At 71.0% G+C, this 226,159-nt stretch carries 217 protein-coding genes and 1 tRNA gene (2 of these 218 only partly in view); 129 read left to right on the top strand and 89 right to left on the bottom strand.

All coding sequences use genetic code 11. The annotated features are described in order from the left end of the window. The 4 genes in view from AC4BGB_RS15845 to AC4BGB_RS15860 are tightly spaced (at most 14 nt apart) and all read left to right on the top strand, a layout consistent with a single transcriptional unit that may run on beyond the window. Nucleotides 1-833, top strand: partial view of a heavy metal translocating P-type ATPase gene (locus tag AC4BGB_RS15845; protein WP_490547841.1) — the final stretch only. It extends 1,465 nt beyond the left edge of the window; the window shows 833 of its 2,298 coding nt (coding positions 1,466-2,298); its start codon lies beyond the left edge, outside the window; it ends in the stop codon at nt 831-833. Nucleotides 834-837: 4 nt separating this feature from the next. Beyond that, nucleotides 838-1,188, top strand: coding sequence for a metal-sensitive transcriptional regulator (locus AC4BGB_RS15850; RefSeq protein ID WP_490547842.1), 351 nt, complete (start codon nt 838-840; stop codon nt 1,186-1,188). A gap of 14 nt (nt 1,189-1,202) precedes the next feature. Beyond that, a complete protein-coding gene (locus AC4BGB_RS15855) occupies nt 1,203-1,679 on the top strand; it encodes a DUF4396 domain-containing protein (protein WP_490547843.1) in 477 nt (158 codons plus the stop codon). Next, nucleotides 1,676-1,816 (top strand): hypothetical protein, encoded by a 141-nt coding sequence (locus tag AC4BGB_RS15860; RefSeq protein WP_490547844.1) that lies wholly within the window; start codon nt 1,676-1,678, stop codon nt 1,814-1,816. The genes AC4BGB_RS15855 and AC4BGB_RS15860 overlap by 4 nt, the downstream gene beginning before the upstream one ends. Nucleotides 1,817-1,844: 28 nt before the next feature. Here AC4BGB_RS15860 and AC4BGB_RS15865 read toward each other — a convergent pair whose 3' ends face one another. Further along, nucleotides 1,845-2,783, bottom strand: a complete 939-nt coding sequence (locus tag AC4BGB_RS15865; RefSeq protein ID WP_490547845.1) for a DeoR/GlpR family DNA-binding transcription regulator — start codon at nt 2,781-2,783, stop codon at nt 1,845-1,847. Between the two features lie 26 nt (nt 2,784-2,809). Here AC4BGB_RS15865 and AC4BGB_RS15870 point away from each other — a divergent pair, with 26 nt between their 5' ends. From AC4BGB_RS15870 to AC4BGB_RS15915, 10 genes are all read left to right on the top strand, one after another. Continuing rightward, nucleotides 2,810-3,286, top strand: a complete 477-nt coding sequence (locus AC4BGB_RS15870; protein WP_490547846.1) for a CAP domain-containing protein — start codon at nt 2,810-2,812, stop codon at nt 3,284-3,286. A 10-nt stretch (nt 3,287-3,296) separates the two neighbouring features. Continuing rightward, entirely contained in the window at nt 3,297-3,905 is a 609-nt protein-coding gene (locus AC4BGB_RS15875) for a class I SAM-dependent methyltransferase (protein WP_490547847.1), read from the top strand. 72 nt (nt 3,906-3,977) lie between these two features. Beyond that, complete coding sequence (locus AC4BGB_RS15880; protein ID WP_490547848.1) at nt 3,978-6,860, top strand: Na+/H+ antiporter subunit A; 2,883 nt, start codon at nt 3,978-3,980, stop codon at nt 6,858-6,860. Further along, entirely contained in the window at nt 6,857-7,288 is a 432-nt protein-coding gene (locus tag AC4BGB_RS15885; protein ID WP_490547849.1) for a Na(+)/H(+) antiporter subunit C, read from the top strand. The genes AC4BGB_RS15880 and AC4BGB_RS15885 overlap by 4 nt, the downstream gene beginning before the upstream one ends. Continuing rightward, entirely contained in the window at nt 7,285-8,979 is a 1,695-nt protein-coding gene (locus tag AC4BGB_RS15890) for a Na+/H+ antiporter subunit D (RefSeq protein WP_490547850.1), read from the top strand. Before AC4BGB_RS15885 ends, AC4BGB_RS15890 begins: the two co-directional genes overlap by 4 nt. After that, on the top strand, nt 8,976-9,566 hold the full coding sequence (locus AC4BGB_RS15895; protein ID WP_490547851.1) for a Na+/H+ antiporter subunit E: 591 nt from the start codon (nt 8,976-8,978) through the stop codon (nt 9,564-9,566). The genes AC4BGB_RS15890 and AC4BGB_RS15895 overlap by 4 nt, the downstream gene beginning before the upstream one ends. Beyond that, on the top strand, nt 9,563-9,841 hold the full coding sequence (locus AC4BGB_RS15900; RefSeq protein ID WP_490547852.1) for a monovalent cation/H+ antiporter complex subunit F: 279 nt from the start codon (nt 9,563-9,565) through the stop codon (nt 9,839-9,841). The genes AC4BGB_RS15895 and AC4BGB_RS15900 overlap by 4 nt, the downstream gene beginning before the upstream one ends. Next, nucleotides 9,838-10,206, top strand: a complete 369-nt coding sequence (mnhG, locus tag AC4BGB_RS15905) for a monovalent cation/H(+) antiporter subunit G (protein WP_490547853.1) — start codon at nt 9,838-9,840, stop codon at nt 10,204-10,206. Before AC4BGB_RS15900 ends, mnhG begins: the two co-directional genes overlap by 4 nt. A gap of 163 nt (nt 10,207-10,369) precedes the next feature. Next, nucleotides 10,370-11,278, top strand: a complete 909-nt coding sequence (locus tag AC4BGB_RS15910; protein ID WP_490547854.1) for an SDR family NAD(P)-dependent oxidoreductase — start codon at nt 10,370-10,372, stop codon at nt 11,276-11,278. 251 nt (nt 11,279-11,529) lie between these two features. Then, nucleotides 11,530-13,719, top strand: a complete 2,190-nt coding sequence (locus tag AC4BGB_RS15915; protein WP_490547855.1) for a DEAD/DEAH box helicase — start codon at nt 11,530-11,532, stop codon at nt 13,717-13,719. A 9-nt stretch (nt 13,720-13,728) separates the two neighbouring features. Here the strand turns inward: AC4BGB_RS15915 and AC4BGB_RS15920 are convergent, their stop codons facing one another. Further along, on the bottom strand, nt 13,729-14,901 hold the full coding sequence (locus AC4BGB_RS15920) for a PAS domain-containing sensor histidine kinase (protein WP_490547857.1): 1,173 nt from the start codon (nt 14,899-14,901) through the stop codon (nt 13,729-13,731). A gap of 106 nt (nt 14,902-15,007) precedes the next feature. Continuing rightward, on the bottom strand, nt 15,008-15,814 hold the full coding sequence (locus AC4BGB_RS15925; RefSeq protein WP_490547858.1) for an IclR family transcriptional regulator: 807 nt from the start codon (nt 15,812-15,814) through the stop codon (nt 15,008-15,010). A gap of 136 nt (nt 15,815-15,950) precedes the next feature. On the opposite strand from AC4BGB_RS15925, the gene AC4BGB_RS15930 reads away from it, so the two are divergent. The 6 genes from AC4BGB_RS15930 to AC4BGB_RS15955 all read left to right on the top strand — a co-directional run bounded on the left by AC4BGB_RS15930 (nt 15,951) and on the right by AC4BGB_RS15955 (nt 24,570). Further along, nucleotides 15,951-18,140: a malate synthase G gene (locus tag AC4BGB_RS15930; protein ID WP_490547859.1), complete on the top strand. Its 2,190-nt coding sequence runs from the start codon at nt 15,951-15,953 to the stop codon at nt 18,138-18,140. Continuing rightward, nucleotides 18,137-18,568 (top strand): GlcG/HbpS family heme-binding protein, encoded by a 432-nt coding sequence (locus AC4BGB_RS15935; RefSeq protein ID WP_490547860.1) that lies wholly within the window; start codon nt 18,137-18,139, stop codon nt 18,566-18,568. Before AC4BGB_RS15930 ends, AC4BGB_RS15935 begins: the two co-directional genes overlap by 4 nt. Nucleotides 18,569-18,578: 10 nt before the next feature. Further along, nucleotides 18,579-20,102: an FAD-linked oxidase C-terminal domain-containing protein gene (locus tag AC4BGB_RS15940; protein ID WP_490547861.1), complete on the top strand. Its 1,524-nt coding sequence runs from the start codon at nt 18,579-18,581 to the stop codon at nt 20,100-20,102. Further along, nucleotides 20,102-21,361 carry an FAD-binding oxidoreductase gene (locus AC4BGB_RS15945; RefSeq protein WP_490547862.1) on the top strand — a complete coding sequence of 420 codons (1,260 nt, stop codon included), beginning with the start codon at nt 20,102-20,104 and terminating at the stop codon, nt 21,359-21,361. The genes AC4BGB_RS15940 and AC4BGB_RS15945 overlap by 1 nt, the downstream gene beginning before the upstream one ends. A 1-nt stretch (nt 21,362) precedes the next feature. Continuing rightward, the gene (gene glcF / locus AC4BGB_RS15950) at nt 21,363-22,763 is read left to right on the top strand and encodes a glycolate oxidase subunit GlcF (protein ID WP_490547863.1); all 1,401 of its coding nucleotides are present in this window, start codon (nt 21,363-21,365) and stop codon (nt 22,761-22,763) included. 70 nt (nt 22,764-22,833) lie between these two features. Then, complete coding sequence (locus tag AC4BGB_RS15955; RefSeq protein ID WP_490547864.1) at nt 22,834-24,570, top strand: L-lactate permease; 1,737 nt, start codon at nt 22,834-22,836, stop codon at nt 24,568-24,570. 109 nt (nt 24,571-24,679) lie between these two features. Here the strand turns inward: AC4BGB_RS15955 and AC4BGB_RS15960 are convergent, their stop codons facing one another. From AC4BGB_RS15960 to AC4BGB_RS15970, 3 genes are all read right to left on the bottom strand, one after another. Further along, nucleotides 24,680-25,099: a BLUF domain-containing protein gene (locus AC4BGB_RS15960; RefSeq protein WP_490547865.1), complete on the bottom strand. Its 420-nt coding sequence runs from the start codon at nt 25,097-25,099 to the stop codon at nt 24,680-24,682. 110 nt (nt 25,100-25,209) lie between these two features. Further along, the gene (locus AC4BGB_RS15965; RefSeq protein WP_490547866.1) at nt 25,210-26,181 is read right to left on the bottom strand and encodes an aldo/keto reductase; all 972 of its coding nucleotides are present in this window, start codon (nt 26,179-26,181) and stop codon (nt 25,210-25,212) included. Further along, on the bottom strand, nt 26,181-27,044 hold the full coding sequence (locus AC4BGB_RS15970) for an aldo/keto reductase (RefSeq protein WP_490547867.1): 864 nt from the start codon (nt 27,042-27,044) through the stop codon (nt 26,181-26,183). The genes AC4BGB_RS15965 and AC4BGB_RS15970 overlap by 1 nt, the downstream gene beginning before the upstream one ends. A 187-nt stretch (nt 27,045-27,231) precedes the next feature. Here AC4BGB_RS15970 and AC4BGB_RS15975 point away from each other — a divergent pair, with 187 nt between their 5' ends. The 6 genes from AC4BGB_RS15975 to AC4BGB_RS16000 all read left to right on the top strand — a co-directional run bounded on the left by AC4BGB_RS15975 (nt 27,232) and on the right by AC4BGB_RS16000 (nt 35,916). After that, entirely contained in the window at nt 27,232-27,732 is a 501-nt protein-coding gene (locus AC4BGB_RS15975; protein ID WP_490547868.1) for a pyridoxamine 5'-phosphate oxidase family protein, read from the top strand. Between the two features lie 111 nt (nt 27,733-27,843). Continuing rightward, on the top strand, nt 27,844-31,047 hold the full coding sequence (locus AC4BGB_RS15980) for a response regulator (RefSeq protein WP_490547869.1): 3,204 nt from the start codon (nt 27,844-27,846) through the stop codon (nt 31,045-31,047). Between the two features lie 91 nt (nt 31,048-31,138). Beyond that, a complete protein-coding gene (locus AC4BGB_RS15985) occupies nt 31,139-31,876 on the top strand; it encodes a (Fe-S)-binding protein (RefSeq protein ID WP_490547870.1) in 738 nt (245 codons plus the stop codon). After that, complete coding sequence (locus AC4BGB_RS15990) at nt 31,876-33,312, top strand: lactate utilization protein B (RefSeq protein WP_490547871.1); 1,437 nt, start codon at nt 31,876-31,878, stop codon at nt 33,310-33,312. The genes AC4BGB_RS15985 and AC4BGB_RS15990 overlap by 1 nt, the downstream gene beginning before the upstream one ends. Next, the gene (locus AC4BGB_RS15995) at nt 33,305-33,907 is read left to right on the top strand and encodes a LutC/YkgG family protein (protein ID WP_490547872.1); all 603 of its coding nucleotides are present in this window, start codon (nt 33,305-33,307) and stop codon (nt 33,905-33,907) included. The genes AC4BGB_RS15990 and AC4BGB_RS15995 overlap by 8 nt, the downstream gene beginning before the upstream one ends. 539 nt (nt 33,908-34,446) lie before the next feature. Continuing rightward, entirely contained in the window at nt 34,447-35,916 is a 1,470-nt protein-coding gene (locus AC4BGB_RS16000; RefSeq protein ID WP_490547873.1) for an HNH endonuclease signature motif containing protein, read from the top strand. A 617-nt stretch (nt 35,917-36,533) separates the two neighbouring features. On the opposite strand, the gene AC4BGB_RS16005 is transcribed toward AC4BGB_RS16000, so the two are convergent. The 4 genes from AC4BGB_RS16005 to AC4BGB_RS16020 form a co-directional block, all read right to left on the bottom strand. Next, nucleotides 36,534-37,799 carry an Nramp family divalent metal transporter gene (locus AC4BGB_RS16005; protein ID WP_490547874.1) on the bottom strand — a complete coding sequence of 422 codons (1,266 nt, stop codon included), beginning with the start codon at nt 37,797-37,799 and terminating at the stop codon, nt 36,534-36,536. A gap of 85 nt (nt 37,800-37,884) precedes the next feature. Continuing rightward, nucleotides 37,885-38,208 (bottom strand): DMT family transporter, encoded by a 324-nt coding sequence (locus AC4BGB_RS16010; protein ID WP_490547875.1) that lies wholly within the window; start codon nt 38,206-38,208, stop codon nt 37,885-37,887. Further along, nucleotides 38,205-38,555: a DMT family transporter gene (locus AC4BGB_RS16015; protein ID WP_490547876.1), complete on the bottom strand. Its 351-nt coding sequence runs from the start codon at nt 38,553-38,555 to the stop codon at nt 38,205-38,207. Before AC4BGB_RS16015 ends, AC4BGB_RS16010 begins: the two co-directional genes overlap by 4 nt. Further along, the gene (locus AC4BGB_RS16020) at nt 38,555-39,094 is read right to left on the bottom strand and encodes a TetR/AcrR family transcriptional regulator (protein ID WP_490547877.1); all 540 of its coding nucleotides are present in this window, start codon (nt 39,092-39,094) and stop codon (nt 38,555-38,557) included. The genes AC4BGB_RS16015 and AC4BGB_RS16020 overlap by 1 nt, the downstream gene beginning before the upstream one ends. A gap of 145 nt (nt 39,095-39,239) precedes the next feature. Here AC4BGB_RS16020 and AC4BGB_RS16025 point away from each other — a divergent pair, with 145 nt between their 5' ends. The 3 genes from AC4BGB_RS16025 to AC4BGB_RS16035 are packed head-to-tail and all read left to right on the top strand — an operon-like array spanning nt 39,240 to nt 40,397. Next, nucleotides 39,240-39,488 (top strand): (2Fe-2S)-binding protein, encoded by a 249-nt coding sequence (locus AC4BGB_RS16025; RefSeq protein WP_490547878.1) that lies wholly within the window; start codon nt 39,240-39,242, stop codon nt 39,486-39,488. Then, nucleotides 39,439-39,963 (top strand): bacterioferritin, encoded by a 525-nt coding sequence (gene bfr, locus AC4BGB_RS16030; RefSeq protein ID WP_490547879.1) that lies wholly within the window; start codon nt 39,439-39,441, stop codon nt 39,961-39,963. The genes AC4BGB_RS16025 and bfr overlap by 50 nt, the downstream gene beginning before the upstream one ends. Nucleotides 39,964-39,971: 8 nt before the next feature. Then, nucleotides 39,972-40,397, top strand: coding sequence for a PaaI family thioesterase (locus AC4BGB_RS16035; protein WP_490547880.1), 426 nt, complete (start codon nt 39,972-39,974; stop codon nt 40,395-40,397). Here AC4BGB_RS16035 and AC4BGB_RS16040 read toward each other — a convergent pair whose 3' ends face one another. Beyond that, nucleotides 40,398-41,237, bottom strand: a complete 840-nt coding sequence (locus tag AC4BGB_RS16040; protein WP_490547882.1) for a glycoside hydrolase family 16 protein — start codon at nt 41,235-41,237, stop codon at nt 40,398-40,400. 180 nt (nt 41,238-41,417) lie between these two features. On the opposite strand from AC4BGB_RS16040, the gene AC4BGB_RS16045 reads away from it, so the two are divergent. The 3 genes from AC4BGB_RS16045 (at nt 41,418) to AC4BGB_RS16055 (ending at nt 44,033) form a co-directional block, all read left to right on the top strand. Further along, nucleotides 41,418-41,894, top strand: coding sequence for a hypothetical protein (locus AC4BGB_RS16045; protein WP_490547883.1), 477 nt, complete (start codon nt 41,418-41,420; stop codon nt 41,892-41,894). Nucleotides 41,895-41,985: 91 nt separating this feature from the next. Then, the gene (locus AC4BGB_RS16050; protein ID WP_490547884.1) at nt 41,986-43,389 is read left to right on the top strand and encodes an FAD-dependent oxidoreductase; all 1,404 of its coding nucleotides are present in this window, start codon (nt 41,986-41,988) and stop codon (nt 43,387-43,389) included. Between the two features lie 47 nt (nt 43,390-43,436). Beyond that, nucleotides 43,437-44,033 (top strand): dual specificity protein phosphatase family protein, encoded by a 597-nt coding sequence (locus AC4BGB_RS16055; protein ID WP_490547885.1) that lies wholly within the window; start codon nt 43,437-43,439, stop codon nt 44,031-44,033. 7 nt (nt 44,034-44,040) lie between these two features. Here AC4BGB_RS16055 and AC4BGB_RS16060 read toward each other — a convergent pair whose 3' ends face one another. Both AC4BGB_RS16060 and AC4BGB_RS16065 read right to left on the bottom strand, forming a co-directional pair. Then, the gene (locus tag AC4BGB_RS16060; RefSeq protein WP_490547886.1) at nt 44,041-44,280 is read right to left on the bottom strand and encodes a hypothetical protein; all 240 of its coding nucleotides are present in this window, start codon (nt 44,278-44,280) and stop codon (nt 44,041-44,043) included. A gap of 9 nt (nt 44,281-44,289) precedes the next feature. Then, complete coding sequence (locus tag AC4BGB_RS16065; RefSeq protein ID WP_490547887.1) at nt 44,290-44,415, bottom strand: hypothetical protein; 126 nt, start codon at nt 44,413-44,415, stop codon at nt 44,290-44,292. 101 nt (nt 44,416-44,516) lie between these two features. Here AC4BGB_RS16065 and AC4BGB_RS16070 point away from each other — a divergent pair, with 101 nt between their 5' ends. Beyond that, nucleotides 44,517-45,047 carry a DUF4383 domain-containing protein gene (locus tag AC4BGB_RS16070; RefSeq protein ID WP_490547888.1) on the top strand — a complete coding sequence of 177 codons (531 nt, stop codon included), beginning with the start codon at nt 44,517-44,519 and terminating at the stop codon, nt 45,045-45,047. A 22-nt stretch (nt 45,048-45,069) separates the two neighbouring features. Here the strand turns inward: AC4BGB_RS16070 and AC4BGB_RS16075 are convergent, their stop codons facing one another. Then, entirely contained in the window at nt 45,070-45,900 is an 831-nt protein-coding gene (locus tag AC4BGB_RS16075; RefSeq protein ID WP_490547889.1) for an adenylate/guanylate cyclase domain-containing protein, read from the bottom strand. Between the two features lie 108 nt (nt 45,901-46,008). On the opposite strand from AC4BGB_RS16075, the gene AC4BGB_RS16080 reads away from it, so the two are divergent. Together AC4BGB_RS16080 and AC4BGB_RS16085 are read left to right on the top strand one after the other, a co-directional pair. Then, entirely contained in the window at nt 46,009-46,488 is a 480-nt protein-coding gene (locus AC4BGB_RS16080; protein WP_490547890.1) for a Zn-ribbon domain-containing OB-fold protein, read from the top strand. Further along, the gene (locus AC4BGB_RS16085) at nt 46,485-47,732 is read left to right on the top strand and encodes a lipid-transfer protein (protein ID WP_490547891.1); all 1,248 of its coding nucleotides are present in this window, start codon (nt 46,485-46,487) and stop codon (nt 47,730-47,732) included. Before AC4BGB_RS16080 ends, AC4BGB_RS16085 begins: the two co-directional genes overlap by 4 nt. 246 nt (nt 47,733-47,978) lie before the next feature. Here AC4BGB_RS16085 and AC4BGB_RS16090 read toward each other — a convergent pair whose 3' ends face one another. Beyond that, nucleotides 47,979-48,389, bottom strand: a complete 411-nt coding sequence (locus tag AC4BGB_RS16090; RefSeq protein ID WP_490547892.1) for a YchJ family protein — start codon at nt 48,387-48,389, stop codon at nt 47,979-47,981. Between the two features lie 184 nt (nt 48,390-48,573). Here AC4BGB_RS16090 and AC4BGB_RS16095 point away from each other — a divergent pair, with 184 nt between their 5' ends. Together AC4BGB_RS16095 and AC4BGB_RS16100 are read left to right on the top strand one after the other, a co-directional pair. Further along, entirely contained in the window at nt 48,574-49,965 is a 1,392-nt protein-coding gene (locus tag AC4BGB_RS16095; protein WP_490547893.1) for a magnesium chelatase, read from the top strand. Then, complete coding sequence (locus tag AC4BGB_RS16100; RefSeq protein WP_490547894.1) at nt 49,958-51,991, top strand: vWA domain-containing protein; 2,034 nt, start codon at nt 49,958-49,960, stop codon at nt 51,989-51,991. Before AC4BGB_RS16095 ends, AC4BGB_RS16100 begins: the two co-directional genes overlap by 8 nt. Before the next feature lie 39 nt (nt 51,992-52,030). On the opposite strand, the gene AC4BGB_RS16105 is transcribed toward AC4BGB_RS16100, so the two are convergent. The 4 genes from AC4BGB_RS16105 to AC4BGB_RS16120 are packed head-to-tail and all read right to left on the bottom strand — an operon-like array spanning nt 52,031 to nt 53,982. Further along, nucleotides 52,031-52,834, bottom strand: coding sequence for an MBL fold metallo-hydrolase (locus AC4BGB_RS16105; RefSeq protein WP_490547895.1), 804 nt, complete (start codon nt 52,832-52,834; stop codon nt 52,031-52,033). Further along, nucleotides 52,831-53,043 (bottom strand): hypothetical protein, encoded by a 213-nt coding sequence (locus AC4BGB_RS16110; protein WP_490547896.1) that lies wholly within the window; start codon nt 53,041-53,043, stop codon nt 52,831-52,833. Before AC4BGB_RS16110 ends, AC4BGB_RS16105 begins: the two co-directional genes overlap by 4 nt. Before the next feature lie 5 nt (nt 53,044-53,048). Next, nucleotides 53,049-53,537 carry a luciferase domain-containing protein gene (locus tag AC4BGB_RS16115; protein ID WP_490547897.1) on the bottom strand — a complete coding sequence of 163 codons (489 nt, stop codon included), beginning with the start codon at nt 53,535-53,537 and terminating at the stop codon, nt 53,049-53,051. A gap of 1 nt (nt 53,538) precedes the next feature. Continuing rightward, nucleotides 53,539-53,982, bottom strand: coding sequence for a VOC family protein (locus AC4BGB_RS16120; protein WP_490547899.1), 444 nt, complete (start codon nt 53,980-53,982; stop codon nt 53,539-53,541). Nucleotides 53,983-54,110: 128 nt separating this feature from the next. On the opposite strand from AC4BGB_RS16120, the gene AC4BGB_RS16125 reads away from it, so the two are divergent. Then, nucleotides 54,111-54,758, top strand: a complete 648-nt coding sequence (locus AC4BGB_RS16125; protein ID WP_490547900.1) for a TetR/AcrR family transcriptional regulator — start codon at nt 54,111-54,113, stop codon at nt 54,756-54,758. Nucleotides 54,759-54,771: 13 nt separating this feature from the next. Here the strand turns inward: AC4BGB_RS16125 and AC4BGB_RS16130 are convergent, their stop codons facing one another. The 4 genes from AC4BGB_RS16130 to AC4BGB_RS16145 form a co-directional block, all read right to left on the bottom strand. Further along, nucleotides 54,772-55,869, bottom strand: coding sequence for an acyl-CoA dehydrogenase family protein (locus tag AC4BGB_RS16130; RefSeq protein WP_490547901.1), 1,098 nt, complete (start codon nt 55,867-55,869; stop codon nt 54,772-54,774). A gap of 13 nt (nt 55,870-55,882) precedes the next feature. Beyond that, a complete protein-coding gene (locus AC4BGB_RS16135) occupies nt 55,883-57,043 on the bottom strand; it encodes an acyl-CoA dehydrogenase family protein (RefSeq protein ID WP_490547902.1) in 1,161 nt (386 codons plus the stop codon). A gap of 91 nt (nt 57,044-57,134) precedes the next feature. After that, nucleotides 57,135-57,617 carry a glutathione peroxidase gene (locus AC4BGB_RS16140; RefSeq protein ID WP_490547903.1) on the bottom strand — a complete coding sequence of 161 codons (483 nt, stop codon included), beginning with the start codon at nt 57,615-57,617 and terminating at the stop codon, nt 57,135-57,137. 91 nt (nt 57,618-57,708) lie between these two features. Beyond that, the gene (locus tag AC4BGB_RS16145; protein WP_490547904.1) at nt 57,709-59,373 is read right to left on the bottom strand and encodes an MXAN_6640 family putative metalloprotease; all 1,665 of its coding nucleotides are present in this window, start codon (nt 59,371-59,373) and stop codon (nt 57,709-57,711) included. A gap of 57 nt (nt 59,374-59,430) precedes the next feature. Here AC4BGB_RS16145 and AC4BGB_RS16150 point away from each other — a divergent pair, with 57 nt between their 5' ends. Continuing rightward, nucleotides 59,431-60,690 carry a DUF445 domain-containing protein gene (locus AC4BGB_RS16150; RefSeq protein WP_490547905.1) on the top strand — a complete coding sequence of 420 codons (1,260 nt, stop codon included), beginning with the start codon at nt 59,431-59,433 and terminating at the stop codon, nt 60,688-60,690. Beyond that, nucleotides 60,690-60,917 carry an RNA-binding S4 domain-containing protein gene (locus tag AC4BGB_RS16155; RefSeq protein ID WP_490547906.1) on the top strand — a complete coding sequence of 76 codons (228 nt, stop codon included), beginning with the start codon at nt 60,690-60,692 and terminating at the stop codon, nt 60,915-60,917. The genes AC4BGB_RS16150 and AC4BGB_RS16155 overlap by 1 nt, the downstream gene beginning before the upstream one ends. 16 nt (nt 60,918-60,933) lie before the next feature. On the opposite strand, the gene AC4BGB_RS16160 is transcribed toward AC4BGB_RS16155, so the two are convergent. The 6 genes from AC4BGB_RS16160 to hisN all read right to left on the bottom strand — a co-directional run bounded on the left by AC4BGB_RS16160 (nt 60,934) and on the right by hisN (nt 64,297). After that, on the bottom strand, nt 60,934-61,308 hold the full coding sequence (locus AC4BGB_RS16160; protein WP_490547907.1) for an FKBP-type peptidyl-prolyl cis-trans isomerase: 375 nt from the start codon (nt 61,306-61,308) through the stop codon (nt 60,934-60,936). 157 nt (nt 61,309-61,465) lie between these two features. Further along, nucleotides 61,466-62,005, bottom strand: coding sequence for a DUF1990 domain-containing protein (locus AC4BGB_RS16165; protein WP_490547908.1), 540 nt, complete (start codon nt 62,003-62,005; stop codon nt 61,466-61,468). Further along, a complete protein-coding gene (locus tag AC4BGB_RS16170; protein WP_490547909.1) occupies nt 62,002-62,454 on the bottom strand; it encodes a hypothetical protein in 453 nt (150 codons plus the stop codon). Before AC4BGB_RS16170 ends, AC4BGB_RS16165 begins: the two co-directional genes overlap by 4 nt. Next, nucleotides 62,441-62,788: a hypothetical protein gene (locus tag AC4BGB_RS16175; RefSeq protein ID WP_490547910.1), complete on the bottom strand. Its 348-nt coding sequence runs from the start codon at nt 62,786-62,788 to the stop codon at nt 62,441-62,443. Before AC4BGB_RS16175 ends, AC4BGB_RS16170 begins: the two co-directional genes overlap by 14 nt. A 122-nt stretch (nt 62,789-62,910) precedes the next feature. Beyond that, nucleotides 62,911-63,366 (bottom strand): CBS domain-containing protein, encoded by a 456-nt coding sequence (locus AC4BGB_RS16180; RefSeq protein ID WP_490547911.1) that lies wholly within the window; start codon nt 63,364-63,366, stop codon nt 62,911-62,913. A 61-nt stretch (nt 63,367-63,427) separates the two neighbouring features. Beyond that, complete coding sequence (gene hisN, locus AC4BGB_RS16185) at nt 63,428-64,297, bottom strand: histidinol-phosphatase (RefSeq protein WP_490547913.1); 870 nt, start codon at nt 64,295-64,297, stop codon at nt 63,428-63,430. A 52-nt stretch (nt 64,298-64,349) separates the two neighbouring features. Here hisN and AC4BGB_RS16190 point away from each other — a divergent pair, with 52 nt between their 5' ends. After that, the gene (locus AC4BGB_RS16190) at nt 64,350-64,820 is read left to right on the top strand and encodes a DUF2231 domain-containing protein (protein WP_490547914.1); all 471 of its coding nucleotides are present in this window, start codon (nt 64,350-64,352) and stop codon (nt 64,818-64,820) included. Between the two features lie 17 nt (nt 64,821-64,837). On the opposite strand, the gene rsgA is transcribed toward AC4BGB_RS16190, so the two are convergent. The 3 genes from rsgA to AC4BGB_RS16205 are packed head-to-tail and all read right to left on the bottom strand — an operon-like array spanning nt 64,838 to nt 67,662. Next, nucleotides 64,838-65,830 carry a ribosome small subunit-dependent GTPase A gene (gene rsgA / locus AC4BGB_RS16195; protein WP_490547915.1) on the bottom strand — a complete coding sequence of 331 codons (993 nt, stop codon included), beginning with the start codon at nt 65,828-65,830 and terminating at the stop codon, nt 64,838-64,840. After that, complete coding sequence (gene aroA, locus AC4BGB_RS16200; protein WP_490547916.1) at nt 65,827-67,119, bottom strand: 3-phosphoshikimate 1-carboxyvinyltransferase; 1,293 nt, start codon at nt 67,117-67,119, stop codon at nt 65,827-65,829. The genes rsgA and aroA overlap by 4 nt, the downstream gene beginning before the upstream one ends. Nucleotides 67,120-67,128: 9 nt before the next feature. Further along, entirely contained in the window at nt 67,129-67,662 is a 534-nt protein-coding gene (locus tag AC4BGB_RS16205; protein WP_490547917.1) for a DoxX family membrane protein, read from the bottom strand. Between the two features lie 103 nt (nt 67,663-67,765). On the opposite strand from AC4BGB_RS16205, the gene AC4BGB_RS16210 reads away from it, so the two are divergent. The 7 genes from AC4BGB_RS16210 to AC4BGB_RS16240 all read left to right on the top strand — a co-directional run bounded on the left by AC4BGB_RS16210 (nt 67,766) and on the right by AC4BGB_RS16240 (nt 71,371). Further along, nucleotides 67,766-68,527, top strand: coding sequence for an SOS response-associated peptidase (locus AC4BGB_RS16210; RefSeq protein WP_490547918.1), 762 nt, complete (start codon nt 67,766-67,768; stop codon nt 68,525-68,527). Then, nucleotides 68,527-69,171 (top strand): alpha/beta hydrolase family protein, encoded by a 645-nt coding sequence (locus AC4BGB_RS16215; RefSeq protein ID WP_490547919.1) that lies wholly within the window; start codon nt 68,527-68,529, stop codon nt 69,169-69,171. The genes AC4BGB_RS16210 and AC4BGB_RS16215 overlap by 1 nt, the downstream gene beginning before the upstream one ends. A gap of 98 nt (nt 69,172-69,269) precedes the next feature. Continuing rightward, a complete protein-coding gene (locus AC4BGB_RS16220) occupies nt 69,270-69,926 on the top strand; it encodes a sigma-70 family RNA polymerase sigma factor (protein WP_490547920.1) in 657 nt (218 codons plus the stop codon). Continuing rightward, entirely contained in the window at nt 69,923-70,228 is a 306-nt protein-coding gene (gene rsrA / locus AC4BGB_RS16225; protein WP_490547921.1) for a mycothiol system anti-sigma-R factor, read from the top strand. The genes AC4BGB_RS16220 and rsrA overlap by 4 nt, the downstream gene beginning before the upstream one ends. Nucleotides 70,229-70,328: 100 nt before the next feature. Next, nucleotides 70,329-70,403: a 50S ribosomal protein bL37 gene (locus AC4BGB_RS16230; RefSeq protein WP_371863162.1), complete on the top strand. Its 75-nt coding sequence runs from the start codon at nt 70,329-70,331 to the stop codon at nt 70,401-70,403. Nucleotides 70,404-70,481: 78 nt separating this feature from the next. After that, nucleotides 70,482-70,970 carry a DUF6882 domain-containing protein gene (locus tag AC4BGB_RS16235; protein WP_490547922.1) on the top strand — a complete coding sequence of 163 codons (489 nt, stop codon included), beginning with the start codon at nt 70,482-70,484 and terminating at the stop codon, nt 70,968-70,970. Further along, nucleotides 70,967-71,371, top strand: coding sequence for a thioesterase family protein (locus AC4BGB_RS16240; RefSeq protein ID WP_490547923.1), 405 nt, complete (start codon nt 70,967-70,969; stop codon nt 71,369-71,371). The genes AC4BGB_RS16235 and AC4BGB_RS16240 overlap by 4 nt, the downstream gene beginning before the upstream one ends. 6 nt (nt 71,372-71,377) lie before the next feature. Here the strand turns inward: AC4BGB_RS16240 and AC4BGB_RS16245 are convergent, their stop codons facing one another. Beyond that, nucleotides 71,378-71,869, bottom strand: a complete 492-nt coding sequence (locus AC4BGB_RS16245; protein ID WP_490547924.1) for a GNAT family N-acetyltransferase — start codon at nt 71,867-71,869, stop codon at nt 71,378-71,380. Nucleotides 71,870-71,883: 14 nt separating this feature from the next. Then, a complete protein-coding gene (locus tag AC4BGB_RS16250) occupies nt 71,884-73,587 on the bottom strand; it encodes an acetolactate synthase (RefSeq protein ID WP_490547925.1) in 1,704 nt (567 codons plus the stop codon). A 67-nt stretch (nt 73,588-73,654) separates the two neighbouring features. On the opposite strand from AC4BGB_RS16250, the gene AC4BGB_RS16255 reads away from it, so the two are divergent. Next, nucleotides 73,655-75,133, top strand: coding sequence for a sensor histidine kinase (locus AC4BGB_RS16255; RefSeq protein WP_490547926.1), 1,479 nt, complete (start codon nt 73,655-73,657; stop codon nt 75,131-75,133). 42 nt (nt 75,134-75,175) lie between these two features. On the opposite strand, the gene AC4BGB_RS16260 is transcribed toward AC4BGB_RS16255, so the two are convergent. Beyond that, nucleotides 75,176-75,427: a WhiB family transcriptional regulator gene (locus tag AC4BGB_RS16260; RefSeq protein ID WP_027863177.1), complete on the bottom strand. Its 252-nt coding sequence runs from the start codon at nt 75,425-75,427 to the stop codon at nt 75,176-75,178. 306 nt (nt 75,428-75,733) lie between these two features. Between AC4BGB_RS16260 and AC4BGB_RS16265 the strand changes: the two genes are divergently transcribed. Further along, on the top strand, nt 75,734-76,093 hold the full coding sequence (locus AC4BGB_RS16265; RefSeq protein ID WP_490547927.1) for a hypothetical protein: 360 nt from the start codon (nt 75,734-75,736) through the stop codon (nt 76,091-76,093). Here AC4BGB_RS16265 and AC4BGB_RS16270 read toward each other — a convergent pair. From AC4BGB_RS16270 to sodN, 7 genes are all read right to left on the bottom strand, one after another. Beyond that, complete coding sequence (locus tag AC4BGB_RS16270) at nt 76,086-76,943, bottom strand: RNA polymerase sigma factor SigF (protein ID WP_490547928.1); 858 nt, start codon at nt 76,941-76,943, stop codon at nt 76,086-76,088. The genes AC4BGB_RS16265 and AC4BGB_RS16270 overlap by 8 nt on opposite strands. Nucleotides 76,944-76,945: 2 nt before the next feature. Continuing rightward, entirely contained in the window at nt 76,946-77,326 is a 381-nt protein-coding gene (locus AC4BGB_RS16275; protein WP_490547929.1) for an ATP-binding protein, read from the bottom strand. After that, a complete protein-coding gene (locus AC4BGB_RS16280) occupies nt 77,323-78,273 on the bottom strand; it encodes a glycosyltransferase family 2 protein (protein ID WP_490547930.1) in 951 nt (316 codons plus the stop codon). Before AC4BGB_RS16280 ends, AC4BGB_RS16275 begins: the two co-directional genes overlap by 4 nt. Further along, complete coding sequence (locus AC4BGB_RS16285) at nt 78,270-79,295, bottom strand: glycosyltransferase family protein (RefSeq protein WP_490547931.1); 1,026 nt, start codon at nt 79,293-79,295, stop codon at nt 78,270-78,272. Before AC4BGB_RS16285 ends, AC4BGB_RS16280 begins: the two co-directional genes overlap by 4 nt. Continuing rightward, nucleotides 79,292-80,371, bottom strand: coding sequence for a glycosyltransferase (locus AC4BGB_RS16290; RefSeq protein WP_490547932.1), 1,080 nt, complete (start codon nt 80,369-80,371; stop codon nt 79,292-79,294). Before AC4BGB_RS16290 ends, AC4BGB_RS16285 begins: the two co-directional genes overlap by 4 nt. Next, nucleotides 80,368-81,483 (bottom strand): glycosyltransferase, encoded by a 1,116-nt coding sequence (locus AC4BGB_RS16295; protein WP_490547934.1) that lies wholly within the window; start codon nt 81,481-81,483, stop codon nt 80,368-80,370. Before AC4BGB_RS16295 ends, AC4BGB_RS16290 begins: the two co-directional genes overlap by 4 nt. Before the next feature lie 163 nt (nt 81,484-81,646). Beyond that, complete coding sequence (gene sodN / locus AC4BGB_RS16300; RefSeq protein ID WP_490547935.1) at nt 81,647-82,045, bottom strand: superoxide dismutase, Ni; 399 nt, start codon at nt 82,043-82,045, stop codon at nt 81,647-81,649. Nucleotides 82,046-82,187: 142 nt separating this feature from the next. On the opposite strand from sodN, the gene AC4BGB_RS16305 reads away from it, so the two are divergent. The 4 genes from AC4BGB_RS16305 to AC4BGB_RS16320 all read left to right on the top strand — a co-directional run bounded on the left by AC4BGB_RS16305 (nt 82,188) and on the right by AC4BGB_RS16320 (nt 85,542). Continuing rightward, the gene (locus AC4BGB_RS16305; protein WP_490548455.1) at nt 82,188-82,559 is read left to right on the top strand and encodes a S24 family peptidase; all 372 of its coding nucleotides are present in this window, start codon (nt 82,188-82,190) and stop codon (nt 82,557-82,559) included. Between the two features lie 117 nt (nt 82,560-82,676). After that, nucleotides 82,677-83,873: an NAD(P)-dependent malic enzyme gene (locus AC4BGB_RS16310; RefSeq protein WP_490547936.1), complete on the top strand. Its 1,197-nt coding sequence runs from the start codon at nt 82,677-82,679 to the stop codon at nt 83,871-83,873. 23 nt (nt 83,874-83,896) lie between these two features. Next, a complete protein-coding gene (locus AC4BGB_RS16315; RefSeq protein ID WP_490547937.1) occupies nt 83,897-84,865 on the top strand; it encodes a zinc-binding dehydrogenase in 969 nt (322 codons plus the stop codon). After that, on the top strand, nt 84,865-85,542 hold the full coding sequence (locus AC4BGB_RS16320) for an SDR family oxidoreductase (RefSeq protein ID WP_490547938.1): 678 nt from the start codon (nt 84,865-84,867) through the stop codon (nt 85,540-85,542). The genes AC4BGB_RS16315 and AC4BGB_RS16320 overlap by 1 nt, the downstream gene beginning before the upstream one ends. Before the next feature lie 27 nt (nt 85,543-85,569). On the opposite strand, the gene AC4BGB_RS16325 is transcribed toward AC4BGB_RS16320, so the two are convergent. Continuing rightward, nucleotides 85,570-86,205, bottom strand: a complete 636-nt coding sequence (locus tag AC4BGB_RS16325; RefSeq protein WP_490547940.1) for a TetR family transcriptional regulator — start codon at nt 86,203-86,205, stop codon at nt 85,570-85,572. Between the two features lie 174 nt (nt 86,206-86,379). Here AC4BGB_RS16325 and AC4BGB_RS16330 point away from each other — a divergent pair, with 174 nt between their 5' ends. From AC4BGB_RS16330 to AC4BGB_RS16340, 3 genes are read left to right on the top strand one after another with little or no spacing between them, the layout of a single operon-like run. Next, entirely contained in the window at nt 86,380-87,489 is a 1,110-nt protein-coding gene (locus tag AC4BGB_RS16330) for a ferredoxin reductase (protein ID WP_490547941.1), read from the top strand. Nucleotides 87,490-87,521: 32 nt separating this feature from the next. Beyond that, nucleotides 87,522-88,661: a fatty acid desaturase family protein gene (locus tag AC4BGB_RS16335; RefSeq protein ID WP_490547942.1), complete on the top strand. Its 1,140-nt coding sequence runs from the start codon at nt 87,522-87,524 to the stop codon at nt 88,659-88,661. 25 nt (nt 88,662-88,686) lie between these two features. Continuing rightward, on the top strand, nt 88,687-88,980 hold the full coding sequence (locus AC4BGB_RS16340; protein ID WP_490547943.1) for a hypothetical protein: 294 nt from the start codon (nt 88,687-88,689) through the stop codon (nt 88,978-88,980). On the opposite strand, the gene AC4BGB_RS16345 is transcribed toward AC4BGB_RS16340, so the two are convergent. Further along, nucleotides 88,962-89,567, bottom strand: a complete 606-nt coding sequence (locus tag AC4BGB_RS16345) for an acetoacetate decarboxylase family protein (protein ID WP_490547944.1) — start codon at nt 89,565-89,567, stop codon at nt 88,962-88,964. The two genes, AC4BGB_RS16340 and AC4BGB_RS16345, sit on opposite strands and share 19 nt — an antisense overlap. A gap of 25 nt (nt 89,568-89,592) precedes the next feature. After that, a complete protein-coding gene (locus tag AC4BGB_RS16350) occupies nt 89,593-90,561 on the bottom strand; it encodes a helix-turn-helix domain-containing protein (RefSeq protein WP_490547946.1) in 969 nt (322 codons plus the stop codon). A 94-nt stretch (nt 90,562-90,655) separates the two neighbouring features. Here AC4BGB_RS16350 and AC4BGB_RS16355 point away from each other — a divergent pair, with 94 nt between their 5' ends. From AC4BGB_RS16355 to AC4BGB_RS16375, 5 genes are all read left to right on the top strand, one after another. Further along, a complete protein-coding gene (locus tag AC4BGB_RS16355) occupies nt 90,656-90,844 on the top strand; it encodes a hypothetical protein (RefSeq protein ID WP_490547947.1) in 189 nt (62 codons plus the stop codon). Between the two features lie 80 nt (nt 90,845-90,924). Further along, nucleotides 90,925-92,421, top strand: coding sequence for a pyridoxal phosphate-dependent decarboxylase family protein (locus tag AC4BGB_RS16360; protein ID WP_490547948.1), 1,497 nt, complete (start codon nt 90,925-90,927; stop codon nt 92,419-92,421). Next, nucleotides 92,421-93,731: a lysine N(6)-hydroxylase/L-ornithine N(5)-oxygenase family protein gene (locus AC4BGB_RS16365; protein ID WP_490547949.1), complete on the top strand. Its 1,311-nt coding sequence runs from the start codon at nt 92,421-92,423 to the stop codon at nt 93,729-93,731. The genes AC4BGB_RS16360 and AC4BGB_RS16365 overlap by 1 nt, the downstream gene beginning before the upstream one ends. Further along, complete coding sequence (locus AC4BGB_RS16370; protein WP_490547950.1) at nt 93,728-94,294, top strand: GNAT family N-acetyltransferase; 567 nt, start codon at nt 93,728-93,730, stop codon at nt 94,292-94,294. The genes AC4BGB_RS16365 and AC4BGB_RS16370 overlap by 4 nt, the downstream gene beginning before the upstream one ends. Continuing rightward, complete coding sequence (locus AC4BGB_RS16375; protein WP_490547951.1) at nt 94,291-96,048, top strand: IucA/IucC family protein; 1,758 nt, start codon at nt 94,291-94,293, stop codon at nt 96,046-96,048. The genes AC4BGB_RS16370 and AC4BGB_RS16375 overlap by 4 nt, the downstream gene beginning before the upstream one ends. On the opposite strand, the gene AC4BGB_RS16380 is transcribed toward AC4BGB_RS16375, so the two are convergent. The 4 genes from AC4BGB_RS16380 to AC4BGB_RS16395 all read right to left on the bottom strand — a co-directional run bounded on the left by AC4BGB_RS16380 (nt 96,049) and on the right by AC4BGB_RS16395 (nt 101,155). Next, nucleotides 96,049-96,786 (bottom strand): AAA family ATPase, encoded by a 738-nt coding sequence (locus tag AC4BGB_RS16380; RefSeq protein ID WP_490547952.1) that lies wholly within the window; start codon nt 96,784-96,786, stop codon nt 96,049-96,051. 4 nt (nt 96,787-96,790) lie between these two features. After that, nucleotides 96,791-96,970 carry a DUF6104 family protein gene (locus AC4BGB_RS16385; RefSeq protein ID WP_490547953.1) on the bottom strand — a complete coding sequence of 60 codons (180 nt, stop codon included), beginning with the start codon at nt 96,968-96,970 and terminating at the stop codon, nt 96,791-96,793. A gap of 6 nt (nt 96,971-96,976) precedes the next feature. Continuing rightward, nucleotides 96,977-100,876 (bottom strand): multifunctional oxoglutarate decarboxylase/oxoglutarate dehydrogenase thiamine pyrophosphate-binding subunit/dihydrolipoyllysine-residue succinyltransferase subunit, encoded by a 3,900-nt coding sequence (locus AC4BGB_RS16390; RefSeq protein WP_490547954.1) that lies wholly within the window; start codon nt 100,874-100,876, stop codon nt 96,977-96,979. Between the two features lie 203 nt (nt 100,877-101,079). Then, nucleotides 101,080-101,155: transfer RNA gene (locus AC4BGB_RS16395), tRNA-Arg, on the bottom strand. A gap of 79 nt (nt 101,156-101,234) precedes the next feature. On the opposite strand from AC4BGB_RS16395, the gene argS reads away from it, so the two are divergent. From argS to AC4BGB_RS16510, 23 genes are all read left to right on the top strand, one after another. Continuing rightward, nucleotides 101,235-102,926 (top strand): arginine--tRNA ligase, encoded by a 1,692-nt coding sequence (gene argS, locus AC4BGB_RS16400; protein WP_490547955.1) that lies wholly within the window; start codon nt 101,235-101,237, stop codon nt 102,924-102,926. A 7-nt stretch (nt 102,927-102,933) separates the two neighbouring features. Beyond that, entirely contained in the window at nt 102,934-104,328 is a 1,395-nt protein-coding gene (gene lysA / locus AC4BGB_RS16405; protein WP_490547956.1) for a diaminopimelate decarboxylase, read from the top strand. Between the two features lie 67 nt (nt 104,329-104,395). Continuing rightward, nucleotides 104,396-105,709, top strand: a complete 1,314-nt coding sequence (locus tag AC4BGB_RS16410) for a homoserine dehydrogenase (RefSeq protein ID WP_490547957.1) — start codon at nt 104,396-104,398, stop codon at nt 105,707-105,709. 32 nt (nt 105,710-105,741) lie between these two features. Further along, the gene (gene thrC, locus AC4BGB_RS16415) at nt 105,742-106,842 is read left to right on the top strand and encodes a threonine synthase (RefSeq protein ID WP_490547958.1); all 1,101 of its coding nucleotides are present in this window, start codon (nt 105,742-105,744) and stop codon (nt 106,840-106,842) included. Between the two features lie 13 nt (nt 106,843-106,855). Then, nucleotides 106,856-107,767, top strand: coding sequence for a homoserine kinase (thrB, locus tag AC4BGB_RS16420; protein WP_490548456.1), 912 nt, complete (start codon nt 106,856-106,858; stop codon nt 107,765-107,767). Nucleotides 107,768-107,954: 187 nt separating this feature from the next. Beyond that, on the top strand, nt 107,955-110,225 hold the full coding sequence (gene rho / locus AC4BGB_RS16425) for a transcription termination factor Rho (RefSeq protein ID WP_490547959.1): 2,271 nt from the start codon (nt 107,955-107,957) through the stop codon (nt 110,223-110,225). 77 nt (nt 110,226-110,302) lie between these two features. Beyond that, nucleotides 110,303-110,674: a response regulator transcription factor gene (locus AC4BGB_RS16430; protein WP_490547960.1), complete on the top strand. Its 372-nt coding sequence runs from the start codon at nt 110,303-110,305 to the stop codon at nt 110,672-110,674. 178 nt (nt 110,675-110,852) lie between these two features. Continuing rightward, nucleotides 110,853-111,077, top strand: coding sequence for a 50S ribosomal protein L31 (gene rpmE, locus AC4BGB_RS16435; protein WP_490547961.1), 225 nt, complete (start codon nt 110,853-110,855; stop codon nt 111,075-111,077). 122 nt (nt 111,078-111,199) lie between these two features. After that, a complete protein-coding gene (gene prfA, locus AC4BGB_RS16440) occupies nt 111,200-112,270 on the top strand; it encodes a peptide chain release factor 1 (RefSeq protein ID WP_490547962.1) in 1,071 nt (356 codons plus the stop codon). Next, nucleotides 112,267-113,124: a peptide chain release factor N(5)-glutamine methyltransferase gene (prmC, locus tag AC4BGB_RS16445; protein ID WP_490547963.1), complete on the top strand. Its 858-nt coding sequence runs from the start codon at nt 112,267-112,269 to the stop codon at nt 113,122-113,124. Before prfA ends, prmC begins: the two co-directional genes overlap by 4 nt. Nucleotides 113,125-113,154: 30 nt before the next feature. Then, nucleotides 113,155-113,844 (top strand): L-threonylcarbamoyladenylate synthase, encoded by a 690-nt coding sequence (locus AC4BGB_RS16450; protein ID WP_490547964.1) that lies wholly within the window; start codon nt 113,155-113,157, stop codon nt 113,842-113,844. Continuing rightward, on the top strand, nt 113,837-114,961 hold the full coding sequence (locus tag AC4BGB_RS16455; protein WP_490547965.1) for an MraY family glycosyltransferase: 1,125 nt from the start codon (nt 113,837-113,839) through the stop codon (nt 114,959-114,961). Before AC4BGB_RS16450 ends, AC4BGB_RS16455 begins: the two co-directional genes overlap by 8 nt. 102 nt (nt 114,962-115,063) lie before the next feature. Next, complete coding sequence (locus AC4BGB_RS16460) at nt 115,064-115,546, top strand: Cg1360 family ATP-synthase-associated protein (RefSeq protein ID WP_490547966.1); 483 nt, start codon at nt 115,064-115,066, stop codon at nt 115,544-115,546. Further along, entirely contained in the window at nt 115,543-115,842 is a 300-nt protein-coding gene (locus AC4BGB_RS16465) for an AtpZ/AtpI family protein (protein WP_490547967.1), read from the top strand. Before AC4BGB_RS16460 ends, AC4BGB_RS16465 begins: the two co-directional genes overlap by 4 nt. After that, complete coding sequence (gene atpB / locus AC4BGB_RS16470; protein WP_490547968.1) at nt 115,839-116,666, top strand: F0F1 ATP synthase subunit A; 828 nt, start codon at nt 115,839-115,841, stop codon at nt 116,664-116,666. Before AC4BGB_RS16465 ends, atpB begins: the two co-directional genes overlap by 4 nt. A gap of 106 nt (nt 116,667-116,772) precedes the next feature. After that, the gene (gene atpE, locus AC4BGB_RS16475) at nt 116,773-116,985 is read left to right on the top strand and encodes an ATP synthase F0 subunit C (protein ID WP_490548457.1); all 213 of its coding nucleotides are present in this window, start codon (nt 116,773-116,775) and stop codon (nt 116,983-116,985) included. A 35-nt stretch (nt 116,986-117,020) separates the two neighbouring features. Continuing rightward, on the top strand, nt 117,021-117,578 hold the full coding sequence (locus tag AC4BGB_RS16480; protein ID WP_490548458.1) for a F0F1 ATP synthase subunit B: 558 nt from the start codon (nt 117,021-117,023) through the stop codon (nt 117,576-117,578). Beyond that, nucleotides 117,578-118,393, top strand: coding sequence for a F0F1 ATP synthase subunit delta (locus tag AC4BGB_RS16485; RefSeq protein WP_490547969.1), 816 nt, complete (start codon nt 117,578-117,580; stop codon nt 118,391-118,393). The genes AC4BGB_RS16480 and AC4BGB_RS16485 overlap by 1 nt, the downstream gene beginning before the upstream one ends. A gap of 73 nt (nt 118,394-118,466) precedes the next feature. Beyond that, on the top strand, nt 118,467-120,104 hold the full coding sequence (atpA, locus tag AC4BGB_RS16490) for a F0F1 ATP synthase subunit alpha (protein WP_490547970.1): 1,638 nt from the start codon (nt 118,467-118,469) through the stop codon (nt 120,102-120,104). Nucleotides 120,105-120,110: 6 nt separating this feature from the next. Beyond that, entirely contained in the window at nt 120,111-121,049 is a 939-nt protein-coding gene (locus tag AC4BGB_RS16495; RefSeq protein WP_490547971.1) for a F0F1 ATP synthase subunit gamma, read from the top strand. A 5-nt stretch (nt 121,050-121,054) separates the two neighbouring features. Next, nucleotides 121,055-122,530: a F0F1 ATP synthase subunit beta gene (gene atpD / locus AC4BGB_RS16500; protein WP_490547972.1), complete on the top strand. Its 1,476-nt coding sequence runs from the start codon at nt 121,055-121,057 to the stop codon at nt 122,528-122,530. Further along, the gene (locus tag AC4BGB_RS16505; protein WP_490547973.1) at nt 122,527-122,922 is read left to right on the top strand and encodes a F0F1 ATP synthase subunit epsilon; all 396 of its coding nucleotides are present in this window, start codon (nt 122,527-122,529) and stop codon (nt 122,920-122,922) included. The genes atpD and AC4BGB_RS16505 overlap by 4 nt, the downstream gene beginning before the upstream one ends. 132 nt (nt 122,923-123,054) lie before the next feature. Then, nucleotides 123,055-123,495 (top strand): DUF2550 domain-containing protein, encoded by a 441-nt coding sequence (locus tag AC4BGB_RS16510; protein WP_490547974.1) that lies wholly within the window; start codon nt 123,055-123,057, stop codon nt 123,493-123,495. Nucleotides 123,496-123,717: 222 nt separating this feature from the next. Here the strand turns inward: AC4BGB_RS16510 and AC4BGB_RS16515 are convergent, their stop codons facing one another. Continuing rightward, the gene (locus tag AC4BGB_RS16515; protein WP_490547975.1) at nt 123,718-124,305 is read right to left on the bottom strand and encodes a cob(I)yrinic acid a,c-diamide adenosyltransferase; all 588 of its coding nucleotides are present in this window, start codon (nt 124,303-124,305) and stop codon (nt 123,718-123,720) included. A 36-nt stretch (nt 124,306-124,341) separates the two neighbouring features. Here AC4BGB_RS16515 and murA point away from each other — a divergent pair, with 36 nt between their 5' ends. The 3 genes from murA (at nt 124,342) to AC4BGB_RS16530 (ending at nt 129,354) form a co-directional block, all read left to right on the top strand. Next, nucleotides 124,342-125,646, top strand: a complete 1,305-nt coding sequence (gene murA / locus AC4BGB_RS16520; RefSeq protein ID WP_490547976.1) for a UDP-N-acetylglucosamine 1-carboxyvinyltransferase — start codon at nt 124,342-124,344, stop codon at nt 125,644-125,646. 99 nt (nt 125,647-125,745) lie between these two features. Beyond that, nucleotides 125,746-127,758: a protein meaA gene (locus AC4BGB_RS16525; RefSeq protein WP_490547977.1), complete on the top strand. Its 2,013-nt coding sequence runs from the start codon at nt 125,746-125,748 to the stop codon at nt 127,756-127,758. A 135-nt stretch (nt 127,759-127,893) separates the two neighbouring features. After that, nucleotides 127,894-129,354, top strand: a complete 1,461-nt coding sequence (locus AC4BGB_RS16530; RefSeq protein ID WP_490547978.1) for a PAS domain S-box protein — start codon at nt 127,894-127,896, stop codon at nt 129,352-129,354. A gap of 19 nt (nt 129,355-129,373) precedes the next feature. Here AC4BGB_RS16530 and nucS read toward each other — a convergent pair whose 3' ends face one another. After that, a complete protein-coding gene (gene nucS / locus AC4BGB_RS16535; RefSeq protein WP_490547979.1) occupies nt 129,374-130,057 on the bottom strand; it encodes an endonuclease NucS in 684 nt (227 codons plus the stop codon). A gap of 61 nt (nt 130,058-130,118) precedes the next feature. Between nucS and AC4BGB_RS16540 the strand changes: the two genes are divergently transcribed. The 5 genes from AC4BGB_RS16540 (at nt 130,119) to AC4BGB_RS16560 (ending at nt 134,829) form a co-directional block, all read left to right on the top strand. Further along, nucleotides 130,119-131,045, top strand: coding sequence for an FAD-dependent oxidoreductase (locus AC4BGB_RS16540; RefSeq protein WP_490547980.1), 927 nt, complete (start codon nt 130,119-130,121; stop codon nt 131,043-131,045). Nucleotides 131,046-131,119: 74 nt separating this feature from the next. Further along, on the top strand, nt 131,120-132,901 hold the full coding sequence (locus AC4BGB_RS16545) for a 3-hydroxyacyl-CoA dehydrogenase family protein (RefSeq protein WP_490547981.1): 1,782 nt from the start codon (nt 131,120-131,122) through the stop codon (nt 132,899-132,901). Between the two features lie 33 nt (nt 132,902-132,934). Next, entirely contained in the window at nt 132,935-133,717 is a 783-nt protein-coding gene (locus AC4BGB_RS16550) for a hypothetical protein (protein WP_490547983.1), read from the top strand. Nucleotides 133,718-133,820: 103 nt separating this feature from the next. Then, the gene (locus tag AC4BGB_RS16555; protein ID WP_490547985.1) at nt 133,821-134,000 is read left to right on the top strand and encodes a hypothetical protein; all 180 of its coding nucleotides are present in this window, start codon (nt 133,821-133,823) and stop codon (nt 133,998-134,000) included. A gap of 43 nt (nt 134,001-134,043) precedes the next feature. Then, nucleotides 134,044-134,829 carry an alpha/beta fold hydrolase gene (locus tag AC4BGB_RS16560; protein ID WP_490547987.1) on the top strand — a complete coding sequence of 262 codons (786 nt, stop codon included), beginning with the start codon at nt 134,044-134,046 and terminating at the stop codon, nt 134,827-134,829. 13 nt (nt 134,830-134,842) lie between these two features. Here the strand turns inward: AC4BGB_RS16560 and AC4BGB_RS16565 are convergent, their stop codons facing one another. The 7 genes from AC4BGB_RS16565 to mce all read right to left on the bottom strand — a co-directional run bounded on the left by AC4BGB_RS16565 (nt 134,843) and on the right by mce (nt 142,504). Continuing rightward, nucleotides 134,843-135,877: an AI-2E family transporter gene (locus tag AC4BGB_RS16565; RefSeq protein ID WP_490547989.1), complete on the bottom strand. Its 1,035-nt coding sequence runs from the start codon at nt 135,875-135,877 to the stop codon at nt 134,843-134,845. 151 nt (nt 135,878-136,028) lie between these two features. Beyond that, complete coding sequence (locus tag AC4BGB_RS16570) at nt 136,029-137,300, bottom strand: hypothetical protein (protein WP_490547991.1); 1,272 nt, start codon at nt 137,298-137,300, stop codon at nt 136,029-136,031. 206 nt (nt 137,301-137,506) lie between these two features. Next, nucleotides 137,507-138,844: a crotonyl-CoA carboxylase/reductase gene (gene ccrA / locus AC4BGB_RS16575; RefSeq protein WP_490547992.1), complete on the bottom strand. Its 1,338-nt coding sequence runs from the start codon at nt 138,842-138,844 to the stop codon at nt 137,507-137,509. Nucleotides 138,845-138,984: 140 nt separating this feature from the next. Next, complete coding sequence (locus tag AC4BGB_RS16580) at nt 138,985-139,932, bottom strand: VWA domain-containing protein (protein WP_490547993.1); 948 nt, start codon at nt 139,930-139,932, stop codon at nt 138,985-138,987. Continuing rightward, nucleotides 139,929-140,885: a DUF58 domain-containing protein gene (locus AC4BGB_RS16585; RefSeq protein WP_490547994.1), complete on the bottom strand. Its 957-nt coding sequence runs from the start codon at nt 140,883-140,885 to the stop codon at nt 139,929-139,931. The genes AC4BGB_RS16580 and AC4BGB_RS16585 overlap by 4 nt, the downstream gene beginning before the upstream one ends. Beyond that, nucleotides 140,882-141,916: an AAA family ATPase gene (locus tag AC4BGB_RS16590; protein WP_490547995.1), complete on the bottom strand. Its 1,035-nt coding sequence runs from the start codon at nt 141,914-141,916 to the stop codon at nt 140,882-140,884. The genes AC4BGB_RS16585 and AC4BGB_RS16590 overlap by 4 nt, the downstream gene beginning before the upstream one ends. 120 nt (nt 141,917-142,036) lie before the next feature. Then, nucleotides 142,037-142,504 (bottom strand): methylmalonyl-CoA epimerase, encoded by a 468-nt coding sequence (gene mce / locus AC4BGB_RS16595; protein ID WP_490547996.1) that lies wholly within the window; start codon nt 142,502-142,504, stop codon nt 142,037-142,039. 141 nt (nt 142,505-142,645) lie between these two features. Here mce and AC4BGB_RS16600 point away from each other — a divergent pair, with 141 nt between their 5' ends. From AC4BGB_RS16600 to AC4BGB_RS16615, 4 genes are all read left to right on the top strand, one after another. Beyond that, nucleotides 142,646-143,848 carry an acetyl-CoA C-acetyltransferase gene (locus AC4BGB_RS16600; protein ID WP_490547998.1) on the top strand — a complete coding sequence of 401 codons (1,203 nt, stop codon included), beginning with the start codon at nt 142,646-142,648 and terminating at the stop codon, nt 143,846-143,848. Nucleotides 143,849-143,859: 11 nt separating this feature from the next. Continuing rightward, nucleotides 143,860-144,849, top strand: coding sequence for a methylmalonyl Co-A mutase-associated GTPase MeaB (gene meaB, locus AC4BGB_RS16605; RefSeq protein ID WP_490548000.1), 990 nt, complete (start codon nt 143,860-143,862; stop codon nt 144,847-144,849). A gap of 162 nt (nt 144,850-145,011) precedes the next feature. Next, complete coding sequence (locus tag AC4BGB_RS16610) at nt 145,012-145,191, top strand: hypothetical protein (protein WP_490548001.1); 180 nt, start codon at nt 145,012-145,014, stop codon at nt 145,189-145,191. A gap of 7 nt (nt 145,192-145,198) precedes the next feature. Continuing rightward, nucleotides 145,199-145,750 carry a PH domain-containing protein gene (locus tag AC4BGB_RS16615; protein ID WP_490548003.1) on the top strand — a complete coding sequence of 184 codons (552 nt, stop codon included), beginning with the start codon at nt 145,199-145,201 and terminating at the stop codon, nt 145,748-145,750. Here the strand turns inward: AC4BGB_RS16615 and AC4BGB_RS16620 are convergent. Next, a complete protein-coding gene (locus AC4BGB_RS16620) occupies nt 145,747-147,399 on the bottom strand; it encodes a phospho-sugar mutase (RefSeq protein WP_490548005.1) in 1,653 nt (550 codons plus the stop codon). The two genes, AC4BGB_RS16615 and AC4BGB_RS16620, sit on opposite strands and share 4 nt — an antisense overlap. Before the next feature lie 65 nt (nt 147,400-147,464). Between AC4BGB_RS16620 and AC4BGB_RS16625 the strand changes: the two genes are divergently transcribed. Next, the gene (locus AC4BGB_RS16625) at nt 147,465-147,932 is read left to right on the top strand and encodes an SRPBCC family protein (protein ID WP_490548007.1); all 468 of its coding nucleotides are present in this window, start codon (nt 147,465-147,467) and stop codon (nt 147,930-147,932) included. Here the strand turns inward: AC4BGB_RS16625 and tpx are convergent. From tpx to AC4BGB_RS16655, 6 genes are read right to left on the bottom strand one after another with little or no spacing between them, the layout of a single operon-like run. Then, on the bottom strand, nt 147,902-148,396 hold the full coding sequence (gene tpx, locus AC4BGB_RS16630; RefSeq protein ID WP_490548009.1) for a thiol peroxidase: 495 nt from the start codon (nt 148,394-148,396) through the stop codon (nt 147,902-147,904). The genes AC4BGB_RS16625 and tpx overlap by 31 nt on opposite strands. Nucleotides 148,397-148,420: 24 nt before the next feature. Continuing rightward, nucleotides 148,421-149,221 (bottom strand): crotonase/enoyl-CoA hydratase family protein, encoded by an 801-nt coding sequence (locus AC4BGB_RS16635; protein WP_490548011.1) that lies wholly within the window; start codon nt 149,219-149,221, stop codon nt 148,421-148,423. A 50-nt stretch (nt 149,222-149,271) separates the two neighbouring features. After that, nucleotides 149,272-150,276 (bottom strand): aldo/keto reductase, encoded by a 1,005-nt coding sequence (locus tag AC4BGB_RS16640; protein WP_490548013.1) that lies wholly within the window; start codon nt 150,274-150,276, stop codon nt 149,272-149,274. 53 nt (nt 150,277-150,329) lie between these two features. Next, complete coding sequence (locus tag AC4BGB_RS16645; RefSeq protein WP_490548014.1) at nt 150,330-150,704, bottom strand: MerR family transcriptional regulator; 375 nt, start codon at nt 150,702-150,704, stop codon at nt 150,330-150,332. A 33-nt stretch (nt 150,705-150,737) separates the two neighbouring features. Continuing rightward, nucleotides 150,738-151,532, bottom strand: a complete 795-nt coding sequence (locus AC4BGB_RS16650) for an NAD-dependent epimerase/dehydratase family protein (RefSeq protein WP_490548016.1) — start codon at nt 151,530-151,532, stop codon at nt 150,738-150,740. Nucleotides 151,533-151,552: 20 nt separating this feature from the next. Then, nucleotides 151,553-152,239 carry a biliverdin-producing heme oxygenase gene (locus AC4BGB_RS16655; protein WP_490548018.1) on the bottom strand — a complete coding sequence of 229 codons (687 nt, stop codon included), beginning with the start codon at nt 152,237-152,239 and terminating at the stop codon, nt 151,553-151,555. 240 nt (nt 152,240-152,479) lie between these two features. On the opposite strand from AC4BGB_RS16655, the gene AC4BGB_RS16660 reads away from it, so the two are divergent. From AC4BGB_RS16660 to AC4BGB_RS16685, 6 genes are read left to right on the top strand one after another with little or no spacing between them, the layout of a single operon-like run. Next, complete coding sequence (locus AC4BGB_RS16660; RefSeq protein WP_490548019.1) at nt 152,480-153,547, top strand: heme/hemin ABC transporter substrate-binding protein; 1,068 nt, start codon at nt 152,480-152,482, stop codon at nt 153,545-153,547. Then, nucleotides 153,544-154,635, top strand: a complete 1,092-nt coding sequence (locus AC4BGB_RS16665; protein WP_490548021.1) for a FecCD family ABC transporter permease — start codon at nt 153,544-153,546, stop codon at nt 154,633-154,635. The genes AC4BGB_RS16660 and AC4BGB_RS16665 overlap by 4 nt, the downstream gene beginning before the upstream one ends. After that, the gene (locus tag AC4BGB_RS16670; protein WP_490548023.1) at nt 154,632-155,489 is read left to right on the top strand and encodes a heme ABC transporter ATP-binding protein; all 858 of its coding nucleotides are present in this window, start codon (nt 154,632-154,634) and stop codon (nt 155,487-155,489) included. The genes AC4BGB_RS16665 and AC4BGB_RS16670 overlap by 4 nt, the downstream gene beginning before the upstream one ends. Beyond that, nucleotides 155,471-156,607 carry a hypothetical protein gene (locus AC4BGB_RS16675; protein ID WP_490548025.1) on the top strand — a complete coding sequence of 379 codons (1,137 nt, stop codon included), beginning with the start codon at nt 155,471-155,473 and terminating at the stop codon, nt 156,605-156,607. The genes AC4BGB_RS16670 and AC4BGB_RS16675 overlap by 19 nt, the downstream gene beginning before the upstream one ends. Further along, nucleotides 156,594-157,907, top strand: coding sequence for a hypothetical protein (locus AC4BGB_RS16680; protein ID WP_490548026.1), 1,314 nt, complete (start codon nt 156,594-156,596; stop codon nt 157,905-157,907). The genes AC4BGB_RS16675 and AC4BGB_RS16680 overlap by 14 nt, the downstream gene beginning before the upstream one ends. A 23-nt stretch (nt 157,908-157,930) precedes the next feature. Then, nucleotides 157,931-159,601 carry a hypothetical protein gene (locus AC4BGB_RS16685; RefSeq protein ID WP_490548027.1) on the top strand — a complete coding sequence of 557 codons (1,671 nt, stop codon included), beginning with the start codon at nt 157,931-157,933 and terminating at the stop codon, nt 159,599-159,601. 21 nt (nt 159,602-159,622) lie between these two features. Here AC4BGB_RS16685 and AC4BGB_RS16690 read toward each other — a convergent pair whose 3' ends face one another. From AC4BGB_RS16690 to AC4BGB_RS16705, 4 genes are all read right to left on the bottom strand, one after another. Next, the gene (locus AC4BGB_RS16690; protein ID WP_490548028.1) at nt 159,623-160,189 is read right to left on the bottom strand and encodes a TetR/AcrR family transcriptional regulator; all 567 of its coding nucleotides are present in this window, start codon (nt 160,187-160,189) and stop codon (nt 159,623-159,625) included. Between the two features lie 46 nt (nt 160,190-160,235). Further along, complete coding sequence (locus AC4BGB_RS16695; RefSeq protein WP_490548029.1) at nt 160,236-160,520, bottom strand: hypothetical protein; 285 nt, start codon at nt 160,518-160,520, stop codon at nt 160,236-160,238. 101 nt (nt 160,521-160,621) lie between these two features. Continuing rightward, on the bottom strand, nt 160,622-161,419 hold the full coding sequence (locus AC4BGB_RS16700) for a purine-nucleoside phosphorylase (protein WP_490548030.1): 798 nt from the start codon (nt 161,417-161,419) through the stop codon (nt 160,622-160,624). Between the two features lie 22 nt (nt 161,420-161,441). After that, nucleotides 161,442-161,897, bottom strand: coding sequence for a gamma-glutamylcyclotransferase family protein (locus AC4BGB_RS16705; protein WP_490548031.1), 456 nt, complete (start codon nt 161,895-161,897; stop codon nt 161,442-161,444). Between the two features lie 89 nt (nt 161,898-161,986). Between AC4BGB_RS16705 and AC4BGB_RS16710 the strand changes: the two genes are divergently transcribed. Both AC4BGB_RS16710 and AC4BGB_RS16715 read left to right on the top strand, forming a co-directional pair. After that, nucleotides 161,987-163,408 (top strand): NAD(P)H-quinone dehydrogenase, encoded by a 1,422-nt coding sequence (locus tag AC4BGB_RS16710; protein WP_490548032.1) that lies wholly within the window; start codon nt 161,987-161,989, stop codon nt 163,406-163,408. Between the two features lie 92 nt (nt 163,409-163,500). After that, nucleotides 163,501-165,084 carry a SpoIID/LytB domain-containing protein gene (locus tag AC4BGB_RS16715; protein ID WP_490548033.1) on the top strand — a complete coding sequence of 528 codons (1,584 nt, stop codon included), beginning with the start codon at nt 163,501-163,503 and terminating at the stop codon, nt 165,082-165,084. A 129-nt stretch (nt 165,085-165,213) separates the two neighbouring features. Here AC4BGB_RS16715 and AC4BGB_RS16720 read toward each other — a convergent pair whose 3' ends face one another. Further along, the gene (locus AC4BGB_RS16720; protein WP_490548034.1) at nt 165,214-166,065 is read right to left on the bottom strand and encodes an AraC family transcriptional regulator; all 852 of its coding nucleotides are present in this window, start codon (nt 166,063-166,065) and stop codon (nt 165,214-165,216) included. A 53-nt stretch (nt 166,066-166,118) separates the two neighbouring features. On the opposite strand from AC4BGB_RS16720, the gene AC4BGB_RS16725 reads away from it, so the two are divergent. Next, a complete protein-coding gene (locus tag AC4BGB_RS16725) occupies nt 166,119-166,487 on the top strand; it encodes a VOC family protein (RefSeq protein WP_490548035.1) in 369 nt (122 codons plus the stop codon). Between the two features lie 78 nt (nt 166,488-166,565). Then, nucleotides 166,566-167,225: a TetR/AcrR family transcriptional regulator gene (locus AC4BGB_RS16730; RefSeq protein WP_490548036.1), complete on the top strand. Its 660-nt coding sequence runs from the start codon at nt 166,566-166,568 to the stop codon at nt 167,223-167,225. Between the two features lies 1 nt (nt 167,226). Here AC4BGB_RS16730 and AC4BGB_RS16735 read toward each other — a convergent pair whose 3' ends face one another. Genes AC4BGB_RS16735 through AC4BGB_RS16755 form a run of 5 tightly spaced genes read right to left on the bottom strand, consistent with a single transcriptional unit; the run spans nt 167,227 to nt 180,176 of the window. Further along, nucleotides 167,227-167,895, bottom strand: a complete 669-nt coding sequence (locus AC4BGB_RS16735) for a VC0807 family protein (RefSeq protein WP_490548037.1) — start codon at nt 167,893-167,895, stop codon at nt 167,227-167,229. Further along, complete coding sequence (locus AC4BGB_RS16740; RefSeq protein ID WP_490548038.1) at nt 167,892-168,536, bottom strand: TetR family transcriptional regulator; 645 nt, start codon at nt 168,534-168,536, stop codon at nt 167,892-167,894. The genes AC4BGB_RS16735 and AC4BGB_RS16740 overlap by 4 nt, the downstream gene beginning before the upstream one ends. Before the next feature lie 48 nt (nt 168,537-168,584). Then, on the bottom strand, nt 168,585-170,612 hold the full coding sequence (locus tag AC4BGB_RS16745; protein WP_490548039.1) for a carboxyl transferase domain-containing protein: 2,028 nt from the start codon (nt 170,610-170,612) through the stop codon (nt 168,585-168,587). A gap of 4 nt (nt 170,613-170,616) precedes the next feature. Next, a complete protein-coding gene (gene acpS, locus AC4BGB_RS16750) occupies nt 170,617-171,093 on the bottom strand; it encodes a holo-ACP synthase AcpS (RefSeq protein ID WP_490548040.1) in 477 nt (158 codons plus the stop codon). Then, entirely contained in the window at nt 171,090-180,176 is a 9,087-nt protein-coding gene (locus AC4BGB_RS16755) for a fatty acid synthase subunit beta domain-containing protein (RefSeq protein ID WP_490548042.1), read from the bottom strand. The genes acpS and AC4BGB_RS16755 overlap by 4 nt, the downstream gene beginning before the upstream one ends. Before the next feature lie 112 nt (nt 180,177-180,288). On the opposite strand from AC4BGB_RS16755, the gene AC4BGB_RS16760 reads away from it, so the two are divergent. Further along, complete coding sequence (locus tag AC4BGB_RS16760) at nt 180,289-181,092, top strand: SDR family NAD(P)-dependent oxidoreductase (protein WP_490548043.1); 804 nt, start codon at nt 180,289-180,291, stop codon at nt 181,090-181,092. Here the strand turns inward: AC4BGB_RS16760 and AC4BGB_RS16765 are convergent. From AC4BGB_RS16765 to AC4BGB_RS16785, 5 genes are all read right to left on the bottom strand, one after another. Further along, nucleotides 181,089-182,414 (bottom strand): HNH endonuclease signature motif containing protein, encoded by a 1,326-nt coding sequence (locus tag AC4BGB_RS16765; protein WP_490548044.1) that lies wholly within the window; start codon nt 182,412-182,414, stop codon nt 181,089-181,091. The genes AC4BGB_RS16760 and AC4BGB_RS16765 overlap by 4 nt on opposite strands. 144 nt (nt 182,415-182,558) lie before the next feature. Beyond that, entirely contained in the window at nt 182,559-182,918 is a 360-nt protein-coding gene (locus AC4BGB_RS16770) for a hypothetical protein (protein ID WP_490548045.1), read from the bottom strand. A gap of 48 nt (nt 182,919-182,966) precedes the next feature. After that, a complete protein-coding gene (locus AC4BGB_RS16775) occupies nt 182,967-185,633 on the bottom strand; it encodes an FAD/NAD(P)-binding protein (protein ID WP_490548459.1) in 2,667 nt (888 codons plus the stop codon). A 100-nt stretch (nt 185,634-185,733) separates the two neighbouring features. Then, the gene (locus AC4BGB_RS16780; protein WP_490548046.1) at nt 185,734-187,524 is read right to left on the bottom strand and encodes an acetyl/propionyl/methylcrotonyl-CoA carboxylase subunit alpha; all 1,791 of its coding nucleotides are present in this window, start codon (nt 187,522-187,524) and stop codon (nt 185,734-185,736) included. Between the two features lie 84 nt (nt 187,525-187,608). Next, nucleotides 187,609-188,862 (bottom strand): oxygenase MpaB family protein, encoded by a 1,254-nt coding sequence (locus AC4BGB_RS16785; RefSeq protein WP_490548047.1) that lies wholly within the window; start codon nt 188,860-188,862, stop codon nt 187,609-187,611. Between the two features lie 60 nt (nt 188,863-188,922). Between AC4BGB_RS16785 and AC4BGB_RS16790 the strand changes: the two genes are divergently transcribed. Then, nucleotides 188,923-189,540 (top strand): TetR/AcrR family transcriptional regulator, encoded by a 618-nt coding sequence (locus AC4BGB_RS16790; protein ID WP_490548048.1) that lies wholly within the window; start codon nt 188,923-188,925, stop codon nt 189,538-189,540. Between the two features lie 52 nt (nt 189,541-189,592). Continuing rightward, nucleotides 189,593-191,305 (top strand): coenzyme B12-dependent isobutyryl-CoA mutase large subunit, encoded by a 1,713-nt coding sequence (gene icmA, locus AC4BGB_RS16795; RefSeq protein ID WP_490548049.1) that lies wholly within the window; start codon nt 189,593-189,595, stop codon nt 191,303-191,305. 21 nt (nt 191,306-191,326) lie between these two features. On the opposite strand, the gene AC4BGB_RS16800 is transcribed toward icmA, so the two are convergent. Continuing rightward, a complete protein-coding gene (locus AC4BGB_RS16800; RefSeq protein ID WP_490548050.1) occupies nt 191,327-193,348 on the bottom strand; it encodes an ATP-binding protein in 2,022 nt (673 codons plus the stop codon). Between the two features lie 206 nt (nt 193,349-193,554). Between AC4BGB_RS16800 and AC4BGB_RS16805 the strand changes: the two genes are divergently transcribed. Further along, on the top strand, nt 193,555-194,364 hold the full coding sequence (locus AC4BGB_RS16805; protein WP_490548051.1) for a co-chaperone YbbN: 810 nt from the start codon (nt 193,555-193,557) through the stop codon (nt 194,362-194,364). A gap of 39 nt (nt 194,365-194,403) precedes the next feature. Beyond that, nucleotides 194,404-194,781 carry a hypothetical protein gene (locus AC4BGB_RS16810; RefSeq protein WP_490548052.1) on the top strand — a complete coding sequence of 126 codons (378 nt, stop codon included), beginning with the start codon at nt 194,404-194,406 and terminating at the stop codon, nt 194,779-194,781. A 607-nt stretch (nt 194,782-195,388) separates the two neighbouring features. On the opposite strand, the gene AC4BGB_RS16815 is transcribed toward AC4BGB_RS16810, so the two are convergent. The 6 genes from AC4BGB_RS16815 to AC4BGB_RS16840 form a co-directional block, all read right to left on the bottom strand. Next, nucleotides 195,389-196,513 carry a hypothetical protein gene (locus AC4BGB_RS16815; protein WP_490548053.1) on the bottom strand — a complete coding sequence of 375 codons (1,125 nt, stop codon included), beginning with the start codon at nt 196,511-196,513 and terminating at the stop codon, nt 195,389-195,391. 591 nt (nt 196,514-197,104) lie between these two features. Next, nucleotides 197,105-197,884, bottom strand: a complete 780-nt coding sequence (locus tag AC4BGB_RS16820) for an NUDIX domain-containing protein (protein WP_490548055.1) — start codon at nt 197,882-197,884, stop codon at nt 197,105-197,107. An 8-nt stretch (nt 197,885-197,892) separates the two neighbouring features. After that, nucleotides 197,893-199,773, bottom strand: coding sequence for a 1,4-alpha-glucan branching protein GlgB (gene glgB, locus AC4BGB_RS16825; RefSeq protein ID WP_490548056.1), 1,881 nt, complete (start codon nt 199,771-199,773; stop codon nt 197,893-197,895). After that, nucleotides 199,770-201,233, bottom strand: a complete 1,464-nt coding sequence (locus tag AC4BGB_RS16830; protein ID WP_490548058.1) for a maltokinase N-terminal cap-like domain-containing protein — start codon at nt 201,231-201,233, stop codon at nt 199,770-199,772. The genes glgB and AC4BGB_RS16830 overlap by 4 nt, the downstream gene beginning before the upstream one ends. After that, entirely contained in the window at nt 201,230-203,026 is a 1,797-nt protein-coding gene (gene treS / locus AC4BGB_RS16835) for a maltose alpha-D-glucosyltransferase (protein ID WP_490548059.1), read from the bottom strand. Before treS ends, AC4BGB_RS16830 begins: the two co-directional genes overlap by 4 nt. Continuing rightward, on the bottom strand, nt 203,023-205,020 hold the full coding sequence (locus AC4BGB_RS16840) for an alpha-1,4-glucan--maltose-1-phosphate maltosyltransferase (protein ID WP_490548061.1): 1,998 nt from the start codon (nt 205,018-205,020) through the stop codon (nt 203,023-203,025). The genes treS and AC4BGB_RS16840 overlap by 4 nt, the downstream gene beginning before the upstream one ends. A 108-nt stretch (nt 205,021-205,128) precedes the next feature. Between AC4BGB_RS16840 and glgP the strand changes: the two genes are divergently transcribed. Continuing rightward, complete coding sequence (glgP, locus tag AC4BGB_RS16845) at nt 205,129-207,720, top strand: alpha-glucan family phosphorylase (protein WP_490548062.1); 2,592 nt, start codon at nt 205,129-205,131, stop codon at nt 207,718-207,720. A gap of 9 nt (nt 207,721-207,729) precedes the next feature. Next, nucleotides 207,730-208,497, top strand: coding sequence for a type I methionyl aminopeptidase (gene map, locus AC4BGB_RS16850; protein ID WP_490548063.1), 768 nt, complete (start codon nt 207,730-207,732; stop codon nt 208,495-208,497). 24 nt (nt 208,498-208,521) lie between these two features. On the opposite strand, the gene glgX is transcribed toward map, so the two are convergent. Continuing rightward, nucleotides 208,522-210,705 carry a glycogen debranching protein GlgX gene (gene glgX, locus AC4BGB_RS16855; protein ID WP_490548065.1) on the bottom strand — a complete coding sequence of 728 codons (2,184 nt, stop codon included), beginning with the start codon at nt 210,703-210,705 and terminating at the stop codon, nt 208,522-208,524. 31 nt (nt 210,706-210,736) lie between these two features. Further along, the gene (locus AC4BGB_RS16860; RefSeq protein ID WP_490548067.1) at nt 210,737-211,966 is read right to left on the bottom strand and encodes an NRAMP family divalent metal transporter; all 1,230 of its coding nucleotides are present in this window, start codon (nt 211,964-211,966) and stop codon (nt 210,737-210,739) included. A gap of 110 nt (nt 211,967-212,076) precedes the next feature. On the opposite strand from AC4BGB_RS16860, the gene AC4BGB_RS16865 reads away from it, so the two are divergent. The 14 genes from AC4BGB_RS16865 to AC4BGB_RS16930 form a co-directional block, all read left to right on the top strand. Beyond that, nucleotides 212,077-212,856: an enoyl-CoA hydratase/isomerase family protein gene (locus AC4BGB_RS16865; RefSeq protein ID WP_490548068.1), complete on the top strand. Its 780-nt coding sequence runs from the start codon at nt 212,077-212,079 to the stop codon at nt 212,854-212,856. 38 nt (nt 212,857-212,894) lie between these two features. Then, entirely contained in the window at nt 212,895-213,272 is a 378-nt protein-coding gene (locus tag AC4BGB_RS16870) for a hypothetical protein (RefSeq protein WP_490548069.1), read from the top strand. A gap of 184 nt (nt 213,273-213,456) precedes the next feature. After that, nucleotides 213,457-214,251 (top strand): electron transfer flavoprotein subunit beta/FixA family protein, encoded by a 795-nt coding sequence (locus AC4BGB_RS16875; RefSeq protein ID WP_490548070.1) that lies wholly within the window; start codon nt 213,457-213,459, stop codon nt 214,249-214,251. A 42-nt stretch (nt 214,252-214,293) separates the two neighbouring features. After that, nucleotides 214,294-215,247, top strand: coding sequence for an electron transfer flavoprotein subunit alpha/FixB family protein (locus tag AC4BGB_RS16880; RefSeq protein WP_490548071.1), 954 nt, complete (start codon nt 214,294-214,296; stop codon nt 215,245-215,247). Nucleotides 215,248-215,446: 199 nt separating this feature from the next. Beyond that, nucleotides 215,447-217,351: a CocE/NonD family hydrolase gene (locus AC4BGB_RS16885; RefSeq protein ID WP_490548072.1), complete on the top strand. Its 1,905-nt coding sequence runs from the start codon at nt 215,447-215,449 to the stop codon at nt 217,349-217,351. Nucleotides 217,352-217,356: 5 nt separating this feature from the next. After that, on the top strand, nt 217,357-218,154 hold the full coding sequence (locus AC4BGB_RS16890) for an MlaE family ABC transporter permease (RefSeq protein ID WP_490548460.1): 798 nt from the start codon (nt 217,357-217,359) through the stop codon (nt 218,152-218,154). A gap of 9 nt (nt 218,155-218,163) precedes the next feature. After that, nucleotides 218,164-218,988 carry an MlaE family ABC transporter permease gene (locus AC4BGB_RS16895; RefSeq protein ID WP_490548073.1) on the top strand — a complete coding sequence of 275 codons (825 nt, stop codon included), beginning with the start codon at nt 218,164-218,166 and terminating at the stop codon, nt 218,986-218,988. Nucleotides 218,989-218,992: 4 nt separating this feature from the next. Beyond that, nucleotides 218,993-220,075, top strand: a complete 1,083-nt coding sequence (locus AC4BGB_RS16900; protein WP_490548074.1) for an MCE family protein — start codon at nt 218,993-218,995, stop codon at nt 220,073-220,075. Nucleotides 220,076-220,086: 11 nt separating this feature from the next. Further along, entirely contained in the window at nt 220,087-221,094 is a 1,008-nt protein-coding gene (locus AC4BGB_RS16905) for an MCE family protein (RefSeq protein ID WP_490548075.1), read from the top strand. Then, nucleotides 221,091-222,065, top strand: coding sequence for an MCE family protein (locus tag AC4BGB_RS16910; protein WP_490548076.1), 975 nt, complete (start codon nt 221,091-221,093; stop codon nt 222,063-222,065). Before AC4BGB_RS16905 ends, AC4BGB_RS16910 begins: the two co-directional genes overlap by 4 nt. After that, a complete protein-coding gene (locus AC4BGB_RS16915) occupies nt 222,062-223,138 on the top strand; it encodes an MCE family protein (protein WP_490548077.1) in 1,077 nt (358 codons plus the stop codon). Before AC4BGB_RS16910 ends, AC4BGB_RS16915 begins: the two co-directional genes overlap by 4 nt. Then, the gene (locus tag AC4BGB_RS16920; RefSeq protein WP_490548078.1) at nt 223,135-224,265 is read left to right on the top strand and encodes an MlaD family protein; all 1,131 of its coding nucleotides are present in this window, start codon (nt 223,135-223,137) and stop codon (nt 224,263-224,265) included. The genes AC4BGB_RS16915 and AC4BGB_RS16920 overlap by 4 nt, the downstream gene beginning before the upstream one ends. After that, nucleotides 224,262-225,347 (top strand): MlaD family protein, encoded by a 1,086-nt coding sequence (locus AC4BGB_RS16925; protein WP_490548079.1) that lies wholly within the window; start codon nt 224,262-224,264, stop codon nt 225,345-225,347. Before AC4BGB_RS16920 ends, AC4BGB_RS16925 begins: the two co-directional genes overlap by 4 nt. A 29-nt stretch (nt 225,348-225,376) precedes the next feature. Then, a protein-coding gene (locus AC4BGB_RS16930; RefSeq protein ID WP_490548081.1) for an SDR family oxidoreductase crosses the window boundary here: on the top strand, nt 225,377-226,159 show its 5' portion. Its footprint extends 102 nt past the window's final position; the window shows 783 of its 885 coding nt (coding positions 1-783); its start codon is at nt 225,377-225,379; the stop codon falls past the right edge of the window.

Genomic DNA, 226,159 nt, shown 5'->3' on the forward strand with positions numbered 1-226,159 from the left:
CGATCGCCCTGTCCGCCGCGGACGAGCTCGGCCCGTTGCCCGACCCGGTTGGGTTCACCAACGTCGAGGGGAGGGGCGTACGCGGCAGCGTCGAGGGACACGCCGTGCTGGTGGGCCGGGAGTCCCTGCTCCGCGAGTCCGACCAGCCCCTCGGCGAGGACCTCGCCGCGGCGAAGGCCCAGGCGGAGCGAGAGGGCAGGACGACCGTCGCCGTCGCCTGGGACGGCGCCGCACGAGGCGTGCTGGTCGTGGCCGACCGGGTCAAGCCCACGAGCGCGGAAGCCATCGCCCAGCTGCGGGACCTGGGCCTGACCCCGATCCTGCTCACCGGCGACAACCGGGCCGTGGCCGAGCAGATCGCCGCCGAGGTCGGTGTCGAGCAGGTCATCGCCGAGGTGCTGCCCCAGGACAAGGTGAGCGTGATCTCGGACCTGCAGGACCAGGGCCGGGTCGTCGCCATGGTCGGGGACGGGGTCAATGACGCCGCAGCTCTGGCCCAGGCCGACCTCGGGATGGCGATGGGGACGGGCACCGACGTCGCCATCGAGGCCGCCGACATCACCCTGGTGCGCGGAGACCTGCGCAGCGCCGCGGACGCCATCCGGCTCTCCCGCAGGACCCTGGCGACGATCAAGGGGAACCTGTTCTGGGCCTTCGGCTACAACGTCGCCGCGATCCCGCTGGCGGCCCTGGGCCTGCTCAACCCGATGCTGGCCGGCGCCGCGATGGCCTTGTCCAGCGTCTTCGTCGTCGGCAACAGCCTGCGGCTGCGCTCGTTCAGGAGCCGGGCCGCGGACTCCGAGGCCACCACCACCGCACCCGAAGGAGCCTGACCACATGGACCTGACCGACCCCGGCCAGCTGGCCGACCCTGAGGCGGGGAGCGAGGCCGCCGCCACGCACGCCCACCACGGCTACATCTCGGACAAGGCCCGCTACCTCGCCCGGCTCAAGCGGATCGAGGGGCAGGCGCGCGGCATCCACCGGATGGTCGAGCAGGAGCAGTACTGCATCGACATCCTGACCCAGGTCAGCGCGCTCACCAAGGCCCTGGAGTCGGTGGCCCTCGGCCTGCTCGAGGACCACCTCCGGCACTGCGTGATGGACGCGGCCGTGGAGGGCGGCCCGGCCGCCGAGGCCAAGCTCAAGGAAGCGACCGACGCGATCGCGCGACTGGTGCGTTCCTGACCCGGAGGAAGCTGATGGACGCACGCAACGCGATGGCGGCGAACGCGACCCTGCACTGTCTCACCGGCTGTGCCATCGGGGAGATCGCGGGCCTGATGATCGGCATCGCCCTCGGTCTCAGCACCGCGACGACGATCGCGCTGGCCGTCGGCCTCGCCTTCGTGTTCGGCTACGCGCTCTCCACGCTTCCGCTGGTGCAGGCGGGGCTGGGGTTCCTGGCCGCTCTCCGCCTGGTGCTCGCAGCCGACACGATCTCGATCCTCACCATGGAGGTCGTCGACAACCTGGTGATGGCCCTGATCCCCGGCGCCATGGACGCGGGCCTGGTCAACCCGGTGTTCTGGGTCGGCATGATGATCGCCCTTGCGGTCGCCTTCCTGGCCGCGTTCCCGGTCAACCGCCACCTCATCGACAAGGGCAGGGGCCACGCGCTCACCCACCAGCACCAGCACCAGCACGAGCACGAGCACGAGCGGACGGAGGCTCCATGAACACCAACACCCTCGCTGCCGGTGTCGTCGGCTTCCTGCTCGGCGGACTCGTGGTCTCGATCGCCGCCGAGCTCGAGGACGAACAGCCGCCGGCCCCGAGCCACGGCTCCAGCGTCGTGCGCCACCACGACGGGTGAGATGGGAGGGCGACGACCGTGGTCCCGCTCAGCGAGGGGGATCGCTGGTCAGCGCCTGCACCCCAGCGCCGGCCAGCGCCGCCCGGAGGGGCTCGTCGAGCACCGTGTCGGTGATCAGGCCGGTGAGGTCACCGAGGTCGCAGACCCGGACCGGTGCCACCAGGCCCTGCTTCGAGCTGTCCGCCAGCACGTAGGCACGGGTGGCCGTCTCCAGCACGACGCGCCGGGTGGCGACCTCGTCGACGTAGTGGTCGGTGAGGCCCGCCTCGGCGTGGATCCCGCCGGTCCCGAGGAAGGCCAGGTCGGGGCGGAGGTCGCGGAGGAAGCCGATCGCCGTCGCGTTCGAGACGGCCAGGTCGCCGGAGCGGACCCGGCCGCCCGCCACGAGCAGCTCGACGCCGGCGCGCTCGGCGAGCTCGGCCGCGACCAGCAGCGAGCAGGTCACCACCCGGCCACGGAAGTCCGCGGGCAGGGCGCGCGCCACGCTGACGCAGCTCGTGCCGACGTCGATCATCACCGTCATCCCCGGCTCCACCAGCGAGGCGGCCGTGGCGGCCATCGCGGTCTCCTGCTCGCTGGCGCGCAGGGTGCGCGCCGGGTCGGGCGCCCCCTCGCCCCGGCCGGGGAGGTGGCTGGCGCCGCCCCGGACCCGCAGCAGCCGACCCCGGTGGTGCAGCTGGGACAGGTCGCGGCGAACGGTCTCCAGCGAGACCTGGAGCAGCTCGGCGAGCGCCTCGCTGCTGACGTAGCGCTCGGACTCCAACAGGGCCACTATGCGGGCGTGCCGTTCGGCGGCGAGCACGTGGTGTTCCCTTCGGCCGGTGAAGTCGGCGCGCAACGTACCCGCCCGATCACGCGAGGTGTCCACACGAGTGTCCACGCATCGGATGCGCCCGGCCTGCCCCGAACGGGGCGACGAGGTCGCGTTGGGTCCACCGTGATGCACTGGCACGCAAGCACCGATCACCCCAGCCTCCCCCTCCAAGGACTCAGATGCCGTCAGCTCGCGCGTTCCTCGTCATGGTCGTGGCCGTCGCGGGCGTCGGCCTGGTCGCCCCCCAGCCGGCGGTCGCCGCCTCGCGCTCGCAGGTCCGCCCGGTCGCGGCTTCGTTCGACCGCGAGGTGCTGCGGCTGGTCAACCGGGCCCGTGCCCGGCACGGCGTACGCCCGCTGACTCCGCGGGCCTGCGTGGAGCGGGCGGCGAACCGCTGGGCCCGCGTGATGGCGACCCGGAACACGTTCCGGCACCAGCAGCGGCGGACCCTGGTCCGTTCCTGCGGCACGCGCTACGTGGGGGAGAACATCGCGATGGGCCGGCCGATGAGCGCCGCCAAGGTGGTCCGGATGTGGATGCGCTCCAAGGGGCACCGCGCCAACATCTTGAACAAGCACTACCGCCACCTCGGGGTGGGTGGCTACCGGTCGGTGCGCACCGGCCTCACCTACGTGGTGCAGGACTTCAGGCGCTAGCGTCCCCGCCATGGTCGAGAAGAGCGTGTGGATGAAGCAGGTCGAGGCCGACCCGGAGCACTCGTCCTGGTACGTCGAGCGGTTCCGCGCACTGGCGGCCGCCGGTGAGGACCTGGCCGGTGAGGCGCGGCTGGTGGACGCGCTGGTGCCACGCGGTTCGCGGATCCTGGACGCGGGCTGTGGCCCGGGCCGGGTCGGTGCCGCCCTGGCCGCAGCCGGGCACGACGTGGTCGGCGTCGACGTCGACCCGGTGCTGGTCGAGGCAGCCGTCACCGACCATCCCGGGCCGACCTGGATCGTGGAGGACCTGGCCGAGCTCGACCTGGCGAGCCACGGCATCGAGGAGCCCTTCGACGCCATCGTCAGCGCCGGGAACGTGATGGCGTTCGTGGCGCCGAGCACGCGCCGAGAGGTGCTGCGACGGCTCCGTGCGCACGTGCGCGAGGGCGGTGCCGTGGTGATCGGCTTCGGTGCCGGTCGCGGCTACGAGTTCTCGGAGTTCCTCGACGACGCGCGCGGGGCGGGGCTGGAACCGGACCTGCTGCTCGCCACCTGGGACCTCCGGCCGTGGCGCGAGGACTCCGACTTCCTCGTCGCGATCCTGCGGGCAGGTGGCTGACCCGCGACCCGTGGGAGCCGTTCCATAGGATGGGGGCCCACCCCCCCAACTTCGTTGTTCGGAGGCTCCTCCTTGCTCGCGATCGTCGCTGCGCACTTCGTGGCCGCAGCGATGTCCCCGTGGCTGGTGCGGAGGCTGGGTCGGCGTGCCTTCCTGGTGCTGGCCCTGGTGCCGCTCGTCGGGCTCGGCTGGACCCTGGCCCAGACCGGACGGGTGCAGGACGGGAACGCGCCCGTGCAGGTCCTCGACTGGGTGCCGAGCCTGGGCCTCGAGCTCGCCTTCCGGATGGGCACGCTGCAGTGGCTGATGGCCGTGGTGGTCACGGGCGTGGGGGCGCTGGTGCTGTCCTACTGCGCCTGGTACTTCGACGACGACGACCCCGGGCTGGGCAACTTCTCGGGGAACTTCGTGGCCTTCGCCGGCTCCATGCTGGGCCTCGTCCTGTGCGACGACCTGCTGGTCCTCTACGTGTTCTGGGAGCTGACCACGGTCTTCTCCTACCTGCTCATCGGCAGTGACCCCGCCAAGCGGGCGAGCCGGAACGCAGCCATGCAGGCGCTCATCGTGACCACGCTGGGCGGGCTGGCGATGCTCGTCGGGATGCTGATGCTCGGCCAGCAGGCAGGCACCCACCGGATCAGTGAGATCCTCGCCGACCCGCCCGCCGGAACGGTCACCGCCGTGGCGATCGCCCTGCTGCTCGTGGGCGCCCTGAGCAAGTCCGCGCTGGTCCCGTTCCACTTCTGGCTTCCCGGTGCCATGGCCGCGCCCACCCCGGTGAGCGCCTACCTGCACGCCGCCTCGATGGTGAAGGCCGGCGTATACCTCGTGGCGCTGCTGGCCCCGGCGTTCGCGGGCACCCCGGGATGGCACGAGATCGTGCTCACCCTGGGCATCGCCACCATGCTGCTCGGCGGGTGGCGCGCCCTGCGGCAGTACGACGTGAAGCTGCTGCTCGCCTACGGGACCGTGAGCCAGCTCGGCTTCATGCTGGTCGTCCTCAGCGTCGGGACGCGCGCCACCGCCCTCGCCGGGCTGGCGCTGATCCTGGGCCACGCGCTGTTCAAGGCGACCCTGTTCCTCGTGGTCGGCATCGTGGACCACCAGGCGGGGACCCGCGACCTCCGGGTTCTCTCCGGGGTCGGCCGGTCGGCCCCGCTCCTGTTCGTGACGACCTGCGTCGCGGGTGCCTCGATGGCCGGACTCCCGCCGCTGCTCGGCTTCGTGTCCAAGGAGAGCGCGTTCGGCTCCCTGCTCGACGTCGCCGAGGCCGGTGACCGCCCGGGGATCACGCCCCTGGCCGGCTGGCTGGTGCTGATCGGGGTGGTCCTCGGCTCGGTGCTGACCGTGGCCTACACGGCCCGGTTCCTGTGGGGCACCTTCGCCACCAAGCCGGGCGTGCCCCCGATCGCCTTCCCCGCGGTGCCCGGCGGCTTCATCCTCGCCCCGGTGGTCCTGTCGACGCTCACCCTGGCGCTGGGGTTCGCCGGGCCGGTGCTCACCAAGGTCTTCGAGCCGCACACGGACCAGTTCCCAGCCGGCGTCCACAAGGCCGAGCTGGCGCTGTGGCACGGCCTCGGGCTGCCGCTTGCATTCTCGGCGCTGACCCTGCTGCTGGGGCTGTTCATCTTCGCGCGGCGGCAGACCTTCGGGCTGATCCAGACGGCCCTCTCACCCTCCTGGGCGGCGGAGAACGGCTACCGGCTGGTGATGCGCACCGTGGACCGGTCGGCCGTGGAGATCACCGGCTTCACCCAGCGCGGTTCCGTGGCGGCGTACCTCGCGGTGATCCTCGGGGTGGTGCTGCTCCTGCCGGGGATCGCGGTCCTCGGTGCCCTCGACGGACCCATCGACGTGGTGCTGTGGGACTCCCCGGCACAGGCTGTGGTGGGACTCGTGATCATCCTGGCCGCGTTCTCCGCGACGCGTTCGCGGCGCCGCCTGCGGGGGGTGATCCTCGTCGGGGTGACCGGCTACGGGACCGGGATGCTGTTCATCCTGCACGGCGCCCCGGACCTCGCGCTGACCCAGGTGCTCGTCGAGACGACCAGCCTGGTGATCTTCGTGCTGGTGCTGCGCCGGCTCCCGCCGTACTTCACCGACCGGCCGCTGTCCCCGCGCCGCTACTTCCGGGTGGCGCTGGGCGCGGCCGTGGGCGGCGTGGTCGCGCTGGTCATGCTGGTCACCACCGGGGCCCGCACCGAGGTCGCGGTGTCGACGGCCTATCCCGAGGAAGCGGTGCGGTTCGGCGGCGGCGGGAACATCGTCAACGTCATCCTCGTCGACATCCGGGCCTGGGACACGCTGGGGGAGATCTCCGTGCTCGTGGCCGCCGCGACCGGCGTCGCCAGCCTGCTGTTCCTCAACACCCGGCTCTCCGGGATCCGGCGCGTCTACGACATCCCCCAGCCGGAGTCGGTGGAGAAGGTGCCGACCGGACCGGGCAGGCGCGTGTGGCTGCCGGGTCCGCGGACGCTGTCCCCGGACCGCCGCTCGATCATCTTCGAGGTGGTGGCCCGGCTGCTGTTCCCGGCCGTCATCGTGTTCAGCATCTACCTGCTCCTCGCCGGCCACAACAACCCCGGCGGCGGGTTCGCGGCCGGCATGGTCACCGGCCTGGCCCTGATGGTCCGCTACCTGGCAGGCGGCCGCTACGAGCTCGACGAGGCGGCCCCGATCGACGCCGGCGTCCTGATGGGCACCGGGCTGTTCATCGCAGCCGCCTCGGGGCTGGCCCCGCTCGCCTTCGGGGGAGCGGTGCTGCAGAGCGCCCAGGTCGACCTGCACCTCCCGCTGGTCGGTGACCTGCACATCGTGACGTCGATGTTCTTCGACATCGGGGTCTACCTCGTCGTGGTGGGCCTGGTCCTCGACCTGCTGCGCGCCCTCGGCTCCCGCATCGACCGGCAGATCCTCCGCGAGGAACGCGCGGCCGAGAAGGAGGGTGCCCGATGAGCACCAACCTGACCCTGATCATCACCGCAGCCACCCTGATCGGGTGCGGGGTCTACCTCGTCCTCGAACGCAGCCTGACCCGGGTCCTGCTCGGCCTGCTCGTGCTGGGCAACGGTGTGAACCTGCTGTTCCTGATCTCCGGCGGACGGGCCGGCAAGGCGCCCATCGTCGGGGGCGCCGACCCGGGGGAGATGTCAGACCCCCTCCCGCAGGCGCTGGTGCTGACCGCGATCGTGATCGCGCTCGGCACCACCGCGTTCCTGCTGGCGATGGCGCACCGGAGCTGGCAGCTCAACGGCAACGACGACGTGCAGGACGACGTCGAGGACGCCTCGATCCGGCGCCTCGCGGCCGCCGACGAGGCCTCCGACAGCCACGACCTCGCCACCGGCGGCGAGGACGACGAGATCCTGGAGGAGGGCGCATGAGCTTCCTGGTCCCCCTGCCGGTGATCCTGTCCCTCTTCGGGGCCGGTGCCGCCCTGATGCTCTCGCGCCGTCCCCGGGCCCAGCGCCTGGTGAGCGTCTCGGTGGTCGCCTCGGTGGTCGTGATCGCGGCCGTGCTGCTGGTGCGCGCCGACCTCTACGGCCCCCAGGTCGCCTGGCTCGGGGCGTGGACGCCCCCGCTCGGCATCAGCCTGGTCGCCGACCGGCTCTCGTCGCTGATGCTGCTCGTCTCGTCGGTCGTGACGCTCGCCGTGCTCTGCTACTCGCTCGGGCAGGGGATGACCTCCGACGACAACGAGTCGCCGGTCTCGATCTACCACCCGACGTTCCTGGTCCTCGTCGCCGGCGTCTCGAACGCCTTCCTGGCCGGCGACCTGTTCAACCTGTTCGTCAGCTTCGAGATGCTGCTCTTCGCCAGCTACGTGCTGCTCACCCTCGGCGGCACCGAGACCCGGATCCGTGCGGGCACGATCTACGTCGTCGTGAACATGCTGTCCTCGATGCTGTTCCTGATCGCGCTCGCAGCGGTCTACGCGGCCACCGGAAGCCTGAACCTGGCCCAGGTGTCCCAGCGCATCGCCGAGCTGCCGGACGCGGTCGCCCTCACCCTGCAACTGCTCCTGCTGACCACGTTCGCGGTCAAGGCGGCCGTCTTCCCGCTCTCGCTGTGGCTGCCGGACAGCTACCCGACCGCCCCGGCCCCGGTGACCGCGGTGTTCGCCGGCCTGCTCACCAAGGTGGGCGTCTACGCGATCCTGCGCGTGCAGACCCTGCTGTTCCCCGACAGTCCGCTCACGGACCTCTTGATGTGGGCCGCGCTGGTCACGATGGTGGTGGGGATCCTGGGCGCGGTCGCCCAGTCCGACATCAAGCGGATGCTCTCGTTCACGCTGGTCAGCCACATCGGCTACATGATCTTCGGTATCGGGCTGGCGACGCAGGCCGGCATCTCCGGCGCGGTGTTCTACGTCGCGCACCACATCACGATCCAGACTGCGCTGTTCCTGGTGGTGGGGCTGATCGAGCGCCGTGCGGGCAGCACCGCCCTGCTCAGGCTCGGGGGGTTGGCCCGGCTGGCGCCGTTGGTGGGCATCTTGTTCTTCATCCCGGCGATGAACCTCGCCGGGATCCCGCCGATGTCCGGGTTCCTGGGCAAGGTCGGTCTGCTCCAGGCCGGCCTCGACGTCGGCACCCCGCTCGCGATCACCCTGGTCGTGGGTGGCGTGGTCACCAGCCTGCTCACCCTCTACGCCGTGGCCAAGACCTGGACGATCGCGTTCTGGCGTACGCCGGAGCAGGCGCACGAGACCGCGCATGCGCTCCCGGTGCCCGGCGAGGAGGCCGACCAGCACCACCCGAACGTGTCGATGGTCCGGCACCGTGGCCACGTCCACGTCGGCGGCGCGGCGTACGCGACGTTCGACCTCGAGGAGGCGCGGCGGGTCCGCGACGAGGAGTCACCGGACCGCGACCTCTACCAGCTGCTGCGCGACGGCGAGCTCCCCGACCGGCTGCCGATGGCGATGGTGCTGCCGACGGCCGCGCTGGTCGCGTTCAGCCTCGTCTTCACCCTCGTCGCGGGACCCCTGTTCGGGTTCACCGACCGGGCCGCCGAGGACCTGGTCCAGCGCACCCCCTACCTCGAGTCGGTGCTCAGCGAGGCCGGCCAGTGAGCCCCCAGCTGAAGACGCGCCGCGACGGACAGGTGCGCCCGGCCCGCTACCGGTCGCTGCAGCTCCCGGTGCTCGTCGTCCTCACCGTGGTCTGGATGGCCCTGTGGGGCGAGGTCTCGCTGAAGACCGTGGTCGGCGGTTTCCTGGTCAGTGTCGTGGCCTGCTTCGTGTTCCCGCTGCCGCCGCTGCACCTCGACGTCCGGGTGCACCCGATCCCGCTGGTCCGGCTGCTGGTCCGCTTCGCCGCGGACGTCGTGATCTCCAGCATCCAGGTGGCCTGGGTGGTGCTGCGGCCCCAACGCACGCTGCGCAACGCGGTGATCGAGGTCAACCTGCGGACCCCGTCGGACTTCGTCCTGGTGGTGGTGGCGGAGATGACCTGCCTGATCCCGGGCAGCCTGGTCGTGGAGGCGCGGCGCTCCACGCACACGTTGTTCCTGCACGTGCTCGACGTCGGGGACGACGAGGGGGCGGAGAAGTTCCGTCAGAGCGTCCTCGCCCAGGAGGCCCGCGTGGTCCGCGCCCTGGGCGGGCGGATCGAGCACCTCGACCGCGAGGTTCCCACCACCCCGGGAGGATCCCGATGACCGTCGTACTGATCATCTGCGCGGCGATGCTGACGCTCGCCGCCCTGTGCACCGTGGCCCGGATGACCATCGGCCCGACGATCCTCGACCGGGCCGTGGCGCTGGACGTGTTCGTCGCGGTCGGCATCTGCGGGCTGGCCATGGAGGCTGCGCACAACCGGCACACCACCACCCTGCCGATCCTGCTGGTGCTCACGCTGCTCGGGTTCGTCGGCTCGGCGAGCATCGCCCGGTTCACGCCAGGCAGCGACGACATCGACGAGGACCGCCCATGAGCTGGGTCCAGGTCGCCGACGTCATCGGCGCGGTCTGCATGCTGCTCGGCGCCCTGCTCTCGCTGATCGCCGGGATCGGCGTGCTCAGGCTCCCGGACCTGCTGAGCCGGATGCACGCGGCCACCAAGCCCCAGGTGCTTGGCCTGGTGCTGGTCCTGATCGGTCTCGGCTTCCGGCTGCGCGACCCCGGTGCCATCGGCATCCTGGTGCTGGTCGCCCTGTTCCAGATGATGACCTCGCCGGTCGCCAACCACATGGTCGGCCGGGCCTCCTTCCGCGCCGGGCAGGTGCGCGAGGAGAACCTCGTCGTCAACGAGCTCCCCGACCTGCAGCGTGGATCCGAGGAGCCGCGCGGCGCCCCCTGACCCGGGACCCCTGACCCGGGACCCCGGACCTCGACGGACTTGAACCTCAGCACTGGCGGGGTTCACTGGACGAGAGCCGTGCACACCGAGGTGCACGTCCCCACGCACTGACGCGCACCCGGTGAACCACCTGGGGAACATCGCGGCGACGACGGAGGCACTCGTGCAGATTGACACCAAGGTCTGGGTCGTCACGGGGGCGGGGAACGGGATCGGGCGCGAGCTGGTGCTGCAGCTGCTGTGGGGTGGTGCCCGGGTGGCGGCCGTCGACATGGACCGCAGCGGGCTCCAGGAGACCGTGACCGTGGCGGCGGTCGGCGAGCGGCTGTCCACCCACGTCGTGGACATCACCGACCGTGCTGCCGTGGAGGCGCTGCCCGAGGCCGTGCTCGCCGCGCACGGTCAGGTGGACGGGCTGGTCAACAACGCCGGCATCATCCAGCCGTTCGTCACGGTGGACGAGCTCGACTACCCGACCATCCAGCGCGTGCTCGACGTCAACCTGATGGGCACGCTGCACATGGTCAAGGCGTTCCTGCCGCACCTCCAGCAGCGGCCCGAGGCGCACATCGCGAACGTCTCGAGCATGGGCGGGTTCTTCCCGTTCCCGGGGCAGACGGTCTACGGCGCGGGCAAGGCGGCGGTCCGGCTGCTCACCGAGGGCCTGTACGCCGAGCTGCTCGACTCGCACGTCCGGGTCTCGTTGATCATGCCCGGAGCGGTCGCGACGGCGATCTCGCAGCACTCCGGAGCGGGCTCGGGGAACTCCGCCGACTCGGGGAACGTCCCGATGACGACCCCGGACAAGGCCGCCAGGATCATGGTGACCGGCATCGAGAAGAACAAGCTGCACATCTACGTCGGCGCCGATGCCCGGCTGATGAGCCTGGCGATCAAGGTGGCGCCGCGTGCCGCGATCCGCCTGGTCCAGAAGGCGATGGCCAAGCGCCTCCCATCCCCCGACGGGGCCCTCGACGGGGCCCCCGGCAGTGCCGCCGGCCCCGTTGGACCGGAGGTTCCCGGCGGCCCGTCCCGGGGTGTTCCTGCTGCGGGACGTGACCGGGAGCGGTAGGCTTGGTGTCGTACCAGCCATCATTTGATGGTCATGGGCTCCACGATGTTGGCGGGCCGTCGGCCGGCTGCCTGATCTGTCGCAGATCCGCGGAGCCCGTCGTCACCAGTCGCACCCAGTCGGACCACCCGTAGGGGGCGCAGCCGCTCCGGCTCGTTCCGTTCCTGGTCCGGCCCCTGGTCTCGGAGCCAGGGGAACTGTCCCACCCGCCGCGACCAGCGGCGTTCCGAGTATCTCCCGAGGAGGAGTAAGTGGCTCGACGAGGCACGCGCCAACCGGGCGCTCGCCGTTCGGCTCCACGTGCCCAGCGCCGGGCCCGTGACCTCGACGGAGAGGGCATCATCCCGGTGCTGGCCCGGGCCGTCCGCGAGGTGGAGACCGCCGCGCAGCGTGGTCCCGTGCAGTCCTCGGCCCGCACCAAGTTCCAGGTGGTGGCGCTGCTCGTGCGCGAGGAGCGTGCCCGGCTCAAGGCCGACGAGAGCCTGACCGAGGCCCAGCGCAACGCCCAGCTCAAGCGCCTCGACGGCGTGGCGACGATCCTGGCGAAGACGGCTGCCCGCGACACCTCGCTGCTGCAGCTGCTCGCCGAGGACTCCGAGGTCTCCGACGCCGCCCGCTCGCTCAAGCGCGAGCTCCTCAAGCGCGCCGGGGTGGAGGCGCCCCCCGAGGAGGCCGCACCCAAGCAGCAGGACGAGCCCGCCGCCACCACCACCCGTCGTGTGGTGCCGCAGTCGGTGGTCTCGCGCCAGCTCGCCAACCCGTTCCTCGCGCCCGACTTCTCGGCCGCGGCCAAGAACAAGTCCCACCCGCGCCAGCTCGCGACCTGGGAGCTGCTCGGTCCGCTGTTCCGCGCCTTCGAGTACGGCGGCGCCTCGTCCTGCATGAAGCTGCCCGAGCCCACGTCGCTGCGCACGCCGCAGGGCCAGGAGCTGATGCGGCACCAGGCCGAGGTCGTCGCGGCCGCGGCTGCGGGGCACCGGACCTTCCTGCTCGCCGACGAGCCCGGCCTGGGCAAGACGGCGCAGGCGCTGCTCGCCGCCCAGGCCGCGAACGCCTACCCGCTGCTCGTGGTGGTGCCCAACGTGGTCAAGACCAACTGGGCCCGCGAGGCCGAGCTGTGGACGCCGCGGCACCGCGCCACCGTGATCCACGGCGACGGCCACACCATCGACGGGTTCGCGGACATCGTGGTCGTCAACTACGAGGTGCTCGACCGGCACGTCGGCTGGCTCGGTGACTTCGGGTTCCGCGGCATGGTCGTCGACGAGGCCCACTTCATCAAGAACAAGAGCTCGCAGCGCTCGCAGCACGCGCTGCAGCTCTCCCAGCGCATCCGGGCACGGATCGCCCAACCGCTGCTGATGGCCCTGACCGGAACCCCGCTGATCAACGACATCGAGGACTTCCGGGCGATCTGGCAGTTCCTCGGTTGGATCGACGACAAGGCCCCGCTGGGGCCGCTGATGGAGTCGCTGGAGGAGACCGGGCTGACCCCGGCCGATCCGGGGTTCTACCCGGCGGCACGCACGAGCGTGATCGACCTCGGCATCGTCCGTCGCCGCAAGGTCGACGTCGCCGCCGACATCCCGGCCCGCCGGGTCGCCGACCTCCCGGTCGAGCTCGACGACGCCGTGGGCCGGTCCATCCGCGAGGCCGAGCGCGAGCTCGCCCGCCGGCTGGTGGCGCGCTACGACAGCGCTCTCGCGACCCGCGCCTCCGGTGTCGTGGTCGAGGGCATCGACCACGAGCTGGTACGCCGGGTCGCCGGGTGGGAGCGCGACGACACCACCACGACGAAGTCGGGCGAGAACGTCTTCAGCATGATGCGCCGCATCGGCCAGGCGAAGGCGGGCCTCGCGGCTGACTACGCCGCCCAGCTCGCGCACAGCGTCGGCAAGGTCGTGTTCTTCGCCAAGCACGTGGACGTGATGGACGTGGCGGAGGAGACCTTCGCCAAGCGGGGCATCCGGTTCGCCTCGATCCGGGGCGACCAGACCACCAAGACCCGCGAGAAGAACATCGCCGCCTTCCAGGAGGACCCCGAGGTGGCGATCGTGGTCTGCTCGCTGTCCGCGGCGGGCGTCGGCCTCAACCTGCAGGTCGCCTCCAACGTCGTCCTCGCCGAGCTCTCCTGGACCGACGCCGAGCAGACCCAGGCCATCGACCGGATCCACCGCATCGGCCAGGAGCAGCCGGTCACCGCGTGGCGGATCATCGCCGCGCAGACCATCGACACCAAGATCGCCGAGCTCATCGACAGCAAGGCCGGCCTCGCCGCGCGCGCTCTCGACGGGTCCGACGAGGAGGTCTCGTCCTCCGCCGACGTGCAGCTCGAGGCCCTGGTCGTGCTCCTCACCGAGGCGCTGACCCAGCGGGCGGGGACGACCGAGGACACGTTCTCGGGCGAGAACCTGACCGACGCCGGCCAGCGCATCGGCTGAGGGGCCGACTCAGTCCAGCAGGAGCCTCAGCGGCACCGTGGCGCTGAACGTGCTGCCCACGCCGACCTTGCTGTCCACGGTGAGGGAGCCCCCCATCAGGGAGGTGATCTCCTGGGAGATCGCCAGGCCGAGCCCGGCCCCGCCGTACTTGCGCGTGGTCGACGGGTCGGCCTGGGTGAACGGGTGGAACAGGGTCGGCAGCTGGTCCTCGCCGATCCCGATGCCGGTGTCCTCCACCCGTACCCGCAGCCGTGGGTCCGGGCCGGGATCGCGGACGACGTCGACGGTGAGGGACACCCGCCCCACCTCGGTGAACTTCACCGCGTTCTCCAGCAGGTTCGAGATCACCTGGGACAGCCGGAGGGCGTCCGCCTGTACCTGGTGCGGGACGTCGTCGGCGACGTGCCAGCCCAGGTCGAGGCCGCGGCGGTGGGCGAGCTTGGCGGCGTACGTCGCGGTCTCCTCCACGAGCGCGCGGACGTCGACGGCCGTCTCGTTCAGGGCGAAGGTGCCCGCCTCCATCCGGGAGAAGTCCAGGAGGTCGCCGACCAGCTGGAGCAGCCGCTCCCCGGAGCGGTCGATCAGCTGCACCAGGACGCTCTGGTCCTCGTCCAGCTCGGTCTCCATCAGGACCTCCACCGAGCCGAGCAGGCTGGTCAGCGGGGTCCGGACCTCGTGGCTCATGTTCGCCAGGAACAGGGACTTGGTGGCGCTCGCCTCCTCGGCCAGCCGACGCGTGCGCTCGAGCTCGCGGCGCAGCTCGTTGCTCTCCGTGATGTCCTCCGCGACGCCGTGCACCCCCACGACCTCGTTGCTCACCACGACCGGCATCGCCGTGAGGCTCATCTCGATCCGGTGCCCCTCGCGGTGCAGCATGCTCGCCTGCAGCTGCTGCGGGATGCGGTCGACCGCGTCCTGGAACGCATCGACGGTGCGCTGCACGTGCTCGGGGCAGATCAGCGCGTCGAACCTGAGCTTCCGCAGCTCGGGGAGGGAGTAGCCGCTCAGCCGCAGCGCCACGGGGTTGGCGTCGACGAAGTAGCCCTGGAGGTCGACCGAGAACGCGGCGTGCGGGTTGTACTCGAACAGCGAGCGATGCCGCTCCACGCTGTCGGCGAACGCACGCCGGCTTCCGTCGTGGATGGGTCCGCCTGAGGTTCTTCGATGGGCCCTGCTGGTCACTGCCCGCGCCTTCCCGAGACCGCTGATGCGGGTATGGTTTCACGAAGCGCCGATTTGGTGCACATAATGCGCTTAACCGGCGAGAGGCTCGCCACGGGACGCCGGCTCAGGCGAGATCACCGGCGAGGCGCCGTGCGGTCGAGTGCAGGACGGGCACGGCCTCGCGGATCAGGGCGTCGCTCATCCGCGGCGCCGGACCCGACACCGACAGTGCCAGGCGCAGGGTGCCTCCCGGCACCACGACGGCGACGCAGCGCACGCCCACCTCCTGCTCGCCCTCGTCGAGGGCGTACCCGCGTGCGCGCACCCGGGCGAGCTCGGCCAGGAGCGCGGCGGGCTCGGTGATCGTGTGCGGGGTGAACCGGGCGAGGCCGGCGCGCTCCACCAGGGCTCCCACCTCGTGCTCGCCGGACTCGGCGAGCAGGGCCTTCCCCACGGCGGTGCAGTGCAGGTCCACGCGGCGGCCGACCTCGGTGAACATCCGCATCGAGTGCCGGCCGGGGACCTGGGCGAGGTAGGCGACCTTGTTCCCGTCGAGCATGGCGAGGTTGGCCGTCTCACCGATCTCCTCCACCAGGTGGCGAAGGTGCGGCAGCACGAGCGCCGACAGTGCCGTGGAGGAGCCCTCGGCGAGCAGGAACAGCCGGGGGCCCAGGGCGTACTGCCGCGACGGCTCCTGGCGCAGGTAGCCGAGGTCGACCAGCGTGCGCGCCAGCCGGTGCAGGGTCGGCGGCGGGAGCCCGGAGTCGGCCGCGAGCCTGGACAGCGAGACGGGGCCGCTGTGCGCCGCGACCAGCTCGAGCACGCGGAAGGCGCGCTCGAGCGACTGCACCCCGCCGGCGCGGGTGGGCCGGGCAGCCGCAGGGGCGCCCGTGGGGGGCCGGGTACCGGCCCGCTCAGGTTCGTCGCGCATGTCGTCTCCGCTCGGATTCCGCATCTCGGAACCACCCGGATCCTAGGCCCCTTGACACGAGCCAGTCCTGTCGATGAGGTTGTGAGGGGCGCCACACCAGGTTCCACCATACGAAATCGACTGCATCGGGAGTCTCATGGTCCAGCGCGTTCAGATCGGTGGGCTCGGCGTCGCCGCACCCCTGCACAAATTCGTCGAGGACGAGGCCCTGCCCGGCTCCGGCCTGGAGACCAACGTGTTCTGGGACGGGGTCGCCGCGATCATCGAGGACCTGGCGCCTCGCAACCGCGAGCTGCTGGCTCGTCGCGAGGAGCTGCAGTCGCTGCTCGACGACTGGCACCGCGAGCACCCGGGTGCGCCCGACTCCCAGTCCCAAGGCACGGAGGCCTATACCGCGTACCTGCGCGAGATCGGCTACCTGCTCGAGGAGCCCGCCGAGGTCTCGGCGACCACGGCCGACGTCGACGACGAGGTCGCCCGGATCGCCGGCCCGCAGCTGGTGGTGCCGCTGCTCAACGCGCGGTTCGCGACCAATGCCGTGAACGCGCGGTGGGGATCGCTCTACGACGCGCTCTACGGGACCGACGTGGTCCCGCAGGAGGGGGACCTCGCGCCGGGCAAGGACTACAACAAGGTCCGCGGCGACGAGGTGATCGCCCGGGGTCGCGCCTTCCTCGACGAGCACTTCCCGCTGGCCTCGGGATCACACGCCGACTCCACGTCGTACGCCGTCGACGACGACGGCCTCGCCGTGACCCTCAAGGGTGACGTCGTGCGGCTCGCCGACCCCGCGCAGCTGGTCGGCTTCCGTGGTTCCCGGACCGCGCCGGAGGCGGTGCTGCTCGTCCACCACGACCTCCACGTCGAGATCCAGGTCGACCCCGAGGACGCCATCGGGTCGACGGACTCCGCAGGGGTCAAGGACCTGCTGCTGGAGTCCGCGGTCTCCACGATCATGGACCTCGAGGACTCGGTCGCCGCGGTGGACGCCGAGGACAAGGTGCTCGGCTACCGCAACTGGAAGCAGCTCAACGAGGGCACCCTGGCCGAGGAGGTCACCAAGAACGGCAAGACCTTCACCCGGTCGATGAATCCCGACCGGACCTACTCCACGACGTCGGGCGAGGAGGTCACCCTGCGCGGCCGCTCGCTGCTCTTCATCCGGCAGGTCGGTCACCTGATGACCACCGACGCGGTGCTCGACCGCGACGGCAACGAGGTCCCCGAGGGCATCCTGGACGCGATCATGACCGCGTTGGGCAGCCTGTCCGACCTGCGTGGGACCTCGGCGCTGGCCAACTCGCGCACCGGCTCGATGTACGTCGTGAAGCCGAAGATGCACGGGCCCGACGAGGTCGCGTTCGCGGTCGAGCTCTTCGGCCGTGTCGAGGAGCTCCTCGGTCTGCCCCCGCTGACGATCAAGGTCGGGATCATGGACGAGGAGCGCCGTACCTCGGTCAACCTCAAGGCCTGCATCAACGAGGCCCGCGAACGCGTGGCGTTCATCAACACCGGCTTCCTGGACCGCACCGGCGACGAGATCCACACCTCGATGCAGGCCGGCCCGATGGTCCGCAAGAACGACATGAAGGGCGAGACCTGGATCCAGGCCTACGAGGACCTCAACGTCGACATCGGGCTGGAGTGCGGTCTGCTCGGACGTGCCCAGATCGGCAAGGGCATGTGGGCCGCGCCGGACAGCCTCGCCGACATGCTGGAGGCCAAGATCGGCCACCCGAAGGCCGGGGCGACCTGTGCCTGGGTGCCCTCGCCCACCGCGGCGACGGTGCACGCGCTGCACTACCACCAGGTCGACGTGCACGCCCGGCAGCAGGAGCTGCTCGAGGGCGGGCGCCGCCGGGATCGTGACCAGCTGCTCCAGATCCCGCTCGGTGACCCGGGCGACTGGACCGACGAGGACCGCCAGGACGAGATTCAGAACAACCTGCAGAGCCTGCTCGGCTACGTCGTGCGCTGGGTGGATGCGGGCGTGGGCTGCTCGAAGGTCCCCGACATCACCGGGGAGAAGCTGATGGAGGACCGGGCCACCTGCCGGATCTCCGCGCAGCACGTGGCGAACTGGCTGCACCACGGCGTGGTCACCGCCGAGCAGGTCGACGAGACCCTGCAGCGGATGGCGGCGGTCGTCGACGAGCAGAACGCCGAGGACCCGACGTACACCCCGATGGCGCCGGGCTTCGACGGCTACGCGTTCCGCGCAGCGCGAGCCCTGGTGTTCGAGGGCCTGGAGCAGCCGAGCGGCTACACCGAGCCGATCCTGCACCGATACCGAGCCGAGAAGAAGCACGAAGGAGCGGCCCAGTGAGCGGGCTGGACCTGGAGGCCGCACGCACGATCATCGCCGGGGCCCGCGCCCACGGGGACTCCGCCGGCTTCAAGCCGCTGACCGTGGTGGTCCTGGACGCGGGCGGCCACGTGGTCGCCGTGGAGCGCGAGGACGGCGCGTCGATCAAGCGCTTCGAGATCGGCTTCGGGAAGGCGCACGGCGCCCTGTCGCTGGGGATGGGCTCGCGCTCGCTGATGGGCCGCGCCGAGCAGCAGCCCTACTTCATCGCCGCCGTCACCTCCGCCGTGGGCGGGGCCCTGGTGCCGGTGCCCGGTGGGGTCCTGGTCCGCAACGAGGCCGGAGACCTGCTGGGTGCCGTGGGCGTCACCGGCGACACCTCCGACAACGACGAGGCCGCGGCCGTGGCCGGCATCGAGAGCGCCGGGCTCACCGCCCAGGTCGACTGAGGAGACGGCCATGGCGTCGACGGACACGACCGCACCAGCAGGGGACCGCCCCGCGAAAGCCGACGCCGGCAGCAGCGCCGGGATCGCGGCCGTCACGGCCGTGGCGCGCCGGCTGCTCCCGGACCAAGCGGTGATCTCCGAGCGCTCGCGGCTGCGCACCTACGAGTGCGACGGGCTCGCGCACTACCGGGTGACTCCGGCACTGGTGGTCATCCCGCAGGACGCCGGGCAGCTCGCCGAGGTGGTGAAGGCGTGCGCCGAGCACCGGGTGCCCTACGTCGCCCGCGGCTCCGGCACCGGTCTCTCCGGCGGTGCCCTGCCGCACGCGGAGGGCGTCCTGGTCGTCACCTCGCAGATGCGGGCGATCACCGCCGTACGCCCCGAGGACCAGCGGGCCGTCGTCGAGCCCGGGGTGATCAACCTCGACGTGACCAGGGCCGCCACACCGCACGGCTACTACTACGCGCCGGACCCCTCGAGCCAGCAGATCTGCTCCATCGGCGGGAACGTCGCGGAGAACTCCGGTGGTGCCCACTGCCTCAAGTACGGCTTCACCACCAACCACGTCGTCGGCGCCGACTTCGTCACCCCCCAGGGGGAGACCGTGACGCTGGGTGGGCTCGCGCCCGACAGCCCCGGCTACGACCTGCTCGGAGCCGTCGTCGGCTCGGAGGGGACCCTGGGCATCGTCACCTCGACCATCGTGCGGCTGGTGCGGCTGCCCGAGGAGGTGCGCACGATCCTGGTCGGGTTCGAGACCACCGACCAAGCGGGCGCCGCCACCTCGGCGATGATCGCGGCCGGCATCGTCCCCGCCGCCGTGGAGATGATGGACGCACTGGCGATCGAGGCCGCGGAGGCCGCGGTGCAGTGCAACTACCCCGCCGGGGCGGGCGCTGTGCTCGTGATCGAGCTCGACGGCGCCAAGGTCGAGGTCGAGCAGGAGTACGCCGACGTCAAGCGGCTGTGCCAGGAGAACGGCGCCTTCGAGCAGCGGCTCGCCACCGACCCAGCGCAACGGGCGCTGATCTGGAAGGGCCGCAAGTCGGCCTTCGCCGCGGTGGGGCGGATCAGCCCCGACTACATCGTCCAGGACGGGGTCATCCCGCGCACGGCGCTGCCCGAGGTGCTCAAGGCGATCGCCGACCTCTCCGGGGAGTCCGGGGTCCGGGTCGCGAACGTCTTCCACGCCGGCGACGGCAACCTGCACCCGCTGGTGCTCTTCGACGACACCGTCGAGGGTGCCGGCGAGGCGGCCGAGAAGGTGAGCGGCGCGATCCTCGACCTGTGCATCGAGCACGGTGGCTCGATCACCGGCGAGCACGGCGTCGGGATGGACAAGGCGAAGTACATGCCGCGGATGTACAACGACGAGGACCTCGACACGATGCAGCTGGTGCGCTGCGCCTTCGACCCGGACTCGATCTCCAACCCCGGCAAGGTGTTCCCGACGCCCCGGCTGTGCGGCGAGGTCCCCGGACGGCACAAGGGGGCCCACCCCCTCCAGGAAGCCGGCGTGGCGGAGGTCTTCTGATGCACACCGAGACCGTGAGCCGCGACGCGCACGAGGCGATCGCCTCGGCCTGCGCCGACGTGCACGAGCCGGGGGAGGGCGACGCGGTCGACGGGGTGCGGCCCGGGCTGGTCGCCCGGCCGGCCGACACCGCCCAGGTCGCCGAGGTCCTCCGGGCCGCGGCGGGCCACGGGCTCACCGTGGTGCCGCGAGGACGGGGGACCAAGCTGTCCTGGGGCCTCCCGCCGGCCGGCGCCGAGGTCCTGCTCGACCTCGGTGCGCTCGACCAGGTCCTCGACCACGCGGCCGGCGACCTGATCGCGGTCACGCAGGCCGGTGCCCGGCTCGACCACGTGCAGGACGTCGTCGGGACCGGCGGCCAGTGCCTCGCCCTGGACGAGACGGTGCCCGGCTCGACCATCGGCGGCACCCTGGCCGCGAACACCAGCGGTCCCAGGCGGGTCGCCACCGGCACCGCGCGCGACCTGCTGATCGGCATCACCGTGGTGCGTGCCGACGGGGTCGTCGCCAAGGCCGGTGGCCGGGTGGTCAAGAACGTCGCGGGCTACGACATCGGCAAGCTGATGATCGGCTCTCTGGGCACCCTCGCGGTGATCACCGAGGCGGTGTTCCGGCTGCACCCGGTTCCGGACACCCGGCAGTGGGTCAGCGTCCCCGTCGCCGACCCGGGCGCCGCCCAGCTGGCGGTGCAGTCGGTGCTCGGCTCGCAGGCCGTCCCGGCGGCGATCGAGGTCGAGTGGACGGCGCAGGGAGCAGGCGCGGTGCACGTGCTGCTCGAGGGGCGCGAGGAAGGCGTCCGTGGCCGGGCCTCGACCGTGAGCGCTCTGCTGGGCGCGGGAGCCACCGAGTCCCCGGAGGACCCGGCGGGTGGTGCGGCGTACCCCTGGGACGTGAGGGCCACCGGGGACGACCGGGCCACGGCGCTCAAGCTCACCTTCGCCCTCTCCGGCCTCGCCGAGGTGCTCACGGTGGTGGCTGCCACCGGGATGACGCTGCGCGGGTCCGCGGGTGCAGGCGTGGCCTATGCCTCGATCGCGCCGGGGACCCCCCTCGACGACGTACGGGTCGCGGTCGACCGGGTGCGGGAGGTGTGCACCCGTGTCGGGGGCAGTGCCGTCGTGGTGGACGCGCCCGCCGCGGTGAAGGCGGCCGTGGACGTGTGGGGACCGGTGCCGGCGCTGGAGCTGATGCGCCGGGTCAAGGACCAGTTCGACCCGGAGCACCGGCTCGCCCCGGGCCGGTTCGTGGGAGGGATCTGAGTTGACCGAGCAACACACCGACCAGAAGCAGGAGCCCGGTGGGCTGGGCGAGATGGGCAGCATCATCGACCTCGGGACCCCGGTCGTCGGCGGCGCCTTCGACGAGCACCATCCGCCCGACGCCGCCCTGATCGGCGACTGCGTGCACTGCGGCTTCTGCCTGCCGACCTGCCCCACCTACGTCCTGTGGGGCGAGGAGATGGACTCGCCGCGGGGCCGGATCTACCTGATGAAGGAAGGGCTCGAGGGCGAGCCGATGACCGACGACATGGTGCAGCACTGGGACGCCTGCCTGGGCTGCATGTCGTGCGTCACGGCGTGCCCCTCGGGCGTCCAGTACGACACCTTGATCGAGCAGACCCGCGCGCAGGTCGAGCGCAACCACGACCGGTCGGCCAAGGACCGGGCGCTGCGCGCGCTGATCTTCTCGCTGTTCCCGCACCCGAGGCGGCTCAAGCTGCTGCGCGGCCCGCTCCGGCTGGTGCAGCGCACCGGGCTCGACCGGGCGATGCGGCGTACCGGCCTGCTGGAGCGGTTCGCGCCGCAGCTCGCGGCGATGGAGCGGCTTGCCCCGCGCCTGGGCCAGCCGCTGCCGCTGCCGCCGTACATCCACGCGACGGGGGAGCGCCGCGCGGTCGTGGGCCTGCTCACCGGGTGCGTCCAGGGCGCGTTCTTCCCGGGCGTCAACGCGGCCACGGCCCGGGTGCTGCAGGCGGAGGGCTGCGACATCGTCGTACCGCCCTCGCAGGCCTGCTGCGGTGCGCTGTCGGTGCACAACGGCCGCGAGCCCGAGGGGCAGAGGTTCGCCCGGGCGCTGATCGACTCCTTCGAGGACTCCGGCGTCGACTACGTCGTGGTCAACGCGGCCGGCTGCGGCTCCACGATGAAGGAGTACACCCGGCTGCTCCAGGACGACCCCGAGTACGCCGACCGCGCAAGGGCCTTCTCCGACCGGGTCCGCGACGTCGCGGAGATCCTCGACGAGCTCGGCACGGTGGCGCCGCGGCACCCGCTCGCGATGTCGGTGGCCTACCACGACGCCTGCCACCTCGCCCACGCCCAGGGCATCCGGGCGCAACCTCGGCGGCTGCTCGAGGCGATCCCCGGGCTGGAGCTGCGCGAGATCGCGGAGGCCGACCTGTGCTGCGGCTCGGCCGGCGTCTACAACATCATGAACCCCGAACCGGCCCAGGAGCTCGGTGACCGCAAGGCCGCGAACATCGTGGCGACCGGGGCCCAGCTGCTGGTGACCGCCAACCCCGGATGCCTGATGCAGGTCACCTCGGCGATCGAGAAGTCTGCCGCCCAGCAGGGGACCACCCCCATGGGGATGGCGCACACCGTCGAGGTGCTCGACGCCTCGATCCGGGGTGCTGCCGCGGAGTCGTTGCTGCCCACCTGAGCCCGAGCCACCGTTTCGTCCGACCGTTCACGATGAGGGAGTCACGATGTTCCAGCAGGACCTTCAACCGGTGGGTGACTCACTCGCCCTCAGCGCGCTGTGCGGTGCCATCCCGTTGGTCACCCTGTTCGTCCTGCTCGGCGGACTTCGGCTCAAGGCCTGGATCGCCGGGCTGATCTCGCTCGTGGTGGCCCTGCTGGTCGCGATCGTGCTCTTCGGAATGCCGGTCGACCAGTCGCTGCTCGCAGCGAGCGAGGGCGCGGCGTTCGGGTTCTTCCCGATCCTGTGGATCGTGATCAACGCGATCTGGGTCTACAACCTGACCGTCACCTCGGGGCACTTCGACGTGCTGCGCCGGTCCTTCGAGAAGGTGAGCCCCGACCAGCGCATCCAGGCGATCATCATCGCCTTCTGCTTCGGTGCCCTGCTCGAGGCGCTGGCCGGCTTCGGCACCCCCGTGGCGATCACCGTGGTGATGCTGATGGCCCTCGGGTTCCAGCCGATCAAGGCCGCCGCCGTGGCCCTGATCGCGAACACCGCGCCGGTCGCCTTCGGCGCGCTCGCGACCCCGATCGTCACGCTGGCCTCGGTCACCTCCGGGGTCAGTGACGACGCCCGCCTCACCGTCGACACGCTCGGTGGGATGGTCGGGCGGCAGACCCCGATCCTCGCCGTGGTCGTGCCGCTGGTCCTGGTGTTCGTGGTCGACGGCCGGCGCGGCGTACGCAGCATGTGGCTGCCGGCGATCGTGGCCGGAGTCGCGTTCGGGCTGGCCCAGTTCGTCGCCGCGAACTACATCTCGGTCCCGCTCGCCGACATCCTGGCCGCCCTGGTCTCCGCTGCCGCCGTGGTCGGGCTGCTGCGGTTCTGGACGCCCGGTCACGTGCTCACCGCGGCCGACATGGCGGCCGACGACGCGGAGCGGGACGGGCGCTCCGGTGAGGACTCGGCCGGCGACCTGGGCCCGGCCGGCGGCTCGTCCGGCTCCACGGGCGCCCCGACGGGCGGCTCGGCCGGGGACGGGACCGGGGTGGCGACCTCGACGCGCCCGGTCACCGACCCGGGCTCGGAGGTCGCGAAGGCCTACGCGCCGTACGTCGTGATCATCGCGATCTTCTCGATCATCAACATCCCGGCGGTCAAGGAGTTCTTCGCCGAGAAGCCGTTCACGTTCTCGTTCGCGTGGCCGGGCCTCGAGGTGCTCAACACCGCGGGGGAGCCGGTCGCGACCACCACGTTCGCGTTTAACTGGCTGCCCGCGGCGGGCACGCTGATGATCCTCGCCGGGCTGATCACGATGGTGATCCTGAAGATCTCGCCCGCGGAGGGGCTGCGCACCTACGGGCGCACCTACGTGGAGCTGAAGTCGGCGATCATCACGGTGATGGCCGTGCTCGCGCTGGCCTACGTGATGAACCTGTCCGGGCAGACCGGCTCGCTGGGCGCCTGGCTCGCCGGGACCGGTAGCGCGTTCGCGCTGCTCTCCCCGATCCTCGGCTGGATCGGCGTCGCGGTGACCGGCTCGGACACCTCCGCCAACGCGCTCTTCGGTGCCCTGCAGGTGCAGACCGCGACCGAGGCCGGGCTCGACCCGGTGCTGATGGCCGCCGCGAACACCTCCGGCGGCGTGCTCGGCAAGATGGTCAGCCCGCAGAACCTCGCGATCGCGGCCGCCGCCGTGGGCATGGCCGGGCGCGAGGGCGACATCTTCCGCAAGGTGATCGGCTGGAGCCTGGGCCTGCTCGCCCTGATGTGCGTGATCGTCTGGCTCCAGTCAACGGGAGTCCTCAGCTGGATGGTCCCGTAGACCCGCCGAGACGTCCCATCTGAAAACCCCAACCCCGCCGACACGTCGCATCTGAAAGACCGGGTGACGCTCAACCCGATCGACGGCCTGGGGGAACCGGAAAGGCGGCTCAGCGCATCCGGTCGCGGAACACCCGGTGGAAGATGCCTGCGCGGCCGAGGTCACGGCCCTGCTCCTTCGACATCGACCGTCCGTCGAGGTAGTCGTTGAACCCCGGCAGTGCCGCGGCCTCCTCCGGGCTCAGCGTCTCGAAGCCCATGGACCAGTCGGGGAAGGTGCGTTCGGGGACCGCCTCGCGCAGCGCGATGAACACGTCGCGGTGCCGGGGGTCCTGCTCGATGCGGGCGAAGGTCGCGTCCACGACGTCCTCGGACCCCTCCAGGGTCTGGATGAAGTGGCCGCCGGCGTAGAGCAGCATGCCGGTCAGCTCGGCGGCGTGGTTGTTCGTGCGCGAGGTGAGCAGCAGGTCGGTGAGGCCGTCGTCGTCGTACGGCGTGGTGGCGGTGCTCAGGTAGGTAAGTGAGATCAACTCAGCGTCTCCGAGGGAGTGTCCGTACGGCGACCGCGGAGGCGGTCACCGATCTGGCCGCCGACCCTACCTATCCGGACAAAGGGCGCACCGGAAAACGCTGGAACGACCTACTGGTGTCCCGCGATCGCGTGCGGTACGTAGCCCACGGACAGCTCCTCGAGTTCGTCGTCGTCCAGCTCCAGGTCGACGGCGCGGACGGCGTCCTCGAGGTGCTCGGACCGGGTGACGCCCACGATCGGGGAGGTCACGGCCGGCTGTGCCAGCACCCACGCCAGGGCCACCTGGGCGGGGGAGACCCCGCGCCGGTCGGCGACCTCGAGCACCTTCGCGACGATGGCGGCGTCCTCGTCGCGGTAGAGGGAGGAGCCGAACTCATCGGTCTCCGCGCGCGTGGTGGAGGCATCCCACGGCCGGGTCAGCCGCCCGCGTGCCAGCGGGCTCCACGGGATCACCCCGACCCCCTGGTCGACGCAGAGCGGGTGCATCTCCCGCTCCTCCTCGCGGTAGATCAGGTTGTAGTGGTCCTGCATCGAGACGAACGGCGTCCACCCGTTCGCCCGCGCGACCTCCTGGGCCTTGGCGAACTGCCAGGCGTACATCGAGGAGGCGCCGAGGTAGCGGGCCTTCCCCGACCGCACCACGTCGTGCAGCGCCTCCATCGTCTCCTCGATCGGCGTCTCGGGGTCCCACCGGTGGATCTGGTAGAGGTCGACGTAGTCGGTGCCGAGCCGGGTCAGGCTGGCGTCGATCTCGTGCAGGATCGCCTTGCGCGACAGGCCGGAGCCGTTGGGCCCCGGACGCATCCGGCCGCGCACCTTCGTGGCCAGTACGACGTCCTCGCGGGCGGCGTACTCCCACAGCGCCCGGCCGGTGTACTCCTCGCTCGTGCCCGCGGAGTACACGTTGGCGGTGTCGAAGAAGTTGATCCCGGACTCGAGCGCGGCCTTGATCGTCTGCCGCGCGAACTCCTCGTCCTTGACCCACGAGTGACCGCCGCGCACCGGGTCGCCCCAGCTCATGCAGCCGAGCGTGACCGCCGAGACCTCGAGGCCGGAGCGACCCAGACGCGAGTACCGCATCAGGCCGCGGCCTTGCCGATCGCCTCGAACTCCTCTTCGCTGAGGTCGATGGCCGCGGCTGCGGTGTTGGACTCGAGGTGGTCGACGCTGGAGGTGCCGGGGATCGGCAGCATCACCGGCGACCGCTTGAGCAGCCAGGCCAGCGCGAGCTGCGACGGCGTCGCGTCGTGCTCCTTCGCTGCGTCGGCCAGCGGGCCGTCCTCCTTGGAGAGCTCGCCGGTGGCCAGCGGGAACCACGGGATGAACCCGATGTTCTCCCGGGTGCAGTGGTCGAGCAGTTCCTCGGCGTCGCGCTTGGCGAGGTTGTAGAGGTTCTGCACCGAGACGATCTCGGCGGTCTTCTGGGCCTCCTTCAGCTCCTCCACGCCGACCTCGGAGAGGCCGATGTGCCGGATCTTGCCCTCGTCCTGGAGCGCCTTGAGCTCACCGACCTGGTCGGCCACGGGGTAGTCCGCGTCGATGCGGTGCAGCTGGAACAGGTCGATCCGCTCGACGTCGAGACGGCGCAGGCTCATCTCGACCTCCTGGCGCAGGTACGCCGGCTTGCCGAGCGGGGTCCACACGTCGGGGCCCTGACGGGTCAGCCCTGCCTTGGTCGCGATCACGACGTCGTCGGCGTAGGGGTGCAGCGCCTCGCGGAGCAGGTCCTCGGCGACGTAGGGGCCATAGGAGTCGGCGGTGTCGAAGAAGGTGATCCCGAGCTCGACCGCGCGGCGCAGCACCCGGATCGCCTCGTCGTGGTCGCGCGGCGGTCCCCACACACCCTTGCCGGGGAGCTGCATGGTGCCGTAGCCGAGGCGTACGACGGGCAGGTCACCCCCGAGCTGGAAGGTTCCGGACGGTGCAGCAACGTTCTGGCTCACGCAGTTCTCCTCGAGTCGTCGGGTGTTCTCCACTCCCTGTCCCAAGTCATCGACCCGGCGCGATGTTCCCCTGGTCCCCACGTGGGCCAGTCGCCGGGCGCGGAACCGGTCTGCCCAGCGAGCCCGGGGGAGCGGGCGCGGCGCCACGTCGTACCTTGGCCTCCCCTCTTCACCCTTGGAGTAGTGCATGGGCATCAACCAGCGTTCCCAGATCGAGATGACGCCCGAGGAGATCAGCGAGTTCGTCGCCTCACGGCGCACCGCGAACCTCGCCACGATCGGCGCCAGCGGACAGCCCCACGTGGTGGCGATGTGGTTCGCCGTGATCGACGACGTCCTCTGGTTCGAGACCAAGTCCAAGGCGCAGAAGGCGGTGAACCTCCGTCGCGACCCCCGCGCGACCGTGCTGATCGAGGACGGCCTCACCTACGACACCCTCCGGGGCGTCTCGTTCGAGGGGACCGCGGAGATCCTCGACGACCCCGAGGCCCTGTGGGAGGTGGGCGTCAGCGTCTGGGAGCGCTACCACGGCCCCTACACCGACGACCTGAAGCCGTTCGTGGAGGCGATGCTGCACAAGCGCGTCGCAGTGCGCTTCGACGTGACCCGCACGCGCTCCTGGGACCACCGCAAGCTCGGCCTCGACCCGATGCCGCTCGGCGGGAGCACCGCCCCCGCGCAGGACTGAGGCGCCGCAGGGCCGATCACTATCTGGGCGATTTCCAGCGGTTTGTCAGTATCTGATGAACTATGAGGCATGGTCCCCGACGGCTCCGGCGCGCCCGCGTCCCCAGGATCGGTGTCCGACTGGATCCTGGACGCGTGCCCGGACGCGCTGTGGGTCCTCGACGAGCAGGGACGCACCACGTTCGCCAACGAGGCGATGGCCCGGATGCTCGGGACCGAGCGCCAGCAGATGCTCGGCCGCTCGGTGTACGACGTCCTGGGCGACCCGGGTGCCACCTTCGGAGCCCACCTCGAGCGTCTGGCGTCGGGTGCTGGAGCGGAGGGTGCCGAGGCGAAGTGCACCCTGCGTGGTCCTGACGGTCCCGTGGAGGTCGGTGTCGCGAGTCGGCCGGTCCGCGACGGCGCCGGTGCGTTCCACGGCTGGCTGCACCGGGTCAGCGACCGCGCTGCGGCCGGGGACCTGGAGCGCAGGACGGTGCAGTTCGCCGAGGCGCAACGGATCGCGGGCCTCGGCAGCTGGACCTGGGACCTGGCGGCGCACCGGATCACGTGGTGCGACGAGGCGTTCCGGGTCCATCGCGCCGATCCCGGCTTCGAGCCGGGCGTGGACTCGTTCCTCGACCACGTGCACCGCGACGACCTCGAGCCGCTGACCACCGCCGTCCGCCGCTGGATGGAGGCGGGGCCGCTGGACGGGCCGGACAGCGAGGCTCCGTGCATCGTGGACTACCGGTTCCTGCCCCAGGCAGGGTCCGCGCCGGTGTGGGTCCGCGGCCGGGGGATCGCCGCGCGCGACCGCACCGGGAGGGTGGTCCGCATCGACGGCACCGTCCAGGACATCACCGCCACCAAGTCCATCGAGAACGCGATGGCGTTCCTCAGCGTGATGGGCCGGGCCGCCAACGAGGCCAGCACCCTGCAGGAGGTGCTGGTCGCGGCCGAGGAGATCGTGCGGCCCTACGCCCAGTGGCCCGCCGTCGTCGTCGGGGTCCCGCGCGGGCCCGGCAGCGACGAGATCGCGCACATCGAGCTCGACTGGGAGCAGACCAGCGAGCGCGATCGGGTCTTCGCACGCGACCTCGCCGACGAGGTCGCGCGGTCGCGGCGCGTCGTACGACGGCACGGCCCGCAGGGGAACGTGCTCATCGGTGGCCCGGTCATCGCCGGGAACCGGTTGGCGTGCGTGCTGGTCTCCGACACCAGGGGGCCGACTCTGCCGGCGGCCTCCGACCTCGACGTCTTCGACCAGATCCTGAGCCTGCTGGCACACGTGGCCGAGCGGGAGTGGGGCGCGGCCGAGCTCGCCGCAGCGCGCGACCAGGCCCTGCGTGCGTCCAAGGCGAAGTCGGAGTTCCTGGCCACGATGAGCCACGAGATCCGCACCCCCCTCAACGGTGTGATCGGACTCGGGGAGCTGCTCAGCTCCACCGATCTCAACCCGCACCAGCGCCGCCTCGCCAACGGCGTGGACCAGGCGGGTCGCACCCTGCTCGCGATCGTCAACGACATCCTCGACCTCTCCAAGATCGAGGCCGGGCGGCTCGACCTCGAGGCGGTCGACTTCGACCCCCGCGTGGTCATCGAGCAGAGCGCTGCCCTGGTCGCCGACCGGGCCCGCGAGAAGCACCTCGAGCTGGTGATCTCGAGCGCCGCCGACGTGCCCGACCAGGTCCGCGGCGATCCCGTCCGCTTCGGCCAGGTGATCACCAACCTGGCCTCGAACGCGGTCAAGTTCACCTCCGTGGGCGAGGTGCTGATCCGGGCGACCGCCGAGCCCGGCACGTCCGGGACGCGGCTGCACGTCGAGGTCCACGACACCGGCGTGGGCATCGCCCCCGAGGTGGAGAGCCGGCTCTTCGAGGCGTTCACCCAGGCAGACAGCTCCACCACTCGCCAGTACGGCGGCACCGGCCTCGGCCTGGCGATCAGCAAGCGGATCGTCACCGCGATGGGCGGCGAGATCGGCGTGGACAGCGTGCCCGGTGAGGGCAGCACGTTCTGGTTCACCGTCGAGCTGGCGTCGCCGCTGCACGACGGGCCCGGCCGCGACGCGGTCCGCGAGAACGCGGTCGCGGACCTGCGGGTGCTCGTGGTCGACGACAACCAGACGAACAGGTTCATCCTCGAGGAGAAGCTGACCTCCTGGGGCGTCCACGTCGAGGTCGCCGGGTCGGCGTACGACGCGATGGTGCGGCTCGACGCCGCCGCGAACAGGGGCACGCCCCACGACGTGGTGCTGCTCGACTACATGATGCCCGGGGTCGACGGGGAGCAGCTGGCCCGGATGGTGCGCGCGGACAGCCGGCACGACGGGACCCGGCTCGCCCTGCTGTCCTCGGCGATGGAGCCCCACGGGGACTTCCTCGCCGAGGCCGGGATCGACAGGTTCCTGAGCAAGCCCGTGCTGCCGGCCCAGCTGCTGAACGCGCTCGCGCACCTCGGTGGTCGCCTCGACGCCGAGGACGACCGGCCGGCACCCGCCCCCGTACCGGTCGTCCGCGGACGCGGACGGATCCTGGTCGTCGAGGACAACCCGGTCAACCAGCTGGTGGCCGAGGGTGTGCTGCAGCGGATCGGCTACGAGGTGGTGCTGGCCGACAACGGCGCCGCCGGGGTCGCGGAGTTCGCCGAGGACCCGCGGGGCTTCGACGCGATCCTGATGGACTGCCAGATGCCGGTGATGAACGGGTACGACGCCACGCACGCCATCCGCGCGATGCAGTCGATCGGCCCGCGGATCCCGGTGATCGCGATGACCGCGGGGGCCGGCGAGGACGAGCGGCAGCGCTGCCTCAGCGCGGGGATGGACGACTTCCTGCTCAAGCCGGTGGACCGGACCGTGCTGGAGGAGACCCTGTCGCGATGGGTGGGGGAGCCCGTCGAGCAGCCGGTGCGGCCACCACGTGGGTCCGCGGCGCCGAGGCCCGCGCCGGGCGACCTTCCCGTGCTCGACGAGGGACGGCTCACCGACCTGCTCGACTCCGGCAGCGCGGACGTCCCGCTCCTGCTCCAGATCGTGGACCGCTTCGGCGACCGGGCAGAGGGCGCCCGCCAGGAGCTGAAGGCGGCAGTGTCGGCCGCGGACCCGGTGGAGGTGAGCCGGGTGGCGCACGCCCTGCGTGGCGGGGCGGGCAACGTCGGCCTGGAGCGGTTGGCCGCCTGCTGCGCGGACCTGGAGCAGCGCGCGCTCGACGGGCAGCTGCCCGGGGCCGCCGATCTGGCCACCCTGGAGCGGGAGTCCACCGAGGGCGTCAGGCAGCTGCAGCTCCTGGCCGAGGAGATCGCCAGCAGCACGCCGGAATCAGCCACCGTCTGAGCACTGACGGCGGCCCCCTGTCCGACGTACAGTCGCAAGGGACGGATGCCCGCTCACCGGGCGACCCCGGGCCCGAGCGGAGTTGAGCGGCGTGCGAGTTGCGCTTCAGGTGACCTGCATCAACGATGCGATGTTCCCCGACACCGGCAAGGCGATGGTGACGTTGCTGCGCCGGCTCGGCGTCGACGTCGAGTTCCCGACGGCGCAGACGTGCTGCGGCCAGCCGTTCGTGAACACGGGGTACGTCGACGAGGCCGTGCCCGCGCTGCGGTCCTTCGTGGAGGCGTTCTCCGGGTACGACGCCATCGTCACCCCCTCGGGCTCGTGCGCGGGATCGGCGCGGCACCAGCACCAGATCGTGGCGCGCCGCTCCGGGGATCCTGCGCTGGTCGAGGCCGTCACCGAGACGGCGCCGCGGGTCTTCGAGCTCAGCGAGTTCCTCGTCGACTTCCTCGGGGTGACCGACGTGGGCGCGGCGTTCCCGCACACGGTGACCTACCACCCGACGTGCCACTCGCTGCGGATGCTCGGCGTCGGCGACCGGCCGCGGATGCTTCTGGAGAAGGTGCGCGGACTGCGCCTGGTGGACCTGCCCGCGGCGGAGGAGTGCTGCGGCTTCGGCGGCACGTTCGCGATGAAGAACGCCGACACCTCCGTGGCGATGGGGTCGGACAAGGCCCGTCACGTGCGGGAGACCAGGGCCGAGGTGCTGGTCGCCGGCGACAACTCCTGCCTGACCCACATCGGTGGCCTGCTCTCGCGGCAGCGGGGCGGGGTCCGGACGATGCACCTGGCCGAGGTCCTGGCCGCGACCGAGGGGACGAACTGATGACTGCCACCTTCGTCGGGATGCCGGTCTTCCCCGAGGCCGCGAAGCTCGCGCTCGCCGACACCCAGCTGCGGCACAACCTCGCGCACGCCACCAGCACGATCCGGGGCAAGCGGGCCCGGGTGGTCGGCGAGCTCCCGGACTGGGAGGACCTGCGTACCGCAGGTGCCGCGATCAAGGACGCCACCCTGGCTGAGCTCGAGGACCACCTCGTCGAGCTCGAGGCCACCCTGACGGCCAACGGAGCAGTCGTGCACTGGGCCCGCGACGCCGCCGAGGCCTGCCGGATCGTCGCCGAGGTCGCGAAGTCGCACGGCGTCGACGAAGTGGTCAAGGTCAAGTCGATGGCCACCATGGAGATCGGCCTCAACGAGGCGCTGGCCGCGGAGGGGATCGCGGCCTGGGAGACCGACCTGGCCGAGCTGATCGTCCAGCTCGGCGACGACCTGCCCTCGCACATCCTGGTGCCCGCGATCCACCGCAACCGGGCGGAGATCCGGCAGATCTTCCTGGACCGGATGGCCTCGGTCGGGAGGCCCCCGCCCCCTGACCTGACCGACGAGCCGAAGGAGCTGGCAGCGGCTGCGCGGCTGCACCTGCGCGAGAAGTTCCTGCGCGCCAAGGTCGCGATCTCGGGAGCGAACTTCGCGGTGGCCGAGACCGGGACGCTGGTGGTGGTGGAGTCCGAGGGCAACGGCCGGATGTGCCTGACGCTGCCCGAGGTGCTCGTCTCGGTGGTGGGCATCGAGAAGCTCGTGCCGACCTGGGCCGACCTCGACGTGTTCCTGCGCCTGCTGCCGCGCTCCTCGACCGGCGAGCGGATGAACCCGTACACCTCCACGTGGAGCGGTGTGACCCCCGGCGACGGCCCGCAGGAGGTGCACGTCGTACTCGTCGACAACGGCCGCACCCGCGCGCTCGCCGACGAGATGGGACGCCAGGCGCTGCGGTGCATCCGGTGCTCGGCGTGCCTGAACGTGTGCCCGGTCTACGAGCGGGTCGGGGGACACGCCTACGGCTCGGTCTACCCGGGCCCGATCGGCGCGATCCTCAACCCGCTGATGCGCGGCCCCGGAACCAATGACCAGGTCGACTCGCTGCCGTACGCCTCCTCGCTGTGCGGCGCCTGCTACGAGGTGTGCCCGGTCAAGATCGACATCCCGTCGGTGCTGGTCGACCTGCGCGCCCAGGTCGTCGACGCCCACCGCGGCCAGCGGCCGCCCAAGCCGGAGGCGGTGGCGATGAAGGGTGCCGCGGCGACGTTCGCGTCCGCGAAGCGGTTGGGCTTCGCCGAGCGCTTCGTCAGGTTCGGCACCGGCCTTGCCCGGAGGGTCCCGATCGTGGCCCCGTGGAGCGGCGCGCGGGACGTGCCGAAGGGTCCGCCGGAGTCGTTCCGGGCCTGGTGGCGACGCACGGACGGAGGGCGTGATGAGTGAGTCCTTTGGCGGCAGCAGTGCTCGCGACGAGATCCTGGGCCGGGTCCGCGCGGCCACGGCGTCCGCGGTGGCGGTCCCGTACGAGCGTCCTCCCCGGACCCGGGTCGACGGCTCGGTGGAGCTGTTCGCGGAGCGGGTCGCGGACTACCTCGCCGTGGTCGAGCGCTGCACCGCCGCCGAGCTGACCGACCGGGTCCTGGCGGCGGTGGAGGGTTGCTCGGTCGTCGTACCCGAGGGGTTGGGAGTCGAGGTCCCCGGCGCCACCGTGGACGCCGGGCTCACCGCCCTCCAGCTCGACAGGATCGACGCGGTCGTCACCGAGGCCCGGGTCGGCGTCGCCGAGACCGGGACCATCGTCCTCGACCACGGCCCCGGCCAGGGCCGCCGCGCGATCACCCTCGTCCCCGACCGCCACGTCTGCATCGTCCGCGCCGACCAGGTCGTCGCCGACGTCCCCGACGCCGTAGCCCTCCTCGACCCCTCCCGCCCCCTCACCTGGATCAGCGGCCCCTCGGCCACCAGCGACATCGAGCTCGACCGAGTAGAAGGCGTCCACGGCCCCCGCCAGCTCCACGTCATCGTCGTAGAAGGCTGAGCGAGGGACACACGGCCCGAGGTGGTCTCGCGACCCAAGGTGGTCGAGCAGCGAGCGAAGCGAGTGGATAGTCGAGACCACGTGAGGTGGGCCGGGGCACGCGACCACAAGGTGGTCGAGCAGCGAGCGCCAGCGAGCGGACAGTCGAGACCACACCGGGCGGCCGCGAACGCAGACGTACGCGGGCTAGGGCGCCCAGACGTACGACGGTGCACGCGACCACAAGGTGGTCGAGCAGCGAGCGAAGCGAGTGGATAGTCGAGACCACACCGGGCGGGCCGCGAAGGCAGACGTACGCGGGCTAGGGCGCCCAGACGTACGACGGTGCACGCGACCCCCATGGTGGTCGAGCAGCGAGCGGAGCGAGCGGATAGTCGAGACCACGCAAGGCGACCCGGCAAGCAAACCCGAGCCGCGCAAGGAACCCAACCGACCCGGGCCATGAAGCTCGGAGAATCTCTCCAACTATTTCCCTGATCCCCCGTAAAACAAGGGGATTCTCACCCGAAACTGTCAGTGCCCGGTGCTTGGATTGATCCATGACACCAACCGCGGCGACCAGCATCGAGGAGCTCGACAGCGCCTCGGACGTGCTGTCGTTCGCCCGGCAACGGCGCGCCGATGCGGATCGTGCGGAGGCCGATGTGCTGACCGCCGCAGTGCTCTGGGCCGAGCAGCACCCGCCGGAGTCGATCCACGAAGCCGCCACCTGGATCGGCGGCGGCGAAACTGGCCTCCTGCTTGCCGGCCCCGGTGCTCCGCTGGTCGCGGAGTTCGCGATCGCTGAGTTCGCCGCCGCGATCGGGAAGACGACCGACGCCGGCAAAGCGCTGATCGCGCACGGGCTGGAGCTGAAGTACCGCCTGCCCAGGCTCTGGGCACGGATCCAGAACGGGGCACTCCCGGTGTGGCGCGCTCGCCGCGTCGCCGAAGCCACCCTCGCCCTCTCACCGGAGGCGGCGAGGTTCGTGGACGCCCAGGTGGCGCCGTTCGCGCACAAGATCGGGTTCGCCGCACTGGAGCGGCTGGTCGCGGAAGCGGTCGACCGGTTCATGCCCGACCTCGCGGTCGAGCGGGCCGAGAAGTCAGCTGACGGTCGTCACGTGACGTTCCATCACGACCAGGTGTCCTTCAACGGCACCACCCGGGTGGAGGGTGAGCTCGACCTCGGCGACGCCCTCGACTTCGACGCCGCCCTGGCGCAGGGTGCCGAGCAGCTCGCGCTGTGTGGAGCTACGGAGTCCCTGGATGTCCGCCGCGCGATGGCAGCCGGTGAGCTCGCCCGCAGGCAGCTCGCTTTCGACCTCGAAGCCGGTGCAGTGGAGGTCTCCGGTGACCGGGCCACGGAGCAGGACTCAGCCACAGGGCGGTCGAGCAGCGAACGCAGTCCTGCGTCGAGCAGCGAGCGTCAGCGAGTGGTCAGTCGAGACGAGCGGACAGTCGAGACCACGCAACGCAAGCGAGGAGCGTCACCCAGGCCCCGCCAGGTGATCCTCTACGTGCACCTCTCCGACGCCGCGGTCCGTGGCGAAGACGGCCTCCACCTCGCCCGGGTGGAGAACACCCGCACCGGGGTGACTGCCGAGCAGGTCCGCACCTGGTGCGCCAACCCCGACACGGCGATCACGGTGAAGCCGGTGATCGACCTCAACGACCACATCGGTGTGAACGCCTACGAGGTCCCCGACCGGCTCGCCGAGCAAATCCAGCTGCGCGACCACACCTGCGTGTTCCCGTGGTGCACCCGGCCCGCGCGCAAGTGCGACTCCGAGCACTGCATACCGCATGACCGGGGCGGAACCACCTGTTCATGCAATGTGGCGCCGATGTGCCGGAAGCACCACCGACTCAAGACGCACTCGACGTGGGGCTACACGACGTTGGGGCCCGGGACGTTCTTGTGGACCAGCCCGCACGGGCTCCAGTTCCTGCGGGATCACCACGGGACGGTTGATGTCACCGCGGATCGGCCGCCGCCACAGCCGGACGCGCCACCGCACTTCTGCTGACTCAGCCCTCTCTGCGTGGCGTGGGTCTGACTGCGGGCTCACCTGAGTGGTCTCGACTTCCGCTCGCTGACGCTCGCTGCTCGACCGCCGTGGGGTCGTGTGCGCCGTTGTACGTCCGAGTGCCCGCTCTCGTGCCGTCGTACGTCTGGCTCCCCGGTCACGTGTGTGGTCTCGGCTGTCCGCTCGCTGACGCTCGCTGCTCGACCGCCGTGGGGTCGTGTGCGCCGTTGTACGTCCGAGTGCCCGCTCTCGTGCCGTCGTACGTCTGGCTCCCCGGTCACGTGTGTGGTCTCGGCTGTCCGCTCACTGCGTTCGCTGCTCGACCACCGTGGGGTCGTGTGCCCCGTCGTACGTCCGAGTGTGGGAACTCGTTGCCGTCGTACGTCTGGCTCCCCGGTCACGTGTGTGGTCTCGGCTGTCCGCTCACTGCGTTCGCTGCTCGACCACCTTGGGAGTCGTGTGCTCCGGCGTACGTCCGAGTGCGGCCCTCGTGCCGTCGTACGTCTGGCTCCGGCCCACCTGACGTGGTCTCGACTGTCCGCTCGCTGCTCGACCACCTAGTGGTTGCGCCGCCGTACGCAGGCTTCGCTCGCTGCTCGACCACCTGTGGTCCCCCCCTACAGCAGGAGGAGGGCCTTGCGGATCTCGTTGAGCGCCAGGGCTCCGAAGGTGAGGGTGCACAGGACCATGGCGATGTTGCTGGGGAGCTTGTTGCGCCACTGGCCCGGGACGCGGTCGGTGTTGAGGATCCAGAGCAGCGTCACCGAGAGGAACGGCATGAAGAACGCGCCGAGGACGCCGTAGGCGAGGATCAGGTAGACGGGCTGGCCCAGGAAGATCAAGATGATCGGCGGCACCGTGAGCCACAGGACGTAGGCCTTGTAGTACTTGCCTCCGGCGCGGCTGTCGGGGTGGTCGGGCCCGAGGCCGCGCACGTGGCCCACGAAGTCGGCGAACATCAGGCTGACGCCGTTCCAGACGCCGACCAGCGAGCTCATCGCCGCCGCCCAGAACCCGACGAGGAACACCGTCCCGGCGGCCGCGCCGTAGCGGTCCTCGAGCACGTTGGAGAGGTCGAGCATGCCCTTGTCGCCGGTTGAGACCGCGATCCTGGCGGAGTACAGCAGCTCGGCGCCCACGATCAGGGTGGCGACGACGAACAGCCCGGTGACCAGATACGCCACCGAGTTGTCGATCCGCATCACGCGCATGTGCCGCGGGGTGATCCAGCCCTTCTCCCGCAGCCAGTAGCCGTACGCCGCCAGCGTGATCGTCCCGCCGACACCTCCTGCCACGCTGAGGACGTTGAGGATCGCGCCGTCGGGGATGGTCGGCACCAGCCCGGTGAGCAGCTCGGGGATGTTGGGCAGCGTGATCGCGGCCGCGCCCACCATCGAGACAAACATCAGGAGCACCATGGCGCCGAGGACCTTCTCGAAGACCCCGTAGCGACCCGACCACACGAGCACGAGCCCGATCACGCCCGACGCGATGCCCCAGGCCTTCACTCCGAGCACCGGGAACAGCGCCGCCAGCGCCAGGCCCGTCCCGGCCATCGCGGCCGCGCCGTAGACGACGCCCCAGATCACGATGTAGGGACCGAAGTAGAAGTGCGTCCAGCGGCCCAGGCTGGTCCAGCCCTCGTAGATCGTCTTGCCGGTGGCCAGGCTGAACCTGCCGGCGCCCTCGACGAGCACGACCTTCAACAGGCACCCGAGCACGGCGGCCCACAGCAGCGCGTAGCCGTACTTGCTCCCGGCGACGAGCGTGGCGACCAGGTCCGCGGCGCCGACGCCGGTGGCCGCGACCACCAGGCCGGGCCCGAGGAGACGCCAGCGCGGCTCCGGCTCGGTGTCGGGCTGTTGCTGTTCGCGCGCGGACATCGCTGACCTCCGGGGCCCGGGACGAGACGTGCCCGTCACGCTAGCAATCACCGGCGCGGTGCGGAACGGCCTCGATCCAGGACGGTCAGTGCATCGCGCCGAGCTCGATCAGCAGGACTCCGCCGGCGATCGCAACGATCCCCAGGAGCATCCGCGGCGTGAGTGGGTCCTTGAACAGGAAGCGCCCGGCGAGGGCGGTCAGGGCGACGCCGGTCGCGGCCCAGATCCCGTAGGCCACTCCGATAGCCATCCCCGAGTCGAGGGTCAGCCACAGCAAGCAGATCGCGGACACGTACCCGACCACCGTCGCCGCGGCCCACCCTCGCTTGCTCAGACCCTCGGACTGGCGCAGCGAGAGCGTGCCGCCGACCTCGAGCAGGATGGCCGAGACCAGGTAGACCCACGTCATCGCGAGTCTCCGGCGGCGGGGGAGGGGTGCTCGCGCGAGCCGGTCTCCACGAGCAGTACGCCGAGCACGACCAGGACGATGCCCAGGCCGATCGGGGTGGTGAACGGGTCGGAGAACAGCACGGTGGCCAGCACCGCGGTCAGGGCGACGCCGGTGGCGGCCCAGATCCCGTAGGCGACTCCCACGGGCATCCCGGCGACGAGCACCCTGCTCAGCAGCCAGAACGCCACCAGGTAGCCGACGGCGACCAGCGCGAACCAGGCCGGCTGGTCCAGCGCCGCGCGCAGTGCCAGCGTCCCGGCCACCTCGGAGAGGATGGCGATCAGCAGCAGGATCCACTTGTTCATCAGGAGGCCGGTTCGGTCAGGGCGAGCAGCTGGGCCACCAGGGCGGCGTGCTCCTCCGGGTCGGGCGGCATCGTCTCGGTGGCCTTGGCCACCCACAGTCCGTCGGCGGCGAACCTCGCGCAGGAGAGCCGGGCGCGCTCGGCGGCGGTGCAGCCCTCGAGGTCGAACCAGCGGGAGAACACCTCGTTCCACGGGCCCACGTGCTGCGGTCGGCAGAGTGCATCGGCGTAGATCGCGAAGTCGCCGCGGGAGACGTCGTCGCCGGCCGCGACCTCGACGTACGCGCGGATCCGCTGGGCGGGGGTGGACCCGGCCAGCGGACGTCCGAGGGCCTCGAGCATCGCCTCTTCCCAGGTGCGCGCGACGTACTCCACCACCGCGAGCACGAGGTCCTCCCGCGCCGGGAAGTGGTAGAGCACCCCGGCCTTGGTCAGGCCGGCCTCCGCGGCCGTGGACTCGAAGGAGTAGTCGGCGCCGCCCTGCCGCGCCGCCACGCGGTGGGCGGCCTCGACGATGGCATCACGGTTGCTCGGGCGCACCGAGTAACTCTACCAACCGGTCGGTCAAGTTACTACCTCGCGAGGCGGCCCCGACGTCACTGCGGGAGTCCGCTTTCCGGACCGATGCCACAGATCCCCTAGCCACTATCGCGAGGGCCGTGCAAGACTAAGGCAAGCCTTACCTATGGCTCCGAAGCCTGACTCTCCCGATCCTCCTGGAGGCCGACCCGTGATCTTCTGCCACTGCGCCGTGGTCGGCGAGCGGGCCGTCACCGAGGCGATCGAGGCCGGCGCACGCACGGTGTCCCAGGTCTGCAAGGCCACCGGAGCGGGCCAGCAGTGCGGCAACTGTGTTTTCTCCGTCAAGCGTGTCCTGTGCCAGCATGGGGGTGTATCCGCACCCGCCATGGAGGTCGAAGTTGCAGCCAGCTAGTCCCAGAGTCGTAGAAATGCTCAATGACGCGCTCACCTTCGAGCTCACCGTCACCAACACCTACTTCCTGCATGCACGCATGCTCGACAACTGGGGCTTCCCTCGTCTCGGCAAGGTCTACTACGACCTGTCGATCGACGAGATGAAGGACGCGGACGACATCATCAACCGCATCCTGCTCTTCGACGGCCACCCGAACGTGCAGCGGCTGAACAACATCCAGGTGGGGGAGACCCCCGAGGAGATGCTCCGTCTCGCACTCGAGAGCGAGCGCGCCGCCGTCGCCCAGTTCAACGCCTCCGCCAAGGAGTGCCACGACCTCGGTGACCACGGCACCGCGGCGGTGTTCGAGCAGATGGTGCTCGACGAGGAGCGGCACGCGGACTGGTTCGAGAGCCAGATCGACGCGATGGAGCGGGTCGGTACGGCGCAGTACCTCGCCCAGCAGATCGACAGCGGCGCCGGGCCCGCGTAGTGACCGAGGTGAGCGCCGATCCCCAGGTGATGCTGCCCGGGGACGCCACCGAGATCGCCGGTGAGTTCGTCAACTACATCGGACTCGAGTTCGTCGAGCTCACCGGGGACAAGGTCGTCGCGACCTGGAAGGCCGGTCCGCACCTGCACCAGCCGCACGGGATCGTGCACGGCGGTGCCCACTGCAGCGTCGTGGAGACGCTGGCGAGCATGGGTGCCTCGGTGTGGCTCGGGGAGCGCGGCCGGGTCGTCGGCGTCAACAACAACACCGACTTCTACCGCGCGATCAGCGAGGGTGGGTTCACCTCCGTCGCGACTCCGATCCACCGCGGCAGGTCGCAGCAGGTGTGGCTGGTCGAGACGACCATCGACGAGACCGGCAAGCTGGCCTCGCGCGGTCAGGTGCGGCTGCAGAACCTCACCGACGCCGGGTAGTCAGCAGGCGTCGGCGTAGGTCCCAAGCCTGGCCTGCGGCGCAGTGATCGGCTGGGCGTTCTTGCGCGCCAGCGTGTAGTGGCGCACCCAGTCCATCTGCATCCGGCCGCGGTTCATCTTCTTGCCGGGCGTGGCGATCAGCCGGAAGCGCACGTCGTACGACGCGCCCGTGCGGGCTGCGGGCCGCCGCTCGGTCATCACCACGCGGGTGTCGACGAACCACGAGATGCGGTCGGGGGTGACCTCGACCGCGTAGGTGTGGAACTTGTTCTTCAGCGGAAGGCTCTTCGAGACGCTGTAGTCGAGGTCCGGCAGGTTGCGCAGGTGCGCCGTCGCCACGTTGGTGCCGATCACGTAGTCGCTGAGCACGATGCTGCGGGCCCCGCACCGCTCCCCGGTGGTGGGGACCAGCTCCCAGGCGACCCGGTACGGCGTCGCCTTCGCGCCGTACTGCCGCGAGCGCACGCGTGCCTCCCAGCGGCCGTACTGACGTGAGCGTCCCGTGAGCTTCGCGGTCACGGTGCCGCTGGTGCCCAACGTGTCCAGGGTGAGCATCCCGTTCTGGTTGCGGACCTGCGCCTTCTGGTTCACCGACCACACCGGCTTGAGCGGGCCGATGAACTCGTCGACCCACTGCGCCTTGCCCCAGCGGAAGATCTTGGCCGCGTTGGTGGGGTAGGTCGTGGCTGCCGGCCTGACCTCGCCGGAGGCCCAGGCGTCCGCGACGGCCGCGCTCGTTGTCGGTCCGGGCGCCGGTCCGGCGTACGCCGTGACGGTGGCCGCCAGGGCGAGCACGCCGATCGCTGTGATGGCGGACCGGAGAGCGCGGGAAACAGTCACGACGGAAACGGTAGGTCCGATTTGTACGGTTTCGAGGTAGAATGGAAAAAAGCAAGGTTTCCGGCCCCCGAGGTTTCCCGGATTCCCGTACGGAGCGCTGCTCCGCGTGGCAGTCTCTGAAATATCCCTGTTGAGCCTCATTTGGTTCGCCCGGGGGGATCGTCGCGAAGGAGGTGTCCGATGGGCTCGAGGAAAGACACGAAGACCCAGGCCAAGCAGTACGTGTTCGTCGCACCCGACCCCGGTCGACGGGTGATGCGCATGCTGGCCGTCATCGCGCTGATGGCGCTGTGCATCGGTGCCACGCTGTCGATCACGCAGCGCAACGTCTGGGCGATGCTGGTCACGGCCGCGGCCGTGGTCTCCCTGGTGATCGTCTGGGCGATGCTGCAGGCCAACATCCCGCAGCGGATCACGGTGGAGGGCTCGATGATCTCGATCCGCCGTGACGGTCACGTCGACAGCTTCGACCTCGAGGACCCCTCGGTGGACATCCGGGTCAGTGACGGGGAGATCGCCTTCGCGAACTACCAGGACCGGTGGGTCGTGGTCCGGGCCCGCGACGTCGACTGGAAGGTCTTCAGCGACGTCGTCATGCACTACCAGAACAAGGCCGATCTCTACGCGGCCGAGCGGGACGTGCGGTTCAACCGCTGACCCGTCGCGGCACGCCCCCGGCGCCGTCCGGGCAGCGTGACGCTCGCCGCATCAGGAATGAACCCCGGGGTCGCTGGGCACGCTAGGCCCCATGACCTCCCTGTGGTTGGCGCACGCCCAGACCGTTCCCAGTGACCCGCTGCCCGACGCTCCCGTCGATGACGTCGTCGTGGGCGCGGGCATCACCGGCCTCACCACCGCGCTGCTGCTGGCACGCGCGGGGCGGCGGGTGGCCGTCGTCGAGGCCCGGGAGGTGGGCGCCGTCGCCACCGGCAACACCACCGCGAAGGTCTCGCTGCTCCAGGGCACCAAGTACACCGGTCTGCTGCGCTACCAGTCCCAGGAGGTGGCCTCCGCCTACGTGGAGGCGAACCGGGAGGGCCAGGAGTGGCTGCTGCGGTTCTGCGAGGACCACGGAGTGCCCTTCCAGCGACGGGCCGCCTACACCTACGCCGCGAAGCAGTCCGAGGTTTCCACCGTCCGCAAGGAGTACGACGCGGCGCGGCTCCTGGGCCTCGACGTGCGCTGGCGCGACGAGCTCGACGTACCCTTCCCGTTCCACGGCGCCACCGTGCTGGAGGAGCAGGCCCAGTTCGACCCGATGGACTTCCTCACGGCCCTGGTCGCCCAGCTGCGTGACCACGGCGGCACCCTGCACCAGGGCCACCGGGTCCGGACGGTCACGCTGACCGGACGGCCCGAGCTCACCCTGGACGACGGCACCACGCTGCTCGCCGACCACGTCGTGCTGGCCACCGGCACCCCGATCCTGGATCGGGGCCTGTTCTTCGCCAAGGTCGAGCCGGAGCGCTCCTACGCCCTCGCCTACGACTGGCCGGCGCCTCCGGAGGGGATGTTCCTCTCCGCCGGGTCGGACTCCCGCTCGGTCCGCGACACCCCCGGGGAGAACGGGCCCAAGCTGCTGGTCGGCGGGAGCGGTCACTCCGTGGGGCGCACCCGTTCCGAGCTCGAGCACGTGGACCGGCTCCGGGAGTGGACGGCCGAGCACTTCCCGGGCGCCGTCGAGACCCACCAGTGGTCGGCGCAGGACTACTCGCCGGTCGACGGAATCCCGTTCGTGGGGCACCTGCCCCGAGGCGGCGGGCGGATCTCGGTGGCAACCGGGTTCGACAAGTGGGGGATGACCAACGGCGTCGCAGCGGGGCGGGCCATCTCCGGGCGGATCCTGGGCTCCGAGCCGTCGTGGGCCAAGCCCTTCGACCGGCGCAACCCCCGGCTCTCCGGCGTGCTGAACACGATCAGCATCAACGGCAAGGTCGGGATCGCGCTGGCGGGCTCCGTCGTGGAGACGGTGCGTCAGGAGCGCTCCTGCGAGGTGGTCGGGGTGTGCACCCACCTCGGCGGCCTGCTGCACTGGAACGACGCCGAGAGCTCCTGGGACTGCCCGCTGCACGGTTCCCGGTTCGCCCCCGACGGAACGGTGCTGGAGGGCCCGGCGACCAGGCCGCTCAAGCGTCGCGCCAGCAAGGACTGATGCGCTCCGCCGAGGAGTGTCGGGACGCGGGGCTAGATTCGATTCCGATGGATCGTCGACACCCCCCGCTCGCCACGGCCAACGCAGCCTTCGTCACGCCCGAGCTGCTCGTGGGCGGCGACCTGGACACCCAGGACGCCGACCTCGCCGCCGAGCAGCTGCGCGAGCTCGTAGAGGTGGGGGTGACTCACGTCCTCGACGCCCGGATCGAGTGGAGCGACGAGGACTACGTCGCCGAGCACGCGCCCACGATGTCCTACCTCCACCACGGGATGGACGACGCCGGCCAGCGGGTGCCGACCCAGTGGTTCGAGGACGCGGTGTCCTGGGCGTTGGAGGCGATCGAGCAGGGCGGCGTCGTGCTGACCCACTGCCACATGGGCATCAACCGCGGACCCTCGGTGGGGTACGCAGTGCTCCTGGCACAGGGCTGGGACCCGATCGAGGCGCTGGACGCGATCCGCACGGCCCGGCCGATCGCCTGGATCGCGTACGCCGACGACGTGCTGCGCTGGCACCACGAGCGCCTCGACAGCCCTCCGGAGGCCCTGGAGCGCGACCGTGCCCGGCTCGCCCGCTGGCGCGAGGAGAACCACCTCGACCTCGCGGCAGTGATCCGGCTTCGGCGCAGCCAGGGCTACTAGCGCCGGGTCACGCCTCCAGGACGGCGAGCAGCCAGGTCGGGCTCATCGTGCGGGCCCCGAGGGACTCCACCCGCTGCGAGAGCGTCCGGTCGGCGGTGATCACGACCACGTCGTGCTCCCGTTCCCGTGCGGAGCGGGCCTCGATGATGATCGTGGAGTCGCCGTCCTTGCCCGCGTGCACGGTGCGCAGGTGACCGTCGCGGCCCCGCGGGACACCGGCCTTGGCCTGGCCCTCGAGCACCAGCACGATCTCGTCCTACGACGTGTCGGCGACCGCCAGCCGGCCGTGCAGCCGGGCCGCGGCGCCCGCCCGGTCGCGCCACCAGCCGTCGGGGCGCGATCCCACGACGTTGGCGCCGTCGACGACCAGTACCCGGAGCACGCCCAGATCCTGTCATGGCGCGCGGTGTGAGGCAGGCCACGCGTGCCGGCCCCGAGGTGGGGTACTCCTTTCCCCAGCATCCGCGAGGAAAGGACACGTTCGTGAGTGAGAAGGACGCCGGCAAGCGCGACGACGCCAGCTCGAGCATCGACCCGGGCACTCCCGAGGTGAAGAACAGCCGCCGGGTGGCGCGTGACCAGGCGCGGATGGTCCGCCTCGCGGCCACCGTCGTGGGCGCGGTGTTCCTGCTGGTCGGCATCGCCGGCTTCATCCCCGGCATCACCACCGACTACGACCAGCTCAGCTTCGCCGGCCACGAGAGCAGCGCCGAGCTGCTCGGGATCTTCCAGGTCTCGGTGCTGCACAACATCGTGCACCTGCTCTTCGGCATCGCCGGCCTCGCGCTCGCCCGCACCATGGCCGGGGCGACGTACTACCTGATCGGCGGCGGTGTCGTCTACCTCGTGCTGTGGCTCTACGGGGTGGTCATCGACCACGACGGCAGCGCGAACTTCGTGCCGGTCAACAACGCCGACAACTGGTTGCACCTCGTCCTGGGTGTCGCCATGGTCCTGCTCGGCCTGATCGGTCGCCGCGCCGCGATGGCACCGGGGGAGCCGGTCGCCCGCTGACCTTCAGCGCTCAGGGCGTCTCTCAGGGCGTCTCGACCATCCACAGCTGGTGCTCGCCGGGCAGTCCCTTGAGCTCCACCACGTCGTCCTCGACGAAGCGGTGGTCCGGGGAGTCGGCGAGCGCCTGCGCGATGTCCTCGGTCACCAGGATCTCGCCGCCGTCGGCCATCGCGGCGACCCGAGCGGCCATCGCGACGTTGCGGCCGAAGTAGTCGCCCTCGCGCTCGATCGCGGTCCCGGTGTGCAGGCCGATCCGCACCCGGATCGGCGTACGCCGCAGCTGGCGACTGCGCTGCCGCTTGGCGCTCAGGGCCCGCTGGATGCCCACGGAGGCGGCGATCGCGAGCTCGGGGGTGGGGAACACCACCATGTAGCCGTCACCCTGGTTCTTCACGACGTGGCCACGGTGGCGGTCGACGTAGGTCTTCAGCAGGCGGTCGTGAGCGCCCAGCAGCCTGACCCACTGGTCGTCCCCGAGCTCGCTGTTCAGGCTGGTGGAGTTCTCGATGTCGGAGAACATCATCGTCACGGTGCCGTCGGGGGCGGCGATCCGCGCGATCTCGTTGCGGTCCTCCACCGCCCAGGCCGCCAGGTCGTCGATGGAGCTGAGCAGCATCCCGCGCACGCCCTGCTCCCGCACCCGGGTCGCGGTCTCCACCACGGTGCGCACGGCCTGGCCGGCGGCCTGGATCGCGCGCGGCCCCCGAGGAGCCTGCTGGGCGGTCAGCTCCCGGCGCAGCTCGCGGAGCTGCTCCTCCTGCTGGCGCAGTCGCTGGACCAGCGCGCCGATCACGGCCAGCGCTGCCAGCAGCAGCAGGCCGAGGACGACTGCGATCGTGTGGGCCGTTTGCACGGGCACAGACTGGCACACACCGGGTGCTTTCCGGCAGGCAGGATCGCAGGCCGGACCGGCGGCCTCCGTGTGCCAGAATGAGAACCTGTTCTAGTTCTAGGAGAGTCGATGACCGAGGCGGCGACAACGGCGACACCGGCGATCGAGGGCTGGTTCACCACCGGCCCGGAGCCCGCGCTCCTCGCCTCGCGGTGCACCGCCTGCGGGTCGGTGTTCTTCCCGCGCACCGAGGGGTTCTGCCGCAACCCGGCGTGCGACGGCGAGCAGTTCGAGCTCACCGAGCTCTCCCGTCGCGGGACCGTGTGGTCCTACACCGACGCGCAGTACCAGCCGCCGCCGCCGTACGTCCCGGCCAGCGACCCCTACGTCCCGTTCGCGCTCGCCGCGGTCGAGCTGCCGGAGGGCTTCGTGGTCCTCGGCCAGCTCGCGGAGGGGTACGGCATCGCCGACGTCCACGTGGGCTCGGAGGTGGAGCTGGTGGTCGAGACGCTCTACGCCGACGAGACCGGCGAGCGCACGATCTGGCGCTGGCTCCCCCTGACTTCGGGGCGAGTGGTGGTCGAGCTGGGCGAGGAGGCCGACCAGTGAGCGCCGGCAACGACAAGGACGTCGCCGTCCTCGGGGTCGGGATGCACCCGTGGGGCAAGTGGGGGAAGAACTTCGTCAGCTACGGCGTGCACGCCGCCCGCGAGGCGCTGAAGGACTCCGGCGTCGACTGGCGGGACGTGGACTTCGTCGTCGGTGGCGAGACCGTGCGCAACGGGTACGGCGGCTACGTCGCCGGCGCCACGTTCGCGCAGGCCCTGGGCTGGAACGGCGCCCGCGTCGCCACGTCGTACGCCGCCTGCGCCACCGGCGCCCAGGCCCTCGACACCGCGCGCGCTCGCATCCTCGCGGGCCTGTGCGAGGTGGCCCTGGTCGTGGGGGCCGACACCACACCGAAGGGGTTCCTCGCGCCCAACGCGGGGGAGCGGTGGGACGACCCGGACTGGCTGCGGTTCCGCCTGCTCGGGATGACGAACCCCGGCTACTTCGCGCTCTACGCGCGCCGCCGGATGGACCTCTACGGCGCCACCCCCGCCGACTTCGCCGGGGTCAAGGTGAAGAACGCCCGCCACGGGCTGCACAACCCGAACGCGCGCTACCGCAAGGAGGTCTCGGTCGATGACGTGCTGGGCAGCGCGGTGGTCTCGGACCCGCTGCACCTGCTGGACATCTGCGCGACCTCCGACGGTGCCGCCGCGGTGGTGCTCACCTCGATGGACTACGCCCGGCGCCACGGCCTGGGCGGCAGCGAACCGGTCCGGGTGCGGGCGATCTCCACGGTCACGCCGACCTTCCCGCAGACCGTCATCGACATGCCGCTGCTCTCCACCGACCCGGCCGGCTCGGTCGGACCAGTCGAGACCCGTGGGTCGAGCAGTGAGCGAAGCGAGCGGACAGTCGAGACCTTCAAGCAGTCGATCGGCGCGGCGGCGTACGAGGAGGCCGGCATCGGGCCCGAGGACGTCAGCCTGGCCGAGGTCTATGACCTCTCCACCGCGCTGGAGCTCGACTGGATCGAGGACCTCGGGCTGTGCGGCCAGGGCGAGGCCGAGGAGCTGCTGCGCGCGGGTGACACCACGATCGGCGGCCGGATCCCGGTCAACCCCAGCGGCGGGCTCGCCTGCTTCGGCGAGGCCGTGCCGGCCCAGGCGCTGGCGCAGGTGTGCGAGGTGACCTGGCAGCTGCGTGGCCAGGCGACCGGCCGCCAGGTCGAGAACGCCAAGGTGGGCATCACCGCCAACCAGGGCCTGTTCGGCCACGGCTCCTCGGTGCTGCTCAGCCTCTGAGCCGGGCAGGTGACGTGGGCGTGACGCGGCCGGTGTCTCCGGTCGTTGACCGGGCATGCGCCGTACAGCCCCGTCGCTCCTGCTCGCCCTGCCCGCCACCCTGCTCGCGGGAATACCTGCTGGGTCTCGCTGAGCCCGGGTCACCCAAACGCCCGCCGAGACGTCGCAACTGAAAGGCCAACGCCCGCCGAGACGTCGCATCTGAAAGGCCGGATTCCCAGGTCCCACGTCTGGGTGCCGGGTCTCTCACATGGCGTCGACGTAGAACCAGCGCCCCGCCCGCTGTTCGAAGACGCTGCGCTCGTGCAGGACGTCGTCCTTGCCGGCCTGTTCGTAGTGCGCGCGGAACTCCACGACGTCGTCGTGGGCCTCGACGATCTCGAGCCGGGTCCACCGGGTGCCGGGGTCAGCGGTCACCCGTTCGGGCCGGGTCCGCGGATGCCAGGTGCGCCAGACGTAGTCGGAGTCGCCGACGGCGTACGCCGAGAACCGCGACCGCATCAGCTCCTCCGGCGAGTCGGCCTGCCGCTCCCCACGGTGCAACGGCCCGCAGCACTCGTCGTACGACGCCCCCGGCCGCGCGGGCGATCCGCAAGGACAAGCATCCGTAGACCACCCGAAACCACCCATCCCCCTATCCTCCCCGACCCACCCCATCCGCCGAGACGTCGCATCTGAAAGAGATCCCGTCTTTCAGATGCGACGTCTCGGCGCACGGCCAGCTTTCAGATGCGACGTGTCGGCGGGCTGGGGGTTTCAGTTGTGACGTCTCGGCGGGAATGTGGGGGACGGGGGATGAGACGAAACACGGGCGTTTCCGACGGTGAGTAGCGTTGCGAACGTGACGACGACACCACCTTCCATCAGCACCCTCGGCGAGCTCCGCGAGAGCGGCCACGTGCAGAAGTCGCTGCGCGAGGAGCTGCGGGACAACCTCCTCGACGCGCTGCGCTCGGGACGGGATCCGTGGCCGGGGCTGCACGGCTTCGAGACCACCGTGATCCCCCAGCTCGAGCGAGCCATCCTCGCCGGGCACGACGTCGTACTGCTCGGGGAGCGCGGCCAGGGGAAGACCCGGCTGCTGCGCACCATGGTGGGTCTCCTGGACGAGTGGACTCCGGTGATCGCCGGCTCCGAGCTGGGGGAGCACCCCTACGAGCCGATCCTCCACGCCAGCAAGCGGCGTGCCCTCGAGCAGGGGGACCACCTGCAGGTGGCGTGGCGCCACCGCGACGAGCGGTACGCCGAGAAGCTCGCCACCCCCGACACCAGCGTCGCGGACCTGATCGGCGACGTGGACCCGATGAAGGTCGCGGAGGGGCGCAGCCTCGGCGACCCCGAGACGATCCACTTCGGCCTGATCCCTCGCTCCCACCGGGGGATCGTCGCGATCAACGAGCTCCCCGACCTCGCCGAGCGGATCCAGGTCGCGATGCTCAACGTGATGGAGGAGCGCGACATCCAGATCCGCGGCTACGTGCTGCGGCTGCCCCTCGACACGCTCGTGGTGGCCAGCGCCAACCCGGAGGACTACACCAACCGCGGCCGGATCATCACCCCGCTCAAGGACCGCTTCGGCGCCGAGATCCGCACCCACTACCCGATCGAGCTCGTCGACGAGGTGGCGGTGATCCTCCAGGAGGCGAACCTCGTCGCCGACGTACCCCCGCACCTCGTCGAGATCCTGGCGCGGTTCACCCGCGCACTGCGCGAGTCGAGTGCCGTCGACCAGCGCTCCGGCGTCTCGGCCCGGTTCGCCATCGCCGGCGCCGAGACGATCGCCGCCGCCGCGCTGCACCGCGCCACGGCCCAGGGGGAGAACGAGGCGGTCGCCCGCGTCGTCGACCTCGAGACCGCGGTCGACGTCCTCGGCGGCAAGGTGGAGTTCGAGACCGGCGAGGAGGGCCGCGAGGCCCAGATCCTCGAGCACCTGCTGCGCCGGGCCACCGCCGAGACCGTCCGATCCCGCCTGGCGGGCCTGGACCTCGGCCTGCTCGTGCAGGCGCTGGAGTCCGGCGCCAGCGTCACCACCGGCGAGCAGGTCACCGCGCTCGACTTCCTCACCGGACTGCCGGCGCTCGGCGAGTCCGAGGTGTACGACGAGATCTGCGAACGGCTCGAGGCCACCAACGACGGCGAGCGGGCCAGCGCCATCGAGCTCGCTCTCGAGGGGCTCTACCTGGCCCAGAAGGTCAGCAAGGAGTCCGCCGACGGAGAGACCGTCTATGGCTGAGCGGCGGCGCTCCCGCTACGGCCGCTACGGAGGCGGCCCGGACCCGCTCGCGCCCCCGGTCGACCTCGCCGAGGCGCTGGACGCGATCGGCGAGGACGTGATGGCCGGGTACTCCCCGGAGCGCGCCATGCGGGAGTTCCTCCGCCGCGGAGGGCAGGACCAGCGGGGCCTCGACGACCTGGCCCGCCAGGTGGCGGCCAAGCGGCGCGAGCTGCTGGCCAAGCACAACCTCGACGGCACCATGGAGGAGATCCGCGAGCTGCTGGACCAGGCGGTGCTCGAGGAGCGCAAGCAGCTCGCCCGCGACGTCGACCTCGACGACGCCGATCGTGACTTCCGCGAGCTGCAGCTCGGTGCCCTCCCGCCGAGCACGGCGGCGGCGGTCAAGGAGCTCGGCGACTACGACTGGAAGAGCTCCCAGGCCCGCGAGAACTACGAGAAGATCAAGGACCTCCTCGGCCGGGAGATGCTCGACCAGCGATTCAAGGGGATGAAGCAGGCCCTGGAGAACGCGACCGAGGAGGACAAGGCCGCGATCCAGGAGATGATCGGCGACCTCAACGAACTGCTGGACAAGCACCGTCAGGGGGTCGACACCGAGCAGGACTTCGCCGACTTCATGGACAAGCACGGGCAGTACTTCCCCGAGAACCCCCAGAACATCGACGAGCTGATGGACGCCCTCGCCCAGCGGGCAGCGGCCGCCCAGCGGATGCGCAACTCGATGACCCAGGAGCAGCGCGACGAGCTCGACGCCCTGGCCAGCGAGGCCTTCGGCAGCCCCGAGCTGATGCAGGGGCTCTCCCAGCTCGACGACAACCTGCGGGCCCTGCGGCCCGGTGAGGACTGGGGCAGCTCGGAGGAGTTCGGCGGCGAGGAAGGGCTGGGACTCGGTGACGGGACCGGCGTACTCCAGGACCTCGCGGAGCTCGACGACCTCGGGGAGCAGCTCTCGCAGTCCTACGGCGGCGCCCGGATGGACGACGTCGACCTCGACAAGCTGGCCCGTCAGCTCGGCGAGGAGGCCTCGGTGGACGCCAAGAAGCTGGCGGAGCTGGAGCGGGCACTCAACGAGACCGGGTACCTCAAGCGCGGCTCGGACGGCCAGCTGAAGCTCTCGCCCAAGGCGATGCGCCAGCTCGGCAAGGCGCTGCTCAAGGACGTCGCCAACCGGATGTCGGGCCGGCAGGGCCAGCGCGACATGCGCCATGCGGGTGCCGCCGGGGAGATGAGCGGCGCGAGCCGCGAGTGGACCTTCGGGGACACCGAGCCGTGGAACGTCACCCGGACGATCACCAACGCCGTCGTACGCACCGCGGGGGAGGGTGGCGACGCCCGCTCCGGGGTGCGCATCGACGTACGCGACATCGAGGTCAACGAGACCGAGGCCCGCACGCAGGCCGCGGTCGCCCTGCTGGTGGACACGTCGTTCTCGATGGCGATGGCCAACCGCTGGGTGCCGATGAAGCGTACGGCGCTCGCGCTGCACCAGCTGATCACCAGCAGGTTCCGCGGCGACCACCTGCAGCTGATCGGCTTCGGCCGCGCGGCGCACGTGATGGACATCGACGAGCTCACCGGGCTGGACGCGATGTGGGACAAGGGGACCAACCTGCACCACGCGCTGCTGCTGGCGAATCGGCACTTCCGCAAGCACCCCAATGCCCAGCCGGTGCTGCTGATCGTCACCGACGGCGAGCCGACCAGCCACCTCGAGCCCGATGGAGAGGTGTGGTTCTCCTACCCGCCGCACCCGCGCACCGTGGCGTGGTCGGTGCGCGAGCTGGACAACTCCTCCCGGCTCGGCGCGCAGGTCACGTTCTTCCGCCTCGGCGACGACCCGGGCCTGGCCCGGTTCATCGACCAGCTCGCCGCCCGGGTCGAGGGACGGGTCGTCTCCCCCGAGCTCGACGACCTCGGTGCCGCCGTGGTGGGCAGCTATCTCGGTGGCCGGGGCGGACGCAGCGCCGGGACCCCGCACCTCAGCGACTGGTACGGCGGACGGGGTTCCTGGTTCGGCGGCTGACGGTGAACCGGCCGGGCACACACGGAGGCGATCCTCGCGTCAGCCTGCCGGCTCGAACGACTGCAGCATGGCCTCCAGCGCTGCCTGGTCGGGGCCCACGAAGGGCTTGATGCCCTGGGCCGCGATGGCCATCTCGAAGAGCCGGTCGGGCTGGTCCTGCACCGGGGGAAGGTGGCTGCTCAGGATCCGCCGGGCGTCCAGGGCCCGCATCGCCTCCACCGAGTCGAGGTATCCGGGACCGACGGCGTGCTCCACCCAGGGGCTGTCCACGCTGGCCCAGAGCAGCTGCCGGTCGCGCAGCTCCGCGGCGGCGAGACCGTCCGCGGACGGAGCCGTCGCGTCCTCGGCGGACCCGAGCGGCGCCCCGAAGCAGTCGGAGACGAAGCAGTTGCCCGAGCGATCCTCGAGGAACCCGGTGGTGGCGGGGTTGTCGAACAGGGCGGGCCGGAAGGCCCGCAGCCGGCGGTCGCCGACGTCGAGGCTCTGGCCGGGATTGAGCAGGTGGACCCGGTCCAGCGGTAGCGGGGCGGAGTTCGACAAGATGCCGACCCCGATGAAGTTGGTGACGACCTTCGCCCGGGGGGCGGCCGCCAACAAGGCGTGCAGCCCGCCGGTGTGGTCGGTGTCGGGGTGGGTGAGCCAGATCCAGCGGACGTCCGCGGGATCCATCACCTGCTCGAGGTCGGCGACGAAGTCGCGGTCCGGCAAGGAGAGGCCGGTGTCGACGACGACCGGCTCCTCGGCGTGCAGCACGTAGGCGTTGACCGGGACGAAGCCGAGTCCCGGCACCTCCTGGCGGTCGGCCAGGACGGTCACCTCGGGGTCGATGCGGTTGATGATCATGGCGTTTCCTTCACGGTCAGGCGAGCGGGGACAGAGGGGCGGCAGGGGAGGTGCGGGGCAAACAGCCAGGGCGCCAGCGGGTGATCCGGTGGCGGCCCGGGGTGCAGACGCGGGCTCAGGAACCACGGGTGGTTGCGGCGTACGCCGGACAGGTCGGTCCGGCGCCGGGCGTCCTCGAAGCGCATCAGGTCGGGGTTCAGGGAGTGCATGGTGCTCACTCCCGCGTCGCGGTGGCAGGAACGCTCGCCCGAGCGAACTCGTAGGAGGTGCGCACCAGGTCGAGCACCACGTCGCGCTCGGCCTCGTCGCGCGGGGCGTAGAGCATCACGACCGTGGCCGGGAGGTCGCCCGTGAGTGCCAGGAAGTGTGGTTCGGCCCAGCCGGCGCGCTCGGTCGCGAGGGCGACCTCGCGTGGCAGGGTGGCGTGGAGGCTGAAGTCGCCCTGGGCGTGGCCGTGGCAGAACTCCCGCGCGACCATGAACGCCTCCGGTGGCCCCGGCTCGATGCCCGGGCCGAGCACCAGCGCGCGCGCACCCTCCACGGAGACCCCCGAGTCCGCGGGCCGGACGCCCGGCCAGGCCAACGCCTCGGTCAGCACGTCGTCGAGGTACGACGAGTCCGGCGGCTGCTGGTCCTCCTGCCGGTGTGGCGTCCGGGTGCTCGTGCGCGGACGGCCCCCCGCGCGGATCGGGAGCGAGGACATCTCAGGCCCCGAACCAGATCAGCTCGATCGGGATCCCGTCGGGGTCCCGCAGGATGACCAGCGCGAACCTCATCGGCTCGAAGGCCTCGGTGACCGGCTCGTGGTCCACCCCGAGCTCGTCGAGGTGCGTCACCCACGCGTCGATCTCCTCGCGCGTCGAGATGGTGAACGCGAGGTGGTCCAGGCCCGTCCGTCGTGCGTCGAACTGCTGCCGGTCGGCGTCCTCGTGGTGGTCGAGCCCGATGAAGAACCCAGAACCGGGACGGGTCATCACGACGGCGTAGCCGGTCTCGTTGTCGTGCTTCTCCACGAAGGCGCGCACGAAGCCGAGGGTGCGGGAGTACCACTCCTCGCTGGCCTCGATGTCACGCACGGTCAGGCCGAGGTGGTGGTAGCCGGCGAGGGCGGGGGCGGTCCGCGGCTGGACCTCCTGGGTGTTCGTCACGATGTGCTCCTTCTGGGTGGCGGGGGTACCGTGCAGGAATCCGCAACTGGATTCCCATACTGTAATGACGTTCTAGAATGGGAATCTAGTAACGTCGGGGGAGCCCGTCAAGGGGAGGAGTGAAAAAGGTGGCCACTGGATCTCGCACGAAGAGCCGCACCAGCAAGGCAGAGCAGTCCCGCGCGACCAGGCGGCGCATCGTGGCCGCAGCCACCACGTTGTTCCTGCGCGACGGCTTTCTGACCACGACGATGGCGGCCGTCGCCCAGGAGGCGGGCGTCGTCGTGCAGACGCTCTACCTGTCCTTCGGCAACAAGACGAAGATCCTCAAGGCAGCCTTCGACACCGCGATCGTGGGTGACGACGAGCCGGTGCCCATCTTCGACCGCGACTGGTTCGTCTCGGCGCAGACCAACCCGGACGGCCCTGCGGCGTTGGCCGCGTTCGTGCACGGCACCTCCGCGGTGATGCAGCGCTCCACCCCGCTGTACAACGTGATCCGGGCCGCCGCCGCCGAGCCCGAGGTGGCCGAGCTGTTGAGCAACAACAAGCGCGAGCGGCACGCCGGCTTCACGCAGGTGGCCCAGGCGATCGCGTCGAAGAAGGGCTTCGCGCCCGACCTCGCGCCCGCCGACGCGGCCGGGGTGCTCTACGCGGTGCAGAGTGAGGAGACGTTCGCGTTGCTCGTCCTCGAGCACGGGTGGTCGCCCCAGCAGTGGGAGGAGTGGGTCCTGCAGACCCTGCTTCGCCAGTTCTTCCCCGACGAGGCGCGATGATCCCCGCGCCGGGTCAGGGGAGTGGTTCGACCACGCCGTACGACGTCAGCCGGCGCGACAGGTTGCGCACCTGCTGACGCCCGTCGCCGAGGAGGTGGTCGATCGCGGTGATCCGGGCGGCGAGGTGGCCCACGGAGTACTCCGCGGTCATCGCGATGCCGCCGTGGAGCTGGATCGCCTCCTGGCTGAGGTGGCGCCCGGCGCGGCTGACCTGGAGCTTGGCGCGGGAGGCGGCCTCGCGCTTGCGCTCCGCCGTGGACGACTCGTCGGAGAGGACCATCGTGGCCCAGGTGACGATGCTGCGGGTCAGCTCGAGCGAGGTGTACATGTCGGCGGCGCGGAAGGTGAGCGCCTGGAAGCGGTTCAGCGTGACGCCGAACTGCTTGCGCTGGGTGAGGTACTCGGTGGTCTTGCGCAGCGCGGTGTCCATCGCGCCCAGCGACTCGTGGCAGTAGGCCACCGTCGCGAGGGCGATCACGTCCTTGACGCCGTCGGTGACGTCGCCGCCGGCACCCAGCGGGGTCGCCGGCGTCTGGTCGAAGACGACCCGCGCGGCACGACCGCCGTCGAAGGTCGCGTACGACGTCCGCTCGGTCGCCGAGGCGTCCACGAGGAACAGCTGCCCCTCGGCGAAGACCACCAGCACGTCGGCGCGGCCGCCGTTGAGCACCGGCTCCTTGGCCCCGGTCAGGGTGTCGCCGTCGACGCTGACGCCGCCCTCGCCGCCCGTGGCGTCGGAGTAGGCGAACGCGGGCACGAGCTCGCCGGAGGCGAGGCCGCCGAGGATCTCCTGCTTCTGCTCGTCGCTGCCGTAGGCGGCCACGAGCCCGCCGGCGAGCACGACCGCCTCGACGAACGGCTCGGGTGCGATCACGCGGCCGAGCTCCTCGGCGACGACCGAGACCTCGGCGGGGCCGGCGCCCATGCCGCCGTCGTCCTCGGCGAAGGGCAGTCCGAGGACGCCCATCTCGGCCAGTCGGGCCCACAGCTTCTCGTCGAAGCCCGGGTCCTCGGCGACGACCTCGCGGCGGCGCTCGGTGTCGTATCCCTTGAGCAGGCCGCGTACGGCGTCGCGCAGGGCGGTCTGCTCACCATCGAGTGTGAAGTCCATGTTCAGTCCCTCTCTACAGGCCGAGGATCGTGCCGGCGATGATCTGGCGCTGGATCTCGTTGGATCCGCCGTAGATCGAGGCCTTGCGAAGGTTGAGGTAGATGGGGGCGGAGAGTCGTGCCCACGGGGGTACATCGGAACCCTCGCCGGCTCCCGACGCGAGTGCGAGGTTGCCGCCGAGGTCCATGGTCAGCTCGGAGACCGCCTGCTGGAGCTCGGTGCCCTTGAGCTTGAGCACCGAGGAGGCGGGGTGCGGCTTGCCGTCGTCGGAGTTCGCCACCACGCGCAGGGCGGTCAGCTCGAGCGCGAGCAGCTCGTTCTCGAGCTCGATGATCTGGGCGGCGACGAGCGGGTCCTCGATCTGGCCCGTCTGCACGGCCGTCTCCTTGACTGTGGCGAGGGCGCGCTTGGTGGCCCCCACGGGAGCGACCCCCACCCGCTCGTTGCCGAGCAGGAACTTGGCGTAGCTCCAACCGGCGTTCTCCTCGCCGACGAGGTTCTCGGCGGGGACGCGCACGTCCTCGAAGAACACCTCGTTGACCTCGTAGCCGCCGTCGATCAGCTGGACCGGGCGCAGGGTCACGCCCTCGGCGTCCATCGGGCACAGGATGAAGCTGATCCCCTTCTGCTTGCGCTCGGCCTCGGGGTCGGTGCGGCACAGCACGAAGATCCAGTCGGCGTACTGCCCCAGCGTGGTCCAGGCCTTCTGCCCGTTGATCACCCAGTCGTCGCCGTCGCGGACGGCGCGGGTCTTCAGCGAGGCGAGGTCGGAGCCGGCCTCGGGCTCGGAGAAGCCCTGGCACCACCAGATGTCGAGGTTGGCGGTCGCGGGGAGGAACTTCTCCTTCTGCTCCTGGGAGCCGAAGTTCGCGATCACCGGGCCGACCATGTTGGCGTTGAACGCCAGCGGCGGCGGGACGCAGGCCAGCTGCATCTCCTCGTGCCAGATGTGGCGCTGCAGCGGCGTCCAGTCGCGGCCACCCCACTCCACGGGCCAGTTGGGTACGGCGAGGCCCGCCTCGTTGAGGATCCGCTGGGCCTCGACGATGCCGTCCTTGCCGACGTGTCCACCTCCCCGGATCGTGTCCCGGAGCTCCTGGGGGATCTTGGTGGTGAAGAAGGTGCGCATCTCCTCGCGGAACGCGGACTCATCCTCGGTCAGGGCAAGGTGCATGTCTGCTCCTGTCGGGGTGTGGCGGACGTGCTGGTCAACCTACCCCGCAGTACAACCTCCGGAAATGGGGCTCGGACCGCGGGGGGCCGGGTCAGGAATTCAGCGCCTTCTCGATGTCGGCGGCGATCTTCTCGGGCTTGGTCGTCGAGCCGTAGCGCTTGATCACGGTGCCGTCGCGGCCGACGAGGAACTTGGTGAAGTTCCACTTGATCTTCTCGCCGAGCAGCCCGCTCTTCTCCTCGCGCAGCCACTTGTAGAGCGGGTGCGCCTCGTCGCCGTTGACCTCGACCTTCTCGAACATCGGGAAGCTGACGCCGTAGTTCTTCTGGCAGAACGCCCCGATCTCCTCGTTCTCGCCGGGGTCCTGGTTGCCGAACTGGTTGCACGGGAAGCCGAGGACGACGAGTCCCTGGTCGGCGTACTGCTCGTGGAGCTTCTCCAGCCCCTCGAACTGGGGGGTGAACCCACACTTGGACGCGGTGTTCACCACGAGGGCCACCTTGCCGGCGTAGGCCTCCAGCGGCTGCTCCTCGCCGGTGATCGTCCTGGCGGTGAAGTCGGTCAGTCGCGGCACGTGGGGGCTCCTTGCGTCGGGTGGGTGGTTCGTCAGGCACAGCCAGTTGGATGGCCCGTTTGTTCCGCCGTGGACGAACTACCCCGGCGAGCTACTTCAGCCTGGCCCGGACGGCGTACCGCTGGCCGAGGTCGTGGACTCCGCGGCCGAAGCAGGAGTACACCGGCCCGCCGTACCCGTCGCCGATGCTGCCGCAGTCGCGCATCTGGGTGCTGGTGTTGCTCACCACGACCACCACGGCCGAGAGCGCGCGGCGGTTGAAGCCGAGCAGCATCCGCCCGTCGCCGCTGCGGTTCAGCCGCATCATCGTGTGGCTGACCGTGCCGTTGCGGAACCGTCGCTGGACCAGCGCCGTGCTGCCACTCGCCGTGTCGGGTGCGTTCACCTCGACGAGCAGCCGCTTGCGCGGCTTCAGGCGGCCGTGGGGGAGCACCGCGACCGCCGAGCTGGACAGGTGCGGCAGGCTCACCCGGCGCCACCCGGTCGTGCGGGTGTTCTTCTTGCGGGTGGAGAGCACCTTGAGCATCGTGAACGCCGGGGTGGGGTACGCCGACCGCTCGGCGTAGCTGCGTGCGGGCAGCGTGTTCCAGCTCCCGAACACGGTGAAGAACTCCGGCCAGGCGACCCGGCGGGCGCTCAGCACCGCCCGGATGGCCTGGAGGGAGTACCGGTTGCGGGGCGCGTCGGCGTACTCCCAGAACTGCCGGACCACGTTGCGGTCGCGCAGCCGCTCGGCGGCGTACTTGAAGAACACGAAGGAGCCGTAGCGGCTCATTCCGACGCTGTAGTCCAGCGGGGTGCCGGGGCTGCGGATCGGGCTCTGGCCGAGGAACTGGTAGTTGTCGTTGATGGAGTCGTAGACCTCGTCCTCCATCCAGGCGGCGGTGCCCTCCATCATCCAGATGTCCTCCTTCACGTCGTACCCGAACTGGATGACGTGGAAGAACTCGTGGGCGGTGGTGACCCGGAGGGCGTTGATCGGCGCGATGCCGTACTGGGCGCGGGAGAAGTCGTTGTCGAGGACGCAGTAGCCCGAGGTCTGGCGCGCGCCGGGGCTGCCCTCGGGGGCGCAGTAGCCGTAGAGCCCGCGGTTGCCGAGGTCGGCGAGATAGATGTCGATCCGGGCGTCGGGGTTGTCGAGGTCCGAGGCACTGCCGTCGTCGCCCCGGGGAGCGCGGAACCGCAGCGTCCCCACCTGGTGCTTCCAGACCTGCGCCACGGTGGCGTAGACGGTCTCCACGTAGTTGGGTACGCCGTCTGCGTCGGTGTCGGTCGGGTTCACCCGGTCGGTGCCGGTGGTGACCCAGTGCAGGCACGCGACCCCGCCCGGCGGGCACCAGTGGGCGCGACCACGAGCCGGGTAGCTGATCGCGGGCGGGCCCCCGAGCCAGTCGCCGCCCGGGTCGGAGGGACGTGCCAGCAGCCGCTCGGCGGCCTCCCTCTCCTCACCGCGCAGGAGCGGTCGGGCGAGGTGCAGGTCGCGCAGCGTCATCGTGACCTCGGTCGAGGCGCCGTTCCCGACCGGCCGGCCGGCCCGGACGCGCCGGGTGTCGGTGGCGAACTGCCGCTCGGCCTTGGCCAGCAGGTCCTCCGCCTCGTCCCGGGTGAAGTCGGCCGCGCTGCCTGCTGCGGCCGGGCTCGTCGGCGCCTCCACGGGGGCGGGGGACTCGGCGGTCGCACCCGCGACCGGGGTCACCGACCAGGCCAGCACGAGGCCCAGCAGGACCACCAAGGTTGCGCGAAAGGTGCAATACACCCACGAAGTGTAGGGGTTCGACGGCCAGGTACCCGGGCTATCGGTAGGTTTCTGGCAGTGAGCACAACTTCCTTCGCGAGCACCGACTCGCAGGCGGACGCGGTCCGACGTACCCGGCTTCGGCGGATGCAGGCAGTGGCCGGCGGTCTGCTCGTCTTCGCCGCCGTGGTCTACGTGCTCACCCTGGACCAGGACGGCTTCTGGGGGTTCGTCAACGCGGGCGCCGAGGCGAGCATGGTCGGGGCCATCGCCGACTGGTTCGCGGTGACCGCGCTGTTCCGGCACCCGCTGCGGCTGCCGATCCCGCACACGGCGCTGGTGCCGCGCAAGAAGGACGAGTTCGGCAAGAGCCTCGAGGAGTTCTTCGCCGAGAACTTCCTCAACGAGCCGGTGATCCGCGAGCGCCTCGCGGCGGCCGACATCACCACGCGCGTCGGTGCCTGGCTCACCGAGCCCGCCAACGCCCAGCGGGTGGTGGCCGAGGCGACGACGGTCGCCGCGCTCGGGCTGCGCAGGATGCGCGACGAGGACGTCGCCTCGGTGGTGCGCGAGGTGGTGATACCGCGCTTCATGGCCGAGCCGATCTCACCGATCGCCGGGGGGCTGCTCCAGGAGATCGTCCGCGACGGAGCCCATCACGGACTCGTCGACCTCGCCCTCGAGGAGGCGCACCGCTGGCTGGTGCACAACCAGGAGACCTTCACCGACGTGATCGGGGAGCGCGCTCCCTGGTGGGCGCCGGACCGGCTCAACGACGTCGTCACCACGCGGCTGCACCTCGAGGCCGTGCGCTGGCTGGCCGACATCCGTCGCGACCCCGACCACCACGCCCGGCTCGCCCTGGACAGCCTGCTGGCCCAGCTCGCCGAGGACCTGCTCACCGACCCCGCCACCCAGGAGCGGGCCGAGAACCTCAAGCTCCGGGTGCTCGGGCAGCCGCAGGTCGTCGAGACCGCGATGTCGCTGTGGAGCGCCTTCCGCAAGGCACTGCTCGAGGCCCTGGAGGAGGAGGACGGGCCGCTGCGCCAGCGTGCGACCCAGGAGCTCGTGGCCTTCGGCACGCGGATCGGCACCGACGCCGCCCTTCGGGCCAAGCTGGACACCTGGGCGGCCAACCTCGTGGTGTGGGCGGTCGGGCGCTACGGCAACGAGCTCACCGCGGTGATCACCCAAACCATCGAGCGCTGGGACGGCAAGGAGGCCTCCGACAAGATCGAGCTCCACGTCGGCCGGGACCTGCAGTTCATCCGGATCAACGGGACCGTGGTCGGCGGACTCGTCGGCGTCATCATCCACGCCGTATCGTTGGCGCTCTGATGGCAGCGATCGAAGACGTACCGATCAAGGACCAGTCGATCCGGCTGGGCCAGTTCCTCAAGCTCGCGAACCTGATCGAGAGCGGTTCCGACGCCAAGGAGCTGATGATCCAGGGCGCGGTCACCGTCAACGGCGAGGTCGAGACCCGTCGCGGTCGTCAGCTCGTCCCCGGCGACGTGGTCGGCCTGGGCGGCACCGCGTCACGGGTCGCCCAAGCCGACCACTGAGGTCGTTTCGGCCAGGTCAGCGCACGTCGATCAGGTCGACGACGAAGATCAGGGACTCGCCGGGCTTGATCACGCCGCCCGCGCCGCGGTCGCCGTAGGCGAGGTGCGGGGGAATGGTGAGGCGACGACGCCCGCCGACCTTCATGCCTTCCACGCCCTGGTCCCAGCCGGCGATGACCTGGCCGACGCCGAGCCGGAAGTCGAGGGGTGCCCCGCGGTTGTAGGAGGCGTCGAACTCCTCGCCGGTGGAGTGCGCGACGCCGACGTAGTGGACGGACACGGTGCTGCCCTTGGTCGCCTCGGCGCCGCTGCCCTCCTCGAGCTCGGTGATCTCGAGCTCGGTGGGTGCTGGGCCCTCGGGCGGGTCGATCTCTGGCTTCTGTGTGCTCATGGCTCCACCCTGCCACGCCCCTCCCGGCGCCGGTCCGGGTGCCCGCGTCCGAAAGTGGTCGAGCAGCGAACGCACCTCAAGGTGGTCGAGCAGCGAGCGAAGCGAGTGGATAGTCGAGACCACACCAGGTGAGCGCCCCCCGCTCGTGCCACACCACCTACGTCACTCTGCTCCGGAGTGCTCGTCGGTACCGCCGCTGGTACCAGCGTTGTGCGACGAGGATGGCTGGGAACGCCGGACGCCAACGACCGGACGCTGGGCGGGTCAGGGAGCGCAAGGTCAACCAGACGCCGCCGTCGGAAGTGCGGTGCACGATGAAGGCTTCCTCGCCGGAGACGGGGTGACCCTGCATGGTTCCGTAGGCGAAGCCGCACCGGTCCGGCCCCTCCAAGACCGCCACCACCCGGACGGGTTCGTGGATCGAGAACGGGCCGATGTGAGCGGTGAGGAGGTAGTCCCTCCCGTCCTGCACGCGAGTGGCGTCACCGGTGACCGATTGAACGGTGAACCCGCTGCGGGTCTTCACGCCCCAGTCGAGCACCTCGTCGGACACCCTCTTCCAAAGTGCCGTTCCGCGCCCGATGCGCACTGTCCGCTCGTAGCGGCGAAAGCCGGAGGGGTCCTCGGCCCAGGTGTGTTCCCCCGGCCGGGTTGCCCCGACCGCCTCGTAGCTGAGGCTGCCGGCCTGCTGCTTCACAGACGCGCACCGTGATCGTGACGGCGATGCCGTACGACGACGGGACGGCTTCGTCTCCCGGGCCACGCCAGCGCAAAGGCTGTCGCCGAGATGATCGGGAACAGGACGAGCATGGAGCGCGCGTCATCGCTGAGACGCAGCACCGTCTCGTCACCGTTCACCATCAAGGTGCGCTCCCAACGGTCCTTGGAGACGCGGTCTCCCTCTTCGAGCATGGAGGCGAGGGCGGAGTCCCAGTGGCGGCCCTTGCCGTCCACTGTCACGTGCCAGACGTCGTCCACGCCCGGGTGCTTCTCCTCGCGAACCTCCACGTCGGTCACCTTTCCGTCGAGGTGCCACGGGATGGCGGAGCGCTCCACGAGAGTCCACGCACCGAGAGCGCCGAAGCACACCACCGCAAGGATCAGCACCGTGGCGACGTACCCGTGGGTCTGCTCAGGCGAACGCAAAGCCGAACCCTGCAATCAACAAGGCGACCCCACCGAGCAGTGCGACGCCTGTCGATGACAGGCGGTCCTCTGCATCCATCAGCGCTATGCCCGCCAGCACGGCACCGGTGCTCTGGTTGGCGAGGTCGACCGGATCGAACTCGGCCAACCGGAAGACCGTCGCCTCCGCCACCACCCCGAGCACGACCGCGCACCCCACTGTTGCGGGTACCACCCAGGGGCGTCCCGGCAGACCCGCGACCACGAGGGCCACCAGGATGAACGTTCCTCCGGCACCAGCGAGAAAGTGACCTACGTAATCGGTCCGATCCGAGAAGAGCAGCCCGTAGGCCACCCCTAGGGTCCCGATAGCAGCGAGTGCCGCGGCGGGGCGGCTTGGCGAGTGCGGTACGCGCTGAAGTGGGTGCGGTGGCGGGCCGGTCCGTGGTCCGCGTCCTGGTGTCACACCCGCCCGGCTCAGGTCTGGTGGACGTAGCTGTCGAGCTGGTCGCGCTCGAAGGTCAGCTGGGTGATCCGGCTCTTGACGACGTCACCGATGCTGACCACGGCGACCACCTCGCCGTGCTCCACGACCGGCACGTGGCGGATCCGGTGCTCGGTCATCTGGGCCATCAGCTCGTCGACCTCGAGACCGGGCTCGCAGGTCCGGACGGTGGTGGTCATGATCTGGCTGACCGGGGCGTCGAGCACCGCCTCGTCGGTGGCGAGCTTGCGGACGACGTCACGTTCGCTCACGATGCCGTCGAAGCCCGCGCCCTCACTGCTGACGACCACCGCGCCGATGTTGTGCTCGGCGAGCAGCGCCAACAGGTCGCGCACGCTGGAGTCCGGGCGGATCGTGACGACCTCGCTGCTCGACTTGCTGCGGATGACGTCGCTGATCTTCATGGCCAGGCCCTTCGATTCACTCACGGATGAGAGGTAGAGGCTCGTGAATCTAGTGTCCCTCGGCCTGGTTGCACAGGGACAGATTTCAGTCGCGGTCAGCCGCGGGCTCGCTGCGGCGTGAACTGAGGTCGTGCACGGTCCCGCCGGGGTGGGGGTTCCCCTGGTCGGGGAGCGACCCCAGGAAGGCCAGGGCCTGGTCGTGCAGCTTGCCGTTCGTGGCCAGGGCGCTGCCTCCGGTGGGGCCGGGCTCCCCGTCGAGGGAGGTGAAGTAGCCGCCGGCCTCGCGCACGATGATGTCCAGGGCCGCCATGTCGTGGATCTCGAGCTGCGGCTCGGTCGCGATGTCCACGGCCCCCTCGGCGACGAGCATGTAGGACCAGAAGTCGCCGTACGCCCGGGTGCGCCAGCAGCGCCGGGAGAGCGAGAGGAAGTCGTCGAGGCGTCCGCGCTCGTCCCAGCCGGAGAGCGAGGAGTAGGACAGCGATGCGTCCTCGACCCGGGAGACGTCGGAGACCTGGCAGGGGGTCGCGCGCAGCAGCGACTTGCCGGTCCACGCGCCGCCGCCCTTCATCGCCCACCAGCGACGGTTCAGCATCGGGGCCGAGACCAGGCCGACGACGACCTCGCCGTCGACCATCAGCGCGATCAGGGTGGCCCACACGGGTACACCGCGGACGAAGTTCTTGGTGCCGTCGATCGGGTCGACCACCCAGCGCCGCTGGCTGTGGCCGGTCGACCCGGTCTCCTCGCCGAGCACGGCGTCACGGGAGCGGGCCCGCGACAGGGTGCGGCGGATGCCCTCCTCGACCGACCGGTCGGCGTCGGTGACCGGGGTCAGGTCGGGCTTGGTCATCACGTGGAGGTCCATCGCCTTGAACCTCGCTTCGGAGGTGGCGTCGGCGTCGTCGGCGAGCACATGGGCGAGCCGGAGGTCGTCGGTGAAGTCGGACGGCATGAGGCACAGAGTAAGCCCCCGCAGAGATGGTTGTCGGGTTAACCTTTCCCGCATGGAGATCAACGGCCTTCCGCTCCACCCGCTCGTCATCCATGCCGTCGTGGCCTTCGTGCCCCTGGCAGCCCTGGCCTCGACCGCGATGGCGGTCCCGAGGTGGCGCTGGATCGCCCGCTGGCCTGCACTCCTGCTGACGCTGGTCGCGACCGCGGCCGCGTTCGTCGCCACCCGGTCCGGTGAGCAGCTCGCCGAGGACCGGGGCCTGGGGGCGTCGCCGCTCGTGCAGACCCACGAGGAGTGGGGCGAGCGCCTGATGATCGCGATGTGGGTCTTCGCGGCGGTGGTCGCGGTGGCGTTCTGGGTCCTGCCGCACGTGACCCGCCTCAGCGGGGGCAGGGACCGGGTGGGCAAGGTCGCGGCGCTGGAGAAGCCGCTGATGGTGCTGCTGCCCCTGGTCTCGGTGGTGGCGCTCGTGCTGGTGGTGCTCACCGGGGACGCGGGCGCCCAGGCGGTCTGGCAGCAGTAGCCCGCGCTCGGCCGGGCTCAGTAGTGCTGGTCGCCGGCCTCGCGGCTCGCGAGCAGCCTGCGGAACGAGCTCACCCGGTCGGCCTCCGGGCCGGTGGCCTCGCTCAGCCCGCACTCGGGCTCGTTCTCGCCGTGCGTGCAGCCACGCGGGCACGTGTGGGTCAGCTCGTGCAGGTCCGGGAACGCCTCGATCAGCTTGTCCGGCTCCACGTGGGCGAGCCCGAAGGAGCGGATGCCGGGGGTGTCCACGATCCAGCCCCCGCCGGGCAGCGCCAGCATCAGCGCGGTCACGGAGGTGTGCCGGCCGCGACCGGTCACGGCGTTGACCACGCCGACCTCGCGGAAGGCGTCCGGGACAAGGGCGTTGACCAGCGTGGACTTGCCGACCCCGCTGTGCCCGAGCAGCACGCTGGTGCGGCCCGCGAGGCGGTCGACGATGTCGGTGAGGTCGGCGCCGCGCTGGGTCACCACGTAGGGCACCCCCAGCGGCCGGTAGCTCGACAGCAGCGGCTCCGGGTCGGCGAGGTCGGCCTTGGTCAGGCAGAGCAGGGGATCCATCTTCGCGTCGTACGCCGCCACGAGTGCGCGGTCGATCAGTCCCTGGCGCGGCTCGGGGTCGGCGAGGGCGGTCACGATCACGAGCTGGTCGGCGTTGGCGACGATCACCCGCTCGACGGGGTCGTCGTCGTCGGCGGTACGACGCAGCACCGTCTTGCGCTCGTCCACGCTCACGATCCGCGCCAGGGAGCCGTCCGCGCCGGAGGTGTCGCCGACCAGGCGCACGCGGTCGCCGGTGATCACGGCCTTGGGGCCCAGCGCGCGGGACTTCATCGCGGTGACGATGGGCTCGTGCTCGCCGAGCCGGCAGGTGTAGCGGCCCCGGTCCACGGTGACCACCACCGCGGGGACGGCGTCGGCGTACGCCGGCCGGTCCTTGGTCCGGGGGCGGGTGTGCCGCCGCGGGCGCTCGTAGCTCTCGGGATCGTGCTCGCCGTAGCGGCCCGTCGTCATCGCACCAGCCCCGCCCACACGTCGGCGAAGCCGGGGAACGTCTTGGAGGTGGTGGCGACGTCCTCGACGAGCACGCCGTCGACCGCGGACCCGACCACCACCGCCGCGTGCGCCATCCGATGGTCGGCGTAGGTGTGGAAGGTGCCGCCGTGCAGCGTCGCGGGCTCGAAGGACAGGCCGTCGGGGTGCTCGGTGACCGCCGCCCCGAGGCCGCCGAGCTCGGCTGCCAGCGCGGAGATGCGGTCGGTCTCGTGCCCCCTGATGTGCGCGACGCCCCGCAGCCGGGACGGGGTGGAGGCCAGGGCGCACAGGGAGGCCACCGCGGGGGTGAGCTCGCCGACGTCGTGCAGATCGGCGTCGATCCCCAGGAGCGTCTCGCCGGCGGCGAGGGTCAGCCCGTCGTCGTCGAGCGTCACCTCGGCCCCCATCTCGCCGAGGATGCCACGCAGAGCGTCACCGGCCTGGGTGGTCCGGCGCGGCCAGCCCGGGACCCGGATCCGGCCGCCGCTGGTCATCGCGAGCATCAGGAAGGGTGCGGCGTTGGACAGGTCCGGCTCGATCGTGACGTCCACGGCCTGGATCCGGGTGGGTGCGACCGTCCACGTGTCCGCGCCGTCGTCGTGGCCCACGACCACCTCGACGCCGTGCTCACGCAGGCTCTCGATCGTCATCTCGATGTGCGGCAACGAGGGCACCGGTGGCCCCTCGTGACGCACCACCACGCCCTCGGCGTACGCCGCCCCGGCGAGCAGCAGCGCCGAGACGAACTGGCTCGAGGAGGAGGCGTCGATGGTCACCGAGCCGCCGCGGACCCGCCCGGAGCCGTTCACGGTGAACGGCAGCACCCCGCGGCCCTCGTCGTCGATGTTCACGCCGAGCTGGCGCAGGGCGTCGAGCACCCCGCCCATCGGGCGTGTCCTCGCGTGCGGGTCGCCGTCGAAGTGCACCTGCCCCTTGGCCAGGGCGGCCACCGGGGGCACGAAGCGCATCACGGTGCCGGCCAGGCCGCAGTCGATCGTCCCGCCTCGGAGCGGTCCGGGGAAGACGAGCCAGTCGTCGTCGGTGGTCACCACGGTCGACCCGAGCGTGGAGAGCGCGGTCGCCATCAGCTCGGTGTCGCGCGAGCGCAGCGCCCGGCGTACCACCGAGGGGCCGTTCGACAGCGCCGCCAGGACCAGGGCGCGGTTGGTCAGCGACTTGGATCCGGGCAGCTCGACGCGTGCGTCCAGGGGGTGGCGCGCGACCGGTGCCGGCCACAGCGCCGGGTCAGGACTGGAGGTTGGGTGCACGCACCGAGGCTATTGGCCCATCGACTTCGCTGCGACCTTGGCCTGCAGCTTGGCCTCGCGGCCGAGGTGCCTGGCCTCGCGGCGTACCGAGGTCGCACCGTGCCGGGCGCGCCAGGCGATTCCCGGCCGGCCCTCGGTGTCGACCGCGGCGAGGAAGAGCCCGCCGAGCACGGAGAGGTTCTTGAAGAAGTCCTGGCGCTGGTGCGCCTTCGCGACCGGGTCGGACTCCTGCCAGAACGGGTGCCCCAAGACGGTGGTGGGCAGCAGTGAGGCAGCGAGGACCGTGCTGGACAGGCGGGGTGCCCGGCCACGGGCGAGCGCCACGGCGGCGAAGATCTGCGCGGCGGCGTTGATCCGGACCAGCGTCACGCTGTCCTCGGGGATCGGCAGCTGCGGGGCGGCCTTCGCGACCATCGGCCGGAAGCGGTCGATGGCCGGCTTCGCCTTCGCGGCGACGGCGGGTGCGTTCTTCAACGTGCCCACGCCACCGACCACGAAGACGGACGCGAGCAGGGGGCGGGCGAGCAGGCGAGTGGCAGTCATGGCTTCACCAATACCCCGATGTCCGACGGCTCAACCAGGGTGCTGCCGGTTCCGGACACCGACGCGGCGACCCGGCTGCCCGTGCGGCACTAGCCTTGGCCGCATGTGTGGTCGCTACGCCTCGAGCAGGCAGCCCGAGGACCTCGTGGAGGAGTTCGAGATCCGCAACCCGGACCTCCCGCACCTCGAGCCCGACTACAACGTCGCCCCCACCAAGGAGGTGTACGCCGTCGTCGAGCGCCCTCCGAGCGGAGATGCGGGTGCTGGCCCCGAGGCGGTGCCCGAGCGGCAGCTGCGGGTGCTCACCTGGGGGCTGGTCCCGTTCTGGGCCAAGGACCCGGCCGTCGGGAACCGGATGATCAACGCCCGCATGGAGACCGTCGCGGAGAAGCCCGCCTACCGCCGGGCGTTCGAGAAGCGACGCACGATCCTGCCGGCCGACGGCTACTACGAGTGGTACCCCACCGAGGAGAAGACCAAGGCGGGCAAGCCGCGCAAGCAGCCGTACTTCATCCGGCCCCGGGACGGCGGGGTGCTCGCCATGGCCGGGCTCTACGAGATCTGGCGCGACCCCGCGAAGGCCGACGACGACCCGACCCGGTTCCGCTGGACCTGCACCGTGCTGACCACCGCCGCCGAGGACTCGCTGGGCCACATCCACGACCGGATGCCGTTGATGCTGACCCCCGACCGGTACGACGAGTGGCTGGACCCGCGCCACCACGACAAGAGCGACCTGCTCGGGCTGCTGGAGCCGGCCGCGCCCGGCAGGCTGGAGGCGTTCCCGGTCGCGCCACTGGTCTCGAACGTGAAGAACAACGGTCCCGAACTCGTGGTGCCGCTGCCACTGGAAGGCGAGAGCTGATGCCGATCGAGCGGATGGTGCCCACTCCCCGGGGCGAGGCGCGGCTCGTCGTACGCCGGGCCAAGCGGCCGATCGCCACCGTGGTGCTCACCCACGGGGCGGGCGGGGGGATCGACGCGCCCGACCTGGTCAGGCTGGCGCGCACGCTCCCGCAGCAGGACATCTCGGTGACCCTGGTGGAGATGCCGTGGCGGGTGGCGGGCCAGCGGCTCGCACCGCCACCGCCCGCGATCGACGAGTGCTACCGCGCCGTGCTCAACAGCATGCGCACCCGGAGCCCGCTGGTCCTGGGTGGCCGCAGCGCCGGCGCCCGCTCGGCGTGCCGGATCGGGCGCACCGTCGGGGCGCGGGGGGTGCTGGCGCTCTCGTTCCCGCTCCACCCTCCGGGCAAGCCGGAGAAGTCGAGGCTTCCGGAGCTCCAGGGCGCCAGGGTCCCGGTGCTGGTCGTGCAGGGGGAGCGGGACCCCTTCGGCACCCCGGCGGAGTTCCCGGCGGGCGTGGACCTGGCCGTCGTACCCGCTGCCGACCACTCGATGAAGGTGCCGAAGTCGGCCCCGGTGAGCCAGGCCGACGCGCTGGCCGTCGTGCTGGAGGCGACTCTGGAGTGGGTGGTGCGTGAGGTCGCGGGGAATCGAAACCGCTGACGCTGCGTTGGGAGTGGAGATTGCGTCTGGAGGAGATGCCCGTGCTCGACACACTCGACCGACCTGCCGATGAGCAGACCCCGGTAGTCTGGGGAACGATGAGTGATTCTGAAATCGAGGCCCTGGGCCTCGTCGACGTCGACCCCGCTGACATCGATCCCGCCACCGAGAGCGAGGTCGACCGCCAGGCGCGCTTCGAGCGCGACGCGCTGCCGTTCCTGGACCAGCTGTACTCCGCCGCCATGCGGATGACCCGCAACCCGGCCGACGCCGAGGACCTCGTCCAGGAGACCTTCGCCAAGGCCTACGGGTCCTTCCACCAGTTCCGGCCGGGCACGAACCTCAAGGCGTGGCTCTACCGCATCCTGACGAACACGTTCATCAACACCTACCGCAAGAAGCAGCGCGAGCCGCAGCAGTCGATGGCCGAGGACGTCGAGGACTGGCAGCTGGCCCGCGCCGAGTCGCACTCCTCCCGTGGCTTGAAGTCCGCGGAGATGGAGGCGCTGGAGCACCTCCCCGACTCCGACGTCAAGGACGCCCTGCAGCGACTCCCCGAGGACTTCCGGCTCGCGGTCTACCTCGCCGACGTCGAGGGTTTCCCGTACAAGGAGATCGCCGAGATCATGGAGACGCCGATCGGCACCGTGATGTCCCGGCTCCACCGCGGACGGCGCCAGCTGCGCGAGATGCTCACCGGCTACGTGCGCGAGCACGACCTGCTCCCGAGCGGATCGAAGGGGGGCTCGCGATGAGCGGCGGCCCCACCGAGGGAGCCGGAGCACCCGAGACGAACACCCCGCTGCCCGACGCGGACTGCTCCGAGGTCCTCGGGCGCGTGTTCTTCTTCCTCGACAACGAGCTGGACGCCGCCGGGTGCGCCGAGATCCAGCACCACCTCGACGAGTGCGGCCCCTGCCTGGCCCGCTACGACCTCGAGCGCACGGTCAAGAGCCTGGTCGCCCGGTCCTGCACCGAGGTCGCCCCGATGGCGCTGCGCCAGCGGGTGCAGCTCACGATCAAGCAGGTCCAGATCCGGATCAGCCCCCAGGACTGAGTGGGCCGAGACCGCCGATTTCGCTTCTGCCCGGCCTCGATGAGAAGATGAGTCTCGCTTCGAGGGAGACTCCACGGAGCCGTCGACGTAGGAGGACCTCATGGGCAAGACAGGCCGCAAGCGCCGCGCTCGCAAGAAGAAGGCAGCGAACCACGGCAAGCGCCCCAACGCCTGAGCCTGGCTCAGGCCCAGCAACCATCCATTCGAGCCCCGGACCCACGGTCCGGGGCTCGAATGATGTTTGGATGTCTCCATGGAACTCGAGTCGCTCCTGCTGCGGGGCCGCGAACTGATCGACCTGACCACCCAGGCGCACGCCGAGCGGTGGGGCCTCGGTACGGCGCAGCGCTGGGTCCTCGACCAGGCCACCGGCACGATCAGGTGGGCCTTCGAGGACCGGGTCGTCTCCGCCCCCGCCCAGATCCTCGCCTCCTGGAACAGCAAGGTGAGCAGCTTCGTCTGGGCCTGGGACAACGAGACCATCGCCGAGCACCTGCGAGCGACGGCCGTCGAGGTGCGCACCTTCGGGGTCGAGCACCAGGTCCCGGCGCTGAGCTCCTCGCCGCTGAAGCTGGACGAGGAGCAGGTGCGTGACCTGATCGCGCTCGCGTTCGCCGCCACCGGCGGCACCGGGCTCTACCACCCCTACGACGGGCAGCTGGCCACCTACATCAGCTTCGGGGCCGTCACCATCGAGGAGTCCGGGGGCCGGGTCTCCACCTTCGAGCCGGCGCTCTCGTGAGCGCCGCCGCGCCGCTCGCCGCCGGGCTCGTGGCCACGCTGGAGCGCACCGTCGGCGACGACGACACCGCGTCAGCGGTCGGCTCCGGCAGCCTGCCGGTGCTGGGCACCCCGCGCCTGCTCGCGTGGTGCGAGGCTGCCACGTGTGCGGCGATCGCCCCGGCGCTGGAGGAGAGCCAGACCAGCGTCGGCACCCGGGTGACGCTCGAGCACACGGCGCCGTCGCCGGTGGGCAGCACGGTCGAGATCACGGCGAGCGTGGTGCACGTGGACGGGCGGCTGGCCAGGTTCACGGTGGCCGCGCGCCAGGGCGGCAGGCTCGTCGGCTCCGGCGAGGTGACCCGGGTGGTGGTCGACGCGGAGAAGTTCATGTCGCGCGTCCCCGCGCCGGACCCTCGCTGAGGGGACTCAGTCCGTCGTCAGCGGGAGCTCGTAGGCGAGCAGCAGCACCCCAGGGCTGGGCGACCAGTCGTCCTCCGGGACCCGGGTGAAGCCGAGCCGCTGGTAGACCCGGTGGGCCGCGGTCATCTTGTCCATCGTGGACATCCGGACACCCGTGTACCCCAGGGCGCGGGAGCGTTCCAGGCACAGCTCGACCAGCGCCCGGCCGACCCCGCGGCCGCGTGCCGCGGGGTTGACCGCGAGCATCCGGAACTCGCCCTCGCCGCCGCGACCGATCTCGCGGTACGCCGACCCGACCGGGCAGAACGTCACCGACCCGAGCAGCCTGCCCTCGTCGACGGCGACCCAGACCTCCGCCTCCCGGGCACGGCGAGCCGTGGCGAGGAGCTCGTGGACGTACTCGTCGCCCTCGGTGAGGAACCCGTCGTCGAGGTACACCTGAGCGGTGAGCCGGCCGACCTCCTCGAGCTCCGCGTCCAGGACCCGGCGGATCTCCATGCCCGGGCCCGGCGTCAGATGCCGAACGTGTTGCGCGGGTAGGCCGCGTTCACGTCGGTGATCACGTTGACCAGGTAGGGCACGTTCGCGGCGAAGGCGCGGTCGATGGCCGGGCCGATCTCGCGGGGGTCGGTGACGGTCTCGCCACCGCCACCGAGCGCCTTGACCACCTCGTCGTAGCGGGTCCCCGGCGCGAGGTCGGCGGCCACGTCGTACCCGTAGAGCATCTGCATCGGCTGCTTCTCCAGACCCCAGGCCGAGTTGTTGCCGCAGATCATCACGACCGGGAGGTTGTGCCGGACCAGGGTGTCCACGTCCATGAGGGACATGCCCGCGGCGCCGTCGCCGTACAGCAGCACGACCTGCGCGGAGGGCCGGGCCAGGCGCGCCGCGATGGCCGCGCCGAGGCCGGCGCCGAGGCAGCCGTAGGGGCCCGGGTCGAGCCACCCACCGGGGCGCTTGGGCTCGACGAACTTGCCGGCGAAGGAGACGAAGTCGCCGCCGTCGCCGATGACGATCGCGTCCTCGGCCAGGCGGGGGACGAGCTCGCCGTAGATCCGGGCAGGGTGGATCGGGTCGGCGGTGGCGCTGAGCAGCTCGGCGTCGCGCGCGGCGGCAGCCTTCGCGGTGTCCTGCAGCTTGGCGACCCATGCGGCCCAGTCGGGCCGCCGGACCAGGCCCGCAACGGCCTCCCGCAGGCCGTCCAGGATCAGGGTCATGTCGCCGGAGGCCTGCGCGGCCAGGTCGGCGTGCGCGGAGAGCTGGCCGGGGGAGTCGGCGAGGTGTACGACGCGTGCGGGCACGGCTCCCTCCTTGCCGCCGAAGACGCCGTACCCGAGGCGGAAGTCCAGGGGGGTGCCGGCGACGACGACGAGGTCGGCACCGCCCAGCGCCACGCCGCGGGCCTTGGTGACGAGCAGCGGGTGGCCACCGGGGATGACCCCGCGGCCCATCCCGTTGGTGATCGCCGGGATGCCGGTCTCCTCGACCAGGCGCAGCGCGGCCTCCTCGCCGCCGTCGGCCCAGACGTCGGTACCCATCACCAGGACGGGACGCTGCGCCTGCCCCAGCAGCTCGGCGATGTCGGAGAGCACGTCGCCGTCGGGCTCGGCGCCGCGACGGGGTCCGACGGCCGGCCTGGTGGAGGTGGAGGAGTTGAAGAACTCGTCCATCGGGATGTCGACGAAGACCGGTCCCCGGTGCGAGGAGCCCGCGACGGTGAACGCCTCGTCGATGCCCTCGGCCACCTCGCCGGCGGTGTGGATCGTGCGCGAGAGCTTCGAGACCGGCGCCATGATCGGCGGCTGGTCGAGCTCCTGCAGCGAGCCCATGCCCCAGCGGTTGGCCGGCGCGCGTCCGCCGACCACCACGAGCGGGGAGCCGTTGAACTGCGCCTGCGCGATCGCGCTCACCCCGTTGGTGACGCCCGGCCCCGCGGTCAGCACGGCCAGCCCCGGCTTGCGGGTCAGCTTGCCCGTCGCCTCCGCGGCGAACGCAGCCGTCTGCTCGTGGCGCACGTCGATGATCCGCATCTGCGGGTCGGCGGTCACTGCTCCGTCGTACATCGGGAAGACGTGGGCGCCCGAGAGGGTGAACATCGCCTCGACACCGTGTGCCCGTGCGACCGCGACCGCGTGCTGCCCCGAGTGCGCCTCGACGGCGCCCCCGGCCTCGGAGGTGGTCTGCGGGTCAGTGTCCTGCTCAGGTGCCTGCGTCATGACGCGAGGTTAGCGGGTCCGTAGCCCGCCGAGCGTGCAGTCGTGCCGGGATCCGTAGGCTGAGTCGGTGCCGTCCCTCCAGGAGCTCGCCCGGGTCCACACCGACCTCTCCGCCGAGGACGTGGAGTGGCTCTCGTTGCTGCTGGCGGACTGGCAGATCGTCGCCGACCTGAGCTTCGCCGACCTGGTGCTGTGGCTGCCGGCGCGCGACGGGTCGGGGTACTGGGCCGGTGGCCAGATGCGCCCCACCACCGGGCCGACCGCGTTCGTCGACGACATCGTCGGCTCGTTCATGGAGGCCGGCAAGCGGCCCCTGCTGGACATGGCACTGCGCGACGGCCGGATCGCGCGCGAGGGCGACCCGGAGTGGCGCGACGACGTGCCCGTGCGGGTCGAGGCGATCCCGGTACGGCGCGGTGATCGGCTGATCGCGGTGGTGGCGCGCAACACCAACCTCCAGGGCGTGCGTACGCCGAGCCGGCTGGAGCTCTCCTACCTGCAGACCGCCAGCGAGCTCTCGCAGATGATCAGCCGCGGCAGCTTCCCGTTCCCCGGGGAGCGCTCGGACCATGCCGACACCGCCCGCGTCGGGGACGGCTTCATCCGCGTGGACGCCACCGGGAGGGTGACCTACGCGAGCCCGAACGCGCTCTCGGTCTACCGCAAGCTCGGCCTGACAGGTGACCTCAGCGGCCAGTCGCTCGCCGATGTCACCCGGGGGCTGATCCCCCCGGCCATGCGCGCGGACGAGGAGACGATCAGTGCCGTGCTCGGCGGGAGGATTCCCCGGGACACCGAGCTCGGGAGCGCGCTCGCCACCGTGGTGCTCCGGGCGATCCCGCTCAGTCCCGAGGGGGAGCACACCGGAGGGCTGGTGCTGCTGCGCGACGTGACCGAGCTGCGGCGTCGCGAGCGGGAGCTGGTCACCAAGGACGCGACCATCCGCGAGATCCACCACCGCGTGAAGAACAACCTGCAGACGGTGGCTGCGCTGCTCCGGCTGCAGGCGCGACGCATCGGCATCCCCGAGGGGCGGGTCGCGCTCGAGGAGGCGGTACGCCGGGTCGGGGCGATCGCGGTCGTCCACGAGACCCTGAGCCAGGCCTTCGACGAGACTGTCGACTTCGATGACGTCACGGACCGGCTCACCCGGCTGGTGACCGACGTCGGGTCGCAGGGGGTCCCGATCCGCACGCGGCGTACCGGGTCGTTCGGTGCGATCAGCTCGGACGCCGCGACGCCGCTGGCGATGGTCTACACCGAGCTGATCCAGAACGCGGTCGAGCACGCCTTCGACGCCGAGCACGGCGGGCTGATCGAGATCTCGTGCGCCCGCGACGGGGACGGCCTGCGCCTGGTCATCGAGGACGACGGCGTGGGGCTGCCCACCGGCTTCGACCTCGAGAAGGCCTCGAGCCTGGGGCTGTCCATCGTGAGCACGCTCGTCGCCGAGCTCGGCGGTGAGATCACCCTCGGGGCGCGCGGTGACGGCCCCGGAACGCGGGTCGCGGTCGTGGTGCCGAACGTTGCCGGCCAGCCGCGCTGACCGGCACTGCCGTGCGTCCGAGTAGGGGTTGGGGAGGCCGCCTCAGGCGGTGCGGACCCGGGCCCGGGCGTTGCGCCGCTTCAGCGCGCGGCGCTCGTCCTCGCTGAGTCCGCCCCACACGCCGTGGTCCTGGCCGGCCTCGAGGGCCCAGGCGAGACACTGCTCGCGCACGTCGCACCTGCGGCACACCTGCTTGGCCTCCTCGATCTGCAGGATCGCAGGACCGGTGTTGCCGATCGGGAAGAACAATTCCGGGTCCTCGTCGAGGCACGCGGAGCGGTGACGCCAATCCATGATTGGGGAACTCCGAACTCTAGCTAGTGAATGATTTCACGATGTGGGCCGGACCCCAAGGTGAGAGGGGGAACGGAAGGGTGATTGTGGTGCGCGCGCGCATCGTCTACCGCAAACGCAACAAAATGATCGTCGCAACTCTGCGCCTCGATGACAAGCCCTTCGGATCGTCAGGTTGGTCACAGAGAGCGACGGAATAGGCTTTCGGTCGTGAGTGAATCCCATCTCCGGCCTCGGGGCGAGGGGTCTGAACCAGATCCCTCGACGAGGTCGCCGTACCCCTTCCATGGTACTCCGGGGCCCCTTGTGGCCGCCGCGGCAATCACGCTGGTCGAAGGCCTGCTGACCTTCGGTTTCGGTGTGGCCGAGCTGTTCAGCCTCGACAGGGACAGGCTCGTGATGGGGCTGACCACCGCGCTGCTGTTCCTCGTGTTCGGGGCCGGACTGGCCGGGTGCGCCTGGGGGCTGAGCCGGGTGCGGACGTGGGCGCGGGGGCCGGTGATGCTGACCCAGATCATCTGCCTCGGGCTCGCGTGGAACTTCCGTGGCGGCGACACGACCTGGGTGGCGGTCGGGTTGCTGGTGCTCGCCGTCGTCGCGCTCGGCGGGCTGCTCCACCGGCGGTCGATCGAGGCGCTCTCCGAGGCCTCCGACGGGCCTAGCTGACCTCGCTCAGCGAGGTGCGCAGCTGCGCGAGGGTGCGGTTGAGCAACCGCGAGACGTGCATCTGCGAGACGCCGATCTCCTCGGCGATCTGGGACTGCGTCATGCCCCGGAAGAACCGCAGCAGCAGGATCCGCTTCTCGCGGGACGGCAGCTGCTCGATCAGGGGCTTGATCGACTCGCGGAGCTCCACGTGGGCGAGCGACTCGTCCTCGCTGCCCAGCGTGTCGAGCATGGTGTTGCCCTGTCCCTCGTCGTCGCTGTCCCCGGCGTCGAGGGACAGCGTGGTGTAGGCGTTGGCGGACTCGAGGCCCTCCATCACCTCCTCCACGGTGATCTCCAGCTTGTCGGCGATCTCACGCGGCGTGGGGGAGCGACCGAGGTCCTGGGCCATCTCGCCGGTGATCGCCCCGATCGACATCCGCAGCTCCTGCAACCGCCGGGGGACGCGGATCGCCCAGCCCTTGTCGCGGAAGTAGCGCTTGATCTCGCCGAGGATCGTGGGCGTGGCATAGGTGGAGAACTCCACGCCGCGAGCAGTGTCGAACCGGTCCACGGACTTGATCAGCCCGATCGTGCCGACCTGGATCAGGTCGTCGAGCGGTTCGCCACGGTTGATGAACCTGCGGGCGCAGTGGTCCACGAGCGGCAGGTGCAGCCGGACCAGCTCGTCGCGGCACACCAGCCGGCGCTCCTCGGAGGTGGCGGGATCCGTGAGCTCGGTGAACAGGGCATGGCTCTGCTCGCGCGTCGAGATCTGGCGAGCGGTCAGCGGCGTACGACGGCGAGGGCCGGAGCCGCCGAGCAGCTCGCGAGGCGACTCCTCGGTGGAGTCGGATACAGGGTCGGACACGTTCAGGCCGCGATGCTTGAGCGCACCGTGAACGAGACCCAGCGCAGCCGCCCCTGACGGCTGGACCGTACGTCGCTGGTCAGGGCGCTGAGGACCTGCCAGCCGAAGCTGTGCTGGTCGGGGTCGGCGTCCTCCAGGGTGTCCGCGGAGACCGCCACGCGGATCGACCCGTCACTGAGGTCGAAGGTGGCGTGCAGGTCGCCTTCAGGGTCGGAGTGCTCCAGGACCAGGGCGCAGGCTTCTCCCACCGCCATGCGCAGGTCCTCGATGTCGTCGAGGGTGAAGTCGAGCCGTGCAGCGAGGCCGGCTGTCGTCATGCGCAGCACGGCGACGTAGGCGCTCTCGGCAGGGAGACGCAGTTCGACGTCGGGGTTGGAACTCACGTGGCTGTCCTCGGGGAAGGGGGCTGAGTGGCACACAGACTAGTGCCGAAGGTCCCGCCGTGTGCAGGGTCCACGGATGCCGCTGTCCGGGCAGCCTGTGACGCCCGGTTCGACGCTTGGTGTGAGTGGGCGCCCGGCCCGGTCAGTGGCTGCCAGCCGAGGTCGGTCCGGGCGACGAGACCGAGCTCCTCGAAGGCGTGCAGCCAGCCGAGCATCGGCCACCTGCCCCAGCGCTGGTGGAAGAGGGTGGCGTTGCGCACGATGTCGTGGAGGTGCTGCACCGGAGGTTCCTGGGTTCGGTGGTGCTGGTGGTAGGCACGCGCGTCGCCGGTCCACCCGAACCGCAGCCCGCGCTGCTCCGCCTGGCGGGCGAAGTCCGTGTCCTCGCCCCCGTAGCCGACGTAGGCCTCGCAGAACCCGCCATCGTGCAGCCACGCGTCCCGGTGCAGGGCGAAGGACAAGGACCAGAACAGGTCCGGATCAGCACCGTGCACGAGCTCGCCGGCTCCCGGTGCGGGGCGAGCCGGATGCGGGTCGTCGTGCTCCTCGGGGTGCCTCAGCTGGTCCTCGGTGAGCCCCGCGGGCAGGTAGGTCACCGGACCGGACCAGATCGTGTCGGGGAAGCGGGTCACCGCACGGTGGTAGCCGGCGACCAGGGTCGCCCCGGCCAGGCAGTCGACGTCGAGGAAGACCAGCGTCGCTGCCCCGCGCTCGAGGGCGGCCGTGGCGCCGAGGTTCCGGGCGGCGGCGAGGGGCAGCGCCTCGGGGTCGGCGTGCATGCTCACCACGTGGGCTCCGGCGTCGGCAGCGTCCCGTTCGAGGACGGGGTCGTCCACGGCCACCACCACGTGGTCCGGGGTGTGGGTCCCGGCCCCGAGGGAGCGCAGCTGACGGGCGAGGTGCGCGTGCCGGCCGTGAGCGATCGTCACCACCGCGACCCCGCTCATCGGGCCGACCTCGAGCCGGAGAGGGCTTCGTCGCCCGCGATCACGCGGGCGAAGCGGTCTGCGGCGAGCCCGTCGCACCAGTGCTGCCACCGGGCGCCGTCGAGCCGGGCGGCCCGCTTCAGGAGGTCCCCCGCACCGGTCTCGGGGAGCCGGGGCACCACGACGACCGGCCAGTCCCCGCGACTGAGCAGGGTCGCCGTCCTCTCCTGCTCCCCGAAGGGGCGTGCCGCCGGGATCACGACGGCGGGACGCCGATGGGCGGCGACGTCCGCGAGCGCGCTCTCACCGGCGTTGGTCACCACGACGTCGGCCTCGCGCAAGCTCGCCGACGGATCCTCCACCCAGCTGTCCGGTCCACCGATGACGGTCCAGCGCCAGTCCGGGGCGTGGGCACGCAGTGTCTCCGCGCTGCCGGCTGCCAATGACGGCCCGCCGCCCTGGCCCTGCAGCACCAGTACGCGGCTGGGGCCGACGCGGGAGCCACCGGCCGGGCGGACGACAGGAAACCGGGAGACGGCCCCGAGGCTGGTGACGCGCCGCGCGATGTCGTCCGGGAGGCCCGGGACCAGCTCGTTCGCGGCCAGCGGGGAGAACGTCACCACCGCCGACGCCACTCGGTAGCCCAGCAGGTGCGCCGGGTCGGTGCGCAACCCGGGGAGCAGCACCGCGACGACCGGGACCCCGTGCAGGCGGACCAGGATCGTGGCCTCGACGGACACGTCGACCACGACCAGCCGCGGCCGCGCGGTCTCCAGCCAGCCCGAGATGGCCGCCGATCTCGCGCGCAGGCCGGTGTCGCCGTACGGGACCCAGTGCAGCTGGCCGCCTGCGGTGACGTCCCCGGGAAGCCGCGCCGTGTCGTCGCGAGGCAGCTCCAGCCACTGACCGCACCACTCGGGCGGTCGGGGGAGCGAGCTCAGGCCGGTGGTGGTCTCGCCCGTCGTCCGCGCCAGTGCCTGCGCCAGCGCCTGTGCCCGGTGGAGGTGTCCGCGGCCGTGGTGGTGGACGTAGTAGCCGATCATCCGGCCACCGCCAGGCCTGCCATCCGCTGGTAGGTGGCCACGTACTCCGAGACCATCCTGGTCAGCGAGAAGTGCTCGTGGATCCGCCGGCGTACGACGCGCCGGTCACGTCTCGAGGCATCGACCAGCGCCGCGGCGAGCCCCTCGACGTCGCCGGCGGCCACGAGCACACCGGTCTCCGGGTCGACGATCTCCGCGAGGGCGCCGCGGTCGTAGGCCGCGACCGGGGTGCCGCACGACATCGCCTCGGCGGCGACGAGGCCGAACGGCTCGTCCCAGTGCGGGGTGACCACCGCGACCGATGCCGACGCCAGCAGGTCTCGGAGCTGGGTCGCGTCGAGGTGCCCCAGGTAGCGCGCTCGCCCGTGCAGCCGGGGGACCACCTCGCGGTCGAAGTAGGCGGGGTCGTGCACGGGGCCCGCGAGGGCGATCGGAAGGCCGGCGAGGGCGGCAGCGTCCAGCGCTTCGTGGGGCGCCTTCTCGGGCACGATCCGGCCGGACCACACGATCCCGGCGCCACCGGGACCCGCCTGCCAGAAGTCGGTGTCGACGCCGTTGTGGATCACCTCCAGCTCGACTGCATGGCTCCAGGCCCGCGACATGCAGCGGCTGACCGCGACGAACCGGCTGTCCGCAGCGGCGAACCGGACCGCGGACTCCAACCAGGGGATCGGCGGGGTGTGCAGCGTCGTCAGCACGGGTACGTCGATGATCTCGCTCATCGCCACGGGGAGGTGGTGCAGGCTGTTGTTGTGCACGACGTCGAACGGGCCGATGCGGCCGCGTGCGAGGCCGAGCATCAGGTCCAGGTAGACGTGGTGCTCCTCCATCCACGCCTGGGGTGTCGTCCCCACGTCGGCGCGTGCGGCCGGACTCATCGAGAACGGGGCCAGCGGCAGCTCCGTCGCGCCGAGCCGGGGGTCGGAGCCCGGAGACGCGAACAGGCTGACCCGGTGTCCGTCTCGGAGCAGCTCCCGTGCCAGGGCGTGGGTGTGCGCCTCGAGACCTCCCATGAACGGCTCCCGCACCGGGAACCGGGAGGAGGCGATCAGGCAGATGCGCAGTCGCCGGCTCATGCCAACGACCGGTAGAGGGCTCGGTGCGCCTGCGCCACCTGCTCGCGCTGACGCCGGCGTTCCCCGACGCTGACGGGCCGGGGCGGACCCTGGTCGTAGGCGTCGTACAGGGCCTGGCGCAGACTGCGCTCGTCGAAGCGCTCCTCGTCGAGGTGGTAGCCGTGCACCGGTCCCTGCTCGGCGAAGAACCCGCACGTCGGAGCGACCACGGCGGTGCCGAGGTCCCGGCACGCCTCCAGCCAGCCGGAGTGGGTCCCGAACCGGTAGGGCAGGACCGAGACGTCGAGCGAATCGAGGTAGTCCCACAGCCGCGCGTCACTCATGAAGTCGTGGACGTGGAGCTTGAGCTCACCGCGGCCCTGTGCCGTGCGCAGGTACGCCGTCAGGGCGGCGTCGGCCCGGGCACCGCCGGGCTCGAGGACGTCGCGGTGCCCGTTGACCTGGAGGACCGCGCCGGGGAGGTCGCGCACGGTGCGCACCAGCGTCGGCAGGATCGCCAGCGGGTCCATGCTCGCGCGCAGGCTCTTCACGTGCAGACCCACCCGGAAGGTCGAACGCTTCTCCGGGACGGCCCGGGCGACGCGCGCCATGGTCTCGAGCTCGACCACGTGCGGGTGGGGGAGGACGACGGGCTTGCGGCCCCAGCGACGCTCGATCTCCGCAGCGGCTCCCGGTGTCAGCGTCAGGACCGCATCTGCCTGCCGGACCAGGACCTCGAGCTGGGCGTCGTGCAGCCCCGGCTGCTCGTGGTGGGGGTTGCGCAGGTCGTGCGCGGTGTAGACGAACGGACGCCCCTTGGCGTGCACCGCGTCGACGATGTCGCGCAGGGACTCCGGTGACCAGGCGTCGAAGCCGAACTGGACGTGGAAGACGTCGAAGTCGTGGACCGAGATCCACTCCGGACAGAGCATCACCGGCGGCCACCACCGTTGTTCGGTGGAACGCTGGGGACAGTCCGGATCGGGGTCACGGAGCCGGACGACACCGTCGGGGTGCTCAGGGGCGATGTGCCGGACGTAGACGTGGGCAGCCGGCACCGAGGCCACCGTCGTCACCCTCTCGGACGGTGGGGAGAACTCCTCGGAGCGTGGGGCCCGGACGAGCCCGGTCATGCAGGTGGTGAGGTGGTCGAGCCGTTCATGGAGCGGGAGTACCCGCACTCCGTCGGGACAAGCACCCGCAGAGAACCACGACGCCGCCCCGGTCCGCGACGTACGTGCGGAGGGACGGCGTCCTGTGGTGCCCTGTTTCAGACCATGAAGGCCTGAACGAAGTTCAGGCCTTCTTGGTCGCCCAGAAGATCTCGGCGATGTCGTCGATCTTGGCGAGCAGCTCGTCGGCCTTGGCGGCGTCGAGCTCACCCTTGGTGCCGGAGGCGCCGGCGAGCTTGGTGGCCTCGTTGACGAGCTGGTGGAGCTGGGGGTACTTCTCGAAGTGCGGGGGCTTGAAGTAGTCGGTCCACAGCACCCACAGGTGGTGCTTGACCAGCTCGGAGCGCTGCTCCTTGATCAGGATGGCGCGGGTGCGGAAGTCGGGGTCGTCGTTGTCCGCGACCTTGGCGATGATCGCCTTGATCGACTCGGCCTCGATGCGGGCCTGGGCCGGGTCGTAGACACCGCACGGAAGATCGCAGTGGGCGGAAACCTCGATGGTCGGTGCGAACAGCTTGTTCATCAGCATCCGGGGTGGTTCCTCTCGCAGATGTGTCAAGGACGGCGCTGGGACTCCGGCGCCTGGCTGGCTGCGACACTACTCCCGACCGCGAGTCCGGCTCCAGAGGGAGGTAGACGTGACCGCGATGCGGATGAGCAGGATCGTGCACCGGTTCCTACCCGGAGGTCGGTCTCCTCATGCACGCACACCCAGACAGCTCGGTCTTGCGGTGGTCCGGGGCCGGTCGATGACGCCCACGGTTCACGACAGGGACCGGTTGCTGGTGCTGCACGGGGCCGCCCCCCGCGCCGGCCGGTTGGCGGTGGTCCGGTTCGCCGACGGGATCGTCGCGGTGAAGCGTCTGGACCACCTGGCCCCCGAGGGCTGGTGGGTCACCCGTGACAACCCGCTGGAGGGACGCGACTCGTGGTCCGGGGGTGCGATCCCCGAGGGCGGCGTACTCGCCATGGTGCTGCTGCGGGTGTGGCCGCGGCCCGGGCGTCTGGCCGACCCTCCGGGACCTGTGGGACGATGACCGACGGGACACCCCCGCGCACCGTTGCGATTCCGCGGCCTCACACCTGCCCGCGTCGACTCGCCCCGGCCAGCCCACACCACCCATATTCGCCCCTCCGCCCAAGGAATGCTGTCCATGGTTGCTCCCGAACACCGCTCTGATCTCGACGAGGCCCGCCGCCAGGACCCCGTCTTCGCCCTGCACCTCGGCGGCAAGATGGAGGTCGCCTCCCGGGTGGCCCTCAACGGCCCCGAGGACCTCTCGCTGGCCTACACCCCCGGCGTGGCCCGGGTGTGCGAGGCGATCGCCGCCGACCCCAGCCTCACCGACGACTACACCTGGGTCCCGAACACCGTGGCCGTGGTCACCGACGGGACCGCGGTCCTGGGTCTCGGTGACATCGGCCCGCGCGCCGCGATGCCGGTGATGGAGGGCAAGGCCGTGCTGTTCAAGCAGTTCGGTGGCGTCGACGCCGTGCCGATCTGCCTGGACACCGTCGACGTGGACGAGATCGTGGAGACCGTGGTCCGGCTCGCCCCGAGCTTCGGCGGGATCAACCTCGAGGACATCTCGGCACCGCGGTGCTTCGAGATCGAGGAGCGGCTCAAGCAGCGCCTCGACATCCCCGTCTTCCACGACGACCAGCACGGTACGGCGGTCGTGGTGCTCGCCGCGCTGGAGAACGCACTGCGCCTGACCGGCCGGCTGATGGAGACCACGCGGGTCGTCGTCTCCGGGGCCGGCGCCGCGGGCGTGGCCGTGACGCGGATCCTGCTCGCCGCGGGCCTCAAGGACGTCTCGGTCCTGGACCGGTCCGGTGTGCTCGCCTCGGCGCGCGGCCCGCTCAACGACTCCAAGCTCGCGCTCGCCGCGATCACCGCCGACCTCACCGGCCGCACCGGCTCGCTCGCCGACGTGATGGCCGGTGCCGACGTCTACATCGGTCTCTCGGGCGGCACGGTGCCCGAGGAGATCGTCGCGACGATGGCGCCGGACGCGATCATCTTCGGGCTCGCCAACCCGATGCCGGAGGTGCACCCCGACGTGGCCCACCGGCACGCACGGATCGTGGCCACGGGACGCTCCGACTTCCCGAACCAGATCAACAACGTGCTCGCGTTCCCGGGGATCTTCCGTGGTGCCTTCGACGCCCGGGCCCGCGCGATCACCGAGGGGATGAAGCTGGCGGCAGCCGACGCGCTGGCGGCGATCGTCTCCGACGAGCTCCGCGAGGACCTGATCATCCCCTCGCCCTTCGACCCCAGGGTCGGACCGGCCGTTGCAGCGGCCGTGGCGGAGGCTGCGCGGCGCGACGGGGTTGCCAAACGCTGAGTGTGCGCCGCTAGGGTCGGTACATGTTCGCTGTCTACGCAGAGTCCTTCTCCACCGACAACCCGCTCGACGGCCTCGTCCTCGGGGAGCGACCCGAGCCCGAGGTGCCCGACGGGTGGACCACGGTCACCGTCAAGGCGGCCTCGCTGAACCACCACGACCTGTGGTCGTTGCGCGGGGTCGGGCTGAAGGAGGATGCGCTGCCGATGATCCTCGGCTGCGACGCCGCCGGTCTCGACGAGGACGGCAACGAGGTCGTCGTGCACGCGGTGATCAGCGACCCGGCGTGGACCGGTGACCAGACCCTCGACCCGAAGCGGTCGCTGCTCAGCGAGCGGCACCCGGGCACCTTCGGCGACTTGGTGGCGGTGCCGCGGCGCAACGTGATCGCCAAGCCCGAGTCGCTCTCCTTCGAGGAGGCGGCCTGCCTGCCGACCGCGTGGCTGACGGCGTACCGGATGCTCTTCACCCAGGGCGGCCTCAAGGCCGGCGACAGCGTGCTGGTCCAGGGCGCCGGCGGCGGGGTCGCCACCGCCCTGATCACCCTGGCCAGGGCCGGCGGGCTGCGCGTCTTCGCGACCAGCCGTGACGAGGGCAAGCGCGCCAAGGCCCTCGAGCTCGGTGCCCACGAGGTCTTCGAGTCCGGTGCCCGGCTGCCGATGAAGGTGGACGCGGTGATGGAGACAGTCGGCAAGGCCACCTGGTCGCACTCCATCCGGGCCCTGCGCCCGGGCGGCGCGATCGTCATCTCCGGGACCACCTCGGGCCCGAAGCTCGACGACGCCGAGCTCACCCGGATCTTCTTCCTCCAGCTGCGCGTGATCGGCTCCACCATGGGCACCAGTGACGAGCTCGCCTCCCTGGTCAACCTGCTGGACTCCAGCGGTGCCCGGCCGCTGATCGACCGCACCCTGCCGATGGAGAAGGCCAAGGACGGGTTCGCTGCGATGGCGGAGGGCGACGTCTTCGGCAAGATCGTTTTCACCCGCTGATGAGCACCCACCTGCTCACCGGTGCCGGATCCGGCATCGGTGAGGTGATCGCCGACGCCCTGCGGGACCGCGGCGACACGCTCGTCCTGGTGGCCCGCTCGCAGGAGCGCGCCGACGCGCTCGCCGACCGCTACCCGGGAGCGACGGTGGGCGTCGCCGACCTCGCCGACCCGGAGTCGATCGAGGGGCTCACGCTGCCGGCGGAGCTGGACTCGGTGGTGCACGCGGCCGGTGGCGTGGACCTCGGCCGGGTCGAGGAGCTGAGCGTCGCGCAGTGGCGCGCCCAGCTCGACGTCAACCTGCTCGCGCCCGCCGTGCTCACCCGGCTCGCCCTGCCCGCGCTGCGCGCCAGTCGCGGGACTGTGGTCTTCCTCAACTCCGGGGCCGGCCTGCGCGCCAACCCGCAGTGGGCCGCCTACGCGGCCTCCAAGCACGGCCTGCGCGCGCTCGCCGACTCGCTGCGGGCCGAGGAGCTCGGGAACGGGGTCCGGGTGACCAGCGTCTACCCCGGCCGCACGGCCACCCCGATGCAGCGCAAGGTGCACGAGCAGGAGGGCAAGGAGTACGCCGCCCAGGACTGGGTCCAGCCCGGGACCGTCGCGGACGTCGTCCTGCACGTGCTCGACCTCCCGCGCGACGCCACCATCCCCGACGTCACGGTGAGCCCCGGCCCCTGACCGATCGCCCCTGATCGGCCGACCGGGTCAGCGGGGCTGGTCCGAGCGCCAGTGCAGCGCGCCCACCAGCAGCATCCGCAGCTGCGTGCGGGCCTGCTCGGCGATCACCGCGTCGGCGCCCGGGCGGGCGCTCAGGATGGCCTCGGCGGTGCCGATCATCGAGTTCACGATCAGGTTCGACAGCACCCGCAGGTCCTCGGTGGACCAGAAGGCCGGGTCCGTCAGCCGGGCGAGGTCGGCGGCGAGCTCCCGCTCGACGAGCTCGATCTGGTGCCGGATGGCGGCACGGACGGCGGGGGGACCCGCGACCTTCTCGCGGAAGATGAACGCGAAGTGGTCGTGCTGGGAGTGCACGTGCTCGACCAGCAGGTCCACCGAGCTGTCGATGATGTCCTGGTAGTCCGGGTCGCTGCGGCGGGTGTCGCGCAGCATCTCGCGCAGGGACCCGAAGGACTCCTCGACGAGGGCGAGCCCGAGGTCCTCGATGGAGTCGAAGTGGCGGTAGAACGCGGTCGGCACGATGCCGACCGCCTTGCTCACCTGGCGCAGCGACAGCGCCACCAGGCTGCTGTCCTCGCACAGCTCGAGGGTTGCGTCCAGCAGCGCGCGCCGGGTGCGCTCCTTGCGCTCCCCGCGCGACTCGGCGTGGACGGCGCTCTCCATGCCTTCGACCCTACTGGTCTTCTCGCCGGGTGGACGGTCGTGCTCCATCTCAGGCGGCAGCCGCCCGGGGTGTTGGGCGTCACGCGACGCTTGTCTTGACCCTCGTCGTCGCAGCCCGCAGACTTTTGAGTGAACACATGTTCACTCAAACTACCTTTAACGGAGGCGTGCGACATGACGATCGCCGAACGCATCCTCGGCTCACGAGCGCTGGCAGCGCTGACCTCGCCCCACAGCGTGGACCGCTACCTCGAGCAGATCAACCCGATGTGGGCGGCCACGGAGGTTCGCGCCCGGATCGTCTCGATCGAGCGCGAGACCGACGGGGAGAACCCCGTCGCCACGATCACCCTGCAGCCGACCAGCACCTGGCGCGGTCACCGGGCCGGCCAGTACGTCCAGGTCGGCGTGGAGATCAACGGGGCCCGGCGTACGACGCGGTGCTTCTCGATCTCCTCGGCCGAGTCCAACCCCGGCGAGCAGTTCTCGATCACCGTGCGGGCCCACGAGGAGGTCCGCCCGGGACAGCAGCGGGTCAGCAAGTTCCTGGTGTGCGAGGCCCAGCCGGGCGAGATCGTGCACCTGAGCCAGGCCGAGGGTCGGTTCACCCTGACCGAGAGCCCGGCGACCCCGACGAACAACGAGCTGCTGATGATCTCGGGCGGCTCCGGCATCACCCCGGTGATGTCGCAGATCCGCACTCTGCTCCGCGACGGGTACGACGGCAGGGCGAACCGCAAGAAGGTCACGTTCCTGCACTACGCCCGCTCCCGTGAGGACCAGATCTTCGCCGAGGAGCTGAACCGGATCGCCTGGCAGGACAACGGGATCGACGTGCACACGCGCTACGGCGAGAACTTCACCGCGGAGTCGCTGGCCAGGCTGGTGCCGAACTTCCGCGACACCGACACCTGGGCGTGCGGGCCGGCACCGATGATGTCGCTGGTCGCCGAGGCGTACGGCGACTCGCCGCGGCTGCGCACCGAGTTCTTCAAGATCTCGACAGGTCAACCCGTCGACGGTGACTCCGCCGACGGCGAGGTCTCCTTCTCCCGCAGCGGGACGACCGCCCCCAACTCCGGTGCCTCGTTGCTCGAGCAGGCCGAGGAGCAGGGCCTGAGCCCGGAGTACGGCTGCCGGATGGGGATCTGCTTCTCCTGCGTCGCCCGCAAGAGCGAGGGCACCGTGCGCAACGTCCTCACCGGCGAGGAGTCCTCCCTGCCCGACGAGGAGATCCGCGTCTGCGTCTCCGCCCCCGTCGGCAGCTGCTCCATCGATCTCTGATCGACACCCCAGACCCACCGAAAGGATTCGACATGACCATCACCACCGACGCGCCCACCAAGCAGGCGCCCACGAAGACCGACAACAAGCTGACGTCCGAGCAGATCGAGGCGTTCGGCGACGAGATCGACGCGATCCGGCAGCGGATCATCGGCCAGCTCGGCGACGAGGACGCGGACTACATTCGCGGCATCGTCAAGAAGCAGCGCCAGCTCGAGGTCGCCGGACGCGCCCTGATGTACCTGCCCCCGGCCTGGCCGCTCGCCGTCGCCGCCCTGAGCGTGTCCAAGATCCTGGACAACATGGAGATCGGGCACAACGTGATGCACGGCCAGTACGACTGGATGGGCGACCCGGGCCTGAACTCGCGGATGTACGACTGGGACAACGTCTGCCCCCGCGACCAGTGGAAGTACTCGCACAACTACATCCACCACACCTTCACCAACATCCTCGGCAAGGACCGTGACATCGGCTACGGGATCCTGCGGATGGACGAGGACCAGAAGTGGCACCCGTACTACCTGGGCAACCCGGTCTACGCGACGCTGCTGATGATCTTCTTCGAGTGGGGCGTGGCGATGCACGACCTCGAGGTCGAGAACATCGTCAAGGGCAAGCGCTCCCTCGAGGACAACAAGCCGCTCTACCCGGGCCTGCTGCGCAAGGTCCGCAACCAGGCGCTGAAGGACTACGTGCTGTTCCCGGCGCTGACCGGTCCGCTGTTCCCGCTGACCTTCGCCGGCAACGCGACCGCGAACCTCGTCCGCAACGTGTGGGCCTTCAACATCATCTTCTGCGGCCACTTCCCGGCCGGGGTGGCGACCTTCACCGAGGAGGAGTGCGAGGACGAGTCCCGCGGCCACTGGTACTACCGCCAGCTGCTCGGGTCGGCCAACATCACCGGCGGCAAGCTGTTCCACATCATGACCGGGAACCTCTCGCACCAGATCGAGCACCACCTCTTCCCCGACCTGCCGGCGCGCCGCTACCCCGAGATCGCCGAGGAGGTCCGGGAGATCTGCCAGCGCTACGGGCTCGACTACAACACCGGGCCCCTGGGCAAGCAGCTGTTCAGCGTGGCGAAGAAGATCTGCAGGTTCGCGCTGCCCGGGGCCCGCAACAACGCCCCCGAGCACGGGACCAAGGTGTCGCAGGACATGGCCGCGTGAGAGCGAACCTGAGAGACTTCCGGGCATGGTGAACCGACCGATGAACGACAGGCTCAGCAAGGCGGAGATCCGCAAGGACGCGTTGCAGGACGGTGTCACCGCAGCGAGCCAGGCCGTCGGCAGCGTTGCGACCATCATCACCGGGGCCGTCGGCGACATCGCCCGGACCGTGGGTGGGTTCGCGACCGAGATCTTCGAGATCCGCGACTCGGTCCGCAAGGCCGGTCGAGACCACATCCGCGCCGTTCCCGACGAGCCGGAGCTCTCCGCCGGCCCGGCGGGCCGGGTGGCGGGCGAGGGTCAGCCGAAGGACATCTGAAAGTCGCTCATCCGCGCCGACGCGAGGGGTCGCTTGCCTGCCAGCCAGGCGAGCGGCCCCGCTGCGTTGAAGTCCCAGGTGCCGTGGGCGGGGAACGCCTTGGCGCTGCCCTTGATGTGCGCGACGACCTCTCGGTCGGCGCCGGGCTCGTCGGCGGCACGCTGCTGCCAGGTGGATCCCTTGAACGGGACCCGCGGGACGTTGCGGGAGACGTCGGTGAACCGCGCCGAGGCGATCGGGGTGCCCTCGAGGCTGGTGCTCCACGACGTGCGCTGCACCCGGCCCCCACTGGTGGTCTGCTCGAAGTCGCACAGGTCCTTCGGGATCGCCCACAGTGCCCGGCCGCCCTCCATGGAGTCGGGCGAGTCGACCCAGATGTCGGTGATGTTGACGCGTCGGCCGCCGGCCTCGCTGACGACGTGGGCGACGAGGAGCTCGGAGTAGGTCAGCGGGCTCGGCGTCTCGTAGGAGACCAGTGCGACGCCGTACACCCCGGGCCGGCGGTCGGGGTGGTCGTCCTTGCGGACGCGGAACAGGGACAACCAGAGCTGGCCGTGCATGTTCCACGGCGCGGGGGGATAGGTCATGCGCAGACTCTAGGGGGAACCTGTTCTAGCCGACGCGGAGGTCCGGTGCCCGGAACGTACGCCGGTACTCGGCCGGGGCCACGCCCACGGCCGTCCCGAAGTGGTGGCGCAGCAGCGCCGCCGATCCGAATCCGGACCGCTGCGCGACCGTCTCCACGGGGAGGTCGCTGCTCTCCAGCAGGGTCCGCGCGTGGTGCAGCCGCTGGGCCAGCAGCCACTTGCCCGGTGTGGTGCCGGTCTCGGCTGTGAACCGCCGTGCGAAGGTGCGCTCGGACATCGCGGCCCTGGCGGCCAGCGCCCGGACCGGCTGTTCCTCGGCGAGGTGCTCCCGCATCCAGGTCAGCAGCGGAGCCAGGCTGTCGGCCTCACAGGTGGGCACCGGGAGGTCGATGTACTGACGCTGCCCTCCGTCGCGCTGTGGGGGCACCACCATCCGGCGGGCGATCCGGGTCGCCACCGCCGCCCCGAGCTCGCACCTGACGTGGTGCAGGCAGGCATCGATGCCGGCAGCGGTGCCGGCACTGGTGATCACCCGGTCGTCCTCGACGAACAAGACGTCGGGGTCGACCGTGGCGGAGGGGAAGAGTCGCGCGAGGTCGGCCGCGTGGCGCCAGTGCGTGGTGCACGAGCGGCCGTCCAGGAGACCGGCCGCACCCAGCAGGAAGGCACCGGAGCAGACGGAGAGCACCCAGGCGCCGCGTGCGTGGGCACGGCGGAAGACCTCCAACAGCGGCTCGGAGAGTGGCGCGGAGAGGTCGTAGGCGGTCGCGATCACCAGGTCGGCGTCCTCGGCGGCCTCGAGGCCGTGCGGGGTCGTCATCGTGATCCCGTTGCTCAGCTGCAGCGGAGCGCCCGGGTGCTCGGAGCAGGCGCGGAAGTCGATCGGGGGGACACCGTCGTCGGTCCGGTCGACACCGAAGATCTCGGTGACCACGCCGAGTTCGAACATCATCGGCCCGGGCGGGACGACCAGGGCGACGCGAGAAAGGGGCATGACCTCGAGTATGGCAGGAGTGTGGCAGGAAACCGATGGTGGTCGACTTTCCTGCCACTGTTGGCGGGATTCCGGCGGGAGCAAAGTCACTGCCATGACCACTTTCCTCGCACTCGCGCTCCTGCTGCTCCTCCTCGGGGTCCCCTTGCTGCTCCTGGAACGCAGCCACCGCCACGCACGCGACCTGCCGGGGCAGCCGCCCGGGGCGGACGCCCTCCGGGACGCCGACTACGCGCGGCTGCGTCACGACCTGGACGTGATGCGGCGTACGTACCTGACGTGAGACGGGGGTCGACACCGCGACCGGGATCAGTAAGGTAAGGCTTACCTAACTCGCTCTTCTCGGAAGCCAGGAGGACCTGGGTGCGCACCTCGACCCTGCAGCACGTGTTCCATCCCGACAACATCGAGGAGTACCTCACCTCGATCACGGCCGGTGCCCACCACCTCGCCGACACGCTGGGCCGGGTGCGCGGGCCCAGCGCTGGCACGACTCCGGCCCAGGCGGCCGCACCCGTGGCCGACATCGATCTCGACGTCCCGGCCGAGGACCTCGGAGCCACGCTCGGGGAGCTCTCCCGAGTCTGGCTCGACGACGCGGTGTGGTTCCACGAGCCGACCTACGCGGCGCACCTGAACTGCCCGGTGGTGATCCCGGCCCTCCTCGCCGAGCTCTTCGTCTCCTCGGTGAACTCCTCGATGGACACCTTCGACCAGAGCGTCGGGGCCACCCAGGTGGAGCGGCGCCTGGTGGACTGGACGGCGGCCCGCATCGGGTTGCCGACCTCGGCGTACCCGGACCGGTCCCGGGTGGGCACCCGCGCCGACGGCATCTTCACCAGCGGCGGCACCCAGTCGAACCTGCAGGCGCTGCTGCTGGCCCGGGACACCGCCCTGGGAACGGGTCCCGGCCCGGATGGCCAGGACGTGACCTCGGACCGGCTGCGGATCCTCGCCTCCGAGGACGGCCACTTCAGCGTCGACAAGGCGGCCCGGCTCCTCGGCCTGGCCCCTGACGCGGTGCTGAAGGTGGCCTGCGACGAGCAGCACCGGATGCGTGTGGACGACCTCGAGGCGCAGCTCGACCAGTGCCTCGAGCAGGGCCTGGTCCCGATGGCCGTGGTCGCGACGGCCGGCACCACTGACTTCGGGGCGATCGACCCGCTGCGCCGCATCGCAGGGGCGTGCCAGCGCGCGGGGGTGTGGTTCCACGTCGACGCGGCGTACGGCGGCGGGCTGCTGGCCTCGCGGCGCCGGCGGCACCTGCTCGACGGGATCGAGCTTGCCGACTCGGTGACCGTCGACTTCCACAAGACGTGGTTCCTGCCGGTCTCGGCGAGCGCGGTGATCGTGCGCGACGCCCGCACCCTGGGGCACCTGACCCACCACGCCGACTACCTGAACCCCGCCGGGTCCACCGACCCCAACCAGGTCGACAAGAGCCTGCAGACGACGCGGCGCTTCGACGCCCTCAAGCTCTGGATGGCCCTGCGGATCATGGGACCCGACACCATCGGCGACTACTTCGACCAGGCGATCGACCTCACCCAGCGGGTGCACCGCGCGACCCTGGAGATGTCCGAGATCGAGGTGGACGTGCCTCCGCTGCTGAGCACGCTGGTGTTCCGCTACCGCCCGCTCGAGGTGCCGGCCGAGGAGCTCGGCGAGCTGAACCGCCGGGTCCGTGAGGAGCTCTACCGGCGCGGCAACGGCATGGTCGCCGCGACCAGCGTGGACGGCACCACCTGGCTCAAGCTCACCCTGCTCAACCCGATGGCCACGGTCGCAGACATCACCGGGATCCTCGACGAGATCTGCGCGATCGGCGCCCGGGTGCTGCCCGGCTCGGAGGTGGCGTGATGCACGTCCACGACTTCGTCGCCGTCGGCATCGGGCCGTTCAACCTCGGCCTGGCCTGCCTGGCCGAGCCGCTCGACCTCGACGGGGTGTTCCTGGAGGCGCGCCCGGAGTTCGACTGGCACCCCGGGATGATGCTCGACGACGCTACCCTGCAGGTCCCGTTCCTGGCCGACCTCGTCACGATGGCCGACCCCACCTCGCCGTACAGCTTCCTGAACTTCCTCAAGGACACCGGGCGGCTCTACTCGTTCTACATCCGCGAGTCGTTCTACCCGCTGCGCCGGGAGTACAACGACTACTGCCGCTGGGCCGCGGACCGGCTGACCTCGCTGCGCTTCGGGCAGCACGTCGACTCCGTGACCCACGACGGCCGGTCCTACCTGGTGCACACCACCGCGGGCGAGGTGTACGCCGGACGGCGGCTCGTGCTCGGTGTCGGGACCAGCCCGGTCGTCCCGGACGTCGCGAGCCGGCTCGTGGAGGAATCGGCCCGGGCGGGGGAGACCGACCGGGTGGCGCTGCACACGGCCGACTACCTCGCGCACCGCGACACCTTGCGCCGGCTGGGCTCGGTCACCGTCGTCGGCAGCGGCCAGAGCGCCGCCGAGGTCTACCTCGACCTCCTCGACTCCCTGGAGCCGGGCCAGAGCCTGAACTGGCTGACGAGGTCACCTCGGTTCTTCCCGATGGAGTACACCAAGCTCACCCTGGAGATGACCTCCCCGGAGTACACCGCCTACTTCCAGGCGCTGCCCGAGCCCACCCGCGAGGACCTCCTGCGCGAGCAGAAGGGGCTCTACAAGGGGATCAGCTCCGACCTCGTCGACCAGATCTTCGACCGGCTCTACGAGAAGCGCGTCGCGGGCGGCGTCGACACCACGATGGTGACCGGGTCGGAGCTGACTGCGGCCCGGTTGCAGGGGTCGGCGTACCGGCTCGAGCTGCACCACCAGGAGTCCGGCCAGGACTTCGCGCTGCGCACCGAGGGCCTGGTGCTGGCCACCGGCTACGCCAACGAGGTGCCCGCGTTCCTCGACCCGGTCCGCGACCGGATCCGGTGGGACGACCGTGGCCGGTTCGCCGCGTCGGCGACCTTCGCCGTGGACCTGGCGGGATCGGAGATCTTCGTCCAGAACGCCGAGGAGCACACCCACGGGTTCGTCGCCCCGGACCTCGGGATGGGAGCGCACCGCAACTCCACGGTGCTGGCGGCGATGCTGGGGCGCGAGGTCTACCCCGTGGAGAAGCGGATCGCGTTCCAGCACTTCGGGGTGCCCGACCACCTGCGCGTGCTGGAGGGGGCCCGATGAACGCGCCGGCGAGCCCGTCGAGCTGGGACCTGCGCGTGGCGCCCCTGGTCGTCGGGCGCGACACCGAGCTGCTGCACGCCTGGGTCACCCACCCCCGGTCGGTCTACTGGGAGATGCAGGACGCCGACCCTGCGGAGGTGGCCACGGAGTACGCCGGGATCCTCGCCAGCGAGCACCACGAGGCGTTCCTCGGCCTGGCGGACGGTCGTCCGCAGTTCCTGGTCGAGCGCTACGACGCCACCCGCAGCCCGCTGGCAGGCCTCCCGGAGATCGACGAGGGCGACGTGGGCATGCACCTGCTCGTCGCGCCCACCGACGAGCCTGAGCACGGGTTCACCCGCGCGGTGATGCGGTTCGTGATGCGGTTCTGCCTCGCCGACCCCGCCGTACGGCGGGTGGTCGTCGAGCCCGACGTGCGCAACCGGGCCATCGCCGCCCTCAACGAAGCGGCGGGGTTCACCGTGCTGCGCCACGTCGAGCTGGAGACCAAGACCGCCGCACTGTCCGTGGCCACCCGTGAGTCCTTCCAGGACTCCGATCTCGAGAGGGGGCTCCTGCGATGACTCTGGCCACCGCCCACCTGACCCCCGCGAACCTCGTGCGCGCGCAGCGGGACCTGGTCGCGAAGGCGATCGCGGAGTTCGCCCACGAGCGGATCATCGAGCCGGTGCGCGACGGTGAGCACTACGTCGTCGAGGCACCTGACGGTCGGGTGCGCTACCGGTTCGCGGCGCGCGAGCTCGCCCTGGAGCACTGGCTGCTCGACCGCGCCTCGCTGTCGCGGGAGCGCGACGGGATGGCCGTCCCCCTCGACGCCCAGGAGCTCGTCGTGGAGTTCGCCGACGTGCTCGGCATCCCGCCGGCGCTGCTGCCGACCTATCTGGAGGAGATCGCAAGCACCCTCGCGTCGACCGCCTGGAAGCTCGAGCACCACGCCACCACCTCCGCGGAGCTGCTCGACGCCGGCTACCAGGACGTGGAGGGCGCGATGACCGAGGGGCACCCAGGCTTCGTCGCCAACAACGGCCGGATCGGGTTCGGCATCGACGACTACGTCCGCTGGGCCCCCGAGGCCGGGTGCGCGCTCCGGCTGGTGTGGCTGGCCTGCCGCCGCTCGGCCAGCCGGCTGAGCCTCGGGGAGGGGATCGACGAGATCGCCCTCTACGAGGACGAGCTCGACCCCGAGGTGCACGAGCACTTCCGCGAGCGGTTGCGCGAGCGTGGTCTCGACCCGGCCGACTACCGGTGGCTGCCGGTGCACCCGTGGCAGTGGACCAACAAGGTGGCGATCACCTTCGCGCCCGACCTGGCGCGCGAGGACCTGGTCCACCTCGGGACCGGCCCGGACGACTACCGGGCGCAGCAGTCGATCCGCACGTTCTTCAACATCTCCCGTCCCGACCGCCACTACGTGAAGACGGCGCTGTCGATCCAGAACATGGGGTTCATGCGCGGGCTCTCCCCGAAGTACATGACCGCGACGCCCGCGATCAACGACTGGGTCGCCGGCGTGGTCACCGCCGACCACACCCTGCGCCGGTGCGGCTTCGGCGTCCTGCGCGAGCGGGCCGCGATCGGCTACACCGGCGACGTGTTCCACGAGCTCGACGAGACCTCGCCGTACCAGAAGATGCTCGCCGCGCTGTGGCGGGAGAGCCCGGTGACCCGGCTCGAGCCGGGGGAGCAGCTGGCCACGATGGCGGCGCTGCTGCACCGCGACGCCGCAGGCAGGTCGTACGCCGCGTGCCTGGTGGAGCGCTCCGCGATGACGGCCCGGGAATGGGTGGAGACCTACCTGCGGGTGCACCTGCGACCGCTGGTGCACTGCCTGCTGCGCCACGACCTCGCGTTCATGCCGCACGGGGAGAACCTGATCATGGTGCTGCGCGACGGGGTCCCGGTGCGGATGCTGATGAAGGACATCGGCGAGGAGGTCGCCGTGCTCGGCGACCAGCCGCTTCCGCCGGAGGTGGAGCGGATCCGCCACCGGATCCCCGACGAGCAGCTGCCGCTGCCGATCCTCACCGACGTCTTCGACGGGTTCCTGCGTCACCTCGCCGGGATCCTCGACGAGGACGGCGTGCTCCCGCAGGAGTCGTTCTGGGCGGCCGTCCGCGAGTGCATCGAGCAGCACGCCGTCGACCACCCCGAGCTGGCCGAGGCGGTGGCACGCTACGACCTGCTGCGCCCGGAGTTCCAGCACAGCTGCCTGAACCGGCTGCAGCTGCGCAACACCCTGGAGATGGTCGACCTCGCCGGACCGGCGGAGTCGCTGGTCCACGCGGGGATGTTGCGGAACCCCGCGGCGAGGAGCTAGTCAGTCGTCCGGGTCCGCGAGCACGTGGCGCAGGTAGCGCCCCGGCTCGGCGAGGTAGTCGCGCCAGTGCGCGACCAGCTCGAGGTCGTCGTACGTCGTCTCGCGGATGCCCCAGTCGCCCACCTCGAGCAGCCGCGCCCCGGGAAGGGAGGCGAGCAGCGGCGAGTGGGTCGCGCAGACGAGCTGTGCTCCGGCGGAGGCCAGGTCGTGCATCGTGCCCAGCAGCGCCATCTGGCCGCTGAACGAGAGCGCGGCCTCGGGCTCGTCGAGGCAGTAGAAGCCGGGGGAGTCGAACCGGGTGCGGAGCAGCGTCAGGAAGGACTCGCCGTGGCTCATCGCGTGCAGGTCCCCGCCGCCGTGGTCCTCGAGGTAGGTGTAGAGCCCGTGCATCGACTCGGCGCGCAGGAAGAACCCCCACTTGCTGCCGCCGGCCGAGCGCTCCATCGAGAGCCACTCGTGCAGCGGGGACTCCGAGGGGCGGGTGCTGTGCTGGGCGTACGGCGTGCCGCCCTCGCTGGAGAGGCCGAACGTCATCGCGAACGCCTCGACCAGGGTCGACTTGCCGGCCCCGTTCTCGCCGTACAGCAAGGTGACCCCGGGGGTCACCTCGAAGCCCTCGCGGAGCACCTGGTCGACAGCGGCCACGCCGACCGGCCACTGCCCGGTCGCGGTCCCGTTGGGGACGAACCGGCGCACCGGCCGCGAGTCGAAGGACCCGCGGGCGCGCCTGGCGCCCACCGGGTCAGTCGTCCTCGGGGTCGTCGAGCCGGGCCAGCCAGGTGGCGAACCGCTCGACCGCGGTCTCGAAGTCGGGGTTGAGGTCGGTGAACTCCTGCAACCGCTCTGCGAGCCAGTCGAGGGTCACCTCCTCGCCGCCCCGTCGCTTGGTGAGCTCCTCGATCCCGCGGTCGGTGAAGTACATCGCGGCCTAGTAGCTGGCCTCGGCCGAGCCCTCGACCGGTGCGAACGCCGAGCTCATCAGGCCCTTGAGCTCCTCGACGTGCCGCGAGTGCTGACCCACCGAGGGCGAGCTCGACGCGGGCCGGGAGATGACCTTGACCTTGTGGTCGAGCTCGTTGAACATCCCGAGCCGGAAGTGCGGCGACGGGCCCATGTTGGCGGGCTCGTCCTGCACCCAGCGGATCTCCTTGAGGTTCGGGTAGCGCTCGACCTCGGCCTTCAGCTCCGAGACCGGCTCCGGGTAGAGCTGCTCCACGCGAGCGATCGCGGTGGTGGGCGAGTCGCCCTGCTGCTTGCCCCGCTCGACCATCAGGTCCCAGGTGATCCGGCCGCTGCACAGGAGCAGCGTGTCGACCTTCTCGGGGTCGGTGACGGCGTCCCCGATCAGCGGGCGGAAGGTGCCCTGGGTGAAGTCGTCGGGCTGCGAGGCAGCCTCCTTGCGGCGCAGCATCGACTTCGGCGTGAACACGATCATCGGGCGGTGGGTGTCGCCGAGGGCGTGCCTGCGGAGCAGGTGGAAGTAGCTCGCCGGAGTCGAGGGCTGTGCGACCACGAACGCCTCGTCGGCGGCCATCTGCAGGAACCGCTCGATGCGGGCCGACGAGTGGTCGGGTCCCTGGCCCTCGTAGCCGTGCGGCAGCAGCAGGACCACGCCGGACTGCTGGCCCCACTTGGTGCTGCTCGCGGTGATGAACTCGTCGATCACCGTCTGGGCGCCGTTGACGAAGTCACCGAACTGTGCCTCCCAAGCCACCAGGGCGTCGGGACGGGCGACCGAGTAGCCGTACTCGAAGCCGAGTGCGGCGTACTCGGAGAGCAGCGAGTCGTAGACGTAGAAGCTCGCCTGGTCCTCGGTGAGGTTCGCCAGCGGGGTCCACTCGCTCGCGTTGTGGCGGTCGATGATCGTGGCGAACCGGCTCGCGAAGGTGCCGCGGCGCGAGTCCTGGCCGGAGAGGCGCACGGGCCGGCCGTCCATCAGCAGCGACCCGAGGGCGAGGATCTCGCCTGCGCCCCAGTCGATGGGCCCGCTGGTCATCGCCGCGGCACGGCGCTGCAGCTGCGGGAGCACCTTCGGGTGCACGGTGAAGCCGTCGGGAGCGCTCACGTAGGCGTCGGAGATCCGCTTGAGGGTCTCCTTGGAGATCGCGGTCGTGAACTCCTCGTGGCTCTTCTCCGGGTAGTCCGGGACCGTGGTCCAGCTCTCGGGAGCGCCGGTGGCCTCGCGGACCTCGGTGAAGACGCGCTCGAGCTGCTGCTGGTAGTCCTTGAGGACCTGCTCGGCCTCCTCCAGCGTGATGTCGCCACGCCCGATCAGCGACTCGGTGTAGAGCTTGCGCACCGAACGCTTCTGCTCGATCAGGTCGTACATCAGCGGCTGGGTGTACGACGGGTCGTCGCCCTCGTTGTGACCGCGGCGGCGGTAGCAGACCAGGTCGACCACGACGTCCTTGTTGAACGCCTGGCGGTACTCGAAGGCGAGCCGGGCGACGCGGATGCACGCCTCGGGGTCGTCACCGTTCACGTGGAAGATCGGTGCCTGCACCATCCGGGCGACGTCGGTGCTGTAGAGCGAGGAGCGCGACGCCGCGGGGGAGGTGGTGAACCCGACCTGGTTGTTGACGACCACGTGGATGGTGCCGCCGGTCCGGTAGCCGCGCAGCTGGGAGAGGTTCAGCGTCTCCGCCACCACGCCCTGGCCGGCGAAGGCCGCGTCGCCGTGCACCAGCAGCGGCAGCACCGGGAACGCCTCGCCCTGGTTGAGCATGTCCTGCTTGGCGCGGGCGATGCCCTCCAGCACGGGGTCGACCGCCTCGAGGTGCGAGGGGTTCGCCGCGACGGAGACCTTGATCTTGTCGCCCTTGTCGGAGAGGAACTCGCCCTCGGCGCCGAGGTGGTACTTCACGTCGCCGGATCCCTGCACGGTGCGGGGGTCGATGTTGCCCTCGAACTCGCGGAAGATCTGGCTGTAGCTCTTGCCGACGATGTTGGCCAGCACGTTGAGGCGGCCGCGGTGGGCCATGCCCATCGTGACCTCGTCGAGCCCGGCCTCGGCCGCGGCCTCGCAGATCTCGTCGATCAGCGGGATCGTGGTCTCGCCGCCCTCGAGGCTGAACCGCTTCTGGCCGACGAACTTCGTCTGCAGGAAGGTCTCGAACGCCTCGGCCTGGTTGAGCTTGAGCAGGATCCGCAGCTGCTCCTCGCGCGGGGGCTTCTGGTGCGGCTGCTCCACGCGCTCCTGGATCCAGCGGCGCTGCTCGGGGTCCTGGATGTGCATGTACTCGATGCCGACGGTGCGGCAGTAGGAGTCACGCAGGATGCCGAGGATGGAGCGCATCTTCATGAACCGGCGCTCGCCGCCGAAGGAGCCGGTGGCGAACTCGCGGTCGAGGTCCCACAGGGTCAGCCCGTGCGTCTCCACCTCGAGGTCGGGGTGGCTGCGCTGCTTGTACTCGAGCGGGTCGGTGTCGGCCATCATGTGCCCGCGCACCCGGTAGGCGTGGATCAGCTCGAGGATCCGGGCCTGCTTGCTGATCTCGTCGTCGTGGTTGGTCGAGATGTCCTTCGACCAGCGGATCGGCTCGTAGGGGATCCGCAGCGAGCGGAAGATGTCGTCGTAGAAGTTGTCCTCGCCGAGCAGCAGGCCGTGCACGATCCGCAGGAAGTCGCCGCTCTGGGCGCCCTGGATCACGCGGTGGTCGTAGGTCGAGGTCAGCGTCATGATCTTGCTGATCGCGTTGCGGGTGAGCGTCTCCTCGGAGGCGCCCTGGAACTCCGGCGGGTACTCCATGGAGCCGACGCCGATGATCGCGCCCTGCCCCTTCATCAGCCGGGGCACGGAGTGGTTGGTGCCGATCGTGCCGGGGTTGGTCAGGCTGATCGTGGTGCCCTGGAAGTCAGAGACCTGGAGCTTGCCGTTGCGCGCCTTGCGGACGATGTCCTCGTAGGCGGTCCAGAAGTGGGCGAAGTCCATGTTCTCCGCGGCCTTGATGCTGGGCACCAGGAGCGTGCGGGAACCGTCGTCCTTCTTCATGTCGATCGCCAGGCCGAGGTTCACGTGGGCCGGGGTGATCAGGTTGGGCTTGCCGTCGATCTCGTCGTACCCGACGTTCATCGAGGGCATCGCCTTGAGTGCGCGCACCAGGGCGTAGCCGATCAGGTGCGTGAAGGACACCTTGCCGCCGCGAGCACGGGCGAGGTGGTTGTTGATCACGATGCGGTTGTCCCACAGCAGCTTGACCGGGACCGAGCGCACGCTGGTCGCCGTGGGCACCGTGAGGCTCATGTCCATGTTCGCGACGGTGCGTGCCGGTGCGCCCTTCAGGACGGTGTACGTCGGCTCGGCCTTCGCCTCGGACTCAGCCTGCTCCGTGCTCTTGGAGGGCGACTTGTCGTTGCTGGTGGCGGCGCTCTTGGTGGCGCCCTTGCTGCTGTTCTTGCTCTCGGAGGACACGCTGCTCGACTTCTCGGCCTTCTTCTCGGTCTTCTTCGCGGGCTTGCTGGTCTTGGAGGACTTGTCCTCCGGCGCAGCGGTCTTCTCGGACGCGGCGGCCTTCTTCTCGGGCGCGGCCTTCTTCTGGGGCGCGGAGGACTTCGACCCCCCGGACCCGTTGCCGGAGGGCCGGCTCTTGGGGGCGCCGGTCGACTCCGTCACGGTGCCGTTGGCGGCCTCACCGCCGTCGCTGCCGCCGTTGCGGGTCTGCTCGGAGCCCGCCGGCGACGCGTCGCGTCGCGGTTCCTTGTCGAAGAAGTCCCACCAGACCTTGTCCACACTGTGGGGGTCCTTCTGGTACCTCTCGTGCATCTCGTCGACGAGCCATTCATTGGCTCCGAACCCAGACGTCGAACTGTCCTCGGTTGACTCGGGCACGGCCAGTTTTCGCCTCTTCCAATGTGCGTGGGTGTGCGTACGTCACAGGCTAGACCCCAGCCTACGAGAATCGGAGGGGAGGAGTCCCCCTCGCTCGCCGTGTGGCCAGTATCACTCAGGCCGGAAGGGGCCGGGTCCACCGGCACACCTCGGAGTGACCCGCGAGGGGCCGGCCCGGGATGCGTGGGTGGCGCTCCGGTGGATGGTGCCTCCGGCAGGATTCGAACCTGCGACACCTGGTACCGGAAACCAGTGCTCTATCCCCTGAGCTACGGAGGCGTGCGCCGAGGCGCGATCCCGCACACTACCGGGAGATCCTCCCACGATGGCACACCGGCCCCGCAGATAGGCTGGGGGCGTGAATCCCACCCAGCTCTCCTCCACCATCGTTGCTGCCCTGACCACGCTGAGTGATGCGGGGCGGCTGAGCCTGCCGGACGGCATCCCGGCGACGGTCGTGGTCGAGCGACCACGGAGCAAGGAGCACGGGGACTACGCCACCAACGTCGCCCTCCAGCTGGGCAAGAAGGCCGGCCTGAACCCCCGCGAGCTCGCCGGGATGCTCGCCGAGGAGCTCTCCGCCGCCGAGGGCATCAACGCCGTCGCCGTCGCCGGCCCAGGCTTCTTGAACATCACCGTCGAGGCGGGCTCCCAGGGCCTGGTCGCAGCCGACGTCGTCGCGGCCGGTGAGGGCTACGGCCACACCCAGGTGCTCGGTGGCCAGAAGATCAACGTCGAGTTCATCTCGGCCAACCCCACCGGACCGCTCCACCTCGGCCACACCCGCTGGGCGGTGCTGGGCGACGCGATCGGGCGGGTGCTGAGCGCGGCCGGGGCAGTGGTGACCCGCGAGTTCTACATCAACGACCGCGGTGTCCAGATGGACCACTTCGCCGACTCGATCATCGCCTCGGCGCTGGGCCAGCCCAAGCCCGAGGACGGGTACGCCGGCGCCTACATCGACGAGCTCGCCAAGGAGGTGGAGGCGGCCAGCCCCGGCATCTTCGAGCTGCCTCCTGCCGAGCGTCGCCGGGCGGTGCGAGCCAAGGGCTACGAGCTGCAGCTCGCCTCCCAGCAGCGACAGCTCGAGCGCTTCAACACCCACTTCGACGTGTGGTTCTCCGAGCAGTCCCTGCACGACTCCGGCTCGGTGCCCGAGACGCTCCAGCGGCTCAAGGACCTCGGTCACGTCTACAACGAGGGCGGGGCGCTGTGGATGCGCACCACCGACTTCGGCGACGACAAGGACCGGGTGCTGATCAAGTCCGACGGCGAGCTGACCTACTTCGCCTCCGACACGGCGTACTACCTGAACAAGCGCGCCCGCGGCTTCGACCACTGCATCTACCTGCTCGGCGCCGACCACCACGGCTACGTGGGCCGGCTGCGGGCGATGGCTGCCTGCGTCGGCGACGACCCCGAGGTCACGCTGGACGTGATGATCGGCCAGCTGGTCAAGATCATGCGCGACGGCGCCGAGATGAAGCTCTCCAAGCGGGCCGGGACGATCGTGACCCTGGACGAGCTCGCCGAGGAGATCGGCGTGGACGCGCTGCGCTACTCCTTGGCGCGCTACCCCGCGGACTCGCCGCTGGTGCTCGACGTCGCCGAGATCACCCGGGCCAGCAACGACAACCCGGTGTACTACGTCCAGTACGCGCACGCGCGCACCTGCCGGATGATGGCCAACGCCGCCGACCTCGGGATGTCGCTGCCCGACGAGCCCTCCGCCGACTCCCCGCGAGCCTTCGACCCCTCGCTGCTCTCCCACGAGCGCGACGGCGACCTCCTGCGTGCGCTCGCCGAGTTCCCGCGGGTGGTGGCCAGCGCCGCCGAGCTGCGCGAGCCGCACCGGGTGGCGAGGTACCTCGAGAACACCGCGTCGATCTTCAACCGCTGGTACGACACCAAGGAGTGCCGGATGCTGCCCCAGGGCGACGCGCCGGTGACCCCGGCCAACGAGGCCCGCCTGATGCTGGTGGTCGCGACCCGGACCGTGATCGCCAACGGACTGCGCCTGCTCGGCGTCTCCGCGCCCGAGAGGATGTGACGGGACGGTGCGCGCTCACGAGGCCGGCTGGGCCCATGCTGCAGTCTCGGTCCGCGGGCCGGCGTGGCTGCGCGAGCCCGAGGACCCCGACGCCCTGGTCGAGCAGCTGTGGTCCCGGACCGCACGCAAGGTCGACGGCGTCCTCGAGATCGGCGGCGTCAGGCTGACCGACCTGGTGGCCGAGCACGGGTCGCCGGCGTACGTCCTGGACGAGGAGGACTTCCGAGCGCGGGCGCGGGCCTTCCGTGACGGCTTCGCCGGCTGCGACGTCTACTACGCAGGCAAGGCGTTCCTGTGCACGACCGTCGCCCGCTGGATCGCCGAGGAGGGGCTGAGCCTCGACGTCTGCTCCGGTGGCGAGCTGGCGGTCGCGGAGCGCGCCGGGTTCCCGATGGAGCGGGTCGGTCTGCACGGCAACAACAAGACCGTCGCCGAGCTGCGGCGCGCGCTCGAGCTCGGGGTGGGCCGCATCGTCGTGGACTCGTTCCACGAGATCCGCCGGCTGGTCGAGCTGACCCAGGAGACCGGGATCACCGCACGCGTGATGGTCCGCGTCACCGCAGGGGTCGAGGCGCACACCCACGAGTACATCGCCACCGCCCACGAGGACCAGAAGTTCGGGTTCTCGATCAGCAGCGGCGACGCGCTGGACGCCGTACGCCAGCTCCAGGAGGCGCCCGGGATCGAGCTGCTCGGGCTGCACTCCCACATCGGCTCGCAGATCTTCGACTCCTCCGGGTTCGAGGTCGCCGCACGCCGGGTGCTCGCCCTGCAGTCGCAGATCTCCAGCGAGATCGGCGTCGAGCTCCCCGAGCTCGACCTCGGCGGAGGCTTCGGGATCGCCTACACCACCCAGGACGACCCCTCGGACCCCGCGCAGCTGGCCGTGGAGATGACCAAGATCGTGCGCGACGAGTGCAATGCCCTGGGCCTGTCCGCCCCGCGCCTCTCCATCGAGCCCGGGCGAGCGATCGCCGGTCCCGCGATGTGCACGGTCTACGAGGTCGGCACGGTCAAGGCGGTGCAGCTCGACGGTGGCGCGGTGCGCACCTACGTCTCGGTGGACGGGGGGATGAGCGACAACATCCGCACCGCGCTCTACGACGCGGACTACTCCTGCACCCTCGCCAACCGCGACTCGGACGCGCCTGCCCTGCTGACCCGGGTGGTCGGCAAGCACTGCGAGGCGGGCGACATCGTCGTCAAGGACGAGTTCCTGCCCGGTGACGTCGCTCCCGGAGACCTGGTCGCGGTGCCCGGCACCGGGGCCTACTGCCGGTCGATGGCGAGCAACTACAACCACGCCCTGCGCCCCCCGGTGGTGGCGGTTCGCGACGGGGAGTCGCGGGTCGTCGTACGCCGGGAGACGCTGGACGACCTGCTCGCCACGGACCTCGGGTGAACGCCCCGGCAGTGGCAGGTGGATGGGCCTCACCGGTCCCCGGACACAGGTGGGAGGATGTGTCGCGATGAGCCAGCACTCCTTGAAACCAGTTCGCGTTGCCCTGCTCGGCTGCGGCGTCGTGGGTTCCCAGGTGGCGAGGCTGCTCCAGGAGCAGTCACGCGACCTGGAGGCACGCGTCGGCGCCCCGGTCGAGCTCGTCGGCATCGCCGTACGCCGCCTCGGGCTGGCGCGCGGAGTCGACCTCCCCGAGGAGCTGTTCACCACCGACGCGGAGGGACTCGTCTCCCGCGGCGACATCGACGTCGTGGTGGAGGTCATCGGCGGGATCGAGCCCGCCCGCACGCTGATCCTCTCCGCGCTGGCGAACGGTGCCAGCGTCGTGTCGGCCAACAAGGCCCTGCTCGCCGAGGACGGCACCACGATGTTCGCCGCGGCCGAGAAGGCCGGTCGCGACCTGTACTACGAGGCCGCCGTGGCCGGCGCGATCCCGATCGTGCGGCCGCTGCGCGAGTCGCTCGCCGGCGACCAGGTCACCCGCGTCCTCGGCATCGTCAACGGCACCACCAACTTCATCCTGGACCGGATGGACACCTCCGGAGCCGGCTTCGACGAGGCCCTCCAGGAGGCCCAGGACCTCGGCTACGCCGAGGCCGACCCGACCGCCGACGTCGAGGGCTTCGACGCCGCCGCCAAGGCCGCGATCCTGGCGAGTCTCGCGTTCCACACCCGGGTGACGGCCGCCGACGTGCACCGTGAGGGCATCGCGGAGGTCACCGCCAGCGACGTGGCCTCGGCCAAGGAGATGGGGTGCGTGGTCAAGCTGCTGGCGATCGTCGCCCTCGAGGAGGGGCCGGACGGCCCCGCCGTGTCGGCCCGGGTGCACCCCGCGATGCTGCCCAGGACTCACCCGCTCGCCAGCGTGCGCGAGGCGTTCAACGCCGTGTTCGTGGAGAGCGCCGCGGCCGGCCAGCTGATGTTCTACGGGCCCGGTGCCGGAGGCGCCCCGACCGCGAGCGCCGTGATGGGCGACCTGGTCACGGTCGCCCGCAACCGGGTGGCCGACGTGCGTGGGGCCGGTGAGTCGTCCTACGCGGACCTGCCGGTGCTGCCCATGGGGGAGACCCAGACCCGCTACCACGTGCAGATCGACGTCGACGACAAGGCGGGGGTGCTCGCCGGGGTCGCGCACGCGTTCGCGGAGCACGACGTCTCCATCCAGACCGTCCGCCAGGAGGGCCGCGGCGACGACGCCCAGCTCGTCGTGGTCTCGCACCGCGCGAGCGACGCCGACCTGTCGGCGACCGTGGAGACCCTGCGGGGCATGGCCAGCGTGCGCGACGTGTCATCGGTGATGCGGGTCGAGGGGGACCAGGAGTGAGCCCGGAAATGAACCCGGAAGTGAGCCCAGGAATGAGCCAGCCCAGCGGAGTGCGTGCACCCAACCCTGCCTCGCGGCAGTGGCTCGGGGTGATCGAGGAGTACCGCGACCGCCTCGACATCCCCGAGGGCACCCCGACGATCACCCTGCGTGAGGGCGGCACCCCGATGGTCCACTCGCCCTGGCTGAGCCGCATCACCGACGCCGAGGTGTGGCTCAAGGTCGAGGGCGACAACCCGACCGGCTCGTTCAAGGACCGCGGGATGACCGTCGCCCTCTCGGTCGCGGTCGGCCAGGGGGCCGAGGCCGTGGTGTGCGCCTCGACGGGGAACACCTCCGCCTCGATGGCCGCCTACGCCGCGCGCGCCGGCGTGAAGCCGCTCGTGCTGGTCCCGCAGGGCAAGATCTCCGCCGGGAAGCTGGCCCAGGCGATCCTGCACGGCGCCCAGGTGATCATGGTCCGCGGCAACTTCGACGACTGCCTGCGGATCTCCCGCGAGCTGGCCGAGCACTACCCGGTCGCCCTGGTCAACTCGGTCAACCCGATGCGGCTGCAGGGCCAGAAGACCGGGGCCTTCGAGATCGTGGACTTCCTCGGGGACGCCCCCGACGTGCACGTGCTCCCGACCGGCAACGCCGGGAACATCTCGGCGTACTGGCTCGGCTACCGCGAGTCGCGCCAGGCCGGTGAGTCGACCAGGCTCCCGGTGATGCGGGGCTGGCAGGCCGCCGGCGCGGCGCCGCTGGTGCTCGGCGCCCCCGTGCCCGACCCCGAGACCGTCGCCTCGGCGATCCGGATCGGCAACCCCGCCTCCTGGGATCTTGCGGTCGAGGCAGCCGACAAGTCGGGCGGCAAGTTCCGCCAGGTCAGCGACACCGAGATCCTGGCGGCCCAGCGCGAGCTCGCCTGCCGCGACGGCGTCTTCGTGGAGCCTGCCTCCGCCGCGGGCGTCGCGGGGCTCCTGCTCGAGGCTGCCGAGGGCGTCAGGTACGCCGGGCAGCGAGTGGTGGTCACGGTGACCGGTCACGGGCTCAAGGACATCGACACCGCCCTGTCGAGCTTCACCGACCTCGTCGACACCGTGTGCGACGCCGAGGTCGACGCAGCAGCGCGCGCCGCGAACCTCGTCTGATGGTCGTGGCGTGATGACGGGCCCCGGGGGACGGTTCCTGCCCGGCCCCGTCGTGGTCGAGGTGCCCGCGACCAGCGCCAACCTAGGTCCCGGCTTCGACTGCCTCGGCCTCGCCCTCGAGCTGGTGGACACGCTCGAAGGCGAGGTCATCGACGACGGCCTGGAGGTCCACGTCGAGGGCGAGGGCGGCGGCGAGGTCCTCCTCGACGAGAGCCACCTGGTGGTCCGCGCCATGCGGGCCGGTTTCCTGGCGCTGGGGCTCAACCCCCCGGGGCTGCGCCTGACCTGCGTCAACCGGATCCCGCACAGTCGCGGGCTGGGCTCCTCCTCGGCCGCCATCGTCGGCGGCATCGTCCTGGCCCGCGCGCTGGTCGACGGGGGAGCGGCGCTGCTCGACGACGAGGCGGCGCTGTGCCTGGCCACGCGCATCGAGGGCCATCCCGACAACGTCGCGCCCGCCCTGCTGGGCGGGTTCGTGATCAGCGGCCAGGAGGGCGAGACGGTGTGGGCCCAGCGCTCCCCGATCGACCCGGCCATCTCCGCCGTGGTGCTCGTCCCCGCCGGCGGCGTACGCACCGAGGTGGCGCGGGGCCTGCTGCCGGAGAGCGTTCCGCACGCGGACGCGGCGGCCAACGCGGGCAGGGCGGCGTTGCTGGTCTCGGCGCTCGCCGGGCACCCCGAGCACCTCCTGCGAGCCACCGAGGACTTCCTGCACCAGCAGCAACGCGAACCAGCGATGCCCGGCACGCTCGCGCTCGTGACGCGCCTCAGGGAGCACGGGATACCGGCGGTGGTCTCGGGCGCAGGACCCACCGTGCTGGCGTTCGTGACCGGCGCCGCCGAGGCCGTCGAGGAGCTCGCTCCGGCCGGATGGCGGACGCTGCGGCAACGCGTCGGTGGACCCGGTGCCACCGTGCTAATGTGACGAGGCGTCACGTCCAAGCCTCCGGCGAGAAGCGCCGAAGCGACAATTGGCGACGCGTCCCAGCCGATCACCACCTCCTGGAACCCGACACGCGCGTGTCCGGAGTCCCCCAGCCGGTATCGGTCACCACCGCAACAGCTCGGTTGGCGGCTCTCGCCGCACAGCCGACGAGGGGAAGGACCCCCGCATGACGGAAACCACCGACACTGCTCCCACGACGGGGGCTCCCGCTGCTGGGACGTCGGCGTCCGGCGCCCGCAAGGGTGGCGGCCTGAACTCGATGCTGCTGCCCGAGCTCAAGCAGCTCGCCGGCGGCCTCGGCATCAAGTCGACCGGACTGCGCAAGGGAGCGCTGATCGAGGCGATCAAGGCTGCCCAGAGCGGTGGTGGCCACAGTGGTGGTGGCCAGAGCGGTGGTGGCCAGAGCGGCCAGGCCAACGGCCAGAGCGGTGGTCAGACCAACGGCCAGGCCGGCGGCCAGCCGAACGGGCAGAGCGGCGACCGGGGCGAAGCGCAGGAGGCCGGGCCCTCGAAGCCGCGGCGCACCAGCAGGAGCCGGCGCGAGAACGGCGGCGCCACCACGGAGACCACCCCGGAGACCTCCTCGGCGACCTCCCCGGCGACCGACGCTCCCCAGGCGAGCGAGGCCCCGGCGCGGGACCGTCAGGGCGACGCCCAGCAGTCGAAGCAGGAGTCGAACCAGGGCTCGAACCGGGCTGTCGTCGAGCGTCAGCCCGAGTCCGACCAGGGCGAGCAGCGCAACGGCCGCAACGACCGGGCGAACAACGACCGCAACGAGCGCGGCAACGACCGGGCGAACAACGACCGGGCGAACAACGACCGCAACGAGCGCGGCAACGACCGGGCGAACAACGACCGGACGAACAACGACCGGACGAACAACGACCGGGCGAACAACGACCGGGCGAACAACGACCGCAGCGACCGGGGCAACAACGACCGGAACAACGACCGCGGCAACAACGAGCGCGGCAACGACCGGACGAACAACGACCGGGCGAACAACGACCGGGCGAACAACGACCGGAACAACGACCGGGCCAACAACGACCGGGCGAACAACGACCGGAACAACGACCGGGCCAATGACGACCGCGGCAACGACCGGAACCAGGCGGCGGGCAACCGCAACCAGGGCCCCGCGAACCGCAACGACGACGAGGGCGACGGGAGCCGCCGCAACCGCCGTCGTCGCGGTCGCGACCGCAACGACCGCCAGCCGGCCGGTGGCAACCCGGCCCCGAGCGGGCCGCGCGGCAACCGGCACGAGCCCGACATGCAGGTGCTCGAGGACGACGTCCTGGCTCCGTGCGCCGGCATCCTGGACCTGATGGACAACTACGCCTTCGTGCGTACCAGCGGCTACCTCCCCGGCAGCGACGACGTCTACGTCTCGATGTCGATGGTGCGCAAGTTCGGCCTGCGCCGAGGCGACGCGGTCACCGGACAGGTGCGGCAGCCGCGCGAGGGGGACCGCAAGGAGAAGTACAACCCCCTGGTGAAGCTGGACAGCGTCAACGGGGCCGACCCCGAGGAGGCCAAGCACCGCGTCGAGTTCAGCAAGCTCACGCCGCTCTACCCCTCCGAGCGGCTGCGGCTCGAGACCACCTCGACGAACCTGATCGGCCGCGTGATCGACATCGCCGCGCCGATCGGCAAGGGCCAGCGCGGCCTCATCGTCTCCCCGTCCAAGGCGGGCAAGACGATGATCATGCAGTCGATCGCCAACTCGATCACGACCAACAACCCCGAGTGCCACCTGATGGTCGTGCTCGTCGACGAGCGCCCCGAGGAGGTCACCGACTTCGAGCGCTCGGTCAAGGGTGAGGTGGTCAGCTCGACGTTCGACCGCCCCGCCAGCGACCACACGATCGTGGCCGAGTTGGCCATCGAGCGTGCCAAGCGCCTCGTCGAGCTCGGTCATGACGTCGTGGTGCTGCTGGACGGCATCACCCGCCTGGGTCGCGCCTACAACCTCGCCGCCCCGGCGAGCGGCCGGATCCTCTCCGGCGGCGTGGACTCGGCGGCGCTGTACCCGCCCAAGCGCTTCTTCGGCGCCGCGCGCAACATCGAGGACGGCGGATCGCTGACCATCCTGGCCACCGCCCTGATCGAGAGCGGCTCGAAGATGGACGAGGTGATCTTCGAGGAGTTCAAGGGCACCGGCAACATGGAGATCCGGCTGCGTCGCGACTTCGCCGACAAGCGGATCTTCCCGGCCATCGACGCCGTCCAGTCCGGCACCCGCCGCGAGGAGCTCCTGATGAGCAAGGAGGAGCTGGCCATCGTCTGGAAGCTGCGCCGCGTGCTCTCCGGTCTCGACGGCCAGCAGGCACTCGAGCTCCTGCTCGAGCGGCTCAAGAAGACCCAGAACAACCTCGAGTTCCTGATGCAGGTGCAGAAGACCACGCCGACAGCAGGCGGCCAGGGCGACTGAGTCGGACATATGCCCGCGCATGGCCACGGGTGTGGATATGCTCTTGCCGGTCTGGTTGACACATCGAGGGGAACAAAATGGCTCGGATCGTGATTGCGGACGACGACGCGGACATCCGCGAACTTGTCGTGTTCAAGCTGCGTCATGGCGGGCACGAGGTCGTCCCGGTCGGTGACGGCGCCGCTGCCGTCGAGGCGTGCACTGCGCAGAAGCCTGATCTGGTGATCCTGGATGTGATGATGCCGGGCGTCAGCGGCCTCGACGCCGCCCGCGCCCTGCGGCAGGACCCCAACATGGAGGGGCTGCCGATCATCATGCTGACGGCCCGGGCCCAGGAGTCCGACATCGAGCAGGGCTTCGAGGCCGGCGCCGACGACTACATCGTCAAGCCGTTCAGCCCCCGCGAGCTCGCATCGCGGGTCTCCGCAGTGCTCGCCCGCACCCGCTGAGCGACCCGACTCCCACGTTCCCGTGAGCACGGGAACACCTCGGCGTGCCCGCGTGTTGAGGGGGGTGTCGCCCGATTGGCCCATCGAGGGCTCTCGGTGGCACACTTGGACGCTGGCTGGCGGTTCACGCACCTCATCTCGAGGGCGACCCGGCGGCTGTAACCCCGAGAGGAAACCCATGAAGAAGGACATCCACCCCGAGTACGTGACGACCGAGGTCACCTGCACCTGCGGCAACAAGTTCACGACTCGCAGCACCTCCACCAGCGGCTCCATCCGCTCCGAGGTGTGCTCCAACTGCCACCCCTTCTACACCGGCAAGCAGAAGATCCTCGACACCGGCGGCCGCGTCGCCCGCTTCGAGGCTCGCTACGCCAAGAAGGCTCCTGCCGAGAAGAAGTAGCTCTCCGGGTTGGTGGTCCCGCCGGTCGCCGGTGGGACCACCACTTCCCTGTGTCCCCACGCAGGGCAGCGGAATCTTCACTGGATCCCCAGTGAAACGGTCACCACCGCAGGAGCGCCACGATGTTCGAAGCCGTCTCGCAGCTCGCAGCAGAGCATGCCGAGCTGGAGCTGAAGCTGGGTGATCCCGCGGTCCACTCCGACCAGTCGCTCGCGCGACGGCTCGGTCAGCGGTACGCCGAGCTCAGCGCGGTGCTGCGTGCCCACGCCGACTGGATCCAGCTCGGTGAGGACCTCGAGGCGGCCCGTGAGCTGGCCGGGGACCCCGAGTTCGCCGCGGAGGCCGAGGAGCTCGCCGTGGCGCGGGTCCGGGCCGAGGAGCGGCTGCGCCACCTGTTGATCCCGCGCGAGCCCTCCGACGGCAAGGACGTCCTGCTCGAGATCAAGTCCGGGGAGGGCGGCGAGGAGTCCGCTCTGTTCGCCGGCGACCTGCTGCGGATGTACAGCCGCTACGCCGAGCGCCATGGGTGGTCGACCGAGATCCTGGACGCCACCGAGTCCGACCTCGGCGGCTACAAGTCCGTGACGGTCGCCGTCAAGGCCAAGGGCACCCCCGAGCCGGGGGAGGCGCCGTACGCCCTGCTGAAGTTCGAGGGCGGGGTGCACCGGGTCCAGCGGGTGCCGGTGACCGAGAGTCAGGGACGCGTGCACACCAGTGCAGCCGGGGTCCTCGTGATGCCGGAGGCCGAGCAGGTCGAGGTGCAGATCGACGACAAGGACCTGCGCATCGACGTCTACCGCTCCAGCGGGCCGGGCGGGCAGAGCGTGAACACCACCGACTCCGCCGTCCGGATCACGCACGTGCCGACCGGGATCGTCGCCAGCTGCCAGAACGAGAAGTCCCAGCTGCAGAACCGTGAGCAGGCGATGCGCATCCTGCGGGCCCGGATCCTGGCCGTCGCCGAGGAGGAGGCCAACGCCGAGGCCAGCGACGCCCGCCGCTCCCAGGTGCGCACCGTGGACCGCTCAGAGCGGATCCGCACCTACAACTACGCGGAGAACCGGATCTCCGACCACCGCACCGGTTACAAGTCCTACGACCTCGACCGCGTCCTCGACGGTGACCTGGAGGCGGTGATCGGGTCCTGCGTGGATGCCGACATGGCCTCCCGGCTCGAGGCCCTGGGCGAGTGAGCGCACCGACCTGCCGGCCCCGCGACCTGCTGCGCGAGGCCTCGCGCCGGCTCGCCGAGGCCGGGGTCGCCAGTCCCGAGCACGACGCCGCCGAGCTGCTCGCGCACGTCCTGGGCACCACCCGGAGCCGGCTGGCGCTGCTTGACTCGGTCGCCCCCGAGGACCAGGCGAGCTTCGAGGAGCTGCTCGCCCGTCGCGCCGACCGGGAGCCGCTGCAGCACCTCACCGGGACGGCCGCGTTCCGTCACGTCGAGCTCCAGGTCGGTCCAGGGGTCTTCGTCCCGCGCCCGGAGACCGAGCTGCTCGCCGGCTGGGCCATCGACCGGGCTCGCGAGGCCGGCGAGGAGCCCGTCGTGGTCGACCTGTGCTGCGGCTCCGGGGCGATCGCCCTGAGCATCCACGACGAGCTGCCCAAGGCACAGGTCCACGCCGTCGAGCTCGACCCCGGTGCGCACGCATGGGCGATGCGGAACCTCGCCTCGACCGGCGTCGACCTGCGGCTCGGGGACATGTCCGAGGCGTTCGCCGACCTCGACGGGACCGTGGACGTGGTGGCCTGCAACCCTCCCTACATCCCCCTCGAGGCCTGGTCGAGCGTGGCCCCGGAGGCCCGCGACCACGACCCCGCACTGGCGCTGTGGTCGGGCGACGACGGGCTCGACGCCATGCGCGTCCTCGAAGCGACGGCCCGGCGGCTCCTGCGCCCGGGTGGCTGGGTGGGGGCCGAGCACGCGGACGTGCAGGGCGAGTCCGCAGCCGGCGTGTTCCTCGACGGCGGCTGCTGGACCGAGGTCCGCGACCACCGCGACCTGGCAGGTCGTGCGCGCTACGTCACGGCTCGGCTGGCACGATGACCCCGTGGACACGGTGACGAGGAGGGTGCAGTGAGCACGCGCTACGACCTCGCTGACCCAGAAGAGCGGGAGACCGGGCTGGCCGCGGCTGTGGCCGCCGTACGCCGGGGCCTGCTGGTGGTCCTGCCGACCGACACCGTCTACGGCGTCGGCGTCGACGCCTTCGACGCCGAGGGTGTGCAACGCCTCCTCGACGCCAAGGGCCGAGGACGCGACATGCCGCCGCCGGTGCTGATCTCCGCCACGACCACCCTGGAGGCGCTCACCACCGAGCTGCCCGGGTGGGCCACCGGCCTGATCGAGCGCTACTGGCCGGGCCCGCTCACGATCGTGTGCCGTCAGCAGCCGTCGCTGAGGTGGGACCTCGGTGAGGCGCGGGGGACCGTCGCCGTACGGATGCCCGACGACCCGGCGGCCCTCGAGCTGCTCGCCCGCACCGGACCGCTGGCGGTCTCCTCGGCCAACGTGACCGGCCAGCCGGCGGCGCTCGACGCCGACGAGGCCGAGGCGATGCTGGGGGAGTCCGTGGAGGTGATCCTGGACGGCGGCACCAGCGCCGGGACCGTGGGGTCGACCATCGTCGACTGCACCGGGACGGCACCCAGGATCCTGCGCGAGGGCGCGATCACTGCCGCCGAGCTGGCACCGGTCCTCCAGGAGCTGGGCACCCTGCTGGAGCTGGGCGGACCGGAGCCGGAGGCTGGCCCGGGCCGTGCGTGAGTACCTCCTCGTCTTCCTCGTGGCCGGCGTGGTCAGCTATCTGCTCTGCGTCTTCGCCCGCGAGCTGGCGGTCAGGTCCGGCGCCGTGGCGCGGGTGCGCGACCGGGACGTGCACGCGACGCCGATCCCCTACTTCGGCGGGGTCGCCATGCTCGGGGGTCTCGGCGCCGGGCTGCTGGTCGCCCGGCACCTCCCGTTCCTGAGCACCTCCCAGCCGACGGTCTTCCACGACTCCGGCATCGTGCTGATCGCCGGAGCGATCATCTGCGCCGTGGGTGTCATCGACGACCTGATCGAGCTGGACGCCCTCACCAAGCTCGGCGGCCAGCTGCTCGCCGCGGGCTTCATGGTGCTCAACGACGTGCAGATGTACTCCCTGAACCTCCCCGGTGTCGGCCAGTTCGTGCTCGACCCCACCCAGGGCGTGCTGCTGACGATGCTGCTCGTGGTCAGCACGGTGAACGCGGTGAACTTCGTCGACGGCCTGGACGGGCTCGCCGGGGGAGTGGTGCTGATCGGCGCGATCGCGTTCTTCCTGTTCTCCTACAAGCTCGCCGATGCCAACGGGGAGACCCTGGCGATCACCGCCGCGATGCTGTGCGCCGCGATGGGCGGGGCCTGCGCGGGCTTCCTGCCGCACAACTTCTTCCCCGCCCGGATCTTCATGGGCGACTCCGGCTCGATGCTGCTGGGCCTGGTGCTCTCGGGGTCTGCGCTCACCCTCACCGGCCAGTTCGCCAGCGTCTCGGTCGAGCAGGGCGGCGGCGACGGCTGGTTCGTGATGCTGCTGCCGATCCTGCTCCCGATCTCGATCCTGATCGTCCCGCTGGCCGACCTGGTGCTGGCGGTGGTGCGTCGTACCCGCCGGGGGCAGGCGTTCTACCAGCCCGACAAGGAGCACCTGCACCACCGGCTCCTGGAGATCGGCCACAGCCAGCGCCGAGCGGTGCTGATCATGTACCTGTGGGCCGGCCTGATCGCCTTCGGGGGAGTGCTGGTCAGCCTGTACTCCGGGGCCCTGACGTGGGCGCTGCTGGCCGCGGTCACGTTCGCCACCGTGGCTCTCACCTTCATCCTGCCGCGCGTCCAGCGCCCGGGACCGGCGTCGATTTCCTGATGTACCAGACTTTGTGCTAATTTTCACAAGCACCGCCACCCGCCCGATGACAACGCCTCCGAGCGAGGTTAGGGTCACCAGACGACGACGATGAGGCCGCCAATGACGACGACCGCCCGCCCCGCCACGGGGCTGCTGCGACGAGGGACCCCCCAGGTCCTCGTGGTCGCGGGGCTGTGCGTCCTGGTCGCGGGGGCCGTGGTCACCGTGCTCGGCGGCATCTCCGCGGGCTCCCCGGGAGCGATGGGTGCCCTGGTGGGCGGCTCGATCGCACTGTGCCTGTTCATGGCCGGCTCGCTCGTGGTGGAGACCGCGACCCGGATGGCGCCCCAGACCGCGCTGGTGGTCGCGATGACGACCTACGCGCTCCAGGTGGCGCTGGTCGCCGCCGTGTTCGCGGTGCTCAAGTCCTCCGGTGCCCTGGGCACCACCCTTGCTGCCGGCTGGCTGGCCACGGGAGTCATCGTGGCCACCGTGACGTGGCAGGTCGCGCAGCTCGCTGCCTCGGCCAGGGCACGCGTCCCGGCGTACGACGTCGAGCTCCCGGAGTCGCTGCCCGAGCGGCGAGAGGTGGGTGCCCCGTGACCAGTCGCGACTGCTACGCTCCCACCGCAATGGCTCACCAAGATCCGGGGCGCAAGGAATTCCGAACGGGCGACCCCTGGGTGGCCTTCAGCTATCTGGTGGCCGGAGTGGGGTTCTACGGAATCCTCGGCTGGCTGGCAGACCGGTGGCTCGGGACCTCGTTCCTGGTGGCCGTCGGGATCCTGCTGGGTGCCTGCCTCGGGATCTTCATGACCTGGCGGCGGTTCAACATCGAGCCCGACCCGACCAAGACACAAGCTTCGACGAAGACCGTCACGACACAGGAGTTGCAGTGAGCCTCACCCCGTTGCTCCTCGCCCCGAGCGAGGGCTTCACCCCGCCTGGTCCGGGCGACTTCAACCTGCCCCCCGTCGGGCCCGACCACACGTTCACGTTCCTCGGTCAGGAGATGTACCTCGGCGTCACCAAGCCGATGCTGATGCTCGTCCTGAGCGTCGTGCTGATCGTGGTGTTCTTCCGGGCCGCCGGTGCGAAGCGCGCCATGGTCCCCGGGAAGATGCAGTACGTCGGCGAGCTCGGCTACGGCTTCGTGCGCAACTCGCTCGGCCGCGACATCATCGGCAGCAAAGACTTCATGCGGTTCGTGCCGTTCCTGTTCGCGCTGTTCTTCTTCGTGCTGGTGAACAACCTGTTCGCGACGATCCCGTTCATCCAGTTCCCCACGTTCTCGCGCGCCGGCCTGGTCTACGGACTGGTGCTGATCAGCTGGCTGGTCTACAACATCGCCGGCATCAAGGCGCAGGGCGGCGTCTTCGCCTACCTCAAGCACCAGACCGTGCCGCCCGGAGTCACGGGGCCGATGCTGGCGCTGCTGATCCCGCTGGAGTTCTTCTCCAACATCCTGGTCCGCCCGCTCACGCTGGCGCTGCGACTCTTCGCCAACATGCTGGCCGGCCACATCCTGCTGATCCTCTTCGCCCTCGGTGGTGAGTACCTGCTGATCCACGGCGAGGGCCTCGTCAAGCCGGTCGGCATCGTGGCCTGGCTGATGTTCATCGCGATCGCGTTCCTCGAGCTGCTGGTCCAGGCGCTCCAGGCCTACGTGTTCACCCTGCTCAGTGCGCTCTACATCTCCGGCGCCATCGCCGAGGAGCACTGAGCCAGCCTTCGGGCCCCACACTTCCCGGCCCACGCCGGGAGTCGCAGCACACAACCGAATACCACGAACCAGTTGAACCAATCGAAAGGAACTAGCCGTGCTTCCTATGGCTATCGAGGGCGGAAACCTCAACATGATCGGCTACGGCCTGGCCGCCATCGGCCCAGGTATCGGCGTCGGTCTGATCTTCGCCGCCTACATCAACGGCGTCGCCCGCCAGCCTGAGGCACAGGGTCGTCTCCAGACGATCGCGTTCCTGGGCTTCGCGCTTGCCGAGGCGCTCGCGATCATCGGTATCGCCCTCGCGTTCGTGCTCTGACCGAAGACCCCTGACGAAGGACCGAGCACATGTATGTGACCCCGCTGGCGGGAGAGCTGAACCCGCTGATCCCGCACCCGATCGAGATCGTCTTGTCGATCGTGGTGTTCGGCATCCTCTACTTCCTCGCAAAGAAGTACGTGCTGCCCAACTTCGAGAAGACGTTCGCCGAGCGCACGTCTGCCATCGAGGGCGGGATCAAGGCCGCCGAGACCAAGCAGGCCGAGGCCGACGCCAAGCTCGCCGAGCTCGAGCAGCGGCTCTCCGACGCCCGTCACGAGGCCTCGCGGATCCGCGAGGAGGCGCGCGAGCAGGGTGCGCGGATCGTCTCCGAGATGCGTGAGCAGGCTCAAGAGGAGTCCTCGCGCATCGTGGAGAACGGCAAGTCCCAGATCGAGTCGGAGCGCCAGCAGGCGATCGCCTCGCTGCGGGCCGAGGTCGGCACCCTGGCCACGTCACTGGCAGGTCGCATCGTCGGGGAGAGCCTCGAGGACGACGAGCGTGCCGGACGCGTGGTCGACCGGTTCCTCGCGGACCTCGAGCTGCACAACGAGGCGAGCGACGCCGGCTCGAGCGCCACCGGAGCCAGCTGATGGCGAACTCCTCCGACCTGCGGGGCCCGTCGGCCGACGCGCTGGTCGCCCTGGGCGACCGGCTCGAGGGCGTCGGCGAGTCCGACGCCGCGCAGCTCGGTGAGGACCTGTTCGGCATCAGCACGATGCTGCGCGCCGAGCCGGGCCTGCGCCGGGTGCTCACCGACGCCGCGACGGACAAGTCCGCGAAGTCGGGACTGGTTCGCCAGATCCTCGACGGCAAGGTGTCCGGAGCAGCGCTCGACATGGTCGCGGACGCGGTGGAGCGTCGCTGGGCCCGGCCCCGCGACCTCGCCGACGCCTTCGACCACCTCGGTGTGATCGCGGTCGTGAAGTCGGCCGGGGACGACGACGGCCGGCTCTCCGACGAGCTGTTCTCCGTCCTGAACCTGATCAACGAGCAGGCCGACCTGCGTACCGCCCTCTCGGACCCGGCCCGCTCGGTCGAGGACAAGCGGACGCTGCTGCGCAACATCCTCGGCGGCAAGACCCTCGACGCCACGCTGCGCCTCGCGGAGCAGGCGTTGTCGGGCAGTCACCGCAGCGTGACCGTCGCCATCGAGGACTACCAGAAGATCGCGGCCGAGGCTCACGGCCAGCGCGTCGCCGAGGTCCGCGTGGCCCAGGAGATGACCGAGGCGGAGTACCAGCGCCTCGCAGCCGCCCTGAGCAACCAGTACGGCCGCACCGTGCACCTCAACGTCGTGGTCGACCCGGGCATCATGGGTGGCATGCGCGTCGAGATCGGTGACGATGTCATCGACGGCACCGTCTCTGGCAGGCTCGACGACGCTCGCCGCAGGCTTGCGGGCTGAGCCACCGGTTGACCAGCACCACCGCAGAACTTCAGATCACCGCTTTGACGCACCAGAGAGTAGGGACAAGGAAATGACGGAGCTTTCGATCCGTCCGGAGGAGATCCGGGACGCGCTGCAGCGCTTCGTGTCCGATTACCAGCCGGAGGCATCCAGCAAGGAAGAGGTCGGCACCGTCGCGGAGGCCGGCGACGGCATCGCCCGCGTGTCCGGTCTGCCGTCGGCGATGGCCAACGAGCTCCTCGAGTTCGAGGACGGCACGCTCGGCATCGCCCTGAACCTCGACACCCGCGAGATCGGTGTCGTCGTCCTCGGTGACTTCTCCGGCATCGAGGAGGGCCAGAAGGTGCGCCGTACCGGCGAGATCCTCTCGGTCCCCGTCGGTGACGGGTTCATGGGCCGCGTCGTCGACCCGCTCGGCATCCCGATCGACGGCCTGGGCGACATCGAGAGCGACACCCGTCGTGCGCTCGAGCTCCAGGCCCCCGGCGTGATGGCCCGCAAGTCGGTCCACGAGCCCCTCGCCACCGGCATCAAGGCGATCGACGCGCTCACCCCGATCGGCCGCGGCCAGCGCCAGCTGATCATCGGCGACCGCTCGACCGGCAAGACGACGATCGCGATCGACACGATCATCAACCAGAAGCAGAACTGGGACTCCGGTGACCCGGACAAGCAGGTGCGCTGCATCTACGTCGCGATCGGCCAGAAGGGCTCGACCATCGCCTCCGTGCGTGGCGCCCTCGAGGAGTCCGGCGCGCTGGAGTACACCACCATCGTCGCCGCACCGGCCTCCGACAGCGCCGGGTTCAAGTACCTCGCGCCGTACACCGGCTCGGCCATCGGCCAGCACTGGATGTACGACGGCAAGCACGTCCTGATCGTCTTCGACGACCTGAGCAAGCAGGCCGACGCCTACCGCGCCGTCTCGCTGCTGCTGCGCCGCCCGCCGGGCCGCGAGGCGTTCCCCGGTGACGTGTTCTACCTGCACAGCCGGCTGCTCGAGCGTTGCGCGAAGCTCTCCGACGACCTGGGCCACGGCTCGATGACCGGTCTGCCGATCGTGGAGACCAAGGCCAACGACGTCTCGGCGTTCATCCCGACCAACGTCATCTCCATCACCGACGGTCAGATCTTCCTTCAGTCCGACCTGTTCGCGGCCAACCAGCGCCCGGCCATCGACGTCGGTGTGTCCGTCTCCCGTGTGGGTGGCGCCGCGATGACCAAGGCGATGAAGTCGGTCACCGGTTCGCTCAAGGTCGACCTGGCGCAGTTCCGCGCCATGGAGGCGTTCGCGATGTTCGCCTCCGACCTCGACGCCGCCTCGCGCCAGCAGCTGGACCGCGGGCAGCGCCTGATGGCCCTGCTCAAGCAGCCGCAGTACTCGCCGTACCCGCTCGAGAACATGACGGTCTCGCTGTGGCTCGGTACGTCGGGACGCCTGGACCGGGTCCCGACCGAGGACGTGCTCCGCTTCGAGCAGGAGTTCATCGACTTCCTGCACCGCTCGCACGAGGGCATCCTGGACGGCATCCGCGAGAGCCAGAAGTTCGAGGACGAGGACGGCGTCGCGAGCGCCTACGACGACTTCCTCGACCAGTTCGAGACCTCCGAGGGCAACTCGATCAAGCCCGGCACCGAGGCCAAGGCCGAGGCGCTCGAGGACGAGGACGTCGAGCAGGAGCAGATCGTCAAGCAGAAGCGAGGGTGACCCCACATGGCACTGTCGCTGCGTGAGTACCGCGCGCGGATCAAGTCGACCGAGTCGATGAAGAAGATCACGCGCGCCATGGAGCTCATCGCTGCGTCCCGGATCATCAAGGCGCAGCAGCGGGCACAGGCGGCTTCGCCGTACGCCCGTGAGCTGACCCGTGCCGTCTCCGCTGTCGCGACCTTCTCCAACGTCGAGCACCCGCTGACCACGGAGCCGGAGGACCCCAAGCGGGCCGCCGTGCTCATCGTGACCAGCGACCGGGGTCTCGCCGGGGCGTACTCCTCGAGCGTGCTCAAGGAGGCCGAGCGCCTTGCGGAGAAGCTCCGCGAGGAGGGCAAGGAGATCGAGACCTACATCTGCGGCCGCAAGGGCGAGGGCTACTACAAGTTCCGCGACCGCCCCGTGGTCAAGACGTGGACCGGGTCCTCCGACCAGCCCACCTACGACATCGCGCGTGAGGTGGGGGAGACGCTGATCTCCGCGTTCCTGCGCGACAGCGACGAGGAGCCGGGCGAGGACGACAAGGGCGGGCGCGGCGTCGACGAGGTGCACGTGGTCTACACGCGCTTCAAGTCGATGCTCACCCAGGAGCCGACCGCCGTTCGGCTGCTGCCGCTCGAGGTCGTCGAGGGCGAGGAGAAGCCCGAAGAGGCCGACGTGCTGCCGCTCTACGAGTTCGAGCCGTCCGCGGCCGAGGTGCTCGACGGGTTGCTGCCGCGCTACGTCCAGAGCCGGATCTTCTTCGCGATGCTCCAGGCCGCGGCCTCCGAGCTCGCCGCTCGCCAGCGGGCGATGAAGTCCGCCACGGACAACGCGGACGAGCTGATCAAGAAGTACACCCGAATTGCCAACCAGGCCCGCCAGGCCGGCATTACCCAGGAAATCAGCGAGATCGTCGGTGGCGTCAACGCGCTGGCCGACGCCAACGCCGGGAATGAGTGAGAGACATGACTGCCACTGTTGAAGAGACCAAGAACGACCAGGACTCGGCCGGGGGGATCGGCCGGATCGCGCGTGTGACCGGCCCCGTGGTGGACGTCGAGTTCCCGAGCGACTCCATCCCCGAGATCTACAACAAGCTCGAGGTCGAGTTCGAGCTGCAGGGCGAGCAGCGCATCCTCTCCCTCGAGGTGGCCCTGCACATCGGTGACGGCATGGTCCGCGCCGTCTCGCTGCAGCCGACCGACGGCCTCGTCCGCGGCGCCCAGGTGCGCGACACCGGTGGCCCCATCACGGTGCCCGTCGGCGACGTCACCCTCGGCAAGGTGTTCAACACCCTCGGCGAGTGCCTCAACCTCGAGGAGGGCGAGACGCTCGACGTCAAGGAGCGCTGGGGGATCCACCGCAAGGCCCCCTCCTTCGACAAGCTCGAGTCCAAGACCCAGATGTTCGAGACCGGCATCAAGGTCATCGACCTGCTCACGCCGTACGTGCTCGGCGGCAAGATCGGCCTCTTCGGTGGTGCCGGCGTCGGCAAGACCGTGCTGATCCAGGAGATGATCGCCCGAGTCGCCAAGGACCACGGTGGTGTGTCGGTGTTCGCCGGTGTCGGCGAGCGCACCCGTGAGGGCAACGACCTCATCGTCGAGATGGAAGAGGCCGGCGTCATCGGCCAGACCGCCCTCGTCTTCGGCCAGATGGACGAGCCGCCGGGCACCCGCCTGCGGGTCGCGCTGTCCGCGCTGACGATGGCGGAGTACTTCCGCGACGTGCAGAACCAGGACGTGCTGCTCTTCATCGACAACATCTTCCGGTTCACCCAGGCCGGTTCCGAGGTCTCCACGCTGCTCGGCCGGATGCCTTCCGCGGTGGGCTACCAGCCCAACCTCGCCGACGAGATGGGCGTGCTCCAGGAGCGGATCACCTCGACGCGTGGTCACTCGATCACCTCGATGCAGGCGATCTACGTGCCCGCCGACGACTACACCGACCCGGCCCCGGCCACGACGTTCGCGCACCTCGACGCGACCACCGAGCTCTCACGTGAGATCGCATCGCTGGGTATCTACCCGGCGGTGGACCCGCTGACCTCGACGTCGCGGATCCTCGACGCGCAGTACATCGGCCAGGAGCACTACGACTGCGCCATCCGGATCAAGCAGATCCTGCAGCGCAACAAGGAGCTCCAGGACATCATCGCGATCCTCGGTGTCGACGAGCTCTCCGAAGAGGACAAGATCATCGTGTCCCGGGCCCGCCGCATCCAGCGGTTCCTGTCGCAGAACACCTACGTCGCCAAGCAGTTCACCGGCATCGAGGGCTCCACGGTTCCCGTGGCCGACACCATCGAGGCGTTCAACAAGATTGCCGACGGTGAGTACGACCACGTGGCCGAGCAGGCGTTCTTCATGTGCGGTGGCCTCGACGACGTCGAGAAGCGCTGGGCGGAGATCCAGAAGCAGACCGGCGGGGACTCCAAGTGAGCGACGACGCTCTCCGGGTCGAGCTGGTCGCTGCCGACCGGCTCGTGTGGTCGGGCGAGGCCAAGATGGTCGTCGCCCGCACCACGGAGGGCGACGTCGGCATCCTGCCGAACCACGCGCCGATGCTCTCGCTGATGGTGGACGGCGTCGTCGACGTCCAGACCACCGACGGGGAGACCTGGATCGCGGCCGTGGACGCCGGGTTCCTCTCGGTCGCGCACAACCGGGTCTCGGTGCTCGCCGAGCACGCGGAGATGGCGCACGAGATCGACCTCGAGAAGGCTCGCCGCGACCTCGAGAGCGCGCGCGAGCACGGCGAGATGGATGACGACGCCCTGGCCGCCGTACGCCGGCACGAGGCGCGTGTGCGCGCCGCGGAGACGGCTTCCTAGCAACACGGCGCCGGCTGCCGAGAAGCCGGAACTGACCATGAGGGCCGTCCCGAAAACGGGGCGGCCCTCGGTCCATTTCGGGCATCTCCTAGGCTGGCCCTTCACGCATCGAAGACGCCGGAAAGAGGATCGATGCCGCTCTGGCAATGGCTGTTGGACTCAGCTGGTGCCGTGCTGCTCCTGCTCGCCCTGTTCGGCCTCGCCCTGGTGCTGCGGCGGCGGTTCCTCTCGCGCCACGGCGGCACCTTCGAGCTCAGCGTCCGCGACACCAGCCAGCCCGAGGGACGCGGGTGGGTCCTGGGCATGGGGCGCTACCGCGAGGACTCCCTGGACTGGTACCGGATCTTCTCCCCGCTGCCCAGGCCGAAGCGCTCCTGGCGCCGCAACGACCTCACGTTCGTCTCCCAGCGCCAGCCCCGTGGCCAGGAGCGGTCCGCGCTGTACGCCGGCCACGTGGTCGTGGTCTGCGCGACCCCGCACGGCGACGTCGAGTTCGCGATGAGCCCGAGCTCGCTGACCGGCCTCACCTCCTGGCTCGAGGCCGGCCCCCCGGGATCCCGCCCCTCCCGCTAGCTCGCCGACCGGGCAGTTACGTCTCGCCGTAGCGCGCGGAGCGGGCAATTGCGTGCCGTCGTACGGCGTCGACCGGGCAACTGCGTGCCGTCGTAGACACGGAGTCGGCGTCAAGGCCGGACGTTTCTGCCCCCTCGGCGAGCCGCGGCGGCACGTTTCTGCCCGCTCGGCGAGCTGTGGCGGCACGTTTCTGCCCGGTCGGCGGGGTTTGGGGGGCGGGGGCTAGGGGGTGGGGGTGCCGCGTTCGCCGCCGGGGACCCAGAGGACGTCGCCGAGGTCGCGGTTGGCGTGGCGGGCGAGGATGAACAGCAGGTCGGAGAGGCGGTTGAGGTACTTGATCGCGAGCACGTTCATCGAGTCGGCGTACTGCTCGTGGGCGGCCCAGGCGGAGCGCTCTGCACGCCGGCACACGGTGCGGGCGACGTGCAGGTTGGCGGCCGCGACGGTGCCCCCGTTGAGGATGAACGAGCGCAGGTTGGGCAGCTGCTCGTTGTAGTGGTCGCACCATGCCTCGAGGCGGTCCACGTAGTCGGCCTCGATCCGCAGCGGGGGGTACTCCGGGTCCGGAACCACCGGCGTGCAGAAGTCCGCACCGACGTCGAACAGGTCGTTCTGGATGTGCGTGAGCACGGCCACCACGTCCTCGTCGATGCCGCCGGTGGCCAGCGCGAGGCCCAGGTGGGCGTTGGTCTCGTCCACGTCGGCGTACGCCTGGAGACGGAGATCGGTCTTCGTGGTCTCGCTCATGTCGCCCAGCCGAGTGCTGCCGCCGTCGCCGGTGCGCGTGTAGATGCGAGTCAGGTTCACCATGCGCCCACCCTAGAAGCCCTCACTACAGTTGCGCGCATGGGCAGCATCCGCGTGGTCTCGCAGGGTCCGCTCACCCGACCGTTGTCCGGGACCGTCCACGTCGGTGGAGCCAAGAACTCCGCGCTGAAGCTGATGGCGGCCGCACTGCTGGCGCCCGGCCGCTCGGTGATCCACAACGTGCCGGACATCCTGGACGTGACCGTGATGGGACAGCTGCTCCAGCGGCTCGGCTGCGCGGTCGAGATCCGCCACCCGGCCGCCGTGGACGCGGCGTCTGGCTCCTCCGCCGGGCAGGTCACGATCGAGGTCCCCGAGGAGCTGGAGCACGAGGCCCCCTACGAGCTCGTACGCCGCCTCCGGGCCTCGATCTCCGTCCTGGGCCCGCTGGTCGCCCGGTGCCGCCGTGCGAGCGTGACGCTGCCCGGCGGGGACGCGATCGGCTCGCGCGGGCTCGACATGCACATCCGCGGGCTCGAGGAGCTGGGCGCGGTCGTGCGCATCGAGCACGGGCAGGTCGTCGCCGAGGTCCCCGACGGGCTCAGCGGCGCGCGGCTGTGGCTCGACTTCCCCTCGGTCGGCGCGACGGAGAACCTCGTGATGGCGGCGGTGCTGGCCTCCGGCACCACCACGATCGACAACGCCGCGCGGGAGCCGGAGATCGTGGACCTGTGCACGATGCTGGTCTCGATGGGCGCCGTCATCGAGGGCGTGTCCACCTCGACGCTGGTGATCCACGGGGTGGACCGGCTGCACCCGGTGGAGCACACCACGGTCACCGACCGCATCGTGACCGGGACGTGGGTCTTCGCCACCGCGATCGCGGGAGGCGACCTGCACATCGCGGGCGGAGTCACCGACCACCTCGGGATCGTGCTCGACAAGGTGGCTGCCTGCGGCGCGCAGATCGACACCACCGAGACCGGGTTCTCGGTGCACGTCCACGACCGGCTGGCGTCCTTCGACGTCGCCACGCTGCCCTACCCCGGGTTCCCCACCGACCTGCAGCCGTTCGCGATGGCGCTCGCCGCGGTGTCCTCGGGGACCGCGATGATCACCGAGAACGTCTTCGAGGCCCGGTTCATGTTCACCCAGGAGCTGGCCCGGCTCGGCGCCGACGTCCGCACCGACGGTCACCACGCGGTGGTCAGGGGAGTGCCGCTGCTCTCGGGTGCACCGGTGGTGGCCCACGACATCCGTGCGGGCGCCGCGCTGGTGCTGGGCGGGATGGCCGCCGAGGGCACCACGCTGGTCGCGGAGGCGCAGCACATCGACCGCGGGTACCCCTGGTTCGCGGAGACGCTGACCGCTGTGGGGGCCGACGTCACCCGGCTGCCGGACTAGCCCGTCGGCGCGCGCCGCGCCCGCGGTGTGACCGATGCCGCAAGGTGAGACAGTCCACACGGCGTGCCCCGGCGGCACCTGCGGGCCTACCCTCACCCCATGACCGCCAACGCCAGGCCAGAGAAGGACCGCCCCTGGGTGATGCGCACCTACGCGGGTCACTCCTCGGCCGTCGAGTCGAACAAGCTCTACCGGATGAACCTGGCGAAGGGGCAGACCGGGCTCTCGGTCGCCTTCGACCTCCCGACGCAGACCGGCTACGACCCGGACTCGCCGCTCTCGCGCGGAGAGGTGGGCAAGGTCGGGGTCCCGATCCCGCACCTCGGTGAGATGCGCCGCCTGTTCGCAGACATCCCGCTGACCGGCATGAACACCTCGATGACGATCAACGCCACCGCGATGTGGCTGCTCGCGCTCTACCAGGTGGTGGCCGAGGAGCAGAACCCCGACATGGAGCCGCTCGAGGTGGCCCACCAGCTCGCGGGCACCACCCAGAACGACATCATCAAGGAGTACCTCTCCCGCGGGACCTACGTGTTCCCGCCCGAGCACTCCCTGCGGCTGATCTCCGACGTGATCTCCTACACCGTCAAAGAGATCCCCAAGTGGAACCCGATCAACATCTGCAGCTACCACCTGCAGGAGGCCGGGGCGACGCCCACCCAGGAGCTCGCCTACGCGCTGTGCACCGCGATCGCCGTGCTCGACACCGTGAGGGACTCCGGGCAGGTCTCCGAGGAGGACTTCGAGAAGACGGTGGGGAGGATCTCGTTCTTCGTCAACGCGGGGGTCCGCTTCGTCGAGGAGACCTGCAAGATGCGCGCCTTCGTGCAGCTGTGGGACGAGATCACCCGCGAGCGCTACGGCGTCCAGGACGAGAAGATGCGCCGCTTCCGCTACGGCGTGCAGGTGAACTCGCTCGGGCTCACCGAGGCCCAGCCGGAGAACAACGTCCAGCGCATCGTGCTCGAGATGCTCGGCGTCACCTTGTCGAAGAACGCGCGCGCCCGCGCCGTACAGCTGCCCGCGTGGAACGAGGCCCTCGGGCTTCCCCGCCCGTGGGACCAGCAGTGGTCGCTGCGGCTGCAGCAGGTGCTGGCCTTCGAGTCCGACCTGCTGGAGTACGACGACATCTTCGAGGGCTCGAAGGTCATCGAGGCCAAGGTGGCCGAGATGGTCGAGGAGGCCCGGGCGGAGATCGACCGCGTCCAGGCACTCGGCGGCGCCATCGCGGCGGTCGAGTCCGGCTACATGAAGCAGGCGCTGGTCAGCTCGCACGCCGCCCGCCGGTCGCGGATCGAGAACGGCGAGGACGTCGTGGTCGGGGTGAACCGGTTCGAGACCACTGAGCCCTCCCCGCTGACCGCCGACCTCGACGCCGCCATCCAGGCGGCCGACCCGGAGGCAGAGCGCTCCGCGATCGCCGGCCTCGAGGCCTGGCGCGAGCAGCGCGACCAGGCCGAGGTCGACCGCGCGCTGGAGGCACTCGCTGCGGCCGCCAAGACCGACGCCAACCTGATGGAGGCCACCCTGGTCGCTGCCCGCGCGGGCGCCACCACGGGGGAGTGGGCCGCGACCCTGCGCGAGGTGTTCGGCGAGTTCCGGGCCCCGACCGGGGTCTCCGGAGCCGTCGGTGTCGCCGAGGCCGGGCAGGAGCTCACCGAGGTGCGCGAGCAGGTGCGCGCGACCGGTGAGGAGCTCGGTGGACGGCTGCGCCTGCTCGTGGGCAAGCCCGGCCTGGACGGTCACTCCAACGGCGCCGAGCAGGTCGCGGTGCGAGCGCGCGACGCCGGCTTCGAGGTCGTCTATCAGGGCATCCGGCTGACCCCGGAGCAGATCGTCGCCGCGGCCGTCGCCGAGGACGTGCACTGCGTCGGGCTCTCGATCCTGTCGGGCTCGCACATGGAGCTGGTCCCCGACGTGCTGGAGCAGATGCGCGCGGCCGGGATCGCCGACGTCCCGGTGATCGTGGGCGGCATCATCCCCACCCGTGACGCCAAGCTCCTCAAGGAGATGGGGGTCGCCGAGGTGTTCACGCCGAAGGACTTCTCCCTGACCCAGGCGATGGCGGGTATCGTGCGTGCGATCCGAGATGCGCACCAACTGGTCTAGTTGATGCCGGATCAATCCGGACGCGACTTGAACTAACGCCTTATCCGTGCCGCACGCGTCGTAGTGTGCGCATGGACGTCACGTGCGGCTGGCTGGCCTGGCCGCCTCGGGCCAGACGATCGAGGGCGGAGCTAGATGGAGCACCTGTACGACGCGGGACAGTGGGAGTACGACGCCTTGTCCCGGACGATCCTCAACTCCGACGACCCGATGGTGCTCGCCGACGGCGAGGGCATCGTGCTGCTGGCGAACGCGGGCGCGTGCGACCTGCTCGGGTTCTCGGCGGAGGTGATCAAGGGCCTCAAGGTGCAGGAGTTCGGTCGCGAGACCATGCACGAGTTCCAGCACGTCGCCGTGAACGCCGTGGTGGCCAACAACGTCGAGATCACCGTCCGTGACGCCAAGCTCCGGCACTCGACCGGTGACGTCCACACCGTCGACCTGACCCTGACGCCTGCCGTCACCGAGCGCGGTCCGATGGTGGCGATCGGGATCCGCGACCCCAACGAGAAGTACCGGCAGACCAAGCTCTTCCGCGGCCTGCTCGAGGCCGCCCCCGACGGGATGGTCATCGTCGACCGCGACGGAGCCATCGTGCTGGTCAACGCCCAGGCCGAGGAGCTCTTCGGCTACGGCCGCGCCGAGCTCGTGGGAGAGCAGGTGGAGATCCTCGTCCCCGACCGCTACTCCGGCATGCACATGGCCTTCCGCAACGGCTACGTCAGCGAGCCGCGCACCCGCCCGATGGGGCTGGCCGGCGACCTGCACGCCAGGCGCAAGGACGGGTCGGAGTTCCCGATCGAGGTCACGCTCTCCCCGCTGGAGACCGACGAGGGGCTGCTGGTCTCGGCGGCCATCCGCGACATCTCCGAGCGCCGCAGGATGCAGGAGGAGACCGACCGGGTCAAGGACGAGTTCTTCGCCACGGTCTCCCACGAGCTGCGTACGCCGCTGACCTCGATGATCGGCTACGGCGAGCTGATGACCGACCTCGAGGAGCTCAGCCCCCAGGGCCAACGGTTCCTGTCGGTGATCATGCGCAGCGCCGAGCGCGAGCTGCGCCTGGTCGACGACCTGCTCACGCTGGTCACCATCGAGGAGTCCGGCCTCGCGATCCGCTCGGCGGAGATCGACCTCGAGCGCGTGGTCCGCGAGGCCGTGGAGGCGGCGCGCCCACGGGCCGAGGAGGCGACGCTCAGCCTGTCGCTGGAGACCGAGGGCATCGCCGTCCCGATGTACGGCGACCGCGACCGGCTCGGCCAGGCGATGGACAACCTGCTCTCGAACGCCATCAAGTTCACGCCCGCCGACGGGCGGGTCCGGGTGGTGCTGCGCTCGCAGGGCACCTCGGCCGAGATCGACGTCATCGACACCGGCGTCGGCATCGGCGACCAGGACCCGGACGCCCTGTTCGAGCGGCTGTTCCGCACCCCCAGCGCGGTGGCCCAGCAGAAGCCGGGCGCGGGCCTGGGCCTGACGATCGCGCTCGCCATCGTGGAGGCGCACGCCGGCACGATCGAGGTCGTGCAGAGCAACGACCGGGGGACCACCTTCCGGATGACCTTCCCGCTGCGCCCCGCGCACGCCGGCAGCTGAGGCGCGCGCCCGACAGAGCTCAGAACAGCCGCTGGCTCGGGTCGTCCATGCCGCGCAGGGCGTCGTAGTCGACGACGGCGCAGGTGATCCCGCGGTCCTCGGCCAGCACCCGCGCCTGGGGCTTGATCTCCTGGGCGGCGAAGATGCCGGCCACGGGGCCCTTGCGGGTGAGGGCCGGGTCGCGGTTGAGCAGCTCGAGGTAGCGGGTCAGCTGCTCGACCCCGTCGATCTCGCCGCGCCGCTTGATCTCGACCGCGACCGAGCGCCCGTCACTGTCGCGGCACATCAGGTCGACCGGACCGATGGCGGTGGGGAACTCCCGGCGTACCAGGCTCAGGCCCTCGGCCAGCGTCCCCGGGTGCTCGGCGAGCAGCTCCTGGAGATGCTTCTCCACACCGTCCTTCTGCAGGCCGGGATCCACGCCGAGCTCGTGGCGGGAGTCGTGGAGCACCTCCTCGATCAGGATGCGCAGGGTGTCGCCGGTCTTGGCGGCCACCGTCCACTCGACCTGACCGTCCTCGGTGGTGCCCTCGCGGACGGTGCACGGCGGGCTCATCCAGTTCAGCGGCTTGTAGGAGCCGCCGTCGGAGTGCACGAGCACCGAGCCGTCGGACTTGAGCATCAGCACCCGCGTGGCCATCGGCAGGTGGGCACTGAGCCGACCGGCGTAGTCGACCTGACAGCGTGCCACCACGATTCTCACGATCGGTGAATCTACCTGCCATGCTTGCGCGGTGCGTCGTGGGCCGAGCAGAGTCGTCGTGGTGGGTGCCGGAGTCACCGGCCTCACGTGCGCGGTCCGGCTGGCCGAGGCCGGCCATCGCGTGGACGTGTTCGCCCGCGACCTGCCGCTGGAGACGACCTCGGTCGTGGCCGCCGCGCTCTGGTACCCCTACAAGGCGCTGCCGCAGGACCGGGTCACCCGGTGGGCTGCGACGTCGTACGACGTGTTCCGCGCGCTGGCCTCCGGCGAGGGCGGGCCCGACACCGGCCTGACGATGCGGCCGGGGACCGAGGTGCTCCGCGAGCCCACCCCGGACCCGTGGTGGGCCGGCGCCGTACCCGACCTGACCCGGACGCCACCACCTGCGGGGTACGCCGACGCGTGGTCGTTCACGGCGCCGGTGGCCGACATGCCGGTCTACCTGCGCTGGCTGCACGGGCGGCTCGAGGAGCTCGGCGGGACCGTCACCCGGATGAGCCTGCCGGCACTGCCGCCCGACCGGGAGGGCGAGGTGGTGGTCAACTGCGCCGGGCTCGGGTCACGGCTGCTGGCCGGCGACGCCGAGGTCACGCCCGTGCGCGGCCAGGTGGTCCTCGTCTCCGGGGTCAAGGTCGACCGCTGGCTCCTCGACGCCGCCGGACCGACGTACGTGGTGCCGCGCGGGCGCGAGGTCGTGGTCGGTGGCACCGACGAGGCCGGCGACTGGAGCCGGACCGCCTCACTGGCCACGGCAGCCGACATCTGGCGCCGGGCCACGCAGCTGGTTCCCGAGCTCGCCGGGGCCACCGTCCTCGCCCACCGGGTGGGTCTGCGTCCCGTGCGCCCGGCGGTGCGGCTCGAGGCGCAGGGACGGGTGGTGCACTGCTACGGCCAGGGTGGCGCCGGGGTGACGTTGAGCTGGGGTTGTGCCGCCGAGGTGGTCGGCCTCGTGGATCAGCTGGCCAAGGCGGAGCCGATGACCAGCTGAGCGCGGGCACGGTCCGGGGACCATGTGAGAAGGGACCTTGTCGGCCCCAGTGAGGATCGTGCGAGGATGCCGCCATGGCACGTGACTTCAAGACCATCGGCGTAGTCGGACTGGGCACCATGGGTGCCGGCATCGCGGAGGTGTTCGCCCGCCACGGGTACGACGTCGTCGGCGTGGAGGTGGACGAGGAGGCGGTCGAGCGCGGCCGCCAGCACCTCCAGCACTCCACGGACCGCGCGGTCTCCCGCGGCAAGCTCAGCGAGGAGGACGCCGGGCAGCTGCGTGACCGGGTCCGCTTCGTCACCTCACTGGACCAGCTCGCGGACGCCGACCTCGTGGTCGAGGCAGTCGTGGAGTCCGCCTCGATCAAGAAGGCCATCTTCCGGGAGCTCGACGGGATCGTCTCCCCGGACACCATCCTGGCGACGAACACCTCGTCGCTCTCGGTCACCGACATCTCCTCGGCCACCTCGCACCCCGGCCGGGTCATCGGCGTGCACTTCTTCAACCCCGCGCCGGTGCAGAAGCTCGTCGAGATCGTGCGCACCGTGGTGACCGCGCCCGACGTGCTCGAGGACGCCGCGGCACTGGTCGAGACGATCGGCAAGAACCCGGTCGTGTGCGGGGACAAGGCGGGCTTCATCGCCAACACGCTGCTGTTCGGCTACCTCAACCACGCGGTGTCGATGTACGAGAACCGGTACGCGACGCGCGAGGACATCGACGCGGCGATGCGCTACGGCTGCGGCTACCCGATGGGTCCGCTGGCGCTGCTCGACCTGATCGGCCTGGACACGGCGTATGAGATCCTGGACACGATGTATCGCCAGGGCCGGGACCGGCTGCACGCACCCGCGCCGATCCTCAAGCAGATGGTCACCGCCGGCCTCCTCGGTCGCAAGACCGGCAAGGGCTTCTACACCTACGAGGCGCCCGACAGCCCCGTCGTGGTGGCCGACGACCGAACCCCGTCGGCCGACGACGAGCCGCAGCTGCGCCACGACATCAACCTCGTCGGCATCGTGGGCACCGGCACGATGGCCACCGGCATCGTGGAGGTCTTCGCCAAGGCCGGCTACGACGTGATCTACGTCGGCCGCTCGCAGGACAAGGTCGACGCCGTGAAGGCGACGATCGAACGCTCCCTGGACAAGGCGATCCAGCGCGGCAAGCTCGAGGAGTCGGTCAAGGCCGAGGTGCTGGGCCGGCTCACCGGCTCGACGTCGCTCGACGACCTCGCGCAGGTCGACATCGCCGTCGAGGCGATCGCCGAGGACCTCAAGATCAAGACCACCCTGTTCGAGAACCTGGACGAGATCTGCAAGCCGGGCGCCATCCTCGCGACGACGACCTCCTCGCTGCCGGTCATCGCGTGTGCCCAGGCGACCAGCCGGCCCCAGGACGTCGTCGGGATGCACTTCTTCAACCCGGCGCCGATCATGAAGCTCGTGGAGGTGGTCAGCACGGTCTCCACCAGCGAGGACGTCGCCGAGACGACCCGCGCGCTGTGCGCCAAGGTCGGCAAGGTCGCGGTCTCCTGCGCCGACCGGGCGGGCTTCATCGTCAACGCGCTGCTGTTCCCCTACCTCAACGACGCGATCAAGATGCTCGAGGCGCACTACGCGACGGCCGACGACATCGACACCGCGATGAAGCAGGGTTGTGCCCTGCCGATGGGCCCCTTCGAGCTGCTCGACGTGGTGGGCAACGACGTGTCGCTGGCGATCCAGCGCGAGCTCTACCTGGAGTTCCGTGAGCGTGGCTTCGCGCCGGCGCCGCTGCTCGAGCACATGGTCACCGCGGGCTACCTGGGCCGCAAGACCAAGCGCGGGTTCCGTGACTACAGCAAGCGCTGACCCCCGCTGGGGACGGGGACGTAACCTGAGGCCATGGGTTTCCTGATCTTCCTCATCGTGCTGGCGGTGGCAGCCCTCGTGGTGGTCCTCGTGGTCAAGAGCACCCAGCGCCGTGCGCTGGAGCGCAAGGAGGCCGAGCTGGCCCCGGTGCGCCAGTTCGCGTTCGAGGACGTCACCGCGCTCGGCGAGGAGCTGCAGGTGCTGGACATGGAGATGGCCGGGCGGGAGCTCGACCCCGGGCAGCACGCCGACTACCAGCGCGCACTCGACTCCTACGTGGCCGCCAAGCGTGCTGCCGACAAGATCACCGAGCCCGAGCACGTCAAGGGCGTCACCGAGATCCTCGAGGACGGCAAGTACGCCATGGCCTGTGTGCGCGCCCGCGTCGCAGGTCTGCCGCTGCCCACCCGCAGGCCCCCGTGCTTCTTCGACCCGCGCCACGGCCTCTCGGTCGAGGACGTCCCCTACACCCCTCCGGGCGGGGCCCAGCGCGACGTACCCGCGTGCGCGCTCGACGCCGAGCGGGTCAAGGTCGGCGCGGAGCCGGACATCCGCAAGGTGATGGTCGGCAACCGCCGGGTGCCCTACTTCCAGGGCGGTCGCGCCTACCAGCCCTACGCCGCGGGCTACTTCGGCGGCTTCGGCCCGATGGACTTCATGTTCATGGGGCTGCTGTTCGGGGGCGGCTTCGACGGGCTCGGTGAAGGCATCGGCGCCATCGGGGAAGGCCTCGGTGAGGGCCTCGGCTCCATCGGGGACGGCATCGGCGGGATGTTCGACGGCATCGGCGACCTCTTCGACGGCTTCGACTTCTAGCGCCGCCCAGAAGGTGTGACCTGCACGAAACCGTCCGTCAACCGTGCGGTGATCTTCGCCTGACACTCTCCAGGCTCACGCCAGGCCATGGAGAGGGACCGTGATGGATCACATCGCCGCAATCGAGGAGCAGCTCGCACGTCCTGTCCGGGAGTCCACCCAGACAGATCTCGCCACCCGGCACAAGCACGGTGTGAGCACCCTGCTCGCCCACCGCGTCGACCTGCGTGGTGTCTACGCCTTCGCCGACATCGTCGAGGAGTCCGTGCGCTGGTCGGCCTGACCCGCGTGGTCGCGGGGGCGGGCCGACGCGGCACAATGCCCTGGTGACCCTGCACACCACCACGTACGGCGACGGCGGATCCCCGATCGTCTTCTGCCACGGCCTGTTCGGCCAGGGCCGGAACTGGACGGGGGTGGCCAAGGCGCTCGCGCCCGATCACCGCGTCGTGCTGGTGGACCTGCCCCACCACGGCCGCTCGCCCTGGTCGGAGCGCTTCGACTACCTCGAGGTGGCCGACGAGATCGCCGGCCTCGTCGAGGGCATGTTCGGCGAGGATGAGCCGGTCACGCTCGTGGGGCACTCGATGGGCGGCAAGGCGGCCATGGTGACCGCGCTGCGCAGCCCGCGGCTGGTGCGGCGGCTGTGCGTGGTCGACATCGCCCCCGTGGCGTACGGCGGGCGTGGCGAGTTCGAGGGCTACGTCGAGGCGATGCAGGGACTCGACCTGGACGCGGTCGAGCGCCGGGCCGACGCGGACGCCGCGCTGGCGGACGCCGTGCCCGAGAAGACCGTGCGCGACTTCCTGCTCCAGAACCTGCGCCGCGAGGGCGAGACCTGGGGGTGGCAGGTCAACCTCGACGTCCTCGGCCGCGACCTCGAGGTGCTCAGCGGGTGGCCCGAGGACGAGCTGGGCGACGTGGCGCCGTACGAGGGGCCGGTGCTGTGGGTCGCCGGCGCCGACTCGCGCTACGTGCGTCCCGAGCACGACGACCTGATGCGTCGGCTGTTCCCGCGCACGCGCAAGGTGGTCGTCAAGGACGCGGGGCACTGGGTGCACTCCCAGCAGCCGGACGTGGTCGTCGACATGGTCCGGCGGCTCTCGGCCTGAGGCGAGGCCTGCGTCAGAGAGCGTCCTGGTTGCGGACGAAGACCTCACGCACCAGCAGCAGCACCGCCGCGGCGGTGGGGATCGCGAGCAGCGCGCCGACGACGCCGAGCAGGCTGGCACCGATCAGGGCGGCGATCACGGTGACGGCGCCGGGGATGTCCACGGACTTCGACATCACCCTCGGGTAGATCAGGTAGTTCTCGACCTGCTGGTAGATCAGGAAGAAGATGATGCAGAAGATCCCGGTCTCGACGTCGGTGGCCAGGGCGATCGCGCTGACCACGATCGCTCCCAGGGTCGCCCCGATCATCGGGATCACGTCGAGGATGGCGACCACCACGGCCAGCGCCACGGCGTACTGCCCCAGGCCCACGATGAACAGGAAGATCAACGTGGAGACGCCGGCGCACAGCGCGACCAGGAAGGCGCCGGAGACGTAGCCGCCGATGCCTTCCAGGATCCGGTCACCGAGGCTGGCCACCCGGGGGCGGCTGCTGGCGGGAGCCAGCTCGTAGAGGGCGGCCTTGACCCGGTCCAGGGAGGCCAGGAAGTAGAGGGTCAGCACGATCACGATGAACGCGTTGCCCAGCGCCGAGAGGATCGCGAGACCCACTCCCAGGACCCCGCCGAAGAGCTTGTTGGTGAGGTCGCCGCCGAGGACGTAGTCCTTGGCCTTGTCGATCACGTCGTACTTCGCGTCCAGGCGCTCGATCTGACGGTTGTGCTGGAGCTTGTCGAACCAGCCGGGGGCGCTGTTGGACAGCGCGGTGACCTGGTCGGCGACCACCGGAGCGATGGCGAGGACGAACAGGGCCAGTGCGGCCACGAAGGCCAGCGCGACGAGCAGCACCGCGATGGAACGGCGGATGCCGCGACCGACCAGCCAGCGCACCACCGGGTTGAGCCCGAAGGCGATGAACAGGGCGACGACGATCAGCACGATCACCGAGCTGGCGTGCAGGATCAGCCCGCCGACCCAGTAGGCGACCAGCGCGCCCGCGGCCAGCAGGAAGCCGGTCACGAACGGGTGGCGGCCCCACGTGCCCATCGAGCGCCGAGCCGCCGGCGGGGGCGGGGGAGTCCGCTTCGCGTCGGTCGATCCGGTTGAGCCAGTGACTGTGTTCCCGGGGCCGGGTGCCTCCTCCGAGGCAGCCGACTCAGGCTCGGGGGTCGGTCCGCCGGACCCGGGAACCGTCACCTCAGCTCTCGTCGTCGGTGCCGAACCCTGCGACCACGTCGCGCAGCGCGGCGAGCTGGGCCGTGATCGAGTCGCGGCGGCGGGTCAGGCGCGAGACCTCGGCCCGCAGGACCTGCAGCTCGCGCTCGGAGTCGGCGTGCCCGCTGTTGCGCAGCGCGTCCGCCTGCTTCTTCGCGGCGCTGACGATCTGCTCGGCCTCGCGGCGCGAGCGGCTGACCAGCTGCTCGGCCTCCTGGGCCGCCTGGTCGCGGTGGGAGTTGGCTGCCTCGATGGCCTCGCGGGCCCGCTGCTCGGCTGCGTTGGCGCGCTCCTCGGCCTCGGCCACCAGGCGCCGGGTCTCGGCCGACGCGGAGTCGTGGTGCTCGGCCGCCTCGCGGGTCAGCCGCTCCTTCTCCACTGCCAGCTCGCGCCGAGCCTCCTGCACCTCGCGGTCGGCCGCGGCGCGTGCCTGCTCGGCCTCACGTGCGGTGCTCGTGCGCAGTGCGTTGGTCTCCTGCTCGGCGGCGAGGCGGTGCTGCTCGGCCTCGCGCTTGGCGGAGGCGAGGTGGTCGTCGGCCTCGGCCAGCGCGCGCACCCGGTGTGCCTCGATGTCGGCGATCGTGCGGCTGCGCGTCTCCTCGAGCTCGCGCGTCTGAACGACCCGCATGTCCTCGGCAGCGGCCTCGGCCTCGGACGTGATCGCGGCGGCGTCACGCTGGGCCTGGTGCCGGACCTGGGCGGCCTGCGCGTTGGCCTCCTCGAGGACGTCGGCAGCCTGCTCCTCGGCGAGCCGCAGCATCTCGCTGGCCTTGCCGCCGAGACCTGCGTAGGTGGGGTTCTCGTTCTCGTCGACCTTCACGCGCAGCGTCTCGACCTCGGCCTCGAGCGCCTCGAGGCGGCTCTGGGCCTCGGTCAGGCTCGCGGTCAGGCCGGCCTTCTCCGCGGCCGTGGCACGCAGCAGCCGGTCCACCGCGCCGGTGTCGTAGCCACCGCGACGCACGGTCGGCAGGGCCGGGAGCTGTGCCGCGGCGGGGGGCTCGGAGCGCTGGGTGGGGGCGGGACGCGCCCCGGTGCTGCCGGAGGCCTGGGGGCGTGAACCGGCTGCCGGGGGAGGTGGCAGTGGCCTCTCGGCGACCTTGTTGGCGGTCTTCTGCCCGGAGCGTGCGGCGCCCGGCTTCTCGCTGACCACGGGGATCACCTGGGTCGCCTCGTCGGCGGAGTCCCTGGTGCTGTCCCCGTCCTCGGGGTCGTTGTCGAAGATGGACAGTCCCTGGTCGCGCATCGGGTCGCTCATGAATCTTTTCTCCATCCGGCATTGGTGGTTCCGACGTACGCCGTCAGTCTCGCCCATTGCCAAAGCGATTCCGACCGCGACCCGTCCGACTCGCCGTAGTCCCGAAAAAAGGTGCCGGAAAAGGCGGCACCCGGCAGCACCAGTGGTGCTGCCGGGTGTCGTGAGGCGCAGGAGGTCGTTGAAACCTCACCTGTTCTGCCGGGTGGTCAGACCCCGCGGAACGCGTTGATCTGGTCGAGGTGCTTGGCGCGGAGCGCCTCGTCGCGGACGCCGAGACCCTCCTCGGGTGCCAGGCAGAGCACGCCGACCTTGCCCTGGTGGGCGTTCTGGTGCACGTCGACCGCGGCCTGCCCGACCTCGTCCAGGGTGTAGGTCTTGGACAGGGTGGGGTGGATCATCCCCTTGGCGATCAGGCGGTTGGCCTCCCACGACTCGCGGTAGTTGGCGAAGTGCGAGCCGATGATCCGCTTGAGGTTCATCCACAGGTAGCGGTTGTCGTACTGGTGCATGTAGCCGCTGGTCGAGGCGCAGGTGACGATCGTGCCACCCTTGCGGGCCGCGTAGACCGAGGCGCCGAAGGTCTCCCGGCCCGGGTGCTCGAAGACGATGTCGACGTCCTCACCGCCGGTGAGGTCGCGGATGTCCTTGCCGAACCGGCGCCACTCCTTGGGGTCCTGGGTGTGCTCGTCCTTCCAGAACTTGTAGTCGGCCTCGGAGCGGTTGATGATCAGCTCGGCGCCCATCTTGCGGGCGATCGCCGCCTTCTCCTCGTTGGAGACCACGCACACCGGGACCGCGCCGCCGTTGAGGGCGTACTGCGTGGCGAAGCCGCCCAGCCCGCCGCTGGCGCCCCAGATCAGGACGTTGTCGCCCTGCTTCATCCCGGCGCCGTTGCGGCTCACCAGCTGGCGGTAGGCGGTGGAGTTCACCAGGCCGGGGGAGGCGGCCTCCTCCCAGGTCAGGTGGTCCGGCTTGGGCATCAGCTGGTTGGACTTGACCAGCGCGATGTGCGCCAGGCCGCCGAAGTTGGTCTCGAAGCCCCAGATGCGCTGCTCGGGGTCCATCATCGTGTCGCCGTGGCCGTCGGGGCTCTCCAGCTCGACGGAGAGGCAGTGCGCGACGACCTCGTCGCCGGGCTTCCAGGAGTGCACGCCGAGGCCGGTCTTGAGCACCACGCCGGAGAGGTCGGAGCCGACCACGTGGTAGGGCAGGTCGTGCCGCTTGGACAGCGGTGACATCCGGCCGTAGCGCTCCAGGAACCCGAACGTGGAGACGGGCTCGAAGATCGAGGTCCACACGGTGTTGTAGTTGATGGCGCTGGCCATCACGGCGACGAACGCCTCGCCGGGGCCGAGCTCGGGCAGGGCCACGTCCTCGATGTGGATGGACTTGCGCGGGTCCTTGTCGCGGGTGGCGAGACCCTCGAACATCTCCACCTCGTCCTTGTGGACCGTGGCGGCCCGGTAGGACTCCGGGAGTTCGAGGGCGGCGTACTCCTCACTGCTCGTGTCGCCGGCGAGGATGGCCTCGAGGATCTTCTGCACGTGGGGCTCCTGTGGGGGGTGACGTCGTCGGTCCGGTTGGGCTGCGGCGGAATCTACCGGCGAGTAGCCCCCGTGTCAGCCCGGTGTGACCTATCTGGCTACCGGGAGCGGCGGGGGCTGACCGAGGACCCCGGACCGGCTCAGGGCAGGCGCGAGAACCAGCGCAGCGAGAGGGCCGCGGCCAGCAGCCCGAGGAGGAGGGCGGCGGCCGCGGCGTACTGCGTGACCTCGCGGGGCTCCTCGCGGTAGCCGATGGAGGACTGGACCTCGTCGTAGACCTCGTTGAGCTCGTCGCTGCTCCGGGCGGTGTAGGCGTGGCCACCGCTCTCCGCGGCCAGCGCCGCGAGCGTCGCCTCGTCCACCGGCACGCTGACCAGCTGCCCCTCGCTCTCCACGGTCCCGTCGGGGGTGCCGTAGGCGATGGTGGAGACCGGCACCCCGGCCTCGCGGGCCGCTTGCGCGGCCTCCTGCGGGGTGCGCCCGGTGGTGTTGGTGCCGTCGGAGAGCAGCACGACGTGGGCGGGTACGCCGGCCTGGTCGGCCCGCGCCGCCATCAGCTGCACCTGCTCCAGCGAGGTGAAGACCCCTTCGCCGATCGCCGTCCGGGTGGACAGGTCGAGGTCGTTGAGGGCGGCGACGACGTCGTCGCGGTCCGCGGTGGGGGGAGCCAGCACGGTGGTGACCCCGGAGAACGTGACCAGGCCGGCGTTGAACCCGTGGGGCAGGTCCTCGACGAACCGGGTCGCGGCCTCGGCGGCCGCGTCCAGCCGGTTCGGCGACACGTCGGTGGCCTTCATCGACAAGGAGACGTCCACCGCGACGATGACCGTGGCGTTCTCCCGGGGGACCCGCACGTCCATCTCCGGCCTGGCCGCCGCGAGCGCCATCAGTGCGAAGGCGGCCAGCAGCACGGCGGCGGGGGCGTAGCGCCGCCACCCCGGCCTGCGCGGGATCAGCCGTTCCAGCATCGGCAGCGAGGCGAACCTGACCGCGTAGCGGCTGCGGCGGCGCTGCTGGACCACGTAGGCCACCGCGAGCGCCGCCACCGGCACGAGCAGCAGCAGCCACCAGGGGGAGAGCAGCCTCATCGCCGGCTCCTCATCCGTGGCGCTCCGCTCCTGCGGGCCTGGTCACGGCGCAGGAACCAGACCAGGTCGCCGACCCAGTCACGGTCGGTGCGCAGCAGCACGTGCTGGGCACCCGAGGCGCGGACGGCTGCGGCGACGCTCTCACGATGGGCGGCGGCGAGGGCGGCGTACTGCTCGCGCAGGCGCGCCGACGAGGTCCACACCTCGGAGCGGCGGCCGGACTCGGGGTCCATCAGCACCACGGGCCCCACGTCGGGCAGGGCCAGCTCGCGGGGGTCCAGGATCTCCACGACCAGCACGTCGTGGCGAGCGCAGAGGTGCCGCAGCGGCTGCTCCCACGAGAACGGCCGCTCGGTGCTGCCGTCGGGTTCGACGAAGTCGCTGATCACCACGCGGGCCCCGCGGCGGCGCTGCCGGGCGTCGAGCGCGGTCAGTGCGGGCGCGAGCCCGGGGGCGACCGGGGTCCGGGGCACTGCCCGGCCACGATGGCCGGTCGGCCCGCGGCCCGACATGGCGCGTACCGCGGCCTGGCGTGGTGGCAGTGGCGGCGACCAGCGCACGGCGTCCTCACCGAGGTGGGCCACGCCCATCCGGTTGCCGGGGCCATCGCTGAGCAGCCCGATCGCGCCGGTGACCCAGGCCGCCAGCTCACCCTTCTCGATCTCGACGGTCCCGAAGTCCATGCTGGCCGTCTCGTCGACCAGGACCCAGGTCTCGAGCTCGTACTCGGCCCGGGTGCGCCACACGTGGGGTTCCTGGCTCCGGGCGGTCACGTTCCAGTCGATGCGGCGTACGTCGTCGGAGCCGGCGCGGTAGGGGACGACCTCCTCGGGGTCGCTTCCCGGACCGAGGCGGGTGCCCTCGCGGGCGCCGTACAGGGTGCCGGCGAGCCGCCGGTTCAGGGCGAGCTCGAGCGCTGCGAAAGCGCGTCGGGACTCGGCCAGGGACCTCACGCTGCTCCGGTCTCCCGCTCGCCGGCAGCGTCGTCGTGGGGTGCGATCTGGGGAGCCGGGACCACTGAGAGCAGGTAGGCGACCACCTGGCGCGCGTCCACCCCGTCGGCGATGGCGTCGAAGGTGAGCACGAGCCGGTGTGAGAGCACGTCGCTCGCGACGTCGTACACGTCACGGGGCAGCACGTAGTCACGACCGCGCATCAGGGCCAGTGCCCGGGCCGAGGCGACGAGACCGAGCGTGGCTCGGGGGGAGGCCCCGAACTCGACGTGGGGGGCGATCGGCTCCAGGCCGTAGCGGGCCGGCTCGCGGGTGGCCATCACGAGGGCCACGGCGTACTGGGCGACGGCGTGGTGGACGAAGATGCGGTCCGCGGCCCGTTGCAGGTCGAGCACGGCCTCGGTGCTGAGCACCTCGCGGGCGCGTGGGGGGTCGACGCTCATCCGCTGGAGGATCGCGAGCTCCTCGGCGGCATCGGGGTAGCGGACGTCCACCTTCATCAGGAAGCGGTCGCGCTGGGCCTCGGGCAGGGAGTAGACGCCCTCGGACTCGATCGGGTTCTGCGTGGCCATCACCAGGAACGGCTCCGGCAGCGGGTAGGTGCGTCCGCCGATGCTCACCTGCCGCTCGGCCATCGCCTCCAGCAGCGCGGACTGGACCTTCGCCGGGGCCCGGTTGATCTCGTCGGCGAGCACCAGGTTGGCGAAGACCGGCCCGAGCTCGATGTCGAAGGTCTCGGAGGAGGGGCGCCACACCCGGGTCCCGACGATGTCACCGGGCATCAGGTCGGGGGTGAACTGCAACCGGTGGAAGCTGCCGCCGGTGACCTCGGCGAGCGTCCGGACGGCCAGGGTCTTGGCGACGCCGGGAACGCCCTCGAGGAGCAGGTGTCCCCGGGCGAGCAACGCCACGACCATCCGCTCGACCATCAGGTCCTGGCCCACCAGCACCCGCTTGATCTCGAACAGCGCCCGTTCCAGGAGCGCCGCGCTCTGCTCGGTCGGGGGCGTGTCGTCCTGGATCGTGGTCATCGGGCGTCCTCGGTGTCTCGACGGGTGCCACCACTTCACCACGGGAACGAAACGGACAGCGAGGGGTTGGCCCGAAAAACCGGGGAAAGGGGGTGGACCCCGCCCCGGGGAGAGGGAGGCTCAGGCGCCGGCGGGCTCCACCAGCTCGACGAGCACGCCCCCGGCGTCCTTGGGGTGGATGAAGTTGATCCGCGAGTTCGCGGTGCCCCGGCGAGCCTCGTCGTACAGCAGCCGCAGGCCGCGCTCGCGCAGGATCGCGCTGACCTGGTCGACGTCGGTCACGCGGTAGGCGAGCTGCTGCAGGCCCGGGCCGGACCGGTCGAGGAACTTCGCGATCGTCGACTGGTCGTTCAGCGGGGCCAGCAGCTGGATCTTGGAGCCCTTGGGGTCGGACGGGTCGCCGACGGCCACCATCGCCTCGCGCACACCCTGCTCCTCGTTGGTCTCCTCGTGGGTGACCTCCATGCCGAACTTCTCGCGGTACATGGTGATCGCGGCGTCGAGGTCCGGGACGGCGACGCCCACGTGGTCGATGCAGGTGAACAGGTGGGCCGGGATGTCCAGCGGGGCTGACGTGGGGGTACTCATGTGCGCATCCTCGCCCAGTGGGCGCCGCGGCCTCAACGGGGTGTGACGGGTCGAACACCACTCGGAGCCGGACCCCCCTCCACCTGCGGGCCGTTGCTGGGTACTGTCGGATGACCAGACTGCTCTACAGGAGGCACTCCCATGTCATCGACCAATGGTGGATCCGTCATCGTCGCCGGCGCCCGTACGCCGATCGGACGCCTCCTCGGGGGCCTGAAGACCCTGTCCGCCGCCGAGCTCGGCGGAGTCGCGATCAAGGCGGCCCTGGAGAAGGCCGGCGTGTCCGGCGACCAGGTCGACTACCTGATCATGGGCCAGGTCATCCAGGCCGGTGCCGGCCAGAACGCCGCCCGTACGGCGGGCGTCGCCGCGGGCCTGCCGATGTCGCTGCCTTCGATCACCATCAACAAGGTGTGCCTGTCCGGCATCAACGCGATCGCGATGGCCGACCAGATGATCCGCGCCGGGGAGCACGACGTCGTCGTGGCCGGCGGGATGGAGTCGATGACCAACGCCCCGCACCTGCTGCTGAAGTCCCGCGAGGGGACCAAGTTCGGCGACGCGAAGCTCGTCGACTCGATGGCCTACGACGCGCTCTTCGACCAGACCACCCAGCAGGCCATGGGCCTGCTCACCGAGGAGTGCAACGCGGCCGGCGCCAACCTGACCCGCGAGGAGCAGGACGAGTTCTCCGCGCAGTCGCACCAGAAGGCCGCCCAGGCCTGGAAGAACGGTGTCTTCGACGAGGAGGTCGTCCCCGTCGAGATCCCGCAGCGCAAGGGCGACCCGGTCGTGGTCAGCCAGGACGAGGGCGTGCGTGGCGACACCACCGCCGAGTCGCTGGGCAAGCTGCGCCCCGCCTTCAACAAGGAGGGCACCGTCACGGCGGGCTCCTCCTCCCAGATCTCCGACGGCGCCTGCGCCGTCGTGGTGATGAGCAAGGCCAAGGCCGAGGAGCTCGGGCTGAGCTGGATCGCCGAGATCGGCGCCCACGGCCAGGTCGCCGGCCCCGACTCCACCCTCCAGCTCCAGCCCGCCGCGGCGACCGCCAAGGCGCTGGAGAAGGAAGGCATCTCCGCCGACGACGTCGACCTCGTGGAGTTCAACGAGGCGTTCGCCGCGGTCGGCATCTCCTCCGCGCGTGAGCTCGGCATCCCGGACGAGAAGGTCAACGTCAACGGTGGCGCGATCGCCCTGGGTCACCCGGTCGGCATGTCCGGCGCCCGGATCGTGCTCCACCTCGCCCTCGAGCTCCAGCGCCGCGGAGGCGGCACCGGGGTCGCCGCCCTGTGCGGTGGCGGTGGCCAGGGTGACGCCCTGGTCATCAAGGTTCCCTCCTCCTGAGCGAGAGGGGCATGAGCAGACGGTCGACCGGCGACGTACCCGCACTGGTCGAGAAGGCCAGGGCGGGGGACGCGAGGTCGGTCGCACGGCTGATCTCGCTGGTCGAGGACGCCTCGCCGCTGCTGCGCGAGGTGATGGCCGGGCTGGCGCCGTACACCGGCACGGCCGGCGGCCGGCGCGCACACATCGTCGGGCTGACCGGGTCTCCCGGTGTCGGCAAGTCGACCTCGACCGCGGCGATCGTCACCGCCCTGCGTGCGCAGGGCAAGCGGGTGGGCGTGCTCGCGGTGGACCCGTCGTCCCCGTTCTCCGGGGGAGCGCTGCTCGGTGACCGGGTGCGGATGCAGGACCACGCCCTCGACAAGGACGTCTACATCCGCTCGATGGCCTCGCGCGGGCACCTCGGCGGCCTCTCCTGGGCGACCCCGCAGGCGCTGCGCGTGCTGGACGCCGCCGGCTGCGACGTGATCCTCGTCGAGACCGTGGGCGTGGGCCAGAGCGAGGTGGAGATCGCCGCCATGGCCGACACCACGATCGTGCTGCTCGCCCCCGGGATGGGTGACGGGATCCAGGCGGCCAAGGCCGGGATCCTCGAGATCGGCGACCTCTACGTGATCAACAAGGCCGACCGCGAGGGTGCCGACCAGGTACGCCGGGAGCTGCGCGGGATGCTCGCGCTGGCCGACCGTCCCGAGGGGGCCTGGCAGCCCGAGATCGTCAAGACCATCGCGAGCAAGGGCGAGGGCGTCGACGAGGTCGTGGCCGCGATCGACCGGCACCGGGCGCACCTGGAGGCCAGCGGTGAGCTCGAGGCGCGGCGGTTGCGGCGGGCCCGGGACGAGATCGAGGCGATCGCCGTCACCGCGCTGCGCGAGCAGTGGCGCGGGGTGCACGAGAACGCCGCGCTCGACGACCTGGCGGCCGAGGTCGTCGCCGGGAAGAGCGACCCCTACGCGGCGTCCGACCTGCTGCTCGAGAGCCTCGAGTCCGGCTCGGGCTAGCCCCGCCGTTTCCGCGTTTCGGTGCTCACCGGACCGGTGAGCCTCGATAACGGGCGGTTCCAGGCGCGCCTGAGCCGAATCATGGCGCGTTCTTGGTACAACAACTCTGTCGTGGGCGCGTTCTGGTGCCCACGGTCTTCCCCCGGACACAAGGAGCAACCGATGGACGGCGCGCTGAAGAAGGGTGTCGGCCTCCTCGTCATCTTGTTCCTCGGCTTCTGGCTCGTGCAGGACCCCAACGGGTTCGGTGCCAGCGCCAAGGAGGCCACCAGCACGATCTGGGACCTGCTGGTCAAGCTCTTCGACGCGATCATCCGGTTCGTCCAGTCGGTCAGCAGCTGAGCGCACCATGAGGCGGGTCGTCGCCTGGCTGACCGATCCCTCCGTCGGCGCCCGGCTGCTGCGGGACGAGGACGAGGTCGTGGTCGACATCGTGCACAAGCACTGGGTCGTCTACCTGCTCCCCGGCCTGCTGGTCTTCGCCGGGATCCTGTGCTGGGCCCAGGTCCCGTTCGCCTCCCTCGAGCTGGGCTGGGTGCCCCTGGTCGTCGGTGCCGTGCTGGTCGGGTGGGGCGTGCTGAAGGCCCTGCAGCGCAACATCGACCGGTTCGTGGTCACCAACCAGCGGGTCTTCCGGGTGCACGGGCTGTTCAACCGCAAGGAGGCCACGATGCCGCTGAGCCGGATCCTGGACATCTCGGTGGACAAGCCCCTGCACGGCCGGATCCTCGACTTCGGTCACTTCGTCTTCGAGTCCGCGGCGCAGGCCCAGGGGCTGCGCGACATCCGCTACGTGCCGCGCCCCGACGAGCGCAACCTGACCATCCAGCGGGTGGTGACCCGGGCGGGCCTGCGCGGGCGGGGCCCGCACCACACGGAGCGGGGCGAGGTCTCCCCCTAGAGGCCGGCGGCCGCCTGCAGGTCGCTGCGGATCGCGTCGAGCCGCCCGACGGCGTTGATCCGGGCCGCGTCCACGGCGTCTTCTCGCACCGGGACGACGACCTCGAGGTAGCACTTGATCTTCGGCTCCGTGCCCGAGGGGCGTACGACGACACGGCCGTCGTCGGCGAGCCGGAACCGGAGGCCGTTGGTCGGGGGCAGGCCGTTGCCGCCCGCGGAGAGGTCGTCGACCCCCAGGACCGCCAGGCCGCCCAGCGAGGCCGGGGGAGCTGCACGCAGCCGGTCGACGACCGCCGTGATGGACGCGACGTCGTCCATCCGCACCGAGAGCTGGTCGGTGGCGTGCAGGCCGTAGCGGCTCGCGATGTCGTCGAGCAGGTCGCGCAGCGTCCGGCCGGCGGCCTTGGCCCGGGCGGCGATGTCGCAGACCATCAGCAGCGCCGAGACACCGTCCTTGTCCTTCACGTGCCGGGGGTCGACGCAGTAGCCGAGCGCCTCCTCGTAGCCGAAGGCCAGGTCGGGCACCCGTCCGATCCACTTGAAGCCGGTCAGCGTCTCGGCGTACAGCTGGTGCTCGGCGACGGCCATCTTGCCGAGCAGCGACGAGGAGACGATCGAGGTGGCGTAGACGCCCTCGCGCCGCAGGCCGAGCAGGTGGTGGGCGAGCAGCGCCCCCACCTCGTCGCCGCGGAGCATCTGCCAGCCGTGGGGTCCTCCGGGGATCGCGACCGCGCACCGGTCGGCGTCCGGGTCGTTGGCGACCACGAGGTCGGCGCCGACCTCCTCGGCGAGGGCCAGCGCGAGGTCCATCGCGCCGGGCTCCTCGGGGTTGGGGAACGGCACGGTCGGGAAGTCGGGGTCGGGCTCGAACTGTGCGGTGGCGACGCGCGGCTCGCTGAACCCGGCCTCGCGCAGCGCGGTGAGCACCGTGGCCCCGCCGACGCCGTGCAGGGGGGTGTAGACGACGTCGAGGTCGCGCGGTCCGGCGCCGACCAGGTCGACGACGGTCTTCAGGTAGCGGTCGAGGAGGTCGTCACCGAGGACCTCGCCGCCGTCGCCGCGGGGGATGTCCCCGACCGGCCCCACGGCCGCGATCTGCTCGGCGATCTGCTCGTCGGCGGGCGCGACGATCTGGCTGCCGTCGCCCAGGTAGACCTTGTAGCCGTTGTCCTGGGGCGGGTTGTGGCTCGCGGTGACCATCACCCCGGCCACGCAGCCGAGCTCGCGGATCGCGAACGCGAGGACGGGGGTGGGCAGCGGCCGCGGCAGGGTCATGGCCCGGAAGCCGGCGCCGGTCATCACCTCGGCGGTGTCGCGGGCGAAGACCTCCGAGTTGTGCCGGGCGTCGTACCCGATCACCACGGGGGCGCCCGCGGGCGCCCCGCTCGCCGTGAGGTACGCCGCCAGGCCGGCCGCCGCGCGGAGCACCACGACCCGGTTCATCCGGTTGGGACCCGCCCCGAGCGCACCGCGCAAACCGGCGGTGCCGAACTCCAGGGTGCCGTCGAAGCGGTCCGCGAGATCGGCGGTCGGGCCCTGACCGACCAGTTCCTCGAGCTCTGCCCTGGTCGCGGGGTCGGGGTCCTCGGCGGCCCAGGCGCGGGCACGATCCAGCAGGTCGGCATCGGTGTGGTCGGTCCGGCGGGTCATGGCCCGAGGCTAGATCATCGCCACCCGGCCCGATCGGGCTCCCACCGGTGGTCATACTGGAGCCCATGCCTGCGCGAAGCTTCCGGTTCTCCAGCTCCCTGGACGTGGCGGCGCCACGTGAGCGGGTGCACGCCGTGCTCGTGGATCTCGAGCACTACGGCGACTGGTGGCCGCAGGTGCGCGCCGTCGCCAAGCTCGACGACGACCGGGCGCTGGTGGTGTGCCGCTCCGCCCTGCCCTACGACCTCGAGCTCGAGCTCACGGCGGTGAGCCGCGACCTCGACCTGTTGGAGGTGCGCATCGACGGCCCGATCCGGGGCTGGGCGAGGTACCACCTGTCCGAGCGGGCAGACAGCTCGGCGCGCACCTCGCTGCGCTTCGAGCAGGAGGTGCGCGCCGAGGCCAGGATGTTCGTGATGGCGTCGTACGCCGCCAAGCCGCTGCTCAGCTGGAACCACCACCGGATGATGGCGGGCGCCGACTGCGGCCTACGGGCGCGTCTTCAGGAGAGCGCTGCGACCGCTGCGTCGTAGTCCGGCTCCTGGCCGATCTGGGGGACGAGCTCGCTGTGCACGACGACGTTGTCGGCGTCGAGGACGACGACGGCGCGGGCGAGGAGGCCCTCGAACTTCGTGTCGGTGAGCCGGACGCCGTAGTCCTCGCCGAACGAGGAGCGGAACGCGGACCCGACCTGGACGCCCTCGAGGCCCTCGGCGCCGCAGAACGCGGTCATCGCGAACGGCAGGTCGACCGAGACGTTGAGCACCGTGGTGTCCTCGAGCCCGGAGGCGAGCTCGTTGAACTTGCGGACGCTCGCCTGGCACACGCCGGTGCCGATGCTCGGGAAGATGCTGAGCACCTTGCGACCGGTCAGGTCGGCAAGGTTGAACTCCTTGAGGTCGGCGTCGACCAGGGTGAAGTCGGGAGCCTGGTCGCCCACGGCGGGCAGTTCTCCGACAGTGTGGGCAGGGGTGTCTCCGAGTGCGGTGGTAGCCATGCGTCCCAACCTAGCCGGGCGGGGTCAGCGCCTCGCGCGCGGTCCGAACTGCGGAGCCGCCTTCGCGAAGGCGGCCTTGCGGGCGGCGTTGGTGTTCGCGGCGACCAGGAGGACCAGCTGCTCGGCGCGTTCGCGGGCGAATGTGCGCCGGGGCGAGGACGTCCAGGTCTGGTCGAAGAGCCGCTTGGCCGCCGCCAGCGCGTCGGGGGACTTCGTGGCGAGCTCGCGGGCGAGCTCGTCCGCGGCGGCCTCGGGGTCCGCGGCGAGGTCGGTGACCAGGCCCAGCTCGCGGGCCTCCTTGCCGGAGACCTTGCGTGCGCTCATCGTGAGCAGCTTCGCGGTGTCGATGCCGACCAGCTCGGAGAGCGAGCGGACCCCGGACATGTCGGGGATCAGTCCCCAGCGTCCCTCGAGGACCGACCACTCCGAGTCCGGCGTGGCGATCCGGAAGTCGGCGGCGAGCGCGATCTGCAGCCCCCCGCCGTAGCAGTGGCCGTGGACCGCGGCGATCACCGGCACGGGCAGCCGGCGCCAGGCCCAGCACGCCTCCTGGAAGGTGTTGGTCCCGCGCCAGGGGCGGGGCGTGAACGCGCCCGCGATGCCGCGGGGCGACTTCAGCACCGCGGCGAAGTCGAGCCCGGCGCAGAAGGAGTCGCCCTCGCCGCTGATCACGACCGCGCGCAGCGAACGGTTCCGGCGCAGCGTGCGGGCCGTGGACACCAGCTCATCGAGCGTCTGCAACGTGAGCGCGTTGAGCTTCTCCGGTCGGGCGAGCCGGACGTGGGCGATGCCGTCGGTGACGGTGTGGGTGACGAGCTGGGTCATGGCGTCATGTTACCGATCGGTAATGGCGCCGCCATGGCCAGCCGCCCGACTCAGGAGTCGATGCTGGACATGTCCCCGTAGCGGTCGCCGGCCACCGCGTCCCGGGGGACGGCCTGCTCCAGGGCGCTGAGGTCCTCGGGGGTGAGCTCGAGGTCGGTCGCGGCCACGTTCTCCTCGAGGTAGCGCACCCGCTTGGTGCCCGGGATCGGCACGACGTCCTCGCCCTGGGCGAGCACCCACGCCAGCGCGAGCTGGCCCGGGGTGGCGCCCTTCCCGGCCGCGATCTCCTTGACCTTCTCCACCAGGGAGAGGTTGGCCTCCAGCGCGTCGCCCTGGAAGCGCGGGAAGTACGGCGAGCGCCGGCTGTCGGCCTCGCCGTCGGCACCCGAGTCGCGGGTGATCGACCCGGTGAGCAGTCCTCGGCCCAGCGGGGAGTAGGGCACCAGTCCGATCCCGAGCTCCCTGATCACGCCGAGGATCTCGTCCTCGATGTCGCGGGAGAACAGGGAGTACTCGGTCTGGAGGGCGGTGATCGGGTGCACGCCGTGGGCCTTGCGGATGTTCGCGGCACTGGCCTCGGAAAGCCCGAGGTGGCGGACCTTGCCGGCCTGCACCAGCTCGGCCATGGCGCCGACGGTCTCCTCGATCGGGACGGTCGGGTCCACCCGGTGCTGGTAGTAGAGGTCGATGTGGTCCACGCCGAGGCGGCGCAGCGAGTCGTCGCAGGCCTGGCGGACGTACTCCGGGGAGCCGTCGATGCCGAGGCGCTCTCCGTCGGGGCCGCGCTTGTTGCCGAACTTGGTGGCGAGCTGGACCTGGTCGCGACGGTCCGCGATCGCCTTGCCGACGAGCTGCTCGTTGATAAACGGCCCGTACATGTCGGCCGTGTCGAGGAAGGTGACCCCGAGGTCGAGGGCCCGGTGGATGGTGTCGATGCCGCCCTGCTCGTCGGGAGTCCCGTAGAACTCCGACATCCCCATGCAACCCAGCCCGAGGCTGGAGACGGTGAGCGGGCTGGATCCTGACTGGCCGAGAGTGCGCTGGTTGATCGTCATGGAACCACTCAACGACCTGGAGTGCGCTCCAGGTCAAGACCCGGGCGGGCGACTCAGCGGCGCTGGTCGACCTGGCCCTCGTAGAGCCCGATCTTGTGGTCGATCGCGCGCAGGTGCCCGGTGACCTCGGCGAGCTGCTGCTCGACCCGGTGCCGGTGGGCCTTGAGCAGGGTCAGCCGCTCGAGCTCGTTGCCGGGTCCGCTGCGGACGAGCTCGGCGTAGCGCCGTACGTCGCGGATCGGCATGCCGGTCGAGCGCAGCCTGGTGATCATCTGGATCCAGGTGAGGTCGCGCTCGGCGTAGCGGCGGTGTCCCGAGGAGGAGCGTTCCACCGAGGCCAGCATCAGCCCGTCGCGCTCGTAGTAGCGCAGGGTGTCGGGCGTCAGGCCCGTCTCCAGGGCCGCCTCGGCGATGCTCAGCGCAGTCACCGGTCCAGTGTGCCCCCCGGAGTGGGCTCGAAGTCAACGACCGGTGTCGAAGGCGGGACGCTCGAACTCCGCCGTGGCGTAGGGGCCACCGACGTGCGCCGCCTCGAGGCGGTCGGCCTCGGTCTCGGGCCCGGACTCGACGTCGGCGGCGAAGTCCTCGGCGTCGTCGTGGGGGTCGTAGCCGAGCGCGCGCCCAGGAGCGAGGTCCCACCACCCGCGGGTGTTCGCCGAGACGCCGTAGAGCACCGCATGTCCCGGCTGCGGTGCGGTGAGCGTGGCGTGGAACATCCGCACCGCGTCGTCGGGGGAGAGCCACGTGCTCAGCTGGCGACGCGTCGTGGGCCGGGGGAGGAACGAGCCGATCCTGGTGCAGATCGTGTCGAGCCCGTGCCGGTCGGTGTAGAGCTGCAGCAGTGCCTCCGCCGCGACCTTGCTGACGCCGTAGAAGGTGTCCGGGCGGCCGTTCGCATCGACGCCGAGGAGGTCCGAGCGAGGGGTACGGCCGACGGCGTGGTTGCTCGAGGCGTAGGCGATGCGGCGTACGCCGTGACGCACCATCGCCTCGAGCAGGGCCGCGGTGGTGATGACGTGGGAACCCAGGGCAACGGGCAGCGAGGACTCGGTGGGGATCCCGGCCAGGTGGATCACGGCCTCGGGCCGAATCGTCTCGACTGCGGCGTCGACGGCCACGGGGTCGGTGCAGTCGAGGTCGACGTCGCTGCCATGGCCGGGGAGGTCGGCGCCGACCACCTCGTGGCCGAGGGTGCTCAGACCGGTTAGGAGGACGCTGCCGATCGAGCCGGCCGCGCCGGTGAGGAGGACTCGCATCCTCGCAGGCTAGTTGAGCATCAGTCGGCCCGCGGAGTGCGGCGGTGCTCCTCCAGGGTGGCGTCGAGCTCGGCGAAGAGGGCCTGGTTGAGGCGGAACGCCGCCTTCACCTCGTCCACCACCAGGGCCTTCTGCGCGGCGTCGAGCGGGGCGGCGTCGAGCCGGGCCCGGTAGGCGTCCTTGTAGGGCTTCGGCTTCGGGATCTGGGCGAAGTCGTAGAAGGCGATCCCGTGCCCGTCCTCGCCGAGGTCGAACTCGCGCTTGAGGATGCGTCCGATGGCCTGGCCGCCGGAGAGGTCGCCGAGGTAGCGGGTGTAGTGGTGGGCGACGAACAGCCCGCCCCAGGACGCGGACGCCCGGACCCGCTCGGCGTAGGCGTCGGCAGCCGCGCTGGCGACCGGAGCGTGGGGGTCCGGGCACCAGAACGCGAGGTCGGCGTCGATGGCCTGGAGGCGTTCCAGGGCGGGGTCCACGACTGCTGCGACCAGGGGGTCGGAGCCGTGCGTGCGGCCCACGTCCTCGAGCACCGCGTAGACGGTGCGCAGTCGCTTGAGGTAGCCGGCGTACCCCGCCTCGTCGACGCGGCCGGCGAGGAGCGCCGTCATGAACCTGGAGTCCTCGGCCTCCTGGTGCTCGACGCGCGAACCCTCGCGCATCGCCTGGGAGAGCGAGTCCGTCAGTAGGCCGGTCTCGTGGAGAACGCTCATCTGGACACCTTGTCGTCGTGGGCGGGTGGAGTTGCTGACGGACTGTCAGATCCAAGATGACAGTCTGTCACATCAACCCTCTAGTTAGGCAAGGCCATCCTAAGTTAGGGTAGCCTTCGTTCGCGCTGAGAGACACCCTGCGCCGCCGACTGCTCCGCCTGTGCGGACCTGCCCGAGAACCGAGGACCCCCATTGCGCACGCCAACCCGCCCGCGTCCCGGGAGATCAGCTCCTCGGGTGGTGACCGCGGTGATCCTGGTCGCGGCGACGGTCGCGGGCTGTGGGGACACCGCGGCGAGCACCAGCGGGTCCGGGAAGGCCGCCCCCGAGCTCGCCTCGGTCTCCGCGCTGGAGGACCCGAGGCAGTGGAAGGGGCCCTCCACCGCCCGGCTCTCGCACCCGGACGTCGAGCCGGTCGCCGAGGACGCCGCGCCGGCACTGCCGGTCACGGTGACCGACGAGCAGGGCACCAGGGTCACCGTGAAGGACACCAGCCGGATCCTCGCGATCGACGTCTACGGCACCACGGCCCGTACCGTGGCCGAGCTGGGCCTGGGGGACCGGCTGGTCGGACGCGATGTCTCCACCCAGTTCGAGGAGGCCAAGGACCTGCCCCTGGTCACCGCCCACGGTCACGACCTCAGCGCGGAGTCGATCCTCGAGCTCGACCCGACCGTCATCCTCACCGACACCTCCCTGGGGCCGTGGGACGTGATCTTGCAGATGCGGGACTCGGGCATCCCGGTCGTGGTGCTCCCGGCCAAGAGGAGCCTGGAGAACCTGGACTCGTTCACCACCAAGGTCGCCGAGGCGCTCGGCGTCCCTGCCGCGGGGCAGGCCCTCGTGAAGCGGACCGAGTCGCAGGTCGCCAAGGTGCGGGCGGCGGTCGCAAAGGCTGCTCCCACCACCACCCGGGACAGGCTGCGCACGGTCTTCCTCTACGTGCGCGGCAAGAGCGGCGTGTACTACATGTTCGGCGAAGGCTCGGGAGCCGACTCGCTCATCGACTCCCTCGGGCTCTACAACGTGGCCGAGGAGATCGACTGGAACGGCATGAAGCCGGTCACCGACGAGGGCATCGTGGCCGCCCAGCCCGATCTCATCTTGATGATGTCCAACGGGTTGTCCTCGGTCGGGGGAGTCGACGGCCTCCTGGACCGGCTGCCGGCGCTCGCCCAGACCCCGGCCGGCCAGAACCGCCGGGTGGTGGACATGCAGGACTCCCAGATCCTGGGCTTCGGTCCCCTCGTCGCGTCCGTGCTCAACGCGCTCGCCGTCGCGGTCTACGCCCCCGAGGCGGTGCAGTGAGCGTCCTGACGCGTCCCCGCGGATCGGTGCGGGCATCCGGCTCCTCGGGACAGCGGCTGCTCGCCCCCGGGTGGCTGTTCTCGGTGCTGGGCGTCGCGCTGGTGGTCGTCGTGGTCGCCGCCGCCGGGCGCGGACAGCTCGACATCCCTGCCTCGGAGGTGATCGGCTCGATCATGCGCCGGCTAGGCCTCGACCTGGGCCCGGTGCCGACCCACCCCCAGGGCGAGAACACCCTGTGGCAGGTGCGCTTCCCCCGGGTGGCGACCGCCCTGGTCGTGGGAGCCTCGCTGGCCAGCGCCGGGGCCCTGATGCAGGGCGTCTTCGGCAACCCCCTCGCCGAGCCCGCAGTGGTCGGGGTGTCCGCGGGTGCGGCGTTGGCCGCAGCTGCGGTGATCGTCTTCAACCTGGCCGTCTTCGGTGCCTGGACGACAGCGGCCTTTGCCTTCGTCGGAGGCCTGGTGACCACGCTCGTGGTCTACGTGATGTCGCGCGACGGTGGCCGTACCGAGGTGGTCACCCTGGTCCTGACCGGGATCGCGGTCAATGCGATGGCCAGCGCCGGGATGGCCCTGATGATGTTCCTCGGCGACACCCAGGCCCGCGAGGAGATCGTGTTCTGGACGCTCGGTTCCTTCAACGGCAGCCGCTGGGAGTACGTCGGGGTGATCGCGCCGCTGGCCGCGGTGGGGCTGGTCGGTGCCTGCCTGCTCGCCCGCCAGCTGGACCTGCTCTCCCTGGGTGACCGTGCCGCCCGCCACGTGGGTGTCGACGTCGAACGCCTGCGCCTGCTGGTCATCGTGCTGGTCGCGCTGCTCACCTCCGCGGCGGTGGCCTTCGCCGGCATCATCGCCTTCGTCGGGCTGGTGGTGCCGCACCTGGTGCGGATGCTGGTCGGCCCCGGGCACCGGGTGCTCGTGCCCGCGTGCGCCCTCGGCGGCGCGGTGCTGATGGTGCTCGCTGACCTGGGGGCGCGCACGCTGGTGGCCTACGCCGACCTGCCGATCGGCATGCTCACCGCGCTCGTCGGCGGTCCGTTCTTCTTCTGGCTGCTGCGCCGGACCCGGCGTACGTCGGGAGGCTGGTCGTGAACGGGCTGGCCATGGACGGGCTGGCCATGAACGGGCTGGAGGTGCGCGGACTCTCCGTGGTGCTCGCCGGCAACCCGGTGCTCACCGAGGTCGACCTCGACATCCGGCGCGGCGAGGTGGTCGTGCTCGTCGGCCCCAACGGTGCCGGGAAGTCCAGCGTCTTCGGGGCCGTGGCCGGCGACCTCGAGATCACCGCCGGCACGGCCCACCTTGACGGCGACCTGTTGCTCGGCGCCCCGGCGCGGGTGACCTCGCGGCGCCGGGCCGTGTTGCTCCAGGAGACCCACCTGGCGTTCGGGTTCCGCGTCAGGGACGTCGTGGCCATGGGGCGGACCCCGTGGCACCGCACGCCCGAGGAGGAGCGCGACGAGGACGTGGTCGAGGAGTCGATGCTCCGAGCCGACGTCACCGCCCTGGCCGAGCGGTTCTTCCCCTCGCTCTCCGGCGGTGAGCGCGCCCGGGCCTCGTTCGCACGGGTGCTCGCGCAGGAGACGCCACTGGTGCTGCTCGACGAGCCCACGGCAGCCCTCGACATCCGTCACCAGGAACAGGTCCTCGCCGTCGCCCGCGAGCTGGCCACGGCCGGCTGCGCAGTCGGGGTGGTGCTCCACGACCTGTCGCTCGCCGCAGCCTGGGCCGACCGGCTGTGCGTGCTCCACCGCGGCCGGGTGCGCGCGGTGGGGCCCCCCGAGGACGTGCTCCGCCCCGCCCTGCTGGAGGAGGTCTACGGGCATCCGGTGGACGTGGTCCGCCACGCGGGGCAGCTCCTCGTCGTACCCCTGCGCCGACACCTGGCCAGCAGTCCTGACCGCCCCGCCACGAAGGAGAACCCCCCATGCGTGCCCGCCCCCTGATCGCACTCGTGCCGCTCGCAGGCCTGGTGCTAGGCCTGCTGCTCCTGCCCGGCCCGCCGGCGAGCGCCGCCGCTCGCGTCACCGTCACCAACGACTTCGGGACCCGGAAGGTCGACCCGACGTACACCACCAGGCTGACGGTGAAGGGGGCCGGGTTCAGCTCGGTCCGCAACGGGTTCGGCGGGATCTACGTGGTCTTCGGCACCGTCTCCGGCAACTGGCGACCCAGTGCCGACGGTGACGGCACCCGGCTCTACGTGCCGGACTCCCAGACCAAGGCCAACGCGGGCTACCAGCGCTTCGTCGCGTTCCCGGGGACGGAGACGGCCGAGTCGGCCAACGGGGGCACGCTCGGCGCCGACGGCAGCTGGTCGGTCACCATCAACGTCCCCGGCGCCACCTTCAAGACGGTGGACGCGAACAACCGCGTGCGGACCGTCGACTGCCGCAAGGTCAGGTGCGGGGTGATCACCTTCGGTGCGCACGGGGTCGACAACCGGGTCAACGAGACGTTCACGCCGGTCACGGTCGCCGACCTCCACCGTGGCTCCTCGGCGAAGAGCTCCTCCCAGGCGGCGGGAACGAGCCAGCAGGCTGCTGCCGCCACCGACGAGGCAGGCACCAGCGCCGCAACGGCGCCCGGGACCGCGACGGCCGGGACCGCGACGGCCGGGACCGCGACGGCCGGGACAGAAAAGGCTGGGACAGCCAAGGCAGCGGGAGGCGCAGCGAAGCTTGAGGTGGACCGGGCCTCGGCGGGAGCAGGCAAGATCCTTGCCTTCACCGCTGCCGGGATCCGTCCCGGTGCCCAGGTCAGCGCGGTGCTCGATGACGGCGATGCGGGGGCGGGGCCGTTCACCGCGGGAGCGACCGGCCAGGTGGCCGGGCTGCTCCAGGTGCCGGCGGAGATCGCGCCCGGCACCCACGAGCTGCGACTGGTCGGGATCGAGGGTGCGCCGTCGGTCCGGTTCGCGGTCGCCTCGGACCAGGCCCGAGCCGAGTCCACCGACGGCGCCTCGTGGTGGGAGAAGGCCTTCGTCATCGCCGCGGCCCTCGTCCTGCTCGCCGCGGTGCTCCTCGCCGTACGTCGCGTCAGGAGGCGTCATGTCGCCGCGTGAACGCCGTACCGGACTCCGGATCGGGCTGGCCGGTCTCCTCGCCGGTCTCGTCGCCGCCTCGACCACCCTGGTCGGTGGGCCGGCCGCAGCCGCGGACGCCGCAGAGGCCACCACCCTGGAGAACGCCGTGCTCCGGTGGGGCCTGAGCAACGAGGCCAACAACTCGGCGTGGGCGCCCGGGACCCAGAACTTCTTCTCGGCCGGCAAGGTGCCCAACCCGGGCCGGGGCGGCACCACCCTGGCCCGCGGGGACTGGCGCCAGTCCGTCGGCAACGTGGCGGTCGAGAAGTCGAACGGCAGCTCCTGGAAGCCGGCCACCTGGGCTGGGCTCTCCACCACTGCCGACGGAAGCCCCCTCGGCGCCCCGACCTCCGGGAAGTTCAGTGACCATCAGGTGGTCCTCTCCGGTGGCAGCGGCACCGTCGACCGGGTGGCGGGGACCGCGAAGCTCGAGTGGACCGGCGACTTCACCGTCCTCCTCTACTCCGGCATGTCGTTCTTCTACGTCTCCGACCCTGTGCTCGAGGTCGCCGAGGGGAAGGGCCGCCTCACCGCGACGTTGAGCGGCTACGGGTCCTCCCAGGACGACACCTCGCTCTGGGAGCCGCTCCCGGCCCAGCGGGTGACCCTGGCCGACCTGCCGGGGGTTGAGGTGGGCGAGGACGGGTTCACGGCCGACGCCGCCTACCGCGGCGTCACGGTGTCCGGTGTCGGACAGGAAGCCGGTGGGGCTGCCTTCGGGTCCTTCCCGCAGTCGTTCATCAGCTACATGAACCGCGTCGGCACGGCGGCGTACTGGTGCTCGACCGGCGCATCCACGGACGCCTACAAGGTCGCGCTCCCGGTGACCGTCTCCTTCGGACCCGGGGCGGCCGCGCCGGTGCCCACCGCGCCTCCGGCCGCACCGGTCGTGGAGAACGCGGCGCCGCCGGCACCTGCTGTCGCGGCCGGCAGCGCGTCGGGTGCCTCCGGGGCGACCGCGAGCTCGTCGGTCGCGGGCACCTCCTCGGCGCAGCTCCCACCCAGCTCGACTCCGGTACTGCCGGCACCCGTGCCCGTCGCCGGTGCAGAGGTGCTCCCGCCGACGGCTGCCGCGGTCGCCGCCACCTCCGGCCCCGGGGCTGCGGTGCCGTTGCGACTCGTCGCCACCCCGCCGGCAGGTGCCGGCTCCGGGACGGGGAGCGCCTGGTGGGCGACCGGACTGGGCCTGCTCGTCGTGGCCGGGCTGGTCACGCTCGCCACCCTCGGGCGCCGGCCCCTGTTCTTCCTCCGCACCGCCCAGCCGCGCCCTCGCGGCTGACCCACCCCTCTGAAAGGAACACCATGCCCGCCACCACCCCGAGGCTGCCACGCGCGCAGTCGCGGCGCCGTTCGCTGACCTGGGCCTCGGCCACCGTCACGGCGCTGGTCGCCTCGTCCCTCACCCTGACGGCGGCTCCGGCCTCGGCAGCCACGGCCCCTGCGCCGGTGCTGAAGTGGGAGATCTCGCAGCAGTTCGACGACCACCTCTCCACCCACGTGCTCACCGGCGGGGCGCTCGAGGACGCCGACGGCGTCGTCACCTTCCCGGGCGGCACCACGACCGTCAGCTCCGACGCCGTCGTCACCACGACGTACGCGGGATCGGTCACCGGCGCGTTCGTGAACGCCGGGACCGAGTACTACCGGGTCACGATCGCGAACCCGACGGTCACCGTGAACGCCGACGGGAGCGGGAGCCTCAAGGCCGAGGTCTCGTCGAGGAACGCCGCCGGCATGGGCAGCTCCGAGGCCTCCACGGACCCGGCACAGGTGGTGGTGACCACGTTCGGGACCACCGGCACCGTGGCCGACACCGGCGGGTACCGGACGCGCACCACCACGCCGGCCTGGGGCGGGGTCCTGCCCGCCGGCAGCGCGGATGCGACCAGGCTCGAGCTTGCCGAGGGCACCCCGGTGGACGGCAAGTCCTTCGCCCCCTCCTTCCTGGGTCAGCTGACCAAGGGTGTGCGTGCACACTTCCATGCGACCAGCGCGACCGCGGAGAAGAAGAGGCCGGCGCAGATCGTCGCGCAGCTGGGAGCCCCCGACGTCACCGCAGCGATCACCTCGCAGAGCGCGACCGGAGGTGTGCAGGTCAAGGTCTCGGGGATCGGCTTCAGCCCCGGGTCGAACCCGGGTGACGACGGCGTCTACGTCGGGGTGGCCCCCTCGGGCGGCCTCCCGGACGTGTCGGACCGGGAGCACGGGATGGCCTCGTTCGTCGCCGTCGACTGGGTCAGTGGCAGCCAGATCACCACCGGCGAGTTCACCAGGGCCCTGACGGTCCCGGCCGCCAAGCTCGACCGCAGCAAGCGCTACTCGGTCTACACCTGGCGCGCGCACAGCTACTCCGACGCCAGCCAGGACACCGAGACCCCGCTGGCGATCGACTACTCCGCCCTCCGCTCCGCGGCAGCCGTCTCGATCAGCGGACCCGCCAGCTTTGCGCTGGCCACCTCCCCGGCGTACGTCGTCAAGGTCGCCTCCGGGACCGGGACCGTCCGGCTGAGCGGCGCGGGGACGGCCCGGACGGCGACGCTGTCCGGCGGGACCGCCCGGTTCGTGCTGCCGAAGAACCTGTGGGCCGGCGCGCGGGTGCTCACCTTCAGCTACAGCGGGGACGCGGTGCGCAAGCCCGCCACGGTCACCCGCAGGGTCGTGATCGCCAAGGGCGCCACGGTGCTCAGCCACGCCGTGGCCCGACGCGCCACCAAGAAGCAGGCCGGCATCCTCACCGTCGCCGTACGTCCCGCCCGGGCGGGTTCGCCCGCGGCGAGCGGCAAGGTGCAGGTCGTGCTCAGCAAGGGCAAGAAGCGCCGCGTGGTCACCAGCGGCTGGTTCGCCAGCGGCCGGGTCAACATCGCCCTGCCGAAGGTGGCCAAGGGCAGGTGGAAGGCACAGCTGAGGTACCTCGGCTCCGGCAACTACCTTCCCTCGTCGGGGAGCCGGACGCTGACGGTCACCCGGAGGTAGCCCGCCTGGCCCGGTTGCCGATCAGGACCTGACCCCGACACCTCGCAGCACGAACGCCTCCACGGCGTCCGCGTCGAGGTGTCGGGGTTGCAGGCACGCGTGCACCAGGGACACGGCGGCCGAAAGGTCCGTGCGGGCGAACACGCCCGAGTCCATCCCCTCGACCAGGATCTCGCGGAGCACGTCCTCGAGCGCCACCACGTGCTCACGGATCGCACCCGCGGACTCGCGCGAGAGCATGCTGTAGAGCTCCGGCCCCAGCCCGAGATGGAAGTCCTGGGCCGCGGTCCCGTGGTGGCGGACATAGGTACGCAGGCGCTCGACCGGGTCCTCGACACCGGCCAGCTCCATCTCGAGCCGATTGAGGTAGCGCGTGGTCTCGTCCGCAGCGAAGGCCACGACCACAGCGTCCTTGTCGGCGAAGTGGTTGTAGATCACCGTGCGCCCGATCCCCGCCGCAGCGGCGAGGTCCGCCATCGTGAGGGCATCGAAACCGCGTTCGGCGAGCAGCTGCTCGAACGCCGCGAAGACGCGACGGCGAATCTGCAGCCGGTGCTCCTCGAGGGTGGCACCGATGATCTTGGGCATCAGGCGAATCTACGCCTCTGGTCCTCGCGAGGGCGCAGGACGACCGTCAGGCGTCGTCGTTGTTCGGGTCCTCGGGATCGCTGAACGGCGCCGGCTCGTTGTCGTCGTAGTCGTCGCTGTCCTTGAACTGCCCGCGCTCCACGTCGAAGTCGCGTGGGGTGTTGTCCACCTCGACGTTGTCGGGGCGGTTCTCCGGGTCGAGGCGGCGCTCGCGCTCCTCCTCGATCTCCTTCTTGGTCTCCTCGTCGGGCTCGGACTCGACGTCGAGCCCGGTGCCGGGGTCCTCGTTCTCGTCGGTCGTGCTCTCGTCCTTGGTGTCCGAATCGCTCATGTGCCCTCCGAGTTCGTGTCCGACATCGATATCGGGGTGCTTCACACGATGTCAACGGCGCGTCCGCGGGGCACGGCTCGCCGGGTGGGCCAGGGTGCGGCTCAGATGCGGGGGACGATGCCGCCCAGCAGGTCGCCCATCCGGGTCGCGGCGGACCGGCCGGCCTCGAGCACCTCGGCGTGGTTGAGCGGCTCCCCGGTGATACCGGCGGCCAGGTTGGTGACCAGGCTGATGCCGAGCACCTCCATCCCGGCCTCCCGGGCAGCGATCGCCTCGAGCGTCGTACTCATCCCGACCAGGGTGCCGCCGATGGCGCGGATCATCCCGATCTCCGCCGGGGTCTCGTAGTGCGGGCCGGGGAGCTGCACGTAGACCCCCTCGTCGAGGGTCGGCTCGGCCTCGCGGCACAGCTCGCGCAGGCGCGCGCTGTAGAGGTCGGTGAGGTCGACGAAGTTCGCACCCTCGATCGGCGAGGTCGCGGTGAGGTTGATGTGGTCCGAGATCAGCACGGGCGTGCCGGGGGACCAGCGCTCGTCGAGCCCGCCGCAGCCGTTGGTGAGCACGACCGTGTGGCAGCCGGCCGCCGCAGCGGTGCGCACGCCGTGGACGACCGGGCGCACGCCGAGCCCCTCGTAGAAGTGGGTCCGCCCCAGGAACACGAGCAGGTTGCGGTCCCCGGAGCGCACCGAGCGGATCTTGCCGGCATGCCCGGCCACCGCCGGCGGCGCGAACCCGGGCAGGTCGGTGGAGCTGATCTCCGCGGTGGACTCACCCAGTGCGTCGACCGCGGGCAGCCATCCCGACCCCATCACCAGGGCGACGTCGTGCCGCGCGACGCCGGTCTTCTCGGCGAGCACGCGGGCGGCTTCCTCAGCGGCTTCGGTGTAGGTCTGGGTCACGACACGGAGCCTAGTTGGTGGCTCAGCCGCCGAAGTTGGACCGGCAGGGACGGGAGCGCAGGGCGCTGACGTAGTCGGCGGGGGCGTCGGCGGCCTCGGCCGCGTCGGCGAGGGTGCCGAGGTAGGTGGCCGAGGGGAGGCCGCCCTCGAACGCGTCGAGCACGTAGACCCAGACGACGACCTCCTGGTCCATCGTGGAGACCCGCACCTTGGTCTTGCGGTAGAGGCCGGTGTCCGCGGACTCCCAGCCGTCGAGCGCGTGCACGTCCTCGTCGGTGACGTCGTAGATCGCCACGAAGACCTGCTCGAAGGGATCCTGGACGATCGTGGTGAGCGCGCCGTCCCAGCCGTGCTCCTCGCCGCCGAAGGTGAGACGCCACCCGATCAGCCAGCCGGTGCCGCGCAACGGGGAGTGCGGGCACCGCTCGCCCATCCGCGCGGGATCGAGGTTGGTCCCGTAGGCGGCGTACAGGGTCATCGAGCTCCTTGCGGGATCAGACAGCGGCGTGTCACCCGGCAAGACTAAGGGGCGCCACCGGACCGGCGGACATGCGACACAATGAGGTGGTGACGACACCTCACTTCGGGCAGGCGAACCGCGTCGTGATCATCGGCGGCGGACCGGGCGGCTACGAGGCGGCGCTGGTCGCGGCGCAGCTCGGGGCCGAGGTCACCGTGGTCGACAGCGACGGGCTGGGCGGCTCGGCGGTGATCACCGACTGCGTCCCGAGCAAGACGCTGATCGCCACCGCCGAGCTGATGACCGACCTCGCCGGCGCCCCCGAGCTCGGCGTCAGCTTCGAGGACCGGCAGGGCGACGCCGCGCACCAGGTGGTCGTCGACCTCGCCCGGGTCAACAAGCGGGTGCTCCGACTCGCCGGCGACCAGTCGGCCGACATCGGCCGGCGCCTCGAGCGCGAGGACGTCAAGGTGCTGGTGGGCCGCGGCCGGCTCCGCGGTCCCTCCACCGTCGAGGTCGAGCTACCCGACGGCGGCACCGAGACCCTCGAGGCCGACGCCGTGCTGCTCGCGACCGGCGCGGCCCCGCGGACGCTGCCGACCGCCCAGCCCGACGGGGAGCGGATCCTCACCTGGGAGCAGGTCTACGACCTCACCGAGACCCCCTCGAAGCTGATCGTGGTCGGCTCGGGGGTCACCGGGGCCGAGTTCGCCAGCGCCTACATGGCTCTCGGCATCGAGGTCGTCCTGGTCTCCTCGCGCGACCGGGTGCTGCCCGGGGAGGACGCCGACGCGGCGACCGTCCTCGAGGACGTGCTGACCAGGCGCGGCATGCAGGTCCTCTCCAGGTCGCGGATGGAGTCGGTGACCCGCGAGGGCGACGAGGTCACGGTGAAGCTGACCGACGGGCGCACCGTGACCGGGTCCCACTGCCTGCTGGCGCTCGGCTCGATCCCCAAGACCGACGACCTGGGCCTGGAGGAGGCCGGCGTACGGGTCGACGACGGCGGCTTCGTGATGGTCGACCGCGTCTCGCGCACCACCGCGCGCGGGGTGTACGCCGCCGGCGACTGCACCGGCGTGCTGATGCTGGCCAGTGTCGCGGCGATGCAGGGCCGGATCGCGATGCGGCACGTCCTCGGCGACGCGGTCACCCCGATCGAGCTCAAGCAGGTCTCCTCCAACGTGTTCACCGCTCCCGAGATCGCCACCGTCGGCTGGTCGCAGAAGGCCGTCGACGAGGGGGAGATCCAGGCCGAGTGCGTGCGCCTCGACCTCGCCGGCAACCCCCGGGCCAAGATGCAGGGCGTGCACGACGGCTTCGTGAAGCTGTTCAGCCGGCCCGACACCGGGATCGTCGTCGGCGGGGTGGTGGTGGGGCCGCGGGCCAGCGAGCTGATCCACCCGATCTCGATCGCGGTCGCGGAGTCGTTGACCGTGGACCAGCTGGCGCACGCGTTCACCGTCTACCCCTCGATGAGCGGCTCGGTCGCCGAGGCCGCGCGACGGCTGCACCACTCGCCCGTCTGATCCTCGCCGGGTTTTTCAAAAACGGACAAATGCCGCGCAAGAAGCGGTGATACTGACCGGGTTCCTGTTCTCGACGGGTCACCGGGGTCACGATGTCTTCCATTGCACACCGCTTCCGGGTCACGGCCGCAGGCGTCGTGGTGCTCGCCACGGCGGCGGCCGGCACCCTCGCCCCGAGCCCTGCCCACGCGGCGGCTCGCGCGGTCTCCGAGAGCTACCAGGTCCCGGCGAACGGCAAGGTGTCGGTGACCGGTCACGGCTTCGGTCACGGCCGCGGGATGTCGCAGTACGGCGCCCAGGGGGCCGCCAAGCAGGGGCTCGACCACCGCCGGATCCTCGCGTTCTACTACCCGGGGACCACGCCCGCGACGGCCGGCGGGACGATCCGCGCGCTCATCTCCGCCGACACCGACAACGACGTCCGGGTGCTCCCCGCCGCCGGGCTCGCGGTCCGCGAGGTGGCCAGCGGCACGTCGTACGCGCTGCCCGCGATCGCCGGACTCAAGACCTGGCGGCTCCGCACGGTCGGCGCCAACACCGTGCTGGACTACGACAACGGCGCCTGGCGCGCGCACCGCACGCTGAAGGGTGAGGCCGAGTTCCACGGCCCCGCCGCCCTCACGCTCCGGGTCGCCGGCACCACCCGCACCTACCGCGGCACCCTGCGACTGAGCCGCTCCGACACGGTCAACGTGGTCAGCCTGGAGGACTACGTGCGCGGCGTGGTCCCGCGCGAGATGCCGACCTCCTGGGCGCCCGCGGCCGTGCAGGCGCAGGCCGTCGCCGCGCGCACGTACGCCGCCCGCGACCGGGCCGACAACCTGAACCGGCACTACCAGACCTGCGACACCACCTCCTGCCAGGTGTACGGCGGACTGGCCGCCGAGGACGCGCGCGGCAACGCCGCCGTCGCTGCGACCGCCGGCCAGATCCTCGCCCACCAAGGGAAGCCCGCGTTCACGCAGTTCGGCTCCAGCAGCGGCGGCTGGCTCGCCGCCGGGAACATGCCGTACCTCGTCGCCAAGGCCGACCCCTACGACGGACACAGCGGCAACCCGGTGCACACCTGGACCAAGTCGCTGACCCGCGCGGCGATCCAGAAGGCCTATCCGGGGGTGGGCACCCTGCAGCGGATCAAGGTCACCCGCCGCGACGGCAACGGCGACTGGGCCGGCAGGGTGGAGCAGCTGGTCCTCGACGGCACCAAGAGCAACGTCACCCTCAGCGGGACCACCTTCCGCTCGAAGTTCGGTCTGCGCTCGCACTGGTTCCGGTTCGGCTCCGGTGCGACCGGTTCGGTCACCCCACCGCGAGCGGTGACGCCGCCGCGAGCGGTCACGCCCGCTCCGGAGTCCGCGATCACGAAGCGCTGGCGCGCCCTCGGCGGCAACCGCTCGGTGCTCGGCAAGCCGAAGGGCCCGGAGTACGCCGTGCCCGGCGGCCGCGCCCGGAACTTCAAGAAGGGCCGCATCTACGCCAAGAACGGCGTGGCCGCCCGCGAGCTGCGAGGCAAGTTCGTCAAGGTCTACGCCCGCCGCGGCGGTCCCGCCCGCCTCGGCTTCCCGGTCACATCCCAGCAGCGGGTCGGCAAGCGCCTCCAGGTCCGCTTCGAGCGCGCCGTGATGTCGGTGAAGAAGAACGGCAAGGGGAAAGTGCGGGTGGTCCTCACTCGGTAGCGGGGGCGGCGCGCGTGACGTCGCGGGGCTGGCGCACGGCTGAGTATCGATGCCGCTCGTCGGCAGATCCGCCGCGATGCCTACGCGGGAAGCGCCATTAGGGTCAAATGACAAACGCTCCAGTCACCCCTACCCCTCCCGTCGTACATACGCCCCAGGGGGCACGCCGACGAGTTCGGTGAACTCGCGGGTGAAGTGGGCCTGGTCGAACCACCCGTAGGTGGCGGCGAGGTCGGCCAGGGAGTCGGCGTACCCGGCGTCGAGCGCGGTGACCACGTCGTGCATCCGGTAGCGGGACAGGACCCACTTGGGGCTGACGCCGACGTAGCGCTCGAAGAGTCGTTGCAGGGAGCGCGTGCCCACGCCGCAACGCTGCTCGACCTGGGCGACGCGGATCAGGGAGCGGTCCTCGAGCATCGCCGTGATCACGTCGAGAAGGAGCTGATACTCCGGAGAGGGCGTCGTGGCGATGCGGCTGAGGACCTCGTCGAAGGTGCGGCGGCATTCCTCGCCCGATTGGTCGGGCCCGAGGCCGGCGAGCGGCGCGGTGATCGTGGGGTCGAGGACATCATGCGCCGCCACCGTGGCGTCGCGCAGCGGCCGCGCGGGCCTGCCGGTGAGGGCGGCCAGCCCGCCGGGGCGGAACTTGGCGGCGTACACCCAGCCCTGGTCGCGGATCGTCACGTCGAAGCGCCGGGTCACCACCCCGGTGACCACCACGGGCTCCTCCCCGACCTCCGCGCGCCGGTCGCCGCGCTCGACGCTCAGGTTGCAGGCAGGCTGGGGGAGCGTGGAGCTCAGGTAGGAGGTGCCGGGCGGCAGCTCCCAGCGCAGCGACCAGTAGTTTTCCACCCAGGGCGCCAGGTCGGGGGCACAGACGGCGCGCTCGAGGTGCGCGTGTCGGGCGAACTGGTCGGGGCGCAGCACCCCCGCGGTGGTCGCCGTCGGGGCGGGGCCTGTCGCCTTTCTCCTATCGCGCACCCCTCGGATCCTAGGAGGCTGCAGGGACACACCCGAGACGAAGGAGACTCCCGATGAGCACCGCACGGCTGGCCATGATGACTCTCGATTGCGCCGATCCCGAGGAAAGCGCCCGGTTCTGGTCCGGCCTGCTCGGCTGGGAGGTGAAGCACGCGGAGAAGGAGTACGCGATGCTCACCGGCCCCGACCTGGCCCTCGGCTTCGGCCGCGTCGAGGGGTACGCCGCCCCCGGCTGGCCCAACGAGAACGGCAGCAAGCAGTTCCACCTCGACCTGGCTGTCGACGACCTCGACGAGGCCGAGAAGAGGGCCGTCGAGCTCGGCGCCACCGTCGCGGACCCGCAGCCGGGGGAGACCTGGCGCGTGCTGCTCGACCCTGCGGGCCACCCGTTCTGCCTGACGAAGGCGGAGAACTGGGGGTAGCGGCGCAGCCGTCTCGAAGGGCGTGCGTGGCGCCTGAAGTCCCGCCTCCAGGGCCTACTTCGAAGTAACCTGAAGGTCATGACCACCCAGGCGCACGACCCCGCGGAGTTCCTGCCGCGCCGTCGGCCGTCGCAGGAACGCAGCCGCCGGCGATTCCACGACATCCTGCGGGCGGCGCGGGCGCTGCTGGTCGAGGTCGGGTTCGAGTCGTTCACCTCCGAGCAGGTGGCGCTGCGGGCAGGCGTGCCGATCGGGACGCTCTACCAGTTCTTCGGCAACAAGTACGCCATCATCTGCGAGCTCGACCGCCTCGACACCGCCAACGTGCAGGCCGAGCTGGAGGCGTTCGCGGCCGAGATCCCCAGCCTGGACTGGGCGCAGCTGCTGGAGCGGCTGCTCGACCACCTCGCCCTGCTGTGGCGCACGGACCCGTCGCGGCGCGCGGTCTGGCTGGCGATGCAGGCCACCCCGCCGACCCGGGCGATCGCCGCCGAGCACGAGCGCGAGCTCGCGGCGCACGTCACCCGACTGCTCGCCCCGCTCACGCCGGGCTCCAAGATCGCCGACCGTCAGGTGATCGCGGAGGTGCTCGTGCACGTCACCTACTCGATGCTGAACTTCTCGATCCGCGACGGGCAGTCGCACCCCGACGCGGTGGTCCAGCTCAAGACGATGCTGACCGGCTACCTGATGGCCGCCGAGGCCGAGGCTGCGAAGAAGAAGCTCTCGACCAGCTGACTCAGGCCGGTTCGTAGAGCCGGGAGCGAGGGTTCATCGCGCCCGAGACGACGTAGTAGACGTTCGTCCCGACGAACAGCACGACGGCCGTGGCCACGAGCAGGACCTGGGTCAGCACAGGGACGAGGTCGATCGGGAGCGAGTAGGCCATCACCCACCGCAGCGCCGCGTCGGCCAGGGTGCCGACGCCCCACGCCAGGCTGGCCACGCGCCACATCCGGCGGAAGCGTGGTGCCCGGTGCCAGTGGCGCTCCCAGTCAGGAGGCCAGCCGAAGCGACCTTCTCCCACCGCGCGGGCAAAGGAGTAGGCCAGCGGACGCGGTGCGATCCGGCAGCTCGCGATGAACCAGACCCCGGCGACCCCGGTGAGCCACGCCTCCCGCGCCAGCAGGAACCGTGGGCTGCCGCCGACCAGCGCCACCAGCGTGCTCAGCAGCATCATGGTCGCCATGAACGCGGCGACGCCGTTGAGCCGGCGGCCCCGGACCAGGCTGACCGCGGCGCTCACCAGCGAGGCCCCCGCGCCCACGAGCAGGGCGAGGTAGGCGCTCACCCCGGCAGCACGCAGGAGGTAGAAGAACGCCACCGGCACCACGAAGTCGAGCACCACGAGCAGCACACGCAGCCAGCGCGGACGGGTGCTGCTCCGCTCCGCGGCCGGCGTGCTCATGACGCGCCCGGTCCGTCACCCCGCACCCCGCGGACGTAGAGCTCGACCAGCTCGGTCGCATGCAGGTCGGGGTCCAGGTCGGGCTGCGCCGCGAGCAGGAAGGCGAATCCCTCGATGGAGCGCTGGACGGCGGCAGCCACCGGGACCACGTCGAAGTCACGGAACTCGCCGGTCGACTGGCCGTGACGCAGCAGGCCCTCGAGCGGGGTGCTGGTCTGCTCCCCGGTGGGGACGGCGCCGGCGGCAGCGCCGGAGAGCACGATCTGCATCAGGGCCTGCATCTGGGAGCGGTGGCCGGCGATGAACTCGATGCTGCCGGCGATGTAGGCGCGCAGGATGCCGGTGGCGTTGGGGATCCCCCTGGCCTCTGCGTCGCGCTCGGCCGTCTCGATGTGCCCGGCGACGTGGGCGGTGATGTCCTCGAGCACCGTCCGGGTCACGGCGCCGATCAGCTCGTCCTTGTCGGCGAAGTGGTAGGAGATCAGCCGGGTGCTGGAGAGCCCGGCCCGGTCCGCGATCCGGCTGAACGAGGCCTGGCCGAGCCCGAGCTCGGCGATCACCTCGATGGTCGCCGCGACGATCTGGGCCCGCCTGGCCGTCGCGGCGGGGGAGCGGGTCTCGCCAGACTCAGTTACTCGCATGAGTAAGAACTTACTCGCGTAAGTAACCGCGGTCAACGCCCCCCGGGGTCAGCGCTCCTCGACCACCGCGCCCACGCCGGAGTTCCAGCCGGCGTCGACCCCGGTCACGATCGCGGTGTCGGGGATCTGCCCGGTCGGGACCAGCTGCCTGGCCGGCACCCAGCCCCCGGTCAGGGTGGGTGCGTCGGCGACCCCGGCCCCGATCAGCCGGGCGACGCTGGAGCGCACCTCGTGCACGTCGATCACCTCGTCGATCGACCCCACCTTCGCGGCGCGGTGCACGTCGTGGACCTCGTCGAACTTCCGGGCCAGGGCGGCCCGCTCGCGACGGTGCACGGCAACGGGGTCCTGGGACGGGTCCTCGGCCATGGCGGCGGCCTCGCGCTTCTTCAGCTCCCCGGCGAAGACCACGCCGGCGGCGGCGTCACCGCCGATCACCGAGACGAACGCACCGTCGAGGGCGAGGATCCGCACGTCGGGGTTGAGTGCCTTGGAGAACACCACGTAGGCCCCACCGTGGAAGCGCCCGAGGACCACGACCACCAGAGGGCCCTCGAAGTTGGTGACCGCACGGGCGATCTCCGCGCCGAACTCGAGCTGGCGGCCCTTCATCGAACGGGCGCTGCCGTCGAAGCCCGACAGCGAGGCGAGCACCACGACCGGGCGGTTGCCGGACGCGGCGTTGATCGCCTTGGCGACCTTGCGCGAGCCCTCCGGGTGCAGCGTGGAGGCGGAGAGCCAGTGGTCGCCGGTGTCGGACTTCACCGGCCGTGCCTCGATCCCGACCACGGAGACCGGTGAGCCACCGATCCGGCTGTCCCACACGATGGTGCCGCGTGCGTCGGCCATGTCGGTCCAGCGCTCGAGCACGGGGGCGTCGCGGTCCACGACCGAGCCCATCACCAGGCGCATCGCGAAGGCCTGCTTGCGGCCCGGGTGGGTGACCTTGTCGAGCACCTCGCCGATGGTCTCGAACGGCTCGGTCTCGGTGTAGCGGTCCGAGGTGATGTCGCGGTCCAGCGGGTCGTTGGACGCGACCGCAGGGGCCTGGCCGTCGCGACGCCGGCTGCACAGGGAGTGGTGGGAGAACACCATCCGGTAGGCGTCGATCATCGTGGCCGCCTTGTGGTGGGCCTGCCCGTTGGGACCCATCACCTCGTCGTACCCGCCGATGTGGGCGTCGGTCGCGTGGGTGCCGCCCCCGGACAGGGCCAGCGCCCGCTTGCCGGTGAGCACCATCGCCTGGTCGGGCAGCATGATCAGCATGCCCTTGTGGTGCCCGAGCATGGTGGCCTCGGCGTTCCAGTAGGACTGCGCGCCGACGTTGATCCCGCTCACCACGACGACGACCTGGCCGCCGCCCTGGGTGAACGTGATCAGGCGCGCGACCACCGCCGCGCACCAGTCCATGTTCTCGGTGCCGGAGTCCCAGGCGATGCGGGCGCCCGCGGAGATCGCCACCCACTCCAGGGGTACGCCGAGCCGCTCGGCCAGGTCGATGGCCGCGAGGATCCGCCGGCACTCGGCCTCGGCGACCGCACCCATCGAGCGACCGGGGTCGCCGCCGATCCACACGCGCGAGATGCCGTCGGGGTGGCCGTCGACGACGTGGGTCATCACGCCGATCATCACCCCGCACTCCCGCTGGTGACCCGGCTCGACGCGCACCAGCCTGTCCCCGGGAGAGGGGTTGGCGAACATCGCGGGGGTCTCGGCGAGGTCGTACTCCACAAATGTGCCGCTGCGCGCGGACGGCCCGAGACGGGGGTCGGCGTGCGGGCCGCAGACGAGGTCGACGACCGCCTGCGGGGACAGGGGACGGGGACCGCGCAGGTTCACCGGAGCGGGCTTCGAGGCGCGCACCGGTGTCACCAGGGCGACCAGGTGACCGGGCTCGACGACGTCGCCGACCGTGCAGGACAGCGCCACGGTGCCGTCGACGGGAGCGACCAGCGTCTGCTCGCACTTCATCGTCTCGGTGATCAGGATGCCCTGGCCCTCGCGGACCCGCTCGCCGTCGGCGACCAGGGTCCGCACGACCAGACCGGGCAGCGTGGTGGTGACGTGGTGGGACATGGGTTCAGCCCTCCTGCTGGAGCACGACGAACGCGATGGCGGTGCCGCCGGGGCCGGCGGTGGGGTCGTGGGAGAGGGAGACCAGCACCCGGTACCCGGCCATCGACTCCGCGATGGCGCCGTGCAGCCGGATCGCCGGCCGCCCCCACGCGTCGGTACGGACCTCGATCTCGCGCAGGTCCACGTGCTCGGGGTCGATCACCTCGGGGTGGCCGAAGCAGGTGCTCGACCACGCCTTGACCACCGCCTCCTTGGCCGCCCAGCGGGCGGCGAGGCTCTCGGCCTCCCGGAACGAGCCGGGGGAGGAGTCTCCGTCCGAGCCGGCCCGGGCCGCCCGTCGTTCACCTGCGGTGAACGAGCGGGCGAACCGGGTGCCGGGCTGGTCGAGCTGCTCGGCGAACGCCTCGACGCCGACGAGGTCGACGCCGACACCGGCGGTCTCCGGCAGGGCCTCCACGATCTCCGGGGCCACGCCCGTCATGCCTGGACCCCAGTTGTGGCCCGGGAATCGGCCCGGGCGTAGACGCCGTCCGCCCCGAGGCGGGCACGCGGGTCGATGAGCATCGCGGTCTCGTCGGCCTTCGTGCGCTTGAGGTCGCTGTCGGCGAACCGGCGCTTCTCGGCCTTGCGGAACAGGGGGTCGCCGCCGCACATGGCGTCGAGCCTGCGCGCCTCGCCGGCCACCAGGCGCTCGGTGGCCGCCTGCTGCCAGCTCTGCCGCTGCGTCGGGGAGAGCGCCGCCACGAAGGCACCGGGGTGCGCCACCGCGACCAGCGCCGAGACGTGCCCGAAGCCGAGGCTGGTGAGCAGCCCGGCACGCATCGGACCGGTCTCCAGCGACTGCCGCAGCCAGACGAGGTGCTCGTTCTCCGAGAGGACCTCGTCGACGCAGTCCAGCCCGCGGTTGGGCGGGACCACGCCGCCGGCCAGCATCTGGCACAGCCCGATCAGCTGGAAGGCGGCAGCACCGCCCTTGGCGTGACCGGTCAGCGACTTCTGGCTGACCACGAACAGCGGCGCACCCACCGTGCGCCCCAGGGCGCCGGCGAGCCGCTCGTGCAGCTGCGACTCGTTGGGGTCATTGGCCGCGGTCGAGGTGTCGTGCTTGGACACCACGGCCACGTCGTCGGCGCCCAGGCCCAGGGCGGCGAGGCCCTTGGCCAGCGGCGAGGAGGCACCACCGATCCCGGCTCCCAGGGCCCCGACGCCGGGCGCGGGGATGGAGGTGTGGATGCCGTCGGCGAAGGAACCGGCGTACGCCACGACCCCGAGCACGGGAAGCCCGAGCTCCGCCGCGACGTCACCGCGAGCCAGTACGACGGTGCCGCCACCCTGGCCCTCGACGAACCCGCCACGACGACGGTCGTTGGGCCGGCAGACGTGGCGCTCGTCGATGCCCCGGGCGAGCATGTCGGCGGTGTCGGCCGTCGCGCTCATGTTGCCGAAGCCGAGGATGCCCTCGATGCCGAGGTCGTCGAAGCCGCCGGTGACGACCACGCTGGCCTTGTCGAGGCGGATCTTGTCCACACCCTCCTCGACGCTGACGGCGGCGGTGGCACACGCGGCGACCGGGTGCACCATCGAGCCGTACCCACCGAGGTAGGACTGCACGGTGTGCGCCGCGATCACGTTCGGCAGCGCCTCCTGCAGCACGTCGTTCGGCGGCTGCTCACCGAGCAGCGCGTCGACGTACATCTTGCGGGTGGACTGCATCCCGCCGATGCCGGTGCCCTGGGTGTTGGCGAACCTCGTCGGGTGGATGTGGCGCAGCAGCTCCGCAGGCTCCATGCCGGCCGAGATGAACGCGTCCACCGTGGCCACGAGGTTCCAGGCCGCCAGCCGGTCGGTCGACTCGGTCATCGAGCCGAGGCCCCAGACCTTGGGGTCGAAGCCGTCCGGGATCTGGGCTCCCACGAACCGCGAGAGCTTGAACCTGCGGGGGACCCGGATCTCGCTGCCGGCCAGTCGGGTGACCAGCCAGTCGCCGTCCGCGGTGGGGGTGATCCGGGTGTGCTTCGGAGACGCCGCCACCATCGCGTCGGCCTCGTCGCGGGTGCGCACCACGAAGGAGGTGTCCTCCTCGAGGAACACCGGCACCATCAGCGGCGCGGTGCCGTCGATCATCGCCCCGTCGTCGCGGTAGCGGCGGATGCCGACGCTGCCCTCGATCTGCTCGGCGTACTTCTCCACGACCTCGGCCTCGGTGAGCGGCTCACCGGTCGCGACGTCGTGCCAGCCGGCCACCGGCTCGTGCTCCCAGACGATCAGCCCGGTCGTCCACGCCAGCTCGAGCACACCGGCCGGGGACAGGCGGTCCTCGACCTCGAGCTCGAACCGGGTGCGCGAGGACCCCATCGGGCCGACCTCGCCGGCGCCGACGATCACGACCATGTCCTCGGGGGCGGTGCGCAGCTCGGGCCAGTCCATCGTGGGCTGGACGACGCCGTAGCCCGCGGGGTGGGTCAGCGCGTGCAGCACGTTCTCGGCCTCGGGCTCGTCGGCGGCCGCGCTAGACGCTGCGGCCTGCGCCTCCCTGGCCAGCGCGGCCAGGTCGAGGTCGGCCTCGCCGAGGCCGCCGGTGAGGTCGGCCACGATCGGTGCCTCGGACGCCGTACGCCGGGACTCGGCGCTGCACAGCTCGAGCAGCTCGGCGGCCATCTCGGTCGGGGACCAGGTGCGGACCCCTGCCTCGGTCACGGCGTCGACCAGCGGGTCGTTGTGACCCATCAGGCCGGTGCCGCGGACCCAGCCGATGTGGGCGTGGGCCAGGGAGACCCGCGCGGACCAGTCGCGCTCGGCCTGCCAGCGCTGCACGAACGCGTCGAACGCGGCCTTGGCCTCGCCGTAGGCGCCGTCGCCGCCGAAGCGGCCACGGTTGGGCGAGCCGGGCAGTACGACGTGCACCCGACGGCCGAGCTTGTGCTCGGCGCCCTGGGCGGCCAGGCCGGTGACCAGGCGCTCCACGCCCCAGAGCAGGACGCGGAACTCGACCTCGGCCCGGGGGCCGGCGTCGGCGGCGGTCCCCTGCACGGCCGGGGCCGCGAACGGGAACACCAGCGTGGGGGAGAGGGCCGGTCGCAGCTCGGTCTTCATGCCGCCGGCGGACTCCACCACGGGGGAGGAGATCCACTTCACGAGCGCGTCGACGTCGGCGTACGACGCCAGGTTGGCCGGCAGCACCCACAGGGCGGCGCCGTTCGAGGCGTGGTCGCGGTAGAGGCCGCGGAAGAACTCCCGCCGGTCCTTGTCCAGGCGCGAGGTGGTCGCCACGACCGTGGCGCCCCCGCGGAGCAGGTCGGCCACCACGGCGCCGGCGATCGAGCCGGGAGCAGCACCCGTCACCACGGCGACGTCGTCGGCCCACTCCAGGTCGCGGTCGGCCGCCGAGATGGCGCCGCCGTAGAACGAGACCAGGTCGGTGCGCTGCTCGCGACGGGCGCGGTCCAGCCACCAGCCTGCCTGCGCCCGGGCAGCGGGGTCGAGACCGACGAAGCTGCGCGTCCACGCGTCCTCGTCACCGGCCCACACCCGGGCGAAGTCCTCGCGCACCGAGGCCCAGCGGTCGTCGAACAGGACCGCGCGCCTGGCGTCGAAGGACGGCGCCACCTTGCGGGCCCAGTCGGTGCCCAGCTCGGACTCGACGAGCTGCACGAGCTCGGCGTCGAGGTCCTGCTCCTCGGCTGCGACGCCGTCCTCGGCGAGCCCCAGCTTGCCGAGGAGGTGCCTGGCCGTGGAGGCCAGGATGCCGTCGTGCCCGATGATCGTGCCGCTGAGCTCGTCGAGCGCAGCGGAGTCGACCGTGCCGCCCTCGCCACCTGCGGCGGCGGGCATGCTCACGGAGACACCCTGTGCCTGGCCGACGGCCTGGACCGCGTGGTCCACGACGGCGTTCAGGTCGGAGAGGTCGATCGGTCCCGAGCCGTTCGAGAAGGTCAGCGACCCGCCACGGGTGGAGGCCCCGTCGCGCAGGCCGGCGGCCAGCTCGGCGGAGACGTGCGCCACCCAGCCGGGGCCGAGCTGCCAGGTCTCGCGCACCCGGTCCGCGATCGCGGCGGGCTTGCTGCCGGCCGCACCGGCGAACTTGCGCAGCTGCTCGCTGACGGCCTCGGTGAGCACCGGCCCGAAGGGGGAGTAGGTGCGGGCCAGCTTGGTCACGGTCGCGGACAGTGCCTTCCACTCCGCCTCGGCCGCGCCGTCGATCGCACCCAGTGACAGCTCGGCACCGAGGTCGACCAGCAGCTGGTTGCGACGCGAGGAGACGCCGTCGCACAGCGCCTCGATCGTGTCGGCGGGACCGATCTGGTCGGGGCGCACCTTGGTCCGCAGTGCGGCCAGGGTCCGGGTCGCGTCCGCGGCCGTGTAGCTCAGGTCTGCGGGGCGCTCTGCCCCGGCAGCAGCCACCGGTGCAGCAGGAGCGGCGGGCGCGGCGGTCTTCTCCGGTGCCGGTGCGGCCTCGGCGGTCGGCTCCTCCTCCGGCTCCTCCTCGGGCATGGGCGTGTCGGTCGCGAACACCACGGCGGCGTCGCGCGAGGAGTTCACGATCCGCGGCGCGACCCCGTCGTACGACGGGAGCCGGGTCGTCTGTGCCGCCAGGCTGGCCAGCGTGGGCGCGTTGGCCACGCCGACCTCGACGAACTGCTCGATGCCGAGGCCACCGTGCTCGGGGGCGCCGAAGAGCAGGTCCTGGGTCTCGATCCAGCGGACCGGGCTGGCGAACTGCCAGGCGAGCAGCTCGATCAGCAGCGCACGGCCGAGGCGGGCGGGGTCGGCCTCCCAGGTGGCCCAGTCCTCGAGGACCGGCTTCAGCAGCGGGGAGTCGACGAGGTCCGCGACCTCCTGGACGTAGTCGCGGTCCAGGGTGAACAGCCGCGGCACCAGGTTGGGGATGTAGCGACCCACCAGCAGCGACGGGTCGATCACCGCGGGCAGCAGGTCGTCGAGACGCTGACGGAAGTCCTCGACCCCGGCGTGCAGCTCCGAGGAGTGGAACGGCACGTCGATGCCCGGCACCAGGATGAACGCGGGCTTGCCGCCCACCCGGGCGCGGCGCTCCTCGACGACCTCCTCGAGCGCCTCGAGGCCGGCGACGGTGCCGGCGATGGCGTACTGCGAGCCACGCAGGTTGTAGTTGACGATCTGGATGAACTCACCCGACGACGCGGCGACCTCCGAGACGAACGCCGAGACGTCGTCGTCGGCCAGGTCGATCTGCGAGGGGCGGATCGCGGCGAGCCGGTAGTTGCTGCGGCCCTGCGCGTCGCGCGGCACCAGGTGGTGCATCGCCATGCCGCGGCGGAACACGATCTCCAGCAGCGCCTCCAGCGGGAGGATGCCGGTGACGGCGGCCAGCGCGTTGTACTCGCCGACCGAGTGGCCACAGGTGATCGCACCCTCGACGAAGACGCCGGCCTCACGCATCTCGGCGACCTGCGCCACCGCGAGGGTCGCCATCGCGACCTGGGTGAACTGGGTCAGGAACAGCACGCCGTCGGGGTGCCGGTGCAGCTCGCCGTCGGCCCACAGCTCGATCGGGTTGTCGCGCACGACCGCGAGGATCGAGAAGCCGAGCGCCTCCCGGGTGTGGCTGTCCGCACGGTCCCAGACCTTGCGGGCCGCGGCGGAGCGGGTGCGTGCCTCCAGGCCCATGCCCTGGCTCTGGATCCCCTGGCCGGGGAAGGCGTACGTCGTACGCGGTGCCGCGACCAGTGCCTCGGCGACCATGGTCAGCTCGCCGTCGGCGCGGCAGGTGACCTCGACGGCGGTGTCCCCGCCGAGGACGCCGGTGCGCTCCACGGTGATCTCCACCTCGGCGCCGGGCAGCAGCGGGGAGACCCAGCGGGTCAGCCAGCTGCGGATCGGCCGCGGGTGGTGGGTCGCCCCCACCGAGGCGGCAGCACGCTGCGCCACGGCCGAGAGCCACATCCCGTGCACGATCGGGCCGTCGAAGCCTGCGAGCCGGGCGGCGGCGGGCTCGGTGTGCAGCGGGTTGTGGTCGCCGCTCACGGCGGCGAACGCACCCATGTGCTCGGGTGCGGTGACCTTGAACCGGTCCATCCGGGCCCGCGGCGTGTCCTGCACGTCGGTGGCCAGCGACCGGGGGGCGGTCAGCTCGGCGGTGCCGACGCGGCCCCGCACCATGAACCGCTCCTGCAGCGTCGCGACGGTCGCGTCCTGCTCGGAGGAGTCGGTGATCGTGATGTCGACGGTGATGACGCGCCCGGACGTGGTGTCCGCGACCTCGCTGCGGCGTGCGGTGACGGTGAGCGCGTCGCCGTCGGCGGGCACCTTGGAGATCTCGATCCGGTGGTCGAGGTGGACCAGGTCGAGGAGGCCCTCGACGGGGCCGATGCAGGCGAAGACGGCCGGCCAGGTCAGGCCCACCAGGGCGTCGGGGACGGACTGCTCCTGCGGGTCCGCGACGGCGTCGCCGCGGCGGGTGCGGGTGGGGCTGGTGACGCCGATGTGGTCCGCAGCGCGGTCGGTGGTCCAGGTCGCCTCCAGCACGGCGGTGTCCTCGACGACCTCGGGCAGGGTGCCGCCGGCGGTCAGCGCCAGCAGGGCGCCCATCGCCTCGGTGGCTGCCTCGGTGGAGATCACCGGGAGCCGCCCGCTCGAGACCCCGGACAGGTCGACGCGCAGCTCCAGGTCACCCTTCGAGAGGGGGACCCGCAGCATCGCGGCGTCGTCACCGTCGGGCACCAGCTCGAAGGTCGTCCCCTGGGGGAGTCCCTTCAGGCGGTGCAGCGGGTTCGGCACCACGCGCCCGGCCCACACCACGTCCTGGGAGGTGAACGCAGCGTCGAGGGGCGTGGTGCCGGAACCCACGGTGCTCCGGCTCACGGCAGCGTGGGAGGAGACGTCGTGACCACGGAGGTCCTCGACGATCGCTGCCTCGAACCGGTCGAGCAGGTCGGCCACCGGCTCATCCACCACGGTGATGCCACCCACGGCCACAGGGCCCGGGATGACGATCACCTGGTCGGCCCCGTAGGCCTCGTCGTGGGCTTGCCACAACGAGTCCGAGCGCCACCAACGGCGTACGTCGGCGTCGATCACGGGGACGAAGTTGACCGGCTTGCCCGGCCGACGGCAGATCTCGAGGAAGTACTGCACGTCGGCGGGGTGGAGCCGGCAGCTGAGGGCCTCGGGGTGGGTGGCCACGAGCGTGTCGATGGCCTCCGAGGGGGAGTCGAGGTCGGCGTCGAGACGGTCGATGGGACCGGCCGTCGCGGGGTGCACGCGCGCCAGTGCGCGGTCGAGCATCGCCTCGAAGCGGGAGCGGAACGTGACGTCGACCCAGCCCTTGCTGGTCGAGCCTGTCGGGCCCGAGAGCTCCACGTAGCGGCGCAGCCACTGCTCGTAGGTCATCTCCGCGACGTCGCCGAAGTAGGGCTTGCAGGTCTGGGCCATCGCGGCGACGAGCTCGTCCTTGCGGGCGGCGGCTGCCTCGGCGTCGCCGGCGACCTCGTCGAGGACGCGGCCGCAGCGCGAGGCGGCGTTGTCGATCTCGTGGATGTCGGCACCGAGCTGGCTGCGCCCGGAGGTGACGTCCCCGTCGCTGCGACCCGCGCCGACCCAGCCGCCGTTGACGGCGGTCGTGATGCCGGGGGTGTCGACGAGGAGCTGCTTGACCGAGGCCGAGGTGGTGGCCTCCTTGGTCGCCATCGCGGCGGTGCCGATCAGCACGCCGTCGACCGGCATGGCCGCCTCGCCGTGCGCGGTCGCCCAGGCGCCGGTGAGGTAGTCGACCGCGCGGTCCGGCGTACCGATGCCGCCGCCCACGCAGACCACCAGGTTCTCGACCGAGCGAAGGTCGGGGTAGGTCGCGAGCAGGAGCTCGTCGAGGTCCTCCCAGGAGTGGTGGCCCCCGGCGACGCCGCCCTCGATGTGCATGATCACGTTGGTGTCGACCGCACGCGCGATCGCCAGCACCTGCTTGATCTGCTTGACGGTTCCCGGCTTGAACACGACGTGGCTGATGCCGGACTCGTGCAGGTCCTCGATGATCGCCTCGGCGTCCTCGAGCTCGGGGATGCCGGCGCTGATCACCAGTCCGTCGAGCGGGGCGCCCGCGAGCCGGGCCTTCTGCACCAGGCGCTGGCCACCGACCTGCAGCTTCCACAGGTAGGGGTCCAGGAACAGGGTGTTGAACTGGGCGGTGCGGCCCTCCTCGAGGAGCTCGCCGAGCCGGGCGAGGTTGGCCTTGAAGATCTCCTCGGTGACCTGCCCGCCGCCGGCGAGCTCTGCCCAGTGGCCGGCGTTGGCGGCGGCCGCCACGATCTCGGGGTCGACGGTCGTCGGGGTCATCCCGGCGAGCAGGATCGGCGACTTCCCGGTGAGGCGGGTGAACTTGGTGTCCACGACGGGGGACCCGTCGCCGCGGTCGATCAGCCTGGGTGCGTACGCCGACCAGTCGGCCGCCTCGGGCACGGTCGCGCCCGGCGTGAACAGCTGGTCGCGCCCGGCGGCCGTGGCGGCCGGGAGCACGGTGACGCCGCGCCCGCGCAGCGAGCGGGCGGTCATCTTGGCGGAGAGGTCGGCGGGACCGAGGTCGACGACCCAACGGGTCTCCGGGCCCACGGCGTCGGTGAGCTCGCGCGGCCAGTCGACGGTCTCCACGCAGATCGCGCGGGCAAGGTGCTCGGTGAGGCCGGCGTCGAGGCCGCAGGCCTGGGCCCAGTCGCGTGCCATCGCGACGGCGGGAGCGAGGGCGGGGTGGTGGAAGCCGAGGGCCACCCGGATCGGCTCGAGGGTCGGGGCGAACGCCCGGCCGCCACGGGTCTTGGCGTCGATCTGTGCCGCCTCCGCGGCGGCGCGCTTCTCGACGGCGGTGCGCACGCGGCGCAGCGCGTCGATGGTGCCGCTGACCACGACGCGACGGGGCCCGTTGACCGCGGCGACGATGGCGGCGTCGCCGTTCTCGGAGACGCCGGCGACGAGGTCGCGGACCTGGTCGAGGTCGGCGCCGCTGATCGCGAGCATGGGGGAGTCCTCGCCGTGCGGGACCAGGCCGACCCGGCGGCCGACGATCGCCGCCGCGGCACCGATCAGGCGCGCGATCGCCATCAGGTCGACGTCGCTGTCGCGGTCGCCCTCACGACGGCCGGCGAGCGCCGCGACGCCGAAGATGCCCTGCGAGTGCCCGACGCTCGCGACGGGCGCGACCCTGGTCAGGTCGAAGCCCTCCCCGGCGAGGAGGTCGAGGGTGGCGAGCTGGGTCAGCAGCACCCCGGGCATGCCGAGGGCAGGGTTGACGGTGTCCGCGGTCGCGGGCGTGACCTCCTGCGCGAGCCAGGTGTGCGGGGTGAACGGGCGCGGGAGGGCGGCGGCGACTTCGCCGGCCACCGGCGCGATCCGGGCGGCGGACTCCTCGACCAGGGTGCTCACCCGGGAGGTGTCGGCGTGCTCCTCGACGAGCTCGGCCAGGGTCGCGAACCAGTCGGTGCCCTGTCCGCCGAAGGTGATCGCGAACTCCTCGCCCTCGATCAGGCGGTCGGCCAGGGTGCGGCCCCGCTCGGGTGTGGCGTGGTCCTGGGTCAGCGTGGTGGGGGGGAGCTGGGTCATGTGAGGAGTCAATCATGTTTCCCGCCTGAACTTGAAGTCCTCCTCACGTTTTTCATGAGATTTTCCTCGACTTTTCTTCTACCCGTCAGTAGGGCGGTCCTAGGCTGCCGGAATGGTCCTGCCTTCCCCGAAATCCGCCCATGTCGCCGTGATCACCGGAGCCTCCAGTGGGATCGGCGCCGAGATCGCCCGGGAGCTCTCCAGGCGCGGCCACGAGCTGGTCCTGGTGGCCCGGTCGGCCGAGCGGCTGCAGGCCCTGGCCGACGAGCTGCCCACCACCGCGCACGTCGTACCCGCTGACCTCGCCGACCGTGCCGACCGGGCCGGACTGCTCCCCGAGCTGGACTCGCGCGGTCTGACCCCCCAGGTGCTGGTCAACAACGCGGGGTTCTCCACCCTGGGCCCGGTGCACCGCAGCGACCCGGAGGCGGAGCTGCGGATGATCGAGGTCGACGTCGCCGCGGTCGCCGACCTGTGTTCCCGGTTCCTGCCCGCCATGGTCGAGCGGGGTAGCGGGGCGGTGCTCAACGTGGCCTCGACCGCCGCCTTCCAGCCGCTTCCCGGGCAGGCGGGGTACGGCGCCGGCAAGGCCTTCGTGCTCTCCTACACCCGCAGCCTGCACGCCGAGCTGCGCGGCACCGGCGTCACGGCCAGCGTGCTGTGCCCCGGACCGGTCGAGACCGGGTTCGGGGAGGCGGCCGGCTTCGCCGAGGGGGAGGCCGAGGGTGCCCTGCCCGCGATCATGTGGGTGCCGGCGACCCAGGTGGCCAAGACCGCCGTCGAGGGGCTGGACCGCGGTACCCTGGTGATCATCCCCGGCCTCGCCAACCAGGTCGGCGCCGCCTTCTCCACGGTCGCCCCGAAGAGGCTCCTCGCCTCGGTGCTCGCCAGGGTCCACCCGGGGCTGCGCGACTAGCTGGGTGAAGCGCCGGGTGGCCGCCGCGACACAGGCCGGACGACGTACTGGTGGCCGGTGGGCGCGGTCCAGGCATAGCTGCCGTCGTCGAGGCGCTTGTAGTCCCATGGGGTGAACGTCTTGAGCCGGTGGTGGCTCCGGCACAACGGGGCGAGGTTGCCGGGATGTGTCTGGCCCGGTGGTCCACAGTCGTCCATCGACAGGTAGGCGGTGATGTGGTCGAGGTCGCAGCGCCTGCTGTCGCGGCGGCAGCCGGGGAAGACGCAGTGGGCGTCGCGCAGGACGCAGAGCTCGCGCATGGCCGCGGGTGGGTCGTGTGCGTCGACCGGCCGGGCGGCAGGGTCGGCGTTCCCGGCGTCGAGGTCGATGACGGGCCGCAGGACGACCTTGCCGCCCGCGTCGGCGTGCCGGGCGAGCCATTCCTCGAGGAGGCGGGTGGTGGCGGCGCCGTAGTGCTCGATCGTGCACGCTCCGGTGCCGATCAGGTCGGCTGGAGTGAGGTGCACGTAGAGGTCCAGGTTGTCGGTCCCACCCTGTGAGGGCGCGGCGTCACGTCCGGAGAGCAGGTCGAGGGCGTACTGCGGATCGGCGAGGATCCCGACGGCCCGTGCTCGCCGGACGTCGAGGGGGTCGGTGTCGCCAAGGCCCTCGAGCTCGCCGGCGATGCGGCTCAGGGTCTGGTCGAACAGCAGTGCGTCGGGGGTGTCGAGAGTCATCGCCACGTCGGTGGTGCCGGGGGAGGTGCGGCCGGTGCGCTGGAGGTGCACCCCGCGGGCCTGGCGGCGGTGTTGCTCTTCGTCGGCGGCGCGGTCGGGGTCGAAGTAGAGCCGCGCCTCGTTGACCAGCTGCTCGGCGTCGACGAGGTGGACCTTCGCCGGGGTCGAGGCGATCAGCCGGTCCGCGAACGCGACCGCCTCCTCGGAGAGGTCGTGGGTGTGCCGGGAGATCTGGCGGGCGAGCCAGGCCGGGACCCGCCCGGCGACGACGTGCTCCCAGAGTCGCGGCAGCCGGTAGGCGAGCTCGAGGGCGTCGGCGAGGAGCTGCCTGGCGGCGTCCAGGGTGATGTGCAGGGCGGCGCCCAGGCCGGCGACGGCGAGCTCGGAGACCAGCGGCGCACCGGGTCCGGCGAGGGTGCAGATCCGCTCACCGTCCGCGGGGACCTGCCCCCAGTGCGCGGGCCACTCGTCGTCGGGACAGGGGTGCAGCAGGGCCCAGTCGACGGTCCGCTGCAGCTCGCGGATCTCGGCGGCCTGCTTGTCGGCACGAGCCTGGCGGACGGCGTCGAGCACCTCGGGAGCGGAGAGGGTCGAGGTGCTGTCCATGAATCAACTCTAGGCGTGAGCACCGACACAATCGAGCACCTGTTCGAGGTTGTGGAGAACTATCTCGCGGCTCCTGTCGGAAGTCACGAAACGACGCCCTGGCCATGCGTCCCCACCCGAGACCCACGCCAGCGAGCGCGCGAATCAGCCCGCGAACTCCCCGGCGCGAACCAGCGCGGCGAGCTCAGCGATGCGGGCGGTCGGGACCTCCAAGCCGGTCCCCGGCTCCTTGTGGACGACCTTGACGGATCCGGTCGGACCCCACCGGTCGCCCTCGACCCGGACCACGCCGACCTTCCAGGGCTGCCGCTCCTGCCACCGCTCGATGAGCCTGCCGAAGACCAGGTACAGCGGCACCAGGACCAGCAGCTCCTCCCGGCTGCTGGGGCCACCGGTGAACGTCTCGCCGCGACGCACAGCCCGCACGTAGTAGAAGAAGTTGCCGACGTGCAGTGGCACGTCGTGGTCGTTCAGGGCGAACGGCAGCTGGTCGTCGTCGGGCACGCCACCATCGTGGGGCAGGTGGTGCCCCCCTGTCCCGAACCCGGAGAACTAGCCCCGGGTCCTCGTGACGTCGGTCGCGAGGGCGGTACGGCGGCGCACGTCCAGGGGTGACGGGCGACGGCTCAGGCGCCGGTCCAGCACCGCTGCCGCCCGCTCGGCCTGGCCGGAGGCCACGAGGGCGTGGATCAGCGTGTCCTCCAGGACGTCGCGCTGGGCCGCACTCCCGCCGAGCGCCTCGGCGCGGGGGAGGACCGCCTCGAGATGCACGACCGCGGAGCCGTGGTCGCCCTCGACCATCGCCTGCAGTGCGCGGCACACGGGGGCGACGACCTCACGGAAGGTGGCGTCGGCGTGCGCGAGCGAGGTGGTCCGCAGGGCGGCCAGGCCGACCTGGTCCCGAGCGGAGGCGAGGCTGAGCGCGGAGTGCAGCGCGGCGAACGCGGTCGGAGGGCTGATCAGCCAGCCGTCCGGAGCGGCCTCGCACACCGCGGCGCCGGGCAGCAAGCCCTGCCACGAGTCGGTGACCTGGCAGCGCCACAGCAGCGAGCCGCTGTCGACCAGGGCCCGGGAGCCGGTGACCTGGGGCGGGGAGAGCTCGCGCTCGTAGCGACGGCGCACTGCCTCCAGGTCGCCCTGCGCCAGCTCGTGTAGTGCTGCGTGCCAGGAGAAGTGCGAGCGGTGGTTGGCCTCGGGCCCGCGGGTGCGGATCCACTCGTCGAGCCAGGCCAGTCCCTCGGTGTGCCGGCCGGTCTCGTAGAACACGTGGGCCTGCGCGTGCGCGGCGTGGCCGGAGGCCGGCTCCACCGACAGGGCGTACGACGCCAGCGCCTCCGCCTCGGCCCATCGCTCCTGGTCCTGGCGCACGAACGCGAGCTGCCCGGCGTACCACCAGTCGTCGCCGTAGCTGCGCCCGAGACCCTCCACGAGCGCGGCCGTCTGGGGACCCGAGGTGAGGCCGCCGAACGCGACCGTCGGGACCACGACGCTCACCGCGAGGGCGTCGCGGGGGAAGAGCCGGATGTGCCGCAGCAGTGCGGCGGCGCCGGTGGGCTCGTCGGAGCGCAGCCGCACGGTGACGGCGTCGAGGAAGCTGACCTCGCGGTCGTCGAGGTCACGGTCGGCCGCGGCGACGTGGGCGGCCCGCAGCGAGGCGCGCCAGGAGCCGGTCGCGCCCCACTCGTGACCCAGCAACGCCAGGGCCGCGTGGGCGTGGGCGAAGCCCGGGTCCAGCGCCACGGCGGCCTCCAGGCCCGCTTCGACGCCGTCCTGGAGGCGGAGCAGCCGCCCGAGCGCGTCGTTGTACGCCTCGGCCGCCGCGCCTTCGGTCGTGAGCGTGAGCCCGTAGGTGTCGACGGGCCGCCGGCTGGTCTCGCCCTGCAGTGCACGCACGACCGCACGGGCGACCTCGTAGGCCTGCTCGCGGATCTCGGGCATCGCCGTGGTCTCCCACAGGTTGCCGCGGCGCAGGGTGCCCAGGGCGTGAAACGGCACGCTGGGAGGAAGCACACCGAGGATGCGGCCGTCGTCGGCGGTGTCGATGCCCAGGCCCGAGGGCCCGGGCCGGACGAGGCCGTCGCGGGCCAGGGTGACCAGCAGCGGGTCCTTGGCGACCGTGCCGACCGGACCGGTGCAGTTGACGACCCCGGCGACCTCGAGCCGCTGGCCGTCGCTGAGGGTCACCTCGACCCCGGACTTCGTGGGGCGGGCGTCGGTCACGGTTCCGGCGTGCCGGACCAGGCGCCCGGACGCGGCGATCGCACCGAGCCGGCCGGCGGTCACGGGGGGCATCCGGTGCCGGCGTACGTCCCACTCGCGGGCGTCGCGCGCGGTGAAGGTGCGCTTGTCCTCCTCGTCGAGCCCCTGCCACAGCTGGGCGGTGACCGGTCGCAGGCCGTCGAGGGCCGCGCGCCAGTCGCCGGTCTCCTCCACGGTGCGCTCCACGTGGTCGCGGACCACCTCGCGCAGCTCGGCGAGCGAGCCGATCCGGGTGATCCCGGGAGGCGGGGGCACCGCCGGGGTGGTCGGCATCCGGTGCACGGCCGGCAGCCGGTCGCGGCGCGAGACGGTGTGCAGCGTGCGCCCCGGCGCATCGGCGGCGATGGCGACGTCGACCATGGTCAGCCCGGTCCCGACCAGCAGCAGGTCGCCCTCGGGCAGTTCCTGGGTCCACGGGTCATCGGCCAGCAGCTCGCTGTCGCGCAGCTGCGCGGGTGCCCAGTCGGTGCCCGGGGTGGCGCCGGTGGCGAGCACGACGGCGCGCGCGACGACCGACTGGCCTGAGGCCAGCCGGACCACGAACGCGTTGCCGCGGCGGTCCAGCCCGGTCACGGAGTCGGTACGCCGGTCCAGGCGGGCGTTGCCGGGGTACTCCGCCGCCGTGCTCAGCAGGCCGGCCACGTAGTCGCCGTACACCCGGCGCGGGACGAAGTCCTGCGGCTGGGCGCCGGGGTCGTGGTGGTTGCGCACCCAGCGGAAGAAGTGCTCGGGGTCGCGCGGGAACGCGCTCATCCCGCTGGCGGGGACGTTGAGCAGGTGCCGGTCGTCGCCGGTGGAGTACGCCGCCCCGCGACCCGTCGTGGGGGAGGGGTCCACCAGGACGACCTGGTAGCGCTGCGACAGGCTGGTGAGGAGGTGGGAGGCGGTCAGGGTGCCGGCAGCACCGGCCCCGACCACCACCACGCAGCAGTCGCCTTCGCCCCGCGCAGCTTCGTGCATGTGCACCACCCGTAAAGTCTAGTAATCTGGTGCATTAACTTACCAAACAATTCGTCCGGGGCCACCATCCACGCCCGACGGGTGGGTCACACTCGATCGGCTACTCGGCGTCCTTGATCTCGCAGACGACCTCGCCGTTGGTGACGCCCGAGCCCACCTCGGCCGTGAGGCCGGACACGACCCCGGCCTTGTGGGCCTTCAGCGGCTGCTCCATCTTCATCGCCTCGAGCACCACGATCACGTCGCCCTCGGCCACGGTCGCGCCCTCCTCGACGGCGACCTTGACGATGGTGCCCTGCATCGGGGAGGTCACGGAGTCGCCGGACACGGCGGCGCCGGCCTTCTTGCCGCCCGCGCGCTTCGGCTTCTTGTTGCCGTTGCCGCCGCCCCCGCCCATGCTGGCGAGCCCGGCCGGGAGGACCACCTCGAGGCGGCGCCCGCCGACCTCGACGGTCACCTTGTTGCGCTCGTCGGGCTCAGGCGCCTCGGCCGAGTCGCCGGCGTACGGGGTGATCTGGTTGTCGAAGTCGGTCTCGATCCACTGCGTGTAGATGCTGAAGTCCTCGGGCGCCTCGACCGGCGTGCCGATGAAGGCGGGGTCGGAGACCACGGCCGCGTGGAAGGGGATCACGGTCGGCATCCCGTCGACGCCGAACTCGGCCAGCGCGCGGCGGGACCGCTCGAGTGCCTGGGTGCGGTCGCGGCCGGTGACGATCAGCTTCGCGATCAGGGAGTCGAAGGCACCGGGGATGGTCTCGCCCTCCTCGTAGCCGCCGTCGACGCGGACGCCGGGTCCGGCGGGGGGCGACCACTTGGTCAGCGTTCCGGGAGCGGGCATGAAGTTGGCCCCGCCGTCCTCGGCGTTGATCCGGAACTCGATGGAGTGGCCGCGGATCTCCGGGTCGTCGTAGCCGAGCTCCTCGCCGGCGGCGATCCGGAACATCTCGCGGACGAGGTCGATGCCGGTGACCTCCTCGGAGACGCAGTGCTCGACCTGGAGGCGGGTGTTCACCTCGAGGAAGGAGATGGTGCCGTCGGCGGCGACGAGGAACTCGCAGGTGCCGGCGCCGACGTACTCCGCCTCGCGCAGGATCGCCTTGGAGCTCTCGTAGAGCTCGGTGAGCTGGGCGTCGGTGAGGAACGGCGCGGGGGCCTCCTCGACGAGCTTCTGGTTGCGGCGCTGCAGCGAGCAGTCGCGGGTGGAGACCACCACGACGTTGCCGTGCTTGTCGGCGAGGCACTGGGTCTCCACGTGGCGCGGCTTGTCGAGGAACTTCTCGACCAGGCACTCACCGCGGCCGAAGGCGCCGACGGCCTCGCGCACGGCCGCCTCGAAGGCGTCCGGGATCTCCTCGATCGTGCGGGCCACCTTGAGACCGCGGCCACCGCCGCCGTAGACGGCCTTGATCGCCACCGGCAGGCCGTTCTCCTCGGCGAACGCGATGATCTCGTCCGCGTCCTTGACGGGGTCCTTGGTGCCGGGGGCCAGGGGAGCCTTGGCCCGTTCCGCGATGTGCTTGGCCTTCGCCTTGTCGCCGAGGGCGTCGATGGCGGCCGGGGTGGGGCCGATCCAGACGAGGCCGGCGTCGATCACGGCCTGGGCGAAGTCGGCGTTCTCGGCGAGGAATCCGTAGCCGGGGTGCACGGAGTCGGCGCCGGACTTCTCCGCGACGGCGACGATCTTGGCGATGTCGAGGTAGGAGTCCGCCGGGGTGGCGCCCTCGAGGGAGTGGGCCTCGTCGGCGAGGCGCACGAACAAGGCGTCGCGGTCGGGCTCGGCGTACACCGCCACGCTGCCGATGCCGGCGTCCTTGCATGCGCGGATGACACGGACTGCGATCTCGCCACGGTTGGCGATCAGCACCTTCTGCAGCGGCTTGACGTCTGGCACGACTCTCCTCGTTGGGCTCCGGTGATCCATCCGGAGACTACTGCGCCACCTCGGTGCGCCTCGACGGGTCCCGGCTTCTGGGCGTCAACTGTTGCCGACGGAGGGGTCCGCGACGCCGATTCCGGGGCGCTTGTCGCCGTACAGGAGCCGGTCGTGACGGACCAGGGCGCGCGCGGCGCGGCGGTCCAGCGCCTGGCTGCCGCCGGGCAGCCGGCCGACCAGGTGGGTCCAGAAGAGGTTCGCGGCGATCCGGTACGCCGGGTACCACGGCGGCCGGACCGGGAGGCCGAGCTCCTTCATCCCCGAGGGGCCGACCAGCACCGACGAGGCGCTCAGGCCGCGCTCGCGCTCGTAGGTGCGCCGCCAGCGGGGGATGTCGGGGTAGTGCTCGGGCGCGCTCATCAGCGCGGCGGCCAGCTCGCGGCTGCTCCGGTCGGGGCCGGGATCGGCCGAGAGCATCCGGTAGAGCACGGTGCGGCCCTTGCGCTCGGTGCGCGGCAGCCACTCGTCCGGCACCCCCATCAGCCACCCGATGTAGGACCACAGGTGCATCACCGCCTCCGAGTCGCGGCGCGGGACCCGGATGCCGAGCAGGCGTGCGTGCAGCAGGTAGGAGGTGGAGAAGGTGCCCAGCGTGCTGGCCTGGTCGTAGGCGTTGATCGGCACCCCGCGCAGGTCCCACTCCCAGTCCTCGGCCCGCTCGAGCTGGTAGTTGACGAAGGCGTGCATCACCCGGACGTGCACGGTCAGCTGCCAGCCGGGCTCTGTGCGGGCGAGGCCGCCGGGCGTGGTCACCGCGAGCCACCAGGCGCCGGTCTCGCCGACGCGCTGCAGCGTGGTCTCGCTGGAGAGCCGCCCGGAGCGGACCAGCGGCTCCAGGGCGGCGGCGCTGCGGTAGCCGCCGAGCAGGGAGCCGAAGCCCAGGATGTCGTTGGCGTCCCAGCCCAACCGCCGGGTGAACCGGGCCCCGCGCTCGAGCAGCTCGTCGTCGACCCAGTCGGGCCGGGTCTCGACCGCGTCGAACAGCGCGCGCAGCGGCGCCGGTGCGTCGGGCACCGAGTCCACGCCGTGGTGCAGCGCCTGCCGGAACTGCTTCATCGTCGCAGTGCGGTCCTCGCGCACCGCGCGCACGAACGTGTCCCCGACGTCGTCGCGCTCGAGCAGCCCCCGCTTCAGCCGGGCCGTCTCCTCGGGTCCGGGCACCGCACCGGGCCCGGCGACCAGCTTCAGCGGAGCAGCTACCCGGTCCGACCACTCGGGCGAGGAGCGCCAACGGGTCGGGGTCGGCAGGTCGACGAAGCGGCCGGGGGACAGGTGTGCCGGGGTTGTCGAGGACATGCCTCGACCCTAAAGTGAGCAAATGCTCGACTTCTACTCGCGTTCTGCCCAGCGGACACCATGAGTGCCGGCCAGGGTGCCCACCTGCGCAGACGACCTCTCCAGCGCCGCTCCCAGGAGATGATCGACCGGATCCTGGAGGCCGCTGCTCGGGTTCTGGCCAGCGAGGGGTACGCCGCGATGTCCACCAACCGCGTGGCCGCGGAGGCGGACGTGAGCATCGGGTCGCTCTACCGATACTTCGCCGACAAGACCGAGCTGGTCGAGCAGCTGCGCGAGCGGGTCAACCAGGAGATCCTGAGCAGCCTGACCACCGCGATCCTGGACTCCCTGGACGCAGGTCCCCGGGAAGGCATCGAGCGGGTGCTGGAGACCCTGGTCGCCGGGCTGGAGCGTCACCGGGCGCTGCTGGTGGCGCTGATCGACGAGGTGCCGCTGGGCTCCCAGGCCAACACGCTGCCGGAGATCGAGCGCCAGCTGACCGAGTTCACCCGGCTGTTCGTGCTGCGGCACCAGCCGGGGCTGCCGCGCGAGGAGCTCGACGCCCGGCTCTACCTCGCCATGGGCGTGACCCTGAACGCGTGCCTGCGGATCGCGCTGGAGCGGCCCGAGCACCTCGACCGGGACCACCTGCTCCGCCTGGTCGCCGACATGCTGCTGATCGGACTCGACCACTGAGGCGTTCGTCACGCTGTGGTCCGCGCGCACCCGTGGGACCTACGATCCCCTCATGGACTCCTCCGCCACTCCGAACGCCCGCCAGCGCTGGCAGCAGCGCTACGACGCCGCCCTGAGCGGTGGGAAGGTCCGCGACGCCGACTTCACCACCTTGTCGCAGGTGGAGGTCGAGCCGGCGTACGGCACCGACGAGTCCGAGTGGCCCGGGGAGTTCCCCTACACGCGCGGCCTCTACGCGACCGGCTACCGCGGCCGCACCTGGACGATCCGCCAGTTCGCCGGCTTCGGCAACGCCCAGCAGACCAACGAGCGCTACAAGATGATCCTCGGCCGCGGCGGCGGCGGCCTCTCGGTGGCCTTCGACATGCCCACGCTGATGGGCCGCGACTCCGACGACCCGCGCAGCCTCGGCGAGGTCGGGCACTGCGGCGTGGCGATCGACTCCGCCACCGACATGGACGTGCTCTTCGACGGCATCAAGCTCGACGAGGTCACCACCTCGATGACGATCAGCGGGCCCGCCGTGCCGGTGTTCTGCATGTACCTCGTCGCCGCCGAGCGCCAGGGCGCCGACACCACCAAGCTGAACGGCACCCTGCAGACCGACATCTTCAAGGAGTACATCGCCCAGAAGGAGTGGCTGTTCGCGCCCGAGCCGCACCTGAAGCTGATCGGCGACCTGATGGAGTACTGCGGGACGAACATCCCGGCGTACAAGCCGCTCAGCGTCTCGGGCTACCACATCCGTGAGGCCGGCTCCACGGCTGCGCAGGAGCTCGCCTTCACCCTGGCCGACGGTTTCGGCTACATCGAGCTCGGCCTCTCGCGCGGCCTGGACATCGACGAGTTCGCCCCCGGGCTGAGCTTCTTCTTCGACAGCCACCTCGACTTCTTCGAGGAGATCGCGAAGTTCCGGGCGGCCCGCCGGATCTGGGCCCGCTGGGTCCGTGACGTCTACGGCGCCAAGACCGAGAAGGCGCAGTGGATGCGGTTCCACACGCAGACCGCGGGGGTCTCGCTGACCGCGCAGCAGCCCTACAACAACGTCGTGCGCACCGGCATCCAGGCGCTGGCTGCCGTGCTGGGCGGCACCAACTCGCTGCACACCAACGCCCTCGACGAGACGCTGGCACTGCCCAGCGAGCAGGCCGCCGAGATCGCGCTGCGCACCCAGCAGGTGATCATGGAGGAGACCGGCGTGGTCAACGTGGCGGACCCGCTGGGCGGGTCGTACTTCGTCGAGGCGCTCACCGACAAGATCGAGGCCGAGGCCAACGCCATCTTCGACAAGATCCTGGAGATGGGCGGCTCCAGCCTGCGCCACGACCAGACCGAGGCGCTCGCCGAGTCGGCTCGCAACGGTGGCGACCCGGTGACCCAGGGCCTGCTGCGCGGGATCGAGGACGGCTGGTTCATGGCCGAGATCGCCGAGGCCGCCTTCGCCTACCAGATCGCGCTGGAGAAGAAGGAGAAGAAGGTCGTCGGGGTCAACGTGCTCCCCGAGTCGGTGACCAGCGACCTCGAGATCATGCGGGTCTCCCACGAGGTGGAGACCGAGCAGGTGCGCATCCTCGCCGAGCGCAGGACCGGTCGCGACCAGGCCGCGATCACCGCGGCGCTCGAGGAGATGCTCACCGCCGCCCGCGAGGACCGCAACATGATCCCCGCGATGCTGGAGGCGTGCCGCGCCGAGGCGACGCTCGGCGAGATCTGTGACGCGCTGCGCCGCGAGTGGGGCGAGTACCGGGAGCCCGCGCGCTTCTGAGCCAGGGGCTGGGGGGATCGCTCAGGTGGCGCTCTGCAGCGCCTGGGCGGTGATCGGCAGGGTCAGCTCGAAGCAGCTGCCGACGCCGTCCGGGTTCGCGCTGACCGAGATGCTGCCGCCGTGGCGCAGCACGATGCGCTTGCAGATCGCCAGCCCGAGACCGGTGCCCTGGTAGCCGTCGGTGGGGGCCCGGTGGAACCGGTCGAAGATGCGCTCGCGCTGCGCGGGCGGGATCCCGATCCCGTTGTCGCGCACGGTGACCCGCGCCCAGCCGCTGTCGATCCGGCAGGCCTCGATGAACACCCGCGGCACGGTCCCGGGTGCGACGTACTTGAACGCGTTGCCGATCAGGTTGTCCAGGACCTGGCTCAGCAGCAGCCGGTCGGCCCAGACGTCCACCATGTCGCCGACCACGATCTCGCCGCCGTTGCCGGGCTGGTCACGGGTGGCGGCGAGGTGCTCGACCAGGACGGACAGCGAGATCGGCTCGCAGTCCAGGGCCTGGTCGCGGGCGACCGTGTGGGCGAGCAGGTCCCGGATCAGGCTTCGCGCCTGGGCCGCGCTGGCGCGGATGTGCTGCACCATCGGCGCCGACCGGACGGCGAGGGGGGTGTCGCCCGCCGAGAAGTCCTCCTCCAGGAGCTCGGCCCAGCCGTCGATCACGTTGAGCGGGTTGCTGAGGTCGTGGGCGACCGTGCCGGCGAACGAGATCAGGGACTCCCGGTGCGTGGTGACCGAGGTGATGTCGCGGACCACCACCATCGCCCGCCGTGGAGTGCCTGGGGCGTGGGGGACCGGGGACGCCGAGATCTGCAGCCACCTGACCGTTCCATGGGGGCTCACGTGGCGGTACTCCTCCCCGTCCACCGACTCGCCTGCCAGCGCCCGGGAGTGGGGTTTCTCCGCCTCCGGGACCAGGCGGCCGTCGGCGTAGTACGTCTGGCCTGCGCGCCGGGACTCCGCGTCCACGTGGTCCATCGGCTGGTCGGGGGCGGAGCCGAACGACGTACGCATGGCGGGGTTCGTGTGCAGCACCCGCCCGCCCTCCTCGATGATCGCCACGCCGTCGTCGAGGTGGGACATCACCAGGTCGAGCTCGTCGGCCCGCAGCGCGAGGGCCGCCTCGGAGGTCTCCAGTCGGGTGATCGACTCGGTGAGCTGGCGACGGATCAGGGCGATCGTGAGCCCGGTGACCATCAGGGCGACCACGAACAGCTGGGCCATCAGGGCGCGCGTCGTGGGGTCGCCCACGTTCGCGATCGGCCCGAAGCCATTGATGGTCATGAACACGGTGGTCACGCCGACGACCAGGCAGTGCAGGGCGGTCACCAGGGGGCTGAAGCGCAGCGCCGCCCAGACGACGGTGAGGCTGAGGACGTAGGTGGTCGGGATCTCCGGGGTCAGCCAGAACCCGACGAAGATCAGGGCGGCCACGGACTCGATGCCCAGCAGGTGGGCGAGGGAGGACCGCGGAGTGGGTTCGACCAGGGGGAGGCCCCGGTCGCGTCGCTCGGTGATCCAGCCGCCGAGGAGGAGGCCGGCGACGCCGATGGTGGCCATCGCCGAGGCCTGCCGCCCGAACCTGCCGACCAGGAGGTCCAGGCTCTCGGTGGACAGCACCAGCGAGCTCACGGCGGAGCGGAGCACGGCCGTGAGCAGGGCGGCGGCGGTGATCGCCACCAGGACCCGGCCGAACTGGTCCAGGCGCGTCAGCGGGACGCGCCCGCCCGTCCCCCAGATGCCGGGAACCAGTCGGCGCAGCAGCCACAGCGCCACCAGGGTCTGGAAGACGACCGAGAGCGAGAGGACGGAGCGGATGACGCCGCCCTCGGTCACCGCGAGGCTGAACATCGTGGCGGCCGACATCAGTGCGACGTCGATCGGTAGCAGGCGCCGGTTGCTGCTGGCCAGCCAGACGACGGCCACGCCCGCTGCGGGCCACACCAGCCCGATCTGCTCCGGGCCGACGACGACGGCGCGGCCCAGCAGGCTGGCCAGCGTGAACGCCGTCACCCACAGGGCAGTGCGCAGGGAGGCGGGCACGACCGACCCAGGCCGTTCTGCCTCTCCCACGGGTTCAGTATCGTCACCTCACGAGACCCCGCACAGCGCAAGCGACCAGTTGAGACGATGGAGATATGACCCAGCAGCCCTTTTCCCGCCCCGGTGCGATTGATTTGTCTGGTTTGCAGGGATCTGCCCAGGACGCCTCCGGATCCGTCCCGCAGAGCCACGCGTACGCCGTACGGGTGAACGAGCAGAACTTCCAGGAGGTGCTCGAGTCGTCGCGGACCGCGCCGGTCCTGCTCTCCTTCGAGAGCCCCTCCCGGTCGCCGGAGAGCGTGCAGCTCGCCGAGTCGATCCAGACCCTCTCCACGGAGTTCGAGGGGCGCTTCCTGCTGGGTCGCGTGGACATCGACGCCTCCCCGCAGATCGCCCAGGCGATGCAGATCCCCTCGGTGCCCCTGGTGGTGCTGGTGGCGCAGGGCCGACCCGTGCCCCTGCTGCAGAACTCGGCTCCCCTCGAGGACCTCCGGCAGGCCCTCACCTCGGTCCTCCAGCAGCTGACCGCCAGCGGGGTCACCGGTCGCCACCAGCCGCGCAGCGGCACCGGGACGATCGACGAGGAGACGGGGGAGGAGCAGCTCGACCCCCGCTACTTCCCGGCCCAGGACGCTCTCGAGCGCGGCGACATCGTGGGTGCGGTGGCGGAGTACCAGAAGCTGGTCGACGCCAACCCGGCCGACACCGAGGCCGCAGCCGGCCTGGCGATGGCCAAGGTGCTCCAGCGCACCGAGGGGGTGGACCTCAACAAGGCCCGCGCCGCCGCCGCGGCGAACCCGGACGACGTCGACGCCCAGACGCTCGTGGCCGACCTCGACCTGCTCGGCGGGCACGTGGAGGACGCGTTCGCCCGCCTGGTCGCGCTGGTGGGTCGTTCGTCCGGCGCCGAGCGCGATGCCGCGCGTACGCATCTGATCGGGCTGTTCGGCGCCGTCGGCAACGACGACCCGAGGGTGATCCGGGCCCGCCGGGACCTCGCCTCCGCGCTCTTCTGAGGGCTTCTGGCCGCCCACGCACTGGCTCAGCGTGCCACGATGTTCACCATGGATGACGGGTCCGCCGCCACGCTCGCCACGACGCCGCTCTCCGGCATCGGGCAGCTCTACGTGACGACGGTCGGCGCGGTCTCCCTGATGGCCCTCGTGGAGGGCTCCGAGGCGTGGTACTTCGCGCTCGTCGTACTCGCGCTCCCGCTGAGCCTCCTCGCGCTGTGGGTCGCCTTCTACGCGAGCCTGGCGGTCGGCTTCGCCTCCGGCGCCGACCCCGGCGACCTCTCCTGGCCGGCAGGCATCGTCTGGGTCCTGGTCTGGACCGCAACCGCCTGGATCAACGCCCAGATGCTCCAGAAGGTCCTGCGCACCGGCTGGCGCACCATCGCCCCCCGCCCCACCGACCCCCCCGATGACGACTGACCGCAGGCACGCGACCACACGGTGGTCCCAGGCGTACGCCGGGGCACGCCACCCCAAGGTGGTCGAGCAGCGCGTACGGCGGCCCAACCACTAGGTGGTCGAGCCTCGCGTACGCCGGCGCAACCACTAGGTGGTCGAGCAGCGAGCGGATAGTCGAGACCACTCAGGCGAGGCAGCAGGCAGACCCACGCCGCGCAGAGGGGCTGAGTCAGTAGAAGTGCGGTGGTGCGTCTGGCTGTGGCGGCGGCCGGTCCGCGGTGGCATCAACCGTCCCGTGCTGATCCCGCAAGAACTGAAGCCCATGCGGACTCGTCCACAAGAACGTCCCGGGCCCCAACGTCGTGTCCGCACCCTTCGCGGGGCGACGGGGACAAACAGGCACGGGGACCGTTGGCGATTCGCCAACGGCCCCGCGCCATCCCCGTCGGTGCAGTCTCCGGGCCGCTCCGCCAGCGTCAAGGGTTCGCTACGCCGCTTCGCGCCCTTGACGCTTCCCCCGCAGCCCTATGTCGGCACCTATAGGGACGCCGCTCAGATGTGGTCCACCAGCCCCAGATCACCCGTCCGAGTTACGTTGCTATTTCAAGTTAAGGCAGTGCGGACCGCCCTAGCGGGCGATCAGCGCTGCGACCGCGCCTGCGACGCCTCCCAGGAGGGTCGACGCTCCAATCACCGCTACCTCGAACTCTTTCGAGCGACCGCCCTCCAAGAATCGGATTACCTCGAGATAGGTGTCGATGTCAGATCCGTCCTCGTCCAGGACGTAGTCCTTCAACTCATCGCTGAAGGCCCTCAAGACATTGCTCTCGCGCTCGATGTCCTCCACGCTTCGTGAACCCGCGTGGTGAAGTGAGGCGTAAGTGACCTTCGAATCCAATAGATCCAATCCGAGACGCCTCGTGCTGGACCCCGACCTGAAGACGCGACGGAAGCCTGCCCTAATGCCGGCTTCCTTATGATCGCTCACAACTTGGGCTACCCGTGCAGCAACATACCTTTCCCCGCGGTGCCCAAACTGTTGACATCGGACCAACCAATAAAAAAGCCCCAGTTCTTTATAGAGGTGCCAGTAGAGCTCTGGCGCAGCCTCCAAAGCATTGGCGTACTTTTCTGGCGGGAAGGTGAACTCGATCTGGCGGTATCCGATCCTGCCGAGTTCCTTAACCCCGAAGTTTGCCTGGCCTTCCGCCCCCGGCACCAGCGAGCACCGCACGTGCATAGGGCTGGGGCCAAGGTTCGTTATCGTCAGCAGATCGCTGTGCTTCGCAAACTCTCGCTTCAGAAACTCCCGCACTAAAACGATGCTGCTTGCAGACCTATCTAACTTGTCGAGAGCAGTCACGATCGTGGACGGCCCGTGATAGCCATAGTAGGTCTCGACTCTGAACCGCTCACATTCGATCTCGAAACCATCCCAGAGGAGATCCGAATGCATCCTTTTCGGGATCTCTATGTCGAACCTAACAAAAGTGTCCGTGGGGCATGGCTCGAATCGCTTCAACTCCGGCGGAGATCCTTGCGCCGGCGCGAGGCCTGGGGTCCACGTCTCGTATTTCGAAGGTATACGCGAACTGAATTCCACCTCGATGGCAGTGATGTTGGCCATTTGCCCGAGGGCACGTACAACCTCGTCTCGCCATTCATTGAACTTCCATTCCCGCCCTCGATGAGACTCGGCAACCTCAAAAACAAGGCAACCTGCACCGAAGTCGAGTCGATCAGCGTGCGACATGAGAGGACCCTAGTCTCAACCGACCATGTCGGGGGTGATCTCTGCGCTCGTGTTCCCGGCCAGTGCCCAGCCATACCCACGTCGGCCAGCAGGCACGATGCACGCGTAAATGTGGGCGTACTAGCAACTTGCGATGTTGCAACTGCACGTGGTCCCACCCCGGTCATGCGGCACACAATGCTCGGAGTCGCAGTTGCGCGCCGGCCGGGTCCAACCGGTCGGGGACCTCGTAGGCGTTCACGCCGAGTGGTCGTTGAGGTCGATCACCGGCTTCACGGTCACCGCCGTGTCCGGGTTGGCGCACCAGGTGCGGACCTGCTCGGCGCTGACCCCGGTGCGGTGTTCTCCACCCGGGCTAGGGGCCGCGCGCCCCGGCGTACGCCCGCCCCTCGGCGTACTTCTAGCTCCCGCCTCACCCGACGTGGTCTCGACTGTCCGCTCGCTGGCGCTCGCTGCTCGACCACCTAGTTGTCGCGCGCGCCGGCGTACCCCGCCCCCGGCGTACTTCTAGCTCTCGCCTCACCCGGCGTGGCCTCGACTACCCGCTCGTCTCGACTGTCCGCTCGCTGCTCGACCATCCCAGCGACGTGCTCAGGTGGGGAGGCCGCGGCCGCTTTCTGTGTACGCCGGGCCGGGGGTGTCGGAGAGGTTGCGGAGGGCTGCGTCTATTCGCCGGGAGGTGAAGTCGGCGCACTTCTCGCGGACCTCGGCCGGGGTGTAGAAGCCGACGGAGCGGATCTCGCGCTCCTGGCGGACGATGGTGTCAACGACGCCTGGGTCCAGCTCGCCGCCGTCGAAGACCAGGCAGAGCGCGTCGTCCCAGCCGCCCCACGGGGGCAGCCAGTCGGTGAGCAGCAGCCGGCCCGCGGTGACCTTCAGGCCGAGCTCCTCCTCGACCTCGCGCTCCACGGCGAGCTGGGGGGACTCGCTGACCTCGACGACGCCGCCGGGCAGGTCGAAGTCGCGCTTGTAGGTGAGCTGGCACAGCAGCACCCGACCGTCGGTGGAGCGCACCAACAGCTGGCTGATCGCGCGCTTGCGGGGGAGGAAGGAGTTCAGCAGCGAGCGGAAGCCCTTGGGGTCCTCCAACGGGGTGTCGTCGGCCAGGCGTGCGTAGACGATCCGGTCGGACTCGTCCGAGACGCCTCTGGCAACGCCCTCGCGCATCAGGCCGGCGAACGTCGCCACCCGCTGCGCCGCCTCGTCGTCGGGGTCCACGTGGGTCTCCACGCGGGTGCTGCCGCCCTTGAACGCCGACTCCACGACGCGGCGTACTTCGTCGGCCGACGCACGCAGGCCCTTCGCCTGCAGGTCTGCGGTCCAGGACACGCGTACGACGCCCGGAGCGATCGGGGTCAGCTCGGCGGACACGGCGCGACTCAACGGCGCTGGCTGCTGAGCCACAGCGTGCCGAGGGGAGGAATCCGCAGCCGGGCGGATGCGGGCTGGCCGCCGTGGGCGGTCTCGTGGGCGGTGACCGTGCCGAGGTTGCCCACGCCGGAGCCGCCGTAGATCTCGGCGTCGGTGTTGATCACCTCGCTCCACTCACCCGCGAACGGCAGCCCGAGGAGGTAGCCCTCGTGGGGGATCGCGGAGAAGTTGGTGATGCAGACCAGGGCGCTGCCGTCCGAGCCCCACCGGATGAACGCCACCGTGTTGTGGCTGGCGTCGTCGGCCTCGATCCACTGGAAGCCCTGGGGAGCGGTGTCCTGGGACCACAGTGCCGTCGAGCCGGCGTACACGCTGTTCAGGTCGGTCACCAGGCGCTGCACGCCGCTGTGGTCGGGGTCCTCCAGCAGCCCCCAGTCGAGCGAGCGCTGCTCGGCCCACTCCTGGTCCTGGGCGAACTCGGTGCCCATGAAGATCAGCTGCTTGCCCGGGTGGGCCCACTGCCAGGACAGGAACGCGCGCACGTTGGCCAGCTGCTGCCACCGGTCTCCGGGCATCTTCCGCAGCAGGGACCCCTTGCCGTGCACGACCTCGTCGTGGCTGATCGGCAGCACGTACTGCTCGGAGAACGCGTAGACCATGCTGAACGTGAGCTGGTTGTGGTGGTAGCCGCGGTGGACCGGGTCGCGGGAGATGTAGTCGAGGCTGTCGTGCATCCAGCCCATGTTCCACTTGAACCCGAAGCCCAGCCCGCCCGCCGAGGTCGGCTGGGTGACGCCGGGCCAGGAGGTCGACTCCTCGGCGATGGTGATCGCGCCGGGGACCCGCTTGTAGACGGTGCCGTTGAGCTCCTTGAGGAAGTGCTCGGCCTCGAGGTTCTCCCGGCCGCCGTGGATGTTCGGCTCCCACTCGCCGGGCTGGCGCGAGTAGTCGAGGTAGAGCATCGAGGCCACCGCGTCGACGCGGATGCCGTCGACGTGGAACTCCTCGAGCCAGTAGAGCGCGTTCGCGACCAGGAAGTTGCGGACCTCCTTGCGCCCGAAGTTGAAGACGTAGGTGCCCCAGTCGGGGTGCTCGCCGCGGCTCGGGTTCGGGTCCTCGTAGAGCGGGGTCCCGTCGAAGCGGGCGAGCGCGAACTCGTCCTTGGGGAAGTGCGCGGGGACCCAGTCGACGATCACGCCGATCCCGGCGTTGTGCAGGGCCTGCACCAGCCGGCGGAAGCCGTCGGGGTCGCCGAAGCGCGACGAGGGGGCGTAGTACGACGTGACCTGGTAGCCCCACGAACCGCCGAAGGGGTGCTCCATCACCGGCAGCATCTCGACGTGGGTGAAGCCCATCTCCACGACGTACGCCGTCAGCTGCTCGGCCAGGTCGTCGTAGCTCAGCGGCTCGCCGCCCTCGCGCTTGCGCCACGAGCCGAGGTGCACCTCGTAGATCGACATCGGCTGCTGCTCGGGACGTGACTCGGCGGCGCGCACGGCCATCCACTCGTCGTCGGTCCACACGTGCTTGCTCTCGAAGACGCGCGACGCCGTCGCCGGGGGGACCTCGGTGTAGTAGGCCATCGGGTCGGCCTTGTCGCGCCACACGCCGTCGGCTCCGCGGATGTGGAACTTGTAGCCGTCGCCGGACGCGACGCCCGGGACGAAGGTCTCCCAGACGCCGGAGGTGCCGACGTGGACCAGCGGGTTGCTGCCGCCGTCCCAGCCGTTGAACTCGCCGCGGACCTGGACCTCGAGCGCGGAGGGTGCCCAGACCCGGAACACGGTCCCGCCGGGGACCACGTGGGCGCCCAGCGCCTGCCAGAGCTGCTCGTGGCGGCCCTCGTTGATGAGGTGGACGTCCAACTCGCCGATCGTGGTCTCGCTCATGAACGGTCTCCGATCCGGTCGATTGCCTGCAGGGGGATGTCCAGCCAGCTGGGACGGTTGCGCGCCTCGTAGACGACTTCGTAGACGGCCTTGTCGGCCTCGTAGGCGTCGATGAGGAGTCGCTCGCTGTCGGTGAGCCCGGGCTCGCCGCGCTCCAGCCGCCGCTCGACGTACCCCTCGAGGAACGCGGTGCGGTTGCGGTCGAGCCACTCCTTGGCGCGGTAGCTGATCTGGGGGCCGGGGTCCTCGGAGGAGTAGAGGTCCTTGGCCACGGACTTCGCGGCGTAGTCGAAGGAGCGCAGCATCCCCGCGACGTCGCGCCAGGCGGAGTCCGGCAGCCGTCGCTCGGCGAGCGGCTTGGCGGGCTCGCCCTCGAAGTCGACCAGCTTCCAGCCCAGCGACGTCCGCAGGGTCTGGCCCAGGTGGAGGTCGCCGTGGATGCGCTGCACGTCGCCGGAGGCGTCGGCCACGTGGGCGAACACCTCGTGCAGGGTCTCGCTGTGCCCGGCGAGCTCCGGGACCACGCCCACCGCGTCGGCCAGGCGCTGCCGCATGGCCTCGGCGGTGGCGGCCGCGTCGAGCGGCTCGGTGCCGAACTGATCGCGCAGGAGCTCGTGGATCTCGCTGACGGTGACGCCGAGGCGGTGGGCCTCGCCGGCGAAGTCCCCGCCCACCTCGTCGGCGTGCAGGTCGGCCTCGGCGAACAGGTTGCGAGCGCTGGCGAGGGCGAGCTCCCAGCCGTCGCTGGCGGTGCGCAGGAACTGCGAGAGCATCGCGAGCTGGAGCCGTTCGCCGTCCGGGGTGACCGGTTCGAGCTCCACCCAGCCGTAGAGCTCGGCGATGCTGTGGGTCCCGCTGCGGGTCAGCGCCTCGTGGATCTCGATGTCAGGGTTGACCCCCGGCGTCATCCGGCGGAAGACCTTCATCAGGGAGTCGTCGCCGTAGGCCACCGAGGAGTTGCTCTGCTCGCCGCGGAACAGCGTGGAGTGGGCGGTGAGGTCCAGGTCGTGCTCGCCGCAGCGGTGGAACGTCACCTCGGGGCCCAGCTGCTCCGAGCCGGTGGCGGCCGCGGCGGCGAACGCCTCCAGCCACAGGTGGGTGGCCGCGCGGTCGTGGAGCGCGTCGTAGACGTGGCGGTCCTCCACCATCGCGATGAACGCGTGCCCGAGCCGCTCCTGCGCCTCGGTGTACGACGACACCGGGACCTGGTAGACCGCGGTCTCCGCGACCTGTCCCGGGCCGGCGGAGCTGTCCTCGAAGGAGAGCGTGATCAGCGCGATGCTGACCCGCGGCTCGCCTTCGCGCAGCTGGGCCACGCGCACGTCGGTGACCGAGAAGGCGCGACCCTTGCCGCCGAACCAGCGGGCCTCGCCGATGAAGTCGACCAGGGCCTGCTCCAGCGGTTCGGTGCCCGGGGACGGGGTGGTGGATGTCGTGGGGGTGTGGTCGTCCAGGGTCACGCGGTGCTCCCTTCGCCGAGGGCCTCGGCCTGGGGTTCGGCCTGCGGGAGCCGGATCCAGTAGAAGCCGTAGCCCCCGAGGGTGAGCAGGTAGGGCAGCTCGCCCACCTCGGGGAACCGCACCCCGCCGAGGAGCTCCACCGGCCGCACGCCCTCCCACCGCCGCAGGTCGAGCTCGACCGGTTGGGGGAACCGGCTCAGGTTGTTCACGCACAGCACGGTGTCGGTGTACCCCGTCTCGTCGGTGTACTCCCGCACGTAGGAGAGCACCGAGGGGTTGGACCCCCCGAGGTCGGTGAACCCGCCCAGGCCGAAGCAGGGGTGCTGCTTGCGTGCCTGGATCATCCGCCGTGTCCAGTGCAGCAGCGAGGAGGAGTTGTCCAGCTCGGTCTCGACATTGACCCTCTGGTACCCGAAGACGGGATCCTGGTTCACCGGCAGGTGCAGCCGGCCCGGGGTGGCGACCGAGAAGCCCGCGTTGCGGTCCGGGGTCCACTGCATCGGGGTGCGCACGCCGTCACGGTCGCCGAGCCAGATGTTGTCGCCCATCCCGATCTCGTCCCCGTAGTAGAGGACGGGGGACCCGGGCAGGGAGAGCAGCAGCGCGGTGAACAGCTCCATCTGGTTCACGTCGTTGTCGAGCAGGGGGGCCAGCCGCCGGCGGATGCCGATGTTGGCCTTCATCCGCGGGTCCTTGGCGTACTCGTCCCACATGTAGTCGCGGTCCTCGTCGGTGACCATCTCGAGGGTCAGCTCGTCGTGGTTGCGCAGGAAGATGCCCCACTGGCACCCGTCGGGGATCGCGGGGGTCTGCTCGAGGATCTCCGAGATCGGGAACCGGTTCTCCCGGCGTACGGCCATGAAGATGCGCGGCATCACCGGGAAGTGGAAGCACATGTGGCACTCGTCGCCGGCGCTGAGGTACTCGCCCGACTCCGGGTCGCGCTTGCCGCCGAAGTAGTCGACGACGTCGGAGGGCCACTGGTTGGCCTCCGCGAGCAGCACCCGCCCGGGGTAGTGCTCGTCGACGTAGCGGCGCACCTGGCGCAGCGCCTCGTGGGTCTCGGGCAGGTTCTCGCCGTTGGTGCCCGGGCGCTCGTAGAGGTAGGGGACGGCGTCGAGCCGGAAGCCGTCGAGGCCCATGTCGAGCCAGAAGCTCATCGCCTCCAGCATCGCCTCCATCACCTTGGGGTTGTCGAAGTTGAGGTCCGGCTGGTGGGAGAAGAACCGGTGCCAGTAGTACTGCTGGCGGACCGGGTCCCAGGTCCAGTTGGAGGGCTCGGTGTCGACGAAGATGATCCGCGCCTCTTCGTAGAGCTCGTCGGTGTCGGACCACACGTAGAAGTCGCCGAAGGGCCCGTCGGGGTCCTCGCGGCTGGCCTGGAACCACGGGTGCTGGTCGCTGGTGTGGTTCATCACGAAGTCGATGATCACGCGGATGTCGCGCTTGTGCGCCTCGTCGAGGAACTCGTGGAAGTCGTCCACGGTCCCGGCCTCGGGGAGGATGTTGGTGTAGTCGGCGACGTCGTACCCGCCGTCGCGCAGCGGCGAGGAGAAGAACGGCGGCACCCACAGGCAGTCCACGCCGAGCCAGTGCAGGTAGTCGAGCTTCTCGGTCAGCCCGCGGAAGTCGCCGACGCCGTCGCCGTTGGAGTCCTTGAAGGACCGCACCAGCACCTCGTAGAACACGGCCGTCTTGAACCAGTCGGGCTGCTCGAAGTGCGCCGCGGTGGGTCCACCGCTGGTGCTGGGGAGTACGCCGCTCTCGGTCGCGTCGCTGGAGACCTCGCTCACACCGGCGTCCTGACCGAGAGCACGTGCGCGGGCTCCACGAAGGGGTCGAGGTGGACGTAGTTGTGCGCGCCCCACTGCCAGTCCTGGCCGCTGATCTCGTCGTGCACGTTCAGGGTGTCCTCCCAGTCCAGCCCGAGTGCGGGCATGTTCAGGTGCACCGTCGTGGTGCGTGGTCCGTGGGGGTCGAGATTGACCACCACGATCACCGTGTCATGCCCGCTGGGGGAGCCTGTCGAAACCCGCTTGCTGTACACCAGCACCGCGTCGTCGTCGCTGGAGTGGATCGTCACGTTGCGCAGCTGCTGCAGCGCCGGGTGCGCGCGACGGATCTCGTTGAGCCGGGTGAGGTACGGCGCGAGGGTGTTCCCCTCGCGCTCGGCGGCCTCCCAGTCGCGGATCCTGATCTGGAACTTCTCCGAGTCCAGGTAGTCCTCGGTGCCGGGGCGCAGGGCGAGGTGCTCGTAGAGCTCGAACCCGGCGTACACCCCCCAGCTCGGCGACCCGGTGGCCGCGACCACGGCGCGGATCCGGAACGCCGGGGGACCGCCGTGCTGGAGGTAGGCGTGCAGGATGTCGGGGGTGTTCACGAAGAAGTTCGGGCGCATGAACGCCGAGGACTCGTGCGAGACCTCCTCGAGGTACGACGCGATCTCGTGGCGGGTGTTGCGCCAGGTGAAGTAGGTGTAGCTCTGGTGGAACCCGACCATCCCGAGCGCGTGCATCATCGGCGGCTTGGTGAACGCCTCGGAGAGGAAGATAACGTCCGGGTCGGTGGCCCGGATGCGGCCCAGCAGCCATTCCCAGAACGCCACCGGCTTGGTGTGCGGGTTGTCCACGCGGAAGACGCGCACGCCGTGCGACATCCAGTGCCGCAGCACGCGCTCGGCCTCCGCGTAGATCCCCTCGGGGTCGTTGTCGAAGTTGATCGGGTAGATGTCCTGGTACTTCTTCGGCGGGTTCTCCGCGTAGGCGATGGTCCCGTCGGCGCGGGTGGTGAACCACTCCGGGTGCTCGGTCGCCCACGGGTGGTCCGGCGCCGCCTGCAGGGCGAAGTCGAGGGCGACCTCGAGGCCGACGGAACGGGCCTGCTCCACGAACGCGTCGAAGTCCTCGATGGTGCCGAGGTCGGGGTGGATCGCGTCGTGGCCGCCGTGCCTGCTCCCGATCGCCCACGGGGAGCCGACGTCCTCGGGGGTGGGCGTGAGGGTGTTGTTGCGTCCCTTGCGGTTCACCTCGCCGATCGGGTGGATCGGCGGCAGGTAGATGATGTCGAAGCCCATCGCGGCGACGGCCGGGAGCCGCTCCGCGGCGGTGCGCAGGGTGCCGCTCACCACGGCGCCAGTGCTGTCCACGTGGGCGCCCTCGGAGCGCGGGAAGAACTCGTACCAGCTGGAGAACAGGGCCCGCTCGCGGTCGACGAAGAACGGGAAGGGTCCCTCGGTGGTGAGCAGGTCGCGCAGCGGGTGCGCGGCGAACACCTGGGCCAGGGCCGGTGACTCCGCGACCGCCAGCCGGGCCTCCGCCGGACGGCTGGTGTCCCCGAGCCCCTTCACGGCGTCCTTGACCAGCGACCTCTCCGCCTTGTCCAGCTTCTGCTTCAGCACCCGCTGGAGCAGGAGCACGCCCTCGGTGAACATCAGCTCCACGTCGACGCCTGCGCGGATCTTGATGCCGGCGTCGTGCAGCCAGGTCCCGAGCGGGTCGCTCCAGGCCTGCACCTCGAAGGTCCAGGCGCCCTCGACGTCGGGGCAGACGGTGGCCGCCATCCGCGACACCTCGTCGCCGCCGACGTCGTGCATCCGCAGCGGAGGCCGGCGTACGCCGCCGGGGTCGATGAGCACGACCTCGGCGCCGAGCTGGTCGTGTCCCTCCCGGAAGACCAGCGCCGTGACGTCGAAGTACTCGCCCACCGAGGCCTTCGCGGGGTAGCGCCCGCACTCGACGAGGGGCTTGACGTCCATGACCGGGATGCGCCCGATGCGGGTGTTGACCATGCTCCCAACACTTACGAAGTCCGGCCGATGACGCAAACGGGTCCATTGCGGATGGGCGTGATGCAACCCACGGTTTGATCGTTCCAAGAGTTGGGTTAGCGTGCTCCGGTGCGAGCCATTCGACGATTCACCGTCCGTCCGGTGCTGCCGGAGCCGCTGCGAGCGCTGGGGGACCTGGCCACCAACCTGCGGTGGTCGTGGAGCCCGGAGACCCAGGACGTGTTCGCGGCGCTGGATCCCGAGATCTGGCGCGAGAGCGGCCACGACCCGGTCAAGACGCTCGGCGCCGTGTCCACCGCCCGGCTCGAGGAGCTGTCCGGCGACGCGACGTTCCTGCAGCTGCTCGGCGCTGCCGAGGCCGACCTGCAGGGCTACCTCACCGGCGACCGGTGGTTCCAGGAGGCCCAGAAGCGGGCTGAGGAGGGCGCTGCGCTGCCGAAGGCGATCGCCTACTTCTCCCCGGAGTACGGCATCACCTCGGTGCTGCCGCAGTACTCCGGCGGTCTCGGCATCCTCGCGGGTGACCACCTCAAGACCGCCAGCGACCTCGGGGTGCCGCTGATCGGCGTCGGCCTGCTCTACAAGTACGGCTACTTCCGCCAGCAGTTCTCCCGCGAGGGCTGGCAGCTGGAGAGCTACCCCGTGCTGGACCCCGACGGCCTGCCGATCACGCTGCTGCGCGAGGCCGACGGCACCCCCGCCCACGTGCACATCTCCGTCCCGGGGGACGCCGAGCTGACCGCGCGGGTGTTCGTCGCCCATGTCGGCCGGGTCCCGCTGCTGCTGCTCGACACCGACATCGAGGAGAACCCCGGTCCGCTGCGGGAGATCACCGACCGGCTCTACGGCGGCACCACCGAGCACCGGCTGCTCCAGGAGCTGCTGCTCGGCGTGGGCGGCGTCCGTGCCCTGCGCGCCTTCTCTCGGATCACCGGCGCCGAGGACCCCGAGGTGTTCCACACCAACGAGGGCCACGCCGGCTTCCTCGGGCTCGAGCGGATCCGCGAGCTGACCGTCGCCGAGGGCGGGCCCGGGCTCGACTTCGACACGGCCGTCGAGGTCACCCGCGCCGGCACGGTGTTCACCACGCACACCCCCGTCCCCGCCGGGATCGACCGGTTCCCCCGCGAGCTGATCGAGCAGTACTTCGGCGCGCAGAGCCCGGTGGCCGGCGTACCCACCGACCGGATCCTGCGGCTCGGCGCCGAGGACTACCACGGCGGTGACAGCGGCGTGTTCAACATGGCCGTGATGGGCTTCCGGCTCGCCCAGCGCGCCAACGGCGTCTCCGAGCTGCACGGCGAGGTCAGCCGGGGCATGTTCAACGGGCTGTGGCCGGCCTTCGACGAGGCCGAGGTCCCGATCACCTCGATCACCAACGGCGTGCACGCTCCCACCTGGGTGGCCCGCGAGGTCTTCGAGCTCGCCCGCAAGCAGGGTGCGAACACCGACTCCGACGCCGCCGACGTCTGGAACGTCGTCGACGAGGTCCCGTCGGTCGACCTGTGGGCGACCAAGCGCGAGCTGCGCCAGCGCCTCGTCCTCGACGCCCGCGCCCGGCTGCGGAAGTCCTGCATCAAGCGAGGCCAGTCCCAGGCGGAGCTCGGCTGGACCGAGACGGCCCTGGACCCCGACGTGCTCACGATCGGGTTCGCCCGGCGGGCGGCGTCGTACAAGCGGCTCACCTTGATGCTCAGCGACCCCGAGCGGCTCAAGCGCCTGCTGCTGCACCCGGAACGGCCCGTGCAGCTGATCATGGCCGGCAAGGCGCACCCCGCCGACGACGGCGGCAAGAAGCTGATCCAGGCGATCGTGCAGCTCGCCGACGACCCCGAGGTCCGGCACCGCGTCGCCTACCTGCCCAACTACGACATCGCGATGGCGCAGCCGCTCTACCCCGGCTGCGACGTGTGGCTGAACAACCCGCTGCGGCCCTACGAGGCCTGCGGCACCTCGGGGATGAAGGCGGCCCTCAACGGCGGCCTGAACCTCTCCATCCTCGACGGCTGGTGGGACGAGTGGTACGACGGCAGCAACGGCTGGGCGATCCCGTCGGCCGACGGTGTCGAGGACCCCGACCTGCGTGACGACCTCGAGGCGAACGCGCTCTACGAACTGATCGAGAACGAGGTCGCGCCGAGGTTCTACGACCTCGACGAGACCGGCGTGCCGCCCCGGTGGATCGAGATGGTCCGGCACACGCTGAAGTCGCTCGGCCCCAAGGTGCTCTCCACGCGGATGCTGCGCGAGTACGTCGAGCGGCTCTACGCCCCTGCGGCGCTCTCCTCGCGGGCGATGAACGACTCCTACGCCGGGGCCACCGACCTCGCGGGATGGAAGTCGCGCGTGCTCTCCGGCTGGTCCGGCGTGCACATCGACCACGTGGAGACCGAGGGCCTCTCCGACGCCCCCGAGATCGGCGGCGGGATGGACCTGCACGTCTTCGTCTCGCTCGGCAGCCTCTCGCCCGACGACGTCGACGTCGAGGTGGTGCACGGCCGGGTCAGGGGCGAGGACGAGCTCGTCGAGACCACGACCACCTCGCTCACCCCGGGGGAGAACTACGAGGGCGGCCGCTACCGCTTCGACGGACACGTCCAGCTCAGCCGCGCCGGCTCGTTCGGCTACACGGTGCGGGTCCTGCCCCGGCACCCCGCGCTGGCCTCGCCGGCCGAGCTCGGTCTGGTGGTCCTGGCCTAGGCTCGCCACGTGATCGAGTTACGCAGCCCGGCCGAGATCGAGCAGATGAAACCGGCCGGCCGGTTCGTCGCCGAGGTGCTCACCGCACTCGAGGCGGCGGCCGACGTGGGCGTGAACCTGCTCGACCTCGACGCGCTCGCTGCACGGATGATCCGCGAGCGGGGCGCGGTCTCCTGCTACGTGGACTACCACCCGTCCTTCGGGGCGATGCCGTTCGGCAAGTCGCTGTGCACCTCGGTCAACGACGCCGTCCTGCACGGCCTGCCCCACGACTACGCCCTGCGCGACGGTGACCTGCTCAGCCTCGACTTCGCCTGCTCGGTCGACGGGTGGGTCTCGGACTCCGCGCTCAGCCTGGTCGTCGGTACGCCGGACCCGCGCGACCTCGCGCTGATCGAGACCACCCGCCGTGCGCTCGACGCCGGCATCGCCGCGGCTGTCCCCGGCAACCGGCTCGGCGACATCTCCGCGGCCATCGGCGAGGTCGCCCACGCCGAGGGGCTCAAGGTGAACCTCCAGTTCGGCGGGCACAGCGTGGGACGCACCATGCACGGCGACCTGCACGTGGCCAACGACGGCCGGCCCGGTCGCGGCTACGCCCTCCGGCCCGGCCTCGTGATCGCCATCGAGCCGTGGTTCCTGCACACCACCGACGAGATCTACACCGACAAGGACGGCTGGACGATCCGCAGCCGCGACGGCTCCCGGGGCGCCCACTCGGAGCACACGATCGCCGTCACCGAGGGCGAGCCGCTCGTCCTCACCGCCCGCGACTGATCCCGCGGCCCGGCGTACGCCGGCTCAGGTCTGCTCGAGCAGCACCAGGCTCCGCGCCGCCAGCACGGTGCTGGCGCCGGCGGTGACCTCGACCCCGATCGGGTTGCCCGGGTCGGTGGAGAGCACGACGACGCCGCGCTGGACCCACTGGTTGGAGGGGAAGGTGACGGTGCACTCCTGCGGCGAGCCGTTGAGCCAGAGCAGGAAGCTGCTGTCGTGCTGCTGCTCCCCGCGCGGGCCGGGGGAGCGGAGCGGGTCGCCGGAGACGAACATCCCGATCACGTGCAGGCCGCCGTCGAGCCAGTCGTCGCCGGTCATCTCGCGGCCCGAGGGATGGATCCAGGCCAGGTCCTTGGGGCCGCCGACGATCGTGGGACGGCCCTCGAACCAGTGCCGCTGCCGCAGAGCAGGGTGGTCGCGGCGGATCCGCAGCGCCGCCCGGGTGATGTCGAAGGTGCCGAGCCAGGCGTCGTCGGGTCGCCAGTCGACCCAGGAGATCTCGTTGTCCTGGTTGTAGGGGTTGTTGTTCCCGCGCTGGGTGCGGCCGCGCTCGTCGCCGGCGGTGATCATCGGCACCCCGGCGGACAGGCACAGCGTCGCGATCAGGTTCGCGGCCTGGCGGTGGCGCAGCGCGATCACCTCGGGGTCGTCGGTCTCGCCCTCGACGCCGCAGTTCCAGGAGCGGTTGTTGCCGGTGCCGTCCCGGTTGCCCTCCCCGTTGGCCTCGTTGTGCTTGTGGTCGTAGGAGACCAGGTCGCGCAGGGTGAAGCCGTCGTGGGCGGTGATGAAGTTGATCGAGGCGTACGGCGACCGGCCGTCGTCGAGGTAGAGGTCCGAGGAGCCCGCCAGGCGGGTGGCCACGGTCCGCACGCCGTCGCCGGAGGAGCGCCAGAAGTCGCGCATCGTGTCGCGGTACTGGTCGTTCCACTCCACCCACGGCGGCGGGAACTCCCCGACGCGGTAGCCGTCGCTGGAGACGTCCCACGGCTCGGCGATCAGCTTCACGTGCCGCAGCACGGGGTCCTGCCCGATCGTGGTCAGGAAGTGGCAGGCCATGTCGACCTCGTGGCCGGTCCGGGCCAGGGCCGAGGCCAGGTCGAACCGGAACCCGTCGACGTGCATCTCGGTGACCCAGTAGCGCAGCGAGTCCAGGATCAGCCGCAGCGCAGGCGGGTGGTCGGCAGCCACGGTGTTGCCGCAGCCGGTGATGTCCCAGTAGGTGTCCGGCTGGTGCCGGTCGCGGGGGTCGGGGGAGCTGCGGGCGTAGTAGCCGAGGTCGTCGAGCCCGCGGAAGCTCAGCGTCGGCCCGTCCGCCCCGGCCTCGGCGGTGTGGTTGTAGACCACGTCGAGGATCACCTCGATCCCCGCGGCGTGCAGGTCCTTGACCATCTGCTTGAACTCGGTGACCTGCTGGCCGCGGTCGCCGGAGGAGGAGTACGCCGCGTGCGGGGCGAAGTAGCCGAGGGAGTTGTAGCCCCAGTAGTTGGTCAGGCCGAGCTCCGCGAGCCGCGGCTCGGAGACGAACTCGTGGACGGGCAGCAGCTCCACCGCGGTCACGCCGAGGTCGTTGAGGTAGTCGGTGACGACCCGGTGCCCGAGCCCGGCGTACGTGCCGCGCAGCTCCTCGGGGACCCGGTCGTGCAGCTTCGTGAAGCCCTTGACGTGCAGCTCGTAGATGACGGTGTCGCGCCAGCGCCGCTGCATCGGGCGGTCCTCGCCCCAGTGGAACTCGTCGTGGACCACGACCGCCTTGCCGACGTACGGCGCGGAGTCGCGGTCGTCGCGCAGGGAGAGGTGGTCCACGCCGTCGTCGGTGCGCACGTGCCCGAAAACCGCTGGGTCGGTGCGGAACCCGCCGGAGACCGCGCGGGCGTAGGGGTCGAGCAGCAGCTTGGCGGCGTTGAACCGCAGTCCGGCGTCGGGGTCCCACGGACCGTCGGCGCGGAACCCGTAGCGCTGGCCCCGGGGAAGGTCGGGCAGCGCTCCGTGCCAGATCCCGAGCGTGTGCTCGGTGAGCTCGAACCGCGTCTCCACCAGCTCGCCGGTGGCGGGGTCCTCGTCGAACAGCGCCACCCACAGCGCGGTCGCCTCGGGGGAGTACACCGCGAAGTTGGTCGACTCCTCGCTCCAGGCCGCGCCGAGCGGCCAGGCGCGCCCGGGCCACACCGCGACGCTCTCGTCGGTCGCCGACCACGTCCCTGGAGTCATTCGGCTGATTATGTCCCCCGGGCGGGGTGGGTCAGGCGAACAGGTCCCCGAGCCCGGTCAGCGACTCGTAGCCGAGGTAGATGGTCAGCACCCAGGCCGCGGCGCCGATCGCGATCAGCCACCTCGGGTAGCGGTAGCCGTCCATCAGGTCCCGGCGGCGGGCGGCGACCCAGAGCAGCAGCCCGAGGCCCACAGGCAGGATCAGCCCGTTGAAGGCGCCGGCGAAGACCAGCAGCTTCACCGGCTCGGCCCCGAGCAGCAGGAACAGCAGCGTCGAGGTGGCGATGAAGCCGACCACGATCCACCGCTCCCACCGGGTGACCCACCCGCCGAGGACCTTCAGGAACGAGGTCGAGGTGTACGACGCCCCGATCACCGAGGTGATCGCCGCGCTCCAGATCACCGCGCCGAACACGATCTTGCCCACGTCGCCGAGCGCCGCGTCGAAGGCGGAGGCGGTGGGGTTGCCCTCGTCGATGGAGGCGCCTGAGGTGACCACGCCGAGGACCGCGAGGAACAGCGCCACCCGCATCAGCCCGGTGATCGCGATGCCGAGGACCGAGGCGCGGGTGATCTCGCGGACGTTCTCCACGCCCTGGATCCCGTTGTCGACGAGGCGGTGCGCGCCGGCGTACACGATGTAGCCACCGACGGTGCCGCCGATCAGCGTGGTGATCGCGAGGAAGCTGATCGTCTCCGGCGCCACGGACTGCACCAGCGCGTCCCCGACCGGCGGGGTGGTGCTGATGGCGACGTACGTCGTGAGCCCGAGCATCAGCACGCCCAGCAGGACCACCAGCCGGTCCATCGCCAACCCGGCCCGGCGGACCAGGAACACCGCGACCGCGACCAGTGCCGAGACGACCCCGCCGACCCTCACGTCGAGTCCGAAGAGCGCCTCGAGGCCGAGCGCGGTGCCGGCGACGTTGCCGATGTTGAAGACCAGCCCGCCGAAGACGTCGAGCGCGGCGAGCAGGAAGCCGCTGCCGGGGAGCGCGGCGTTCGCCAGGTCCTGGGCCCGGCGTCCGGAGACTCCGACGATGCGCCAGACGTTGAGCTGGATCGCCACGTCCACGAGCAGGGACACCAGGATCGCGAACGCGAACGCGGCGCCGAGCTGGACGGTGAACGTCGTGGTCTGGGTGAGGAATCCCGGCCCGATGGCCGAGGTCGCCATCAGGAACATGGCGCCCAGGAAGCCCACCCGGCCGGTGGACCTCAGTGCGTGGGGCTCTGCCTCCGCCGCGGTGCTCTGGGCCATCGACCCACCGTATGAATGCCGGCCCCTCGGGTCCAGAGGTCCGCCGGAGGTTGAACCGAGCCGGTCGGGGATAGGTTGACCGCACAGCCGTCTACGTGTGAGGAGCAGTCATGGGGGAGTTCGTCCGTCTCGAGGTCGCCGACGGGGTCGGCACCATCCGGTTGGACCGCCCGAAGATGAACGCGCTCGACGCCCAGATGCAGGAGGAGATCCGCGCGGCCGCCGCCGAGGCGACCGAGCGCGACGACGTCAAGGCGGTCGTGATCTACGGCGGCGAGCGCGTCTTCGCGGCCGGGGCCGACGTCAAGGAGATGGCCGCGATGTCGCACACCGACATGGTCAAGCGCTCCCACGGCCTCACCAGCTCCTTCACCGCCGTCGCCCGGATCCCCAAGCCCGTCGTGGCCGCGGTCACCGGCTACGCCCTCGGCGGTGGGTGCGAGCTGGCGCTGTGCGCCGACATCCGGATCGCTGCCGACAACGCGACGCTGGGCCAGCCGGAGATCCTGCTGGGGATCATCCCGGGAGCCGGCGGAACCCAGCGGCTGAGCCGGCTCGTCGGGCCCAGCCGGGCCAAGGACATCATCTTCACCGGCCGCTTCGTGAAGGCCGACGAGGCGCTGCGGATCGGTCTCGTGGACAAGGTCGTGCCGGCCGAACAGGTCTACGACGAGGCGGTGGCCTGGGCCGCGCAGTTCACCAAGGCGGCGACGTACGCCGTCCGCGCGGCCAAGGAATCGATCGACCTGGGGCTCGAGGTCGACCTCGACACGGGCCTGGAGATCGAGCGCCAGCAGTTCGCCGCCCTGTTCGCTACGCAAGACCGCAGCGCAGGAATGGACTCCTTCGTCCACAATGGGCCCGGCAAGGCCCAGTTCGAGGGTCGCTGACCGCCTCATCCGATCTCGCTGACCACCAGGAGCGCCCCGTGTCGCCGAAAGCAAGCACCGACGAATCCGAGGGAACCCGCAAGGACCGGTTCTCTGCTTCCCAGGCGGCGGTCCGGTCCCGTGCGGCCCGCGTCGTACGCATCGTGTTCGCGGCGCTGGCGACCATCCTCGCCCTCGGTGCGGTGCTCGTGGTGCTGCGCAACAACATCAACGAGCAGAACACGATCGTCGAGTTCATCACCAGCGTGGCCGACGCGGTCTCTGGTCCGTTCAGCCGTGACGAGGGCATCTTCGACTTCACCGGCAAGAACGCCGAGGCGAAGAACGCGCTGCTGAACTGGGGCATCGCTGCGGTCGTCTACCTGGTGATCGGCCGGGTGCTCGCGAACGTGATCGCGCCCAAGAGTTCGCGCTAGACCTTCCGGCTAACGTTCCCCGGGCAGTCGCATCACTGTGACTGACCCCACCCGGTGCACCTGTGCCCAGGTAGGCAACTCGGCGGTAACCTCAACCGAGGCCGCCGGCAAAGCATGCAGCTTCTCCGCGAGAAACCTCATCCGTCTCTAGTTCAGGAGGGGCCCACTTCGGGCCGTGTGAGTCATGAACATTGTCATCTGTGTGAAGTACGTTCCCGACGCAACCGCCGATCGGCACTTCGAGTCCGACAACACCGTGGACCGGGTCGGTGTCGACGGTCTGCTCTCCGAGCTCGACGAGTACGCCGTCGAGCAGGCCCTGCAGCTCAAGGAGAAGAACGAGGACTCCACGGTGACCGCGCTCACCGTCGGTCCCGAGGGCGCCTCCGACGCGATCAAGAAGGCGCTGCAGATGGGTGCCGACAAGGGCGTCCACGTGGTCGACGACGCGATCGCCGGCTCGGACTACCTCGGCACCTCCGCGGTGCTGGCCGGCGCGATCCGCAAGCTCGGCGAGGAGGCTGAGGTCGACCTGATCGTCTGCGGAATGGCCTCGACCGACGCGACCGGCAGCGTGATCCCGGCGATGCTGGCCGAGCGCCTCGACCTCCCGCAGGTCACGCTCGGCTCGGTGATCGAGAGCCAGGGCAAGGAGTTCCGGATCAAGCGTGACGGCGACACCTCCACCGAGGTCATCGGCGCCACCGCACCGCTCGTGCTGTCGGTGACCGACCAGTCCGGCGAGGCCCGCTACCCCTCCTTCAAGGGCATCATGGCCGCGAAGAAGAAGCCGCTGGAGACCTGGTCGCTGGCCGACATCGGCGTCGACGCGGGCGAGGTCGGCCTCGACGCCGCCTGGACCCAGGTCGAGGACACCGAGGAGCGTCCGCCGCGCACCGCGGGCGAGGTCGTCGCCGACGAGGACGGGTCGGGCGCCAAGGCGCTCGTCGAGTTCCTCGCGTCCAAGAAGTTCATCTGACCCCCCTTCTGCGCAGCTGAGTCTTTCGGAGGAATCGAAGAAATGTCTGAAGTTCTGGTACTCGTCGACCATGTCGGCGGCAAGGTCCGCAAGCCCACCCTCGAGCTGCTCACCATCGCCAAGCGGCTCGGTGAGCCCTCCGCGGTGTTCATCGGTGCGGCTGACGCCGCAGACGGTGTCGTGGAGTCGGTGAAGAAGTACGGCGCCGAGAAGGTCTACGTCGTCGACGACGCGCAGATCAAGGGCTACCTCGTGGCCCCCAAGGCCGAGGCGCTGCAGCAGCTCGCCGAGAAGACGAGCCCGGCGGCGATCCTGATCCCGTCGAACTCCGAGGGCAAGGAGATCGCCGGCCGCCTCGCGATCAAGCTCGGCTCCGGTGTGATCACCGACGCCGTCGACGTGCAGGAGGGCCCGGTGACCACGCAGTCGGTCTTCGCCGGCAGCTACACCGTCAAGTCCAAGATCACCCACGGCACCCCGATCATCACGGTCAAGCCCAACTCCGCGGCTCCCGAGGAGTCCGAGGGTGCCGGCGCCAAGGAGGAGTTCGCAGCGACGATCTCCGACTCGGCGAAGAAGGCCAAGATCGTGGCCTCCCAGCCCCGCGCCGCATCGGGTCGCCCCGAGCTCACCGAGGCCGCGATCGTGGTCGCCGGTGGTCGTGGCACGGGCGGCAACTTCGACGAGGTCGACAACTTCGCCGACTCGCTCGGTGCCGCTGTCGGCGCCTCGCGTGCGGCCGTCGACTCCGGCTGGAAGCCGCACGCCTTCCAGATCGGCCAGACCGGCAAGGTCGTCTCGCCCCAGCTCTACATCGCGGCCGGCATCTCCGGTGCCATCCAGCACCGCGCGGGGATGCAGACCTCCAAGACCATCGTCGCGGTGAACAAGGACGAGGAGGCGCCGATCTTCGAGCTCGTCGACTTCGGCGTCGTGGGTGACCTGCACACGGTGCTGCCCACCGCCACCGAGGACATCACCAAGCGCAAGGGCTGATCCGGTCCCAGTGCGGTCGTGAGACCGTTCAGCACCACCAGGCAGCCGGTCAGGTACGCCGGGGCGTTCGTCGCCCTGGCGGTCCTGGCCGGCTGCCTGTTGCTTTCCCGAGGCAGCTGAACCGTTTCGAGACGAGGAAACGGGGAAGTGAATCCCAATCGAGGCGTAACTCACAGATACACCGGACGTTACAGGCGATGTGACCCACCACACTTCGCGCCCCGAGGACCGGACGCGGCTGTTCCGCGCCGCGCTCGCCGCCACTGTCCTCGCCCTGGTGGCGGTGCTGGCACCGGTGCACGGACAGACGGCGGCGACCGGGGCGACTGCGGCGACCGGGGCGAGCTGGGCGCCGGGGCCCGAGCGCTACGACATCGTCACCACCGAGAACATCCCGATCACGATGCGCGACGGTCGCGTGCTGCGCGCCCGGGTGCTGGCGCCGGCGGAGCCCGGGACGAGTACCCCGGCTAAGGGGCCGTTCCCGGTCATCCTGGTCCAGACGCCGTACGGCAAGAAGGTCCAGGACCCGGCCAGCCCCTACCTGATCAAGCGCGGCTACATCTTCGCCGTGGTCGACGTCGCCGGCACGGGCGGCAGCCAGGGGCAGTCGCAGCTCTTCGGCGAGGTGGAGGCGCGCGACGGCGCCGAGCTGGTGCGCTGGGCCGCGAAGCTCCCGAACAGCACCGGCAAGGTGGGTGCCACCGGAGGGTCCTACCTCGGGATCGACCAGATGTTCACCGCCGCGGAGGTGGGCCCGAACTCCCCGCTCAAGGCGATCTTCCCGATCGCCACCGCGGCCGACCCGTTCCGTGACCTGTTCTCCAGCGGTGGCCTGGTCAACATGGAGTCCAGCCTGGGGCTGATCGCGCTGTACTTCGGCCTGCGCACGCTCACCCCGCTGGCGGAGCGGACCGACAACCCCCTCGAGGCTGCGCTGCTCTCCGTCGAGCACGCGATGGCCGGCATCCCGTTCGAGCTCCAGACCGGCCTCGACGCAGTGCTCCAGCAGGGACGCGTCTACGACAGCGCCTACTGGCAGGCGCGGGCCCCGCAGCGGGTGCTCCCGCAGATCGTGAGGAACGGCGTCGCGGTGCACCTCGTCGGCGGCCTCTTCGACGTCTTCCAGCGAGGGGAGCCGCTGCTCTACAGCGGCCTCCAGAACGCCTGGGCCGGTCGCTCGGTGACGGCCCCGATGCTCCGCGACCAGCCGGTCTCGCCGCGCTTCCAGCTGATGTTCGGGCCCTGGGACCACGGCAACCAGGGCGAGGGCCAGGACCTGGACCGGGTGCAGCTGGCCTGGTTCGACCAGTGGCTCAAGGGCAAGGACACCGGGATCCTGGACACGAGGAAGCCGATGCAGGTCATCGAGCCCGGCGGCGCGAGCTACCGCCGAGCCTCCTACCCGAGCGAGGCCGGTACGACGAGACGACTGCACCTCCAGCCGGGAAGGAAGCTGGCCGCGGCGAAGCCGACGGCCGCGACCGGCTCCTCGACGATCGCCTACACCGGGCTCTCGCTGGGCTGCAGCACCTCGCTGAACCAGTGGGGAGCAGGTGCGCTCCGGGAGCTGTACAAGGCCTGCAAGCCCATCCCCGACACGGCCTTCGACAAGCCCGGTGAGGTCAGCTACACCACCGGCCCGCTGGCGAAGCCGCTGCGACTGGCCGGCCCCGCGGGCCTGGCCCTGGAGCTGACCTCGACCCGCCCCGACACGATGCTCTCGGTCGACCTCCAGGACGTGGCACCCGACGGCACCTCGCTGGAGATCAGCAGCGGCGACCTCCTCGGCTCGCAGCGCACGGTCGTGAAGGAGCAGAGCTGGCCCGGGCTCCCGGGTGGCTGGATCCTGCCGCACCGCGCCTACACCAAGGAGTCCGCGCGGCCCGTCCCCGTGGGGCCGGCGGTGCGCCACGACGTGGAGATCCGCCCGGTCTTCCACACCGTCCCCGCGGGCCACGAGCTGCGGATCCTGGTCAAGACCGGGGACACGCCGCACCTGCTGCCGCCGCCCATGCTGCAAGGCAACCTGCTCGGCGGGATCTACCGGATCCAGCACAACGCGACCACCCCGTCGTTCCTGGACCTGGTCGTCGAGCCGTGAGCACGATGAGCGCGGGTCTGCGCACGCGGTCCCGCGCGGGAGTGGTCACCACCGGCTCGATGATGGTGCTCGCCGTGGAGGGGGTGAAGGCGGCGGCGACCGACATCGTGGGGCGCCGGTTCTCGTGGAGCGAGTGCCTCTTCCAGGCGTGGTTCATGACCCGGGTCTCGCTGCTGCCCACGATCCTGGTCGCGATCCCCTTCGGCGTGATCGTCTCGGTGCAGGTGGGCGGGGTCGCCGCGCAGATCGGCGCCTCCTCCTTCTCCGGAGCGGTCAACGGGGTCGGCGTACTCCGTCAGGGAGCGCCGCTGGTGACCTCGCTGATGATCGCCGGGGCGGTCGGCTCCGCCCTGTGCGCTGACCTCGGCGCCCGGACCATCCGTGAGGAGGTCGACGCCCTCCGCTCGATGGGCCTGAACCCGGTCAACCGGCTGGTGGCCCCGCGCATCGTCGCCGCCGTGGGGGTGGCGCTGCTGCTCAACGTGGTCGTCGCGGTGACCGCGATCGGCACCGGCTACGCGCTCAACGTGGGCGGCGGGAACGTCAGCTCGGGGACCTACCTCAGCTCCTTCGTCGCGTTCTCGGCACCCACCGACCTGCTGCTCGCCGAGCTCAAGGCCGCGGTGTTCGGGTTCCTCGCCACGATCGTCGCCGCGCACAAGGGGCTGGGGGCGACAGGTGGGCCACGAGGTGTGGCCGAGGCGGTCAACCAGTCGGTCGTGCTCAGCTTCATCGTGCTGGCCGTCGTGAACGTGGCGATGACCCAGGCCTACGTGATGCTCGTGCCCCAGCGGATCGCGTAGGCGACGGCGATGGCACAGCGGAGCATGCAGCGGGTGGCCACGGACACCCTGGTCACTGCGGGTGACGTCGTCACCTTCGCCCTGCGCACCCTGGGCTCGGTGCGCTACACGATGCGCCACTACCGCGCCGAGGTGCTGCGCCAGCTGGCCGACATCAGCTGGGGCTCGGGTGCGATCGTCGTCGGCGGCGGCACCATCGGCGTGATGGTGCTGCTCGCGGTCTCCGCGGGCACCTCGCTGGGCATCGAGGGGTTCTCCGGCCTCGAGCTCGTCGGCCTCGCCCCGCTGACCGGGTTCGTCTCCGCCTCGGTCAACACCCGGGAGCTGGCACCGCTGGTCGCCGCCCTGGCGCTGGCCGCCCAGGTCGGCTGCCGGTTCACCGCCCAGATCGGGTCGATGCGCACCCACGAGGAGATCGACGCGCTCGAGGTGATGGCGGTCCACCCGCTGCGGTTCCTGGTCACCACCCGCGTGCTCGCCGCCATGTTCGCGATCCTCCCGCTCTACCTGATCGGGCTGATCGGCTCCTGGATCGCCTCGATGCTGGCGGTCACCGTGCTCTTCGACCAGTCGCCGGGCACCTACCAGCACTACTTCGACACGTTCATCTCCGGGCGGGACGTGGCCTACTCGGTGGTCAAGATCCTGGTGTTCGCGCTGCTGGTGACCGTGATCCACTGCTGGTACGGCTTCCGCGCCTCCGGCGGTCCCCAGGGCGTGGGGGAGGCCACCGGCCGGGCGATCCGCGCGTCCATCGTGATCGTGGTCCTGGTCGACATGCTGCTGACCCTCGTCTTCTGGGGCAACGACCCCGGCTTCCGGATCTCGGGCTGATCCGATGAGCCTCCTCGACCTCCTGCGCTCCCGCGAACGCGAGCCCTCCCGGTCCACGCTGGCCGCGCGCGGCACCGTCTTCCTGACCGCCCTGGCCATGCTGGTCGGTGGACTGGTGCTGCTTGGCCGCGGCACCTTCACCGACCGCCTGGACGCCACCGTGCTGGTGGACACCGCCGGTGGGGCGCTGGTCCCCGGCAGCGACGTGAAGTACAAGGGGGTGCTGGTCGGCAAGGTGGCGAGCCTGGAGCGCGCCGACGGCGACCTGGGGGCAGCCTCCACGGTGGCGGTCGCGCTGCGCCTGACCCCGAGCGTGGCCAAGGAGGTGCCGGGCGACGTACACGCCAGGATCCTGCCCGCGAGCGTGTTCGGGACCTCGTTCGTCGACCTGGTCTCGCGCGGCGGGAGGACTGGTGCCGGGGCCGGCTCGCTCCGGGCCGGTCAGCGCATCCCGCAGGACACCAGCAAGCAGACCCTCGAGCTCCAGACCGTCCTCGACGGCCTGGACCGGGTGGTGGGCGCGCTGGGTCCGGCACGGCTCGCGAGCACCCTGCAGGGCCTCGCGGGAGCCCTCGACGGGAACGGGGAGCGGCTCGGTCGGAGCATCGTGGTCCTGGAGCGCTACCTGTCCCGGCTGAACCCGCAGATGCCGTTGGTACGCCGCAACCTCGAGCTGCTCGCGACCAACCTGGAGGCGTTCGCGCGCTACGCACCCGACCTGTTCGACGCCACCGACAACGCGCTCGTGGCGGCCCGCACCCTGGTCGACCGCGAGGCCGACTTCAAGAACCTGGTCCGCAGCGGCTCGCGCACCTTCTCCAAGACCTCCGGCGTGCTCAGCGCCAACGAGAAGGGTCTGGTCGACGTGCTGGTGCGCAGTGCGGTGGTCGTGGACGCGCTCTACGACGGACGGGTGCAGCTCGTCGACGGGGTGGTCTCGGTGATCGGGCTCGCAGACGGGTTCAACCTGGCGCTCAAGCAGGGGCGCTACCTGCAGATCGACGGCAACCTGCAGCTCCAGGAAGATCCCGGGTACGGGTCCGCGGACTGTCCCCGGTTCGGCTCCCACCGCGGACGGGGGTGCTGAGCGTGGTCGGGATGCGCCCCACCCTGGTGAAGTTCACGGTGTTCGCGGTCGTCTCCGGGCTGCTGTTCGTGGGGCTGCTGCGGATGATGACCAACGCCCCCGGCGGGGACGTGACCGAGTGGTCGGCCCGGTTCGAGGCGGTCAGCGGACTGCGCCCGGGCGACGACGTACGCGTGGCCGGCGTCAAGGTCGGGCGGGTCGACTCGATCGAGGTGGTCGAGAACACCCGGGCCCGGGTGCGCTTCTCGATCCGGGCGGACCAGGTCGTCCACGAGCGGACCCAGCTGACGCTGCGCTACCAGAACCTGCTGGGCCAGCGGTACCTCGCGCTGAGCGCACCCGCCGAGGGCAAGCGCGGCCGGGTGCTGCCCGCGGGCTCGGACATCGCGCTGGCCAACACCAGCCCCGGCTTCGACCTCACCGCGCTGCTCAACGGCTTCGAGCCGTTGTTCGCGGTGCTCGAGCCCGCCGAGGTCAACGAGCTCGCCAGGAACATGATCGCGGTGCTGCAGGGGGAGTCCGGCACCGTGGAGTCGCTGCTGCGCAACACCGCCGACGCCACGAAGTACCTCGCCGGGCGGGACGAGATCTTCGGCGAGGTGCTGGCCAACCTGACCCCCGTGCTGCAGAACCTCGACGACCAGTCCTCCGAGCTCGACGCCACCGTCGTCCAGCTGCGCAAGCTGATGACCGGGCTGGCGGGGGAGCGCAAGACCTTCGCGAACTCCATCGACCACCTCGGCGAGCTCGTGGAGAGCACCACCTCGCTGCTCGACGAGCTGCGCCCCGGGCTGAAGCGCGACGTCCGGGCGCTGAAGGACACCACGGCCCTGCTCGCCCGGGAGCAGCCGCGCCTGGAGAAGGCGCTGGAGCGGCTGCCCCTCATGTTCAGCTCGCTCGCCCGGACGATGTCCTACGGCGGCTTCCTCAACGTCTACCTGTGCAACCTCGGCGTCGCCGTGGCGGGCCAGAAGGTCTGGGTCGGCGAGTCCGGCCCCTACACCGGAGCGTGCGCATGAAGCTGCTGGCCGAACGGGATCGCTTCAGCGTGGGGCTCGTCGGCCTCGCCGTGGTCGCCCTGGCCGGGGTGCTGGTGCTGGCGATGGCCCGGCTCTCACCCGGCTCGGACAGCTACACCGCCGTCCTCGAGCACACCGGCGGGCTGCGGGTCGGGGAGGAGGTCCAGGTGGCCGGCGTCGGCGTTGGCGAGGTCAAGGCGATCGAGCTCGGGAAGAACCAGGTCCGGGTGCGGTTCATCCTCGACAAGGCGATCGACCTCGGTTCGCGCACCGAGGCCGAGGTCAAGGTGGCGACCCTGCTCGGCACCCACTTCCTGATGGTCACGCCCCGCGGCTCCGGCGACCTGCGCGAGCACACGATCCCCCTGGCCCGCACCCGCGTCCCGTTCAACCTGCAGGACGTCATCGACCAGGGCGTGCCGGAGATGGGGGAGCTCGACACGGTGACGATCGAGAGGTCGCTGGGTCAGCTCGCCACCACCCTGGAGGCCTCCGGCGGAGAGCTCGGGCCCGCGCTCGACGGCGTCCGTCAGCTCTCCACCGTGATCGCCGACAGGTCCGGCCAGCTCGGCGAGCTGCTGGTGGCGGCCCGCCGGGTGACCCGACAGCTCAGCGACAGCGGCAGCGACCTGATCCCGCTGATGAGGCAGGCGGACCTCCTGCTGGACACGCTGCGCGCCCGGCGCGCGACCATCCACGCGCTGCTGCGCGACCTCGCCGAGCTCGGCGACCAGCTCCGCGGGGTGATCGAGGACACCAAGGCCGACATCGGCCCCACGCTGCGGGACCTCGACAAGGTGATCGCCCTGCTCCAGAAGCAGGAGAAGAACGTCGGGCGGACGGTCAAGTCGCTGGCCGTCTCCGCGCGCTACTTCGCGAACGCTGCCGGCACCGGGCCGTGGCTGGACCAGTACATCCCCGGGGCGACCCCGGACAACCTGGAGTGCGTGCTGAAGGGAGACTGCCGATGACCCGCCCCCGCTGCAGGCCCCTGGCGCTGGTCCTGGCCCTCGCGCTGCTCCTGGCCACCGGCGGCTGCGCGCCGATGCGCGGAGGCACGCTCGAGGTGGTCGCCGAGTTCGACGACTCCGCCGGCCTGTTCGTGGGCAACGACGTGGGCGTGCTCGGCGTACCCGTCGGCGAGGTCACCGACATCACGCCGAAGGGCAAGGTCGTCGAGGTCCGCCTCGAGCTCCGCGAGGACGTCGACGTCCCGGCGAGCGTGGGCGCCGTCGTGGTGGCCAGGTCGGTGGCCACCGACCGCTACGTCGAGCTGACCCCCGCCTTCGCCCCCGGCAAGCGCCTCGCGTCCGGAGCGCGGATCCCGGTCACCCGGACCCGGACGCCCGTCGAGTTCGACGAGGTGCTGGCGTCGCTGCGGGACTTCAGCACCGGCATCGCGGGCGAGAACGGGAACGCCGAGGCCCTGCAGGGGCTGCTGTCCGCGGGGGCCGAGGCGCTCCAGGGACGCGGAGCCGACGCCAACGCGACCGTCAAGGAGCTCTCCGCCGCCGCCAAGGCCCTGTCGGGTCATCGCGGGGAGCTCGTGGGCACCATCGACGGGCTCGACGACCTCACCGCGCTCGTGGCGAAGAACCGGGGCGTCGTGGACGAGTTCATCACCAGCGTGAGCGACGCGACCGACCTGTTCGCCGACGAGCGAAACAACTTCGGCCGCTCGCTGCTGTCGCTGAGCCGGGCGCTGCGGTCCCTGGCCACCTTCGTCAAGACCCACCGGGTCCAGCTGAAGGGCTCGCTCAAGGGGCTCACGAAGGTGACCACGAGCCTGCTCGAGCACCAGAAGGAGCTCGCCGAGGCCGTCGAGGTCTCCCCGCTCACGTTCCGCAACATCGGCGATGCGATCGGCGACAACGACCGGCTGCAAGTCAAGATGCCGGTCGAGCACCTCTCGCCGGCGCAGGAGGTCACGGGCGAGGTCTGCGGAGCCCTGCCGTTCGTGTGTGCCGAGCTCGGCACCGACCCGGACGTCGGTGACCTGTTCGGCGGCCTGCTCGGCGCCGTGCTGGGAGGGACGGGGCGATGAGGCGCACAGGGACGTGGGCGGTCACGCTGGTCGCGGTGCTCGCGGGCGCGCTGCTGACCGGCGGCTGCGGGGTCGGCGCCAGCGTGCGCCCCTCGGTGGTGGGGTCGGACCAGTGGAGGTTGAGCGCCGTCTTCGACGACGCGCTCAACCTCCCGGACGGGGCACCGGTGAAGCTCGGCGGAGTGGTCGTCGGCAAGGTGCTGCGGGTCAGTCCGGAGGACTACCGGGCCCGGGTGGACATGGCGATCGACGACACCACCAGGCTCCGTGAGGGCAGCGCCTTCCGGCTGCGCTACACCACCGCGCTGGGCGAGATGTACGTCGACGTGCTCGCCGCCGAGAAGGGCGCACCCCTGGCCGAGAACGCGCTCGTCGAGGGGCCCGCCGCGACCACCTCGGCCACCGTGGAGGACACGCTCGCCTCGGCCTCGCTGCTGATCAACGGGGGCAGCCTCGGCCAGGTGCAGACGATCGTCTCCGAGCTGAACACCGCGCTCGGTGGGCGCGTGGGGGTGACCAAGGGGCTGCTGTCGGAGACCGACGAGTTCCTGCGGCAGGCGCTGCGCAGCACCCGGGAGATCGACCGCGTGCTGGTCGCGCTGAACCGCGCCTCCAAGACCCTGGACCGGCGTGAGGTGACGCTGAACAAGGCGCTGGAGCAGCTGCGCCCGGCAGCCCGCGCCCTGACCGAGAACACCGACGACCTCGCCCGGCTGCTGCGGCACAGCGACCGGCTGGCGCTGGTCTCCAACCGGCTGGTCAATCGGACCCGTGCGGACCTCACCCTGGTGGTCCGGGAGCTGGGGCCCGTGCTCGAGGAGGTGCTCGGTGCGCAGGGAGAGATCGTGCCGGGACTCGACATCATCAACGACTTCGCGCTGCGCATCGACGACCGCTCCCCGACCGACTACCTCAACCTGAAGTTCCTGCTGCACGTGGACAGCGTCCTGGGCGGGAACGGTGGCGGTGCCGTCGAACCCGGCGAGCCGGGCGGCGTCCTCCCCGGTCTGCCCGCCGTGCCCGGTCTGCCCGCCGTCCCCGGCCTGCCGCAGCTTCCCGGGCTCCCGCAGCTGCCCGCGCTGCCGGGCCTCGGCGGGACGCTCGCCCCGGCGGGAGGCACCCGATGAGGCGCTACCTGAACCGCTCCCTGATGAGCGTGGTGGGACTCTCCACGGTGCTTGTCGTGGGCACGGCGTACCTGCTCGGCGTCGTGCTCGACGTCCCGCTCACCCGCCGGCCGGACAGCGTCACCGTCCAGCTGCCCCGCACCGGCGGGCTCTTCGACGGCTCGCCCGTCAGCTACCGCGGCGTCCGGGTGGGCACCGTGACCCACGTGGGCCTCGCGGACGGGCGCGCCGTGGCCACCGTCTCGCTGCGTGAGGACACCCGGGTCCCGCGCACCGCACGGGCCACCGTGCGCAGCCTCTCGCCGGTGGGGGAGCAGTTCCTGGACTTCCAGCCGGACGCTGCGAAGGGCCCGTACCTCGCCGACGGCGACGTCGTGAAGGCCACCGCGGACGACCTGCCGGTCTCGCTGGCGCAGGCAGCCGACGGCCTGGACAACGTGCTCTCGCACGTGGACGAGAAGGACCTGCGGGTGGTGCTGGACGAGCTCACCCTGGCCACCGGCGGCATCGACGGCGAGCTCGACTCCCTGCTCGACTCGACCGAGAAGCTGACCACCACCCTCGATGAGGCGTGGCCGCAGACGGCCCGGCTGCTGCGCAACGGGAGGATCACCGGGGAGGTCCTGGCCGGCCACCGCGACAAGCTCGCCCAGTTCTCCGGCTCCGCCAAGCTGTTCACCGACTGGCTGGCGGACTTCGATCCCGAGTTCCGGCGCATCCTGGCCACGGCGCCCGCTGACCTCGACACGATGGCGCTGCTCGCCGAGGACCTCGAGGAGGTCCTGCCCGGCACCCTCGCCGCCCTGGGGCGGCTGACCGGGCTGCTGGCCGACAGGGACCCGCACGTGCGTGAGCTCACCACGAGCCTGGACTACGGCGCGTCCCGGTTCTCCTCGGCCTTCAACGACGGCTGGCTCGACGTGGACCTCCTGCTCCAGGGCGAGCGCCAGTGCTCCTACGGCACCCCGCGTCGCGACCCCACCTCCACCGACCGGCAGCCCCTGAACACCGAGGGGCACTGCCGCCCCGGGGGCGGGCACTGGCGCGGCGCGCAGCACACGCCACCCCCCTTGAACCGCTGACCGTGCACCACCACACCTCGAGGAGACCCATGTTGCAGCGCAGGACCCGCACGCTGGCGGACAAGGACGTGTTCATCACCGGAGCCGCCAGCGGCATCGGCCGGGCCACGGCGCAGCTGGCCGCCCAGCAGGGAGCGAGGGTCCACCTGACCGACGTCCAGGCCGACCTGGTCGAGCAGACCGCGACGGAGATCCGCGAGGCCGGTGGGAAGGTCGGCCTCGTCCAGGCCGCGGACATCTCCGACTACGAGGCGGTGCGTGCCCTGGCGGCCCGGCTCACCGCGGAGCACGGCGCGATGGACGTGGTGATGAACATCGCCGGGATCTCCACGTGGGGGACCGTGCAGTCGCTGGAGCACCGGCAGTGGCAGCGGCTGGTGGACATCAACCTGATGGGCCCGATCCACGTGATCGAGACGCTGGTGCCGCGGATGATCGAGGCGGGTCACGGCGGACACGTGGTCAACGTGTCCTCGGCGGCGGGGATCATCGGGATGCCGTGGCACGCGGCGTACAGCGCCAGCAAGTTCGGCCTGCGCGGCGTCTCCGAGGTGCTCCGCTTCGACCTGCGGCGGCACCGCATCGGGGTCAGCCTGGTCTGCCCCGGCGCGGTCGCCACCCCGCTGACCGAGACCGTCGACATCGCCGGGGTGGACAAGGGCGGCAAGGCGTTCCTGCGGCTGCAGAAGCACTTCCGCGACTCGGCGGCTACCCCGGAGGAGGCCGCGGCCGCCATCCTCGAAGGCGTACGCCGCAACCGGTACTGGGTCTACACCTCGCGCGACATCTGGCTCATCCACGCGGTGCAGCGG

It is taken from the genome of Nocardioides sp. Z30_9 (assembly GCF_058215735.1).

Bases quoted from the DNA above. Each gene is read 5' to 3' on its own strand.
- AC4BGB_RS15850 (WP_490547842.1), top strand. From the start codon at position 838: ATGGACCTGACCGACCCCGGCCAGCTGGCCGACCCTGAGGCGGGGAGC.
- AC4BGB_RS15855 (WP_490547843.1), top strand. From the start codon at position 1,203: ATGGACGCACGCAACGCGATGGCGGCGAACGCGACCCTGCACTGTCTC.
- AC4BGB_RS15860 (WP_490547844.1), top strand. From the start codon at position 1,676: ATGAACACCAACACCCTCGCTGCCGGTGTCGTCGGCTTCCTGCTCGGC.
- AC4BGB_RS15870 (WP_490547846.1), top strand. From the start codon at position 2,810: ATGCCGTCAGCTCGCGCGTTCCTCGTCATGGTCGTGGCCGTCGCGGGC.
- AC4BGB_RS15875 (WP_490547847.1), top strand. From the start codon at position 3,297: ATGGTCGAGAAGAGCGTGTGGATGAAGCAGGTCGAGGCCGACCCGGAG.
- AC4BGB_RS15885 (WP_490547849.1), top strand. From the start codon at position 6,857: ATGAGCACCAACCTGACCCTGATCATCACCGCAGCCACCCTGATCGGG.
- AC4BGB_RS15890 (WP_490547850.1), top strand. From the start codon at position 7,285: ATGAGCTTCCTGGTCCCCCTGCCGGTGATCCTGTCCCTCTTCGGGGCC.
- AC4BGB_RS15900 (WP_490547852.1), top strand. From the start codon at position 9,563: ATGACCGTCGTACTGATCATCTGCGCGGCGATGCTGACGCTCGCCGCC.
- mnhG (WP_490547853.1), top strand. From the start codon at position 9,838: ATGAGCTGGGTCCAGGTCGCCGACGTCATCGGCGCGGTCTGCATGCTG.
- AC4BGB_RS15925 (WP_490547858.1), bottom strand. From the start codon at position 15,814: ATGCGCGACGAACCTGAGCGGGCCGGTACCCGGCCCCCCACGGGCGCC.
- AC4BGB_RS15930 (WP_490547859.1), top strand. From the start codon at position 15,951: ATGGTCCAGCGCGTTCAGATCGGTGGGCTCGGCGTCGCCGCACCCCTG.
- AC4BGB_RS15940 (WP_490547861.1), top strand. From the start codon at position 18,579: ATGGCGTCGACGGACACGACCGCACCAGCAGGGGACCGCCCCGCGAAA.
- AC4BGB_RS15945 (WP_490547862.1), top strand. From the start codon at position 20,102: ATGCACACCGAGACCGTGAGCCGCGACGCGCACGAGGCGATCGCCTCG.
- AC4BGB_RS15965 (WP_490547866.1), bottom strand. From the start codon at position 26,181: ATGCGGTACTCGCGTCTGGGTCGCTCCGGCCTCGAGGTCTCGGCGGTC.
- AC4BGB_RS15975 (WP_490547868.1), top strand. From the start codon at position 27,232: ATGGGCATCAACCAGCGTTCCCAGATCGAGATGACGCCCGAGGAGATC.
- AC4BGB_RS15990 (WP_490547871.1), top strand. From the start codon at position 31,876: ATGACTGCCACCTTCGTCGGGATGCCGGTCTTCCCCGAGGCCGCGAAG.
- AC4BGB_RS15995 (WP_490547872.1), top strand. From the start codon at position 33,305: ATGAGTGAGTCCTTTGGCGGCAGCAGTGCTCGCGACGAGATCCTGGGC.
- AC4BGB_RS16000 (WP_490547873.1), top strand. From the start codon at position 34,447: ATGACACCAACCGCGGCGACCAGCATCGAGGAGCTCGACAGCGCCTCG.
- AC4BGB_RS16005 (WP_490547874.1), bottom strand. From the start codon at position 37,799: ATGTCCGCGCGCGAACAGCAACAGCCCGACACCGAGCCGGAGCCGCGC.
- AC4BGB_RS16010 (WP_490547875.1), bottom strand. From the start codon at position 38,208: ATGACGTGGGTCTACCTGGTCTCGGCCATCCTGCTCGAGGTCGGCGGC.
- AC4BGB_RS16015 (WP_490547876.1), bottom strand. From the start codon at position 38,555: ATGAACAAGTGGATCCTGCTGCTGATCGCCATCCTCTCCGAGGTGGCC.
- AC4BGB_RS16025 (WP_490547878.1), top strand. From the start codon at position 39,240: ATGGCTCCGAAGCCTGACTCTCCCGATCCTCCTGGAGGCCGACCCGTG.
- bfr (WP_490547879.1), top strand. From the start codon at position 39,439: ATGGGGGTGTATCCGCACCCGCCATGGAGGTCGAAGTTGCAGCCAGCT.
- AC4BGB_RS16045 (WP_490547883.1), top strand. From the start codon at position 41,418: ATGGGCTCGAGGAAAGACACGAAGACCCAGGCCAAGCAGTACGTGTTC.
- AC4BGB_RS16050 (WP_490547884.1), top strand. From the start codon at position 41,986: ATGACCTCCCTGTGGTTGGCGCACGCCCAGACCGTTCCCAGTGACCCG.
- AC4BGB_RS16055 (WP_490547885.1), top strand. From the start codon at position 43,437: ATGGATCGTCGACACCCCCCGCTCGCCACGGCCAACGCAGCCTTCGTC.
- AC4BGB_RS16080 (WP_490547890.1), top strand. From the start codon at position 46,009: ATGACCGAGGCGGCGACAACGGCGACACCGGCGATCGAGGGCTGGTTC.
- AC4BGB_RS16090 (WP_490547892.1), bottom strand. From the start codon at position 48,389: ATGGGGTGGGTCGGGGAGGATAGGGGGATGGGTGGTTTCGGGTGGTCT.
- AC4BGB_RS16100 (WP_490547894.1), top strand. From the start codon at position 49,958: ATGGCTGAGCGGCGGCGCTCCCGCTACGGCCGCTACGGAGGCGGCCCG.
- AC4BGB_RS16105 (WP_490547895.1), bottom strand. From the start codon at position 52,834: ATGATCATCAACCGCATCGACCCCGAGGTGACCGTCCTGGCCGACCGC.
- AC4BGB_RS16110 (WP_490547896.1), bottom strand. From the start codon at position 53,043: ATGCACTCCCTGAACCCCGACCTGATGCGCTTCGAGGACGCCCGGCGC.
- AC4BGB_RS16115 (WP_490547897.1), bottom strand. From the start codon at position 53,537: ATGTCCTCGCTCCCGATCCGCGCGGGGGGCCGTCCGCGCACGAGCACC.
- AC4BGB_RS16130 (WP_490547901.1), bottom strand. From the start codon at position 55,869: ATGGACTTCACACTCGATGGTGAGCAGACCGCCCTGCGCGACGCCGTA.
- AC4BGB_RS16135 (WP_490547902.1), bottom strand. From the start codon at position 57,043: ATGCACCTTGCCCTGACCGAGGATGAGTCCGCGTTCCGCGAGGAGATG.
- AC4BGB_RS16155 (WP_490547906.1), top strand. From the start codon at position 60,690: ATGGCAGCGATCGAAGACGTACCGATCAAGGACCAGTCGATCCGGCTG.
- AC4BGB_RS16160 (WP_490547907.1), bottom strand. From the start codon at position 61,308: ATGAGCACACAGAAGCCAGAGATCGACCCGCCCGAGGGCCCAGCACCC.
- hisN (WP_490547913.1), bottom strand. From the start codon at position 64,297: ATGCCGTCCGACTTCACCGACGACCTCCGGCTCGCCCATGTGCTCGCC.
- AC4BGB_RS16190 (WP_490547914.1), top strand. From the start codon at position 64,350: ATGGAGATCAACGGCCTTCCGCTCCACCCGCTCGTCATCCATGCCGTC.
- rsgA (WP_490547915.1), bottom strand. From the start codon at position 65,830: ATGACGACGGGCCGCTACGGCGAGCACGATCCCGAGAGCTACGAGCGC.
- AC4BGB_RS16205 (WP_490547917.1), bottom strand. From the start codon at position 67,662: ATGACTGCCACTCGCCTGCTCGCCCGCCCCCTGCTCGCGTCCGTCTTC.
- AC4BGB_RS16210 (WP_490547918.1), top strand. From the start codon at position 67,766: ATGTGTGGTCGCTACGCCTCGAGCAGGCAGCCCGAGGACCTCGTGGAG.
- AC4BGB_RS16215 (WP_490547919.1), top strand. From the start codon at position 68,527: ATGCCGATCGAGCGGATGGTGCCCACTCCCCGGGGCGAGGCGCGGCTC.
- AC4BGB_RS16220 (WP_490547920.1), top strand. From the start codon at position 69,270: ATGAGTGATTCTGAAATCGAGGCCCTGGGCCTCGTCGACGTCGACCCC.
- rsrA (WP_490547921.1), top strand. From the start codon at position 69,923: ATGAGCGGCGGCCCCACCGAGGGAGCCGGAGCACCCGAGACGAACACC.
- AC4BGB_RS16235 (WP_490547922.1), top strand. From the start codon at position 70,482: ATGGAACTCGAGTCGCTCCTGCTGCGGGGCCGCGAACTGATCGACCTG.
- AC4BGB_RS16245 (WP_490547924.1), bottom strand. From the start codon at position 71,869: ATGGAGATCCGCCGGGTCCTGGACGCGGAGCTCGAGGAGGTCGGCCGG.
- AC4BGB_RS16250 (WP_490547925.1), bottom strand. From the start codon at position 73,587: ATGACGCAGGCACCTGAGCAGGACACTGACCCGCAGACCACCTCCGAG.
- AC4BGB_RS16260 (WP_027863177.1), bottom strand. From the start codon at position 75,427: ATGGATTGGCGTCACCGCTCCGCGTGCCTCGACGAGGACCCGGAATTG.
- AC4BGB_RS16280 (WP_490547930.1), bottom strand. From the start codon at position 78,273: ATGAGCGGGGTCGCGGTGGTGACGATCGCTCACGGCCGGCACGCGCAC.
- AC4BGB_RS16285 (WP_490547931.1), bottom strand. From the start codon at position 79,295: ATGATCGGCTACTACGTCCACCACCACGGCCGCGGACACCTCCACCGG.
- AC4BGB_RS16290 (WP_490547932.1), bottom strand. From the start codon at position 80,371: ATGAGCCGGCGACTGCGCATCTGCCTGATCGCCTCCTCCCGGTTCCCG.
- AC4BGB_RS16295 (WP_490547934.1), bottom strand. From the start codon at position 81,483: ATGACCGGGCTCGTCCGGGCCCCACGCTCCGAGGAGTTCTCCCCACCG.
- sodN (WP_490547935.1), bottom strand. From the start codon at position 82,045: ATGAACAAGCTGTTCGCACCGACCATCGAGGTTTCCGCCCACTGCGAT.
- AC4BGB_RS16310 (WP_490547936.1), top strand. From the start codon at position 82,677: ATGGTTGCTCCCGAACACCGCTCTGATCTCGACGAGGCCCGCCGCCAG.
- AC4BGB_RS16315 (WP_490547937.1), top strand. From the start codon at position 83,897: ATGTTCGCTGTCTACGCAGAGTCCTTCTCCACCGACAACCCGCTCGAC.
- AC4BGB_RS16320 (WP_490547938.1), top strand. From the start codon at position 84,865: ATGAGCACCCACCTGCTCACCGGTGCCGGATCCGGCATCGGTGAGGTG.
- AC4BGB_RS16325 (WP_490547940.1), bottom strand. From the start codon at position 86,205: ATGGAGAGCGCCGTCCACGCCGAGTCGCGCGGGGAGCGCAAGGAGCGC.
- AC4BGB_RS16330 (WP_490547941.1), top strand. From the start codon at position 86,380: ATGACGATCGCCGAACGCATCCTCGGCTCACGAGCGCTGGCAGCGCTG.
- AC4BGB_RS16335 (WP_490547942.1), top strand. From the start codon at position 87,522: ATGACCATCACCACCGACGCGCCCACCAAGCAGGCGCCCACGAAGACC.
- AC4BGB_RS16340 (WP_490547943.1), top strand. From the start codon at position 88,687: ATGGTGAACCGACCGATGAACGACAGGCTCAGCAAGGCGGAGATCCGC.
- AC4BGB_RS16345 (WP_490547944.1), bottom strand. From the start codon at position 89,567: ATGACCTATCCCCCCGCGCCGTGGAACATGCACGGCCAGCTCTGGTTG.
- AC4BGB_RS16350 (WP_490547946.1), bottom strand. From the start codon at position 90,561: ATGCCCCTTTCTCGCGTCGCCCTGGTCGTCCCGCCCGGGCCGATGATG.
- AC4BGB_RS16355 (WP_490547947.1), top strand. From the start codon at position 90,656: ATGACCACTTTCCTCGCACTCGCGCTCCTGCTGCTCCTCCTCGGGGTC.
- AC4BGB_RS16365 (WP_490547949.1), top strand. From the start codon at position 92,421: ATGCACGTCCACGACTTCGTCGCCGTCGGCATCGGGCCGTTCAACCTC.
- AC4BGB_RS16370 (WP_490547950.1), top strand. From the start codon at position 93,728: ATGAACGCGCCGGCGAGCCCGTCGAGCTGGGACCTGCGCGTGGCGCCC.
- AC4BGB_RS16375 (WP_490547951.1), top strand. From the start codon at position 94,291: ATGACTCTGGCCACCGCCCACCTGACCCCCGCGAACCTCGTGCGCGCG.
- AC4BGB_RS16385 (WP_490547953.1), bottom strand. From the start codon at position 96,970: ATGTACTTCACCGACCGCGGGATCGAGGAGCTCACCAAGCGACGGGGC.
- AC4BGB_RS16410 (WP_490547957.1), top strand. From the start codon at position 104,396: ATGAGCCAGCACTCCTTGAAACCAGTTCGCGTTGCCCTGCTCGGCTGC.
- thrC (WP_490547958.1), top strand. From the start codon at position 105,742: ATGAGCCAGCCCAGCGGAGTGCGTGCACCCAACCCTGCCTCGCGGCAG.
- thrB (WP_490548456.1), top strand. From the start codon at position 106,856: ATGACGGGCCCCGGGGGACGGTTCCTGCCCGGCCCCGTCGTGGTCGAG.
- rho (WP_490547959.1), top strand. From the start codon at position 107,955: ATGACGGAAACCACCGACACTGCTCCCACGACGGGGGCTCCCGCTGCT.
- AC4BGB_RS16430 (WP_490547960.1), top strand. From the start codon at position 110,303: ATGGCTCGGATCGTGATTGCGGACGACGACGCGGACATCCGCGAACTT.
- rpmE (WP_490547961.1), top strand. From the start codon at position 110,853: ATGAAGAAGGACATCCACCCCGAGTACGTGACGACCGAGGTCACCTGC.
- prfA (WP_490547962.1), top strand. From the start codon at position 111,200: ATGTTCGAAGCCGTCTCGCAGCTCGCAGCAGAGCATGCCGAGCTGGAG.
- AC4BGB_RS16460 (WP_490547966.1), top strand. From the start codon at position 115,064: ATGACGACGACCGCCCGCCCCGCCACGGGGCTGCTGCGACGAGGGACC.
- atpE (WP_490548457.1), top strand. From the start codon at position 116,773: ATGGCTATCGAGGGCGGAAACCTCAACATGATCGGCTACGGCCTGGCC.
- AC4BGB_RS16485 (WP_490547969.1), top strand. From the start codon at position 117,578: ATGGCGAACTCCTCCGACCTGCGGGGCCCGTCGGCCGACGCGCTGGTC.
- atpA (WP_490547970.1), top strand. From the start codon at position 118,467: ATGACGGAGCTTTCGATCCGTCCGGAGGAGATCCGGGACGCGCTGCAG.
- AC4BGB_RS16495 (WP_490547971.1), top strand. From the start codon at position 120,111: ATGGCACTGTCGCTGCGTGAGTACCGCGCGCGGATCAAGTCGACCGAG.
- atpD (WP_490547972.1), top strand. From the start codon at position 121,055: ATGACTGCCACTGTTGAAGAGACCAAGAACGACCAGGACTCGGCCGGG.
- AC4BGB_RS16510 (WP_490547974.1), top strand. From the start codon at position 123,055: ATGCCGCTCTGGCAATGGCTGTTGGACTCAGCTGGTGCCGTGCTGCTC.
- AC4BGB_RS16515 (WP_490547975.1), bottom strand. From the start codon at position 124,305: ATGGTGAACCTGACTCGCATCTACACGCGCACCGGCGACGGCGGCAGC.
- murA (WP_490547976.1), top strand. From the start codon at position 124,342: ATGGGCAGCATCCGCGTGGTCTCGCAGGGTCCGCTCACCCGACCGTTG.
- AC4BGB_RS16525 (WP_490547977.1), top strand. From the start codon at position 125,746: ATGACCGCCAACGCCAGGCCAGAGAAGGACCGCCCCTGGGTGATGCGC.
- AC4BGB_RS16530 (WP_490547978.1), top strand. From the start codon at position 127,894: ATGGAGCACCTGTACGACGCGGGACAGTGGGAGTACGACGCCTTGTCC.
- AC4BGB_RS16545 (WP_490547981.1), top strand. From the start codon at position 131,120: ATGGCACGTGACTTCAAGACCATCGGCGTAGTCGGACTGGGCACCATG.
- AC4BGB_RS16550 (WP_490547983.1), top strand. From the start codon at position 132,935: ATGGGTTTCCTGATCTTCCTCATCGTGCTGGCGGTGGCAGCCCTCGTG.
- AC4BGB_RS16555 (WP_490547985.1), top strand. From the start codon at position 133,821: ATGGATCACATCGCCGCAATCGAGGAGCAGCTCGCACGTCCTGTCCGG.
- AC4BGB_RS16565 (WP_490547989.1), bottom strand. From the start codon at position 135,877: ATGGGCACGTGGGGCCGCCACCCGTTCGTGACCGGCTTCCTGCTGGCC.
- AC4BGB_RS16570 (WP_490547991.1), bottom strand. From the start codon at position 137,300: ATGAGCGACCCGATGCGCGACCAGGGACTGTCCATCTTCGACAACGAC.
- AC4BGB_RS16580 (WP_490547993.1), bottom strand. From the start codon at position 139,932: ATGAGGCTGCTCTCCCCCTGGTGGCTGCTGCTGCTCGTGCCGGTGGCG.
- AC4BGB_RS16590 (WP_490547995.1), bottom strand. From the start codon at position 141,916: ATGACCACGATCCAGGACGACACGCCCCCGACCGAGCAGAGCGCGGCG.
- mce (WP_490547996.1), bottom strand. From the start codon at position 142,504: ATGAGTACCCCCACGTCAGCCCCGCTGGACATCCCGGCCCACCTGTTC.
- AC4BGB_RS16600 (WP_490547998.1), top strand. From the start codon at position 142,646: ATGTCATCGACCAATGGTGGATCCGTCATCGTCGCCGGCGCCCGTACG.
- meaB (WP_490548000.1), top strand. From the start codon at position 143,860: ATGAGCAGACGGTCGACCGGCGACGTACCCGCACTGGTCGAGAAGGCC.
- AC4BGB_RS16610 (WP_490548001.1), top strand. From the start codon at position 145,012: ATGGACGGCGCGCTGAAGAAGGGTGTCGGCCTCCTCGTCATCTTGTTC.
- AC4BGB_RS16615 (WP_490548003.1), top strand. From the start codon at position 145,199: ATGAGGCGGGTCGTCGCCTGGCTGACCGATCCCTCCGTCGGCGCCCGG.
- AC4BGB_RS16620 (WP_490548005.1), bottom strand. From the start codon at position 147,399: ATGACCCGCCGGACCGACCACACCGATGCCGACCTGCTGGATCGTGCC.
- AC4BGB_RS16625 (WP_490548007.1), top strand. From the start codon at position 147,465: ATGCCTGCGCGAAGCTTCCGGTTCTCCAGCTCCCTGGACGTGGCGGCG.
- tpx (WP_490548009.1), bottom strand. From the start codon at position 148,396: ATGGCTACCACCGCACTCGGAGACACCCCTGCCCACACTGTCGGAGAA.
- AC4BGB_RS16635 (WP_490548011.1), bottom strand. From the start codon at position 149,221: ATGACCCAGCTCGTCACCCACACCGTCACCGACGGCATCGCCCACGTC.
- AC4BGB_RS16640 (WP_490548013.1), bottom strand. From the start codon at position 150,276: ATGACGATCAACCAGCGCACTCTCGGCCAGTCAGGATCCAGCCCGCTC.
- AC4BGB_RS16650 (WP_490548016.1), bottom strand. From the start codon at position 151,532: ATGCGAGTCCTCCTCACCGGCGCGGCCGGCTCGATCGGCAGCGTCCTC.
- AC4BGB_RS16655 (WP_490548018.1), bottom strand. From the start codon at position 152,239: ATGAGCGTTCTCCACGAGACCGGCCTACTGACGGACTCGCTCTCCCAG.
- AC4BGB_RS16675 (WP_490548025.1), top strand. From the start codon at position 155,471: ATGCGTGCCCGCCCCCTGATCGCACTCGTGCCGCTCGCAGGCCTGGTG.
- AC4BGB_RS16680 (WP_490548026.1), top strand. From the start codon at position 156,594: ATGTCGCCGCGTGAACGCCGTACCGGACTCCGGATCGGGCTGGCCGGT.
- AC4BGB_RS16685 (WP_490548027.1), top strand. From the start codon at position 157,931: ATGCCCGCCACCACCCCGAGGCTGCCACGCGCGCAGTCGCGGCGCCGT.
- AC4BGB_RS16690 (WP_490548028.1), bottom strand. From the start codon at position 160,189: ATGCCCAAGATCATCGGTGCCACCCTCGAGGAGCACCGGCTGCAGATT.
- AC4BGB_RS16695 (WP_490548029.1), bottom strand. From the start codon at position 160,520: ATGAGCGATTCGGACACCAAGGACGAGAGCACGACCGACGAGAACGAG.
- AC4BGB_RS16705 (WP_490548031.1), bottom strand. From the start codon at position 161,897: ATGACCCTGTACGCCGCCTACGGGACCAACCTCGATCCCGCGCGGATG.
- AC4BGB_RS16715 (WP_490548033.1), top strand. From the start codon at position 163,501: ATGTCTTCCATTGCACACCGCTTCCGGGTCACGGCCGCAGGCGTCGTG.
- AC4BGB_RS16725 (WP_490548035.1), top strand. From the start codon at position 166,119: ATGAGCACCGCACGGCTGGCCATGATGACTCTCGATTGCGCCGATCCC.
- AC4BGB_RS16730 (WP_490548036.1), top strand. From the start codon at position 166,566: ATGACCACCCAGGCGCACGACCCCGCGGAGTTCCTGCCGCGCCGTCGG.
- AC4BGB_RS16735 (WP_490548037.1), bottom strand. From the start codon at position 167,895: ATGAGCACGCCGGCCGCGGAGCGGAGCAGCACCCGTCCGCGCTGGCTG.
- AC4BGB_RS16740 (WP_490548038.1), bottom strand. From the start codon at position 168,536: ATGCGAGTAACTGAGTCTGGCGAGACCCGCTCCCCCGCCGCGACGGCC.
- AC4BGB_RS16745 (WP_490548039.1), bottom strand. From the start codon at position 170,612: ATGTCCCACCACGTCACCACCACGCTGCCCGGTCTGGTCGTGCGGACC.
- acpS (WP_490548040.1), bottom strand. From the start codon at position 171,093: ATGACGGGCGTGGCCCCGGAGATCGTGGAGGCCCTGCCGGAGACCGCC.
- AC4BGB_RS16755 (WP_490548042.1), bottom strand. From the start codon at position 180,176: ATGACCCAGCTCCCCCCCACCACGCTGACCCAGGACCACGCCACACCC.
- AC4BGB_RS16760 (WP_490548043.1), top strand. From the start codon at position 180,289: ATGGTCCTGCCTTCCCCGAAATCCGCCCATGTCGCCGTGATCACCGGA.
- AC4BGB_RS16765 (WP_490548044.1), bottom strand. From the start codon at position 182,414: ATGGACAGCACCTCGACCCTCTCCGCTCCCGAGGTGCTCGACGCCGTC.
- AC4BGB_RS16775 (WP_490548459.1), bottom strand. From the start codon at position 185,633: ATGCACGAAGCTGCGCGGGGCGAAGGCGACTGCTGCGTGGTGGTGGTC.
- AC4BGB_RS16785 (WP_490548047.1), bottom strand. From the start codon at position 188,862: ATGTCCTCGACAACCCCGGCACACCTGTCCCCCGGCCGCTTCGTCGAC.
- AC4BGB_RS16790 (WP_490548048.1), top strand. From the start codon at position 188,923: ATGAGTGCCGGCCAGGGTGCCCACCTGCGCAGACGACCTCTCCAGCGC.
- icmA (WP_490548049.1), top strand. From the start codon at position 189,593: ATGGACTCCTCCGCCACTCCGAACGCCCGCCAGCGCTGGCAGCAGCGC.
- AC4BGB_RS16810 (WP_490548052.1), top strand. From the start codon at position 194,404: ATGTTCACCATGGATGACGGGTCCGCCGCCACGCTCGCCACGACGCCG.
- AC4BGB_RS16815 (WP_490548053.1), bottom strand. From the start codon at position 196,513: ATGTCGCACGCTGATCGACTCGACTTCGGTGCAGGTTGCCTTGTTTTT.
- glgB (WP_490548056.1), bottom strand. From the start codon at position 199,773: ATGAGCGAGACCACGATCGGCGAGTTGGACGTCCACCTCATCAACGAG.
- AC4BGB_RS16840 (WP_490548061.1), bottom strand. From the start codon at position 205,020: ATGGTCAACACCCGCATCGGGCGCATCCCGGTCATGGACGTCAAGCCC.
- glgX (WP_490548065.1), bottom strand. From the start codon at position 210,705: ATGACTCCAGGGACGTGGTCGGCGACCGACGAGAGCGTCGCGGTGTGG.
- AC4BGB_RS16860 (WP_490548067.1), bottom strand. From the start codon at position 211,966: ATGGCCCAGAGCACCGCGGCGGAGGCAGAGCCCCACGCACTGAGGTCC.
- AC4BGB_RS16865 (WP_490548068.1), top strand. From the start codon at position 212,077: ATGGGGGAGTTCGTCCGTCTCGAGGTCGCCGACGGGGTCGGCACCATC.
- AC4BGB_RS16875 (WP_490548070.1), top strand. From the start codon at position 213,457: ATGAACATTGTCATCTGTGTGAAGTACGTTCCCGACGCAACCGCCGAT.
- AC4BGB_RS16880 (WP_490548071.1), top strand. From the start codon at position 214,294: ATGTCTGAAGTTCTGGTACTCGTCGACCATGTCGGCGGCAAGGTCCGC.
- AC4BGB_RS16890 (WP_490548460.1), top strand. From the start codon at position 217,357: ATGAGCGCGGGTCTGCGCACGCGGTCCCGCGCGGGAGTGGTCACCACC.
- AC4BGB_RS16895 (WP_490548073.1), top strand. From the start codon at position 218,164: ATGGCACAGCGGAGCATGCAGCGGGTGGCCACGGACACCCTGGTCACT.
- AC4BGB_RS16900 (WP_490548074.1), top strand. From the start codon at position 218,993: ATGAGCCTCCTCGACCTCCTGCGCTCCCGCGAACGCGAGCCCTCCCGG.
- AC4BGB_RS16905 (WP_490548075.1), top strand. From the start codon at position 220,087: ATGCGCCCCACCCTGGTGAAGTTCACGGTGTTCGCGGTCGTCTCCGGG.
- AC4BGB_RS16910 (WP_490548076.1), top strand. From the start codon at position 221,091: ATGAAGCTGCTGGCCGAACGGGATCGCTTCAGCGTGGGGCTCGTCGGC.
- AC4BGB_RS16915 (WP_490548077.1), top strand. From the start codon at position 222,062: ATGACCCGCCCCCGCTGCAGGCCCCTGGCGCTGGTCCTGGCCCTCGCG.
- AC4BGB_RS16920 (WP_490548078.1), top strand. From the start codon at position 223,135: ATGAGGCGCACAGGGACGTGGGCGGTCACGCTGGTCGCGGTGCTCGCG.
- AC4BGB_RS16925 (WP_490548079.1), top strand. From the start codon at position 224,262: ATGAGGCGCTACCTGAACCGCTCCCTGATGAGCGTGGTGGGACTCTCC.